Origin of the sequence: Neisseria sp. P0019.S003 (genome assembly GCF_051957115.1) — a bacterium.
GTDB lineage: Bacteria > Pseudomonadota > Gammaproteobacteria > Burkholderiales > Neisseriaceae > Neisseria > Neisseria flavescens_D.
The window spans coordinates 1-230686 of the sequence record NZ_JBQCWT010000001.1 but is presented as its reverse complement, the minus strand read 5'-3'; the positions used below and the strand labels follow the sequence as shown (position 1 = coordinate 230686).

At 49.1% G+C, this 230686-nt stretch carries 198 protein-coding genes, 3 tRNA genes, 10 pseudogenes and 1 CRISPR repeat array (1 of these 212 cut by a window edge); of the genes and pseudogenes, 93 read left to right on the top strand and 118 right to left on the bottom strand.

The genetic code is table 11. The features are described from left to right. The 5 genes and pseudogenes from cas1c to fghA (ACTHTS_RS01035) form a co-directional block, all read left to right on the top strand. A protein-coding gene (gene cas1c / locus ACTHTS_RS01055) for a type I-C CRISPR-associated endonuclease Cas1c (RefSeq protein ID WP_440368962.1) crosses the window boundary here: on the top strand, positions 1–757 show its 3' portion. The gene continues 257 nt to the left of window position 1, outside the view; 757 of the gene's 1014 nt are visible here — the last part of the coding sequence; its start codon lies beyond the left edge, outside the window; the stop codon is at positions 755–757. Between the two features lie 74 nt (positions 758–831). After that, entirely contained in the window at positions 832–1125 is a 294-nt protein-coding gene (cas2, locus tag ACTHTS_RS01050; RefSeq protein ID WP_003685729.1) for a CRISPR-associated endonuclease Cas2, read from the top strand. A 188-nt stretch (positions 1126–1313) separates the two neighbouring features. Then, positions 1314–10236: direct repeats of the CRISPR family, unit length 32 nt; unit sequence CCAGCCGCCTTCGGGCGGCTGTGTGTTGAAAC. A 296-nt stretch (positions 10237–10532) separates the two neighbouring features. Continuing rightward, positions 10533–10815 (top strand): annotated as a pseudogene (locus tag ACTHTS_RS01045) (CRISPR-associated helicase/endonuclease Cas3); the annotation flags it as partial. Between the two features lie 93 nt (positions 10816–10908). Then, positions 10909–12045: an S-(hydroxymethyl)glutathione dehydrogenase/class III alcohol dehydrogenase gene (locus ACTHTS_RS01040; RefSeq protein WP_107857592.1), complete on the top strand. Its 1137-nt coding sequence runs from the start codon at positions 10909–10911 to the stop codon at positions 12043–12045. A gap of 8 nt (positions 12046–12053) precedes the next feature. Continuing rightward, the gene (gene fghA / locus ACTHTS_RS01035) at positions 12054–12881 is read left to right on the top strand and encodes an S-formylglutathione hydrolase (RefSeq protein WP_440368961.1); all 828 of its coding nucleotides are present in this window, start codon (positions 12054–12056) and stop codon (positions 12879–12881) included. 186 nt (positions 12882–13067) lie between these two features. Here fghA (ACTHTS_RS01035) and rtcR read toward each other — a convergent pair whose 3' ends face one another. Next, on the bottom strand, positions 13068–14696 hold the full coding sequence (gene rtcR, locus ACTHTS_RS01030; RefSeq protein ID WP_440368960.1) for an RNA repair transcriptional activator RtcR: 1629 nt from the start codon (positions 14694–14696) through the stop codon (positions 13068–13070). Positions 14697–15521: 825 nt separating this feature from the next. Between rtcR and ACTHTS_RS01025 the strand changes: the two genes are divergently transcribed. Further along, positions 15522–17096, top strand: coding sequence for a vWA domain-containing protein (locus tag ACTHTS_RS01025; RefSeq protein ID WP_440368959.1), 1575 nt, complete (start codon positions 15522–15524; stop codon positions 17094–17096). 88 nt (positions 17097–17184) lie between these two features. Continuing rightward, positions 17185–18663 carry an RNA ligase gene (locus ACTHTS_RS01020; protein ID WP_440368958.1) on the top strand — a complete coding sequence of 493 codons (1479 nt, stop codon included), beginning with the start codon at positions 17185–17187 and terminating at the stop codon, positions 18661–18663. 32 nt (positions 18664–18695) lie between these two features. On the opposite strand, the gene ACTHTS_RS01015 is transcribed toward ACTHTS_RS01020, so the two are convergent. Beyond that, positions 18696–19139 (bottom strand): RpiB/LacA/LacB family sugar-phosphate isomerase, encoded by a 444-nt coding sequence (locus ACTHTS_RS01015; RefSeq protein ID WP_440368957.1) that lies wholly within the window; start codon positions 19137–19139, stop codon positions 18696–18698. A gap of 86 nt (positions 19140–19225) precedes the next feature. Here ACTHTS_RS01015 and ACTHTS_RS01010 point away from each other — a divergent pair, with 86 nt between their 5' ends. The 4 genes from ACTHTS_RS01010 (at position 19226) to cysI (ending at position 23026) form a co-directional block, all read left to right on the top strand. Further along, positions 19226–19879, top strand: coding sequence for a phosphoesterase (locus ACTHTS_RS01010; protein WP_440368956.1), 654 nt, complete (start codon positions 19226–19228; stop codon positions 19877–19879). A gap of 137 nt (positions 19880–20016) precedes the next feature. After that, complete coding sequence (gene nudB, locus ACTHTS_RS01005; protein ID WP_440368955.1) at positions 20017–20481, top strand: dihydroneopterin triphosphate diphosphatase; 465 nt, start codon at positions 20017–20019, stop codon at positions 20479–20481. Between the two features lie 84 nt (positions 20482–20565). Continuing rightward, positions 20566–21099, top strand: a complete 534-nt coding sequence (locus tag ACTHTS_RS01000; RefSeq protein ID WP_003678634.1) for an inorganic diphosphatase — start codon at positions 20566–20568, stop codon at positions 21097–21099. 169 nt (positions 21100–21268) lie between these two features. Beyond that, positions 21269–23026 carry an assimilatory sulfite reductase (NADPH) hemoprotein subunit gene (gene cysI / locus ACTHTS_RS00995; RefSeq protein ID WP_440368954.1) on the top strand — a complete coding sequence of 586 codons (1758 nt, stop codon included), beginning with the start codon at positions 21269–21271 and terminating at the stop codon, positions 23024–23026. A gap of 128 nt (positions 23027–23154) precedes the next feature. Here cysI and ACTHTS_RS00990 read toward each other — a convergent pair whose 3' ends face one another. From ACTHTS_RS00990 to ACTHTS_RS00965, 6 genes are all read right to left on the bottom strand, one after another. Then, positions 23155–23742 carry a hypothetical protein gene (locus ACTHTS_RS00990; protein ID WP_440368953.1) on the bottom strand — a complete coding sequence of 196 codons (588 nt, stop codon included), beginning with the start codon at positions 23740–23742 and terminating at the stop codon, positions 23155–23157. A gap of 90 nt (positions 23743–23832) precedes the next feature. Then, complete coding sequence (locus ACTHTS_RS00985) at positions 23833–24339, bottom strand: hypothetical protein (protein WP_440368952.1); 507 nt, start codon at positions 24337–24339, stop codon at positions 23833–23835. Positions 24340–24788: 449 nt separating this feature from the next. Beyond that, positions 24789–26579 (bottom strand): assimilatory sulfite reductase (NADPH) flavoprotein subunit, encoded by a 1791-nt coding sequence (locus tag ACTHTS_RS00980; protein ID WP_440368951.1) that lies wholly within the window; start codon positions 26577–26579, stop codon positions 24789–24791. A gap of 190 nt (positions 26580–26769) precedes the next feature. After that, positions 26770–27093 carry a DMT family transporter gene (locus ACTHTS_RS00975; RefSeq protein WP_108700133.1) on the bottom strand — a complete coding sequence of 108 codons (324 nt, stop codon included), beginning with the start codon at positions 27091–27093 and terminating at the stop codon, positions 26770–26772. Positions 27094–27120: 27 nt separating this feature from the next. Next, complete coding sequence (locus ACTHTS_RS00970) at positions 27121–27990, bottom strand: ABC transporter six-transmembrane domain-containing protein (protein ID WP_440368950.1); 870 nt, start codon at positions 27988–27990, stop codon at positions 27121–27123. A gap of 11 nt (positions 27991–28001) precedes the next feature. Beyond that, positions 28002–28427: a MarR family winged helix-turn-helix transcriptional regulator gene (locus tag ACTHTS_RS00965; protein WP_440368949.1), complete on the bottom strand. Its 426-nt coding sequence runs from the start codon at positions 28425–28427 to the stop codon at positions 28002–28004. A 182-nt stretch (positions 28428–28609) separates the two neighbouring features. Here ACTHTS_RS00965 and yddG point away from each other — a divergent pair, with 182 nt between their 5' ends. After that, positions 28610–29524 carry an aromatic amino acid DMT transporter YddG gene (gene yddG, locus ACTHTS_RS00960; protein ID WP_039862220.1) on the top strand — a complete coding sequence of 305 codons (915 nt, stop codon included), beginning with the start codon at positions 28610–28612 and terminating at the stop codon, positions 29522–29524. 129 nt (positions 29525–29653) lie between these two features. Further along, positions 29654–30964 (top strand): sulfate adenylyltransferase subunit 1, encoded by a 1311-nt coding sequence (locus ACTHTS_RS00955; protein WP_440368948.1) that lies wholly within the window; start codon positions 29654–29656, stop codon positions 30962–30964. 73 nt (positions 30965–31037) lie between these two features. Here ACTHTS_RS00955 and glyA read toward each other — a convergent pair whose 3' ends face one another. After that, on the bottom strand, positions 31038–32288 hold the full coding sequence (glyA, locus tag ACTHTS_RS00950; protein WP_440368947.1) for a serine hydroxymethyltransferase: 1251 nt from the start codon (positions 32286–32288) through the stop codon (positions 31038–31040). Between the two features lie 138 nt (positions 32289–32426). Then, positions 32427–32801, bottom strand: coding sequence for a hypothetical protein (locus ACTHTS_RS00945; protein ID WP_440368946.1), 375 nt, complete (start codon positions 32799–32801; stop codon positions 32427–32429). A gap of 221 nt (positions 32802–33022) precedes the next feature. Here ACTHTS_RS00945 and ACTHTS_RS00940 point away from each other — a divergent pair, with 221 nt between their 5' ends. Next, the gene (locus ACTHTS_RS00940; RefSeq protein WP_440368945.1) at positions 33023–33241 is read left to right on the top strand and encodes a YdcH family protein; all 219 of its coding nucleotides are present in this window, start codon (positions 33023–33025) and stop codon (positions 33239–33241) included. Between the two features lie 227 nt (positions 33242–33468). Further along, a complete protein-coding gene (locus ACTHTS_RS00935; protein WP_440368944.1) occupies positions 33469–35700 on the top strand; it encodes a FepA family TonB-dependent siderophore receptor in 2232 nt (743 codons plus the stop codon). A gap of 180 nt (positions 35701–35880) precedes the next feature. On the opposite strand, the gene ACTHTS_RS00930 is transcribed toward ACTHTS_RS00935, so the two are convergent. The 4 genes from ACTHTS_RS00930 to ACTHTS_RS00915 all read right to left on the bottom strand — a co-directional run bounded on the left by ACTHTS_RS00930 (position 35881) and on the right by ACTHTS_RS00915 (position 38804). Next, positions 35881–36543 (bottom strand): NAD(P)H-dependent oxidoreductase, encoded by a 663-nt coding sequence (locus ACTHTS_RS00930; RefSeq protein WP_440368942.1) that lies wholly within the window; start codon positions 36541–36543, stop codon positions 35881–35883. 236 nt (positions 36544–36779) lie between these two features. Then, positions 36780–38177 (bottom strand): aspartate ammonia-lyase, encoded by a 1398-nt coding sequence (gene aspA / locus ACTHTS_RS00925; RefSeq protein ID WP_003746294.1) that lies wholly within the window; start codon positions 38175–38177, stop codon positions 36780–36782. A gap of 89 nt (positions 38178–38266) precedes the next feature. Beyond that, positions 38267–38467 carry a hypothetical protein gene (locus ACTHTS_RS00920; protein WP_003746297.1) on the bottom strand — a complete coding sequence of 67 codons (201 nt, stop codon included), beginning with the start codon at positions 38465–38467 and terminating at the stop codon, positions 38267–38269. A gap of 190 nt (positions 38468–38657) precedes the next feature. Then, positions 38658–38804: a hypothetical protein gene (locus tag ACTHTS_RS00915; protein ID WP_164836719.1), complete on the bottom strand. Its 147-nt coding sequence runs from the start codon at positions 38802–38804 to the stop codon at positions 38658–38660. A 298-nt stretch (positions 38805–39102) separates the two neighbouring features. Here ACTHTS_RS00915 and ACTHTS_RS00910 point away from each other — a divergent pair, with 298 nt between their 5' ends. Both ACTHTS_RS00910 and mfd read left to right on the top strand, forming a co-directional pair. Then, a complete protein-coding gene (locus ACTHTS_RS00910; protein WP_004519991.1) occupies positions 39103–39795 on the top strand; it encodes a VIT1/CCC1 transporter family protein in 693 nt (230 codons plus the stop codon). A gap of 130 nt (positions 39796–39925) precedes the next feature. Then, positions 39926–43330, top strand: a complete 3405-nt coding sequence (gene mfd / locus ACTHTS_RS00905) for a transcription-repair coupling factor (protein ID WP_440368939.1) — start codon at positions 39926–39928, stop codon at positions 43328–43330. Positions 43331–43422: 92 nt separating this feature from the next. Here the strand turns inward: mfd and ACTHTS_RS00900 are convergent, their stop codons facing one another. The 14 genes and pseudogenes from ACTHTS_RS00900 to ACTHTS_RS00835 all read right to left on the bottom strand — a co-directional run bounded on the left by ACTHTS_RS00900 (position 43423) and on the right by ACTHTS_RS00835 (position 58219). Next, on the bottom strand, positions 43423–43725 hold the full coding sequence (locus tag ACTHTS_RS00900; RefSeq protein ID WP_128582522.1) for an ArsR/SmtB family transcription factor: 303 nt from the start codon (positions 43723–43725) through the stop codon (positions 43423–43425). Between the two features lie 79 nt (positions 43726–43804). Further along, the gene (locus tag ACTHTS_RS00895) at positions 43805–44326 is read right to left on the bottom strand and encodes a rhodanese-like domain-containing protein (RefSeq protein ID WP_440368936.1); all 522 of its coding nucleotides are present in this window, start codon (positions 44324–44326) and stop codon (positions 43805–43807) included. 12 nt (positions 44327–44338) lie between these two features. After that, complete coding sequence (locus ACTHTS_RS00890; protein ID WP_003746314.1) at positions 44339–44533, bottom strand: YgaP family membrane protein; 195 nt, start codon at positions 44531–44533, stop codon at positions 44339–44341. 454 nt (positions 44534–44987) lie between these two features. Next, a complete protein-coding gene (locus ACTHTS_RS00885; RefSeq protein ID WP_440368934.1) occupies positions 44988–47084 on the bottom strand; it encodes a TonB-dependent receptor plug domain-containing protein in 2097 nt (698 codons plus the stop codon). Between the two features lie 317 nt (positions 47085–47401). Then, positions 47402–48895 carry a cardiolipin synthase gene (gene cls, locus ACTHTS_RS00880; protein WP_440368931.1) on the bottom strand — a complete coding sequence of 498 codons (1494 nt, stop codon included), beginning with the start codon at positions 48893–48895 and terminating at the stop codon, positions 47402–47404. A gap of 155 nt (positions 48896–49050) precedes the next feature. Next, on the bottom strand, positions 49051–49641 hold the full coding sequence (locus ACTHTS_RS00875; RefSeq protein ID WP_440368929.1) for a phosphatase PAP2 family protein: 591 nt from the start codon (positions 49639–49641) through the stop codon (positions 49051–49053). Positions 49642–49858: 217 nt separating this feature from the next. Further along, the gene (hemE, locus tag ACTHTS_RS00870) at positions 49859–50920 is read right to left on the bottom strand and encodes a uroporphyrinogen decarboxylase (RefSeq protein WP_440368927.1); all 1062 of its coding nucleotides are present in this window, start codon (positions 50918–50920) and stop codon (positions 49859–49861) included. Between the two features lie 135 nt (positions 50921–51055). After that, a complete protein-coding gene (locus tag ACTHTS_RS00865) occupies positions 51056–52279 on the bottom strand; it encodes a heme biosynthesis protein HemY (protein WP_440368925.1) in 1224 nt (407 codons plus the stop codon). Continuing rightward, positions 52276–53553: a uroporphyrinogen-III C-methyltransferase gene (locus tag ACTHTS_RS00860; protein ID WP_440369177.1), complete on the bottom strand. Its 1278-nt coding sequence runs from the start codon at positions 53551–53553 to the stop codon at positions 52276–52278. The genes ACTHTS_RS00865 and ACTHTS_RS00860 overlap by 4 nt, the downstream gene beginning before the upstream one ends. 109 nt (positions 53554–53662) lie before the next feature. Beyond that, positions 53663–54405 (bottom strand): annotated as a pseudogene (locus tag ACTHTS_RS00855) (uroporphyrinogen-III synthase). Between the two features lie 72 nt (positions 54406–54477). Next, a complete protein-coding gene (locus ACTHTS_RS00850) occupies positions 54478–55254 on the bottom strand; it encodes a ferredoxin--NADP reductase (RefSeq protein ID WP_101755163.1) in 777 nt (258 codons plus the stop codon). 85 nt (positions 55255–55339) lie between these two features. Continuing rightward, positions 55340–56095 (bottom strand): annotated as a pseudogene (locus tag ACTHTS_RS00845) (ATP-binding cassette domain-containing protein); the annotation flags it as partial. A 253-nt stretch (positions 56096–56348) separates the two neighbouring features. Beyond that, complete coding sequence (thrC, locus tag ACTHTS_RS00840; RefSeq protein ID WP_440368923.1) at positions 56349–57758, bottom strand: threonine synthase; 1410 nt, start codon at positions 57756–57758, stop codon at positions 56349–56351. Positions 57759–57844: 86 nt separating this feature from the next. Beyond that, entirely contained in the window at positions 57845–58219 is a 375-nt protein-coding gene (locus tag ACTHTS_RS00835; RefSeq protein ID WP_440368921.1) for a hypothetical protein, read from the bottom strand. 151 nt (positions 58220–58370) lie between these two features. On the opposite strand from ACTHTS_RS00835, the gene ACTHTS_RS00830 reads away from it, so the two are divergent. The 6 genes from ACTHTS_RS00830 (at position 58371) to ACTHTS_RS00805 (ending at position 63985) form a co-directional block, all read left to right on the top strand. Further along, positions 58371–59678: a replication-associated recombination protein A gene (locus ACTHTS_RS00830; protein WP_440368919.1), complete on the top strand. Its 1308-nt coding sequence runs from the start codon at positions 58371–58373 to the stop codon at positions 59676–59678. Positions 59679–59864: 186 nt separating this feature from the next. Next, complete coding sequence (locus tag ACTHTS_RS00825) at positions 59865–60080, top strand: hypothetical protein (protein WP_070824389.1); 216 nt, start codon at positions 59865–59867, stop codon at positions 60078–60080. After that, a complete protein-coding gene (locus tag ACTHTS_RS00820) occupies positions 60052–60477 on the top strand; it encodes a low molecular weight protein tyrosine phosphatase family protein (RefSeq protein ID WP_240315439.1) in 426 nt (141 codons plus the stop codon). Before ACTHTS_RS00825 ends, ACTHTS_RS00820 begins: the two co-directional genes overlap by 29 nt. Before the next feature lie 178 nt (positions 60478–60655). Continuing rightward, positions 60656–61957 (top strand): hemolysin family protein, encoded by a 1302-nt coding sequence (locus tag ACTHTS_RS00815; protein ID WP_440368916.1) that lies wholly within the window; start codon positions 60656–60658, stop codon positions 61955–61957. 58 nt (positions 61958–62015) lie between these two features. Then, complete coding sequence (locus tag ACTHTS_RS00810) at positions 62016–62819, top strand: RNA ligase family protein (RefSeq protein ID WP_440368914.1); 804 nt, start codon at positions 62016–62018, stop codon at positions 62817–62819. A gap of 32 nt (positions 62820–62851) precedes the next feature. Then, entirely contained in the window at positions 62852–63985 is a 1134-nt protein-coding gene (locus ACTHTS_RS00805) for an AAA family ATPase (RefSeq protein WP_440368912.1), read from the top strand. 89 nt (positions 63986–64074) lie between these two features. Here ACTHTS_RS00805 and ACTHTS_RS00800 read toward each other — a convergent pair whose 3' ends face one another. The 8 genes from ACTHTS_RS00800 to ACTHTS_RS00765 form a co-directional block, all read right to left on the bottom strand. Continuing rightward, on the bottom strand, positions 64075–64380 hold the full coding sequence (locus ACTHTS_RS00800; RefSeq protein WP_070838191.1) for a hypothetical protein: 306 nt from the start codon (positions 64378–64380) through the stop codon (positions 64075–64077). A 26-nt stretch (positions 64381–64406) separates the two neighbouring features. Continuing rightward, complete coding sequence (locus tag ACTHTS_RS00795; RefSeq protein WP_049322157.1) at positions 64407–65297, bottom strand: NAD(+) kinase; 891 nt, start codon at positions 65295–65297, stop codon at positions 64407–64409. A gap of 27 nt (positions 65298–65324) precedes the next feature. Then, positions 65325–65897, bottom strand: a complete 573-nt coding sequence (locus ACTHTS_RS00790; RefSeq protein ID WP_440368909.1) for a ubiquinone biosynthesis accessory factor UbiJ — start codon at positions 65895–65897, stop codon at positions 65325–65327. 50 nt (positions 65898–65947) lie between these two features. Continuing rightward, complete coding sequence (locus ACTHTS_RS00785) at positions 65948–66721, bottom strand: SDR family NAD(P)-dependent oxidoreductase (RefSeq protein ID WP_440368907.1); 774 nt, start codon at positions 66719–66721, stop codon at positions 65948–65950. A gap of 87 nt (positions 66722–66808) precedes the next feature. Next, positions 66809–67450, bottom strand: coding sequence for a TetR/AcrR family transcriptional regulator (locus ACTHTS_RS00780; RefSeq protein WP_440368905.1), 642 nt, complete (start codon positions 67448–67450; stop codon positions 66809–66811). A gap of 18 nt (positions 67451–67468) precedes the next feature. Further along, the gene (gene murB, locus ACTHTS_RS00775) at positions 67469–68509 is read right to left on the bottom strand and encodes a UDP-N-acetylmuramate dehydrogenase (RefSeq protein ID WP_440368903.1); all 1041 of its coding nucleotides are present in this window, start codon (positions 68507–68509) and stop codon (positions 67469–67471) included. 70 nt (positions 68510–68579) lie between these two features. Continuing rightward, the gene (locus ACTHTS_RS00770; protein WP_440368901.1) at positions 68580–69959 is read right to left on the bottom strand and encodes an MATE family efflux transporter; all 1380 of its coding nucleotides are present in this window, start codon (positions 69957–69959) and stop codon (positions 68580–68582) included. Between the two features lie 259 nt (positions 69960–70218). Continuing rightward, a complete protein-coding gene (locus ACTHTS_RS00765) occupies positions 70219–71985 on the bottom strand; it encodes an ABC transporter ATP-binding protein/permease (RefSeq protein ID WP_440368898.1) in 1767 nt (588 codons plus the stop codon). Positions 71986–72223: 238 nt separating this feature from the next. On the opposite strand from ACTHTS_RS00765, the gene ACTHTS_RS00760 reads away from it, so the two are divergent. The 3 genes from ACTHTS_RS00760 to ygfZ all read left to right on the top strand — a co-directional run bounded on the left by ACTHTS_RS00760 (position 72224) and on the right by ygfZ (position 76189). Further along, a complete protein-coding gene (locus ACTHTS_RS00760; protein WP_440368896.1) occupies positions 72224–74446 on the top strand; it encodes a TonB-dependent receptor in 2223 nt (740 codons plus the stop codon). 199 nt (positions 74447–74645) lie between these two features. Then, positions 74646–75209, top strand: a complete 564-nt coding sequence (locus ACTHTS_RS00755) for a peptidylprolyl isomerase (RefSeq protein ID WP_070629721.1) — start codon at positions 74646–74648, stop codon at positions 75207–75209. A 122-nt stretch (positions 75210–75331) separates the two neighbouring features. Beyond that, positions 75332–76189, top strand: coding sequence for a CAF17-like 4Fe-4S cluster assembly/insertion protein YgfZ (ygfZ, locus tag ACTHTS_RS00750; protein ID WP_440368893.1), 858 nt, complete (start codon positions 75332–75334; stop codon positions 76187–76189). A 113-nt stretch (positions 76190–76302) separates the two neighbouring features. Here the strand turns inward: ygfZ and alaS are convergent, their stop codons facing one another. After that, positions 76303–78927 (bottom strand): alanine--tRNA ligase, encoded by a 2625-nt coding sequence (alaS, locus tag ACTHTS_RS00745; RefSeq protein WP_440368891.1) that lies wholly within the window; start codon positions 78925–78927, stop codon positions 76303–76305. A gap of 250 nt (positions 78928–79177) precedes the next feature. Between alaS and ACTHTS_RS00740 the strand changes: the two genes are divergently transcribed. Further along, a complete protein-coding gene (locus ACTHTS_RS00740) occupies positions 79178–80308 on the top strand; it encodes a polyamine ABC transporter substrate-binding protein (RefSeq protein ID WP_440368889.1) in 1131 nt (376 codons plus the stop codon). 166 nt (positions 80309–80474) lie between these two features. On the opposite strand, the gene ubiE is transcribed toward ACTHTS_RS00740, so the two are convergent. The 7 genes from ubiE to ilvD form a co-directional block, all read right to left on the bottom strand. Next, positions 80475–81212, bottom strand: coding sequence for a bifunctional demethylmenaquinone methyltransferase/2-methoxy-6-polyprenyl-1,4-benzoquinol methylase UbiE (gene ubiE, locus ACTHTS_RS00735; protein ID WP_440368887.1), 738 nt, complete (start codon positions 81210–81212; stop codon positions 80475–80477). Positions 81213–81241: 29 nt separating this feature from the next. Further along, positions 81242–81544 carry a ribonuclease Z gene (locus tag ACTHTS_RS00730; protein WP_440368885.1) on the bottom strand — a complete coding sequence of 101 codons (303 nt, stop codon included), beginning with the start codon at positions 81542–81544 and terminating at the stop codon, positions 81242–81244. A gap of 83 nt (positions 81545–81627) precedes the next feature. Next, positions 81628–82059: a gamma-butyrobetaine hydroxylase-like domain-containing protein gene (locus ACTHTS_RS00725; protein WP_440368883.1), complete on the bottom strand. Its 432-nt coding sequence runs from the start codon at positions 82057–82059 to the stop codon at positions 81628–81630. A gap of 1 nt (position 82060) precedes the next feature. Then, positions 82061–82294 (bottom strand): cytochrome b6, encoded by a 234-nt coding sequence (locus tag ACTHTS_RS00720; protein ID WP_070585675.1) that lies wholly within the window; start codon positions 82292–82294, stop codon positions 82061–82063. A 76-nt stretch (positions 82295–82370) separates the two neighbouring features. Further along, positions 82371–83660, bottom strand: a complete 1290-nt coding sequence (locus tag ACTHTS_RS00715) for a CAP domain-containing protein (protein WP_440368881.1) — start codon at positions 83658–83660, stop codon at positions 82371–82373. A gap of 69 nt (positions 83661–83729) precedes the next feature. Beyond that, positions 83730–83861, bottom strand: a complete 132-nt coding sequence (locus tag ACTHTS_RS00710) for a hypothetical protein (RefSeq protein ID WP_256388404.1) — start codon at positions 83859–83861, stop codon at positions 83730–83732. A 69-nt stretch (positions 83862–83930) separates the two neighbouring features. After that, positions 83931–85790, bottom strand: coding sequence for a dihydroxy-acid dehydratase (ilvD, locus tag ACTHTS_RS00705; RefSeq protein WP_003746398.1), 1860 nt, complete (start codon positions 85788–85790; stop codon positions 83931–83933). Between the two features lie 278 nt (positions 85791–86068). On the opposite strand from ilvD, the gene ACTHTS_RS00700 reads away from it, so the two are divergent. Then, a complete protein-coding gene (locus tag ACTHTS_RS00700; protein ID WP_070645956.1) occupies positions 86069–86632 on the top strand; it encodes a YceI family protein in 564 nt (187 codons plus the stop codon). 97 nt (positions 86633–86729) lie between these two features. Here the strand turns inward: ACTHTS_RS00700 and ACTHTS_RS00695 are convergent, their stop codons facing one another. Continuing rightward, on the bottom strand, positions 86730–87677 hold the full coding sequence (locus ACTHTS_RS00695; protein ID WP_070826940.1) for a bile acid:sodium symporter family protein: 948 nt from the start codon (positions 87675–87677) through the stop codon (positions 86730–86732). Positions 87678–87827: 150 nt separating this feature from the next. Next, positions 87828–88709, bottom strand: a complete 882-nt coding sequence (locus ACTHTS_RS00690) for an NAD(P)H-hydrate dehydratase (RefSeq protein ID WP_440368878.1) — start codon at positions 88707–88709, stop codon at positions 87828–87830. Between the two features lie 53 nt (positions 88710–88762). Here ACTHTS_RS00690 and ACTHTS_RS00685 point away from each other — a divergent pair, with 53 nt between their 5' ends. From ACTHTS_RS00685 to ACTHTS_RS00665, 5 genes and pseudogenes are all read left to right on the top strand, one after another. Further along, on the top strand, positions 88763–89419 hold the full coding sequence (locus tag ACTHTS_RS00685; protein ID WP_440368876.1) for a cytochrome b/b6 domain-containing protein: 657 nt from the start codon (positions 88763–88765) through the stop codon (positions 89417–89419). Positions 89420–89648: 229 nt separating this feature from the next. Then, positions 89649–89897 (top strand): hypothetical protein, encoded by a 249-nt coding sequence (locus tag ACTHTS_RS00680; RefSeq protein WP_371492765.1) that lies wholly within the window; start codon positions 89649–89651, stop codon positions 89895–89897. Positions 89898–89938: 41 nt separating this feature from the next. Then, positions 89939–90268: an NGK_0946 family protein gene (locus ACTHTS_RS00675; RefSeq protein WP_371492767.1), complete on the top strand. Its 330-nt coding sequence runs from the start codon at positions 89939–89941 to the stop codon at positions 90266–90268. A 90-nt stretch (positions 90269–90358) separates the two neighbouring features. Next, a pseudogene (locus ACTHTS_RS00670) lies at positions 90359–90502 on the top strand (beta-ketoacyl-ACP synthase); the annotation flags it as partial. A 123-nt stretch (positions 90503–90625) separates the two neighbouring features. Next, positions 90626–91621, top strand: a pseudogene (locus ACTHTS_RS00665) (IS5 family transposase). Between the two features lie 187 nt (positions 91622–91808). On the opposite strand, the gene ACTHTS_RS00660 reads toward ACTHTS_RS00665, so the two are convergent. The 6 genes from ACTHTS_RS00660 to rluD all read right to left on the bottom strand — a co-directional run bounded on the left by ACTHTS_RS00660 (position 91809) and on the right by rluD (position 96568). Then, a complete protein-coding gene (locus ACTHTS_RS00660) occupies positions 91809–92333 on the bottom strand; it encodes an RDD family protein (RefSeq protein ID WP_440368873.1) in 525 nt (174 codons plus the stop codon). Positions 92334–92424: 91 nt separating this feature from the next. Further along, positions 92425–92844 carry a hypothetical protein gene (locus ACTHTS_RS00655; RefSeq protein ID WP_003746427.1) on the bottom strand — a complete coding sequence of 140 codons (420 nt, stop codon included), beginning with the start codon at positions 92842–92844 and terminating at the stop codon, positions 92425–92427. Positions 92845–92990: 146 nt separating this feature from the next. Continuing rightward, positions 92991–93992 carry a DNA polymerase III subunit delta gene (holA, locus tag ACTHTS_RS00650; protein WP_440368871.1) on the bottom strand — a complete coding sequence of 334 codons (1002 nt, stop codon included), beginning with the start codon at positions 93990–93992 and terminating at the stop codon, positions 92991–92993. After that, the gene (locus ACTHTS_RS00645) at positions 93992–94471 is read right to left on the bottom strand and encodes an LPS-assembly lipoprotein LptE (RefSeq protein ID WP_440368869.1); all 480 of its coding nucleotides are present in this window, start codon (positions 94469–94471) and stop codon (positions 93992–93994) included. Before ACTHTS_RS00645 ends, holA begins: the two co-directional genes overlap by 1 nt. A 120-nt stretch (positions 94472–94591) precedes the next feature. Beyond that, the gene (gene pgeF, locus ACTHTS_RS00640; RefSeq protein WP_440368867.1) at positions 94592–95362 is read right to left on the bottom strand and encodes a peptidoglycan editing factor PgeF; all 771 of its coding nucleotides are present in this window, start codon (positions 95360–95362) and stop codon (positions 94592–94594) included. An 81-nt stretch (positions 95363–95443) separates the two neighbouring features. After that, entirely contained in the window at positions 95444–96568 is a 1125-nt protein-coding gene (gene rluD, locus ACTHTS_RS00635; protein ID WP_249551780.1) for a 23S rRNA pseudouridine(1911/1915/1917) synthase RluD, read from the bottom strand. On the opposite strand from rluD, the gene ACTHTS_RS00630 reads away from it, so the two are divergent. From ACTHTS_RS00630 to pflA, 5 genes are all read left to right on the top strand, one after another. Further along, positions 96567–97370 carry an outer membrane protein assembly factor BamD gene (locus ACTHTS_RS00630; protein WP_003680807.1) on the top strand — a complete coding sequence of 268 codons (804 nt, stop codon included), beginning with the start codon at positions 96567–96569 and terminating at the stop codon, positions 97368–97370. The genes rluD and ACTHTS_RS00630 overlap by 2 nt on opposite strands. Before the next feature lie 321 nt (positions 97371–97691). Further along, positions 97692–98849 carry an ATP phosphoribosyltransferase regulatory subunit gene (locus ACTHTS_RS00625; RefSeq protein WP_440368864.1) on the top strand — a complete coding sequence of 386 codons (1158 nt, stop codon included), beginning with the start codon at positions 97692–97694 and terminating at the stop codon, positions 98847–98849. A gap of 43 nt (positions 98850–98892) precedes the next feature. Beyond that, positions 98893–100191, top strand: a complete 1299-nt coding sequence (locus ACTHTS_RS00620; protein ID WP_440368862.1) for an adenylosuccinate synthase — start codon at positions 98893–98895, stop codon at positions 100189–100191. A gap of 303 nt (positions 100192–100494) precedes the next feature. After that, positions 100495–102780, top strand: coding sequence for a formate C-acetyltransferase (gene pflB, locus ACTHTS_RS00615; protein ID WP_049332561.1), 2286 nt, complete (start codon positions 100495–100497; stop codon positions 102778–102780). Positions 102781–102920: 140 nt separating this feature from the next. Further along, positions 102921–103727, top strand: coding sequence for a pyruvate formate lyase 1-activating protein (gene pflA / locus ACTHTS_RS00610; protein ID WP_440368860.1), 807 nt, complete (start codon positions 102921–102923; stop codon positions 103725–103727). A gap of 66 nt (positions 103728–103793) precedes the next feature. Here pflA and ACTHTS_RS00605 read toward each other — a convergent pair whose 3' ends face one another. After that, positions 103794–105506: a proline--tRNA ligase gene (locus ACTHTS_RS00605; protein WP_440368858.1), complete on the bottom strand. Its 1713-nt coding sequence runs from the start codon at positions 105504–105506 to the stop codon at positions 103794–103796. 496 nt (positions 105507–106002) lie between these two features. On the opposite strand from ACTHTS_RS00605, the gene fghA (ACTHTS_RS00600) reads away from it, so the two are divergent. Then, positions 106003–106851, top strand: coding sequence for an S-formylglutathione hydrolase (gene fghA / locus ACTHTS_RS00600; RefSeq protein ID WP_440368856.1), 849 nt, complete (start codon positions 106003–106005; stop codon positions 106849–106851). A 95-nt stretch (positions 106852–106946) separates the two neighbouring features. Here the strand turns inward: fghA (ACTHTS_RS00600) and recA are convergent, their stop codons facing one another. After that, entirely contained in the window at positions 106947–107993 is a 1047-nt protein-coding gene (recA, locus tag ACTHTS_RS00595) for a recombinase RecA (protein WP_049322198.1), read from the bottom strand. A gap of 147 nt (positions 107994–108140) precedes the next feature. Further along, positions 108141–109433, bottom strand: a complete 1293-nt coding sequence (aroA, locus tag ACTHTS_RS00590; protein WP_440368853.1) for a 3-phosphoshikimate 1-carboxyvinyltransferase — start codon at positions 109431–109433, stop codon at positions 108141–108143. 299 nt (positions 109434–109732) lie between these two features. On the opposite strand from aroA, the gene cysG reads away from it, so the two are divergent. Beyond that, entirely contained in the window at positions 109733–111130 is a 1398-nt protein-coding gene (gene cysG / locus ACTHTS_RS00585; protein ID WP_440368851.1) for a siroheme synthase CysG, read from the top strand. A gap of 53 nt (positions 111131–111183) precedes the next feature. Here cysG and ACTHTS_RS00580 read toward each other — a convergent pair whose 3' ends face one another. Beyond that, positions 111184–111789: a CoA pyrophosphatase gene (locus ACTHTS_RS00580; RefSeq protein ID WP_440368849.1), complete on the bottom strand. Its 606-nt coding sequence runs from the start codon at positions 111787–111789 to the stop codon at positions 111184–111186. Between the two features lie 175 nt (positions 111790–111964). On the opposite strand from ACTHTS_RS00580, the gene ACTHTS_RS00575 reads away from it, so the two are divergent. The 8 genes from ACTHTS_RS00575 (at position 111965) to ACTHTS_RS00540 (ending at position 117377) form a co-directional block, all read left to right on the top strand. Further along, positions 111965–113827, top strand: coding sequence for a tetratricopeptide repeat protein (locus ACTHTS_RS00575; RefSeq protein WP_440368847.1), 1863 nt, complete (start codon positions 111965–111967; stop codon positions 113825–113827). Between the two features lie 56 nt (positions 113828–113883). Next, positions 113884–114468: a lipoprotein insertase outer membrane protein LolB gene (gene lolB, locus ACTHTS_RS00570; protein WP_440368845.1), complete on the top strand. Its 585-nt coding sequence runs from the start codon at positions 113884–113886 to the stop codon at positions 114466–114468. Between the two features lie 8 nt (positions 114469–114476). Next, a complete protein-coding gene (ispE, locus tag ACTHTS_RS00565; protein ID WP_440369176.1) occupies positions 114477–115325 on the top strand; it encodes a 4-(cytidine 5'-diphospho)-2-C-methyl-D-erythritol kinase in 849 nt (282 codons plus the stop codon). Positions 115326–115330: 5 nt separating this feature from the next. Beyond that, a tRNA-Gln gene (locus tag ACTHTS_RS00560) sits at positions 115331–115406 on the top strand. Positions 115407–115416: 10 nt separating this feature from the next. Then, positions 115417–115492 (top strand) — tRNA-Gln (locus tag ACTHTS_RS00555). Positions 115493–115503: 11 nt separating this feature from the next. Next, positions 115504–115579, top strand: a tRNA-Gln gene (locus tag ACTHTS_RS00550). Positions 115580–115755: 176 nt separating this feature from the next. Next, positions 115756–116739, top strand: a complete 984-nt coding sequence (locus ACTHTS_RS00545) for a ribose-phosphate pyrophosphokinase (RefSeq protein ID WP_293206294.1) — start codon at positions 115756–115758, stop codon at positions 116737–116739. A 65-nt stretch (positions 116740–116804) separates the two neighbouring features. Continuing rightward, positions 116805–117377, top strand: coding sequence for a 50S ribosomal protein L25/general stress protein Ctc (locus ACTHTS_RS00540; protein ID WP_004519902.1), 573 nt, complete (start codon positions 116805–116807; stop codon positions 117375–117377). Between the two features lie 152 nt (positions 117378–117529). Here ACTHTS_RS00540 and hscB read toward each other — a convergent pair whose 3' ends face one another. Continuing rightward, a complete protein-coding gene (gene hscB, locus ACTHTS_RS00535) occupies positions 117530–118030 on the bottom strand; it encodes a Fe-S protein assembly co-chaperone HscB (RefSeq protein WP_440368843.1) in 501 nt (166 codons plus the stop codon). Positions 118031–118109: 79 nt separating this feature from the next. On the opposite strand from hscB, the pseudogene ACTHTS_RS00530 reads away from it, so the two are divergent. After that, a pseudogene (locus ACTHTS_RS00530) lies at positions 118110–118332 on the top strand (alternative ribosome-rescue factor A). Here the strand turns inward: ACTHTS_RS00530 and iscA are convergent. The 6 genes and pseudogenes from iscA to iscR all read right to left on the bottom strand — a co-directional run bounded on the left by iscA (position 118292) and on the right by iscR (position 121449). Continuing rightward, entirely contained in the window at positions 118292–118612 is a 321-nt protein-coding gene (gene iscA / locus ACTHTS_RS00525) for an iron-sulfur cluster assembly protein IscA (protein WP_003685774.1), read from the bottom strand. The pseudogene ACTHTS_RS00530 and the gene iscA overlap by 41 nt on opposite strands. Positions 118613–118682: 70 nt before the next feature. Continuing rightward, positions 118683–118927, bottom strand: a pseudogene (locus tag ACTHTS_RS00520) (recombinase RecA). A gap of 107 nt (positions 118928–119034) precedes the next feature. Beyond that, positions 119035–119421: a Fe-S cluster assembly scaffold IscU gene (gene iscU / locus ACTHTS_RS00515; RefSeq protein ID WP_003674559.1), complete on the bottom strand. Its 387-nt coding sequence runs from the start codon at positions 119419–119421 to the stop codon at positions 119035–119037. Between the two features lie 68 nt (positions 119422–119489). Next, a complete protein-coding gene (locus ACTHTS_RS00510; protein ID WP_004519897.1) occupies positions 119490–119618 on the bottom strand; it encodes a hypothetical protein in 129 nt (42 codons plus the stop codon). 118 nt (positions 119619–119736) lie between these two features. After that, positions 119737–120951: an IscS subfamily cysteine desulfurase gene (locus ACTHTS_RS00505; protein WP_004519895.1), complete on the bottom strand. Its 1215-nt coding sequence runs from the start codon at positions 120949–120951 to the stop codon at positions 119737–119739. A gap of 51 nt (positions 120952–121002) precedes the next feature. Then, positions 121003–121449: a Fe-S cluster assembly transcriptional regulator IscR gene (gene iscR, locus ACTHTS_RS00500; RefSeq protein WP_003746476.1), complete on the bottom strand. Its 447-nt coding sequence runs from the start codon at positions 121447–121449 to the stop codon at positions 121003–121005. A 359-nt stretch (positions 121450–121808) separates the two neighbouring features. On the opposite strand from iscR, the gene ACTHTS_RS00495 reads away from it, so the two are divergent. Then, on the top strand, positions 121809–122981 hold the full coding sequence (locus ACTHTS_RS00495; protein WP_440368840.1) for an alpha-hydroxy acid oxidase: 1173 nt from the start codon (positions 121809–121811) through the stop codon (positions 122979–122981). 61 nt (positions 122982–123042) lie between these two features. On the opposite strand, the gene dsbD is transcribed toward ACTHTS_RS00495, so the two are convergent. After that, complete coding sequence (dsbD, locus tag ACTHTS_RS00490) at positions 123043–124848, bottom strand: protein-disulfide reductase DsbD (RefSeq protein WP_440369175.1); 1806 nt, start codon at positions 124846–124848, stop codon at positions 123043–123045. A 218-nt stretch (positions 124849–125066) separates the two neighbouring features. Then, positions 125067–125840, bottom strand: a complete 774-nt coding sequence (folE2, locus tag ACTHTS_RS00485; protein ID WP_440368838.1) for a GTP cyclohydrolase FolE2 — start codon at positions 125838–125840, stop codon at positions 125067–125069. A 177-nt stretch (positions 125841–126017) separates the two neighbouring features. Here folE2 and ACTHTS_RS00480 point away from each other — a divergent pair, with 177 nt between their 5' ends. From ACTHTS_RS00480 to ACTHTS_RS00465, 4 genes are all read left to right on the top strand, one after another. After that, entirely contained in the window at positions 126018–127175 is a 1158-nt protein-coding gene (locus ACTHTS_RS00480) for a trans-sulfuration enzyme family protein (protein ID WP_440368836.1), read from the top strand. Between the two features lie 70 nt (positions 127176–127245). Then, entirely contained in the window at positions 127246–127689 is a 444-nt protein-coding gene (locus tag ACTHTS_RS00475; RefSeq protein ID WP_440368834.1) for an META domain-containing protein, read from the top strand. Between the two features lie 98 nt (positions 127690–127787). Continuing rightward, complete coding sequence (locus tag ACTHTS_RS00470) at positions 127788–128567, top strand: ferredoxin--NADP reductase (protein ID WP_128580614.1); 780 nt, start codon at positions 127788–127790, stop codon at positions 128565–128567. Between the two features lie 77 nt (positions 128568–128644). Then, a complete protein-coding gene (locus ACTHTS_RS00465) occupies positions 128645–129652 on the top strand; it encodes an adenosine deaminase (RefSeq protein WP_440368831.1) in 1008 nt (335 codons plus the stop codon). A gap of 49 nt (positions 129653–129701) precedes the next feature. Here the strand turns inward: ACTHTS_RS00465 and bioB are convergent, their stop codons facing one another. Continuing rightward, positions 129702–130754, bottom strand: coding sequence for a biotin synthase BioB (gene bioB / locus ACTHTS_RS00460; RefSeq protein WP_440368829.1), 1053 nt, complete (start codon positions 130752–130754; stop codon positions 129702–129704). Positions 130755–130971: 217 nt separating this feature from the next. Between bioB and miaA the strand changes: the two genes are divergently transcribed. Genes miaA through hpnC form a run of 3 tightly spaced genes read left to right on the top strand, consistent with a single transcriptional unit; the run spans position 130972 to position 133508 of the window. Then, positions 130972–131913 (top strand): tRNA (adenosine(37)-N6)-dimethylallyltransferase MiaA, encoded by a 942-nt coding sequence (gene miaA / locus ACTHTS_RS00455; protein ID WP_440368827.1) that lies wholly within the window; start codon positions 130972–130974, stop codon positions 131911–131913. Between the two features lie 3 nt (positions 131914–131916). Further along, entirely contained in the window at positions 131917–132639 is a 723-nt protein-coding gene (gene tadA / locus ACTHTS_RS00450) for a tRNA adenosine(34) deaminase TadA (RefSeq protein WP_440368825.1), read from the top strand. A 53-nt stretch (positions 132640–132692) separates the two neighbouring features. Beyond that, positions 132693–133508, top strand: a complete 816-nt coding sequence (gene hpnC / locus ACTHTS_RS00445) for a squalene synthase HpnC (protein ID WP_440368823.1) — start codon at positions 132693–132695, stop codon at positions 133506–133508. Positions 133509–133557: 49 nt separating this feature from the next. Here the strand turns inward: hpnC and htpX are convergent, their stop codons facing one another. The 6 genes from htpX to surE all read right to left on the bottom strand — a co-directional run bounded on the left by htpX (position 133558) and on the right by surE (position 139564). Continuing rightward, on the bottom strand, positions 133558–134397 hold the full coding sequence (gene htpX / locus ACTHTS_RS00440; RefSeq protein WP_063075823.1) for a protease HtpX: 840 nt from the start codon (positions 134395–134397) through the stop codon (positions 133558–133560). A 189-nt stretch (positions 134398–134586) separates the two neighbouring features. Further along, entirely contained in the window at positions 134587–135495 is a 909-nt protein-coding gene (hemF, locus tag ACTHTS_RS00435) for an oxygen-dependent coproporphyrinogen oxidase (protein WP_440368820.1), read from the bottom strand. Between the two features lie 129 nt (positions 135496–135624). Beyond that, entirely contained in the window at positions 135625–136158 is a 534-nt protein-coding gene (locus ACTHTS_RS00430) for a C40 family peptidase (RefSeq protein ID WP_440368818.1), read from the bottom strand. Positions 136159–136201: 43 nt separating this feature from the next. Beyond that, positions 136202–137725, bottom strand: a complete 1524-nt coding sequence (locus ACTHTS_RS00425; protein WP_440368816.1) for a phospholipase D family protein — start codon at positions 137723–137725, stop codon at positions 136202–136204. Positions 137726–137803: 78 nt separating this feature from the next. Then, positions 137804–138715, bottom strand: coding sequence for a peptidoglycan DD-metalloendopeptidase family protein (locus ACTHTS_RS00420; protein WP_440368814.1), 912 nt, complete (start codon positions 138713–138715; stop codon positions 137804–137806). Between the two features lie 93 nt (positions 138716–138808). Next, complete coding sequence (gene surE, locus ACTHTS_RS00415; RefSeq protein WP_440368812.1) at positions 138809–139564, bottom strand: 5'/3'-nucleotidase SurE; 756 nt, start codon at positions 139562–139564, stop codon at positions 138809–138811. Between the two features lie 98 nt (positions 139565–139662). Here surE and ACTHTS_RS00410 point away from each other — a divergent pair, with 98 nt between their 5' ends. Beyond that, positions 139663–140001, top strand: a complete 339-nt coding sequence (locus tag ACTHTS_RS00410) for a hypothetical protein (RefSeq protein WP_004520298.1) — start codon at positions 139663–139665, stop codon at positions 139999–140001. A 55-nt stretch (positions 140002–140056) separates the two neighbouring features. Here the strand turns inward: ACTHTS_RS00410 and ACTHTS_RS00405 are convergent, their stop codons facing one another. After that, positions 140057–140425, bottom strand: a complete 369-nt coding sequence (locus tag ACTHTS_RS00405; RefSeq protein ID WP_070838085.1) for a rhodanese-like domain-containing protein — start codon at positions 140423–140425, stop codon at positions 140057–140059. Positions 140426–140537: 112 nt separating this feature from the next. Continuing rightward, positions 140538–140873 carry a carboxymuconolactone decarboxylase family protein gene (locus ACTHTS_RS00400; protein WP_003686488.1) on the bottom strand — a complete coding sequence of 112 codons (336 nt, stop codon included), beginning with the start codon at positions 140871–140873 and terminating at the stop codon, positions 140538–140540. Between the two features lie 128 nt (positions 140874–141001). On the opposite strand from ACTHTS_RS00400, the gene ACTHTS_RS00395 reads away from it, so the two are divergent. Next, the gene (locus tag ACTHTS_RS00395; protein ID WP_440368809.1) at positions 141002–141958 is read left to right on the top strand and encodes a cupin domain-containing protein; all 957 of its coding nucleotides are present in this window, start codon (positions 141002–141004) and stop codon (positions 141956–141958) included. A 101-nt stretch (positions 141959–142059) separates the two neighbouring features. On the opposite strand, the gene typA is transcribed toward ACTHTS_RS00395, so the two are convergent. After that, on the bottom strand, positions 142060–143871 hold the full coding sequence (typA, locus tag ACTHTS_RS00390; RefSeq protein WP_107696847.1) for a translational GTPase TypA: 1812 nt from the start codon (positions 143869–143871) through the stop codon (positions 142060–142062). Positions 143872–144290: 419 nt separating this feature from the next. Here typA and bfr (ACTHTS_RS00385) point away from each other — a divergent pair, with 419 nt between their 5' ends. Together bfr (ACTHTS_RS00385) and bfr (ACTHTS_RS00380) are read left to right on the top strand one after the other, a co-directional pair. Next, positions 144291–144755, top strand: coding sequence for a bacterioferritin (bfr, locus tag ACTHTS_RS00385; protein WP_004520304.1), 465 nt, complete (start codon positions 144291–144293; stop codon positions 144753–144755). 29 nt (positions 144756–144784) lie between these two features. Further along, entirely contained in the window at positions 144785–145258 is a 474-nt protein-coding gene (gene bfr / locus ACTHTS_RS00380) for a bacterioferritin (protein WP_003680736.1), read from the top strand. Positions 145259–145379: 121 nt separating this feature from the next. On the opposite strand, the gene ACTHTS_RS00375 is transcribed toward bfr (ACTHTS_RS00380), so the two are convergent. Then, positions 145380–146495, bottom strand: coding sequence for a methyltransferase (locus ACTHTS_RS00375; RefSeq protein ID WP_440368807.1), 1116 nt, complete (start codon positions 146493–146495; stop codon positions 145380–145382). Between the two features lie 225 nt (positions 146496–146720). On the opposite strand from ACTHTS_RS00375, the gene ACTHTS_RS00370 reads away from it, so the two are divergent. After that, on the top strand, positions 146721–148514 hold the full coding sequence (locus ACTHTS_RS00370) for a 2-isopropylmalate synthase (protein WP_440368804.1): 1794 nt from the start codon (positions 146721–146723) through the stop codon (positions 148512–148514). Positions 148515–148596: 82 nt separating this feature from the next. Here the strand turns inward: ACTHTS_RS00370 and ACTHTS_RS00365 are convergent, their stop codons facing one another. The 8 genes and pseudogenes from ACTHTS_RS00365 to ACTHTS_RS00330 all read right to left on the bottom strand — a co-directional run bounded on the left by ACTHTS_RS00365 (position 148597) and on the right by ACTHTS_RS00330 (position 155035). After that, positions 148597–148929 carry a hypothetical protein gene (locus tag ACTHTS_RS00365; RefSeq protein WP_440368802.1) on the bottom strand — a complete coding sequence of 111 codons (333 nt, stop codon included), beginning with the start codon at positions 148927–148929 and terminating at the stop codon, positions 148597–148599. A gap of 101 nt (positions 148930–149030) precedes the next feature. Continuing rightward, a complete protein-coding gene (locus tag ACTHTS_RS00360) occupies positions 149031–150659 on the bottom strand; it encodes a hypothetical protein (RefSeq protein ID WP_440368800.1) in 1629 nt (542 codons plus the stop codon). An 84-nt stretch (positions 150660–150743) separates the two neighbouring features. Further along, positions 150744–152333, bottom strand: a complete 1590-nt coding sequence (locus ACTHTS_RS00355; protein ID WP_440368798.1) for a hypothetical protein — start codon at positions 152331–152333, stop codon at positions 150744–150746. Between the two features lie 82 nt (positions 152334–152415). Beyond that, positions 152416–152703, bottom strand: a pseudogene (locus tag ACTHTS_RS00350) (transposase); the annotation flags it as partial. A gap of 131 nt (positions 152704–152834) precedes the next feature. After that, positions 152835–153320 carry a 5-(carboxyamino)imidazole ribonucleotide mutase gene (gene purE / locus ACTHTS_RS00345; RefSeq protein WP_003686478.1) on the bottom strand — a complete coding sequence of 162 codons (486 nt, stop codon included), beginning with the start codon at positions 153318–153320 and terminating at the stop codon, positions 152835–152837. A 79-nt stretch (positions 153321–153399) separates the two neighbouring features. Next, complete coding sequence (locus ACTHTS_RS00340) at positions 153400–154155, bottom strand: tetratricopeptide repeat protein (RefSeq protein ID WP_063067821.1); 756 nt, start codon at positions 154153–154155, stop codon at positions 153400–153402. A gap of 14 nt (positions 154156–154169) precedes the next feature. After that, positions 154170–154838, bottom strand: a complete 669-nt coding sequence (locus ACTHTS_RS00335) for a class I SAM-dependent methyltransferase (protein ID WP_440368795.1) — start codon at positions 154836–154838, stop codon at positions 154170–154172. Between the two features lie 11 nt (positions 154839–154849). Then, positions 154850–155035, bottom strand: a complete 186-nt coding sequence (locus ACTHTS_RS00330; RefSeq protein ID WP_250600398.1) for a DUF3460 family protein — start codon at positions 155033–155035, stop codon at positions 154850–154852. Positions 155036–155251: 216 nt separating this feature from the next. Here ACTHTS_RS00330 and ACTHTS_RS00325 point away from each other — a divergent pair, with 216 nt between their 5' ends. Continuing rightward, the gene (locus ACTHTS_RS00325; RefSeq protein ID WP_314552571.1) at positions 155252–156604 is read left to right on the top strand and encodes a polynucleotide adenylyltransferase PcnB; all 1353 of its coding nucleotides are present in this window, start codon (positions 155252–155254) and stop codon (positions 156602–156604) included. A gap of 104 nt (positions 156605–156708) precedes the next feature. Here the strand turns inward: ACTHTS_RS00325 and rpoD are convergent, their stop codons facing one another. Together rpoD and dnaG are read right to left on the bottom strand one after the other, a co-directional pair. Further along, entirely contained in the window at positions 156709–158661 is a 1953-nt protein-coding gene (gene rpoD / locus ACTHTS_RS00320) for an RNA polymerase sigma factor RpoD (RefSeq protein WP_440368792.1), read from the bottom strand. A 194-nt stretch (positions 158662–158855) separates the two neighbouring features. Next, the gene (dnaG, locus tag ACTHTS_RS00315) at positions 158856–160628 is read right to left on the bottom strand and encodes a DNA primase (protein ID WP_440368790.1); all 1773 of its coding nucleotides are present in this window, start codon (positions 160626–160628) and stop codon (positions 158856–158858) included. 330 nt (positions 160629–160958) lie between these two features. Between dnaG and ACTHTS_RS00310 the strand changes: the two genes are divergently transcribed. Continuing rightward, entirely contained in the window at positions 160959–162395 is a 1437-nt protein-coding gene (locus ACTHTS_RS00310) for an NAD-dependent succinate-semialdehyde dehydrogenase (protein WP_440368788.1), read from the top strand. A gap of 50 nt (positions 162396–162445) precedes the next feature. On the opposite strand, the gene ACTHTS_RS00305 is transcribed toward ACTHTS_RS00310, so the two are convergent. Beyond that, positions 162446–163432, bottom strand: coding sequence for a malate dehydrogenase (locus ACTHTS_RS00305; RefSeq protein WP_440368786.1), 987 nt, complete (start codon positions 163430–163432; stop codon positions 162446–162448). Positions 163433–163553: 121 nt separating this feature from the next. Further along, positions 163554–164528, bottom strand: a complete 975-nt coding sequence (locus tag ACTHTS_RS00300; protein ID WP_440368784.1) for a PhoH family protein — start codon at positions 164526–164528, stop codon at positions 163554–163556. A 102-nt stretch (positions 164529–164630) separates the two neighbouring features. Between ACTHTS_RS00300 and ACTHTS_RS00295 the strand changes: the two genes are divergently transcribed. From ACTHTS_RS00295 to rlmB, 3 genes are all read left to right on the top strand, one after another. Next, the gene (locus ACTHTS_RS00295; RefSeq protein WP_440368782.1) at positions 164631–165341 is read left to right on the top strand and encodes an AzlC family ABC transporter permease; all 711 of its coding nucleotides are present in this window, start codon (positions 164631–164633) and stop codon (positions 165339–165341) included. Beyond that, positions 165338–165646, top strand: a complete 309-nt coding sequence (locus tag ACTHTS_RS00290) for an AzlD family protein (protein ID WP_440368780.1) — start codon at positions 165338–165340, stop codon at positions 165644–165646. Before ACTHTS_RS00295 ends, ACTHTS_RS00290 begins: the two co-directional genes overlap by 4 nt. A 62-nt stretch (positions 165647–165708) precedes the next feature. Further along, positions 165709–166458 (top strand): 23S rRNA (guanosine(2251)-2'-O)-methyltransferase RlmB, encoded by a 750-nt coding sequence (gene rlmB / locus ACTHTS_RS00285; protein WP_440368778.1) that lies wholly within the window; start codon positions 165709–165711, stop codon positions 166456–166458. A 53-nt stretch (positions 166459–166511) separates the two neighbouring features. On the opposite strand, the gene ACTHTS_RS00280 is transcribed toward rlmB, so the two are convergent. From ACTHTS_RS00280 to pdxH, 3 genes are all read right to left on the bottom strand, one after another. Beyond that, positions 166512–168104, bottom strand: a complete 1593-nt coding sequence (locus ACTHTS_RS00280) for a vWA domain-containing protein (protein ID WP_440368776.1) — start codon at positions 168102–168104, stop codon at positions 166512–166514. A 251-nt stretch (positions 168105–168355) separates the two neighbouring features. Continuing rightward, a complete protein-coding gene (locus tag ACTHTS_RS00275) occupies positions 168356–169414 on the bottom strand; it encodes a pseudouridine synthase (RefSeq protein WP_003686367.1) in 1059 nt (352 codons plus the stop codon). Between the two features lie 158 nt (positions 169415–169572). Further along, complete coding sequence (gene pdxH, locus ACTHTS_RS00270; RefSeq protein WP_440368774.1) at positions 169573–170205, bottom strand: pyridoxamine 5'-phosphate oxidase; 633 nt, start codon at positions 170203–170205, stop codon at positions 169573–169575. Between the two features lie 111 nt (positions 170206–170316). On the opposite strand from pdxH, the gene dut reads away from it, so the two are divergent. The 3 genes from dut to guaA all read left to right on the top strand — a co-directional run bounded on the left by dut (position 170317) and on the right by guaA (position 172995). Beyond that, complete coding sequence (gene dut / locus ACTHTS_RS00265) at positions 170317–170769, top strand: dUTP diphosphatase (protein ID WP_003680707.1); 453 nt, start codon at positions 170317–170319, stop codon at positions 170767–170769. A 186-nt stretch (positions 170770–170955) separates the two neighbouring features. Next, positions 170956–171282: a hypothetical protein gene (locus ACTHTS_RS00260; RefSeq protein ID WP_039862324.1), complete on the top strand. Its 327-nt coding sequence runs from the start codon at positions 170956–170958 to the stop codon at positions 171280–171282. Positions 171283–171429: 147 nt separating this feature from the next. Further along, complete coding sequence (gene guaA, locus ACTHTS_RS00255; RefSeq protein WP_440368772.1) at positions 171430–172995, top strand: glutamine-hydrolyzing GMP synthase; 1566 nt, start codon at positions 171430–171432, stop codon at positions 172993–172995. Positions 172996–173065: 70 nt separating this feature from the next. Here guaA and gloB read toward each other — a convergent pair whose 3' ends face one another. The 7 genes from gloB to ACTHTS_RS00220 form a co-directional block, all read right to left on the bottom strand. Further along, positions 173066–173815, bottom strand: coding sequence for a hydroxyacylglutathione hydrolase (gene gloB, locus ACTHTS_RS00250; protein WP_440368770.1), 750 nt, complete (start codon positions 173813–173815; stop codon positions 173066–173068). A 23-nt stretch (positions 173816–173838) separates the two neighbouring features. Beyond that, on the bottom strand, positions 173839–174924 hold the full coding sequence (locus ACTHTS_RS00245; RefSeq protein WP_440368768.1) for a hypothetical protein: 1086 nt from the start codon (positions 174922–174924) through the stop codon (positions 173839–173841). A 182-nt stretch (positions 174925–175106) separates the two neighbouring features. Next, positions 175107–179003 (bottom strand): phosphoribosylformylglycinamidine synthase, encoded by a 3897-nt coding sequence (gene purL / locus ACTHTS_RS00240; protein ID WP_440368766.1) that lies wholly within the window; start codon positions 179001–179003, stop codon positions 175107–175109. 307 nt (positions 179004–179310) lie between these two features. Further along, positions 179311–181311, bottom strand: coding sequence for a DNA helicase Rep (gene rep / locus ACTHTS_RS00235; RefSeq protein WP_440368764.1), 2001 nt, complete (start codon positions 181309–181311; stop codon positions 179311–179313). Positions 181312–181401: 90 nt separating this feature from the next. Next, a complete protein-coding gene (locus ACTHTS_RS00230; RefSeq protein WP_070625564.1) occupies positions 181402–182337 on the bottom strand; it encodes a dihydroorotate oxidase in 936 nt (311 codons plus the stop codon). A 227-nt stretch (positions 182338–182564) separates the two neighbouring features. Continuing rightward, positions 182565–183746: an acetylornithine/succinyldiaminopimelate transaminase gene (locus ACTHTS_RS00225; RefSeq protein ID WP_440368761.1), complete on the bottom strand. Its 1182-nt coding sequence runs from the start codon at positions 183744–183746 to the stop codon at positions 182565–182567. A gap of 112 nt (positions 183747–183858) precedes the next feature. Next, complete coding sequence (locus tag ACTHTS_RS00220) at positions 183859–184803, bottom strand: class I SAM-dependent methyltransferase (RefSeq protein ID WP_440368759.1); 945 nt, start codon at positions 184801–184803, stop codon at positions 183859–183861. 337 nt (positions 184804–185140) lie between these two features. Between ACTHTS_RS00220 and ACTHTS_RS00215 the strand changes: the two genes are divergently transcribed. After that, positions 185141–186550 (top strand): DEAD/DEAH box helicase, encoded by a 1410-nt coding sequence (locus tag ACTHTS_RS00215; protein WP_440368757.1) that lies wholly within the window; start codon positions 185141–185143, stop codon positions 186548–186550. 128 nt (positions 186551–186678) lie between these two features. Here ACTHTS_RS00215 and leuB read toward each other — a convergent pair whose 3' ends face one another. The 9 genes from leuB to leuC form a co-directional block, all read right to left on the bottom strand. Beyond that, a complete protein-coding gene (leuB, locus tag ACTHTS_RS00210; RefSeq protein WP_440368755.1) occupies positions 186679–187749 on the bottom strand; it encodes a 3-isopropylmalate dehydrogenase in 1071 nt (356 codons plus the stop codon). Between the two features lie 66 nt (positions 187750–187815). Then, entirely contained in the window at positions 187816–188679 is an 864-nt protein-coding gene (locus ACTHTS_RS00205) for a DUF1444 family protein (protein WP_440368753.1), read from the bottom strand. 39 nt (positions 188680–188718) lie between these two features. After that, on the bottom strand, positions 188719–189180 hold the full coding sequence (locus ACTHTS_RS00200) for a YhcH/YjgK/YiaL family protein (RefSeq protein WP_440368751.1): 462 nt from the start codon (positions 189178–189180) through the stop codon (positions 188719–188721). 37 nt (positions 189181–189217) lie between these two features. Beyond that, a complete protein-coding gene (locus ACTHTS_RS00195) occupies positions 189218–189943 on the bottom strand; it encodes an SH3 domain-containing protein (RefSeq protein WP_440368749.1) in 726 nt (241 codons plus the stop codon). Positions 189944–190075: 132 nt separating this feature from the next. Continuing rightward, positions 190076–190717 (bottom strand): 3-isopropylmalate dehydratase small subunit, encoded by a 642-nt coding sequence (gene leuD / locus ACTHTS_RS00190; protein WP_440368747.1) that lies wholly within the window; start codon positions 190715–190717, stop codon positions 190076–190078. Positions 190718–190788: 71 nt separating this feature from the next. Continuing rightward, a complete protein-coding gene (locus ACTHTS_RS00185) occupies positions 190789–190926 on the bottom strand; it encodes an entericidin (RefSeq protein WP_371492846.1) in 138 nt (45 codons plus the stop codon). Positions 190927–190959: 33 nt separating this feature from the next. Beyond that, positions 190960–191097, bottom strand: a complete 138-nt coding sequence (locus ACTHTS_RS00180; protein ID WP_371492848.1) for an entericidin A/B family lipoprotein — start codon at positions 191095–191097, stop codon at positions 190960–190962. Positions 191098–191317: 220 nt separating this feature from the next. Continuing rightward, entirely contained in the window at positions 191318–191539 is a 222-nt protein-coding gene (locus ACTHTS_RS00175) for a hypothetical protein (protein WP_440368744.1), read from the bottom strand. 129 nt (positions 191540–191668) lie between these two features. Continuing rightward, positions 191669–193078: a 3-isopropylmalate dehydratase large subunit gene (leuC, locus tag ACTHTS_RS00170; protein ID WP_049343582.1), complete on the bottom strand. Its 1410-nt coding sequence runs from the start codon at positions 193076–193078 to the stop codon at positions 191669–191671. Positions 193079–193342: 264 nt separating this feature from the next. Between leuC and gshA the strand changes: the two genes are divergently transcribed. The 7 genes from gshA (at position 193343) to ACTHTS_RS00135 (ending at position 202757) form a co-directional block, all read left to right on the top strand. Next, positions 193343–194701 (top strand): glutamate--cysteine ligase, encoded by a 1359-nt coding sequence (gshA, locus tag ACTHTS_RS00165; RefSeq protein WP_440368742.1) that lies wholly within the window; start codon positions 193343–193345, stop codon positions 194699–194701. Positions 194702–194803: 102 nt separating this feature from the next. Continuing rightward, positions 194804–195874 carry a magnesium/cobalt transporter CorA gene (corA, locus tag ACTHTS_RS00160; protein ID WP_440368740.1) on the top strand — a complete coding sequence of 357 codons (1071 nt, stop codon included), beginning with the start codon at positions 194804–194806 and terminating at the stop codon, positions 195872–195874. A 114-nt stretch (positions 195875–195988) separates the two neighbouring features. Beyond that, on the top strand, positions 195989–196471 hold the full coding sequence (locus ACTHTS_RS00155) for an acyl-CoA thioesterase (protein ID WP_049331010.1): 483 nt from the start codon (positions 195989–195991) through the stop codon (positions 196469–196471). Between the two features lie 127 nt (positions 196472–196598). Continuing rightward, positions 196599–199370, top strand: coding sequence for a DNA gyrase subunit A (gyrA, locus tag ACTHTS_RS00150; RefSeq protein WP_440368738.1), 2772 nt, complete (start codon positions 196599–196601; stop codon positions 199368–199370). Positions 199371–199434: 64 nt separating this feature from the next. Continuing rightward, the gene (uvrC, locus tag ACTHTS_RS00145; RefSeq protein ID WP_440368736.1) at positions 199435–201276 is read left to right on the top strand and encodes an excinuclease ABC subunit UvrC; all 1842 of its coding nucleotides are present in this window, start codon (positions 199435–199437) and stop codon (positions 201274–201276) included. 27 nt (positions 201277–201303) lie between these two features. Next, complete coding sequence (aroD, locus tag ACTHTS_RS00140) at positions 201304–202053, top strand: type I 3-dehydroquinate dehydratase (protein WP_440368734.1); 750 nt, start codon at positions 201304–201306, stop codon at positions 202051–202053. A gap of 134 nt (positions 202054–202187) precedes the next feature. Next, positions 202188–202757 (top strand): acetate uptake transporter, encoded by a 570-nt coding sequence (locus tag ACTHTS_RS00135; protein ID WP_440368732.1) that lies wholly within the window; start codon positions 202188–202190, stop codon positions 202755–202757. Between the two features lie 77 nt (positions 202758–202834). Here the strand turns inward: ACTHTS_RS00135 and yfaE are convergent, their stop codons facing one another. From yfaE to nrdA, 4 genes are all read right to left on the bottom strand, one after another. Continuing rightward, the gene (gene yfaE, locus ACTHTS_RS00130; protein ID WP_003686421.1) at positions 202835–203134 is read right to left on the bottom strand and encodes a class I ribonucleotide reductase maintenance protein YfaE; all 300 of its coding nucleotides are present in this window, start codon (positions 203132–203134) and stop codon (positions 202835–202837) included. Between the two features lie 104 nt (positions 203135–203238). Continuing rightward, entirely contained in the window at positions 203239–204372 is a 1134-nt protein-coding gene (gene nrdB / locus ACTHTS_RS00125) for a class Ia ribonucleoside-diphosphate reductase subunit beta (protein WP_440369174.1), read from the bottom strand. 96 nt (positions 204373–204468) lie between these two features. After that, complete coding sequence (locus ACTHTS_RS00120) at positions 204469–205245, bottom strand: hypothetical protein (protein WP_440368730.1); 777 nt, start codon at positions 205243–205245, stop codon at positions 204469–204471. Positions 205246–205315: 70 nt separating this feature from the next. Then, positions 205316–207595: a class 1a ribonucleoside-diphosphate reductase subunit alpha gene (nrdA, locus tag ACTHTS_RS00115; protein WP_440368728.1), complete on the bottom strand. Its 2280-nt coding sequence runs from the start codon at positions 207593–207595 to the stop codon at positions 205316–205318. Positions 207596–207986: 391 nt separating this feature from the next. On the opposite strand from nrdA, the gene ACTHTS_RS00110 reads away from it, so the two are divergent. After that, on the top strand, positions 207987–208319 hold the full coding sequence (locus ACTHTS_RS00110) for a stress response protein (RefSeq protein ID WP_440368488.1): 333 nt from the start codon (positions 207987–207989) through the stop codon (positions 208317–208319). 51 nt (positions 208320–208370) lie between these two features. Here the strand turns inward: ACTHTS_RS00110 and ACTHTS_RS00105 are convergent, their stop codons facing one another. Continuing rightward, positions 208371–209105: an epoxyqueuosine reductase QueH gene (locus tag ACTHTS_RS00105; RefSeq protein WP_101756277.1), complete on the bottom strand. Its 735-nt coding sequence runs from the start codon at positions 209103–209105 to the stop codon at positions 208371–208373. 99 nt (positions 209106–209204) lie between these two features. Beyond that, entirely contained in the window at positions 209205–210662 is a 1458-nt protein-coding gene (locus tag ACTHTS_RS00100; RefSeq protein WP_440368725.1) for a patatin-like phospholipase family protein, read from the bottom strand. Between the two features lie 140 nt (positions 210663–210802). On the opposite strand from ACTHTS_RS00100, the gene recO reads away from it, so the two are divergent. From recO to ACTHTS_RS00050, 10 genes are all read left to right on the top strand, one after another. Continuing rightward, positions 210803–211546: a DNA repair protein RecO gene (gene recO, locus ACTHTS_RS00095; RefSeq protein WP_440368723.1), complete on the top strand. Its 744-nt coding sequence runs from the start codon at positions 210803–210805 to the stop codon at positions 211544–211546. A gap of 67 nt (positions 211547–211613) precedes the next feature. Next, positions 211614–212342: a pyridoxine 5'-phosphate synthase gene (gene pdxJ / locus ACTHTS_RS00090; RefSeq protein WP_070589100.1), complete on the top strand. Its 729-nt coding sequence runs from the start codon at positions 211614–211616 to the stop codon at positions 212340–212342. Positions 212343–212430: 88 nt separating this feature from the next. Beyond that, a complete protein-coding gene (gene acpS, locus ACTHTS_RS00085; protein ID WP_049335203.1) occupies positions 212431–212808 on the top strand; it encodes a holo-ACP synthase in 378 nt (125 codons plus the stop codon). 154 nt (positions 212809–212962) lie between these two features. Further along, positions 212963–213775 carry an NUDIX domain-containing protein gene (locus ACTHTS_RS00080; protein ID WP_440369173.1) on the top strand — a complete coding sequence of 271 codons (813 nt, stop codon included), beginning with the start codon at positions 212963–212965 and terminating at the stop codon, positions 213773–213775. After that, a complete protein-coding gene (locus ACTHTS_RS00075) occupies positions 213768–214190 on the top strand; it encodes a hypothetical protein (RefSeq protein ID WP_440368720.1) in 423 nt (140 codons plus the stop codon). The genes ACTHTS_RS00080 and ACTHTS_RS00075 overlap by 8 nt, the downstream gene beginning before the upstream one ends. Before the next feature lie 761 nt (positions 214191–214951). Further along, positions 214952–215827: a methylisocitrate lyase gene (gene prpB, locus ACTHTS_RS00070; protein WP_039862334.1), complete on the top strand. Its 876-nt coding sequence runs from the start codon at positions 214952–214954 to the stop codon at positions 215825–215827. An 84-nt stretch (positions 215828–215911) separates the two neighbouring features. After that, a complete protein-coding gene (gene prpC, locus ACTHTS_RS00065) occupies positions 215912–217066 on the top strand; it encodes a bifunctional 2-methylcitrate synthase/citrate synthase (protein WP_063075771.1) in 1155 nt (384 codons plus the stop codon). A 401-nt stretch (positions 217067–217467) separates the two neighbouring features. Next, positions 217468–220074: a Fe/S-dependent 2-methylisocitrate dehydratase AcnD gene (gene acnD, locus ACTHTS_RS00060; protein WP_440368718.1), complete on the top strand. Its 2607-nt coding sequence runs from the start codon at positions 217468–217470 to the stop codon at positions 220072–220074. Between the two features lie 117 nt (positions 220075–220191). Continuing rightward, entirely contained in the window at positions 220192–221361 is a 1170-nt protein-coding gene (gene prpF, locus ACTHTS_RS00055; RefSeq protein ID WP_440368716.1) for a 2-methylaconitate cis-trans isomerase PrpF, read from the top strand. Between the two features lie 214 nt (positions 221362–221575). After that, positions 221576–222787, top strand: a complete 1212-nt coding sequence (locus ACTHTS_RS00050) for an acetate kinase (protein WP_440368714.1) — start codon at positions 221576–221578, stop codon at positions 222785–222787. Positions 222788–222861: 74 nt separating this feature from the next. Here the strand turns inward: ACTHTS_RS00050 and purM are convergent, their stop codons facing one another. Then, positions 222862–223896, bottom strand: a complete 1035-nt coding sequence (gene purM / locus ACTHTS_RS00045; RefSeq protein ID WP_440368712.1) for a phosphoribosylformylglycinamidine cyclo-ligase — start codon at positions 223894–223896, stop codon at positions 222862–222864. A 203-nt stretch (positions 223897–224099) separates the two neighbouring features. Here purM and ACTHTS_RS00040 point away from each other — a divergent pair, with 203 nt between their 5' ends. After that, entirely contained in the window at positions 224100–225170 is a 1071-nt protein-coding gene (locus tag ACTHTS_RS00040) for an AI-2E family transporter (RefSeq protein ID WP_440368710.1), read from the top strand. 66 nt (positions 225171–225236) lie between these two features. Then, positions 225237–225953: an S-methyl-5'-thioinosine phosphorylase gene (locus ACTHTS_RS00035; protein ID WP_440368708.1), complete on the top strand. Its 717-nt coding sequence runs from the start codon at positions 225237–225239 to the stop codon at positions 225951–225953. 45 nt (positions 225954–225998) lie between these two features. Here ACTHTS_RS00035 and ACTHTS_RS00030 read toward each other — a convergent pair whose 3' ends face one another. From ACTHTS_RS00030 to ACTHTS_RS00020, 3 genes are all read right to left on the bottom strand, one after another. After that, complete coding sequence (locus tag ACTHTS_RS00030; protein WP_234396198.1) at positions 225999–226493, bottom strand: hypothetical protein; 495 nt, start codon at positions 226491–226493, stop codon at positions 225999–226001. Positions 226494–226638: 145 nt separating this feature from the next. Beyond that, the gene (locus ACTHTS_RS00025) at positions 226639–227073 is read right to left on the bottom strand and encodes a hypothetical protein (RefSeq protein ID WP_049322347.1); all 435 of its coding nucleotides are present in this window, start codon (positions 227071–227073) and stop codon (positions 226639–226641) included. Further along, on the bottom strand, positions 227066–228373 hold the full coding sequence (locus tag ACTHTS_RS00020) for a homoserine dehydrogenase (RefSeq protein WP_070644763.1): 1308 nt from the start codon (positions 228371–228373) through the stop codon (positions 227066–227068). Before ACTHTS_RS00020 ends, ACTHTS_RS00025 begins: the two co-directional genes overlap by 8 nt. Positions 228374–228578: 205 nt before the next feature. Here ACTHTS_RS00020 and ACTHTS_RS00015 point away from each other — a divergent pair, with 205 nt between their 5' ends. Together ACTHTS_RS00015 and ACTHTS_RS00010 are read left to right on the top strand one after the other, a co-directional pair. Beyond that, the gene (locus ACTHTS_RS00015) at positions 228579–228953 is read left to right on the top strand and encodes an Mth938-like domain-containing protein (protein ID WP_440368706.1); all 375 of its coding nucleotides are present in this window, start codon (positions 228579–228581) and stop codon (positions 228951–228953) included. A gap of 264 nt (positions 228954–229217) precedes the next feature. After that, positions 229218–230224, top strand: a pseudogene (locus tag ACTHTS_RS00010) (IS5 family transposase). A 250-nt stretch (positions 230225–230474) separates the two neighbouring features. Here ACTHTS_RS00010 and ACTHTS_RS00005 read toward each other — a convergent pair. Beyond that, positions 230475–230686 (bottom strand): annotated as a pseudogene (locus tag ACTHTS_RS00005) (MBL fold metallo-hydrolase); the annotation flags it as partial.

The following is a 230686-nucleotide window of genomic DNA, read 5'->3' as shown; positions in this document are numbered from 1 at the left end:
CAATGTGCTGCTGCGTCGGGCGCAGTATCGGGTGTCGGAGCAAAATCCCGTGCCGATTGCGCGGAATATCATTGCTGCAAAGATTCAGGCGAGTAAGCGGGTGCTTCAGCGGCAGATTCGCAATTATGGCGAGAATGCGGCGATTCAAAGTGCGATCGATGCTTTAAATATTTCGCTGCGGCAGTTGAAGGGTGCGGCGGAGCTGGACGTGGTGCGTGGTATTGAGGGCGATGCGGCGGCGCGTTATTTCGGCGTGTTCGGGCAGCTTTTGAGTGAAAAAAGCGGCTTTGTTTTTGACGGGCGCAACCGCCGTCCGCCCAGAGACGGGGTGAATGCGCTACTGTCGTTTGTGTACAGCATTCTGGGCAAGGACATCAGCGGCGCGCTGCAAGGCGTGGGGCTTGATCCGCAGATAGGCTTTCTGCATGCCGACCGTCCGGGGCGCGACAGTTTGGCGCAGGATATTTTGGAAGAATTCCGCGCGTGGTGGGCGGACAGGCTGGTGTTGTCGCTGATTAACCGCGGGCAAATCAAACCGCAGGATTTTGTTATCGAGGCAAGCGACGCGGTAAGCCTGAAAGCCGATGCGCGTAAGCTCTTGTTTCAAGCCTTGCAGGCGAAAAAGCAGGAGAAAATCGTTCATCCGTTTTTGGATGAAGAGGTGGAAATCGGGCTACTGCCATATATTCAAGCTATGTTATTGGCGCGGCATTTACGCGGTGATTTGGCAGAATATCCGCCGTTTTTGATGAGATAGGTTTGCAGGCCGTCTGAAAATAGGCTAGACATTTTCAGACGGCCTCTAAAGCAGCCTGCATATGGGAATACAAAATGCTAATGCTGATTACTTACGATATTTCGCTGGAAGACGCCGAAGGACAGGCAAGGCTGCGACGCGTGGCGAAATTGTGTCTGGACTACGGCGTGCGCGTGCAGTATTCGGTGTTCGAATGCGACATCGCGCCCGACCAGTGGGTTGTTTTAAAAGACAAACTTTTGAAAACCTACAACCCTGAAACCGACAGCCTGCGCTTTTACCATTTAGGCAGCAAATGGCGGCGCAAAGTGGAACACCACGGCGCGAAACCGGCGGTGGATGTGTTTAAGGATACGTTGATTGTGTGAATCGCCAACCTGTGGTTCTCATGAAAATGCGGCAGGGTTGGCGAACTTGGATTGTTCTTTAACAATCAGGATATTGCGAATGCAGGTGTAACGGAAAAGGCTGTGTTATACTCGCATTTCTGCTTTTTTGGGAGCTTAGCGAAATTGGGGCTGCAAAACCTGATGGAGCAAGGCTTTTGAGAGAGGCTCCAGCCGCCTTCGGGCGGCTGTGTGTTGAAACATCACAAGTTTTTGGCGTATGTGCGACCAAGCTCCCAGCCGCCTTCGGGCGGCTGTGTGTTGAAACTTTCAAATCATGGTCTTATCTCCAGCGCGCCCGTCCAGCCGCCTTCGGGCGGCTGTGTGTTGAAACGTTATTGATGTTAATGACTTTGTGCTGTAAGAGCCAGCCGCCTTCGGGCGGCTGTGTGTTGAAACCAATAGGGGGGGATATATAACCGCGTCTTTACACACCCAGCCGCCTTCGGGCGGCTGTGTGTTGAAACAGCTAATAGGGCATGTATAAAGTGTAGGTTATGTGCCAGCCGCCTTCGGGCGGCTGTGTGTTGAAACACTTTAACAGTTAAGCAAAGCCAGCCAACATTTCCAGCCGCCTTCGGGCGGCTGTGTGTTGAAACTATAGGCAAGTCAAAACAACCCTTGACTTATAACGCCAGCCGCCTTCGGGCGGCTGTGTGTTGAAACCAATAGGGGGGGATATATAACCGCGTCTTTACACACCCAGCCGCCTTCGGGCGGCTGTGTGTTGAAACAGATAGCGCAGGTCGAAACCATCGGCCTAGTCATAACCAGCCGCCTTCGGGCGGCTGTGTGTTGAAACTAGTTTGCAAGTCAAAATAACTATTGACTTATTCCCAGCCGCCTTCGGGCGGCTGTGTGTTGAAACGCAGACAAAAGCGATGCGGAAGTGTTGGCTTACTTCCAGCCGCCTTCGGGCGGCTGTGTGTTGAAACGGTAAAGGCGGTATCGCCCACTACAAACCGCGCGTCCAGCCGCCTTCGGGCGGCTGTGTGTTGAAACGTGAGAACAACGGGCAGTTGCCAGCAGGTGTGGCACCAGCCGCCTTCGGGCGGCTGTGTGTTGAAACCCGTGGTATGGTCGAAGCAGTTGAATGAGAACACTGCCAGCCGCCTTCGGGCGGCTGTGTGTTGAAACCCGATGCAGCAGCGATAATCTGCGGACAAGCTGCACCAGCCGCCTTCGGGCGGCTGTGTGTTGAAACATTCATAAATAAACAACCATCGGGGGCATCTGCCCCAGCCGCCTTCGGGCGGCTGTGTGTTGAAACAGGCTTAAAGCGTTTTGCGTCTGGTTTATCAAACCAGCCGCCTTCGGGCGGCTGTGTGTTGAAACATCAAAAATAATCAGGCGTTAGAAATTAAAATTGCCAGCCGCCTTCGGGCGGCTGTGTGTTGAAACCTCTGGCAAAATCGTAATGTCAACGATGATGCGTCCAGCCGCCTTCGGGCGGCTGTGTGTTGAAACAATCCGTACAAAGAAAAACGAATTGAAGTATCAAACCAGCCGCCTTCGGGCGGCTGTGTGTTGAAACCTATGAGGGGCTGAGTTTTGCTGTTGAAGGAATTCCAGCCGCCTTCGGGCGGCTGTGTGTTGAAACTTATCCTATCTGACTATGCTTTATCTCAACGATCCAGCCGCCTTCGGGCGGCTGTGTGTTGAAACGTGCGATACCCGTCAAATTTATCAACATATTGCACCAGCCGCCTTCGGGCGGCTGTGTGTTGAAACTTTCCTTGTTGCGCCTGCCGTAAAGTATCGGCAGACCCAGCCGCCTTCGGGCGGCTGTGTGTTGAAACAAGGCTTTATTTAGATTTACATGGCAATGAAATTTCCAGCCGCCTTCGGGCGGCTGTGTGTTGAAACAACAAGCCTTAGCTGATTGGAAGGATAAACAATCCAGCCGCCTTCGGGCGGCTGTGTGTTGAAACAAGGCTTTATTTAGATTTACATGGCAATGAAATTCCAGCCGCCTTCGGGCGGCTGTGTGTTGAAACAAGCCCTGAATGAGTAAATCAGCCCATTGAGGGCCCAGCCGCCTTCGGGCGGCTGTGTGTTGAAACCGCTGTCGGGCGTTGTGGCGTGGTCAGCTCCGCTTCCAGCCGCCTTCGGGCGGCTGTGTGTTGAAACCCATCTTTGCCCATAAAATCGACCTTTGCCAACCCCAGCCGCCTTCGGGCGGCTGTGTGTTGAAACAGCGTTGACCGCGTATCAAGGCCGCGTTTAATGTCCAGCCGCCTTCGGGCGGCTGTGTGTTGAAACCTCAACGTCTGTTATTTCCAGTTTCAGGCCGTCCCAGCCGCCTTCGGGCGGCTGTGTGTTGAAACAAAGAGATACTCTAATTGATACGAATCGTCATAAATCCAGCCGCCTTCGGGCGGCTGTGTGTTGAAACAACGTATTATCCTCAAACCCCTTAATCAATTAGGACCAGCCGCCTTCGGGCGGCTGTGTGTTGAAACATCGGGATACAGACATGGATGTGGTGCAATATAACCAGCCGCCTTCGGGCGGCTGTGTGTTGAAACCGAAGAGCAAGCCCAAGTTGCTCTTGAAGAAGAGCCAGCCGCCTTCGGGCGGCTGTGTGTTGAAACAGCCAAGAGCAGACTGCTAGGATTCGTAAGGTTACCAGCCGCCTTCGGGCGGCTGTGTGTTGAAACTTCTCTTCGCCGACATATCGAACTTTATCGCCCGCCAGCCGCCTTCGGGCGGCTGTGTGTTGAAACAGGATTTAACGCCGAGAAACGGCTAAAAGAAGGATCCAGCCGCCTTCGGGCGGCTGTGTGTTGAAACGTATGCAAAATAAGCAGCTGTACCCCAACCTGATCCAGCCGCCTTCGGGCGGCTGTGTGTTGAAACACAGGCAAAGTGCTTGTACAGGACATCACACACGGCCAGCCGCCTTCGGGCGGCTGTGTGTTGAAACCACATCATCCGCACCGCCATCAGCGAGTGGAACACCAGCCGCCTTCGGGCGGCTGTGTGTTGAAACATATTTAAATCCTAAATTAAAAATCAGACACAATCCAGCCGCCTTCGGGCGGCTGTGTGTTGAAACTAAAATAGATACTAAATAATCATCACGTTTTTCTCCAGCCGCCTTCGGGCGGCTGTGTGTTGAAACAACCATCAATTAAACGTAAACCCATGAAAGGAAACCAGCCGCCTTCGGGCGGCTGTGTGTTGAAACCCCAACATAACGAACACTATCGCTAACGTTTGTCCCAGCCGCCTTCGGGCGGCTGTGTGTTGAAACCCGAAAACCAAGCAGCGGGCGCGAGCTTAACAAACCCAGCCGCCTTCGGGCGGCTGTGTGTTGAAACGGCCACAAAGGAGAGTATCAAGCATTTGCCGCCGCCAGCCGCCTTCGGGCGGCTGTGTGTTGAAACGTTGTGTGGCCTGAGAAAAAATTAGATAAAACATTGCCAGCCGCCTTCGGGCGGCTGTGTGTTGAAACTTCCCCGTATGCCCTCGGGAAGTATCCGCGTATTCCAGCCGCCTTCGGGCGGCTGTGTGTTGAAACACGGATAGGATACGGTAAGCATACGGTAAGCATACCCAGCCGCCTTCGGGCGGCTGTGTGTTGAAACAGCAATACACTTTAGCCACTGCACCTATCCGCACCAGCCGCCTTCGGGCGGCTGTGTGTTGAAACAGTAATCAGCAAAGGGAACACGGCGCATTGTATACCAGCCGCCTTCGGGCGGCTGTGTGTTGAAACACGGATAGGATACGGTAAGCATACGGTAAGCATACCCAGCCGCCTTCGGGCGGCTGTGTGTTGAAACTCCACGCTTGCAAATGCCTAAACAGCAAGTAAGGTCCAGCCGCCTTCGGGCGGCTGTGTGTTGAAACTTCGCAGCCATAGTACAGGTTACGCCTGCAGTACCAGCCGCCTTCGGGCGGCTGTGTGTTGAAACTATCATTACCTATGTCGGTTTTGACGCCCTTATGCCAGCCGCCTTCGGGCGGCTGTGTGTTGAAACGATAGGAGTCATGGCATCACCTTATTAGACACGCCCAGCCGCCTTCGGGCGGCTGTGTGTTGAAACTTGGAGAATTGGAAAATGCAAATTACGCAAAATTTCCAGCCGCCTTCGGGCGGCTGTGTGTTGAAACGAAAGTTTGGAGCATGAATGAAGTAGCTAAAAAACCAGCCGCCTTCGGGCGGCTGTGTGTTGAAACCTATAATTTAGAGTATCTCTTCGAAACAATCACGGCCAGCCGCCTTCGGGCGGCTGTGTGTTGAAACGAAAGTTTGGAGCATGAATGAAGTAGCTAAAAAACCAGCCGCCTTCGGGCGGCTGTGTGTTGAAACCTATAATTTAGAGTATCTCTTCGAAACAATCACGGCCAGCCGCCTTCGGGCGGCTGTGTGTTGAAACACGGATAGATTCTCGCGTCTATCAAGCGCATGAACCAGCCGCCTTCGGGCGGCTGTGTGTTGAAACGTCATGGACTGCAGTGTATTGCGGAAGATGCTGGCCAGCCGCCTTCGGGCGGCTGTGTGTTGAAACTTGCTAAGAAATACCGCATTAAGTTATCGTATATCCAGCCGCCTTCGGGCGGCTGTGTGTTGAAACAAGTCCGTGTGTTCTTGTAAGCGTTTCACCATGCCAGCCGCCTTCGGGCGGCTGTGTGTTGAAACAGACAAATAGATAGAGTACGTACACGTCCAGGGCCAGCCGCCTTCGGGCGGCTGTGTGTTGAAACTGTACATCTAAGTCATCAGTACTTCGGCGCATAACCAGCCGCCTTCGGGCGGCTGTGTGTTGAAACCCCGTATACCCTCGGAAAAGAACGCAGGAAGTACGCCAGCCGCCTTCGGGCGGCTGTGTGTTGAAACAATAAGCTAACATCACCGTGGGCATAGATATGTTCCAGCCGCCTTCGGGCGGCTGTGTGTTGAAACTTACTAAGAAATACCGCATTAAGTTATCGTATATCCAGCCGCCTTCGGGCGGCTGTGTGTTGAAACAGTGTATTGCTGAAGATGCTGGCAGTCGTTACGTCCAGCCGCCTTCGGGCGGCTGTGTGTTGAAACGCATTGTACAGACAGTTTTGTTAAGTTACGCATCCAGCCGCCTTCGGGCGGCTGTGTGTTGAAACCCTGTCTGTTCCCTGTTCCTACCTGCTATCCCCTCCAGCCGCCTTCGGGCGGCTGTGTGTTGAAACCATATCTAGTTAAAACGCCCATTAACAGTCATCGCCAGCCGCCTTCGGGCGGCTGTGTGTTGAAACCCCGAATGGGCATGGTGTACCCTTTATTTTGGAGCCAGCCGCCTTCGGGCGGCTGTGTGTTGAAACGGTATGGCTATGTCCGATAATCCTTATGCCCAAACCAGCCGCCTTCGGGCGGCTGTGTGTTGAAACGGTATGGCTATGTCCGATAATCCTTATGCCCAAACCAGCCGCCTTCGGGCGGCTGTGTGTTGAAACCATGCGGCTTGCGAAAGACAGCCGGAGGTTCTTGAGCCAGCCGCCTTCGGGCGGCTGTGTGTTGAAACCAATTGACACATATAACAAAAATGTTGATTATATCCAGCCGCCTTCGGGCGGCTGTGTGTTGAAACTCCGTAATTTGTACTGTAAAACACAAGCCAAAGCCAGCCGCCTTCGGGCGGCTGTGTGTTGAAACCTGGCGCCAGAAATACAAGCTACAGGGTACTCAAGCTGCCCAGCCGCCTTCGGGCGGCTGTGTGTTGAAACCGCTATGATGGTCTTTAGAACCGTTAATTCGATCCAGCCGCCTTCGGGCGGCTGTGTGTTGAAACCAATTATAACATCATCTAATTTTTTTGAATCCAACCAGCCGCCTTCGGGCGGCTGTGTGTTGAAACTTAAAAGGCGGAATGCCATGCAATGCGGTTACAGCCAGCCGCCTTCGGGCGGCTGTGTGTTGAAACGATGCCTTTGAATTGACTTGTGATGAACTGGTGCCCAGCCGCCTTCGGGCGGCTGTGTGTTGAAACACTGCTAAGGAACATATCATTGACCGCACTAAACTGCCAGCCGCCTTCGGGCGGCTGTGTGTTGAAACAGCAAGTATTCAACCTGTTGCAAATCTCCATTACCCAGCCGCCTTCGGGCGGCTGTGTGTTGAAACAAAACATCATTTCCAAGAGATTCGGCTTCAGACCCAGCCGCCTTCGGGCGGCTGTGTGTTGAAACCGGAATGACACACCATAATGTGTTATCCCAAATTGCCAGCCGCCTTCGGGCGGCTGTGTGTTGAAACAAGTAAAGGTATTCGTGCATGCGGTTAGACACAAGCCAGCCGCCTTCGGGCGGCTGTGTGTTGAAACGCCCTAGCGGCAAGTGGGAAGTGTTTATTAAAGCCAGCCGCCTTCGGGCGGCTGTGTGTTGAAACATCGCAATGTGCAACCAGCACATCACGCCCTAGTGTCCAGCCGCCTTCGGGCGGCTGTGTGTTGAAACAAGGCCGTTGATGTATTGGGTCATGGTTGAGATTCCAGCCGCCTTCGGGCGGCTGTGTGTTGAAACCTCGCAAACTGGCGGCGGCGCGGCTTCGTTCTCACCAGCCGCCTTCGGGCGGCTGTGTGTTGAAACCGACTGAAGAATCGGTATTGCAGGGCTTGTTAGAGCCAGCCGCCTTCGGGCGGCTGTGTGTTGAAACAGAATGTGATTGTTGATATTCAGCCTGTGCTTAATCCAGCCGCCTTCGGGCGGCTGTGTGTTGAAACTGGCGGTGGTGGAAGTCATGGCGGTGGTAATAGCCCAGCCGCCTTCGGGCGGCTGTGTGTTGAAACCTATGAGGGTTTGAGTTTTGCTGTTGAGGGTATCCCAGCCGCCTTCGGGCGGCTGTGTGTTGAAACCTTTTAAAAATAAATAAAAAACATAAGATAAAGGCCAGCCGCCTTCGGGCGGCTGTGTGTTGAAACTTGTTGGATTTTTTGCGACTCTATCATTAATTTTCCAGCCGCCTTCGGGCGGCTGTGTGTTGAAACACTTTGTAAAGCATTTCTTGCAATGGATACAACTTCCAGCCGCCTTCGGGCGGCTGTGTGTTGAAACGTCTTGAGCACTGTACCTTGCAAAGCCAGTGCCCCAGCCGCCTTCGGGCGGCTGTGTGTTGAAACACTTTGTAAAGCATTTCTTGCAATGGATACAACTTCCAGCCGCCTTCGGGCGGCTGTGTGTTGAAACTTCAATTGGAATCAAAGAATGCACACTTGATGTGTCCAGCCGCCTTCGGGCGGCTGTGTGTTGAAACAATCGAAAGCTCAAATCAAAAAGTTTCAGCTTTACCAGCCGCCTTCGGGCGGCTGTGTGTTGAAACATCTGAATCAAAAATCCAAACATTGGAACAAACTCCAGCCGCCTTCGGGCGGCTGTGTGTTGAAACAGATTAAATAACCACAGGCAGGCGGCCTAAAACGCCAGCCGCCTTCGGGCGGCTGTGTGTTGAAACATCAAAAACCGCTTGTCTTGAACCGTATCTATCACCAGCCGCCTTCGGGCGGCTGTGTGTTGAAACACAAAGAGGCAGAATTGGTTATGTCTGACCTTGACCCAGCCGCCTTCGGGCGGCTGTGTGTTGAAACCCCAGTAGTACCAAGAATGAAAAGAGATAGTATCCCAGCCGCCTTCGGGCGGCTGTGTGTTGAAACAGCAGGGAGTATCTGCTTGCACTAGCAGGCATACCCCAGCCGCCTTCGGGCGGCTGTGTGTTGAAACGTTTGCAAAATAAACTTTACCATTAAAGAAAATACCAGCCGCCTTCGGGCGGCTGTGTGTTGAAACCTTTTCGTGAATGAATGTAATTGCACTTGAAGCAACCAGCCGCCTTCGGGCGGCTGTGTGTTGAAACCGTAGTTTGCACGGTAAAGCATAAGCCGAAAGACGCCAGCCGCCTTCGGGCGGCTGTGTGTTGAAACAAAAAACCATTGCGGAAACGTTTGAAAAAATGAACCAGCCGCCTTCGGGCGGCTGTGTGTTGAAACCTTTTCGTGAATGAATGTAATTGCACTTGAAGCAACCAGCCGCCTTCGGGCGGCTGTGTGTTGAAACGGTTTATTGAGGACATTGCCGAACAAATCGGCATCCAGCCGCCTTCGGGCGGCTGTGTGTTGAAACAGCTTCGTTTAAATCTACATGGTCTTGCAAGCGTCCCAGCCGCCTTCGGGCGGCTGTGTGTTGAAACACTATCGGATAATCTCTTTTCATCACTGGATACTCCAGCCGCCTTCGGGCGGCTGTGTGTTGAAACTAAGTCAAGTGCTTCATACTTGTCTTCAATCCCGCCAGCCGCCTTCGGGCGGCTGTGTGTTGAAACTACGGTCAAAACCGCTTTGCGCTGGCTGTTGCTCCAGCCGCCTTCGGGCGGCTGTGTGTTGAAACTTTGCCTTCTAAAATACAGTTAATTCCATGGATCACCAGCTGCCTTCGGGCGGCTGTGTGTTGAAACATTTCCTATCCCCTATGGCAGCAGCGTTTCCTGCCCAGCCGCCTTCGGGCGGCTGTGTGTTGAAACAGTTCGCTGTCGTCGTAGACGGTGTCTTGGTCTTCCAGCCGCCTTCGGGCGGCTGTGTGTTGAAACAGGCTCATGGAAAACGAGAGGGCGCGCGCGCTGCCCCAGCCGCCTTCGGGCGGCTGTGTGTTGAAACTTTGGTTTCGTCCCATTTGTAGCCTTCCGATTCCCCAGCCGCCTTCGGGCGGCTGTGTGTTGAAACCATACTGTGCCGTTGTACTCAGGTTTAATGATCTCCAGCCACCTTCGGGCGGCTGTGTGTTGAAACTCGTTTCATTTTGCTATTGCCTACTTTTCGCGTTCCAGCCGCCTTCGGGCGGCTGTGTGTTGAAACAAAAAACCATTGCGGAAACGTTTGAAAAAATGAACCAGCCGCCTTCGGGCGGCTGTGTGTTGAAACGTGAATTGTGAAAGTGATTTGGTCAATAAATGCGCCAGCCGCCTTCGGGCGGCTGTGTGTTGAAACATGGCTTTAACGAGACGGTCAATGCACGCGACCAAGCCAGCCGCCTTCAGGCGGCTGTGTGTCGAAACAACATAACAAGAATGCTCGGGGAACATGGGCAAAAGCCAGCCGCCTTCGGGCGGCTGTGTGTTGAAACAAAGTAAGGCATTTAGTGGCACAAGGTCGTCTAAACCAGCCGGCTGGGTGTTGAAACTCTGCCACCGTATCTCATGTCTGAATAGGGAAGAGGGGCTGTATGTTCAAATATCGTCCAAGCAGACCGCTCTTCTTTTGATCCTTCGCTTTTCGAAGCTTTAGTGAAAGCTGTGGAGGATATTAGAAGCAAGTTATAAAGGGTAATTAATAACAATGCCGTCTGAAAAAGTTTCAGACGGCATTTTTTCTATTTACATATTAAATTTAATATCATATTATCATTGAATCTATATCAATTTGAATTTTTTAGAATTTCAATATGCCCCCCTCATTTACTACGCTCATTCCGCCCAAGATAAACTCGGCAATCCCTTGCCTTACAAACCATTGGCAAACCTTGCAAAGTCATTCGGTAAATGTGGGCGAAATGGCGGCTGAGTTTGCCCGGGTATTTGATGCGCAGGAAATTGCCTGCCAGACGGGACAGCTTCATGATTTAGGGAAATATTCAGTTGCCTTTAATCACCGATTGCATGGCGGCCCTTTAGTCGATCATGCCACCGCCGGAGCCAAAATTGCAAAAATGCTTGCTTCAGGGTGGGTTCCAAAGTATAAACTGTAGTTATCTTTCGTAGGCTAGATAACTTTATTAATGAATTAAAAGGCAAAAATAATGGAAATTAAACAAACCAATTCAACCATCAAATCTCGTGCGGCGGTGGCATTCGCCCCAAATCAACCCTTACAAATTGTGGAAATCGACGTAGAAATGCCGCGTAAAGGCGAGGTGTTAATTCGTAACACTCACACTGGTGTGTGCCATACTGATGCATTTACGTTATCAGGGAGTGATCCTGAAGGCGTGTTTCCTGTGGTACTTGGGCATGAAGGTGCAGGTGTGGTTGTTGCTGTGGGCGAAGGTGTGTCAAGCGTAAAACCAGGTGATCACGTGATTCCTCTTTATACCGCTGAATGTGGCGAATGTGAGTTTTGTCGTTCAGGTAAAACCAACTTATGCGTTTCAGTACGTGATACGCAAGGTAAAGGCTTAATGCCGGATGGCACGACACGTTTTTCTTATCAAGGTCAGCCGATCTATCACTATATGGGCTGTTCGACTTTCAGTGAATATTCTGTTGTTGCCGAAGTTTCACTGGCGAAAATTAACCCAGAAGCCAACCATGAACATGTATGTTTGCTCGGCTGCGGCGTCACCACAGGTATTGGTGCGGTACATAACACCGCAAAAGTGCAAGAAGGCGACTCTGTTGCCGTGTTTGGCTTGGGGGCGATTGGTTTGGCGGTGGTGCAAGGTGCGCGTCAAGCTAAAGCGGGGCGCATTATTGCTATTGATACCAATCCCTCAAAATTCGAGCTGGCAAAACAGTTTGGTGCAACTGACTGTTTGAACCCGAACGATTACGATAAACCGATTAAAGATGTGTTGTTAGACATCAATAAATGGGGCATTGACCATACCTTTGAATGTATCGGCAATGTAAACGTAATGCGCCAGGCATTAGAAAGTGCACATCGTGGTTGGGGACAATCCATTATCATCGGCGTAGCAGGGGCAGGACAAGAAATTTCAACTCGTCCGTTCCAGTTGGTAACAGGTCGTGTTTGGAAAGGCACGGCGTTTGGTGGCGTGAAAGGCCGCTCTGAACTGCCTAAAATGGTGGAAGATTCAATGAAAGGCGATATCGAGTTAGAACCGTTTGTGACCCACACAATGACACTTGATCAAATCAATGAAGCCTTTGAGTTAATGCATGAAGGTAAATCGATCCGCGCTGTTATTCATTACTAAGGTACGCGATGAAACTGATTGAACAACATCAAATTTTTGGTGGTTCGCAACAAGTTTGGGCACATGATGCCCAAACGCTTCAATGCGAAATGAAATTTGCCGTCTATTTGCCGGATAATCAGGAGAATCGACCGCTTGGTGTAATTTATTGGCTTTCCGGATTAACGTGTACGGAACAAAATTTCATTACTAAATCAGGCTTTCAGCGTTATGCCGCAGAACATCAAGTGATTGTGGTTGCCCCCGATACTAGCCCTCGCGGAGAGCAAGTGCCGAACGATGCGGCTTACGATTTAGGGCAAGGTGCAGGCTTTTATTTGAATGCGACCGAGCAGCCTTGGGCGACGAATTATCAAATGTATGATTATATTTTGAATGAGTTGCCTAGTCTGATTGAGGAAAAATTTCCTACCAACGGCAAACGTTCCATTATGGGACATTCAATGGGTGGGCACGGCGCATTGGTATTGGCACTGAGAAACCGAGAACGTTATCAAAGTGTTTCTGCTTTTTCGCCCATTTTTTCGCCAAGTCTTGTGCCTTGGGGAGAAAAAGCCTTTTCTGCCTATTTAGGGAAAGATCGTGAAAAATGGCAGCAATATGATGCCAACTCGCTCATTCAACAAGGCTATAAAGTGCAAGGTATGCGCATTGATCAGGGCTTGGAAGATGAGTTTTTGCCAACACAATTGCGTACCGAAGATTTTATCGAAACCTGTCGTGCGGCAAATCAACCGGCCGATGTGCGCTTCCACAAAGGCTATGATCATAGCTATTACTTCATCGCCAGTTTTATTGGTGAGCATATTGCCTATCATGCGGCATTTTTGAAGTAAACCAAAGAGTGATTCGTGAATCGATCAAACGTTGGTATAAACGTTAATTTTTCATGTTAACGAAAATAAAAGGCATCAGATTGATGCCTTTTATTTTTATAAATAATAATAAAAGTATTATTAAAATGAGCTACTTTTGGGAATCAGCATGAGGAGGCCTTTGCAAAACCTCCTTGCTCACTCTGCTTAAATATCTCCCCATTCCAATCCAAATCGCTGTAAATATTTCCTCAATCGGTCGCTGTCATTGACTTTTGCCCTTTCTGTTCTGGAGACGTTGAACAATGCACGGCCGGCGGCGGCCATATTGGGATGTTTGCGGCATTCGTCGATAACGTGTTGCAGTTGTAGCTTGTCGAACAAATCCAATGTGTCCCAATTGACTTTATCGGGGTAGTCTTGTGCTTTTTCAGACGGCCTGTTATGTAGGAGACCGTCCGAAAAGGGTTCTTCCGACCATAACCATTTGAGGCGTTCGATTTCGGCTTGAACTTGTTCTACCTGTATCCTGCCTTGCGGCGCGAGTGTGGCCAGGCGCATGATGCTGGCGGCGAGGTCGCGGAAGTTGCCGCGCCATGGCGCTTGGTTGGAGTGGGCGAAGTCGAGATAGGCGGCCAGGGCTTCTTTGTTGAAGCGAGTGGTTCGGCCGAGTTCTTGCGAGGCTAGGGCGAGCTGGTGTTCGACGTTGGGCTCGATGTCTTCGCGGCGGTTGGCGAGTGCGGGAAGTAGGTAATTCCAGATGTTGATGCGGGCGAACAGGTCTTCGCGGAAGCGTCCGGCGCGGATTTCGTGGCGTAGGTCGCGGTTGGTGCCGGCAATGAGTTGGAAGTCGCTTTTGACTTCGCTGTCGCTGCCGACGGGATAAAAGTGTTTTTCTTCAATGGCTTTGAGTAACATGGCTTGTTCGTCTAAGCCCAATTCCCCGATTTCATCTAAAAACAATACGCCGCCGTCGGCAGTTTTCAGATAGCCTTCACGTTTTTCTGCGGCGCCGGTAAAGGCGCCTTTTTTGTGGCCGAACAAGGCAGATGCTGCACCGTCGCCGCGAAGGGTGGCGCAGTTTACATCGACAAATGTGCCTTTAATCAGATGGCGCGCTTTTTTCAATTCAAAAATCCTGCGTGCCAGCATGGATTTGCCTGCGCCTGTCGGGCCGGAAAGCAGAATGGGGGAAGGGGAGTTGAGCGCGACTTGTTCGATTTCGGCAATCATGCGGTTGAAGGCGGCGTTTTGGGTGGAAATGCCGCTTTTCAGGTAGCGCACTGCGTCATCGCGTACGGCGGCAAGGCGTTCTGCCAGTACGTCGTAACGAGCCAAGTCTAAATCGATGATTTCATAACTGCCGACATTGCCGTCCTCCATACTGCGTCTTTGGTTTTTGGGTGGAGCGGTTTGTAACAGTACGCCGGGGATTTGACGCGATTCCACCAATAAGAACAGGCAGATTTGGGCAACGTGTGTACCTGTCATGATGTGGGTGAGATAGGTTTCTTCTTCTGTATCAAATGGATAGCTCGCCGCCCAATCGTGCAGCTTGGTATAAACCTCGGAGAAGTCCCACGGGTTTGCCAGCTCCATAGGCACGAGATTGACGACTGTGTGCGGCGATACTTGCTGAATATCGGCTTTTACATGATCCGCCAGCTCGTGGTATTTCTCCGCATAAAACAGTTCCATGCGGTCAAGATGGAAATCCTGACGCTGATTCATGGCGACGTTCGGCCGCCACTTCTGCCAACGCCCTTGACCGAAACCACTGTCCAACACCGTACCGAGAAAACTGACGGCGACTTGTTTTTTAGGGATAGTATTCATGTTTCAGACGGCCTTTAAATTATTTTTTCCAATACAAATTTGCTGTTTATTTAGCCGCAAGCGTTTGTCCAAATCATCGAATCTCATCATATATCCTTGTATATTTTATTTTCTATATAATTATCTATAAATATATTTTTTAGTATTCTACGTTTCTTACCGATAAAAGCTACTTTAAAATATATTTTCTTTATATTCAATTAATTAAAAATTATTTTTATAAAAATTTTATTCTTGGCACGCTGTTGGCTATGTTGTGAATGTAACGATACAGCAGATGCTTCGGGAAATACAGTTACCGGAGAAAAATTTTCCGTAAATTTAGTTGCTGTGTGGTTACAGGGCGAATGCCAACAAGACTACATTTGGATTAACAGGTTCGAATCCTGTCTCGTCTGATAGACGTTGAACGTCTTGTTTATTTAGTCGCCCACCCTTTTCCAATATGGCAGGCAAATGCCTGGGGAAACTACAACATGGATATCCTTATGTCGCAGGTTCGAATCCCGTCTCTGCCGCCAACTATGGCAGAGTAGCTCAGAGGATAGAGCGCGTAAAAATTTCTCCACTCTTTGTTGCCCAATGTACCACCCCTTATGGGTGAATGCCATTAGGATTACATTCCTTTTCTGCTAAAACCTGAATGATCCTAGTAAATCTAGTCGCCCTTCGGCAGTAGGCGGATGCCCGGAAGAGAATACATTAGCTTTCAGTTAAAAACGCTTCTCTTCATCTTTAGCCGCCACACTGCCCCCCATTCAAGGCCGTCTGAAAAACAAAGCTAAAACAAGTTCAGACGGCCTCAAACCAACAATATGAAAGAAAATGAAAATGGCTAATACTACCTTGTTTCAATCGATTAAAAACCGTTTGATTAAAACCGATACCTATAATGAAGCCGGCGGCATCGCCTACACGCTGACGCCCAAACAACAGCTGGCCCAGCTTGCTGCTACCGGTTGTCTGAACAATACCTTCTATGCCGATGCCCAAAGTCAGCTTGACCAAGTGTTGAAATTGGCAGAAAGCCTGGATGCCGAGTTTATCGCCAAAACTGCCGTATATGCTCGTCAAAAAGGTTTGATGAAAGATATGCCTGCGCTGTTGCTTGCCGTGTTGGCGCAAAAAGACGTGAACATGCTCGCCCGCGTATTCGACCAAGTAGTGGACAACGGTAAAATGTTGCGTAACTTCGCACAAATTATCCGCAGCGGCGCAGTCGGCAGAAAATCTTTCGGCAACCGTCCGAAAAAATTGATGCAGACTTGGCTTTTGACCGCCACCGAAAAACAACTGTTGAACGCCGCCATCGGCCATTCGCCGTCGCTGGCGGACGTGGTCAAAATGGTGCACCCCAAACCGCGTGAAGCATGGCGTGCCGCATGGTTTGCATGGCTGATCGGCAAACCGTACGACCGCGAAGCATTGCCACCCATTACCCGCGCTTTTGAAGACTACAAACAAAGCCGCCAAGGCGAATTGCCCAACGTTCCTTTCCAAATGCTTACAGCTTTAGAATTGAACAGCGGCGACTGGGCGCAAATCGCCCGCAACGGCTCATGGCAGCAGGTTCGTCAAAACCTGAACACTTTCCTGCGCCACGAAGTATTTGCGAAAAGCAAAAACATCAAAATGGTGGCAGAAAAACTGCGTGACGAAACCGCCATTGCCCGCGCCCGTGTTCTGCCTTACCAGTTGCTGACTGCGTATCAGGCGACATCTGACCAAATGCCGTCTGAAATCCGCGAAGCCCTGCAAGATGCGATGGAAACCGCCGTACAAAACGTACCGGCAATCCAAGGCAAAGTCGTGGTTTGTCCGGACGTCTCCGGCTCCATGCACAGCCCGGCTACCGGCTATCGCGGCAGCGCGACCAGCAAAACCCGCTGCATCGATATTGCCGCGCTCGTGTCCGCCGCCATGTTACGTACCAATCCGCAAGCCCGCGTGATACCGTTTGAACAAATCACGGTAAACGTGAAGCTCAACCCGCGCGACAGCATCATGACCAACGCCGAAAAACTCGCTAATGTCGGCGGCGGCGGAACGGCATGCAGCGCACCGCTCGCCATGTTGAACCGTGAAAAAGCCGACGTGGATTTGGTCGTCATCGTGTCAGACAATGAAAGTTGGGCAGATGACAGCCAACGATGGGGTGGCAAAACCAGTCTGATGAAAGAGTGGGATATTCTGAAAAGACGTTGTCCGGAAGCCAAACTCGTTTGTCTGGATATCCAGCCCTACACTAAGGCTCAAGCACGAAACCGTCACGATATCTTGAACATCGGCGGCTTCTCCGACCAAGTATTCTCCCTGATCGGTTCCTTTGCCGAACGAGGCATGGGTACAGATTTCTGGGTAGATGAGATTGAGAAAACGCCGTTGGCAGCTGTGAACTAAAGCTAAGGCCGTCTGAAAAAAGGGTAGAAATATTTTTCAGACGGCCTATTTATTCAGGGTAAGCTGAGAAAAAGAATAAGGAAACAAAATGCAAAAATTTATCTTAATCCGCGGTCATCAAGGTTTGGGAAAATCGACGTTTGCCGAACAAAAAGCCGCGGAATTTAAAGCGCAGTATCAGGATGCGGAAGTTGTCCGTATTGAAAACGATTTGTTCATTACCGATGAATACGGTGAATATCGTTGGTCGGGCGAGGCGGTGGATAAGGCGCAAAAACGCGGTAATGCTTTGATGACTGAAACTTTGAGACTTGGACGCCAAAATCCGAATCGAAATATTTTGATCATTAATTCCAATACCAACCAAAAAGCTTCGCGTTGCCGTCATTTATTGGATCAGGCGGAGAAAAGCGGTTTTGAAACAGAAGTTTATCGACTGCACAATTTCTATCCCAACCTGCACGGTGTAAAAGAGCATGACGTGTTGGCGGCGTATATCAAGTTGAACCAAAACCGAGTGGCAAACGAAATCCATATCGAGGCCGTGCAGCCGGCAAATGCGGAACAGTTAGAAAAAATCGAACAGATGCAGGTTATCGAGCATAAGCCGCTGGTGTTTGATGAGGCACAGCAAACCTTCGTCACCGAAAATTATCTGCAAAACGGCAGCCGTAACTTTACTGCCAAAGCATCCAAGCGTTACCCTGAATTGCGCGTGTTGAAATACGCACGCAGCGTGTTCTATAACAACCGCTTCGACGATGCGCTGCTGGAAATGCGCGGTTTGATTATCGACGCGCACAACCGCATTATCGTGCGCCCGTTTAAAAAAGTGTTCAATTATTCGGAACGTATTGCCAAAGGCAGCCGTTATCCGATCCGAATCAGCGACGAGAGATTGGTGGATGCGGTGGTAAAAGTAAACGGTTTCCTCGGCTGCTGCACTTTCGTCTCGCTTTCAGACGACCATCCGTCCCACGGCGCGGCGTTTGACGGCAAAGTGCTGTATTCGACCACCGGCTCGCTTGACAGCGCGTTTGCAGACATGACCGCCGCACACTGCGCGCAATACGAAACCCTGTTCCGCGCTTATCCGAACCATACTTTTTTGTTTGAAATCACAGACGCGAAAGACGTACACATCATCCGCGAAGAGTTGGGGGAAACCTTAATCGGCTGCATCGATGTAGCGACAGGCCGTCAGTTTACTGAAGCGGAATTGGACGAAATCGGCAAACAATACGGCGTTCGCCGTCCTGAAATGCTGAAAAACATCACGTTCGGCGAGCTGAAAGGCCGTCTGAAAAATGTGGAACACGAAGGCTTTATGGTATTTGATGCCCTAAACGGCGAAATGCTGTTCAAACTCAAATCGCCGTATTACCTGATTTCCAAGTTTTTAGGACGAAGCAACGAAGGCAATATCGGCCGCAAACTCGACAAACGCCATGTTGATGAAGAATTTTATCCTTTAATCGACTACATCCACGAGCATCAGGAAGCATTCAATGCTATGTCGGAATTGGATAAAATCGCGTTCATTCAGGCGTTTTTGAGACAGTTGTAAGGCTGTCTGAAAATATATGGGGCAATGCGTATTTATTTTCCGCGCTCGTATGCTTCGATTTCGCCAACCTTAGGTGCATAGCCGCTGCTTGTGTCGTGGCGCAAATTCAACCAGATATCGACCAATGCCCAAGCGGCCGGAGCGGCAATGACGTTTTGCCCCATACACAAAACTTGCGCGTTATAGTTTTCCACTGAACCGCGAAGGGTGAGCAAATCGTGCGCTGTAGCCGCCCGTATGCCACGCACTTTATTAGCGGCGATTGCCGTACCCACGCCGGTGCCGCAAATCAACAGCGCACGGTCGGCGCGTCCTGCTGCAACTTCTTCGGCCGCGGCAAACGAGAGTTGCGGATAGCTTCCTTCGGGCGAGGATAAATCGACCAAGCTGCTGACGCGCGGGTCGTTTTGCAGATGCGCTTTGAGCGCGTCTTTCAATATTGCGCCGTTGGCCGGCGCGGCAATAACCAAACGCATAAAAACTCCTTGAAGCACACAATAAACATTACTCAGCATACGCCCACGCGTGATACGATTCAAGCTTGCAACGCAGAGAGCACGGCATGAGCAAAACCTACTTCACATCAGACCTACATTTCTCACATAAAAACATTGCCAAATTCTGCCCGCAATTTCGACCGTTCGATAACGTGGAGCAGATGGATGAATTTTTAATTCAGACATGGAATGAAACCGTTACGCCTGAAGATACGGTGTACAACTTGGGCGATTTTTCCTTTGCCCAAGACCATAAGCAGATAGAGCGCGTTTTGTCGCGTTTGAACGGGCAACATCACTTGATTTACGGCAATCATGATCATGTGATTCGGCAGCATGCTGATTTTTTCCGCAGCCAAACCAAGCATGACGGCCATCCGCTGCTGTCGTCCATACGGCCGTATTTGAAACTCAAATTGCCGGAAATTAAGAATACGCTGGTTCTCTTTCACTATCCGATTCAGGAGTGGGACGGCTGTTATCAGGGCTGGTATCACTTGTACGGCCATTTGCATGACAGGGTGGCGGAAATCAAAGGGCGTGCTTTAAATGTCGGATTCGATTTGCACGGCCGCTTTTTGACGGCGCAAGACGTCGATAAGTTTTTGTGTGATTTGCCTAAAATTTCGTATTTTGGCGAAGCAGGGTTGAAGGCCAATTCGCCGGAAGAAGCGGCAGAGCTGGTGTCTTGGAAACTGGCGCAGTTAAATCAGGTATAATTTCAGACGGCCTTTGCGGATTTCCGGCAAAGGCCGTCTGAATATCAATTCCCCATTTTTGAGTGATACATGGAAAATCTTTTGGCTTACTTACTACAAAAAATCAGCCTCCCCAACCAAACCGGCAAGGATAAGTCATGAGCGGTAAGCCTTTGAAGTATCCCGTTTCCGCTTTGGTCGTTTTGCATGATAAAGACGGCAATATCCTGCTGATTGAACGCACGGCGCCGCAAGGTTTTTGGCAGTCGGTTACCGGCAGCTTGGAAGAAGGCGAACGTATCGAAGAAACCGCATGGCGCGAAGTGTGGGAAGAAACCGGTATCCGCCTTGCAGAAGGACAGCTGGAAAACTGGCACGACAGCACCGTTTATGAAATCTATCATCACTGGCGCCATCGCTATCCCAAAGGCGTTTTTGAAAACCGTGAACACATCTTCTCCGCCCAAATTCCACGTGATACGCCCATCGTCCTACAACCGGACGAACACGTTGCCTACGGTTGGTTTAGCGCGGAAGAAGCGGCGGAAAAAGTGTTTTCTCCTTCCAATAAACGCGCAATTTTAGAATTGGTCAAAAGGATGAATGCCAAAAAGGCCGTCTGAATACGACAGTTTCACATTTTCAGATGGCCTTGGGTTTGCTATACTTTCACCGTTTGACTCTCTTTAAAATCAAAGGAAACCATCATGGCAGACTTCAATAAAATCTTGACCCCGGGCGACGTGGACGGCGGCATCATCAACGTTGTCAACGAAATTCCTGCGGGCAGCAATCACAAAATTGAGTGGAACCGCAAACTGGCCGCTTTCCAACTCGACCGCGTTGAACCGGCAATTTTCGCCAAGCCGACCAACTACGGCTTCATTCCGCAAACTTTGGACGAAGACGGCGACGAATTGGATGTATTGCTGGTGACCGAGCAGCCTTTGGCAACCGGTATTTTCCTGGAAGCACGCGTTATCGGCGTGATGAAATTCGTTGACGACGGCGAAGTGGACGACAAAATCGTCTGCGTTCCGGCCGACGACCGCAACAACGGCAACGCCTACAAAACTTTGGCCGATTTGCCGCAACAACTGATCAAACAAATCGAGTTCCACTTCAACCACTACAAAGACCTGAAAAAAGCAGGTACCACTAAAGTTGAATCTTGGGGTGATGTAGAAGAAGCGAAACAAGTCATCAAAGAATCCATCGAACGTTGGAACAAACAAGCCTAATCGGTTTGTCCCGTCCAATATCAAGGCCGTCTGAAAGCAAAGTTCAGACGGCCTTTTTATGTTTCAAACCGATATAACAAAATCGTCTTTAAAACAAACAAACCATTCTTTCTCATTTTCAGACGGCCTCATTAAAGTAACGCCTATACCAAAAATAAGGAGTGCTTCAATGACTGCTACCACAACCGACCCGCGCGCCAAGCTGCCTGATACACCGCTTTCCGGCAACGAAGCCTTGAAAGAGCGCAGCGATTATCTGCATGGCACGATTAAGGAAGAGTTGAAAGACGACTTTACCGGCGGCTTTACTGCCGACAACTTTCAGCTTATCCGCTTCCACGGCATGTACGAACAGGACAACCGCGATATCCGTGCTGAGCGTACCGAACAAAAGCTTGAACCCTTAAAAAACATGATGTTGCGTTGCCGTTTGCCCGGCGGCATCATTACGCCGCAGCAGTGGCTGGGTATCGACAAATTTGCCGGTGAAAATACGATTTACGGCTCCATCCGCCTGACCAACCGTCAAACCTTCCAATACCACGGCATTCTGAAAACCGATTTAAAACAGGCACATCAGGCATTGCACAAACTTGGTTTGGATTCCATTGCCACAGCCAGCGATGTCAACCGCAATGTGTTGTGTACCAGCAATCCAGTGCAAAGCACTTTGCACCAAGAAGCCTATGAATGGGCGGCACGTATCAGTATGCACCTTCTGCCGCGTACCATGGCATATGCCGATGTTTGGCTGGACGGCGAAAAAGTGTTCTCGACCGAGCCGACCGAGCCGCGCAATAAAGAAATTGCCGACGACGTAGAGCCGATTTTGGGTAAAACCTATTTGCCGCGCAAATTCAAAACTGCCGTCGTGATTCCGCCCGATAACGATGTGGACATTCATTCCAACGATTTGGGTTTTGTGGCGATTGCAGAAAATGGCAGGTTGGTGGGCTTCAATGTATTGGTCGGCGGCGGTTTATCCAGCGAACACGGTAATACCAAAACCTATCCGAATACTTCTTACGAATTTGGTTTCGTTCCGCTCGAATACACCCTCAACGCCGCCGAAGCCGTTGTCAGCACCCAGCGCGACTGGGGCAACCGCAGCGACCGTAAAGCCGCCCGTACACGCTATACGCTGCAACGCGTCGGTGTGGATGTGTTCAAAGAAGAAGTCGAAAGACGCATAGGCATTAAATTTGAACCCATCCGTCCTTACAAATTCACCCATCGCGGCGACCATATCGGCTGGGTACAAGGGCATGAAGGCAACTGGCATTTGACTTTGTTTATTGAAAACGGCCGCCTGCTCGATTATCCCGGCAGGCCGTTGAAAACAGGCATCCGCGAAATTGCCAAAATCCATCCCGGTGACTTCCGTCTGACGGCAAACCAAAATCTTGTGGTTGCCAATGTACCGCCCGAATTGAAAGACACGATTGATAAAATCGCCAAAGACCATGGCCTTATCAGCAAATCGATTACCATCCAGCGTGAAAACTCCATGGCCTGTGTTGCCTTACCGACTTGCCCACTGGCGATGGCGGAGGCTGAGCGTTTCCTGCCGACATTCTCCGATAAAATTGACGAAATGTTCGCCAAATATGGTTTGGAAGACGAATACATCGTTTTGCGCGTAACCGGTTGTCCCAACGGTTGCGGCCGCGCCATGCTGGCGGAAATCGGTTTGGTCGGCAAAGCGGTTGGCCGCTACAATCTTTACGCAGGCGGCAACCGTGAAGGCACACGCATTCCTCGTCTGTTTAAAGAAAACATTACCGAACCTGAAATCCTTGAAATTGTCGAAGACTGGGTGGCAGATTGGTCTCGAAACCGTTTAGATGATGAAGGTTTTGGCGATTTTGCCATCCGTACCGGCATCGTTAAACCCGTATTGGACGCTCCGCAAGACTTTTGGGCATAACGCATACAAACAGACCTGACAAGTCTGCAATAAGAAAATAGAGAAAACCAAAGGCCGTCTGAAAATCTGATTTTCAGACGGCCTTTTATATTGTGCGTATTTATATCAAAGATGGAATATCAGCCGAATCAGCGACGGCGGCCAAAGCCTCGACCCATACTTGGGCGGCGGTAGTTGGAAGGCTGACGCGTAGTTTCGCGGTAACGCTGTTGCTGTTGAGCGTTTTGTTGTTGCGCATTTTGCTGTTGGGCACGCAGGGTGCGCGTATTCAGCTGTTGACTTGTGCGTCCGTTTGGACGTGCGGTTTGATAATAGTTGGCACGGGCTTGACGGGCAATCGGACTGTTTTGATTGCGCGCCTGAGTAAATTTATTGGCCAATGCGTTGCCGATAAATGCACCGGCTGCAGTACCTATCAAGCTTTGCAGCAGCCAGCTGCCGGTGGATTGGTCGTAGATGTATTGTTGGCCGTCTGTACCGGTTACCGGTTGGCCGTTGTTGCCGTTGGCTTGTGCTTCGGCAGGAATGGTGTCTTTCACAGCTTCAGGCGTGAGCTGGTAAACCGTATTGTCTTCTTGTTGGCCGTTTTGTTGTGCCAACTGTTGTTGCAATGCTTCGATTTGTTTTTGTTGCTGCTCAAGCTGCGCTTGGGTATTGTCTTTGCAGGCAGCGAGGGCAAAAGTGGAAAGGGCGGCTAAGGCAATCAGTTTTTTCATTGTTTTTCCTGAGAGAGGTTTGTCTTTGCCGAGATTTCGGCGGAGTGTGTTTGCCTAATATTAAACCATTTCCCTGTTTTTCAAGTAGTTTTACAAAATAATATTGGAAAGTTGCGCGGCAAATGCACGGCTGTTGGCGGCCAGATTGCCCAGTGCAGGCATTTTGTGTTCGGTTTCGATAATCAGCAGGTTGGCAGGGCGGCGGGTGTGCAGGGACATTTGCATTTCTGCGGGAGAGAAGGGCATGTGATGGCGTTTGGCGAAAGCTTCGGCGCGTTTGTTGGCGGTTTTGAGCATGGGCAGCAGGGTAATATCCAAATGGAAACGGCGTACGCCCAAAACCAAAATACGCGCTGCGAAGAAATCTGCTTCATCAGTAAAAACGTTGGGGCTGCTTTGATTGAAGTCGTGGCGCTCTGCGGCAATCAAAGTCGCGATAGTGCGCACTTGCGGAATCAGGGCTTCGCTGATGAGGTTGTCAGGCGAATCTGGCAAAGTGTGCATGTTGAGCATGCTGTGGTGGCTGTTGCTGTCAACGACCATGCGGCAGGTGTGTAACATTTGTGTTTGGCTGTGGATTTTAGTTGAGGCAGTCATGGCTGTATTCCTTATTTCTTAAAAATGGGTGGATTTAAGCGGCCATGGTGGGTATAAAAAAAGCCGCTCAAATGAGGCGGCTCTAATTTGCGTATTTTCAATTTGGTCTGTTTTAGACAAGCGCAAAAAAGTACCGCACGTTTGTGTGGTACCAATAGAAGAAAGTAGCAGAGCGTTGCGCGGTTTGCATGATGGAAATACGTCTTTAATGTATAAAAGAATGGAACGTAGTTTAAAACAAGAATGCCAGTAATTTCAATATCCAATCGACAAAACCCACCAATAAATCTACAAGTTGTTGTAATCCTTCCAATTTATTTTCTTTCAAGTGAGTCAAATTTGCACAATTATAATGCAAAACCGGGTAAATTGATAACAATCCGAGCAGGCTCTTTAAAAAGGCCGTCTGAAATTCAGCTTTCAGACGGCCTTTATTTTTGTTTATCCAATCAATAAACGTCGCGTTGGTAGCGTTTGTCTTCTCGCAGGTCGTTGAGGTAGTCTTCGGCTTCGTCACGGCTGAGTTTGCCTTGGGTTTCGATGACTTCGATCAGGGCGTTTTCGACATCGCGTGCCATGCGTGTAGCGTCGCCGCAGACGTAGATGTGTACGCCTTTTTGCAGCCAGTTCCAAACTTCGGCGGCGCGTTCGGCGATTTTGTGTTGGACGTAGACTTTGTGTTCGCCTTGGCGGCTCCATGCGAGGTCGGCGCGGGTAAGGAGGCCGTCTTTGCGCCATTCGCTCCATTCGAGTTGGTAGAGGAAGTCGTCGGCCAGGCGTTGGTTGCCGAAGAAGAGCCAGTTTTTGCCGCTGTCGCCATTGGCGGCGCGTTGTTGCATAAAGGAGCGGAAGGGGGCGACGCCTGTGCCTGCGCCGATCATGATGATGGGAGTGTCGCCGTTTTGGGGGAGGCGGAAGTTGGGGTTGGGTTCGACAAAGACGCGGACTTCGCTGCCTTCTTCGAGGCGTTCGCCCAAGTAGCCGGATGCTGCGCCGGTGTAGGTGTGGTCGTGGTGGTTGAACCGGACGACGCCTACGGTAAGGTGGACTTCTTCGCCGACTTCGTCTTGTGCGGAGGCGATGGAGTAAAGGCGCGGGGTTTGTGGGCGGAAGAGGCTGTATAGAGTTTGTGCATCCAGTGGGTGTGGATGGGCGGCAAATACGCCTACGGGCGGTGTGGCGGCGAGGTAGGCATCCAGTTGGGCTTTATCTGCAGTTATGGTTTTGAGTTCTTCGTTGTTTGTTAATTCGGCGTATTGTTGGACGAAGGCGGGTGTATTTTGGGTAATATCTGCGGATTCGGTCAGGGCGGTGTGGATGTCGGTTTCGCGGCCGTCTGAAAGTTGGACGGTTTCGTTGCCGTTCAGTTGGTTGAGGTCAAGGATTTCTTGAACGAGGTTGGCGGCATTTAGCGGCCATACGCCGAGCGCGTCGCCTGCCTGATAATGCAAACCTGAGCCGCTGAGGTCGATTTCGATGTGTTCGACATCTTTTTCCGCATCGCGCGAGGTAATTTTTTGGCGCACGGATAGGGTGGCTGTGTAGGGGTTTTCTTTGGTGTATACGGTGCCGCTGCTTGGTGTGGCTGAGCTGTTTGGTGCGGCGGTTGTACTTGGGCTTGCTGCTTGGGCGGCTAATTCGGCCACTTTGGGTACGACGGCGGCAATCCATGCGTCGGCATCGGCTTGGAATTCTAAGTCGCAAATGCCCAAGTCGTTCAGACGGCCTGCGCCCAGTTCGGCAAATTTGGCATCAAAGTCTTTGCCTGCTTGGCAGAAGTTGGGATAGGAGGAATCGCCAAGGCCTAAGACGGCAAAGGTGAGTTTGTTGAGATCAGGTTTCTTTTTGCCGTAGATGAATTTGTACAGAGGCAGAGCTTCTTCGGGCGGTTCGCCTTCGCCTTGGGTGGAGGTAACCAAAAGGACGATGTCTTCGTCGGGCAGGGTTTTGCTTTTGAAATCGCCTGCGCTGCTGAGGCGGGCTTCTACGCCTGCGGCTTGAAGTTTGGCGTGTAAGGATTCGGCAACGCTGCGTGCATTGCCGGTTTGGGAGGCGGAGAGGACTAATACGCGGCGGCTGACTGTCGGGGCAGCTGTTTGCAGGGCAGATGGTTCGGCTGCTGCTCCGGATATGCTTTGGCTTTGCGCCCAGCAATAGCCGGAGAGCCAGGCAAGTTGGGTGGGGGATAGGGCAGAGAGTTGGACGGAGAGTTCGGGTGGAAGCGGATTGGCTTGGCTCATTTGGATTCCTTTGTTGGACGGCTATAACCGATTGTTTGAATAATGGACAGTCGCCACTTTAAACAGGCCGTCTGAAAAAAGGAAAGAATGCTTGGTTTTAATTTAAGATGATTTCGTTATATTCGGGAAGGTATTAGGCCGTCTGAGCATACCTGTTCAGACGGCCTTGGATTGGATAGAAACGAGATTTTCAGTTTCCGCTGGAGAGTTTCATCACTACGACGCCGGAGATGATGAGAAATGCGCCGAGCCAGCGGCCGAAGTTGGCAGCATCGTTGAAAAAGGCTACGCCCACTAAAAACGCCCCTGCCGCGCCTATGCCTGTCCAGACGGCGTAGGCTGTACCCATCGGAATACTTTTTTGGGCAAGGTAAAGGAAGTATCCGCTGCCGATGATGCAGGCAAGCGCGGCGGCAAAGCCATGCCAGCGGTAGCCTTCCTGTTGTGCCAGCTTCAAGCCTAATGGCCAGCCGATTTCCAGCATACCGGCTAAGATTAAATAAAACCAACTCATAATATATCCTGATAGTGTGTTAAGGTTTCAGACGGCCTTGGAAAGATTGTTTTCTTCCGAGAGTTCAACGCGTTGTCCGATATCTTTTAGATTGGAGTATTGTTCGACCAAGCGCGGTACATCGTCCAAGCTCATTGCAAACATCCATAAATAAGTGCTGACGGAATAGATATGGCCGGCGCTGCCATAGCCTTTAAGCGTCATGTGTATAAAGGCGAAGCCGAACAATACGCTCATCGCCATGCCGATACTGAGATAGCCTAAGGCTTCGCGGTTGGAAATCAGCACGCGTAGTTTGGCAACCCAGCCATAGTGGCGGTAGAGCTGATGCTCGTTGCCGTCGCGGATAAGGTGGTTGTCGCGTTCAAGCCGGTTGTTTAAACGGAAATATAGGTTTTCGCTGATGGCGGCAAAATGCGGCAGCAACCATAAAAACAGGGCAAGTATCGCGACAGCCAATACGCCCACCCAAAATTCCAGTATCAGCAACATCATACATGCACCGAAGATGGAGACCAGCGAAGTAGCAGCGATGGGCAGGTGTTCTTCAAAAAAACTGACAAACTCACGCGATAGGGCAACGCGTGCGGTAATGGCGGAATGCGGTACTTCTCGTTTGCGCTGTTCCAAAACGACCGGGACGGCTATTTCAGTATAGATCTGGGTAAATGTGCGCGTATCGGCTATCCTTCGGGCGGCACCGATTATCCACATTAATAAAACCACCACACCATACAACATTGCCTGCCAGACGTTGCCTTCCATAACGGCATTAATTGCCCAGCCGCCAAACACGGGATATACCAGCAAGAGCAGATTATCCAAGCCGACGAGAGAGAAGGTTGTGATGAGTTTGCGGCGGTGTGTTTTGCCGATGTGTTTCAGCATTTTCCACATGGTTGCCCTCCTTATTTAGTATTAAGGGTTTGCGCCATTAATTCGGCCAACGCGTCCAAATCGGCAAACAGTCGGGCTGCACGTTTTTCACCGAAGGCGGTAAAAATTCGTTTGCTGAATTCCTGCATATTTTGCACCAATGGTGCGGCGTATTCCTTGCCTTGCTCGGTCAGCGATAATAAGCGTTCGCGTTTGTCTTGTTCGCTTTCGTGAAATGTCAGCAAGCCTTGTTCGGCCAGCGTTTTGCATGTGCCGGAAACGGTTTGCTTGGGCAGGCTCCATTCTTCGCCTATGTATTTTTGAGTGCGGCTGCCTTCGGTGGCTAAGGTATAGAGAACGGCAAAGGTATTGTAGTTGGTGTTTTGCTGTTTAATCCATTGGTCGAATGCGCTGTTTATGTGGCTGATGCGCATACCGAGTTGGTCAAGTTGATTCATAAATTGGTCTCGATATTGACTAATTGGATGCGGATTATAGTCATATTTAGGACTAATTGCAAATAGAAGGCCGTCTGAAACAATCATTTTCAGATGGCCTTGAAACCGTTAAAATAATTAATGTAGAAACGATATATTCAAACTACGATAAACCTAATAAAACCATCTTTAGCACATACGCCATGATTCATTTCTTATCTCAAAATATTTCATCTAAACAAGCCACTGCCATCGGGCTGCTTGCTGTTGCCTTGTGGAGCTTCGTCATTTCCCTGATACGCTCTTTGAGCCTGCATATGGGGGCAGTGGGCGGCGCGGCAATGATGTACACCCTGTCCACCGTATTGATTTGGCTGATTTTCGGCCGGCCGCATTTGCGCAATTACAACCGCAGCTATTTGTTTTGGGCAAGCGTGTTTTTTGTCGGTTGTGAACTGTGTTTGTCGCTCTCGGTCGGTTTTGCGCAAAACGCGAGACAGGCGGTGGAAATCGGCATGGTCAATTATTTGTGGCCGACGTTTACCATCGTCGGGGCGGTATATTTCAACAAACAGCCATCAAAATGGTGGATAGTCATCGGCTTTGTGCTGTCGTTTTTAGGGATTGCCACTGTATTGGGCGGCGATGTCGGCTTGTCGATTTCCGGCATCTACCACAATGTCCGCACCAATCCCGGCGGCTACATCATGGCATTTGCGGACGCAGTGTTTTGGGCGGCATATTGTACGCTGACGGCGCGCGTGAAAGCGGAAGGCAGCAGCGTCGGCTTCTTCTTTGCGCTGGTGTCGATACTGTTGTGGATAGAGTATTTTCTCAGCGGCGCGGATACGTTGAGTTTTGATTCCGTATCGCTCGGCTATGCCGTTGCCGCCGCGTCTTGTATGGGCTTGGGCTATGCAGTGTGGAATATCGGTATTTCGCGCGGCAACCTGACCGTATTGGCAGGCGCATCTTATTTCATTCCGGTATTGTCTGCGGTAGTGTCCTCGTTTTTGATCAGCGCGCCTTTGTCCATGACGTTTTGGCAGGGGGCGGGGATGGTGTGCTTAGGGTCGATTGTGTGTTGGTTGGCAACCCGGAGAAAACGGATGGTGTGAGGCAACATCCCATCGCTTTGCGATATAACGAAAACAGCTTTTTTAACAACCAAACATTCTTTCCCATTTTCAGACGGCCTGTTTAAAGTAGCAGTCAGTTTGAGAAATCACGAGAAATGGGAAAGAATCATGACCGCAGCTTCCGCTCCGCTTTTACGCTTCATTACCGCCGGCAGTGTCGATGACGGCAAATCCACCCTCATCGGCCGCCTGCTCTACGACAGCAAAACCTTACTGACCGACCAGCTTGACAAGCTCAACCGCGCTGCTGAAAACGGCGAAACGCCTGACTTCGCCAGCCTGACAGACGGCCTTGCCGCCGAACGCGAACAAGGCATTACCATTGACGTGGCCTACCGTTATTTTGCCACGCCCAAACGCAAATTCATTATTGCCGATACGCCGGGACACGAACAATACACGCGTAATATGGTTACCGGCGCATCGACCGCCGACGCCGCCATTATTTTGGTTGATGCCACACGCGTCGATTTTTCAGGCAGCGAGCCAGTCCTCCTGCCGCAAACCAAACGCCACAGCGCGATTCTGAAACTCTTGGGCTGCCCCAACATCATCGTCGCCGTCAACAAACTCGACCTGCTCGACTTTGATGAAGTCAAATATCAAGCCATTACCGAGGCCTACCGCAAACTGGCGGAGCAAATCGGCCTCAAAGCACAAATCCACTTCCTGCCCATCAGCGCCTTAAAAGGCGACAATATCGTTAATGCCAGTAGCCAAACTCCGTGGTATCAAGGTTTGCCGCTTTTACCTTTGCTTGAAAGCCTGCCTGTCAACCGTCAAAATGCTGCCGACCAAGCCGCGCACTTTCCCGTACAACGCGTGGCGCGCCAAGACGGCAGCAGCAGCGACGATTTCCGCGGCTATCAAGGCAGATTGGAAGCAGGCCGTCTGAAAGTGGGCGATGAAGTTAAAGTTTTACCCAGCGGCCATGTTGCCAAAGTTGCCGAAATCTATAATGCCAACGGTAAAACTGAATCTGCCGAGGCAGGGGAAGTGTTGACTGTTGTTTTGGATACGGACATCGATATTTCACGCGGCAACAGCATTGTTTCAGCCGACAGCGGCATTGTTCCCGAACAACAATTTCAAGCCGCGCTTTGCTGGTTTGACGATATTCCGCTCAATTTGCGCCGTAAATATTTGCTGAAGCACACTACCCAAACCACGCCCGTAAAAATCAGCGAAATTGCCTATGTTTGGGACGTGAACACCCTCAGCCGCGTCGAATCCGCCGAAACGCTCAAGCTCAACGACATCGGCAGCGTCAGTTTCAAAACCCAACAGCCGCTTGCTGCTGCCGCATACGAAGACAACCATGCACAAGGCGCGTTTATTTTGATTGACGAAACCACCAACCATACTGTCGCGGCAGGCATGATACGCAAAGTCAGCGAAGCAAACAGTTTTGAAATTTAAAAGAAAAGTTGAAATAAAAAAAAAGGCCGTCTGAAGTTTCAGACGGCCTGTTATTTTATCCAAGGTGAAATGTTTATGCGCCGTAAACCGGATATTTATCGCACAAAGCAGTTACTTGTTCGCGGACTTTGGCGAGATTGGCTTCGTCTTCAGGGTTGGCCAATACGTCGGCAACCAAGTTTGCCAATACGCGCGCGTCGGTTTCGTTAAAGCCGCGTGTAGTCATGGCGGCGGAGCCGATGCGGATGCCGGAGGTAACGAATGGTTTTTCCGGATCATTCGGGATGGCGTTTTTGTTGACGGTGATGTGAGCTTTGCCCAAAGCGGCTTCGGCGGCTTTGCCGGTGATTTTCATCGGTTGCAGGTCAACGAGGAAAACGTGGCTTTCAGTACGACCGGAAACGATGCGCAAACCGCGTTTGACCAACTCTTCCGCCATAGCGGCAGCATTGATTTTCACTTGTTTTGCGTATTGTTTGAACTCAGGTTGCAACGCTTCTTTAAACGCTACGGCTTTGGCTGCGATAACGTGCATCAACGGGCCGCCTTGCAGGCTTGGGAAGATGGAAGAGTTCAGCGCTTTTTCGTGGGTATTGTCACGGCACAAAATCACACCGCCGCGAGGGCCGCGCAGGGTTTTGTGGGTGGTAGTGGTGACGAAGTCGCAGAATGGCACCGGGTTAGGATATTCGCCGCCGGCAATCAGACCGGCATAGTGCGCCATGTCGACAAAGAGGTATGCGCCGACTTTATCGGCGATTTCGCGGAATTTTGCCCAGTCGATTTGCAACGCGTAGGCAGATGCACCGGCCACAATCATTTTGGGTTTGTGTTCAAGTGCCAAGCGTTCTACTTCGGCATAATCGAGAACTTCGTTTTCATCCAAACCATAAGTAATGGCGTTGTAGAGTTTGCCGGAGATGTTAACGCTTGCGCCGTGGGTCAAGTGGCCGCCGTGTGCCAGAGACATGCCCAAAATGGTGTCGCCCGGTTTCAAAACAGAAGCGTACACGGCTTGGTTGGCTTGGGAGCCGGAGTGCGGTTGGACATTGACATATTCTGCGCCAAACAACTCTTTAGCGCGATCAATCGCCAATTGTTCGACAATATCAACGTATTCGCAGCCACCGTAGTAGCGTTTGCCAGGATAGCCTTCAGCATATTTGTTGGTCAATTGCGAACCTTGGGCTTCCATAACGGCACAGCTGACGTAGTTTTCAGAGGCGATCAGCTCGACGTGGTCTTGCTGGCGCTTGTCTTCTTGGGCGATGGCTGCTGCCAAATCGGGGTCATATTGTGCGAGGGTAACGCTTTTTGAAAACATGTTCTCGATTCCTTTGTGATGGGCTGAAAAGAAAATATGGGATGGAGTGCTGCGGATTGGTTCAAGATGAACTATTTTTCTTGCATTGTCAACAATTGTGTCGGGTGCTTGGTTTCAGACGGCCTGAGATTGAAGGGCTTATTTGAAAATATCATCTTGTTTTAAATGAAAATCCATTTTTTCCAGAAGCGTGACCAAATCGGCTTCAGCTTGGGCGGCTTTAAGATTTTTTGCCAGTTCTACCAAGGCTACCGCATTTAAGCGTTCTTTCTCCAGCCGTAGAGCTTCTTCGCTGAAGATTTTGATATTGTCTGCCGATTCGGCGGTATCTATTTTTTCAAATGGATAAAATGATTCTTCGTGTACGGCCAAACCGTCGGGCAGGGGCGCGGCATGGTTGAAATCGGCATCATTGACCGGCATCCATGAAGGATGGTTTTCAAGCAGGATAAATTGTCCGTCCATGCCGTTAATATGACGGAATAGGGTGGTTCGGCCATTATGTAAACGCATAGGCCCGATTGTATGCCCAAGTCGGCAAGCCGTCTATAAAGCCGTTTCTTTCTATTTTGGCGCTAACTTATGTTGATATTATTAATTTTGATGTAAAACAGTTTCGACTTAAAAAAGACTGGATAAAACGCCCGTGTTTGTTATAATGAAGCTAAAGATTGATTCGTCCTAGTTTTTGACAGCAGTACTTTTTTATTTAATTAACAAGAGAGGAAAACAAAATGTTTCCAGAATATCGCGATCTGATTTCTAAACTGAAACAAGAGGATGCACACTTTGCTCGTTTGTTTGAGGAGCACAACGAGCTGGACGATAAAATTACCGGTTTGGTGAACAACCCTGTTACCAGCGGTGCCGAAGAGATTGAAGAGCTGAAAAAAGCCAAACTCAAACTCAAAGACGAATTGTATACTCTTCTGCAAAAAGCAGCAGGCAAATAATTAAAAATTGAATAAGGCCGTCTGAACGGTATGATAGGAATCTCGGATTTCGTTTCATACTGTTTCAGACGGCCTTTTTACTTGTTTGGTATTTTGTTATTTCTATTAGCACAATTTAACTTTTAATTGTAAATCACTCTTAATTGCATTGAAAACTCTGTTAAGTTTATTTAAAATCTCAAATAATTTTTATTTTGATTTTAAACAAAACCAAGAGAAACGATGCAATGAAAACATTCACACTCGCCATTTTGCCTTTGGCGTTAATCAGCGCATTCTCACACGCAGCTGAAGAGAAAGCAGTTGAACAGGCTGAAGTCGATACCGTTTATGTTACTGCCGAGAAACAACTGCAACAGTCGCTCGGTGTATCGCGTATTTCGAAAGACGACATCGACAAACGCCCTGCAGTCAACGATATTTCCGAATTTGTCCGCACCATGCCGGGCGTCAACCTGACCGGCAATACGGCGACGGGTCAGCGTGGCAACAAACGTCAAATCGACTTGCGCGGTATGGGCCCTGAAAACACTTTGATTTTGATTGACGGCAAGCCGGTTAATTCGCGCCAGTCCGAGCGTATCAGTATGCGCGGTGAACGCAATACGCGTGGCGACAGCAATTGGGTGCCGGTTGAAGAAATCGAGTCCATTACTGTCTTGCGCGGTCCGGCGGCGACACGTTATGGTTCCGGCGCGATGGGTGGCGTGGTCAATATTGTTACTAAAAAAGTGTCTAAAGAGTTTAAAGGACAAGTCAATCTTTACGCCAATCAGCCGCAAGACAGCAAAGAGGGCGCAACCCGCCGTATCGGCTTTAATTTGAGCGGCCCGATTATCCAAGATACTTTGGGCTTCCGCGTTTACGGCAATTTGAATAAAACGGATGCAGATGCTGCCGATATTAATGCCGGACACGGTAATGACAGCGCGGCCGGTGTCGAAGGCGTACGCAATAAAGACATTGCAGGCCGTCTGCAATGGAGAATCAGCCCTTCGCAAACGCTGATTTTGGACAGCAGTTACAGCCGTCAGGGCAATATCTACAACGGCGATACGCAAAACAGCAATCCGCGTTCTGCTTTAGTTAATTCTTTGGCCGACAGCAAAGCCGAAACCGCACGCTTATATCGTTCTGCTTTCTCGCTTACTCATGATGGCGCATGGGAATGGGGTGATACCAAAAACGTGATCAGTTATGAGCGCACAGTCAACAGCCACTTGCCTGAAGGTTTGGCCGGCGGTCCGGAAGGCAGCTATACAGGCTTGGATTTTGTTCAAAGCCGTCTGAAAAACCTGCGTTTCAGCAGCGAAGCGAATATTCCGTTCAAACTTGGTGTTGATAATGTATTGACGGTCGGTGCGGAATTTACTGACAGCAAATTGGATGATCCTACATCTAACTCGCAAAGTCTGACAGATACTATTCCCGGTGGCCCTGGACGGCCATCACGCAAGGTTGTGAACATCTTCTCGGGCGTGTCGGAACATCGTAGCGGTAAAACTTCACAACGCAACTGGGCGGCCTACGTTGAAGACAATATTTCGTTGACCGACAAAACCCATCTGATTCCGGCCATCCGTTTCGACCACAACAGTGCCAGCGGCAGCAACTGGAGTCCGGCTTTGAACTTCTCGCATCAAATCGGCGAAAACTGGTTGGTTAAAGGCGGTATTGCCCGTGCGTATAAAGCGCCAAATTTGTATCAAGCTAGTTCTGACTTTATCCTGTACACACGCGGTCAGGGCTGTCCGCTCAATGCGCCGGATAATGTCAGCTGTTTCTACATGGGCAACAGCAATTTGAAACCTGAAACCAGCATCAATAAAGAGATTGGCCTTGAGTTCAACAAAAACGGCTGGCAGGCTTCGGCGACCTATTTTCATAATGCGTACCGCAATAAAATCGTGATTGGCGACCAGCTTATTGCCACCAGCAATATCCGCAACTGGCTCCTGCAATGGGAAAATACGCCGAAAGCGACGATTTCGGGTATCGAAGGCAACTTGGTGATTCCGTTGCATGACACACTCAAGTGGAGCAACAATTTCACTTACATGCACAAATCCGAAGATTATCAAGGCAATCCATTGTCTTTGGTGCCGAAACACACCATCAACAGCACACTGTCTTGGACACCGAACGAACGCTTCGATGCCAACCTGACCTTTACCCACTACGGCCGTACTAAACCGCGCGGTGTAGCGATTAATATACTGGAACGAGACGGTAATCTACGTTCAGGTATCACGCCTTTAACTTCCGAGCGCAACCAAACCCAAGTCGGTTCTTACGGCATTTGGGGCATCAACGCAGGCTACAATTGGAACAAACGCGTGGCCGTCCGTGGCGGTATCAGCAATCTGTTTGACAAAAAACTGTACCGCTCGACTGCCGGCGCACAAACTTATAACGAGCATGGCCGTGCCTTCTACGGCAGTTTGAAAGTATCGTTTTAAGTAGAAGCGTATTAAATCAGGCCGTCTGAAACGGTGTGAAATGAAATCTAGGATTTCTGACACATGGTTTCAGACGGCCTTTTGATTTTTGAATTTAGAAGTATTTGTTGTTACGGAATTTGCTTCACTTTTTTAGAAAAGTAAAAGGGCGACACTCGCCGCCCTGAGAATACACACTGCTTATTCGACCCAAGTCACCATTTCATCAATCGGTTTGCGTGATTTTTTAGTGATTTCTTTGGCGCGATAGCCGAATGTTGCCGCTACGGATACGCCCCATTCGTTGGCATCAAACAGGCCTTCTGCTGCCAATACTTCGTTCATTTTGTCGTAGTTGAAGCCTTCGATTGGGCAGGAATCAATGCCGATGGCCGCTGCGCCTGTGAGCATATTCGCTAAAGCAATATAGGTCTGCTTGCCGCTCCAGTCGAAGAGTGCGCGTTGGTCGTCGGCAATTTTAATGTCGGTTTCTTGGAAGCTTTTGTATCTTGCCAACGCTTTTTCCAGCTGCTCTTCTTGCAGGCCCCTGCGTTCGGCAACGCTGCGGAAGAACGGGGTATCGTAACGGGCATTTTTCTTGGCAAGGATAATCACCAGATGGCTGCAGTCGTCCAGTTGCGATTGCATACCCCAGCTGAAAGGTTTGAGCTTTTCTCTCAAGGCTTTGTTTTGGATAACCAAAAATTTCCATGGCTCGGAGCCGACAGAGCTGGGCGAGAGGCGGGCAAATTCTAAAATCGCTGCAAAATCTTCTTGGCTGATTTTTTTGTCGGGATCGTAATAACGGGTGGAGCAGCGATTTTCGAATACTTGCAGCATTTGTTCGCGTGTAATTTTACTCATTGGTTTTTCCTAATAAATGAAGATGTTATTTTGACCGTTTTGTCAATATCCGGTTTGCGTGAATTGGAGAAGGAAACAGGATAGGGCAGCACCATGTTAAATCAAACCCTGCGGCTAGGCTATCTTTTAATTTTGAATTTCGCAGAAAAAATCGATTAAGCATCAATATGAATATGAAAAGGCCGTCTGAAATTTTAAAAGTAAAGTTTCAGACGGCCTTTGATTTCAAACCCTGATTACAGATGAGGATTCATCAGGTTTTCAGGAGAGAGGATGCGGTTGAGCTCTTCTTCGCTCAACAGGCCTCGCTCCAGTACGACTTCGCGCACGCCTTTGCCGGTTTGGGCGCAGATTTTGCCGACCAAGTCGCCGTTGTGGTGGCCGATGTATGGGTTCAGATAAGTGACCAAACCGATGGAGTTGAAAACGTAGCGTTCGCAGATTTCGCGGTTGACCGTAATGCCTTTGACGCATTTTTCGGACAGGTTGACCGCGGCATTGCCCAAGAGGGAAATGGTTTCAAACATACATTGGGCGATTACCGGCTCCATAACGTTCAGCTGCAACTGACCTGCTTCGGCTGCAAAAGTGATGGTGGTGTCGTTGCCGATGACTTTGAAGCAGACTTGGTTGACGACTTCGGGAATCACGGGATTGACTTTGGCAGGCATAATGGAAGAACCGGCCTGCAATTCAGGCAGGTTGATTTCTTTCAAACCGGCGCGCGGACCGGAAGAGAGCAGGCGCAAGTCGTTACAGATTTTGGACAGTTTGACGGCTGTACGTTTCAATGCGCCGTGTACCATCACATATGCGCCGCAGTCGGAGGTCGCTTCGATCAGGTTTTCAGTCAGTTTGCAAGGCAGGCCGCTGACTTCGGAGAGTTTCTCAACAACCAAAGCCGCATAGCCTTTAGGCGTATTTACGCCTGTGCCGATGGCGGTGGCGCCGAGGTTGACTTCAAGCAGCAGGGAGCGGGTGCGGTCGAGGTTGAGGATTTCTTCTTCCAACAACACTTGGAAAGATTGAAACTCTTGTCCGGCCGTCATCGGTACGGCGTCTTGAAGCTGGGTGCGGCCCATTTTCAAAACGTCTTTAAACTCTTCGGCTTTGGCGGCAAAGGCGTTTTTCAGGATGGCCAGTTTTTCGAGCAATTCGCCGATGCTGTAATACACGGCAAGGCGGAAGCCGGTAGGATAGGCGTCGTTGGTGGATTGGCTGGCATTGACATGGTCCATCGGATTGACGATGTCGTAGCGGCCTTTTTCGTATCCCAACACTTCCAGCGCAAGGTTGGCAATGACTTCGTTGGTGTTCATGTTGACCGAAGTACCGGCGCCGCCTTGATAAACGTCGGACGGGAATTGGTCGAGGCAGCGGCCTTTGACCAATACTTCGTCGCAGGCTTTTTCAATGGCGGCCGCGATTTCCGGCTTGATGGCACCCAATGCGCCGTTGGCTTGCGCGGTGGCTTTTTTAACCATCACCATGCTGCGGACAAATTGCGGTACGTCGGAAATTTTTTGCGTGGAAATTTTAAAGTTTTCAATGGCGCGCAAAGTATGGATGCCCCAATATACTTCAGCAGGGATCTCGCGGTCGCCCAATAAATCGTGTTCGATTCGTACAGTCATTTCTCTTACCTTCTCGTATAGTTGTGTTGGTGTGCGTTATGCGTTTGGAACATTAGCCCAGTTCGGCAAGATTGTCCAGTCGGTAAGGCTTAATCGTCAGGGTGAAAACGTGCCGCTTCGCGCTCTTTTGCGGCTGTCTCTTTATCTTTCAATTTCGCACCTAATCCTAACATTTTTTCATATTCGGATTGCGGCGTGCCATCCTCTTCCATGCCGAATGCGCTGGCATTGACCCAAAGGGAAAGCAGGGAAACGATGAAGGCGAAAAAACCAACGATATACCAAAACATTTTTTTCTTCCTTGTGTGTCTGCGTGTGCAGATTGTTGTGGTTTGTAAAGATGTGAATGTAGCACAAACGCGGTTGGGTTTAAATTCTTCTCCCGCATCCTTTCATTGATTTACCTGTAATTGTTTAGAAAGGAAAAGGCCGTCTGAAAAGTAAGACTTTTCAGACGGCCTCGGAGGCTTTGTCGGAAGATTAGCCGCCGCATGCGCCGCAGCAACCGCCTTCGCCATGACCGCCGCGTTTTTCTTCGTTGTTGATAACGGGCAGCTCGGTTTCTTCGGTTTGCTCTTTTTTATCTTCAGGTAAATCGTTTACTTTGATTTTGTTTTCTTCGGACATGATACATCCTTTCAATGGATTGAGGAGTGGAAAGATTTATAAAGATAGCATCTTTAAGCCGATAAACCAAGCAGCACAAAACTGCCTTGTGATAATGCCATGACTTGGAACAATAAATTTGCTTATAAAAGCGTTCAGGCCGTCTGAAAAAATCCAAAGAGGAGTGTTGGTTTTTATAGGTTGAAATGGCAGTAGAAAGATTTAAGAATGCTTGATTTGAAGGGATAAACTGACATTGATTTCAAAAAACAATACAATGTTATCATCATCTGGAAACAGCCAATTTATCGGAGCATATATGTATTCACACCACAGCGAACGCCATTTCAGCGACCGCAACAACTGGCTTCGGGCAAGCGTATTGGGCGCCAATGACGGCCTGATTTCCACTGCCTCGCTGTTGACGGGCGTAGCCGCTGCCGCGCCAGATTTCCAAACCCTGCTGTTGACGGGCGTTTCGGCGCTTATCGGGGGCGCGGTGTCAATGGCGGCAGGGGAGTATGTTTCCGTGTCCAGCCAATCGGATACGGAAAAAGCCGATTTACACAAAGAGCGTTTTGAGTTGGCAAATAATCCTGATGCGGAGTTGGAAGAGCTGACGGAAATTTACCGCCTCCGCGGTTTGTCCGATGCGCTTGCCGCAGAGGTGGCCAAAGCCTTGATGGAACACGATGCGCTCGCCGCCCACGCGCGTGACGAAATCGGCATTACCGAAGCTTCTTCCGCCCGTCCCATGCAGGCTGCGCTGGCTTCTGCCGCTTCATTTTGTGCCGGCGCAATTTTGCCTTTACTGGTTGCATTGACAGCTTCTAGTGCCATTGTTCCGGCCTTGGCAGTTTCCACTTTGTGCGGACTGGCCGGACTAGGCTATGTCTCCGCCAAACTCGGTGGCGCGCCTGTTGTTCCCGCCGTTTTGCGCGTGTGCCTATGGGGCGTTGCGGCATTGGTGATAACCGGATTTATTGGAAAACTGGCAGGCGTGGCCGTCTGATTGTAAGGCCTTATATTCTTTTAAACCCGTATCCAGTAAAATTGAAAATTGATTTGATCGCTAAAGGCCGTCTGAAAAATTTTCAGACGGCCTATGGTGCTTGTATTTACTTATTACAAACTGTTTTGTCATGACTTATCCGATTCCCAAACCCCGTGAAAAATCCCGTTGGCTCAATCTGTCTCAAGGCTCGCTGCCCTTGGCTTTGGCGCGTTATCTGCCGCATAAGCAGCTCAAGGTTGTCTTGACCCAAGATGCGGAACAGGCGTTGCGCCTTCAGACGGCATGGCGGTTTTTCCGTCCGCACGATACGGCGGTGTTCCTGCCGGACTGGGAAACGCTGCCTTACGAGCGTTTTTCGCCGCATCAGGATTTGGTGTCGGAGCGCTTGTCGGCGTTGTGGCAGATTAAAAGCGGCGCGGCGGATGTGTTGTTCGTACCGGTTGCCACGGCGATGCAGAAGCTGCCGCCTGTGCCGTTTCTGGCAGGCCGCACGTTTTGGCTGAAAACAGGGCAGACTTTGGATATAGGCCGTCTGAAAAGCGATTTGGTGGATGCAGGTTATAACCATGTTTCCCACGTTGTTGCGGCAGGTGAGTTTGCCGTGCGCGGCGGTATAGTCGATTTGTTCCCGATGGGCAGCGAAATGCCGTACCGCATCGATTTGTTTGACGATGAAATCGACAGCATTAAAACCTTTGACACCGAAACGCAACGCACCATTTCCCCCGTTTCCGAAATCCGCCTGCTGCCGGCACACGAGTTCCCCACCGACAGCGAGGCGCAAAAGATTTTCCGCAGCCGCTTCCGCGAAGAAGTCGATGGCAATCCGAACGATGTGGCTGTGTACAAAGCCGTCAGCAACGGCCATTTCGGCGCGGGCGTGGAATATTATCTGCCGCTGTTTTTTGAAAACGAGCTGGAAACGCTGTTTGACTATATCGGCGAAGATGCGTTGTTTGTCTCTTTGGGCGACGTTCATGCCGAGGCAAACCGTTTTTGGAGCGACGTCAAATCGCGTTACGCCATGGCGCAGGGAGACGAAACCTATCCGCCTTTGCTTCCACAGCATTTGTATCTCTCTGCCGATGTTTTTGCAGGCCGTCTGAAAAATTATGGTCAGGTATTGCCGGATATTTTTAGTGATGAACATACGTTGCCAAACGTGGCCGTCAACCGCCAAGCAGATGAACCGTTGCAGGCATTGAAGGATTTTCAGACGGCCTTTAACGGACGAATTTTGCTGTGCGCCGAAAGTTTGGGACGGCGCGAAACCATGCTCGGTTTCTTGCAGCAAAACGGCTTAAAAGCCAAAAGCGTGTCCGACTGGCAGGGCTTTTTGTCGGCGCATGAGCCGCTGATGATTACAGTGGCGCCGTTGGCATACGGGTTTAAATTAGAAGATCAAAACATCGCGGTCATTACCGAATCCGATCTTTATCAATATGTTGCCCGCTCACGCAAACATCATCGTAAGAAACACGCCGCCGTTTCAGACGGCCTGTTGCGCGACCTTGCCGAAATCAATGTCGGCGATCCTGTTGTACACGAAGAACACGGCATCGGCCGATATATGGGCTTGGTCACAATGGACTTGGGTGACGAAACCAACGAAATGATGTTGCTCGAATATGCGGGCGAAGCGCAGCTTTATGTGCCTGTTTCGCAGCTGCATTTAATCAGCCGCTACTCCGGTCAGGCGCATGAAAACGTTACTTTGCACAAGCTCGGCAGTGGCGCGTGGAACAAGGCGAAACGTAAAGCCGCCGAAAAAGCGCGCGATACCGCTGCGGAATTGCTCAACCTCTACGCCCAACGTGCCGCCCAATCGGGACACAAGTTTGAAATCAACGAGATGGACTATCAGGCGTTTGCCGACGGCTTCGGCTATGAAGAAACCGAAGACCAGGCAGCCGCCATCGCCGCCGTGATTAAAGATTTGACACAGGCGAAGCCGATGGACCGCCTTGTGTGCGGCGATGTCGGCTTCGGCAAAACCGAAGTTGCCCTGCGCGCCGCGTTTGTAGCGGTGATGGGCGGCAAACAGGTCGCCGTACTCGCCCCGACCACGCTTCTGGTCGAGCAGCACGCGCAAAACTTTGCCGACCGTTTCGCCGATTTCCCTGTGAAAGTCGCCAGCCTTTCGCGTTTCAACAACAGCAAAGCCACCAAAGCCGCGCTGGAAGGCATGGCGGACGGCACGGTCGATATTGTTATTGGTACGCACAAATTAGTGCAGGACGACATTAAATTCAAAAATTTAGGACTGGTCATCATCGATGAAGAACACCGCTTCGGCGTGCGCCAAAAAGAGCAACTCAAACGCCTGCGCGCCAATGTCGACATCCTCACCATGACCGCCACGCCGATTCCGCGTACCCTCAGCATGGCGCTCGAAGGCCTGCGCGACTTCTCACTGATTACCACAGCCCCCAGCCGCCGCCTCGCCGTCAAAACCTTTGTCAAACCCTTCAGCGAAGGCAGCGTGCGCGAAGCCGTGTTGCGCGAACTCAAACGCGGCGGACAAGTGTTTTTCCTGCACAATGAAGTGGATACGATTGAGAATATGCGTGAGCGGTTGGAAACCCTGCTGCCCGAAGCCCGCATCGGTGTGGCGCACGGACAACTGCGCGAGCGCGAGCTGGAACAAGTCATGCGCGACTTTTTGCAGCAAAGATTTAACGTGTTGCTCTGTTCCACCATCATCGAAACCGGCATCGACATTCCCAACGCCAACACCATCATCATCAACCGCGCCGACAAATTCGGACTGGCTCAACTGCACCAGCTTCGCGGGCGCGTCGGCCGCAGCCACCACCAAGCCTACGCCTACCTGCTCACACCCGAATACATCACCAAAGACGCAGAAAAACGCCTTGACGCCATCGCGGCGGCAGACGAACTCGGCGCAGGTTTCACCCTCGCCATGCAGGATTTAGAAATCCGCGGCGCTGGCGAAATCCTTGGCGAAGGACAATCCGGCGAAATGATACAGGTCGGCTTCACGCTCTACACCGAAATGCTCAAACAAGCCGTGCGCGACCTCAAAAAAGGCCGCCAGCCCGACCTTGACGCGCCATTGGGCATTACCACAGAAATCAAACTGCATAGCCCAGCTCTGTTGCCTGAAGATTACTGCCCCGATATTCACGAGCGCCTCGTTCTCTACAAACGCCTCGCCGTCTGCGAAACCGTGCAGCAAATTAACGCCATACACGAAGAACTCGTCGACCGCTTCGGCCTGCCAGAACAACCTGTCAAAACCCTCATCGAAAGCCACCACTTACGGCTTGCGGCAAAAGAATTGGGCATCGATGCCATTGATGCGACCAGCGAAGCGGTAACGATAACCTTTGGCAAAAACAACAATGTCGATCCAACCGAAATCATCCTATTGATTCAGAACGACAAAAAATACCGCCTTGCCGGAGCCGATAAGCTGCGATTTACCGCAGAGATGGAAAATATTGAAGTGCGGATTAATACAGTGAAGAACGTATTGAAGACTTTGAAAGAAAGGGTGATGGTTAAGTAGAGAGGGTAAGAAAAGGCCGTCTGAAAAAGATTCAGACAACCTTTAAAATTATAAATAGATAGATTTTTTGACTATCTTATTTCGGCAACATTTCAAGATTTTTCTGCGCAGAAAAAGGAATACAGCAACTGTATCATCTCGGTTACCCTCGGGTCGGCAATGTAATATTGCCGTTCCCGATGGTTCACTTCAAACGATACCAAACCGGCTTCACGTAATAGGGCTAATTGGCTGGACATTGCCGCTTGCGGCAGTCCGGATGATTCAGCCAACTCAGTTACATTGTGCGGCTTTTCATGTAGTTTGCACAATACGGCGAGACGGTTGGGATTGGCCAGAAGTTTGAGAAAAGCGGTAGCTTCTTCGTAGGGTGGTTGATTGTCGGCAATGGTCATTTTTCACGCTTTTTGGCAAATGAGGAGGTCGAATTATCAGTCATAATGGCCTCAGCAGCAACTTTCAGACGGCCTTTACTTAATGGTTCCATGGCATTTTGGCTAGTAGGCGTGCCATGCCGCAGAACCTGGTTAGTCCGGCCGTTAACAGGCCTGCGCCGACCATTACGTCTATCAGATAAAACCAAGGCGATACCAGCCAACCTGCCAGCACGCCCAACAGAATCAAACTGCCCGCTATGGTTTGCACCTGCCGCATAATATCCGGTGCGGCACGGTCGGCAACAATAGGAAGCCCTGTAGCCTTCCATGCCTGTAAACCGCCTTCTAGAATATAGCATTCTCGACCTTGGCCAAGCGCTGACAATATAGTTTCTGCCTGAGTTGTACGTTTGCCGCTCAGACAATAAAAAATCAGGCATGGGGCTGTATCATCGGGCAGTTTGTCTCGCTGCTGTTCAGGCGGAAGAGATAATGCGCCGCCAATATGCCCACCCCGATATTCGGCTTGGCTTCGGATATCTACTGCCAACGCGCCCTCACGGATTTTTGCTATTGCTTCGGAAGGCGTAATTCGCGGGAGTTGTCCGACCGTACTCATGTTTTGCCTTCTTTATTTTTTGTTGATGCGGCAGGTGTTGATGCCCAATAAGCTGTACAGCGCGCAGTTGCCAATCAGTGCTGTACCCAGAGGGACGATGCCCAGCCAACCCCACCAGCCAATTTGTCCGGTAGCGGCTGCAGCGATTAGTGCTACACCGATAACAATACGGATTACGCGATCCAAAGTACCCAAGTTTCGTTTCATTTTATTGCTCCTTATTTAAGAATAAATTATCTATCAATAAATATATATAACAAAAATCATATATGAGAAATATTATATTCCTAAAAATGACTTTGTCAAATGGTTTACAGCAAAAGTGTAATTAATATTTGCATTGTATTTTTTAAACACACAAATGGAATCAATCTCCAACAGCATGGTTAAATGTAAAAATACAGCCTTTATTTTTTCAGACGGCACTGGAGATGATCTTATTTATATTGGAAGAATGAGTAGTCAGTTTTCAGAAGGAATCAAATCATGACCGATTCGGAAAAGAAGCCCAATGGAGAAGATTTGAAGACTGGACAATCCGTTGTGTAACTAGCAAGGGGGAGGAAATACTTTTAAATCAAATTGTCTACGAATTATAAAAGGCCGTCTGAAAATTGAATTTCAGACGGCCTTTAATTTCTTTATAAGGTCGTTCGTATCATCAGAAACGATAGTTCACGCCCAAGGCAAACTCGCGGCCGCGCTCGTAGAAGGGGACGCGTCCGTTGCCGTCGGGGAAGCGTTGGCTGTGCGAACGGTATTGCTTGTTGCCGATGTTGTTGACGGCGAAGTTGACGTTCAGGTTGTCTTTTTTCAGCGGCTGCCAGTTGGCGTAGATGTCGTGTACGCCGTAACCGGCTTTCTTGCCGTGTATCGTGCCTTGTCCGCGGGCGACGTCGGTGTATTTCACGCTTTGGGCGTAGCGGCCGCGCCAGCCGATTTCGAGTTTGGGGTTTTCAAACTGGTAGGACAGGCCGGTCAACCATTGGCGGCCGGTGTTCCAGAAGGTGAACGAGCTTTCGTGGTCTTCGGCTTGAATCGGGCTTTCGCCGTAGTACATGTCGCCGTTCAGACGAGGTTTGACGTAGGACACGCCGGCGCGCGCGGTCAGACCGCCCCAGCGGTAGGACGCGTCAAGCTCGTAGCCGTAGGTTTTGAGCGTGCCGCCGTTGTAAATCTTGCCGCGTTCGGTGATGGAGGCGGTGTTGTTGTTGATTTTTGCCCAACGATAGACGATGAGGTCTTTGATGCGTTGGTGGAACACGCTGCCGCTGACGTTGAAGTTGTCGTTGCGCCATTTAAAGCCGAGTTCGGCACGGCGGGCGGTTTCGGCTTTGAGGTTGCTGTCCAAATCGGCGGCGGCTCCTGCGCGTTCGTTAGCCAACAGGGCTTCGTTCAGGCGTGGCGCACGGCTTGCCTGATTGAGGTTTGCCAAGAGGGAGAAGTTGTCGTTGATGTCCCAAATCGCGCCGATGCTGGGGTTGAGCTGTCCGTGCGACGAGCTTTGTTTGCTGGCGGCGTTGTATTTGAAGTGGTCGTAACGCAGTCCGGTGGTCAGGGTAACGGGGTTCAGGTTCCAAATGCCTTCTGCGTAAACGCCGTATTCAGCCTTTTTCTCTTTGTCGCGGTCATACAGTCCGAGAATCTTCAGCCATGCGCCTTTGTCGGACGGCTCGGAGGTTTCGTGGCGGTAGTTGACGCCGTATTTCACCATGTGCCCGTCGCCGAAGGAGCTGGCGAGGTTCAGATTTGCGCCGGTTGCTTTGATTTTGCTTAGCTCAAGCTGACCGATGGGAACGCCGCCTTGCGCCGTGCCGGAAGCTTGGGCTTTTGGAGAAGGAGCGCCTTTAGGCGGTTTGGTGTCATCGGTGTTGATTTGGAAGACATTGGCGTCGATTTTGTCGATAAAGCCGACGTTGCGACCACGGTATTCCAGATTGTAGGTCTGCTCTTTTTGATAAGTGCCGTCCACGCCGATGTAGCTGTCAACGTTTTGGAACTCGGCTTTGTCGGTGCGGTTGCCTTTTTGGTATTCCTGACGGTAGGTCAGGCGGATGCCGTGGTCGTCGTTGAAATCGTAGCCGAGTTTGGCGAGGTAGCTGTGCTGTTTCAGACGACTGCCGAGGTTGATATTGCCGTTACCGTCTTTGTAGTCGCGGTTATTGAGGAAGTTGCCTGCAAACAGGGCATCGAAGCCGTTTTGATAGCCGTAAACCGCCGCGTTGCCGGTTGAGCCTTTATTGCTGCTCAAGCCCGCGCCGAGTTTGAAACCGAAAGGTTTGCCGTCCGTTAGCAGGTCTTTCGCGTCAACCGTCGTTACGCGGATGGTACCGCCGACCGCGCCCAAGCCCGCGCTCGCCGCGCCCGTGCCTTTTTCGACGTTGATGCTTTTCACCAAAGCGGGGTCAAGCTGGAAGCGGCTTTGGTGGTGGAAAATTTTGGTGGATTGGCTGGTGCCGTCCACTTCCAAATTAATCTTGTCTTCGCCGACGCCGCGGATGCTGTAAAACTGTGCCACGCCGTTGCCGCCGCCGACGTCCATACCGATTTGGTCTTTCATGACTTGTTTCAAATCGGTCGAAGTTTCGCGGTCGAGCTGGTTGCGGGTTACACGAGTCGGTACGGCAGTACCGGTGACCTTAATTTCATTCAGCTCGGCAGTTTCTGCGGGTTGCAAATTTTCGGCATGAGCGAAGCTTGTTGATAATGCGAGTGTAATGATACTAAGGCGGAATACAGGAGAGGAGACCTTATTCATGATTTTTCCTAAGTAAAAAATTGACTGCTTATTCTAATTGTTATAATAATGATTATCAAATTCTTAATGGATATTAATAAATATATTCTGTTTTATTCCAGTCTCAAATTAATAGGATTTTTATAAAAATCAATTAGTTTATATTTTGGTTAAATTTGGTAAAGATTCTTTGGTTGGGAAATGGGTTGAGTCTTACTTTTTCCGAGAGGGAGAGAAGGGATAGCTTGAATATCTGTCAATAAAGAATTTTGTCTATCAGTGTTTTATTTAAAAGGCCGTCTGAAAAATATTTTTCAGACGGCCTAAATATTTATGTTTTACAGTAAAGGGCTCATCAGGCGGACGGCATTTTCCACGAGGCCGCGGAGTTTAGAGCGTTGTTGCCATGATTTGATGGCAATGTAGCTGCTGTTTTTAAGGTAGCTACGTTGTAGATGGCAGATTTGTTTGGTGGTATCGCGATCGTAGATGGCGAGGCTGATTTCTAGGTTGAGGAAGAAGCTGCGCATGTCCATGTTGACCGTACCGAAGAGGGAGTAGTCTTCGTCAATGGTCATGGTTTTGGCATGTAAGAGCCCACCTTCAAACATTGCGATTTTGACGCCGGCTTCCAGCAACATAGGGTAGTAGGCGCGTGAGGCGTAGCGCACCATCAGTGAATCGACTTTGGCAGGCAGTATCAGGGTTACTTTGACACCGCGTTTGGCGGCAACGGTTAATGCCATGAGAAGCGGCTCGTCGGGGACAAAGTAGGGAGTAGTAATCGTGATTTGTTTGGTGGCGGCATAGATGGCGCTGATGATGGTTTCGTAGATAACGAAGCTGCCTTGCTCGGGAGCGGATGGAATGATTTGGGCAACAATATCGCCTTGCTGCATTTTTTCAGGAAGGATTTTAGGTAGCAGGCTTTGGGCTTGATTGAGGTATGTTTGTACGTTTTGGAGGTTTTCATCGGTTTCGACGGCAAGGTCTGCGAAGAAGACGGCAGACAGTTCCAAAACCATAGGCCCTGTACAGCGCATCATGACATCGACCCATTCTCCGACGCCGGAGTTTTGTTTGAAATAGCGCGGGTCGACAAGGTTGAAGCTGCCGGTGTAACCGATTTTGCTGTCGATAACGAGGATTTTGCGGTGGTTGCGCAGGTCGGTACGCGTGAATAATGTACGCCAGATGCCGACAGGCAATGAGGTATGTACTTCAACGCCTGCTTGGCGCAGTATCTCTACCCAATCGCTTTCAAAAAAACTCCTGCTGCCGACGGCATCGGCCAGAATGGCGCAGTCAACGCCTCGATCTGCAGCGGCAAGAATTTCATTTAAAATTTCTTCGATGCGGCCTTTGGGCTCGATAATGTAAAAAGCCAGCAGGCAGGAATGGGTTGCGGCACGTATGTCTGCAAGCATGCTGTCGATGATGACATCGGTGGTCGAGAGTAGGCTCATGGCGTTGCCTTTGGTTGCGCCCAGCCCCGTTCCTTTTTCGGCAACTTTACTGATGCCGTGGTAACGTGATTTGACTTGGTCGGCAATGTCGAGATAGATATCGGCAAGATGGGTGGCGGCAAAGTTGCGGTAGAAGCGGTTCATTTCGCCGGTACGTTTGGCGCGGGCCGTACCGAGACGCGGCTCGCCGATGAGGATGTAGGCTATGGTTCCGAATACGGGGAAAAGGAAGAGGATAATCAGCCAGGCAAAGGTTGAACCGATGTTTTTTTGTTTGTACAACACGCGCAGCATGCAGGCGAGTGCGGCGCAGGTGTGGGCGAAGATAAAAATCTCGGTCCAGGTGATGTCTTTTAAGAAATTCATATTCGGTAGTGGGAGTGGATGTGTTTTTAAGTTTGAAGGTGTCAGCTGATAAGCTTCAAATATTAAGTATATAGAAAAACCGTCTGAAAACAAATTTACACGATAATTGTGTTTTTGTTTTCAGACGGCCTTTTTAATTAGATAGTCTTTTTACGTTAAACCACTAAAAGATAGAGCCAATAGGCAAATCCACCCAGTGCCGCACCGGCAGGCAAGTCAATCAGGTAATGCTGTTTGGTAAACACGCAGGATAGTGCGATAAGGATAGGGAAAAGGAATGCGGCAATGCCCAAAGATGGCAACGCGTGCAATGCAGTCAGCGTGGCAACGGAAACATGCATGCTGGGGAAGCAGTTGCTGGCTTGGTCAAACTTTTGCACAAATTTTAAAAACCATTCGGATGGTGTTTTACCGGTATTGATGCTGCGCCAATGTGGTGGGGTAGAAACAGGGAATAGCCAGAAGAACAACATTTGCATAAACAGCAACATCAGAAAGCTGAACGCCATCATGTTGAAATGGCGGTGGTTGGTGGCGATAAGGTTGAGATAGAGGATAGCGGGGTAGTAAAGAAAACTATATACCCACGACCAACGTGGGCAGAATGGGATTTTTTCGTCTATTGGAGAATTCCAAACAATCTCTTTGCGTAAAGGATGGCGTTGGGTATAAAAGTAAAACTGATAAGCGCCGATAATCATCACGCCGCTTAATATCAGATTGACCAAATAGTCTTGGAAGGTCATGGTGTATGTTCCTAAAAATAGATTTTATTTGAAATGAATGTATGAATTTAAAAGAACGACATCATACCCATCTTTTGAAATATGTAAAATAATTTTCTCGATTTCTAAAAAATATAGGGTCAATTAAAGAAGATTAGTTGTTTTGCGGTTAATTCTGGCTAAAAGGCCGTCTGAAACCTGTTTTGGGAATTTTCAGACGGCCTTTGAGCTGCTTTAATTAACGGTGATACTGACGGGACAATTCATGTACGGTATCGACCAAAATTTTGGCGTGTTCCGGATCGGCGTGTTGGTTGATGCCGTGGCCGAGGTTGAATACGTGGCCGCTGCCGTTGCCGTAGTTGGCAAGGATGCGCGCGACTTCGGTGCGGATAGACTCCGGTGTGCCGAAGAGGGCAAACGGGTCGAAATTGCCTTGCAGGGCAACTTGTTCACCAACGCGACGGCGGGCTTCGCCGATGTTGCACGTCCAGTCCAAGCCTAATGCATCTGCGCCGATTTCTGCCATGCTTTCCAGCCATAAGCCGCCGCCTTTCGCAAATACGATAACAGGCACGCGGCGGCCTTCATTTTCGCGTTTGAGTCCGGCAACGATTTGTCGGATGTACTTCAGGCTGAACTCTTTAAACGCTGCATCGCTCAATACGCCGCCCCAAGTGTCGAAAATTTGTACGGCTTGTGCGCCGGCATCGATTTGGGCGTTAAGGTAGGCGGTAACGGCTTGAGCATTGGTGTCGAGGATTTTATGCAGCAAATCAGGGCGCGAATACATCATGGTTTTGATGGTGCGGAATTCTTTGCTGCTGCCGCCTTCAACCATGTAGCAGGCGAGTGTGAACGGGCTGCCTGAGAAGCCGATCAGCGGAACTCGGCCATCCAGTGCTTTACGGATGGAAGTCACTGCATCAAAGACGTATTGCAGTTTTTCCATGTCGGGAACTTGCAGTTTTGCAATGTCCGCTTCATGTTGCAAAGCGCGTTCAAATTTCGGGCCTTCACCTTCGGCAAAATACAGGCCCAAACCCATGGCATCGGGAACGGTCAGGATATCGGAAAACAGAATTGCCGCGTCCAGATCAAAACGTTCTAAAGGCTGGATAGTGACTTCGGTTGCCAGCTCGGTATTTTTACACAAATCGAGAAAGCTGCCTGCGCGCGCGCGCGTGGCTTTGTATTCAGGCAGATAGCGTCCGGCTTGGCGCATCATCCAGATGGGGGTGTATTCGACAGGCTGTTTGAGCAGGGCGCGGAGGAAAGAGTCGTTTTTCAGAGCAGTCATGGTAGAGAGGCTTTCTGATTTGGTGTGTTGGACAAAGTTCAGACGGCCTTAGATATGTATTGAGGCCGTCTGAAATGATTAAATGGTTGGTTCTGTTGTAGATTTCATATTGTCGCTTAATGCGAAATCAGTACATCAATTTGGCTGAGGAAGGGCTGCCGGATGTTCTTCTTCGGCCACGCTTTCCAAAACCAGATTGCGTTGTTCTTGCGCTTTTTGCGGTTGGTCGGTTTCATCAAACACGCGCGCCAAGACCAAATGTGCGGATACGCTGGGTTGCAGGGCGATGCTGGCTTCGAGGTAGCCTTGGGCTTTACCCCAAAGTTTGCGGCCGTAAGCCAGTTGGCCAAGATACATCAACAGCGGTGCATTGTCGGGTTGTTCCTGCAGCCAAGAGTCTGCCAAGTCGATGGCTTTTTGTTGCTCTCGTTCGCTCAAGAAACGCACGGATTCGACAAATGCTTCCAAAAGCTCAGGCTGGCGGGTTTGCGGATAATGGGCTTTAACCCATTTGACCGCCTCGGCATACAAGCCCAAACGTTCGTATTTTTCGGCAATCGCGACACACAATTCGCCTGATTTCATGCTTTCAGGAATGTGTTTCAAACAAGCTTTTAGACTGCCTGCATCGGTTACTTCGCTCAAGAGGCGGCGATATGCCCAATTTTGATACTGTTCGGCTTCGTAATCGTTGATGGCGCCGGCTTTGACCAGTTTTTCCGCTTTTGCCAAGACATCTGCAGCATCGCCGTGATCAAAGGCATAACGTAATTGCAGGCGGACCAGACGGCTTAAGTTGCTATTGATTTTTGCTGCGGCTTCAAGGTTTTGTGCGGCAGTCGGATAATCGCGGCGGCTCAGTGCAGATTCGGCCAGCAAAAGATGACGGGAAAGCTGTTGTTTTTGTGGCAGGTGTTCGATTTCGTGCAGGTAGCGGTCGCGCAATTCGAAGTTTTCCATTTGGTCGGCCGCGTGCGCGCCCAACATCAAAGCCAGGGTGCGGTTGTCGCCTGCTTCTTTGTTTTGCAAGACTTTGGCGGCTTCTTGTTCGGCTTTTTCAAAGCGGCCTTCAAAATATGCCAGACCTGCGCTGTTCAAAGAGGCAGAAGCCTGACGGCCTTTGCGGGCAATGCCGAAGCGTTGCATACGCGCCGGAATGTTCAAGAGGCCGAACACGAATTTAATCAGGAAATACAAGACGAATACGCTCAACAGCAGGCCTAAAACAAAGGCATGCAGATTGATACGCAGCATGGTTTGCTCAACCACAACGTACACGTTACCGGTATAAATGCCGGAAGCCAACGCTAAACCGACGGCGGCGGCAAACAGAATGACAATCCAAACGACGGTTTTCATGCTTGCTCTCCTTTAATTTTGGCAGCAGGCTTGGTTTGGTTTTGTGGTTTGGCAGCTTCGGCGGCCGGTTCTTTTTTGTTTTCAGACGGCAATGCAGGTGCTTCCAAAGACTGAGGAGCGGAAGCGGCAGCCGGTGCGGAAGTTGTGGCTTGTTCGGTAGCTGCAGCCGGAGCGGAAGCGGAAGCGGTTTTCTCGGTAGCTTGGGTTTGTGCAGCTTCTTCGGTCGTCATTTGTGTACGAGAACCTTCTTGATAAGCGCGAACGGCGCTCAAGCTGGCTTTCAGGCTGTCGTCTGAAATCATGCGGACATCAAGGGCTTTGAGTTCGGCCAACTCTTTCAGCCATGACTGGGTAGCAGGGGATTTGCTGTCGAAGTATTGCTTCACGGTTGCTTCAACGTTGTTCAAATCGCTTTGATACACTTCGCCGTTGTGTTGCAACAGGGCAATGCGCGCATCCAAAAGGCGCAGGCGCAGGTTTTCACGGATGAAGTAGGTTTGTTCGGGCGAAATCAACATGGCATCGTTGCTGTCCAGATGACGGACTTCAACCAAGCCTTTGAGGGCATTGAGGGATTTTTCCCATGTGGTTTCCCACCAAGTTCCTGAATTAGTGGCTTCGACAGGCGCGGCACCTGGTTTCAATACGCCGTCCAAGACCAAAGGCAGACCTGAAATACCTGTTTCCAAACGGTCGATACGCAAGGCAGTAGCGGAAATATCGACATAAGGACGGTTTTTCAGTGCGGCCAAATCATTGCTGATGGCTTGTTTGACGGGGATAAGCTCAGGCTGTTCAAAACGGCTTAAACGGCTGTCGATGTGTTCCAATACGCTGACCGCGCCTTGAAGGTTGCCTGACAGCATTAATTGTTGTGAAGCCGTGTTCAACATGGATTCGGCTTCGTCAACCAGCCAGTTGATACGGCCTTTGAGCAGCTCTTGATAAGCTTTCTGCGTTTGCAGGATTTGATCGCTATTGTTTTTTTGACCGTTGTTCAGGCGGTCTAACTCGGCTTGAATAGCGGTTTGGCGGTTGAGGTTGTCTTTTAGAAGGCTGGCGTTTTCAGACTCGCCCAATGCAGCTTTGTCGATTTTTTGGTTGAATTCGAGCTCTTGGTTCTTTAAAACATTTTGACCCTGTACAAACAGGAATCCGCTCGTGCCCAAGCTAAGCAGTGCCAAGACGGTTGCACCTGCGGCCAAGGCTTTGCCGCCAGATTGTTTGATGATAACAGGGGCGTTGTTTTGTGGGAGATTGTTGGACTCGGGCATGCTCGTCTCCACTTGCTGAGGTTGGGTAGGTTTGATTTGTTCAGACGGCCTGGTGTTTTCAGAACGTTCAGGCGCCGGAGCTGCCGTATTGGCAACTTGTTGGGTATCTTTATTGTCTTCGACTGGGTTCACTGCTTGGCTCCTTTGTGGCATGGATGAAAGTGCAGCGGATAGAGAAGTGACGGTTTCTACATGTTTGGCGCCGACGATGCGAAGCGCATCGGCAATGCGCGGATGGTGGGTAAAGTATAGCAAGGATTCGAAGAATCGGGAAAATTGCGGCGGAATCTGATGGAAAAATTCGCGCGCGAGTTCGCCGGATGTAACGTAGGCGGCAGCGATGTCTTCGGTTTTAAAGTTCTGCCAATCAATGGCATGTGGCCGTCTGAAATAGATTTCGGCGATGTCGATTTGGAAACCCAGTTTGGTCAGTTTATCTGCTAAAAAATCACGGCCGCCATGACCTCGAATGATTAGAACTCGGGCGTTGGGCGGCAGGTTTTTCCAAATAGGCATTCTCAAGACGGCTTCGCTGTCGTTGCCATCTTCGGGAGAGAATACGGGATAGGGGGAGAATTGTGCCAAAGTATGTTGGCTGGTTTGGCCGACGGTAATGTGTGCTCTGGGGCCGTCTGAAAAGTTCAGATGAGGCGCTGCGGTTTCAATAGCGGTGGGGCTGACCCAAAACACGACATCGGCTTGCTTAAATTGTTCGGGAAATTTGTTTAGTGCCGAACGGTCTGCCTCTATTTCGATCGGACTCAATACTTGAGCCTGCCAACCGGCTGCATGGCAGGTTTGGATATCTTGTTGCGGACGGTTGGACGGACGGATGATGAGTAGAGTAGGCATAATGTGGGATAAATTATTAAGGTTTAGGCCGTCTGAAAGAAGGGTTTCAGACGGCCTGCTGCCGGGGATACGTTATTGATCGACGAATGCGCGCTCAATCAGGTAGTCGCCGCGGACACCGGTTTTCGGAGAAACGGTCAGGCCGAATTCGTCCAAGACGTTGCAGGTGTCTTTCAACATGGCAGGGCTGCCGCACAACATGGCGCGGTCGTCTTGCGGATTGATTTTAGGCAGGCCGATGTCTTCGAAGAGTTTGCCGCTGCGCATCAAATCGGTCAGACGGCCTTGGTGTACATATTCTTCGCGTGAAACGATCGGGTAGTAAATCAATTTTTCTTTAACCAAGTCGCCTAGGTATTCGTGTTCGGGTAATTCTTTGGTAAAGCGGTCGTAGTATGCCAAGTCTTTTTTGTAGCGTACGCCGTGAACCAAGATGATTTTTTCGAATTGCTCGTAAATTTCAGGGTCTTTGGTAATGCTCAAGAAAGGGGCGATGCCGGTACCGGTGCTCAAGAGGTAGAGGTGTTTGCCCGGATTCAGGTCGCCGGCAACCAGTGTACCGGTCGGTTTTTTACTGATGAGGACATCATCACCGACTTTAAGGTGTTGCAGGCGGCTGGTCAATGGGCCGTCTTGTACTTTAATGCTGAAAAATTCCAGATGCTCTTCCCAGTTGGCAGAAGCCACGCTGTATGCGCGCATCAGCGGTTTGCCGTCAACCATCAGGCCGACCATGACGAACTGGCCGTTTTCAAAGCGCAAAGATTCGTCACGAGTACAGGTGAAAGTGAAGTAAGCGTCGGTCCAGTGGTGTACGGACAAGACTTTCTGGGTGTTGAATGCTGCCATTGATATTTCCTGTCGGATAAGGCCGTCTGAAAAGGATAAGTTGGGGCGGCCGAGGTTAATAAAAAGAATGGAATATAGTGTTCAGCTACTTGCTTGCCGGTTTGGCTGATTTTTCGCTGAGGCTGTGCAGGTCGGAATAGCGTCCGCCTGCGCTAATCAATTCATGATGAGTGCCTTGTTCGACGACATTGCCTTCGTGCATGACAACGATGTTGTCGGCTTTTTCGATGGTCGAAAGTCGGTGGGCAATCACTAAAGTGGTACGGTTTTGCATCAGGTTTTCCAATGCGGTTTGTACCAAACGTTCGGATTCATTATCCAATGCACTGGTGGCTTCGTCCAAAATCAAAATCGGCGCATTTTTCAAAAGCGCACGCGCAATGGCGAGGCGTTGACGTTGGCCGCCGGACAGTTTTAAACCGTTTTCGCCAACTTCAGTGTGCAGGCCTTGCGGCATTTTTTGGATAAATTCCCAAGCATTGGCTGCTTTTGCAGCATTGATAATTTCTTCTTCACTGAATTTGTCAGCTTGAGCATAGGCAATGTTTTCAGCAATCGTACCATTAAACAGGACAACGTTTTGGCTGACGAATGCCATGCGGCTGCGTAGGCTTTCGAGCGTATATTCATTAATGTTGACGCCGCTAATCAAAACTTTGCCTTCATCCGGATTAAGGAAGCGCGGCAACATATTGGCCAGGGTGGTCTTACCGCAGCCCGATGCGCCGACCAATGCGGTAACTTTGCCTTGCGGTACAAGCAGGTTGATGTGGTTCAAGCTGTTGCGTTCGGCTTCAGGATAGCGGTGTACAACATCGAAAAATTCGATATCGCTTGTGTTGTCTGTATATCAATCCAAATTTCATATCAATCCAGATTTAGAGCAAACATGCAATTCTAAACGAAAATATTTGTCATTACAATGTTTGCAATTGAAAGTCAAAAGGAGTTGGTATTGTTTTAACGCCTTGATTTTATAATAAGAACGACTGTGATGAGGTAGGATTGGCAATAATGTTATCCACTTCTCAAGCACCAGTCGCGGCCGTCTGAAAAAGTTTCAGACGGCCTCTTCAGTCGTCAAAGACAGCCAGTTAAGCCAAAGCTTCCTTAATGATGTCTTTTACTGTCGTTGCGTTATTAGGGACAACACGGACACGTTGCGGCAGGTTTTCCAAGCCTTCCAATGCGGCCGGACGGGGGATCGCAACTTCGCCAACAGCTTCATGGATGGTGGCTTCAAATTTGGCAGCCAATGCGGTTTCGAGGCAGACAATGGTTTCGCCGGCTTCGCGTACTTCACGCGCTACTTTGATGCCATCGGCTGTATGCGGATCAATCAATTCACGGTCTTGTTCGTAAACCTGTTTGATGGTGGCAAGGCGGTTGGCATGGGTCGATTTGCCGGAAACAAAGCCATATTGTTGATGTACTTTGTTTAAGACAAATTCCAAATTGAAACCTTTGCCGGAGCCTACTTCAGCCCATAAGGTTTTGATTTCGTCTGCATCGCGGTCCATCAGGTCAAACACAAAACGCTCGAAGTTGGAGGCTTTGGAAATATCCATAGACGGGCTGGAAGTGACGTGGGTGTGTTCGCTGTTGCGAGGGCGGTATGCGCCGGTTTTGAAAAACTCGTCCAATACGTCGTTTTCATTGGTGGCAACAATCAAGCGGTGGATTGGCAGGCCCATTTGGCGGGCGATATGACCGGCGCAGACATTGCCGAAGTTGCCGCTTGGTACGCAGAAGCTGACTTTTTCGTCATTGCTCGAAGTGGCATTGAAATAACCGGCGAAGTAGTACACGACTTGGGCGACGATACGTCCCCAGTTGATGGAGTTGACTGTGCCGATGCGGTATTTGGCTTTGAAGTCGGCATCGTTTTGTACTGCTTTGACGATGTCTTGGCAGTCGTCAAACATGCCTTCAACGGCGATGTTGTGGATGTTGGCATCTTGCAGGCTGAACATTTGCGCGCGTTGGAATACGCTCATTTTGCCTTCCGGCGACAGCATGAAGACATTCACGCCTTTTTTACCGCGCAGGGCGTATTCGGCGGCAGAGCCGGTATCGCCGCTGGTGGCGCCTAAGATATTGAGTTCTTTGCCTTCTTTTTTCAATACATATTCAAACGCATTACCCAAGAATTGCATGGCCATGTCTTTGAATGCCAAAGTCGGGCCGTTGGACAGGGCTTGGATTTTGATGCCGTCTGAAAGTGTACGCACCGGCGTGATGGCTTTGGTACCGAATACTTCTTCGGTGTAGGTGCGGTTGATGATGTCGCGTAAATCATCAGCAGGGATGTCGGTGGCAAACAGGCTCATGACTTCAAACGCCAGCTCGGGGTAGCTGAGTGTGCGCCATTGGTCTAAAGTAGCACGGTCGATTTGAGGGTATTGCTCAGGCAGCATCAAACCGCCGTCAGGAGCCAAGCCCATCAATAAAACTTCGCTGAATTGTTTGCGTGCGGTCGCACCGCGGGTGCTGATGTATTTCATGGTTTCTTCTCTATATATTTAAAATTCAAATAGAAAGTCAAAACGAATTCAGACGGCCTCGATATTAAAAAAGGCCGTCTGAATAATTATTTGTAGAGTCGTTTGAAGCAGGCGGTAACGGTTTTAGCTGCGACAGAAGTAAGAGCTTGAGTGCGAGTAGATGGACTCAATACCTGCATCATTTCAGTTGCAGTCAATTGGTTTGGTGCTTCTTCGCTGGCGCAGCCGCAGATTTTATTTTCCCATTCGGCTTGTTTTTCCGCGCTCATGGCCAAAGCAATGACGCGCCATTCGTTACGTTTGTTTAATTCGGTACGGCATTGGCTGTCTACCGCCATTTTCACTACGCTGCTGCCGATACCCGTACCGCTGCCCAAACCGCCGAAAGAGTCGCCGCCGGTAGCGCATGCACCCAATAAGAAAGCTGATGTAACAGCTGCCAAAAGAGCTTTTGAAGTCATGATGTTTCCTGTAAACAAGGCCGTCTGAAACGTCCGAAGAATTCTCAAAATAGCATGTATTATACCGTAATGCGGCCCGATATGTGTGTTTGCGAAACTACCGTATAATGCTAGCGAGTTTTCTTTTCAATCAATCAGCACGAAAGCCGCTATGTCCGACCTTTTTGCACGCCAACCCGAAGCCCCTTTAGCCGAACGCCTGCGCCCGCATTCTTTAGATGATGTCATCGGGCAGCAGCACTTAATCGGCGGGGGTAAACCTTTGCGCGTGGCGGTGGAAGGAGGAAAGCCACATTCTATGTTGCTGTGGGGGCCGCCGGGCGTAGGCAAAACCACGCTGGCACGGATTTTGGCGCAAAGCTTTAATGCACAGTTTCTGCCTGTTTCTGCCGTATTTTCAGGCGTGAAAGACATACGCGAGGCAATCGAAAAAGCTGAAATTGCCCTGCAACAAGGACGAGCGACGATTTTGTTTGTTGACGAGGTACACCGCTTCAACAAAGCGCAACAGGACGCATTTTTGCCTTATGTCGAAAGCGGCTTATTAACCTTTATCGGCGCGACCACGGAAAACCCGTCATTTGAAGTCAATCCGGCATTACTCAGCAGGGCGCAGGTGTATGTCTTGCAATCCTTGTCTTCAGACGACCTAAAAAAACTGATTGCCAAAGTGTTGGCCTTGCCCGAATACCAAGATTTTACGATTGAAGCCGATGCGCAAGAATTGCTTGTGAATACCGCCGATGGCGATGCGCGTAGATTGTTGAATTTATTGGAACAACTTTTACGTGCTGCCGATACACGCCGTCTGAAAACCTTAACCGCCGAATTTCTCGCCGATAGTTTGGGTGCGCAAATCCGCCGTTTTGATAAGGGTGGCGAGAGTTTCTACAATCAAATTTCTGCATTGCACAAATCCGTGCGCGGTTCGCATCCGAATGCTGCGCTGTATTGGTTCTGCCGTATGCTCGACGGCGGTACCGACTCGCGCTATCTCGCCCGCCGCATTGTCCGCATGGCATGGGAAGACATCGGCTTGGCTGATCCGCGTGCCTTAACGATTGCCAATGATGCCGCCGCGACTTATGAGCGCTTAGGCTCGCCGGAAGGGGAGCTTGCTTTGGCTCAAGCCGTGTTGTACCTTGCCGCCGCCGCCAAATCCAATGCAGGCTATAAGGCATACAACCAAATGCGCCGTTTCGTCAAAGAAAATGCCAGCGACGAAGTGCCCGTCCACCTGCGCAATGCACCGACTAAGTTGATGAAAGAATTGGGTTACGGACGCGAATACCGCTATGCCCACGACGAACCAAACGCCTACGCCGCTGGCGAAAGCTATATGCCCGACGGTTTGGACGAGCCGGATTTCTACCAACCTGTCCCGCGCGGACTGGAAATCAAAATTGGCGAAAAGCTGAAATGGTTGAAATCCTTGGATGAAGATGCGCTGGATGATTAAAACAGTAAATGTGTCTCAAGTTTCAGACGGCCTTTGGCTATTTTGAGCCTAATAAATTGTTTAATATTGGCATTATATCTTCAGTTTCGCTATAATTTTGTCATCCTATTTTTTGCCGAATAATCGAATACATAAAGAATCGCGGCTGCTGAACCCGATTTCCGAAACAAAATTAGAAAGCAGATAATGGACAATTTAGATCAAAGTCGTAGCCGTGCATGGCGACGACATCAAGAGCAACGCCCCAGTCATCGTATACATGGCAAAAATCCTTTGAAATATAAACCTGAAAAAAAGTGGGATTTGATATATCTCCGCAGCAATAAAATCAAACGTGCACAAAAACTGGGTTTTATTTATCCGTTCAGACAGCATGAATTTGATGCTGAATGGTTTGATTAACTCAAAAGATACATTTTCGATTCAATCGAGATGGTTTTCACAAGGCGGATATTTTCCGCCTTTTTTAATTTTTATGAATGCACTTTTTATTTGTAGTCGTAACCAATGGCGCAGTCCTACCGCTGAAACCGTATTTCGACGTTATCCAAATGTACAGGCACGTTCTGCGGGGACTAGCCCCAATGCGCGGCATACTGTTTCCATAGACGACATCGCATGGGCGGATAAGATTTTCGTAATGGAACAAAAACATAAGAGCCGTCTGCTGGCACAGTTTCCCCGTGCTTTGCAATATAAGGAAATGATTGTTTTAGATATTCCTGATAATTACAGATACATGGATGAAGAGTTGATAGAAATATTGAAGGAAAGTGTCGTGCCTTATCTGTCTAGATAATGAGGTTTTCCTCAAGATTATCTGAAAAAAATATGACTTACTTCTAAGTAAAATTTATTCCAAAACATCATTTACTTCACGCATCACTGACAAATAACACGCATAAGATCAAATTGAATTTTTCAGACGGCCTTTGCTGTTTGAATATTTTTAACCTATACCATACACACACTTTTTCATGAATATTTTTGAAGCCTTACTATTATTGTGCCTGCTGATTGTCATTAGCGCGTTTGTATCCTGTTCCGAACTCGCGCTTGCTTCGGCACGCAAAATCAAATTACAGGTCATGGCGAAAGACGGCGGCGATACGCGTGCGCTTGATGTAATCAATATGCAGCAGCAGCCGGGCAGTTTTATTACCGTTGTCCAAATCGGTTTGAATGCTGTCGCCATTCTTGCCGGTATCGTCGGAGAGGCGGCGGTGCGCCCCTATTTTGATGGTTTGTTGGCAAACGCAGGCAGTTGGGGCAGTACCGTTGCGTCGCTGCTGACATTCTCGCTGGTTACAGGCAGCTTTATTTTAATTGCCGACCTGATGCCCAAGCGTATGGCAATGACCCATCCCGAAGCGGTGGCGGTACGCATTGTCCGTCCGATGATGTTTCTGATTTTTATATTAAAACCCCTTGTCTGGGTTTTTGACGGGTTGGCAAACGCAATATTCAAACTCTTCAAAATTTCAACCGTCCGCCAGGAGCAGCTGACCTCGGAAGATATTTATGCCGTCGTTGATGCCGGCGCTCAGGCTGGTGTGTTGAAAGAGCAGGAACACTATCTGATTGAAAATATTTTCGATATGCAGGAGCGTACGGTCACTTCCACCATGAGTACGCGCGAATATATCGCCTATTTTGACAAACATGACGACAGCGATACCGTGTTGGAAATGATGTCGGACAAACCGCACAACAAATTCCTCGTGTGTGACGGCGATTTGGAACGCGTTATCGGCTATATCGAATCACACACGCTGCTGACCTTGTTTTTAAAAGAAAAAGACGTCCGCCTGACCGACAAGCGTGTATTACGCAAAGCCTTGTTCATTCCCGATACACTGTCGCTTTACGATGTATTAGAGACCTTCAAAACTTCCGGCGAAGACTTCGCCGTAGTGGTGAACGAATACGCGCTGGTGGTTGGGGTGGTAACGCTGAAAGATGTGATGAGTATTGTGATGGGTGAGCTGGTCAATACTGAAGAAGAGCCGCAAATTATCCGCCGTACCGAAGATACATGGTTGGTGGACGGTGCTACGCCGCTTACCGATGTTATGCGCGCATTGGATATTGAAGAGTTTCCCAATTCGGAAAACTACGAAACCATCGCCGGCTTTATGATGTATTCCCTGCGCAAAATCCCGAAGCGTACGGATTTTCTGGTTTATGCCGGTTATAAGTTTGAAATCATCGATACCGAAAATTTGAAAATCGACCAACTTTTGGTTTCCAAACAAGGAAATATGGTGGGGAAAATATAACAAGTTGCTGGGAATACTTGAAAAGAAAATTAAAAAATGAATAAAAAGGAAAAATATTATGACGACAACTGAACCTCAAAAATACGCTCGCAGCCTGCACGCGCCCATTAGCCTCGGCACGACTTCAGACGACCGCTTTATGCCGCGCGGCTTTCTTTCATATTTTGCCTCGCTACCGAAATTGGTTTTAACCGAAAAATTAGATGGGCAAAACAACTGCTTTGCCGCACACGGCCTCTATGCCCGTAGTCATACTGCACCTACCCAGCATCCGTGGGATAAACCTTTGCTGCAACGATGGCAGCAAATCAAAGATGATTTAGGCGATCTTGAACTTTTTGGCGAGAATATGTATGGCATTCATTCGATTGCCTATTCGCAACTGGAAAGCCATTTTTACCTGTTTGCAGTCCGCCGTGGCGGACATTGGCTTTCATGGGAAGAGGTTAAATTTTATGCGCAGCTGTTTGATTTTCCGACTGTGCCAGAAATACCCATTGTCCAGCTGCTTGCAGATTTCACTCAAAAATACGCCAATGAAGATATTGCTTTAGCGCAATGGCTTGCCGCTAATTTGGGAGAGCCGTGGACGGACAGCGTACAAACTTCCGGCAAGCTTGGCGGCTACGATCCGAACACAGGAGCGGCATGCAGCGAAGGTTTTGTTATCCGTAACGCCGCTGATTTTGCCACCAACAACGGCAATCTGCCTGTTCAATCCAATGAATTCGACAATCTTTTCAAATTGGTGCGAGCCAAACACGTTAAAACTGATGTTCATTGGACGAAAACTTGGAAGCCTGCCCATCTCATCGATTACGACAAATACCATTGGCAAAGCTGGCAGTTTCAGACGGCCTGAAGTCCAATGATCCAATAATAAGAAAGACGATTATGTGGACATTCCCATATTACATACCCGGTCAACTTCCTGATTGGCAAGCATTAGAACGTCGTTTCAGCTGGTTTGCCGATATGAAGGACGTTCCGCAAGACCCTGAGTGGCATGCCGAAGGCGATGTATTTACGCATACCAAAATGGTGTGCGAAGCCCTTTTAAAACTGCCCGAGTTTCAAGCGATTGATGAACAGGAGCAGCATATTCTGTTTGCTGCCGCTATGTTGCATGATGTGGAAAAACGCAGTACGACCAAGCGTGAAATAGAAAACGGCAAAGAGCGTATCGTTTCGCCGCATCACGCAAAAAAAGGCGAGCATACCGCCCGTACTTTGCTGTATACCGAACTTGCCGCTCCGTTTGCCGTAAGAGAAGCAATCGCTAAACTTGTACGTTTGCACGGATTGCCCTTATGGGCGATTAACAAGCCTAATCCTGAGCGAGCCGTCATAGCAGCCAGTTTGCAAGTCAACACTGCGCATCTTGCCATGCTGGCTAAAGCTGATGTACTGGGTCGTATATGTTGCGACCAACAGGATATTTTGCTGCGCATTGATTTGTTTCGTGAACTCTGTGAAGAAAATGCTTGTTGGGGTAAGGCACGTACTTTCGCCAACGACTACGGACGCTATCTCTATCTTAACGGCCGTAGCGAAATGCCGGATTATCAGCCATTTGATGATCAGACCTTTGATGTGTACGCCATGTGCGCCATAGCAGGTAGCGGCAAAGACAGTTACATCAGGCAACATCTTGCCCATTTACCTATGCTGTCGCTGGATGAAATTCGCCGTGAGCGCAAACTTGATCCCGCAGATTCCAAACATACCGCCGAAGCAGTGCGTTTGGGTAAAGAGCAGGCAAAAGAATACCTGCGCGCCCATACGTCATTTGTCTTTAATGCGACCAATCTCAACCGCGACTTGCGCAGTAAATGGCTGCCGATGTTTGCCGATTACGGCGCACGTGTGCATCTCATTTATTTGGAAGTGCCTTACACGCAATTACTATCGCAAAACCGTAACCGCGAACATTCTGTTCCGAATGATGTGTTGCACCGCATGATAGAAAAGCTGGAAATCCCTGATTACAGTGAAGCGCATACGGTAGATTTTGTGGTTTCTTCTTAAAAAGTAAAGGGTTTTTGTAAGTAGGCCGTCTGAAATTTCAGACGGCCTTTTTATGAAATCAAAAATTGCTGGAGTCAAGACAGAGGTCTTTATTCGCAATTTAAGCCTTTTGTTTTTTCAGCAAATGTATCCATGGCAATTTGGCACATGCGTTCACGTTGGCCTACGTCGGCGGCGGGCAGGATTTGGCGCAGGTATTTTGTGTTGTCGCGTTGGAACGATGCTTTATCGCCTGCTTTTTGGTAACACGCATCCGCTCGGGTAAAGTATTGCTGGCAGATTTTCGGCAATTCTTCAAAGGACAAGGGTTTGCTTTTGTGCATACCGTGTGCGGAGACGGAGAGGGAGGAAAGGGCGCACAGCGCGATGATTAAGGTTTTTGAAATGGTTTTCATGGTCAGCCTGTTTATTGAAGTGGTGTTTAAATCAATTGTTCGCCCCAATGCAGCTTTTGGCGCAGGGTTTTGAAGTATTGGTAATCGGTGGGATGGAGGACGCGCAAGGGATTGTGATAGCGGCGGATGATGATGCGGTCGAAGTTTTGCACGTCGATATGGGATTGTCCGTCAAAGTGTGCGCGTGCGTCGCCGCTTTTGGTAATAAGAATTTCGATCACGCTGGTGTCGGGTATGGCAATCGGACGGTTGGTCATGGATTGCGGACAGATAGGCACAAGCGTGAAGGCGTGCAGGCCGGCCTGCATGATGGGGCCACCGGCGGCAAGCGCGTAGGCGGTCGAACCTGTCGGTGTGGAAATAATCAGGCCGTCCGAACGTTGGGTATAGACAAATTCTTGATTGATAAAGACTTCAAATTCAATCATTTGGCCTGCGCCGCCACGAGACAGTACGGTATCGTTGAGGGCGAGGGCGCGTTCGATGGTTTCGCCGTCACGAATGATACTGGCTTCAATGAGGATGCGTTCTTCGGGCAGATATTTGCCTTCCAGTACGGGGCGGATGCCCTCAACCATGGTATCGCGTGAGATTTGGGTGAGAAAACCCAAGTGGCCTTGATTGATACCGATGATGGGTACGGCGCGTGGGGCAACTTCGCGGGCGGCGGAGAGGAAGGTGCCGTCGCCGCCGAGCACAATGACGAGGTCGCAATATTTGCCCAGCTGGGCTTTGTTTACGGTTTCGCAGTAGGCGGAGTCTTGGATATAGACACAGTGTTCTTCTACGCTCAATTCATCCAGATAGATGGTGAAGCCGTTTTCGCGCAGAAAAGAAACCAATGTGTGGACGGTATCTTGAATCTCGGGCGTATTGGGACGTGTAACGATACCGATGTTTTTAAATGGGCTTTTCATGGTAGTAGGCCGTCTGAAATTAAGTGTCTAATCTATCCAGATATCGCGCTCGAGCCGGTCGAGGCGTTCGTTTAGGCGGGCAACGTCGTCACGCAGTTTGTCCACTTCTTCCAACCATGCGGCAAGCGTGGCTTGGTCGATAACAGGGGATTCGGGTTCGCGTGAAAAGTCGCTGATTTGCTCGGCAATGCTTTTGCCGATTTTTTTCATGGTGCGGCCGATGTCGCCGGCGCGCGAGCTGATGCTTTCTGCAGCCACATGACCGAATACACGCGCCAAATCTTCGCTCGGATAATAGCGCAGTCCACCCAAAATAGGAAGGACGGACATGCCCAATACTAAGTCGCCTTCGAGGCTGATGTCGCCCACGCTGGGCTGGCCGCCTTGGAGGATTTTTTGGATGGCGCTGTTGTGGAATGTGATGTTGGTGTCGGCGGTTTCGTGTGCGGTTTCAAGAAAACCTTGTTCGCTGATGCGTCCGGTCAGTCTGAAACCGGTCAGGCTGATGCAGATGATGCTGCCTGCAAATTCAGACAGCTCGCGCTGTTGCTCCGGATTTTGCTGTATCAGGTGGTTGATAAGGGGAAATAGGGCGGACATGGTTTACTCTAAATGCCGTCTGAAACGGATTAATGGATTGAGTCGCAATTTTACAGGCTTAGCCCGTCTGCGCAAACGGTATTTACAATTTTGCCGTTGCTTTTGTCATCAACGATGAAATCAGGAGCCGGCAGGCCAAGTTTGGCCGCTTCGGCAGTATAAAATTCGGCTCGGCTTGGGTGGCGGGGTTCGACAATATTGCAGATACGCTTGCCGTCAGCTTGGCAGGCCGTCTGAAAAAGGACTTGGACGGCCAAGTCTTTATGAAGAATATTGACGGGTTGATTGCCGCCTTGAATGCGTGTTTTTTGAACCAGCTTGGTAACGGGATGACGGTCGGCAGAATAAAGTCCGCCCAGTCGCAGTATGTCGATATGGGGGACGGCACTTTCAAGCAAGGCTTGCTCGATTGTGAGGATTTGACGGGCGGATTCAGTTTGCGGATCGGGCGGCGTGGTTTCATCGCATATGCGTGCTTGGTCGCCATACACGCTGGTGCTGCTGGTGAAGATGATGTGTTGTACCTTAGATTGCTCGGCAAGTTGAATCCATTTTTTCAGGGTATCGGCGTAATGGTTTAATGACGAAGGCGGAAGCAGGCAAAACCATGTCGGCTTGTTGATATGGTTTTGCCACAAGGTCGAACTGTGAAAAATATCGTCTTGATTTAAATCGATAATGTCGAGTTCAATCGGCAGATTGATGTCGTCAGAGGTCAGGTTGCGTTTGATGGCGGCTACCTGACTGCCTTGTTCATAACATTTTTGCGCCAGCGGCAAGCCGAGATAGCCTAAGCCGAGAATGGAAATATCGGGAAGGTGCATAAATAAAGCATCCGAAAATTAACATGCCGTCTGAAAATAGCTTTAACTTGGTTAAAGCTATTTTCAGACGGCCTTTGTATGGAAAAATTAATGGTTGCTACCGATTTTTTTGTCGAATTCGGCACGGTGTTCCGGCAGCAAGTAAGGGCGCAACAGGCTGAGTGTTCGGCTGATGCCCCGTACTTTGGAATCTTCGGTCAACTTGGCGCGGCCGCGCAGGGAGCTGTCGAAGTCGAACCAGTATTTCGTCACCATCCACATATTGACGGCAAGGTCGTTCATGGCGGTTTGGTCTGCGCTGATGATGTTCAGACCGTTGAGCTGGGTCAGCAGGTTGACCAACAGCGGGGAAACTTTGGCTTGGGTAAAGGTATTGTGTTCACCCAATAATTCGGCACTGCGGGCAAGCAGGGTATTCACATCGCTGAAAAGGAAACGGTATTCCCACATCACATCATAAATACCGGCCATGTAGTTGATGGAGTCTTCCACATTAGACGGCAACACGGCCTCGTTAAGGTAGACAAGCAGGGCTTCGCTGTAACGTTTGAACAATTGGACGATGATTTCGTCTTTGTTGCGGAAATGGTAGTAGAGGTTGCCCGGGCTGATGCCCAAGTGGGCGGCAATATGGTTGGTGCTGATATTGCGCTCGCCTTCTTCGTTGAATAAGGCGAGGCTGGCATTGATGATTCGTGTGTAAGTGTTGACTTTAGCAATGCGCGGCATGGGATACACTCCTTTGTTTTATAGGCTGTATGAAGTCGGCAGCCAGTTGGGTTCTGCGTGTAATTCTACCTGAAATTGAGTAAATACTGTATTACAAACATATTGCGCCAGCTGGTGGACATCTTGAGCGGACGCATTGTTTTTATTCACCAAAACCAAAGCCTGTCTGTCATGCACAGCCGCCCCGCCGATCTGATGGCCTTTCAGACGGCATTGGTCAATCAGCCAGCCGGCCGCGAGTTTGACCGAACCGTCAGGCTGCGGATAGCGTGGCATATTGGGGTATTGCTGCAACAAATCGGCAGTTTTTTCAGCGCTGACAACTGGGTTTTTAAAGAAACTTCCGACATTACCAAGCACGTTAGGATTAGGCAGTTTACTGTTGCGAATTGCACACACTGCATCGGAAACATCTTTGGCTGTTGCTTCTCGGCCTTGGCTCAGTTCGGCAACCGCTGCCGCCAAATCGCCATAGCCCAAGTTCGGCACAAAATGCTCTTTCAGCGCAAATACAACAGAAACAATCACATAGCGGCCTTTGCCTTCCTGTTTGAACAGGCTTTCACGATAAGCAAAATCGCAATCGGCATTGGAAAGCTCGACAAAGGTTTCCGTATCCAAATCAAAGCAGCGTACGCTATGGATAACATCTTTCGCTTCAACACCATATGCACCGATATTTTGTACCGGAGACGCGCCGACCGTGCCCGGAATCAGACTGAGGTTTTCCAGCCCGCTTAAACCCAGTCCAACCGTATGTAAAACAAAATCATGCCAAATTTCCCCGGCCTGCGCTTCGATATAAACCAGGCCGTCTGAACGCTCAATTTCGCGTATTCCCTTGTTTTCCATATGCACAACCAGACCGGCGTAGTCCTCCATCAAAAGGATATTGCTGCCGCCGCCGAGCCATAAAACAGTATCTCGGTTGAACTCGGGCAGCCGGACGATGTCGCGCAACTCGTCGGCGTGTTTGAGTGCAACAAATGCTTGGGCTTGGGCTTTGAGGCCGAAAGTGTTGTAAGGGGTAAGGTCGGTTTGGTATTGAATGGATTGCATGGGTTTAACTTTAAAATAGGAATTCGTTGATTAAATGGCGTAGTCAGTGGAGAAAGACTGCTTGTATTATTCAGACGGCCTTATGCGATTTGACCATTTCTTTACTACAAAGCTCCAAGCACCATACCAATGCAATGGCGGCAATCGTCAGTGAAACGGTCAGCGCAGTCCAGAAGCCGTAAATGCCCATATCGGTATGATAGGCAAGCAGGTAGCCGGGCAGCAGGCCGCAGCCCCAGAAAGCGGTGGCATGGATGAACATCGGCATTTTGGTCACTTTATAGCCGCGCAGCGCATATGAAGCGATACATTGGGTGGCGTCTGCCAGTTGGAATAGGGAGGCGAAAAATAAAACGGTCGCGGCAATGCCTAATACGGCCGCATCGTTGGTGTACATACCGGCCAACTGAAAGCGAAAGATGACCAAGAGCAGCGCGGTACAGGTGGCAAGTACCCAGCCCAACACCAGCGAAACGCCTGAAATATAACGCGCCCGCAAAAACTCGCGGCGTCCGAGCGAAAAGCCTACGCGTACCGTGCTTGCCGAGCCAACGCTTTGCGGAACCATATACAAAATACCCGACAGGCTGATGACGACTTGTTGCGCGGCGACATAATCCTCGCCGAATGGCGCCACCAAAAAGACGATAAACGAAAACGCGCTGGCTTCTAAAAAATAAGACAAGCCGATGGGTGCGCCGATTTTCCAAATCTGTTTGAAAGCCGCCCAATCGGGTCTGCCGATTTTTGCTGTCAAGCCAAACGGACGGAAGAATTTTTCTTTGGCAATATAAAGCCACAAAGCCAATGCGCTGAACCAAAATACCGCCGCCGTTGCCACGCCGCAACCTGCGCCGCCCAAAGCAGGCATACCGAATTTGCCGTAAACAAACACATAGTTCAACGGCACATTCAACACAAACGCCGCAAAGCTGACCAACATAATCACGCGCGGACGGTTCAAGCTGGAGGCATAAGCGTGCAGGGCGCGGTGTATCATGGCGGCAGGCATTGCCAAGCTGGTGAAGAACATATATTGCGCCATCGTGTCTTCGACATAATCGTTCAATGTCAGCCAATGACGGAATGGCGTAATCATCGCCCACATCAACAGCATACCGAATACGCCCAAACACAAGCCAAACCAAATACCCTGCATTCCTGTTTTGCCGACTTCTTGGGTTTTACCTGCGCCGTACAGCTGGGCAATCATCGGGTTCAATGCCGCCATCACGCCCATAAAGGTAATGTAAATCGTGGAAAACGCGCTACTGCCCAAAGCCACCGCGGCCAAATCTTCCTTACCTGCGCCACCGGCCATCACCGTATCGACAAAACCAATACCCACTTGCGCCACTTGCGCCAACAGCATAGGCAGGGCGAGGGCGGTAAGCAGGCGGGTTTCTTTTAAGAAAACAGGAAAGGCAAAGCGGTTGAGGCTCAGTAGCATAATTGTGTGTGGATTGAGGATAAAGGCCGTCTGAAACGGAAATTTAAAATTATAAAGGGTAATGCTTATAAGTAGGAAAACTATTATTTGTCAGTAGAATAGTTATTTTCAGTTTTATCATGGTATATTAACTCATAAATAACATAACTCTTTGTAATATAATATATGGGTTATTGGTAAAGGCCGTCTGAAACGGCGAGGACAAAATCGTTTGATTTCGTTTTTCACTGTTTCAGACGGCCTTTGGTATGCCATTAATTCAGCATTGTACATGACCGACATCGAGGCATAAATCATGGAATTCGTTGAGTGTGCTGCGGTGGCCGATACTGATGATGATGCTGTCGGGTAGTTTTTGCTTTAAGGCACGGTAGAGCACGGCTTCGGTCGGTTCGTCCAAGGCGGCGGTGGCTTCGTCGAGCAGGATGACTTTGGGCTGTGAGAGCAGGGCGCGGACGAAGGCGACGCGTTGCAGTTCGCCTGGGGAGAGTTTGTGCTGCCAGTCATCGGTTTTATCTAATTTATCGACCAGATAACCTAATCGACAAGTATTCATGGCGTCGGCTAACTCGGGATGTTGTTTGTCGATGTCGGGATAACAAATCGCATCGCGCAGGCTGCCTTGCGCTGTGTACGGGCGTTGCGGCAGAAATAGGATGTCTTGAAGCGGCGGATGGCTGACTTTACCGCTGCTGCCGAAAGGCCAAAGCCCTGCCAGCGCGCGCAGCAACGAAGTTTTGCCGCAACCGCTTGGGCCGCGTATCAGCAGGGAGTTGCCGTTTTTGAGGTTGATATTGATACCGTCTAATAAAACTTCGCCGTTGTGGCGGTATAGGGCAACGTTTTCTAAGATCAGGCCGTCTGAAACTTCGGTAAGGTCGGGTTGTCGTGCGGTGTGTTTTTCTTCCGTACTCAGCAAAAAGCCGTACAGACGTTCCAATCGGGCGCGGTAGGCGGTGAATTTGTTGTAGAACATTCGAAAGAAAGACAGCGCGTTTTGCAGTCGTGCGAAAGCTTGGACGGTCTGCTGGATGTCGCCGATTTTGATTTGTCCGGCAAACAGTCGCGGAGCTTGCAAAATAATGGGGAAGAGTTTGATGCCGTTGGTGAACATATCGTTGAAGCCGCTCAGGCAGACACTTTGTCGCGCAATGTGCCAACGGTTGCGGATAATGGCTTTAAAGCGGTCGGAAAGCTGGTCGTGTTCGTGTTTTTCGCCGCTGTAAAACGCCACGCTTTCGGCGTGGTCGCGTACGCGGATGAGGGAATAACGGTAGTCGCCGTTAAGCTTTTCGTTTTCATAGTTGTAACGAATCAAAGGATTGCCTATCCACATGGCGATAAAGGTCGCCAAAATCACGAAAATAAAGACAAACCAAACAATGCCGCGCGGAATGTCGAAGCCGAACACGGTCAGGATGCCTGCTAAGCCCCACAAAACAACGGCAAATTCCAGCGAGGTAACGACCGAATTGACCATGCCGCGCACAAATTCTATGGTCGAGGCGATGAAATCCTGTGCGTCCTGTTGGATACGCTGGTCGATGTTGTCCGGCGCGTGGCGGCGCATTTGCAGGCGGTAGTAGTTTTTGTCGGCAAGCCAGCGTGAAGTCAAAACTTCATTGAGCCGCTCCGACCATTTAATCGCCAAGCCTTGATCGAGAAAGTCGTTGACGACGTTGTTAAACGCCCGTATCAACACCACGCCTGCATTCATCGCTGCAAACATCCAAAACGCGGAGGCATTCAAATCTTGCATCGAGTCGTAAAGCCCTTTGGACATAAAGGTACTCAACACATTCAGCCGTACTTCGGTTAACAGCAGCGTAATCATCGCCGTAATCAGCAGCAATACTTTAACTGCACTTTTCGGCGTCAGACACAGCCGCAGGATATAGCTAAACTCGCGCCCGAAGCGTGTGTTGCGTGCAAAAAACAGAATGACCGCCGAGGCTGCAGCGACCATCAATAAGGTCTGCAATAGCCAAGACGGCGTGGAATAAAGCTCGATTTGCCATTTTTGCATGGAGTGTTCTCTGAAAGGATGTAAAGGCCGTCTGAAAGAACGGCAAATTTATTTGACTATGGTAACTGTAATAATAGTTTTCTGAACTGTTGTATTTTTGTATTTACAAACGGTTCTTATTTGTTTTTGTGGAAAGCAGAAATCTTATCAAATATAATCGCAAAACCAAATTACTTTGTAATTTTTTACTCGATATAAGAAATAAGAATTATTAATATTTCAAACCAGAAGGTATTTTATGAACAGCAAATTAGCCCTGATGCCGCTTTTGATTATGAGCGCATTTTCTTATGCCGCCGATGAAGCGACACCCGAAACCCCCGTGCAACAGCAGTTGCAGGAAGTCAATGTCCGCGCTGACGCCAAACGCGTCAAAGCCGCCCGTTCTTATTCCATCGCCAGCGACGGCGACTTGCGCGACCGCGTGAACTTGGGCGTATTGGGCAAAGCCAACGCCTTTACCGCGCCGATTACCGTTGTCAACTACGACGAACAAGCCCTCAACAACACCGAAGCGCGTACTTTAGTGGATGCCGTAGCGAAAAAAGATGCTTCCGTATGGCAGTTCGGCGGCGAAAGCAACACGCTGACCGGCCTGTATTTCCGCGGTTATCAGCTTGATGCGCGCCAATTCAGCGTCAACGGTTTGGCAGGCATGTACGGCACGCAAGGTACGGCCAGCGTGCAAGTCGGCTCCGCGCAACTGATTAAAGGCGCGTCCACTGCCGTAAACGGTATGGACCCTGAAGGCGCGGTATCCGGTTCCGTCAATATCGAAACCAAAAAAGCCGCCGATGAAGGCAACCGCAAAATCGGTTTGGGCTGGTTCAGCAACAACCGCGCCCAAGGTACGTTCGATTTAGGTCAACGCTTTGGCGAAAACAAAGAATTTGGCGTGCGCGCCAACGGCAAACTGCGCCATGGCGACACTCCGCGTCACGGTTACAGCGAAGACAACAAAGAATTTGCATTGAATGCTGATTATCGCGGCGAAAAAGTGCGTGTGGCGTTCGATTCCATCTACGCGAAACGCAAAACCAACGGCGGTCGCGCGCGTATGCAGGACATTCAAAACGCCAACGGCCGCTTGTTTGATGCGCCTGAAGGCAAAGTGAATCTCGCTCCGAGCTGGCAGGCTCAAAACACGCGCGGTCAGACCAATATGCTGACTTTTGAATGGGATGCGTTTGAAAATGCCCAAATTACAGGCGGTATCGGCTACAACAATGCACGTTATTACGGTAATTTCGCCTCTCCTACCGTCACAAGCAGCGGTTTGACCTACAATTCCGGTCGCGCGCGTTTGACCGACCAGCGTTTTAAAACGCTCAGTATGAATCTGACTGCACGCGGCGAATTTGAAACCGGTCCGGTAAGCCACAACTGGAGTACCGCATTTGACCGCATCGACCGCAAACGCACTACTTATCAAGGTGCACGTCAAACAAGAAGCAGCGTTATCGATCCGAGCATCGACATTCCTACTCAATTGGCAAAATTGGATTCCAACTTAGGCAGCGCATGGAATACAACACCTTCATTGGATACTGTAATCAAAGTAAACAGTTTGGCGGTATCTGACACGCTTGGTTTTGCCGACAATAAATACCGCCTCACTTTGGGCGGACGTTTCCAAGCCGTCGAGCAGAAAAACAAATTAAACGGCCGCAAAGCGGATGCGAGCCGTTTCAGCCCGATGTTGATGGCGGCATGGGTTCCGCAGCCTGACTTGGTGGTTTACGGAAACTATATGGAAGATTTGGAGCCGTCCGACATCCGTACCGATGATGACGGTCATGTAACGATGGCAGATCCGCGTGTCAGCCGCCAATTTGAAGTCGGCGTACGCAAAAACTGGGGCGACTTTGTAACCACTTTAAACGCGTTCCAAATCAAACGCCCGGGCTACTGGCGCGGCAACACGACTTCAGGAACTGATTTCGCAGCGCGCAAAAATGCGGGCTTGGCTTATAGCGGTTCTGAGCAAGGTATGGAACGCAGCCGCGGTATCGAATTCAATACCTATGCCAACTTGTTGAATAAAACCCTGCGTCCGACTTTCGGTCTGATGTATCTGCAATCGACTGTAAAAGATTATCCGAATTTCGCCGACAATCTTGTTAACGGCGTACAAGTTGCCAACCCGCGCGTGATTGCCAAAGCAGGCGTGGAATGGGACACCCCGTTTGCCAAAGGTCTGACCTTGAACGGCAACGTTTCGTATTTCGGCAAGTCTTACCAAGACACGCAAAAACAATACGCCTTCCCATCCTATACCTTGGTTGACGTAGGCGCGCGCTACAAAACCAAACTCGGCAAAAATACTTTAACCGTCAGCAGCTCGGTAGAAAACCTGTTCAACAAAAACTACTGGCAGGTGCAACGCGGCCAATACGACCGCAGCTTCGCCGTCGTCGGTATGCCGCGCACTTATTGGCTGAAAGCGGAGTTGGATTTCTAATCTGATTTCGGTTTGACCGTAATAGCAGGCCGTCTGAAAGGGAATGATAAAAAGCAAGAATTTAGTTTTTATCCCTTTTCAGACGGCCTGATTTAATTACCTTATGGGTTTTGCTTGAAAAATCTTACATGTTTTTTATGGATTTCACGCGAAACAAGGTTAATATTCCATTTTCACAATACATTATTCGAGAAGACATATGAAAAAATCCATCAAACTGACCCTGTGCGCCCTCGCACTCTCACTTTCCGTGCAAGCGCAAGCGGTTACCCATGCCGTGATTGAAACCAATATGGGTAACATCCAACTGGAATTAGATGAAGTCAAAGCGCCGAAAACCGTGGCAAACTTTGTCAATTACGCCAAAAAAGGTTTTTACGACAACACGATTTTCCACCGCGTTATCGACAATTTTATGATTCAAGGCGGTGGGTTTACCGAGAAAATGGTTCAAAAATCCACCGATAAAGCCATCAACAACGAAGCAGACAACGGCTTGAAAAATAACGTCGGCACCATCGCCATGGCGCGCACCGGCGATCCGAATTCAGCAACCAGCCAGTTTTTTATCAATACAGCCGACAACGACTTTTTGAATTTCAAAAGCAAAACCCCTCAAGGCTACGGCTATGCCGTTTTCGGTAAAGTCACTTCCGGCATGGATGTCGTCCGTAAAATCAGCAAAGTGAAAACTGCGACACGCGGCTATCATCAAGACGTTCCAACCGAAGCCGTGATTATCCGTAAAGTCAGCATCAAATAATTTTGATTGCTTGAATCCAAACAACAGGCCATCTGAAACATTCAGACGGCCTGAATTTATTTATTTGATAATAAGCGGCAATTTGGGCGATAATTCAGCATCTACCATTTAAGGAGTCGATTATGCAAACCCGCCTGCCTTTTTTCGGCGTTGTCCGCGTCAGCGGTGAAGACAGAGCTTCATTTCTTCATGGTCAATTATCCAACGATATTAATAATTTAGCTATCGGTCAGGCATGTTACGCTACATACAATACACCTAAAGGCCGTGTGTTGGCGAATATGTTGGTCGTCAATCGCGGAGAAGATTTACTGTTGGTCATGGCTCAAGATTTGACCGAAGCGATTGTCAAACGCCTGAGAATGTTTGTCTTGCGTGCAAAAGTCGTCTTCGAGCTGATGCCTGATTTAGCAGTCAGCGGCGAGTTGGCAGACAATGCAGAACCTCATTCTGCTACTGAACCGCAACTGTCTTTCCCAGCTCAAATTCAAGAAAACACCGTAGAAATTGCCTTGCCGCACACAGGCCGTCTGAAAATCTCAGCAGCCGAAAACGCAGCCGAATATCAAGCAGGAGCCGAAAACGCGTGGAACCTGCACGAAATCCGCAGCGGCTATCCGTGGATTTGCGCCGCAACCAAAGAAGCGGCTGTTGCCCAAATGCTCAACCAACATATCATCGGCGCAGTCCATTTCCGTAAAGGCTGCTACCCCGGCCAAGAAATCATCGCCCGCGCCCAATACCGAGGCCAAGTGAAACGCGGCCTGGCCGTATTAAGCGGCGATTCTTTAGAAGCCGCCGGTATTGCCATCAAAGTCGGCGAGGAAGAAGCAGGCTTTATTCTTAATACTGCACTCACAGAGCAAGGCAGCCTCAGCCTCGCCGTTATCAAGTTTTCCGCAGCAGAAGCAGCATTGACCGATGCAGACGGTAATGCTTTGAAACAGGAAGAACTGTTTTTTACGGTTGAGAAAGATTGATTGTCAGCTGATTGAATAAAAAGCTTAAATTTAAGGATTAATCAGCTTGAAATGAAAACAAAAAGGCCGTCTGAAATTCAGACGGCCTTTTGATTACAGCATTAAATCAACAATTAAGCCAGTTTTTCACTTACCCAATTTTCAATGCTTGCCAATGTCTCAGGCAATTTGTCGGTATCTGTACCGCCGGCTTGTGCCAAGTCAGGACGGCCGCCGCCTTTGCCGCCGACTTGTTCGGCTGCAAATTTAACCAGATCGCCTGCTTTGACTTTGGCGGTCAACGGTTTGGATACACCTGCGCACAGGGAGACTTTGCCGTCGTTTACTGCGGCGAGCAATACGATGGCTTGTTCTGATTTGCCGGTCAAGTCGGTCACGATTTCGCGCAGGGCTGCGGCATCGGCTTCGATTTGGGCGGCGACGAGTTTGGCTGCGCCCAGGTCTTTTGCATCGTCCAAGAGTTTGGCACCTGCATGGACGGCGAGTTCGGCTTTGGTGCGTGCCAATTCTTTTTCCAATGCTTTGGCGTGTGCCGCGCCTGCTTGGATTTTCGCCAGTACGTCTTTTTCGGTTTGGGCTTTGGTTTCGGCAATAATGTCTTTAACCAAACGCTCTTGTTCTTGCGCCCATTTGAGTGCATTCAGGCCGGTGATGGCTTCGATACGGCGCACGCCTGCGGCAATACCGCCTTCGCTGATGATTTTGAAGAGGCCGATGTCGCCGGTGCGTGAAACGTGTGTACCGCCGCACAATTCGGTAGAGAAACCGCCCATTTGCAATACGCGGACTTCGTCGCCGTATTTTTCGCCGAAGAGCATCATGGCGCCGGTTTTTTGGGCATCTTCCATGCTCATAATGGCTGCATTGACGGCAACGTTGGCCAAAATGGCTTCGTTGACGCGGCGTTCTACTTCGGCGATTTCTTCGGCAGTGACCGCTTGAGGATGGGAAATGTCGAAACGGGTGGATTCGGCGGTAACCAAAGAGCCTTTTTGTTCAACGTGTTTGCCCAATACATCGCGCAGGGCTTTGTGCATCAAGTGGGTTGCGCTGTGGTTGCGCATATTGGCATTGCGGATTTCGTCATCCACTTTGGCGGTAACGCTGTCGCCGACTTTCAGACGGCCTGAGGTTTGTACGCCGAATTGGCCGAATACGGCCGCTTTGATTTTTTGGGTATCGTGTACTTCAAAGCGGTTTTCGCCTGCGAAGATATAGCCGACGTCGCCGACTTGACCGCCGGATTCTGCATAGAACGGGGTAAAGTCGATTACGATGGCACCTTCGTCGCCTTCGTTCAATTCGTTGACTTGTTCGCCGTCTTTGTAGAGGGCGAGGACTTTGGATTCGGTTTGGCGTTTGCTATAACCTTTAAACTCGGTATCTTGACCGTCGTAAGGCAGTTGGGCGTTGGCTTTGAAGCTTTGTGCGGCGCGTGCGCGTGCGCGTTGGGCTTCCATTTCGCGCTCGAAGCCTGCTTCGTCCAGTTCGATATTGCGTTCGCGGCAGATGTCGGCAGTCAAGTCGTATGGGAATCCGTAGGTATCGTAGAGTTTGAAGATGATTTCGCCGTCGAGTTTTTTGCTGCCTTTGGCCAACGCGTTTTCCAACAAAGCCATACCGGTTTCCAGAGTTTGGGCAAAACGGCTTTCTTCGTTTTTCAACGCTTCTTCGATTTGAGTTTGTTTTTCTTTCAATTCAGGGTAGGCATCGCCCATCTCTTTAACCAAATCGGCCACCAGTTTGTGGAAGAATGGTTTGCTTTGACCCAGTTTGTAACCGTGGCGCACGGCGCGGCGGATAATGCGGCGCAATACGTAGCCGCGGCCTTCGTTGGAAGGCAATACGCCGTCTGCAATCAGGAATGAGCAGGAGCGGATGTGGTCGGCGATGACTTTCAGGCTTGGTTCTTTCATGCTGAAAGGCGCGCCGGTTTCGCGGGCAACGGCTTTGAGAAGGTCTTGGAATAAGTCGATTTCGTAGTTGCTGTGAACATGCTGCATGACGGCGGCCATACGTTCCAAGCCCATACCGGTATCAACGGAAGGCTTAGGCAGCGGATTCATATTGCCTTGTTCGTCACGGTTGAACTGCATGAATACGCAGTTCCAAATTTCGATCCAGCGGTCGCCGTCTTCTTCAGGGCTGCCCGGAATGCCGCCCCAGATTTCTTCGCCGTGGTCGTAGAAAATTTCGGAGCAAGGACCGCAAGGGCCGGTATCGCCCATTTGCCAGAAGTTGTCGGATGCGTATTTTGCACCTTTGTTGTCGCCGATGCGGACGATACGCTCGGCAGGCATGCCGATTTCGTTCAGCCAAATGTTGTAGGCTTCGTCGTCTTCTGCGTAAACGGTTGCCAAGAGTTTGTCTTTAGGGATGTTCAACCATTCAGGAGAAGTCAGGAATTCCCAAGCGAAGTGGATCGCGTCGCGCTTGAAGTAGTCGCCGAAGGAGAAGTTGCCCATCATTTCGAAGAAGGTGTGATGGCGGGCGGTGTAGCCGACGTTTTCCAAGTCGTTGTGTTTGCCGCCTGCGCGTACGCATTTTTGCGCGGTAGTGGCGCGGTTGTATGGGCGTTTGTCAAAGCCGAGGAATACGTCTTTAAATTGGTTCATGCCTGCGTTGGTAAACAGCAGGGTCGGGTCGTCGTGTGGCACGAGCGAGGAAGAGCGGACGATGGTGTGGCCTTTAGATTCAAAAAATTTCAGGAATTTTTGGCGTAGTTCGGTGGTTTTCATAATGTCTCGATAAATTTTTTACAAGGATTTCAGACGGCCCGGACGGCGCGTTGCGATTAAAAACGAATGGGCGTTATCTTACCGCAAAACCATATTTCAAGCTATCGGCAGAAAGGTTTTAAGTTGGCTGCAATCTGTCTTTCAGACGGCCTTAAGCGGGGCGATATCTTTTAACAATGAAGCCTATCCGCTCGGGCTTGCCTGCTTTATAATGCCTCTCTATTTTCAACCGGATACGCAAGGAATGATAATGACCAAACATCTGCCCCTCATCGTACTGACTGCGCTGGCACTGGCCGGCTGCGGCGGCTCGGACAAAACTTCTGCCGACAAGGCGGCTCAAACCGATAATCAAAAGGTATTGAGCATTTACAACTGGTCGGAATATGTTGATCCCGAGACGGTTGCCGCGTTTGAGAAAAAACACGGTATCGCAGTAACTTACGATGTATATGACAGCGATGAAACACTGGAAAGCAAGGTATTGACCGGCAAGTCGGGTTACGACATCGTGGCTCCTTCCAATGCGTTTGTCGGTAGGCAGATTAAGGCAGGTGCGTATCAGAAAATCGACAAATCCCTGATTCCCAACTATAAAAACTTGAATCCTCAGTTAATGAAACTGATGGAAGGCGTTGATCCGAACCACGAATATGCCGTTCCGTTTTATTGGGGTACTAACACCTTCGCTATCAATACCGAGCGTGTGAAAAAGGTTTTGGGCACGGATCAGCTGCCGGACAATCAATGGGATTTGGTGTTTAACCCCGAATACACGTCCAAACTCAAGCAATGCGGCATCAGCTATTTGGACAGCGCAGCGGAGATTTATCCTATGGTATTGAACTATATGGGTAAAAATCCAAACAGTAGCGAAACGACGGATATTAAGGCGGCTACGGAAGTTTTGAAGAAAAACCGTCCGTACATCAAGCGCTTTACCTCGTCCGGTTTTATTGATGATTTGGCGCGCGGCGATACTTGCGTAACGATTGGCTTTGGCGGAGATTTGAACATTGCCAAACGTCGTGCCGAAGAAGCAGGCGGCAAGGAAAAAATCCGTGTGATGATGCCGAAAGAAGGCGTGGGGATTTGGGTGGATTCGTTTGTGATTCCGAAAGATGCCAAACATGTGGCCAATGCCCATGCGTATATCAATGATTTCTTAGATCCTGAAGTTGCGGCGAAAAACGGCAATTTTGTTACTTATGCGCCGTCCAGCAAACCGGCTCAAGAGCTGATGGATGAAGAGTTTAGAAACGACAATACGATTTTCCCGACTGACGAGGATTTGAAAAACAGCTTTATCATGGTGCCTATCCAACCGGCGGCATTGAAATTTATGGTCCGTCAATGGCAAAGCGTAAAAGCAGGGACATAAGCTGATTTGAACATATTAAGGCCATCTGAATGGTGTAACCGAAATCCTTGATTTCGTTTTACGGCTGTTCAGACGGCCTTTGGTTTGTGTCAGATTGGCTTGGATAAGGTTTAAACACAAAGGGCGTGTCTATCAATCACGCCCTTTGTGTTTGCTTCAGACGGCCTTAGAATTTCACGCCTTTATGCAGGGCGACGATGCCTGCGCTCATGTTGTGGTAATCCACGCTGTCGAAGCCTGCATCCAGCATCATTTGCTTCAAGGTTTCTTGGTCGGGGTGCATACGGATGGACTCAGCGAGGTATTGGTAGCTGTCGGCATCTTTGGCAATCAGTTTGCCCATAATCGGCAACAGTTTGAAAGAGTAGAGGTCGTATACGCCTTCCAAAGGTTTGTACACTTTGGAGAATTCCAACACCAGCAGGGTGCCGCCCGGTTTCAATACGCGGTACATCTCTTTCAGCGCGGCATCTTTGTGCGTCATGTTGCGCAGGCCGAACGCGACGGAAACCAGATTGAAATAGCTGTCGGGGAACGGCAATTTTTCAGCGTCTGCCAACGATACGGGCAGAATCATGCCTTCGTTGAGCAGGCGGTCGCGGCCGACCGTCAGCATGGAGGAGTTGATGTCTGTCAGCCAAACTTCGCCTTCTTTACCCACACGTTTCGCCCAGCCTCGGGACAAATCGCCTGTACCGCCGGCGATGTCCAATACTTTGTCGCCTTTTTTCAGGCGGGCGGTATTGATGGTGAAATGTTTCCAAACACGGTGCAGACCGCCGGACATTACGTCATTCATAATGTCGTAGTTTTTTGCCACGGAGTGGAAGACTTCGGCAACTTTGCCTGCTTTTTCGTCTTCGTCAACGGTAGAGAAGCCGAAATGGGTTTTGTGGTCGCTCATAGTGTCTGCCTTCTTAAAATAATACGGATTCAGATATCGAATACGTCGAAATCGCCAACCACTTTCGACGCGGGAAATATAGTTTGTGCCTGCTGCTCCAGCATCAGGCGTTGCTCTTCTTCGGTATAACGTGCGCTGATGTGGGGCAGGTAAAGTTGTTTCACATTGGCTTGCAAAGCCAGCTTGGCGGCATCGGATACGGTCGAATGGAACACTCGTTCCGCTGTCTCTTCATTGCCTGCCGCAAAGGTTGCTTCATGCACCAAAACATCTGCATTTTGCGCGGCGCGTACTGCTTGCAGGCAGGCTTTGGTATCGCCGAAGATAGCCACTACTCGTCCTTTTTGGGGCAGAGAGAGGAATGTTTTGCCGTCAATGATCCTGCCGTCGTCCAATGTTACGGTCTCGACTTTTTTCAGACGGCCTTTCCGCCGCAACCGCCGCTACCGCAGGAATGCGTGTGTTTGGGTTTCAAATCTTCGGCACTTGGCATTCTGGACGCACCGGCTTTCTCGAGGCGGTCGAGATAGTCTTGCCAAAGCGCATCTTGATTATGCGCCAGTCGGTAGAGATAGTCCCAATCGTAAAGGCCGCTGTTATGGCCGTCTGAAAAAGTAATTTTCAATGCGTATTGGCCGACAGGTTCTAAATCGGTAATGCTGACTTCGGCTTTGCCGGTTTGCAAAACATCTTGACCTGGACCGTGTCCGCGCACTTCCGCACTGGGCGAGTACACGCGCAGGTATTCGGCAGGAAGGCTCTTGGCACCGTCAACATAGACCAAAGTCAGTACGCGCCGATCTTGCTGGAGGCGGATTTCTTGTGGAATTTTATCGGCTTGGGTCATGTCATGCTCCGTTCTTTTTACGCAAATAGGCAACACGTACAGAAAAAATACCGCCAAGTACGGCAAACAGCACGATTGCGTAGAGTGAAAACCGTATCAGGCTCACTTGCGTGCCCGCCGTCAGCCCCAAAGGCAGTAACATGACGGCAACGAACAGTAAAAATGCGGCCAACATGGCGGCAATGCTGGCAAAGGCATAGCGGGTATTGGCTGCTGTTTGCGGATGTTTGGTCATATTGGATAGCTTGCCGTAGGGTGGTGAGGCGGTATTTTATCAGCTTTTTGGTGCTTCATGCCGTCTGAAAACGGCTTTATTTCCATAAATAAAGTGTAATGGCGCGCCTGTCTTCGCCTTCGGGCATTAAGCGGATGCTGCTGCCTTTGCTTCCGTTGACACGGATAATGATGCCGCCCGCCTGCCGCTCGATGATGTCGAGTTGGGTGTCGCGGTTCATGCGGTAGTTGTAGCGTTCGCATTGCTTCAAGCACCAAAAATCCTGCCAATGGATAAAATATTTTTGTCCGGACTCGATGGCCAGCGTTTCGCCGCCTTTGACGATGAAGTAAGGATAATCGGGTTTTTGTGTGCTGAATGTCCATTCGGCCGTTCTGTCTTTTCCGTTTTGACGGTATTCGAACACGGCACGGTAGTCGGTGTCGTATTCCAATGGCTGTAAAGGAAACAGCGCAAATTGGCGTTCGGTCAGGAGGCGGTTTGGGTCATTATCTTTATCTAAGATTTTGACGTCTCTGATTTCTTTTGTGCCCTGATACAGTTTGAACGAACGCATTTTGACCGGAGGCGATTGTTCTGAGAAGGCGATGCTGACCGGATTGCCGGTCATTTCATAATGCGGCATAGGGTCGGGACGTTCGCCATGGAAAACCGGCGAGGCAAAATTGCCTTGCGGATAGGTGATGTAAGGCCGGAATTTGCGGTTGGAGATTTCATCAGCATAAACAATGGCATGGCCATGACAGGCATCTTGATAAAACGAACGGCTGAGGTTGGATAGGGGGCGGTTTTTTTGGCAGAGGCTGTTGAATCTGCTGTCGCCTTGATTGATGCTCAACGCGATTTGTTTGCCTTGTGATTCAAATGCCGCTCCGGCCTCGTCGATATTTTGATCGAGCAAGGAGAGGCGGTGGTAAATCGCCGTCATCAGATTGTCCAGCTGATGTTGGGCAGGTAGATGGTCGTTGATTTTTTCGTTTGGCGGATGCTGGCCGGTACTGACGTTTTCATGCACGCCTTTATAGGCATAACCGGCTTTGTGCGTGCGGTCTGATGGGCGTGGGCCTGTATAAAAGGGATTGCGTGTATTTTTTTCGTCATGTCCGTCGTCAGGGTTTTGCAGCAGATAGCGGGCATGATTGCGCGCGGCGCGTTCGAGTGTGTCTGAGTGCGCCAGTGCGGGCAGATTGGCTGAGGAGCGGAGGAAGTTTAAATACGCCAAGGCATCAAAATCGGCAACGGCAGTACGATTTTGCGGCGGTTGGGCGTAGATAAGCTGGTCTTCGGAATAGCGATGGGTTTCGTAGTATTGGAATATGCCGAGGGCAACGGCAAAACCACCCAGCCAGTAAAGAATGTGTTTCATTATATGTACTGCGTTCAGACGGCCTTGAGTATGTAGATGTTTCCCCTTGAAACTCATGCCGTTAAATGATTATTTTGATAGCGGCTTGACTTGGAATGCTTCAGGATGGGATTTGAAATATTCGACAGCGATAAATCCGCCGCCAATAATAATCAAGAGGGCAATGGCCATGCCGATCATCGCTAAAATGAATTTGTCCATATGTGTCCGTTTGAATGAAGGCCGTCTGAAACACTTGAAAGCGTTCAGACGGCCTTAAAGTCAGGTTAATTAACGTTCGATTTGCGATACGTCGCGTACTGCGCCTTTGTCGGCGGAAGTCGCCATTGCGCCGTAGGCACGCAGGGCTGCGGAGACGTAGCGGTCGCGGTTTTCCGGTTTCCACGCTTTGCTGCCGCGTGCTTCCATTTCGGCGCGGCGTGCGGCAAGCTCTTCATCGGAAATGACAAGGTGGATGCTGCGGTTTGGAATGTCGATTTCGATGGTGTCGCCTTCGTGTACCAAACCGATTGCGCCGCCTTCTGCCGCTTCAGGCGAAGCGTGACCGATGGACAGGCCGGAAGTACCGCCGGAGAAGCGACCGTCGGTCAGCAGGGCGCAGGCTTTGCCCAAACCTTTGGATTTCAGGTAGGAAGTCGGGTACAGCATTTCTTGCATGCCCGGGCCGCCTTTAGGGCCTTCATAGCGGATGATGACGATGTCGCCAGCCACGATTTGGTTGCCCAAAATACCTTCTACTGCGTCTTCTTGGCTTTCAAACACGCGGGCGCGGCCGGTAAATTTGAGGATGCTCTCGTCCACGCCTGCGGTTTTCACTACACAACCGCGCTCGGCGATATTGCCGAACAATACTGCCAAGCCGCCGTCTTGCGAGTAGGCATGCTCAACATCGCGGATACAGCCTTTTTCGCGGTCGAGGTCGAGGGTTTTCCACATACGGTTTTGCGAGAACGCCTGAGTAGTGCGCACGCCGCCGGGAGCCGCTTTGAAACGCTCGATAGCGTGGGTGTTTTCAGGGTTGGTCACGTCCCATTTTTCAATCGCGTCTTTCAGTGTCGGCGCGTGGATGGTGTACACGTCGGTGTGCAGTTTGCCTGCTTTGTCCAGTTCTTTCAGGATGGCGAAAATGCCGCCGGCGCGATGCACGTCTTCCATGTAGTAGTCGTGGTTGTTTGGCGCGGTTTTGCAGATGCAAGGTACAACGCGGCTTAAGCGGTCGATGTCTGCCATTTTGAAATCCACGCCCGCTTCGTTGGCAACGGCGAGCAAATGCAGGATAGTGTTGGTGGAGCCGCCCATGGCGATGTCCATGGTCATGGCATTTTCAAACGCTTTTTTAGTGGCAATACTGCGCGGCAATACGGTTTCGTCGTCTTGCTCGTAATAGCGTTTGGTGATTTCGACGATCATGCGGCCGGCTTCGAGGAATAATTCTTTGCGGCCTGCGTGGGTAGCCAGATAAGAACCGTTGCCCGGCAGGGAAAGGCCGAGTGCTTCGGTCAGGCAGTTCATGGAGTTGGCAGTAAACATGCCGGAGCAGGAGCCGCAAGTCGGGCAGGCGTTTTGCTCGACTTCTTCGACTTGTTTGTCGCTGATATTGTCGTCTGCCGATTCGATCATGGCATCAATCAAGTCCAAACGGCGTTCGGGCTGAATATTGGCCACGCCGATAACTTTACCGGCTTCCATCGGGCCGCCGGAAACGAAGATGGTCGGAATGTTCAGGCGCATGGCGGCAATCAGCATGCCCGGGGTGATTTTGTCGCAGTTGGAAATGCACACCAGCGCGTCGGCGCAGTGGGCGTTGACCATGTATTCGATGGAGTCGGCAATCAGGTCGCGGCTGGGCAGGGAGTAGAGCATACCGCTGTGGCCCATGGCGATACCGTCGTCAATGGCGATGGTGTTGAATTCTTTGGCAATGCCGCCGGCTTTTTCGATTTCACGGGCAACCAGTTGACCCATGTTGTGCAGGTGCACATGGCCTGGGACGAATTGGGTGAAGGAGTTGGCAATGGCGATAATCGGTTTGCCGAAGTCGGTTTCCATGACGCCGGTTGCACGCCACAATGCGCGCGCGCCTGCCATATTGCGGCCGTGGGTAGAGGTTTTGGAGCGGTATTCAGGCATTTTTGTTCCTTTGTTTTATGCTGAGGCCGTCTGAAATAGGCTGGTTGGTTGGCGGCCCGTTGTAGAAATAACTCGGTATTTTATACCAATTACGAGCGATGAAGCACGCTATTTTGTAATAAAACTAAACTGTATTTGCTTCACCTGAATTTGCTGCTCACTTCTTCGGATGGCCTGAAGTTTTCTTAGGATGAAACGTTGTCTTTCTCATTTGCAAAAGATGTTGGCATCAAAAAGTGATATGATAGGGAACTTCTCACATTTCTAAGGATAAGACGATGAAAAAAATCATGTTTGCATTGTGTTCGGCCATGTTGGCTTCTGCTGCGTCTGCCGCTGTTTATAAAGTGGACGAATTTCATGCCAATGCCCGCTTTGCCATCGACCATTTCAACACCAGCACCAACGTCGGCGGTATTTATGGTTTGACCGGCAATTTGGAATTTGATCGTGCCAAACGCCAAGGCTCAATCGATATCGTATTGCCTTTGTCCAAACTGCAAACCGGTTCAGATCGCTTTACTCAACATTTGAAATCTGCCGATATTTTCAATGCAGACAAATACCCTGAAATCCGTTTTGTATCCACCAAATTCAATTTCAACGGCAAAAAATTGCTGTCTGTTGACGGCAACCTGACCATGAACGGCAAAACTGCGCCGGTGAAACTCAAAGCCGACAAATTCAACTGCTACCAAAGCCCGATGGCAAAAGCAGAAGTGTGCGGCGGCGACTTCAGCACCACCATCGACCGTACCAAATGGGGTTTGGATTATTTGGTAAGTGCCGGCATGAGCAAAAAAGTTAACATCAATATCCAAATCGAAGCAGTGAAACAATAATCCTGCTTGATTTTAAAATAAAGGCCGTCTGAACAGCTTAGGCAGAAATCGTTGATTTCGTTTATGCCTGTTCAGACGGCCTGATGATTAAAGGCGTTTAGGATTCTTTATTTTTATCGGCTTTGGCTGCCCAATAAGTTGCCAAGAGTGAGCCGGAGATATTGTGCCACACGCTGAACAATGCGCTGGGAACGGCAACAACCGGAGCGGCGGCAAAGTGTGCGGCGGCAAGCGCGGCGCCTAAGCCCGAGTTTTGCATACCGACTTCGATGGCCAGCGTTTTTTGTGCATCATAAGGCAGGCCGGTCCATTTAGCGGCAAAGAAGCCGAGCAGATAGCCGATGCCGTTGTGGAGTACGACAACCGCGAAAATCAGCAGGCCGCTTTCAATAATCTTGCCTTTGCTGGCACCGACGACCGCGCCGATAATCAGCACGATGGCGGCAACGGAAACCAGCGGCAGCGCGTCGGTCAGTTTTTCAGTTTTGTTGCCCAAGACTTTATGGACAATCAAGCCCAAAACGATGGGGAACAAAACCATTTTGACGATGGACATCAACATACTGCCCGCTTGGATTTCCAGCATTTCACCGGCAAGCATCAGGAAGATGGCGGGGGTCAGCAATGGGGAAATCAGGGTGGAAACCGATGTAACGGCAACCGACAAAGCCACATTGCCGCGCGCCAGATAAGTCATTACATTGGAAGCCGTACCGCCCGGGCAGCAGCCGACCAAAATCACACCGACTGCGATTTCGGCAGGCAGGTTCAACAGTTTGGCCAGCAGATAGGCGGTTGCAGGCATGATGGCGAATTGGGCAATCACGCCGATAATGACGGCTTTGGGATGTTTGAACAAAATGTCAAAGTCGGAGGGTTTAAGGGTCAAGCCCATACCGAACATGATGATGCCCAGAAGCCAAGGAATGTAAGGGCCGACCCATTTGAAGGTATCGGGTGCGAAAAAAGCGATACCGGCAAAGAGCGCAGCCCAAAGGGAAAATGTTTTTCCAATAAAGTTGCTGATTTTATTGAGGATACTCATGATAATATGTTGTGAAGTTGTTTTTAAGGGAAGTCAAGGATACACGCCTTAACCTTAATTTGCAAAATGACTTAAAAATAAACCAGGCCGTCTGAAAATAGAGATTGATTTTCAGACGGCCTGCAATTTGTATTTATGATATAGACGGTATTATTCTTTTGATAAAATATTGCGCAGCCATCGGGCGGCAGGTGCGATTTCTCCGGCGAGCATGCCGGTTTCGATTTGGCTGCTGTGTTTGATGACATCGGCTGCCGCTCCGTGTAGCCATACGCCGGCGCAGGCGGCTTGGAATGCCGGAATGCCTTGTGCCAGCAGGCTGCCGATAATGCCGCTCAAGACATCGCCGCTGCCTGCGGTGGCCAAACCGGCATTGCCGCTGGTGTTGGTATAGACCATGCCGTCTGCCGTGGCTACCAATGTATGATGACCTTTCAATACGACGGTTGCGCCATATTTACGGCTGATTTCGGTCACGGCTTTTTGCCTGTCGGCTTGAACTGATTGGGTATCGGTACCGAGTAGGCGTGCAGCTTCTGCCGGATGAGGTGTCAGGACGATATGTTTGTACGATTTGAGGCGTTCGGCCAATTCGGAAGAACGGGCCAGCAGTGTCAAAGCATCTGCATCGAGCAATAAAGGCCGGTCATGGTGTGTCGACAGGATTTTGGGCAGTAGCTGCTCTGATAATCTGTCCAAACCGAATCCGCAGCCGATTACCCGTGCGCTGACATCGTTGCGCTCCATCAGTTGGGTTGCAGTGGCGAGCATGATTTCAGGGCGTTCGGGAATGATGGCAAAAGGCAGCGTAGCTTGGTTGAAGCCTGCCCAAACCTTGCCGCACCCTTGATACATGGCGGCTGTGGCTGCCAAAACCACTGCGCCGCTCATCCCCGTTGCGCCACCGATAATGGCAAGCGTGCCGTATGTGCCTTTGTGCGATTCTTGGGCGCGGGGGCGGAATACGTCGGGAAATGCTAAGGCCGTCTGAAAAGCTTGAAGCGATTCGGGAAACGTGTAGATGGGCTGCATGGCGTAACCTTCCAAGATAAGAAATTTAATTTTAAATCAGAAAGTAAAAGGTAATGAAGCAAAAAATAAAAGTTTGGGACGCACCTACGCGCCTGTTCCATTGGCTCTTGGTGTTATTGATGGGATTCATGTGGTACAGCGCCACCCAAGGCGGCGATATGCTGATATGGCACTTGCGCGGCGGCTTGTTGATGCTGGCTTTGGTGGTTTTCCGCTTGTGTTGGGGGATGTGGGGCAGCGATACGGCAAAATTCAGCCGATTTGTGCGTCCGTTTTCCGAAATCCGCCGCTATACGCAAGGCCAAATGTCTGAAGACGAATTGGTCGGCCACAATCCTTTGGGCGCGCTGATGGTCATCGCTTTATTGGCTGCCTTGGTTTTTCAGACGGCCACAGGCTTATTTGCCGCCGATGAAAATACGTTTACCAATTCCGGCTTTTTGAATCATTTTGTCAGCGAACACGCCGGTAAGCTGGCGCGAAAAATCCATGTCAATTTCTTTAATGTCTTGGCTGTTTTGGTGGGCGTGCATATTGCGGCTGTTTTGCTGTATCGTTTTGTGAAAAAACAGGATTTGATTACGCCGATGATTAACGGCTTTAAAATCATTGATGCCCAGCAGCCTAAATTGGCCGGAATGGGACAACTGCTTGCCGCTTTGTTGGTAGCGATTGCGTTAGTGTGCGCAGTATGGATGTTGCGCGGCTAGTATTGAAGGGTTTTATGCAGAATTTGATATTTTTAAAAGCATGTTGAATATTGATAAGAATATAGTTAATTATGTGATTATCACAAGGAGAAAATTACTTAAACTTGTGTCTTTTTATCTTCAATTATCTATGAAAATATAAAATTCAATTGCCAACTTCATAAAAATAATATAAAGTGAGTGGGCTTAATACAATCTAACTCATTTTTGGTAAATAAGTGAATCTGTTATGTTGAATAAAACCATTTTGATGTCCCTCTTGTTGGCTGCTTTAACAGGCTGTGTTACCTACGGTGATCAACGTTTCTATCCTTCCCAAGAGCAAGAAGCTGCGATGCAGGCTAATTCTCGTAGAGTACAGGATGACGAACGTGTTGAGCGTGCTGAGCGCCGTCGTGAACGTCGTGAAGAAATGATGGATGAAGCTGATGCTATCAAACGTGCCTACGGCGATCGCAAAGTATATATCCTCCACTAACTTATGATTTAACGTAATTATTATTTCTTAGGTAAAAAAATATGAAAAAAACAATTGCTGTCCTGCTTTTATCCTCTATGGTAGTAACTGGTTGTGCTACCCAAGGAAACTCTGTTGGTGATATGGCAATCGGTGATGATTCCGCAGCCATCAAAGCCGGTCGTAATCGTGCTTCTGCACAATTGTCTCGTGCCGAGTTGGAGCAACATCGTCGTCAACGTGCTAACGTTTCTGAAGAATTGGCACTTGAGCGTGAGAAACGCGCCAACAAGCGTGACCAAGTTAATGGAGCAATGGGTACCGCAGCTGGGGCTGTTGGTTTAGTCGGTAGTATTGCTGGTACTGCTGCATTGCTTAAAGCATGGTTCTAATTTAATAGAACTTATAAAAACGGCCAATTGTGTATTGGCCGTTTTTATTTTTCTATATAAACAATTATGACCTTTATCTTAACTTTTACATTGGAAAACATCGATCCGCGTTGCGGCAAGGTAGATTACATCCAAACAGGCGGATGTGAGATTCAAACCGATTATGTGGTCAGCAATAACTTTGCTTTTGGCGGCGTCAATACTTCGCTGGTGTTCAAACGTTGGCAAGAATAATTATTGCTTGATATTATGATTAAAGGCCGTCTGAAACTTATCTTGAGTTTCAGACGGCCTGAGACCTTTGCAAAATTCCCCAAAATCCCCTAAATTCCCACTAAGACATTTAGGGGATTTTCCATGACCACCTTCTTTCAGCAAACCGCCCAAGCCATGATCGCCAAACACATCGACCGTTTCCCGCTATTGAAGTTGGATCAGGTGATTGGCAGCCGATCGAACAATACCTGAATCGTCAAAGAACCCGTTACCTTAGAGACCACCGCGGCCGTCCCGCCTATCCCCTGTTATCCATGTTCAAAGCCGTCCTGCTCGGACAATGGCACAGCCTCTCCGATCCCGAACTCGAATACACCCTCATCACCCGCATCGATTTCAACCTCTTTGCCGTTTTGACGAACTGAGCATCCCCGATTACAGCACCTTATGCCGCTACCACAACTGGCTGGCGCAAGACAACACCCTGTCCGAACTGCTGGAACTGATTAACCGCCAACTGACCGAAAAAGGCCTAAAAGTAGAGAAAGCATCCGCCGCCGTTGTTGACGCCACCATTATTCAGACCGCCAACAGCGTCAGGCCATAGAAGTCGATGAAGAAGGACAAGTCAGCGGTCAAACCACACCGAGTAAAGATAAAGATGCCCGCTGGACAAAGAAAAACGGCTTATACAAACTCGGTTACAAACAACATACCCGTACCGATGCGGAAGGCTATATCGAGAAACTGCACATCACTCCCGCCAATACCCATGAGTGCAAACACCTGTCGCCTTTGCTGGAAGGGATAGCCGAAGGTACGACCATCTATGCCGATAAAGGCTATGACAGTGAGGAAAACCGGTAACATCTGGAAGAGCGTCGGCTGCAGGATGGCATTATGCGCAAAGCCCATCGTAAACATCCGCTGTCGGAAGCGCAAACCAAACGCAACCGATATTTGTCGAAAACCCGTTATGTGGTCGAACAAAGCTTCGGTACGCTGCACCGTAAATTCCGCTATGCCCGGGCATCCTATTTCGGGCTGCTCAAAGTGAGTGCGCAAAGCCATCTGAAGGCGATGTGTTTGAACCTGTTGAAAGCCGCCAACAGGCTAAGTGTGTCTGTTGCCGCCTAAAAGGCGGCCCGGATGCCTGATTAATCAGGTATCCAAGAGGGATTAAGGGGGTATTTGGGTAGAGTTAGGGAGTGATTGGTGGGGAAACAGCCGAAAACCTGTGTTGGGGTTTCGACTGTTGGGGGAAGGGCTATTTTGCAAAGGTCTCGGCCTTTATTTTATTTAGAGCTTGAGATGCTTGCGAATTTTATTCGTTTGTTTTCTTCTGATTTAAATCCACCAGCCTTGTTCCGGCCAAGAAATCGTAGAGGAACTGGTGGTCGGGATGGAACAGGGCGAAGCCCCATGGCAGGATGAGCCAAATAAGCGCGGCGCCGAATGCGCCTTTGGGTGGGATATTGAGCAGATGGCGCAATCCGGCGTAGGCAAACAGGGGAATGAAGACAATAAAAATGCTTGCCCAAATAAAGCGCAGGCGCAGCTGCGACAGGGGCGGCTGGGTATCGTTTTTATCGGCCAAACCGATTTTCCATGTCTGCATGGCGAGGGTTTGGCCTTTTTTGTGCCAGTTGGCGCGGAAGTAGAGCCACCATGCGTAGAACAGAATCAGGCAGGTTGTCAGCATGGACAGGCGCGTGGAAACGGGATTGAGAAAGATGGCGATAATACCGGCTGCAAGGGCGGCAATGCTGGTAACGGCGCCGGTCAGCAGAAGTTCGTAAACCAGTGCGGCGAGGCGGCGTTTGAGTGGGGCAGTGGGAAGACGGGTCATAATGCGATGGAAACGGAAATGGGTTTGATGGAAATAAAAACAGGCCGTCTGAAACGGGATAGGATGTTCAGACGGCCTGTTACTGTCGGGATTAGCGATGTGGACGTTTTTGACCGCGTGCCTGTTGGGCAGCCATTTGGTTCATTTCCTGACGGGTCGGACGTTTTTTGAAGATGGCGTGCGCTTCATCAACGGAACATTTTTGTGACAGGCAAACCAAGGTAATCGCGTCTTTCTGATGTTGGCCGCCGCTGTGGTACATACGGCGCAGGTTGGCTTCGTTGATACGGCCTTTTTCCGGATCGATGTCGAATTTTTTCAGGCGCTCGAGGAATTGGCGTTGCTGACGGCGTGAAGTCCAAACGAAACCGCCTGCGGCAGCGGCCACGATGATGACGGCCAACAGGATGGCCAGCGGCCATGAATCGACAATCAGAACGATGATGAGGCTTAATACGGCAGTGGTCAGCAGGGCCAGACCGCCGATGCGAAGTTTGGTTTTATTATCCATATGGTTGGTGTTTCCTTGTTTTTTGCTGGAAGAGGCCGTCTGAAATGCGAGGTTCAGACGGCCTGAATTTAAGTTTACGCTATTTTACAGTATTTTCTGTTTTTGGGGCGTATTGCGTGCAAGTTTCTTGACACGTGGCAACGGTTTCAAGCGGCCAGCGAAGTGACGAGCTGTTTGAACTCGGTCCATGCATCGCCTTCTTCCGCGCCTTTGATGATGCGGTCGATTTTGGCGCAGGTTTTGAGCGCGTCGAGTAGGCGGTTGATGAAAATGCGTTTGGCCGCCATCGGTGCAAGGGTCTGCTTGTCGCCCCATAAGCGCAGGCTGTTGCGCAGGCTTTGGATGTTTTGGCCTTGCTTGAGTGCGGCAGTCAGGCGGATTAGGGTGCGGATGTCTTCGGCAACTGCCCACAACAGCAAAACCGGCTCTTCGCCTTCTTCTTCCAAGCCGTCCAGCAAACGGGAAACGCGCAGGGCATCGCCTTTCATCCATGCGCCGGCCAGTTGGAATACGTCGAAGCGGGCGACGGTGGCAACCGCAGCCTCTGCATCGGCAATATTGATCAAATGGCCTTGGGGATGTAGCAGGGCGAGTTTTTCGATTTCCTGACGGGCGGCCAAAAGATTGCCTTCGACGCGCTCGGCAAAAAGGGCGAGTGCTTCAGGTTCGATATCCAAACCTTGCTGTTTCAGACGGCCATGTATCCATTGCGGCAAAGCATGTGGCGCAACGGCTTTGGCTTCTAAGACGATGCCTTTGCCTGCCAATGCGGAAAACCATTTGGACTGGATTTGCGCCTTTTCAAGCTTGGGTAGTAGGATGAGCGTAACCGTATCTTCGGGCAGGCGTTCGGCGAAGGCTTGCAGGGCATCGCCTCCGTTTTTGCCGGGTTTGCCGTTGGGAATGTGGATTTCCAGCAGTTTCAAATCGGCAAACAAACCTGCGCTGCCGGCACTTTGCAACAGCTCGTTCCAGTCAAAATTGTTTTCGGCGGTATAGACTTCGCGGTTGAGATAACCTTGTTTTTTTGCGGCTGCGCGCAGCGTATCCAAAGCCTCGATGCGCAATAAATCCTCTTCGCCGTGAATAATGTACAACGGTTTAAGCGGCGTATCGGGGCGCAGGCTCTCAATGGGCGCGGCAGCCATTATTGCGCCTTTAGGAAAGTCAGGCGGCGGACGATTTGATCTGCGGCATCGATGCGCATTTCAGACCAAATGCTTTCTTCCTCTTCCTGTTTGCCCAAAGCTTCGCTGTCGGTGTAATTCATGGTGCGGTGAACTTTAACTTCCATCGGTTCGCCAACCGGCTTGCCGCTGCGGAAGGCTTGGGTTTTGACGGTCATGTCCAGCAGGTATTCGTTGATCACGGCGGCACGGGTGATGGTGTAGATGTCGCGGCGTTGTTGAAAGTCGACAACACGCAGAGTGATTTGTGATTCGGCTTCGCTAACCGGATGGCCGTCAGCACGGCGTAAGGCATTTTCCAGCGCTTTTTGCATAACGGCTCCGCCTTCTACATGCCAGTTTTGATAAGGCAGCGGCTGTGAAGTCGCGCCTGTACCCTTCAGGTGGAAACCGCAAGAGGCAAGCAAGAGGACGAGTGCAGGCAATAGGATTTTTTTCATTGGATATTCCTTCGTTGAAACCGGTTACGGTATCGTCGGATTATAACGAATAATGTTTAGGCCGTCTGAAACTGTAAACGAAAAGTATTTCAGACGGCCTTGTCTTTGATGGCGAAAATCTTATTTTTCTAACCAAATCAGGCTGACCATGCGGCCGGTTTGCCCGTCGCGGCGGTAGGAGAAGAAAGTATCGCGTTCCAAAACGGTGCAATGGGTGCCGCCATAAATCATGTTCACGCCTTCGCGGTGCAGAACCATGCGCGCCAAAGCGTAAATGTCGGTAAGGTATTTGCCGCCGCCGATGTCTTCAAACGCATCGACAGCTTCCGGCATAGGTGTGCAAAACGCATCAAATACATCTTGCCCTACCTCAAACGCATCAGGGCCGATGGCAGGGGCGAGATAGGCCATGATTTCCAACGGCTCGACATTCATTGCTGCAATGGTGTTTTGCAAAACGCCGCCGGCCAAACCGCGCCAGCCTGCATGAGCCGCTGCAACGACTGTACCTGCTTTGTCGCAAAACAAGACAGGCAGGCAATCGGCAGTCATCGAAGCGCAGGCGACCGTGCCCGTTGTATCCACCGAGGCATCGGCGTCGGGCGTATTGTCTAACGCTTCGGCTGCGTTCACAACAATGGTGCTGTGGATTTGATTGAGGTAGGCAACGGGCAGGCCGACTTGTTCCTGTACGATTTCGCGGTTGCGGAGCACGGCTTCCAGATTGTCGCCGACGTGCGAACCGACATTCAGGCTGCGGTATACGCCTTCGCTGACACCGCCGTTGCGCGTGGTAATAAGCGTTTTAACATTGGCAGGAGCAGGCCAGTCGGCAGTCAAAAAATTCTTGCCTTGCGGGGCGAGGTTTAGGGTATCTGTGATGGTTTTCATAATCTTTGAGTCGCTGAAATATTGGAACGGATTGATTTCAGACGGCCTGAAATAATATTTTAGGCCGTCTGAAAAATGGGTTTAATCCCTTACATAAACGACTTCGACATCGTAGTCGTCTTCATTCCAATCATCGTCATCGTCCATGCCGAATTTCTCTTGCCATTCTTCCTCGTTGCTTAGGGACGAATCCAAACCGGCTTCAAGACGCAGGACGGAAAGCAGGTGGTACATATCGTCAGGTATAGGCGCTTCAAAGGAAACGGTTTCGCCGGTTTTCGGATGGACAAAGCTCAAGCGGTAGGCATGCAGGGCTTGGCGTGCGCCGAGGGCTTTGATGGCTTCTTTAACTGCGTCGCTACATGGATGGCGCAGGTTGCCGTAAACAGGGTCAGCGGCCAGCGGATGGTTGGCTTCGCGCATATGAACGCGGATTTGGTGGGTGCGGCCGGTTTCGAGCGAGCATTCGATGTAGCTGTGCGCCAGATAACGTTCCAACACTTTGACGTGGGTAATGGCAGGTTTGCCGCCGAATTTGACGACTGCCATTTTCAGGCGGTTGTGTGGGTCGCGGCCGATTTGGGTTTCGATTTTGCCGTCAAAAGGAACAATGCCGTTGGCGACTGCGCGGTAAATGCGTTTGACTGTGCGCTCTTGAAGCTGTTGAACCAGTGAGTTTTGCGCCGGCAGGGTTTTAGCGACCACCATCAGGCCGCTGGTTTCTTTGTCCAAACGGTGTACGATGCCCGCACGCGGCACTTGGCTTAATTCCGTACAGTGCGCCAATAGGCCGTTGAGCAGGGTGCCGCTCCAGTTGCCTGCGGCAGGATGGACGACCAACCCAGCCGGTTTGTTGATGACGATGACGGTATCGTCTTCATAAATAATGTCCAAATCCATCGGTTCGGGCGTGAACGCGAGGTTTTCTTCGCTCGGACGTACCGTAACGGCAATCAATTCACCGCCTATCATTTTATCTTTGGGTTGAGCAGGCTTATCGTTTACAATGACTGCACCCTCTTTAATCCACGAACTCAGGCGGCTGCGCGAGTAGTCGGGCATGAGTTTGGCCAATACGGCATCCAGCCTTCCGCCCGCCATTTCGAGCGGAACGGTCAAATTAACACAACTTTCTGTTTCAGGGGATGACGGAAAGTCTAAATCATCGCTATAATCGGCTTCGTTATCAAAGGAAGTATTCTGCATGAAAAAAATTCTTTTAGTAGTTTCTTTAGGTTTGGCACTGAGTGCCTGCGCAAATAAAGGCACAATCGATAAAGACGCCCAAATTACTCAAGATTGGAGTGTGGAAAAGCTTTATGCCGAAGCGCAAGACGAATTGAACAGCAACAATTATACGCGAGCTGTCAAGTTATACGAAATTTTAGAATCCCGTTTTCCAAACGGCCGCTATGCCCAGCAGTCCCAGTTGGATACGGCGTATGCCTATTATAAAGACGATGAGCCGGAAAAAGCTTTGGCTGCCATTGCGCGCTTCCAACGCCATCATCCGCAACATCCGAATATGGACTACGCGCTGTACTTGAAAGGTTTGGTCCTGTTTAACGAAGACCAGTCTTTCTTGAATAAGCTGGCTTCCCAAGACTGGTCCGACCGCGACCCGAAAGCCAACCGCGATGCTTATCAGGCGTTTGCCGAGTTGGTGCAACGTTATCCAAACAGCAAATACGCTGCCGATGCAACCGAGCGTATGGCCAAGCTGGTGGACGCGTTGGGTGGTAACGAGATATCTGTGGCGCGTTATTACATGAAACGCGGTGCTTATGTCGCAGCGGCCAACCGTGCGCAAAAAATTGTCAGCCGTTACCAAAATACCCGTTACGTCGAAGAAGCTTTGGCGATGATGGAATTGGCGTATAAAAAACTGGACAAGCCACAACTGGCCGCTGATACACGTCGCGTTTTGGAAACCAACTTCCCGCAAAGCCCGTTCTTGCAACACGAATGGCGATCTGACGATATGCCTTGGTGGCGTTACTGGCGCTAAGCGTCGGGTTGTTCAGGCATGAATAAGGCCGTCTGAAAATGATGCAGCTATGCATTTGGTTTTCAGACGGCCTTTGTTTTTAATGTTTTTTACGGTCTCTGTAAACAGGGTGCAAAATTCGTTTTAATATGGTAAAGTCTGATTTTAATAACTCGACGGTTTGAAGCCGTTACTCAGGGGCTGTTTAAATTTAAAATCAGTTTTGTTGAAGCCGCATCAGATTTGCTATTGATGCATTCAGGAAAATTTCAGTCGTTAGGCTGATTTGGTTTTAAATTTAATCAGCCCTTTATGTTTACAAAAAAACAGAGGTAGATTCTCATGAAGTCTTGGCAGCTTCCTGAACACGTTGCCGACGTGTTACCGACCAATGCCCGACAACTGGAAAGCGCCCGTGAGCGGCTGTTGGCTTTGTTCCGCGTGCATGGTTATGAATTGGTGCAACCGCCATTGATGGAATACAGCCATTCCTTATTGACGCATATCGATGCCGGTTTGTCTTTGAAAACCATTTTGGTCGTTGATCAGCTTAGCGGCCGTCAGCTCGGTATCCGCGCGGATATTACGCCGCAGGTGGCGCGTATTGATGCCCACTTGCTTTCTGCCAACCAAGGCATCAACCGTTTATGCTATGCCGGTTCGGTGCTTCATGCGCGTCCTGACGGATTGCTCAATATGCGCGAACCTTTGCAGGCGGGTGCGGAAATGTACGGCTTGGAAGGCATTGAAGCGGATATCGAATTGATTGATTTGATGCTGAAAAGCATGAAGATTGCCGACATGGGCGAAGTTTTGCTTTCATTAGGCCATATCGGCGTATTCCGTGCTTTAGCAAATGCCGCGCATTTGGATGAGCAGCAATCGGCAACCCTGCTGTCATCGATGCAGGACAAGGATGCTGAGGCTGTCAGCCAGTTGGTCAAAGAGTGGAAACTCGACGGCATGTGGGCAAAAGCGTTTTCATTGTTGCCCCGACTGTACGGTGGTCGTGAAGTGCTGACTGTGGCTCGTGAGAAATTACCGGAATTGTCCGCAGTCAGTGCGGCCTTGGATGAATTGCAGGCAGTATGCGATGCGTTCCCAAATCAAAAAGTGCATATCGATTTGTCGGAACTGCGCGTTGACAATTACCACACCGGTTTGCTTTACGCGGCTTATGGTTCAAACCGTCATGATGCCGTGGCACGCGGCGGCCGTTATGACGGATTGGGTGGATACTTCGGGCGCGCGCGTCCTGCAGCCGGATTCAGTTTTGATTTGCGCAGCTTCATCGGCCGCCTTCCTGCTATTGGACGGGAATCCGTGGTGGCTGTCGATGTAAAGGATATGCCTGCAGCCCAAAAAGCGGTAGATGCTTTGCGCGAACAAGGACAATGTGTCGTTATCGATTACGGTATCGGCTATAACGGTTCAGAAGAGGTTACAGGCCGTCTGAAACAGGTAGACGGCGTTTGGAAAGTAATCGCTTTGAACGATTGAGTTTTATTTTGAAATTTTGTATCTGAAATAAGGTTAGATGGCTATGGCTAAAAATGTTGTCGTAATCGGTGCCCAATGGGGTGATGAAGGCAAAGGTAAGATTGTTGACTGGCTGGCGGAAGAAACCAGCGGTGTTGTACGTTTCCAAGGCGGCCACAATGCCGGCCATACTTTGGTCGTCGGTGGCAAAAAAACCATTTTGCGCCTGATTCCAAGCGGCATTTTGCATGAGACTTTGGACTGCTTCATCGGCTCGGGTGTTGTCGTTTCTCCTGAAGCATTGTTGGGCGAAATCGACGAATTGAACTCTGCCGGTGTGAAAAACGTTGAAGGCCGTCTGAAAATTGCGCCGACCTGCCCATTGATTCTGCCTTACCACATTGCGCTTGACCAAGCTCGCGAAGCTTCCCGCGGTAAAAGCAAAATTGGTACAACCGGTCGCGGCATCGGCCCCGCCTATGAAGATAAAGTTGCCCGTCGCGCGATTCGCGTGGTGGACTTGTTGCACCCTGAAAAACTGGTTGAGAAACTGGAAGCTGTTTTGGCTTATTACAATGTCCAGTTGCAACACCTGCACAATGCCGAGCCGGTAAAAGTTGAAGACGTGATGGCGGTCATTGAAAAAGTTGCACCGCGCATTACGCCGATGATTACCGATGTTTCCCGTGTTTTGAACGAGAAAAACCGCAAAGGCGAAAGCCTGTTGTTTGAAGGCGCGCAAGGTACGTTGCTGGACATCGACTACGGTACTTATCCGTTTGTCACTTCCTCCAACTGCTTGGCTGGTGCCGCTTCTGCCGGTGCAGGCGTAGGTCCGCAAATGCTGGATTATGTTTTGGGTATCGTTAAAGCCTATACTACCCGCGTAGGTTCCGGTCCATTCCCGACTGAATTGTTTGACGAAGTGGGCGCAGGTTTGGCTGAACGCGGTCATGAATTCGGCTCCGTAACCGGTCGTGCGCGTCGTTGTGGCTGGTTTGATGCGGCTGCTCTGAAACGCTCTATTCAAGTTAACGGCATTTCCGGCATGTGCATTACCAAGCTGGACGTGATGGACGGTATTGAAAACATCAATATCTGCGTAGGTTATGAATTGCCTGATGGCAGCAAAACCGACATTCTGCCTTGCGGCTCCGATGCGGTAGAAACCTGCAAACCGATTTACGAAACCATGCCGGGGTGGAGCGAGTCGACTTTCGGTGTGAAAGAGTACGACAAGCTGCCTGAAAACGCTAAAGCTTATCTGAAACGGATTGAAGAAGTGTGCGGTGCGCCTGTGGCCATTGTTTCAACCGGTCCTGACCGCGAAGAAACCATTGTTTTGCATCATCCGTTTGCTTAATTGATTAAGTGAATAAAAGGCCGTCTGAATTTTTCAGACGGCCTTTTATATGAAATGCAATAAAAATTTAGCCCTGAAGGACATCTGTCTTCAGGGCTGAATTTTGTATTTTACGCTGTTTTTAAGTACGAATGTTTGGAAAGTGAGATGTAGTGCCAAGTAACAATTATTCTCATTGACGTAAATCAAGAAAAACCAAATCTGTAATTTTATTTCACAAAAACCCCTGTAAATAAATGGGTATTGATGTTATCCTTTTAGAAAATTTACAGTCTATATTTTCAATAAAATTAGGAGCTTGATATGTCAAATGATGTTCAGCAACGTCCAGCCGCTTGGGAAGGTTTTGTCGGTGGCAACTGGGAAACCAACGTAGATGTTCGCGATTTTATTCAGAAAAACTACACGCCTTATGAAGGCGATGCCTCTTTCTTGGCACCAGCAACCGAAGCTACAACCAAGCTGTGGGCGGAAGTGATGGAAGGCATCAAGGTTGAAAACCGTACGCACGAGCCGTATAAAATCGACGCGCAAATCGTCTCCGGTATTACCAGCCATGCTCCAGGCTATATCGACAAAAATTTGGAAACCATCGTCGGCCTGCAAACAGACGAGCCTTTGAAACGCTCTATCATGCCGTTTGGCGGTTTGAAAATGGTGCAAGACGCGTGCAAAGTGTACAACGTTGAATTGAATCCCGAAGTCAGCGAAATTTTCACCAAATACCGCAAAACCCACAACCAAGGCGTATTTGACGTTTATACGCCCGACATCCGCCGCTGCCGCAAATCAGGCGTGATTACCGGTCTGCCGGATGCTTATGGCCGTGGCCGTATTATCGGTGACTACCGTCGTGTTGCATTGTACGGTATCGATTTCTTGATGAAAGACAAACTCAACCAGTTCAATTCACTGCAAGCCGATTTGGAAAACGGTGTGGACTTGGAAGAAGTGATTCGCCGTCGTGAAGAAATCAACGAACAATACAAAGCCTTGGGTCAAATGAAAGAAATGGCGGCTTCTTACGGCTACGACATTTCCGGCCCTGCAAAAAATGCACAAGAAGCCATCCAATGGACTTACTTTGCCTACCTTGCCGCCGTTAAATCTCAAAACGGCGCAGCGATGTCCTTCGGCCGTGTGTCTTCGTTCTTAGATATTTACATTGAACGCGACCTGAAAAACGGTGTGATTACCGAAACCCAAGCGCAAGAATTTATCGACCACTTGGTAATGAAACTGCGTATGGTCCGTTTCCTGCGTACGCCCGAATACGACCAACTCTTCTCCGGCGACCCGATTTGGGCAACCGAATCCATCGGCGGTATGGGCTTGGATGGCCGTACCTTGGTAACGCGCACCAACTTCCGCGTGCTGCATACCCTGTACAACATGGGTCCGTCTCCTGAGCCAAACATCACTGTATTGTGGTCAGAACAACTGCCGCAAGGCTTTAAAGAATTCTGCGCCAAAGTATCCATCGATACTTCGTCCATCCAATACGAAAACGACGATTTGATGCGCCCTGACTTCAATAGCGACGACTACGCCATTGCCTGCTGCGTCAGCCCGATGGTGGTCGGCAAACAAATGCAGTTCTTCGGCGCACGTGCTAACTTGGCTAAAACTCTGCTGTACGCAATCAACGGCGGCGTGGATGAAAAATCTAAAGAGCAAGTTGGTCCGAAAACCGAGCCGATTATGGACGAAGTTTTGGACTACGACACTGTCTTTGAGCGCATGGACAAATTCATGGATTGGTTGGCAACCCAATACGTTACCGCGCTGAACATTATTCACTACATGCACGACAAATACAGCTACGAAGCCGCGTTGATGGCGTTGCATGACCGTGACGTGAAACGTACGATGGCATGTGGTATCGCCGGTTTGTCTGTGGCTGCCGACTCATTGTCCGCCATTAAATATGCCAAAGTGAAACCGATTCGTGACGAAAACGGCATTGCCGTTGACTTTGAAATCGAAGGCGAATACCCACAATTCGGTAACAACGACGACCGCGTTGACGATATCGCCTGCGATTTGGTTGAACGCTTCATGAAAAAAGTGGCAACCCACAAAACTTACCGCAACGCCACTCCGACTCAGTCCGTACTGACTATTACCTCCAACGTTGTTTACGGTAAGAAAACCGGTAATACTCCAGACGGCCGCCGTGCAGGCGCTCCGTTTGGTCCGGGTGCAAACCCAATGCACGGCCGTGACGTCAACGGTGCAGTCGCTTCATTGACTTCCGTAGCCAAACTGCCATTTGAGTTTGCCAAAGACGGTATTTCTTATACCTTCTCCATTATTCCTGGCGCGTTGGGTAAAGACGAGCATTCTCGCGAACGCAACCTTGCCGGTTTGATGGACGGTTATTTCCACCATGAAGACGGTATTTTGGAAGGCGGCCAACACTTGAACGTCAACGTATTGAATCGCGAGACTTTGGAAGATGCAATGCACAATCCGGAGAAATATCCGCAGTTGACCATTCGTGTGTCCGGTTATGCGGTTCGCTTCAACTCGTTGACCCGCGAACAACAGCTTGACGTGATTACCCGTACATTCACAGAAACCATGTAATCCGGGTGGCGAAACAAACCAGAAGCCAAATTTGCATTTGGTTTGTTTTGAAACAAAGCTCCGAGGCCGTCTGAAATGTTCAGACGGCCTTTATTATCGTACAATCCATATAAGCAAAAACATTTTTTGAGCCGAACACTATGTCCACGACTTTTGCCATTACCCCCGAGCCGGAACTGAAAGACCTTGGCCACCGTCACTATAACGGCAAAGGCATTATTCATTCGATTGAATCTTGCGGTGCTGTCGATGGTCCGGGTTTGCGCTACGTGCTCTTTTTGCAAGGTTGCCTGATGCGCTGCCTGTATTGCCATAATCGCGATACTTGGGATTTGCATACCGAGCAGGCGCAGGAATTGGATGTGGCAACCGTGATGAAGCAGGTCATGACCTATCGCCATTATTTGCGCGCGACAGGCGGAGGCGTAACGGCAACCGGCGGCGAGCCGTTATTGCAATATGAGTTTGTACGTGATTGGTTTACGGCCTGCCGGGAACATGATATCCATACCTGTCTCGACAGCAATGGCTATGCTTTGCACTATGATTCGATTTTGGATGATTTGCTCGATCATGCCAATTTGGTCATGCTCGACTTAAAACAAATCGATCCTGAAATTCATAAAGTGCTTGTCGGTATCCCAAATACCAAAACGCTGAAATTCGCGCGCTATCTTGCCGAACGCAACCAGCCGACACGGATTCGTTATGTGGTTGTTCCAGGCTATACCGATGATGAGCGTTCAGCGCATTTATTGGGCGAGTTTATCGGTGATATGGATAATGTCGAAATGGTCGAGCTTTTGCCGTATCACGAATTGGGCGCACATAAATGGGCTTTGTGCGGCGACGAATACAAATTAAAAGGCGTACATCCGCCGCCTAAAGAAACCATTTTAAAAATCAAAGAAATATTAGAGAGCTACGGAAAAAATATTATTTATTAAAACAGAAAAAGGCCGTCTGAAACGAAATAATCAGTTTCAGACGGCCTTTTCATGATTGAAAAAGACTTAAGCGTTCAATGCAGCCAAAACCTTGGCGACAACTTCTGATACTGCAACGGCTTGAGTCTGATTGTCACGGCGCTCGGCATATTCGACATTGCCTTCTTTTAAGGCGCGATCGCCGATCACGATGCGGTGAGGAATACCCAACAGCTCGGAGTCATTCAGCAATACGCCCGCACGTTCGTCGCGGTCATCCAATAAAACATCCGCACCGGCAGCCAAAAGCTCGGCATAGATTTTGTCGGCGGCTTCGCGTACGGCTTCAGATTTTTTGTAGTTCATCGGTACGATAACGACTTCAAACGGCGCCATTGCTTTGGTCCAAACAATGCCTTTTTCATCATTGTTTTGCTCGATGGCGGCGGCAACAACGCGGGTAATACCGATACCGTAGCAGCCCATTTCCATGATTTGGGATTTTCCGTTGTTATCCAAGAAGCTGACATTCATGGCTTGGGTATATTTGTCGCGCAACTGGAAAACGTGGCCGACTTCAATACCGCGCGCCAGTTTCAGACGGCCTTGTTCATCAGGACTGATGTCGCCTTCGATGACATTGCGCAAATCGACAAATTCAGGCTCGGCAGCATCGCGACCGAAGTTGAAGCCGGTATAGTGGTAGTCATCTTCGTTCGCGCCGATAACCCAGTCTGCGCCTTTTTCGGTAGCGAAATCCGCATAGACTTTACCTTTGAAGCCGACAGGGCCGAGAGAGCCGCCGTTTGCGCCGAACTGTTCAATAATAGCGGCAGGGCTTGCCATGGTCAGTGGTGATTTTACGCCGGCCAGTTTTTCTGCCTTGATGTCGTTAAACTCATGGTCGCCGCGCAACAGCAGCAGGACGAGTTCGCCTTCGTTTTCGCCTTCAACCACGATGGACTTGAGGGTTTGTTCAACTGGAATATTGAGGAATTCAACCAAAAACTCAATGGTTTTGACGTTTGGCGTATGTACTTTGGTCAACTCGGCCTGAGCAGCGGCGCGTTCGCCTTTAAGCGGCAAGGTAGGCGCCAATTCGATATTGGCGGCGTAATCGGAAGTATCGCTGTATGCAATAACGTCTTCGCCGCTTTCAGCCAATACTTGGAATTCGTGAGAGCCAGTACCGCCGATGCTGCCGGTATCCGCGGCAACAGGACGGAATTCCAAACCCAAACGGGTGAAGATACGGCAGTAAGCGTCGTACATATCTTGATAGGTCGTCTGAAGCGAGGCATAGTCGGCATGGAAGGAATAAGCGTCTTTCATGACGAACTCGCGCGCACGCATCACGCCGAAGCGTGGACGCACTTCATCTCGGAATTTGGTTTGGATGTGGTAAAAGTTTTTCGGCAGTTGTTTGTAGCTGTTGACTTCTTTGCGCACGATGTCGGCAATGACTTCTTCACAAGTCGGACCCATGCAGAAATCACGGTCATGACGGTCTTTCAAGCGCAGCAGTTCTTTACCGTAAAACTCCCAGCGGCCGGATTCTTGCCACAGTTCGGCAGGTTGTACCACCGGCATCAGCAGCTCCACGCTACCCGCGCGGGCCATTTCTTCGCGCACGATATTTTCAACTTTGCGCAATACGCGCAGACCCATCGGCATCCAAGTATAAAGGCCGGATGCGTTGGCTTTGATCAAGCCGGCACGAATCATCAGCTTGTGGCTGGCAAGTGCGGCTTCAGCAGGGGCTTCTTTAAGGGTAGAAATGAAGAACTGGGAGGCTTTCATGGCGTATTTTTCTTTCTTAAAAATAAGTGCGTATTGTAACGCAAAATGTATGGCCGCGTGTCTTTTGAATGGCACCTGATGAAATCGGCCGTTGTTTCATGCAGCTTTTGATTCGGGGCGATTTTTAGGGATGTCAACCCTAATTTATGCACAAAGCCGCATAACCTTGTTTTACCTATAAATTTTCATTGTATGATTATAGTAAAATCTTATAAATATAACTATTTGATTTTATTACGTTTTATTTGATTAAATTTTAGTCAATTTAAGACTTGGTTTGTTCCTAAAGAAAATTTTACGATTACCCAAAGCTTATCAACAGATTTATCCACAGAGATTGTGTATAGATTTTAAATGCTGTCGGCGTAATGATTTCGCATGATTGGCAAGCCTTGTTTAAAGCAGATTTAGTTGCCTTAAAAAGATGGAGTAACAACACGATGGGTAGGTTTTGCGCTAACATTCTGCTTATTGTTGTTTCCTTACAAGGAATAAAATGAAAAATTCAGAATTGCATTTGCTGGAACGCAGAAAGATGTTTAACGGGCATCAGGAACGGTACCGCCATTTTTCTCAAACCTGCCGGACGGATATGGTATTTGATGTTTATCTGCCGCCACAAGTCTTAAAAGGCTATCCCGCGCCTGTTTTATATTTTCTTTCAGGCTTAAATAGTGATGGTTCTGAATTGGTTCGGCAAAGCGGAATCCAGCGTTTTGCGGCGCAATGGAATATTATTGTGGTTTTTCCGGATAGTTCACCACGCGGTCAGCATGTTGCCGGCAGCGAGGAACATTATCTTGGACAGGGTGCCGGATTTTATGTTAACGCAACTGAAGCACCTTGGGCGCAGCATTATCAAATGGAAAGCTATATCAGCCAAGAACTGCCTGATTTGATCGAGCATCATTTTCCGGTAACGAAAGAGCGCAGCATTGCAGGTTTCAGCATGGGCGGGCATGGTGCGCTGCATTTGGCTTTGAACTATCCCGGCCGATATGCTGCAGTTTCTGCCTTTGCACCTTTATGTCATCCTATCGATACGGAAGGCGGCAGGCAGGCGTTTTCAGCTTATTTGGGTCAAAACGTGGAAACATGGAAACGCTATGACAGTACCGAGCTGCTTCAGACGGCCTCGCATAAATTGCCTGTTTTGATTGATGTCGGCAGTGAAGATGCTTTGTATCCTGAAGTCCTGCAACCGGAAGGGTTCGTCCGCTCAGCACGCGAAAAAGGTTTCAATATCCAATATAAAGTACGCCTGAGCTATGGGCATGACTATTTCTTTATTGCCAGCTTTATCGATTCGCATATTGAGTTTCATGCCCAAGCATTGGGGCTTTAAGCAGCATTGAATAAAAGGCCGTCTGAAATCCGATTAATGGTCGGATTTCAGACGGCCTTTATTTGGTCTTTTTTAACCTTTTATTTCAAACAGACTTATTCCTCAGGACGTTCGCCGTCGGTATCGTCCAATTTGCCTTCGGTAATATCGACATTGATACCGACTGCCGCACGGATTTTGGCATCGATTTCGTTGGCAACATCAGGATTTTCTTTCAGCCAAACGCGTACATTGTCTTTACCTTGGCCGATTTTTGCGCCGTTGTAGCTGTACCATGCACCGGATTTCTCAACAATGTCATGTTTGACGCCCAAGTCGATCAATTCGCCTTCCCAGCTGATGCCTTCGCCGTAAAGAATATCGAATTCGGCTTGACGGAACGGAGGCGCAACTTTGTTTTTGATGACTTTGACTTTGGTTTCGTTACCAATAACGTCATCGCCTTTTTTAATCTGACCGGTACGGCGGATGTCGAGGCGGACGGAGGCGTAGAATTTGAGTGCGTTACCGCCGGTCGTGGTTTCAGGGCTGCCGAACATCACGCCGATTTTCATACGGATTTGGTTAATGAAAACAACCAATGTATTGGTGCGTTTGATGTGGCCGGTCAGTTTGCGCAAGGCTTGGCTCATCAGGCGGGCTTGCAGGCCGACATGGCTGTCGCCCATTTCGCCTTCGATCTCGGCTTTAGGCACAAGTGCGGCTACGGAGTCGACAACAACCATATCGATACCGCCTGAGCGTACCAATGTATCGCAGATTTCCAATGCCTGTTCGCCGGTATCCGGTTGGGAGAGATAGAGTTCTTCGACTTTTACCCCGAGTTTGCGGGCGTAAATCGGGTCAAAAGCATGCTCGGCATCGATGAATGCACAGATGCCACCATTTTTTTGGCATTGGGCAATGGCTTCGAGACAGAGTGTGGTTTTACCGGAGGATTCCGGGCCGAAAATTTCAACCACGCGGCCGCGGGGCAGACCGCCAACGCCGAGTGCCAAGTCCACGCCGAGGGAGCCGGTGGAAATAACATCAAGGTTTTCTTCCTGTTGGCTGCCGTCCATTTTCATGATGGAGCCTTTGCCGAAGTTTTTTTCGATTTGGGCAAGGGCGGCGGCTAAGGCTTTGCTTTTTTCGTCTGACATGTTTTCTCTCCGAAAGGAAATATGAATTGCTAAGAATTTATTTAGCTATTATCTCATAAATTAAGAAAAAGTATAGTTTTATTTTTATTTTTCAGACGGCCTGTGTTTTTTGTATACAACAGGCCGTCTGAAAATTTGAATAATCAATTAGTTGGTCAATGATGCAAAAACTTGGAAATAGTCGGGGAAAGTTTTATGCGTGCATCTCGGGTCGTTGATGATGACGGGGACGCTCAAAAGCGAAGCCAGCGAGAAACACATGGCCATACGGTGGTCGTCGTAAGTATCGATGACGGCATCGGGGGTAAGTGTTTCGGGCGGCGTAATATGGATGGCTTCGGCTTCTTCAACGACTTCTGCACCCAGTTTGCGCAGTTCGGTTGCCATGGCGGCGATGCGGTCGGTTTCTTTGACGCGCCATGAGCCGATATTGCGCAGGGTGCAGGGTTGTTTGGTGGCCAGTGCGACGATAGCCAGAGTCATGGCCGCGTCTGGAATATGGTTGGCATCCAAATCAAAAGCCTGAATCTTGCGCTCGGCAGGCCGGGAAATTTCAACAAAATTTCCGCCCCAAATCACATCTGCACCGATTTTCTCCAATTCACGCGCAAAGGCAACGTCGCCTTGGATGCTGTGCGCACCGATACCGGTTACGCGGATGGGTGTACCCGCAATCAGGCCTGCACCCAAGAAATAAGACGCGCTGGATGCATCGCCTTCTACATATAAATGTTCGGGCGCATGATATTTTGCACCGGCCGGGATTTTAAATACACGGTAGTCTTCATTGATGATGTCCACACCAAACTGCGCCATCAGCTTGAGCGTGATATCGATATAGGGTTTGGAAATCAATTCGCCTACCATGTGGATTTCAAAGGCTTGTCCGGTCAAGGGCAAAGCCATCAGCAGGGCGGTCAGGAATTGGCTGGAAACATTGCCTTTAATCGGAATAACGCGCTCGCCGTTGTCTTGGCGTTTACCGATCTGAAGCGGCGGATAGTTTTCATTGCCCAGATATTGTACTTCTGCGCCGGCGATGCGCAAGGCATCCACTAAATCGCCAATGGGGCGTTCGTGCATACGCGGCACGCCATGCAGATGATAGTCACCACCCAAAACGGCAAGCGCGGCAGTTAAAGGACGGAATGCCGTACCGGCGTTGCCTAAAAACAAATCGGCGGTTGGGTTGGGAAAGCGGCCGCCGGTGCCATGAACTTTCAGACGGCCTTCAGGTAAAGATTCAATTTGCACGCCGAGTTTGTCGAGTGCTTCAAGCATTCGGTCGGTATCGTCGGATTTGAGCAAAGAATGGATTTCGCAAACGTTATCGGAGAGTGCCGCCAAGAGTAGCGTGCGGTTGCTGATGCTTTTGGAACCGGGCAGGGCAACGGTCGAAGGCTTGAGTGTAGAAGCGGGCAGGCGGATGGATTCGGTCATGGCTGGACTAAGCTCATTTGAATTGTAAATAGACCGATATTATACGCAGGCAAAGGCCGTCTGAAAAATGAAGAGGGCGCAATTTATTTGTGAAAAAATGAATTTTTATATAGTTACGCTATTTTCCAATCATTTGTTTTGAAATTTTCTGCTTCAGTTTTATGTTTGCCGCTATAACTTATTTTGTTGTGGCAGGTATATAACCAAACACCATAAGAAAATCAGAAACCATTCTTTCCTATTTTTTCAGACGGCCTTTAATATCGGCGGACAATCATTGATAAAGCAAGAACACGACCATGAGCCATTATTCTTTGTTTGCCGATTTGAGAGACCGTCCTGTTTTACTGGCAGGTGCGGGTAAGGTTGCCGAGCGCAAGGCGGAAAGCCTGTTATCTGCCGGAGCGCACGTACGCGTTGTTGCGGAAACTTTGAATCCGCAGTTTCAGCAATGGGCGGACGAAGGGAAAATAGTTTGGATGGGCGGCTTGTTTGAAGAAGCCATGTTGGACGAGGTATATTTTGTTATTGCGGCGACGGATGACGGTATATTTAATCGCCGTGTTTTTGAAGCGGCGGAACGATGGGCGAAATTGTGCAATACGGTGGATACGGCGGACTTGTGTTCGTTTATCGTACCTGCCGTGGTGGATAGAGGACCGTTGAAGATCGCCATATCCAGCGGCGGTACTGCGCCTGTATTGGCGCGTAAATGGCGGCAGATTATCGAGACATTGATTCCGCTGCATACGGGCACGATGGCGCGTATTGCCGGAAAATGGCGCGAAAAGGTTAAGCAAGCGCTGAATAATGTCGAACAACGCCGTTATTTTTGGGAGAAGTTGTTTGACGGCCGTTTTGGTATTTTTGCGGCTCAAAACAATATCGAAGCGGCAGAGCGTGAATTGATCACTCAGTTAAACCGGGAAACGCCGTTTGGCGGCGAAGTGGTTTTGGTGGGCGCAGGGCCGGGAGATCCGGGTTTGCTGACCATACATGCTTTGCAGGCAATTCAGGCTGCGGATACCGTGTTTTACGATGCTTTGGTGTCGGATGAGATTTTAGCGATGGTGCGTAAAGATGCGGTGAAAATCAGCGTGGGCAAACGCGCCGGTGCGCACCATGTCCAGCAGGAAGAAACCAATCGTCTCTTGGTTGAACACGCTCAAAAAGGCGAGCGTGTGGTAAGGTTGAAAGGCGGTGATCCTTTTGTTTTCGGGCGCGGTGGGGAGGAAGTGCAAACCCTGCATCAGGCTGGAATCACTTACCGCATTGTGCCGGGCATTACTGCTGCGCTTGGAGCTACTGCTTATGCCGGTATTCCGTTAACCCATCGCGATTGCGCCCAAAGTGCTTTATTTGTGACTGGCCACAGTAAACACGAGGGTAGCCAGCCCGATTGGCAGACTTTGGCTTTAAGCCGCCAAACGTTGGTAATCTATATGGGCACGCTTAAAGCGGCTGAGATTGCGGAAAAGCTGATGGCTTATGGCAGACAGCCTTCTACACCTGTTGCCGTGATTTCCAATGGGACTTTACCGAATCAAACCGTGCGGACAGGCCGTCTGAAAGATTTGGGCTTGCTGGCTGCCGAAGCAGAGCGTCCCGCTTTAATGGTAATTGGCGAAGTGGTTGCCCTGCGCGATGAGATGAAATGGTTTGGAGAATTTGTCGAATGCTATGAAGAAGCTGCATAAAGAGGATTGATCAAACAAGGCCGTCTGAATATTGGTTTTCAGACGGCCTTGCCTTATTTAAAAGCTTGGCAATATTGCTGATAACGTTCTGCCAGTCCATATAGGATGATTGCTGTCAGCCCCCAAATGTCGTAGTGCCGAAAAGGCAGGGCGGGGAGGGCGAGGGTTTGATTGTTGTGATGAAGGTGACGGAATGTGTAGTTTTGCAGGTTTAAGGCGGAATCCAAAGGCAGATAAAAAATTTCAGCTACTTCGTCGGGATTGGCTTTTGGGTTGACGGGCTGGGTGCAAATTGCCGGAACAGGCGTAACACGGTAGCCGGAAGGCGTGTCATAAAAGGGTAGCGGCGCAAAAGTCTGCCATGCGGCAATCGGAATGGCGGTTTCTTCGTAAGCTTCTCTTAACGCCGTTGCCGTTAGGCTGTCGTCTTGAGCATCTTTGTGGCCGCCGGCAAAGGCGATTTGCCCTGTGTGCTGTCTTAAGGTTTCGGCCCTTTTGGTCAGTAAAATTTGCCACGCTCCTTCATGCACGGCAATGCCGACCAAAACGGCTGCTTCTTTGACCGTTTGGGCGGTAACTAATTGATTGCGCTCTGCTTGCATACGGCTGCTGAAGTATGAAGCTTGAGTTAGGAAATGGATAAGTTGGTCGGTATTCATCTTTAATGCTGATCGTTTTATGCAGATGAGGATTACACAAGGTTTACGGTTAGCGTGTCAACAAAATAGGGTGCGTGTGTTACAGTTATGCCTGAATGATAAATAAAGCTTTGCGTCTGTTTTGCAGATGCTTAGGCCGTCTGAAAATGCCGGCAGGTTCTCAAAAAGGATAGTTATGTTGTTTTCCCCATCCCGTATTCGAGTAGCAGCTGCGGCTGTCATGATGTTGTTTGCTACACAAACTTTTGCCGCGCCCGGCGATTCAAATACAGTTTTTGAATCGGCTAAGATTATTAAAAAGAAAAGCCGTGCCGACCGTTTTTCTCCTGAAGAGCGCGAGCAGGAGCGGATACGTCTGTTGGGTATACAAAACCGCACTTCGCAGGTTTTTACTTTGTTAAATTCAGAACTGGCCTTGCAAAAGGGTGATGCGGCTTCTGCTTTGTTTACTTATATTTTGACGTTGCATCGCACTAAATCTCCCGAAGTGGCCGAACGCGCTTTGGAGATGGCGGTTTCTTTAAACGCATTTGAACAGGCTGAGGCCATTTACCAAAAATGGCGCGAAATCGAGCCGGAGCCTGGTGAAACACAAAAGCGCATGACTTGGTTGCGCAATTTGCTGCTGGGCAAAGCCGATAAGAACTTGAGCGGATTGGACAAGGTGATTACCGGCGGTAGTGAAGACGAGCAAAAGCGCGTGTTCCTGCTTTTGGCACAAACCGCAGCCCAACAGCCGAATCTGACCAGCGATGCGGTCAAGCAAGTACATAAAACAGCATTGAATTATAAAGACTTTCCAGAAGCGGCGATTGCGGATGCAATTTTTAGTGCAAAAGACGGTCAAAAGAAACACGCCATTGCGGCATTGCAGCGATTGGCCAAGTTGGACAACGAAATTCTGCCGCCGACTTTTGTTACCCTGCGTCTGATGGCGCAACGGCATCCTGATATTCTGGACGGCTTTTTCAAAGAGACAGACACCAAAACCTTATCTCCGATTTGGCAGGAATTGGATATCGCCAATTTGATCGCCCATGGCCAAAATGATAAGGCTTTTAAGCGTTTGCAGACTTTGTTGGAAGAAAATCCAAACCCTGATTTGTATATTCAGGCCGCCTTATTGTCCGCCAGCAAGACGGAAAATATTTCTGCGGTAAACAGTTATCTGGAAAAGGCTTATAAAGCCGGTACGGAGGAGCAGCGCAGCCGTGCGGCGTTGATTGGCGCGGTTTCTTATAATGATGCCGAGGATTTTGCCAAAGCCAAACAATGGCTGGATAAGGTAACGGCAACGGCTTATACATTTGATAAAATCATTTTGGCTGCATCCATCGAAGCCAAACAGGGCAACCATAAAGAGGCTTGGGCATTGGTACAACGCGCACAAAAAATGCCCGAGCAAAGAGGACGTTATTTTGAAGCCAGTGATTTGCTAAATACGGCTTTGTTTGTATTGTCTAAAAACACCAATCTTCAAGAATCGTTGAACGCTTTGAACAGCTTGGTAAATTCCACCGAAAAATCCTTAAAAACCCAAGCTTCTCCGGAGTTGCTTGCCAATGTGTTGTATCAGCGTTCGATGGTTTATGAGAAGCTGAATCAGCCAGGCAAGGCGATTGCCGATTTGCGTCGAGTGGTAGAGCTGTATCCGGACAATCCGCACGGTTGGAATGCTTTGGGCTATACCTTGCTGTCCAACGGCAAGGATTTGGAAGAAGCGTTTAAAATGGTTCAGACGGCCTATCAAATGGAGCCGGAAAGCGCAGCCATTAATGATAGTGTAGGCTGGGCTTATTATCTTAAAGGCGATGCCCAAATGGCTTTGCCGTATATCCAATATGCCTATGAAAAAGAACCTGAAGCCGAAGTCGCCGCGCATTTGGGCGAAGTCCTATGGACGCTTGGAGACCAAGACAAGGCCAAAGAAATCTGGAATGACGGCTTGAAACGTGGAAGCAATCTCCGAGTATTAAAAGAGACAATGTCCAAATTCGGTATAACGTCCAGTAAACCGCATACTCAAAAACACAAATAAAACCAAAAGGCCGTCTGAAAAGCGTTTAATTTCAGACGGCCTGTGAAGGAATATCCATGAATTTAAAACAATTATCATCGGTTGCAGCCTTATTGCTTTTAGCTGCCTGTGCGCAGCCAAACTTACCTCAGCAAAACAGTTGGCAAGCAGCAGAGCAGGTACAGGATTTTAGCGCAGACGGTCGATTAGCTGTCAAAGTGGAAGGAAAAGGCTCTTATGCCAATTTTGACTGGACTTATCAGAATGCGGTTCAAACCATTGATGTGAATACCCCATTGGGCAATACCGTAGGCCAGCTGTGCCAAGACAGTGAAGGTGTATTGGCAGTAGACAGTAAGGGTAAGGTTTATCAGGCGGAAACGGCTGAGGAATTGAGCAGACAGCTTTTGGGCTTTGCTTTGCCGGTTCAATATTTGCATATTTGGGCTGATGGTAAACGCGTTGCCAATGCGTCATACAAAATTCTGCTTGATGGCCGTCTGGAGCAGTTTGACTGGACGATATCGCGCACTTTAAATAGTTCAGGACAGCCCAAGACGCTTCAACTTGAAAATGCCAAGTTTAATATCCGCTTGGTGTTTGACACGGTAAATCACTCTTTGGATAAGAATGGACAAACCCGATGCGCAGCACGCAAATAGAGGAGGCCATGTCTGTTTCAGAGAAAATCCAAGCCTTTCCTGCCCCGGCCAAATTAAATTTGGATTTGAGGATTACCGGCCGCAGGAGCGATGGTTATCATAATTTGGAAAGTATTTTCTGTTTGATCGGCTTATATGATACCGTTCATCTGAAAATACGTACTGATGGGCAGATTATTCTGCATACGCCGGTCGAAGGGCTTGAACCCGAACAGGACTTGACTTATCGGGCGGCTAAATTATTACTGCCATATGTAAGCGTGGCGCATGGTGTCGAAATCTGGTTGGATAAGGTGATTCCGACCGGAGGCGGATTGGGCGGCGGCAGCTCTGATGCAGCCACGGTTTTAATGGTTTTAAACCAATGGTGGCAATGTGGTTTGAGCAGGCAGCAACTGATTGATTTAGGCGTAAGTCTTGGTGCAGATGTTCCTTTTTTTATTTTTGGCAGAAGTGCTTTTGCCAAAGGCGTAGGCGAGAAGCTGGCTGAAATAGATGTCCCTAAACAATGGTATGTTATCGTTAAGCCCCCCGTTCATGTGGCAACAGCTAAAATTTTTGCACATGAAGGCTTGACACGGGATTCCAAACCCAGCATAATGCCGACTTTCCAATCGTTACAGCCGTTTCAAAATGATATGCAGGCGGTTGTGTTTCAGGAATATCCTGAAGTTTGGAAGGCTTATGTTGAGTTATCCCAATATGGTCATGCATTAATGACCGGTTCTGGGGCTTGTTTGTTTATAGCAAGTGAATCTCATCAAGAAGCAAATACAATTTACCAACAGGTTTCTCAATCATATGAAGCTTATTGTGTGGAAGGGTTAGATATTCATCCGCTGTTTCATATGATTTAGTAAGTTGGGGAGTCGTCAAGCGGTTAAGACACTGGATTTTGATTCCAGCATGCGAAGGTTCGAATCCTTCCTCCCCAGCCAAACCCTTTGTTGGGGAGTCGTCAAGCGGTTAAGACACTGGATTTTGATTCCAGCATGCGAAGGTTCGAATCCTTCCTCCCCAGCCAACACCCTTTATTGGGGAGTCGTCAAGCGGTTAAGACACTGGATTTTGATTCCAGCATGCGAAGGTTCGAATCCTTCCTCCCCAGCCAAATAAAAGCGTGTAAGTTTTCTTACACGCTTTTTTACGCTAAGAGCAAAATAACGCTGAAAAACTTTTTTTTACCCGTTTTTACGAGTATAATCGCATAATTAGTGTCTTAGACATGGGGCAGAGGGAAGCGTAATGTTTTCTGAGCGTAAATCAAATCTAGAATCAGGTGAAGATATGGCTGCTTATGACAGTTTAATGGTGTTTACCGGTAATGCAAATCCGGAATTGGCGCAACGTGTTGTCAAACATTTGGATATTTCACTCGGTGAAGCCACCGTTTCCAAATTCTCTGATGGCGAAGTAGCCATTGAATTGTTGGAAAATGTGCGTGGTCGCGACGTGTTTATTTTGCAACCTACCTGCGCACCAACCAATGACAACCTGATGGAAATTTTGACTATGGCCGATGCACTCAAACGTGCTTCTGCCGGTCGTATTACTGCCGCGATTCCTTACTTTGGCTATGCACGTCAAGATCGTCGTCCTCGCTCTGTTCGTGTACCAATTTCTGCTAAATTGGTAGCGAATATGTTGTATTCAGCAGGTATCGACCGCGTATTGACTGTTGACTTGCATGCCGACCAAATTCAAGGTTTCTTCGATATTCCGGTAGATAATATTTACGCTACCCCGATTTTATTGAACGACATTAAACAACAACGTATCGACAATCTGACTGTTGTCAGCCCTGATATCGGTGGTGTTGTACGTGCACGTGCTGTTGCTAAATCTTTAAATGCTGATTTGGCTATTATTGACAAACGTCGTCCTAAAGCCAACGTGGCTGAAGTGATGAACATTATTGGCGATATTCAAGGCCGTACTTGCTTGATCGTAGATGATATGATCGATACAGCAAACACCTTGTGTAAAGCAGCCGTTGCCCTGAAAGAGCGCGGTGCAGAACGTGTACTGGCATACGCCAGCCATGCAGTATTCTCCGGCGAAGCAGTGAATCGAATTGCTTCTTCCGAAATTGACCAAGTAGTTGTGACAGATACGATTCCGTTGTCTGAAGCAGCTAAAAAATGTGAACGCATCCGTCAAGTTACCATTGCCGGTTTGCTGGCTGAAACGGTACGCCGTATCAGCAATGAAGAATCCGTCTCATATCTTTTTAATGAAGATGTGATGACTGGCGGCATGTTGCTGCCATAACCCGATGTCGTCTTAAGCTGGTCGCGGCCGATGACGACGATTTTATCTAAATTGGAGTATTAAACATGACTTACGAAATTCAAGCCTCTGTTCGCGAAGCCCAAGGCACTGGTGCGAGCCGCCGCCTGCGTCGCGAAGGCCAAATCCCCGGCATTCTGTACGGTGAAGGTCAAGAGCCTGTTGCTATCGCTGTAGACCACAAAACTGTATTCTATGCATTGGAAAAAGAATCTTTCCATACTGCTTTGATTAAACTGTCTTTGAACGGTGAAACTAAAGACGTTATCGTGCGTGACTTCCAAATGCACCCATTCCGTCGCGAAGTTCAACACATCGACTTCCAAGCTGTAAAAGCTGATCAACCTGTACGCATCCGCGTTCCTCTGCACATTGTTAACGCTGAAAACTCTCAAGCTGTTAAATTGCAAGGTGGTCGCGTATCTCTGTTGAACACTTCTGTTGAAGTAGTTGCTTTGCCTGCAAACATTCCTGCTTTCTTGGAGCTGGATTGTGCATCAGTAGTTGCCGGCGATATTCTGCACTTGTCAGACATCAAATTGCCAGAAGGTGTTGAAAGCGTTTCTCTGAAACGTAACGAAAACCTGGCTGTTGCTACTGTTACCGGTAAAAAACGCTAATAGTTAGTTAATATAAGAAAACCGTATCAGATAAATCTGATACGGTTTTTGTTTGATGTAAGCGGCGATAAATTCAAATAATGGAGATAAATCCAAAGTATCTTATAAAGTCATTTGCTATAAAATTTGGGTATAGCGTAAAGCGATACGTTTTATAAGATTGAAGCAATTTCATTGCGAAGCTTATTAAGAAAGCGCCCATGCCGTACCCATTGTGCGGCCGATTCATAATCTTGTTGTTCAAATGCTTGTTGCAAATCTTGATATAGGTTGCTTTGTACTTCTTGGATTTCTTGATCCAGCGATCGGATGGCATCATGGTTTTGTTCCATTTGAGCATCCATCAATGTTTCCCGCCATTCCATCTGCTGCATGAGGAATTCTGGTGAAAACGAAGTGTGTTCAGGTGCATCAGCATCGATATTTTGGCTTTTCAAGAGATAAGCGGCCCGATCAATAGGGCTTTTTAATGTGCGGTAGGCATCATTAATTGTAGAAGACATCATAACGGCTTGTTTCTGCTCAAAAGCTGAAGCAGAAGCAAATTTATCAGGATGAAATCGGGCTGCTAAAGTACGATAGGTCTGTTCGAGTGCTTCAGTATCAATATTGAAAGATGGCTCAAGCTGGAAGAGGTTGAAGTATTGAGACATGATATTAAAGGAAAAAATCTAAAGAAGAAGATTATTTTACGATATAATCCAGAAACTGTTTATACGAAAGGAAAACAATATGACCGGTAAGGTACAGCACAATAAAGGCAAAATACGAGATAATGCCTTAAAAGCCTTAGTCAAATCTGATTTGTTCCGACACAAAGTAGAACGAAAAAGAAAAGGCAAGAGTAGCTATAATAGGCAAGAAGCCAAAAAATGGCGGGATGGTTTTGATACTTTCCCGCCATTTTTTATATTTTAAACGTGGAAGCTCTCACCACAACCGCAGGAGTCTTTAACGTTTGGGTTTTCAAATTTGAAACCTTCCTGTAATCCTTCTTTGGTGTAATCAACTTGTGTGCCGTCTAGATAAACCAAGCTTTTTGGGTCGATATAAACGCGCGCGCCGTGTTCTTCAAAAATCAGGTCATCCTCGTTCACTTCATCGACAAATTCCAGGTTGTATGCCATGCCTGAGCAGCCACTGGTTTTCACTCCCAAGCGCACGCCCAAGCCTTTGCCGCGTTTGGTCAGATAGCTGTTGATGTGTTTGGCTGCGTTTTCTGTGATGGTAATCATGCTTTTTTCCTCATTTCGCAATCATTTTCTGTTTTGCCTGCTTTTTTATTTCAGACGGCTTCTTGAACTATCAGGCCGTCTGAAAACGCTGTTTTGCCCACTCTATTGCGGCGGTAATGGCAGCTTTAGCCTGCGGACTATTTTTCCAACAGGTTGAGCCGGTTAATTATGCGCCCTGTTCCAAAATATCGTCTAAATCCGCAACCGCCAGAGTGGCAATATCATCAATCCCATTTGCTGCAAACTCTGCAATATGGTTTTACCTATGCCTTTGACAGCAAGTAGGGATTGGATTTCTTCATCGGTAAAAGGCATATCGCCCTCTTTGATTTTACAGGTACAGGCGCACTTATATGGCAAGTTGGACCTATCAAGCCGATTTAGGCATTAATATCTACAAACTAAGTATCTGGCAAACAAGATTATTTGTTTTCCTGACGTTTGCGATAGTCGGCAACGGCTGCTTTTACCGCATCTTCAGCTAAGATGGAGCAGTGGATTTTAACTGGAGGCAATTCCAACTCTTCGGCAATTTCGCTATTTTTGATTGCCAGTGCATCGTCAAGGCTTTTGCCTTTAACCCACTCAGTGATCAGGCTGGAAGAAGCGATGGCGGAGCCGCAACCGTAAGTTTTGAATTTTGCATCTTCGATAATACCCTCATCGTTTACTTTGATTTGCAGGCGCATGACGTCGCCGCAGGCGGGCGCGCCGACCATGCCGGTACCGACAGATTCGTCGTTTTTATCGAAAGTACCGACGTTGCGGGGATTTTCGTAGTGGTCGATTACTTTATCGCTGTATGCCATGATGTGGTTTCCTTTGTGTTTTTAATGGTGTAAATGGTTTGTTTACGAATATTCAGACGGCCTGAAGTTTAGATTTTGCATGCGCCACCTTCGCAGCCGTCATCATTCTCTGAATCAACGCCGCCTTCTACGGTAACACCGTCAAAATCTTCGAGCAGGTTGTCGAGATTGTCGAGGTCGAGTTCTTGTTCGTCCATAGTTTATGTCTTTAATCTGAAAGTTATGCCTTAGTGGGGCTAGGGGATCAAATGAAATCTATATATAGGTCGTCTGAAAAGTTTTGTTGATTTTCAGACGGCCTTTTATAAATGCGGATTAATGCGCCGCCCATTCAATCGAGTTCAAATCGATACCTTCTTTAAACATTTCCCACAGCGGAGACAGTTCACGCAGTTTGCCGATTTTGGATTTAATCAGTTCTGCTGCGAATTGGACTTCTTCTTCGGTGGTCATGCGGCCGAAGGTGATGCGCAGGGAGGAATGTGCCAACTCGTCGTTGCGGCCGAGTGCGCGTAAAACGTAGCTTGGCTCAAGGCTTGCGGAAGTACAGGCGGAGCCGCTGGATACGGCGAGTTCTTTCACCGCCATAATCAGGCTTTCGCCTTCGACGAAGTTGAAGCTGACGTTCAGGTTGTTTGGAGCGCGGTGTTCGAGGTCGCCGTTGATGTAGACTTCTTCGATGCCTTCGATACCTTTGAGGAAGATATCGCGCAGTTTCAGGTAGTGTGCAGTGTCTTGTGCCAATTCTTCTTTGGCAATGCGGAAGGCTTCGCCCATACCAACGATTTGGTGGGTCGGCAATGTGCCTGAACGGAAACCGCGTTCGTGGCCGCCGCCGTGCATTTGGGCTTCGAGGCGGACGCGTGGTTTACGGCGTACATATAGGGCGCCGATGCCTTTAGGGCCGTATACTTTGTGGCCGGACATAGACAACAAATCAACTTTGGCAGCTTCAACGTCAACAGGCACTTTACCGCATGCTTGTGCTGCATCAACGTGGAAAATGATTTTGCGTTCGCGGCAGATTTCACCGATGGCAGGAATATCTTGAACTACGCCGATTTCGTTGTTTACCCACATTACGGAAACGAGGATGGTGTCTTCGCGGATGGCGGCTTTCAGTACGTCTAAATCAACCAAACCGTTTTCTTGTACATCCAAGTAAGTCACTTCGTAACCTTGGCGTTCGAGTTCGCGCATGGTGTCGAGCACAGCTTTGTGCTCGGTTTTTACGGTGATGAGGTGGTTGCCTTTGGATTTGTAGAAGTGCGCCGCGCCTTTAATGGCGAGGTTGTTGGATTCGGTCGCACCGCTGGTAAAAACGATTTCTTTGGAGTCAGCGTTAATCAGGGCTGCAATGTCTGCGCGTGCTTTTTCTACCGCTTCTTCTGCTTCCCAACCGAAGCTGTGGCTGTTGGAAGCTGGGTTGCCGAAAATATCGGACAGGTAGGGAATCATTTTTTCGGCAACGCGGCGGTCAACGGGAGTGGTGGCGGCGTAGTCGAGGTATACGGGGGTTTTGACGGTCATGGTTTGCTCTTTCGTTTGGTCATCTGCCTGCGGTCTTTGCCGTAGGTCGGTTTAATGAATGTGTGTAAAGGTAACGACATGACTGCTGTCGCTGCAGTTTTTTTGTTCAATGATGCTTTGCAGCGTAACGCCGCTGAGGTAATCATTGATGGTTTTGTTTAAGTTTTCCCAAAGGTCATGGGTCAGGCAGGGGGCGCCGTGGTGGCAGTTTGCTTTGCTGCCGCATTGTGTGGCATCCAGTCGGTCTTCGGCTGCGGAGATGATTTGTGCAATATTGATTTGCTCGGCGGGAGCGGCAAGGATGTAGCCTCCGCCGGGGCCGCGTAGGCTTTCAACCAATCCGGCACGGCGCAGCTTGCTGAATAATTGTTCGAGGTAGGAGAGCGATATGCTTTGTCGTTCGCTGATGGCACTGAGTTTGACAGCACCGGTTTGCGCGTTCATCGCCAAATCTATCATGGCGGTTACTGCAAATCGCCCTTTGGTAGTCAGTCTCATGGTGTGGTTGCCTGTGTGGGGCGTTTTTATTAGTGGGGGAATTGTCTAATATCTGAGTGTTTCAGTCAAGTATGTGGCGGCTCGGTTTGATTGTTTGTTTAAATGGTGGCATTGGCTGATTTTTAAATCGGAAAATATTTTCTTTATTTTTCTGTAATTTGGATTTAAGGCCGTCTGAAAAAAGGCTATCAACCCTACAAATATCAGGGTTAAAATGTTTTGATTTAATATTGATACTGATATAGATTATCAAAATTATTCTTAAAATTTAGTTGTTTCGATGGAGTAAAATAATGAGGTGTTTGAAATGTTCAGACGGCCTTGACCATCCATCTTTACTTGAACAGAGGCAATCGACAATGAAATGTGATTTAAGCAAAATAACCTGTATCGAAGACTTGCGTCTTGTTGCCAAACGTAAAATGCCGCGTATGTTTTATGACTATATTGACTCAGGCTCTTGGACGGAAACCACTTATCGTGAAAATACTTCGGATTTTAAAGACATCCGTTTCCGCCAAAAGGTATTGGTTGATATGGAAGGACGCAGCCTTGAGACCAAAATGATCGGTCAGGATGTGAAAATGCCGGTGGCGATTGCGCCGACCGGTTTCACGGGCATGGCGCACGCTGATGGGGAAATCTTGGCGGCACGGGCGGCGGAAAAATTCGGTATCCCGTTTACGCTTTCAACCATGTCCATTTGTTCGATTGAAGATGTGGCTGAAAACACCAGCTCGCCGTTTTGGTTTCAGCTTTATGTGATGCGCGACCGCGAGTTTATGGAAAACCTGATTAAGCGTGCGAAGGATGCTAATTGTTCGGCTTTGGTATTGACCGCTGATTTGCAGGTTTTGGGTCAGCGCCACAAAGACATTAAAAACGGCCTGTCTGCGCCGCCGAAACCGACCATTGCCAATTTAATCAATTTGGCGACCAAACCGGAATGGTGTATGAAAATGCTGAACACGGAACGCCGCACCTTCCGCAATATCGTCGGTCATGCGAAAAACGTGGGCGATTTGTCTTCACTGTCTTCATGGACTTCCGAACAATTTGACCCGCGCCTGAGCTGGGATGATGTGGCGCGCATTAAGGATTTGTGGGGTGGCAAGTTGATTATCAAAGGCATTATGGAACCCGAAGACGCGGAAAAGGCAGCGAAAAGCGGCGCGGATGCATTGGTCGTTTCCAATCATGGCGGCCGTCAGCTTGACGATACCGTGTCCGCCATTAAAGCTTTGCCTGATGTGGTTAGCGCGGTGGGCAGCGACATCGAGGTTTGGATGGACAGCGGCATCCGCAGCGGTCAGGATATTTTGAAGGCTTGGGCTTTGGGTGCGAAAGGTACGATGATTGGCCGGGCGTTCCTGTATGGTTTGGGTGCGTATGGTGAAGAAGGCGTAACCCGTGCGCTGGAAATCCTGTATAAAGAAATGGATATTTCCATGGCGTTTACCGGTCATCGCAATATTCAAGATGTGGATTCCAGCATTTTGCGTTCTACACATTGGGCTCAAGATGAATTTTGATTTCTGAACATAAGAAAAGGCCGTCTGAAAATCTGTTTTCAGACGGCCTTTTTATAGACGGCTATTTCTCGTTTTTGCGATACCATTCGATGAAGGCATCGGGTTTGACGAAGCCTAATAAGGCTTCGCTATGACTGCCGTCGGCGTGGACCACAAACACGCCCGGAGGGCCGAAGAGGCCGTATTCTTTCAGTAAGGCCTGATGGTCGGGAGTGTTGGCGGTTACGTCGATTTGGAAGAAGCGCTGCATATCGACTGCTTCGTGTACCTGCGGCTGGTTGAGCGTGTAGGCGGCCATTTCTTTGCAGGATACGCACCAGTCGGCGTAGAAATCAATCAGCACGGGCTTGCTAGGATCGGCTTTCAAAGCGGCATCCATAGCGGCTTTGAGTTCGCCGACATCGGTAAACATCTTGCCGTGGTCGGTTTCTTGTCCGGCTTCGGATGGCGGAACCAACGTTAAGAAGTGGTGCAGGGTGGTGGTTTGTTTATTGAAGCTCTGCCAGCCAAACCATGAGCCGCCAATCAGCAGTAAAAAGCCCAATACGGCGGTAACTGTTTTTAGACGACCTTTTTGTTTGCCGGATTTCGCCAAAAGCATAAGGGCAGGAACAATCATCAGCAAGGTGTAGAGGCCGACTACTGCGAAATAAGGCAGATGCGGTGTAGCAAGGTATACGGCAACGGCCAGCAAGATGAAGCCGAATGCGTATTTGATGCCGTTCATCCAGTCGCCTGCTTTAGGCAGGATATGGCCGCCGAATGTACCGATGATGATGAGCGGTACGCCGGTGCCGAGCGCTAATGCATAGAGCGCAAGACCGCCCAATACGGCATCGCCGGTCTGGCCGATATAGCCCAAAGCAAATGCCAGCGGAGGCGCAACGCAAGGGCCGACAATCAGCGCGGACAAAATACCCATGATGAAGACGGAAATGATTTTGCCGCCGGAGAGTTTGTTGCTTTGGTTTTGGAAATAGGATTGGACGGAGTTTGGCAGCTGGATATTGAAGAGGCCGAACATGGACAGCGCCAATACCACCATCAACGCGGCGGCGGCAAGTACGACCCAAGGCTGTTGCAGCCATACGGTCAACAGCGCGCCGGTCAAACCGGCAATCACGCCGACCAAGGTATAGGTCAATGCCAAGCCTTGTACATACACCATAGACAAGGTGAACGCGCGGCCTTTGCCGGCTTTTTTATCGCCCACGACAATGCTGGAAACAATCGGCAGGAGCGGATACATACAGGCTGTAAAGCTTAAGCCCAAACCTGCGACAAAAAACGCCAACAGGTTGGCGTTTAAAGTATCCCAAGAGAGCTTGAAGCGGCTGCTGTCGGGATTGTTTGTAGCGGGCTGCGTGGGCATTTGGCCGTCTGAAGAGGCAGATGGTTGTAAAAAGCGGTCTTTGGCAGAAACCGGCTCATCGCTTTGCGGTTGGTAAACTCCGTTGCCTTTTACGTCAAACTCGGTGTCCACCGGCGGATAACACACACCCACTTCGGCACAGCCTTGATAAGTCAGCGTCAGTTTGTATTGTGGCGCGGCTTGTTTGTAAGGCAGGTCAACCTGTGCGGTATGGTGGTAAACCGTTTGTTTGCCGAAGAATTCGTCTTCTTTTTCTTCGCCTTTGCTGAATTTGGGTTCGGCCAAGACTTTGTCAGGATTAGTCGCTGCAACGATTTTGGACTGGTACATATAGTAGCCGTCAGCGATTTTGAACTGCACGCTGATGCCTTGATTGGTTACATTGACTTGAGGCACAAAGGCTTGCTCTGGAGGCAGCAAATCATTGGCATCTACTGCGAATGCGAAGCTGCTCAAGCCTAAAAATGCAATGAGGAAATAAAGGAATTTTTTCATAATATCCACGGATATGCCGTTGAGAAACCGTCATTATAAATGATGGGGAAAACAATCGGCTTAATTTAAGTTAAAGATTACGCGAGTTGTCTAATTCTTTTGAATTATATCGGATTGCAGTTAACCGTACATGAGCGATAGTCTCATGTTATCGTTCAATTTATGCCAAAGGCCGTCTGAAATGTTCAGACGGCCTTTGTTTCTATTCGGCTTGGCTTTTAAGGATAAGCGATATAAGCGTAAGCGGAATGGTTGTGTATCGATTCGAAGTTTTCGCTTTCGACAACAAACGACTGGATGCGTTTATCGGCAATCAGCGCAGTGGCCACATCGCGAACCATGTCTTCGACAAACTTCGGATTTTCGTATGCTTTCTCCGTTACATACTTCTCGTCAGGGCGTTTGAGCAAACCGTAGAGTTGGCAGCTTGCCTGCGCTTCGACGTAATCGATGATTTCTTCAATGCCTACATCCGAGTTTGCAATCAGGCTGACCGTCACATGCGAACGTTGGTTATGCGCGCCGTATTGGGAAATTTCTTTGGAACACGGACACAAGGAAGTAACCGGAACCATCACTTTCAGGCTGTGGCTGTATGTACCGTTTTTGATTTCGCCGGTCAGGGTAACATCATAGTCCAGCAGCGATTGGATGCCGGAGACCGGCGCGCTTTTCTTGCGGAAAAACGGGAAGGAAACGCTGATTTTTCCGGAATGGGAATCCAGCAGGGCAACCATGTCGGCAGTCAGCTTGTGCAGCGTATCGAAATCCAAAGCATCGGTTTGTTTTTCCATCAGGGCGACAAAGCGCGACATATGCGTGCCTTTTTGGTCGGCAGGCAGGAAAACCGTCATGGTCAGGCGGGCGACGGTGGATTGTTCGCCTTCTTTGCTTTTGAGCGAGATTGGAAAGCGCAGGTCTTTGATGCCGACCTGATTAATCGGCAGGTTGCGTAAATCGCGGCTGGATTGCACGTCTGCAATGGCGTTCATGCGTGGTATGTCCTTCATGATGGGATTGTTGAGATGCGTGTAGGGGAATCGGCTCGTATCGGCCGATTTGCAAATGCGAGATTATATCACTTGCTTTATCTGCCTGCATTGATTGTTTCTATTTTTCAGATAGTGATAAAATCTTTGATTATTCACATCTACATAGGCAGAGACCAAATGAAATTCGCCACGAAAGCCATCCATTCCAGCTACGATTGCGACGAACACAACCGTGCGCTGATGCCGCCGATTTATCAAAACAGTATGTTTGCGTTGCACGAGATTGGCGAAAATGTGCCTTACCGCTACTCGCGCCTGAGCAACCCGACCCGTCAGGTATTGGAAGATACCGTTGCCGATTTGGAGCACGGTGCGGCCGGCTTTGCATTTTCCAGTGGTATGGCAGGGATTGATGCCGTATGGCGTACTTTCCTGCGCCCGGGCGATACCATTGTCGCCGTCGCTGATATTTACGGCGGTGCTTATGATTTATTGGTCGATGTTTATCAAAAATGGGGTGTGAACGTTGTTTTTGCCGATTTGGGCAATCCAGATAATTTGGACGAGCTGCTCAAAGCGCACAATGTCAAACTGGTTTGGCTGGAAACGCCGTCCAATCCGCTTTTGCGCTTGGTAGACATCAAAGCGCTTGCCGCGAAAGCCAAAGCGGCTGGCGCGCTGATCGGTATTGACAACACCTTCGCCACGCCGTATCTGCAACAGCCGTTGGATATGGGTTGCGATTTTGTGTTCCATTCCGCTACCAAATATTTGTGCGGCCATTCCGACGTATTGATGGGCGTAGTCGTTGCCAAAACCAAAGAGCTGGCTCAGCCTTTGCACGACATGATGGTGCATACCGGCGCGATTGCAGGCCCGATGGACTGCTGGCTCGTGTTGCGCGGTATCAAAACGTTGGCTCTACGTATGAACGCCCATTGCCAAAACGCACTCGAAATCGCGCGCCGTTTGGAAGCCCATCCTGCCATTGAAAAAGTGTTCTATCCCGGCCTGCCGTCGCACGAACATTACGAACTCGCCCAAGCACAAATGCCCAAAGGCATTGGCGGCGTGGTTACGGTTTATCTCAAAAACGACACGCGTGAAGCAGCCAATAGCGTGATTAAAAACATGAAACTGGTCAAAATGGCTTCCAGCCTCGGCGGCGTGGAAAGTCTGGTCAATCATTGCTATTCCCAATCCCACAGCGGCGTGCCGCATGATGTGAAAATGGAAATGGGCATCAAAGTCGGCCTGCTGCGTTTCTCTGTCGGTATCGAAGATGTGGACGATATTTGGAACGATATTTCCAAAGCATTGGATACGACTTTGTAAATAAGGCTTAAAGGCCGTCTGAAGGAGGATAGTTTTTCAGACGGCCTTTAGCAATAATTAAGGAATGGATATGAAAACATTATTCGGTGCATTGATGAGTATGGTAGTTTTGGCAGCTTGTACATCTCCTTCAGCATCTCAGACTGAACAAGCCTCTAAAGCGCAGGTACAAACTCAACAAGCTGCGCAACCTACTTTAGCCGCCAAATGGCGTGTTGTCGCTTTCAATAAATTCACTGAAAAAGAATTGGCAGATAAAAACGCCTATTTGGATTTCAGCAAAATGCCTAAGGCTTATGGCAATATGGGTTGCAACGGTATGATGTTTCAAGCGAATGTAATCGGAGCGGGCAAAATTGATTTTGGCCATATTGCGGTAAGCATGATGCTGTGTGAAGACATGAAGCTGGAAGATACGTTTTTGCGCAAACAAAGCGTGTGGAACTATCGTTTTGACGGTAACGATTTGATTTTGGAACAAAAAGGCATCAGTATCCGTTTGCGCCGTGAATAATCTTAAAGGCCGTCTGAAAATAAATATTTCAGACGGCCTTTTGAATCTTTATAATAAGCCCTATTTGAAACTGATACCGAATATCAAGGAAACCTATTATGGCAGCTTCTCCAGAAGCCAAGTTTACCGAAGAAAAAGTCTTGTGGATCAAACACCATACGCCCAAGCTGATGACTTTTGCCATCAGCCGTCCCGAGTCCTACCGTTTTTCGGCAGGGCAGTTTTCGCGCCTTGGTTTCCGTGACGGCGAGGGCTTTATTTGGCGCGCGTATTCCGTCGTGTCTGCCGAATACGCCGATACGCTTGAGTATTTCGCAGTGTTAATCGAAGGCGGCCCGATGTCGGCGCGTTTTGCTGCGATGAAAGAGGGCGACACTATTTTATTGGATAAAACGGCTACCGGTTTCCTCTTGCCCGAGCGTTTCCCTGACGGAAAAGATTTGGTCATGCTCTGCACGGGTTCCGGCATTGCGCCTTTCCTCTCCATTATCGAGCAGCCTGAAATTTGGCAGCGTTTCGACCGTTTGGTTTTGGCGCATTCCGTCTCTTACGCCGACGAGTTGATTTTCAACCAACGCCTTGCCGATTTGAAAGAGCATCCGCTGATTGAAGAATATTTCCATAAATTCACTTTTGTTCCGGTTACCACGCGTGAGGAAACAGAAGGCGCATTGAGCGGTAAACGGATTCCCGAATTGTTGAAGAATGGCGACTTGGAAGAAAAAGTCGGCTTCAAGTTCACCAAAGCCGATACGCGCTTTATGGTCTGCGGCAATCCGGCAATGGTCAAAGACACTTTCCAAGCCCTGATGGATTTGGGCTACGCCATGCACCGCAACCGCATCCCCGGCGAAATCATGATGGAAAATGGTTTTTAACAGATAAATAGTCAAAGGCCGTCTGAAAGTTTCAGACGGCCTTCAATATTAAATATAAACCGAAAATCAGAGAAAATATGAATATCAAACAAATTATCCAAGCCCTGCCCAAAGCCGAGTTGCACGTCCATATCGAAGGGACATTCGAGCCGGAGTTGATGTTTGAAATCGCCAAGCGCAACCGTATAGCGATTCCTTATGAAAATGTCGATGCGGTACGGCAGGCTTATGATTTTCACAATTTGCAGTCGTTTTTGGATATTTATTATGCCGGTGCCGGCGTATTGTTGCACGAGGAGGATTTTTACGATTTGACCCGCGCGTATCTTGAGCGTTGCCGAGAAGACAATGTCGTGCATACGGAAATATTTTTCGATCCGCAAACCCATACTGCGCGTGGCGTGGCGTTTGAAACCGTGATTAACGGCATTGTCCGCGCCTGCCGTGAAGCCGGGCAGCAATGGGGCATAAGTACGCGTTTGATTATGTGTTTCCTACGCCATTTATCGGAAGAAAGCGCATTTGAAACCTTAAATCAGGCTTTGCCTTATAAAGAACACATCATCGGCGTAGGCTTGGATTCGAGCGAGCAGGGGCATCCGCCGTCTAAGTTTGAACGCGTATTTGCCCAGGCGCGGGCGGAGGGTTTGTTGACAGTGGCGCATGCCGGAGAAGAAGGCCCGCCGGAATATGTTTATGAGGCTTTGGACTTACTGCATATCCGCCGTATCGATCATGGCGTACGGGCGGAAGAAGATGAGGCATTGATGGCGCGTTTGATTAAAGAACAAATGCCGTTGACCGTTTGCCCGTTGAGCAATTTGAAATTAAAAGTGTTCCCTGAAATGGCGAAACACAATTTGCGCCGTATGTTGCAACGCGGCGTCTTGGTAACCGTCAATTCCGATGATCCGGCGTATTTCGGAGGCTATATGAACCGCAATTTTGAAGCGCTTGCCGAGGCTTTGGATTTGAGTGCGGAAGAAATCAAAATCTTGTGCGCCAATTCGTTCCGCGCTTCGTTTTTGAGCGAGGCGGAAAAGGAAAAATGGATAAGGAAGATTGAAAGTTTTAATGTTGAATAACGATAAAAGGCCGTCTGAAAAAGTTTCAGACGGCCTTTTATGATGATGGTTAATAGTCGACTTTGATTTTAGGCGTTTCCTGCGCGGCTTTGTATTCTTCTTCCAATTCAAAGCGCAGCGGATACAAATTCAATTTTTCCATCAGCAGGCGGTCGCCGTCTTCGTCCGGATTGCCCGTAGTCAGCAGCTTGTCACCGTAGAAAATCGAGTTTGCGCCAGCCATGAAACACATGGCCTGCATGGATTCCGGCATATTGCTGCGGCCAGCGGACAGGCGGACGTAGCTGTGCGGCATGGTAATGCGCGCGACGGCGATGGTGCGGACAAATTCCGTCCAGTCCAAATCTTCGGCATCGGCCAGCGGCGTGCCTTCCACTTTAACCAACTGGTTAATCGGCACGCTTTCGGGCTGAGGGTCTAGGTTGGCAAGGCTGGCAATCAGGCCTGCGCGTTCGGCGCGAGTTTCGTTCATGCCGACAATACCTCCGCAGCAGACTTTCAAACCGGCATTGCGGACTTTGCCCAAAGTATCCATGCGGTCTTCGTGTTGACGGGTGTGGATGATGTCGTTGTAGCGTTCGGGGTCGGTATCGAGGTTGTGGTTGTAGTAGTCCAAACCGGCTTTTTTGAAGTCTTCAGCCATGCCGTCTTCGAGCATGCCGAAGGTGCCGCACACTTCCATGCCCAAGCCTTTCACCGCGCTGATGATTTCGGAAACGACAGCCACGTCTTTGGGTTTGGGGCCGCGCCATGCCGCGCCCATGCAGAAACGGCTGGCGCCACGCGATTGGGCAATTTTGGCTTTTTCGACGATTTCGTCCACATTCATCATTTGCTCTTTGCCCAGATTGGTGTTGTGGTGTGCCGATTGCGGGCAGTAGGCGCAGTCTTCGGGGCAGCCGCCGGTTTTGATGGAGAGCAGGGTGGAGAGTTGGATTTCGCGCGGGTTGAAGTTTTGGCGGTGGATTTCGGCGGCTTGGAAAACGAGGTCGAGGAAAGGCAGTCCGAACAAGGCCTCAACATCGCATTTTTTCCAATAACGCGCAGTCGGATGCGGCTTGCGCTCGGTTTGACGGCGCAAGGCTACGGGAGATACGGTCATAGTGTGTTCTTTCGTGTTTACAGCGACGCAGTGTCGCTGACGGCTTGACTGCCGGCGCAATGACGGCAGCAGCAGGTTTGAAATCAATATAAAAGGCCGTCTGAAACGGCGCAGCAAGTGTAACGCTTTTGATAATGTAGGGCAAATGTTTCAGACGGCCTGAAATATGGTTTGCCCGGGTTTGCTATAATCGCATTTTTAATTTTTCCGTTTTCTTATGAACGCGCCCAAAGCCTTCGCCGTACTCGGCCCGACCGCCGGCGGTAAAACCGCACTGGCCTTAAATATTGCCCAATCGCTGCCGGTGGAAATCATCAGTTTGGATTCCGCACTGGTGTATCGCGGCATGGACATCGGTACGGCCAAGCCGACTGCCGAAGAGCTTGCCGCCGTACCGCATCATTTGATTGATATTATTTCGCCGCTGGAAAGTTACAGTGCGGCAGATTTTGTCGGCGACTGCGTGCGCTTGGTGAACGAAATACATGCGCGCGGTCGCTATCCGCTGATTGTCGGCGGCACGATGATGTATTTCCACGCGTTGACGGAAGGTTTGAACGACTTACCTAGCGCGGATGCGGCAGTGCGCGCACAACTTCAGGCAGAAAAAAACGAACACGGTTTGGCAGGCCTGTATTGCCGTTTGCAGGAAATTGACCCGATTACGGCAGGCCGTCTGAAAGCCAATGACAGCCAGCGTATTGAACGCGCTTTGGAAGTCTATCTTTTGACCGGCAAGCCTTTGAGCGAACATTTTACAGAGCAGAAGCAGGCCGCGCCTTTATTAGATTTATGCACGGTTGCCCTGATTCCTGAAGACCGTCATTTGTTACACCAGCAAATCGAAAAACGCTTTTTAAATATGCTGGAACACGGTTTCCTCGATGAAATGCACGCTTTACGCCGCGATTATCCGCAGCTGCATGCCGATATGCCGTCTATGCGCTGCGTGGGCTACCGTCAGGCTTGGGATTATCTCGAAGGCGAAACCGATTATGACACCTTTGTCGAAAAAGGCATTGTCGCCACGCGCCAGCTTGCCAAACGCCAGTTGACCTGGTTACGGAAAATTCCTTTGGCGCACACGTTAGATCCTTACGCAGACAGCGATTATGTTCAGACGGCCTTAGCCTTGGCGCGTCAGCATTTTCAGGAATAATCCATGCTGACCACGCCACCACTTGCGCCTAAGACATTGGCCGCGCTAAAAGAATTGGGTATTTGTACACTGGAAGATCTACAGGAAATCGGCGCAGTCCGCGCATTTCTATTGCTGAAAGCGTCGGGTTTGACCGTAACCAAAAGCACCTTATGGCAACTGGCTGCGTTGGTTTCAGGAGTGGATGTCCGGCATATTTCCGAGGAGAGAAAGACGGAGCTGGGCGAGGCATTAAAAAACCATCCGCCTGTTGCCGTTTTCCCTTCGCAAAGCGATATGGAAGCCTTTATGCGGCTGGCGATAGAACAGGCCAAACAATCGGCGGCATTGGGCGAAGTCCCCGTTGGCGCGGTCATCGTATATCAAGGCAAGGCAATGGCTGCGGCACACAATACCTGCATTGGCGACCACAATGTCAGCCATCATGCCGAAATCAACGCGCTTGCCGCCGCCGGAAAAGCCTTGCAAAACTATCGCTTGGAAGATTGCGACGTGTACATCACCTTAGAGCCTTGCTCCATGTGCGCCTCTGCCTTGATGCAGGCACGGGTCGGGCGCGTGATTTATGGTGCGGCCGAAGCTAAAACCGGTGCGGCAGGCAGCGTGGTCGATTTGTTTGCCGACAAACGTCTGAACAAGCATACCGCAATTTTGGGCGGCATATTGGCAGAAGAATGCCAAAGCGTATTGCAGGATTTCTTTGCGGCCAAACGTAAGGCCGTCTGAATTTCAGACGGCCTGTCAGCAAAAACACTTTATTTTAAATTTTCGGATTTCCCATGTCAGTCAATCATTATGAAAACTTCCCTGTCGGCTCCATTGTGCTGCCGCGTCGTTTGCGCAAGCCGGTTCACGCCGTTTACGCTTTTGCACGGACGGCGGACGATATTGCCGACGAAGGCAATGCCGAAGCAGCCGAACGTCTGCGCCAACTGGACGAACTGAAGGCAGAGTTAGACTGCATTGCACAAGGCGGGAAACCGCAAACGGCTTTAATGCAGCGTTTGTACAACGAAGCGATTGAGCCGTTTCAATTACCGTTGCAGCCGTTTTATGATTTGCTGGCGGCGTTCAGTCAGGATGTGGGCAAAACCCGTTATGAAAACTTTGGCGAATTGATTGCCTATTGCCGCTTGTCCGCCAATCCGGTGGGGCGCATTATGCTGCATTTATACGGGCAAACCGATGAAGTGAGCATGGCGCAAAGCGATGGTATTTGCACTGCCTTGCAGCTGATTAATTTCTGGCAGGACGTGGCGGTGGATTGGCAGAAAGGGCGCGTGTACATCCCCCAGGAAGATTTGCAGAAGTTCAAAGTTAGCGAAGAACAGATTGCGGCCGGTAAAGCCGACTTTGCTTTTCAACGATTGATGGCGCACGAGTGCCAACGTGCCTTTCAAATGCTGAAGGCCGGCTCGCCGTTGGGCAAAACCCTCAAAGGGCGAATCGGTTTTGAGCTGCGCATGATTATTGTCGGCGGCCAGTTGATTTTGCAAAAGCTGGACAGTTGCAAATATGACGTGTTTAACCAGCGCCCGCTGTTGGATAAGAAAGACTGGATGATTATCATCAAGCGGGCTTTGATGAAGAAATAAAAAAAGGCCGTCTGAAATTGATGTTTCAGACGGCCTTGATGTTTTTCGATTAGCGGTTTTTCAAACGGCTGATGCGGTTGTCCAAAGAAGGATGGGTACTGAACCAAGAATCTTTGGCTTCGCTGGCAATGCCCATTGCAGTCATGGTTTGCGGCAGGTCGCTGGGGTTGCCTTTCAAGCGTTGCAGGGCGGCAATCATTTTCGGCGCACCCACCAGTTTTGCAGCGCCTGCATCGGCGCGGTATTCGCGTTGGCGGCTGAACCACATCACGATGATGCTGGCGAGGAAGCCGAATACAATCTGCAATACCATGCTGACCATGAAATATGTACCTTGCGACGTACTGCCGTCATTGTTACGCGCCACCATGCTGGAAACGATACGCGCCAAGAAGACGACAAAAGTATTCACAATACCTTGAATCAGCGTCAGCGTTACCATATCGCCGTTGCCGACGTGCGCCATTTCATGCGCCAAAACGGCTTCGACTTCATCGCGGGTCATGTGGTCGAGCAGGCCGGTGCTGACGGCGACGAGCGAGCTGTTTTTGGTTGCGCCGGTTGCAAAGGCATTAGGCTCGGGAGAGTCGTAAATGGCGACTTCCGGCGTTTTCAGATTCCATTGGCGGGCTTGCGCTTCAACAGTTGCCAACAGCCAAGCTTCTTCTTCGCTTTGGGGCTGGTCGATGACGACGGCGCCAACCGAATGTTTGGCGATGGTTTTTGACATCAGCAGGGAGACAATCGAGCCGCTGAAGCCAACGACTGCGGAATAAGCCAACAGGCTGCCGACTTGGTCGGTACTGTTGATGCCCAAGATGGCCAAAATAACACGGATGACAACCAGAACTGCGATATTGGTTGCGATAAATAAGAAAATGCGTTTCACCGATTATTCCTTTTTAGTGTGGTTTGTGAGGTGATTTTTATATGGGCGCATTGTCTCAAAAACTCTATAGAGATGAAACAGCATGATAGGCAAAGGTATGCAAATTCAAAGCAATTGAAGCAAAGGCCGTCTGAAAAGGTAGTCTCAACCAGTGAGAATCGCTTTTCAGACGGCCTTTGATAGGTAAAACTATCTGCCGGCTTCTTCCAGCCAGTTGCGCGGTATGAGGAATTGATTGAGGCGTGCTTCGGGTGAACCTTCTTCCGGCACATATTGATACTCGAAGCGTACCAAAGGCGGCATGGACATCAAAATGCTTTCCGTACGGCCGCCGCTTTGCAGGCCGAACAGCGTGCCTCTGTCCCAAACCAAGTTAAACTCGACATAGCGTCCGCGACGGTAGAGTTGGAAATCGCGTTCACGTTCTCCATAAGGCGTATTTTTGCGTTTTGCCACAATCGGCAGATACGCGGCGATATAGCCTTCCCCGACTGCCTTGATAAAATTCAAGCAGGTATCGAAATCCCAGCGGTTTAAATCGTCAAAAAACAGGCCGCCCACGCCGCGTGTTTCGTTACGGTGTTTCAAATAGAAATATTCGTCACACCATTGTTTGAATTCAGGATAAACCGATTCGCCAAATGGCGCGCATACGTCCCGAGCCACTGTGTGCCAATGCACGATATCTTCTTCAAAAGGATAAAACGGCGTCAAATCAAAGCCGCCGCCAAACCACCAAACCGGCTCGGCATTTTCAGGGTAGGCAATAAAAAAGCGCACATTGGCATGGCTGGTCGGGACATAAGGATTTTTCGGATGAATGACCAGCGACACGCCCATGGCTTCAAACGTTGCGCCTGCCAATTCCGGACGATGGGCAGTGGCAGAAGCCGGCATTTTTGTTCCCTTCACATGAGAAAAATTCACACCGGCCTGCTCGAATACCGCGCCGTTTTTTAATACGCGGGTTTCACCTATGCCCAGTTTCCCCGTCCATGCTTCATGCACAAATTCGGCTTCGCCATCTTCTTGCTCCAACGCGGCGCAGATTTGGTTTTGCAGGGTTTTGAGGAGGTTTAGAACGGATTCTGTGTGCATGATATTTCCTTGATGGTGTTTTGTTATGGACAAATTTTTGCACAGGCCTATCTTGTAACCAAGCTTCATTCATCAGTAATAGGTTGAAAGGTATCGATGATGTTGCGATACCTTTCAGACGGCCTTGATTTATTCAGTAAAAAAGGTATGTGCGCCCAAATAGTTTTTGGCGTAAAACGGGGTGGAAAGTTTTTCGGTTTTGATGGTTTTGCCGCTGCTGGGGGCGTGGATGAATTCGCCGTTGCCGATGTAGAGGCCGACATGGGAATATTTGTGTGCGCCGCCGGTGTTGAAAAAGACCAGGTCGCCGGCTTTTAATTTGTCATCGGAAATTTTACGGCTGGCTGCGGCCATATCGCGCGCGGTGCGTGGCAGGTTGACGTTGAGGGCGTTTTTATAGACGAATTGGATCATGCCGCTGCAGTCAAAGCCTGTGGCTGTGGTACTGCCGCCCCATTTGTAGGGCGTGCCGATCAGACCCATGCTGTGAAGCATTAATTCCTGCGAACCTTGTGTGCGGTCGATATGGGAAATGCGGACAGGTTGGACTTTTCTGGCAGTTGTTTGCGGCTTGTGGGATTTATGCTTGCCGGTAGTGCCGCAGGAGGCCAACAATAGGCTGGTGGTACAAACAAATAGGGTTTTGCAGATGAGTCGAGACATGGTGAGTTCCTTCGGCCGCATGATTTCCGTTTTCAGACGGCCTCTATAATAATCCTTCTATGGGCAGAATGGACAGGATTTTTGAAGTAACCCGTTTCCAGAATTTGGCTTCTGGTTCTTGTGCGTAAGTTCGTTTTTCACTTGGGTCATACCAGTATAGTTTATTGTAATTACCAAGCGTTACCTGATAGGCGTAGTTTGGGGTGGTCGTGACGAGGGTGCGCTGCATTTGGCCTGCGATTTCGGGACTTTCGATGACGACACCCATTTCGGTATTGAGCCGTGCGGAACGTGGGTCGAGGTTGAATGAGCCGATGAAAATGCGTTTCTCGTCCACGATGAATGTTTTGGCATGCAAGCTGGTGGCGGAGCTACCGGTCAAGCCGCGGTCTTTTGTAGTTGGCACGGCATGGTTGGGCTGGAGCTCGTAAAGTTTGACTCCGGCTTTAAGCAAGGGTTTGCGGTATTTGACGTAGCCGGAATGGACGGCGGCAACGTCGGTCGCCTGTAGGGAGTTGGTCAGGACGGTAACGTCCACGCCGTTGTGTATCAGTTTTTCTATGGCTTTGACACCTGATTTTGTGGGCACAAAATAGGGGGAGACAAGGTAAACGCTTTTTTCAGGTTGCTTGAGGGCGTCTTGCAGGCGTTCGGAAATAGGCGGTTTGTGCCGGTCGCGGTCTAAGCCTTTAGCCGGGTCATCGCTGATCAGGCGTGTGCTGACACTTTGCCACTCCATAAGGTTGCTCTGCATTTTTTGATAGAGGTTGGAGTGTTCGATGCTTTGACGGTAGCGGATGAGCGTTTGATTTTTATCTTGGTCGGTGTAATCAAGCTCTGCCAATCCTTTTTGCAGGTTTCCTCGTTTGATGATGCTTGTTGCGTTATAAGCGGAATGGCTTGCCCAATAGCGGTCGAAGTCTTGGGAAACTTCGGTTACGACGCGGCCTGTGGCGAGGATATCGAGGTCGGCAAAGATGGTATCGTCGTTAACCTTAAAATATTCGTCGCCGATATTGCGTCCGCCCAAAATGGTGGCACGGTTGTCGGCGGTAAACGATTTGTTGTGCATTCGGCGGTTAAGTCGCGGGAAGTCGGTAACATAGCCGAGTGCACGCCATTTTCTGAAAATAAAGGGATTAAATAGACGGACTTCAATATTGGGATGATTGTCGAGTGCAAGCAGGAGATCATCCATGCCGTTGGTGTTGTTGTCGTCCAGAAGCAAACGCACACGGACGCCGCGTTCGGCCGCGCGATGAATCAGGTTGAACAGAAGCTTGCCGGAGATGTCGTTGTGCCAGATATAGTACTGCAAATCGAGGGTATGGTCTGCAGCTTCAATTAAGGCTGCTCGGGCGACAAAGGCTTCATGGGCATCGTTCAGCAGATAGATATGGGAAATATCGGTCTTGGAGGATGTAGAAGGAATGCCTAATGCGCTATCCAGCCGCGGCGTTGAAGGGATGTCAAGATAACTGCTTTGGGTGCGTTCGTCCAGTGATGGCAAAAACGCGGCGCAACCGCCTAATAGCAGGGTATAAAGAAAGGGAAGATGAAATTTCATGGGAAACCGGTACAAACAATCCCTACCTGAATGACATTTAGGCAGGGATTGAATTGAAATTAGGTTGCTTGAATCAGCTTAGAAGGCAACATAATTTGCCGGATTGACCGGTTTGCCGTTTTGACGGATTTCAAAGTGCAACTGGGTACGAGATGCATCGGTATTACCCATGTGCGCAATGGTTTGACCGCGTTTCACGGTTTGGTTTTCATTAACCAGCAGGCGTTGGTTGTGGCCGTATGCGCTCAAGAATGAGGAGTTGTGTTGGATGATGACCAAGTTGCCGTAACCGCGCAAGCCTGAGCCTGCGTAAACGACTTTACCGTCTGCCGCTGCAACAACAGGCTGGCCTTGCGTACCGGCGATATCCACACCTTTGTTGCTGCCGCCGAAGTTGGCAATAACGTTACCGGTAGTCGGACGCTGCCATGTGATGCCGCTGACGTTGCGGCTGCTGCCGGTAGATACGGTTGGTGTATTGGCAGGAGTGCTTGGGGCCGGAGCAGTGGTTGTAGTTGTTGGCGTAGAAGGTTTGCTTGCAGAAGCTGCAGGTGCAACGTAGCCTTCAGGTTTTACGCGCAGGGTTTGACCAATGCTGATGGTGTTGTCGGCCAAGTTATTCCATGCACGCAGATTGTCTTGGGTAATGTTGTAGCGTTTGGAGATGTTGTAAACGGTATCACCACGAACAACAGTATGTGTCGCTGCATTAATATCAACAGGCGCATAAGAAGGCGTGTAAGTGCCGGTGCTGCCGCTGTTGTACGTTGGAGTAGGTGTATTTGCCGGCGGAGTGTATGGCGCATCTGCCGCTGGGCTGGTGTTGGTATTGTAAGGCGCTGCACCGTAAGGATTATCAGCGGTAGAACTTGTTGTTGCCCCACCGCTTTGTGTGCCGACGACTACAGGAGCCGGTTGTTGGCTGGCACAGGCTGCAAGTAATAAAACCAAAGCTGCCGATCCGGCATAAGATACACTTTTTTTCAACATGTTAATGACTTTCGTATTCGGGTAATTGTTCTCATCGAGGCATATCATAATAAAAATATGCTTGTTTCTCAAGTGTTCGGCTGTTAGGGACTGTTAAGTCGCAGGGATTTCTGACCAAAAGGAAGCGGTTTGCTCCATTTGTCCGTAGGCAGTCAAATCGACTTGCAGGGGGGTAATCGTGATGAAGCCGGACGCGCATTCGCCAAAGTCGGTACCTTCTTCGCTGTCGGAAACATCGCCGACCGGCCCAATCCAATAAATTTGTTCGCCACGTGGATTATACATGGGAACAATGCTTTGTTCATGATGACGACGGCCAAGCCGTGTAATTTTTATGCCTTGGATATCCTCAGGTGCGACGGCAGGGATATTGATGTTCCATAAGATGGGTTTGGAAATAGGGCGTTTGAGAAAGTAGGAAAGCAGTATCCAAGCGGCTTTTTCCGCGGTTTCCCAATAACGGCCGCTGGAGTCGGCAAGCGAAAAGGCAATAGCGGGAATGCCCATCAGATAAGCTTCCGTTGCGGCGGCAACCGTACCGGAATAAAGCGTATCATCACCCATGTTTGCTCCGTTGTTAATGCCGGATAAGACTAAGTCGGGTTTAAAATCGGCAAGGGCGTGTTGGCCGACATGAATGCAGTCGGTGGGCGTACCATTCACATAGTAAAACCCGTTTTCTGCCTGTTTTAGTTGTAAAGGACGGTCTAAAGTCAGGGAATTGCTGACGCCGCTGCGATCGCGTTCGGGCGCAACCACCCTGACATTGGCAAATTCTGCACACACTCTTGCCAAAACAGCCAAACCAGGCGCAAGATAACCATCGTCGTTTGAGATTAATATGTTCATGTGACAATATTGTGTCTATCGGTAAGATGGGCCGTATTGTACTGGTTTGCTTGAGCGATTGTCCACGAATCGGCAACGTTTGGGCGGAAAGGATAATAATGAAACATTATGAGTTAGACCCCAAAGCTTTATTGGGCGGCGTGATTGCTTCAGACGGCAATCAGGAGATTGTTCAGCTTTCACTGCAGAAGAATAATGAAATTCCGGCATATGAGGCGGATGCGATTATTTTGCTTTTGGTTTTAAACGGCAAAGCCGAAATCAAAACGGTGGACGAAGTTTTGCAAACCGAAGGCTTGCAAGTTATCCGTCTTGAGCCGATGGAAGCACACAGCATTCGCGCGTTGGCCGATAACACCAATATTTTGGTTATCAAACAATTAATTCACGAAACAGGTCTCAGTAAACGTTTGAGATTTGGAAGTTGCTGTCTGTAATGGCAATAAAGGCCGTCTGAAAAGTTTCAGACGGCCTTTTTAAAATCAACTAGATTTATTTCAAACCTTTTTTCACCAAGTCTTCGTAACCGCCATGGTTGGTTACGTTGGTGTAGCCGGCTTTTTTCAGCTCAGTCAGCGCGGCTTCTGCACGTCGGCCGCTGCGGCAGTAGAGGTTGACCGGTGCATTTTTATCCGGGCTAACGGATTTGATGCGGTCAACGATTTGATCGTGCGGAATATTGAGTGCACCTTGCAAATGGCCTTCTTTAAATTCTTCGGCAGAGCGGACATCAATCCAAACGCCTTTTGCTTTTGCAGGTTGTGCCGCGCTTTTTTCAACTTTTGGCATAGAGGCTGCGGAAGCGGCCAAAGGAGTAGCCACAGCGGCGGCAAAAAGTACGGCGGTCAGCAGTTTCTTCATGGTTCAATCTCCTATTAGACAGAAAACAATATGATAACTTTATCAGTTTAGCATTTCATCAGGCCGTCTGAAAGGGGAGTCGGCTTTCAGACGGCCTGATTTTACAAACCGGTTAGCGTTGGGTTTCTACTGCTTCCAAAGCACGCAAAGCGTATGTATAAGCGGCACCTGCGTTCAGGGCGATAGCAGTGGCCAATGCGCCGGCGATTTCGCTTTCGGTTGCACCTGCTTTGGCTGCGGCGGCGGCATGCACGCTGATGCAGCTTTCGCAACGTGTGGTAATGGCAACGGCAATGGCGATCAGTTCGCGTGTTTTAGCATCCAGTGCTTCGGCAGCAGCTGCTTGATCCAGTGCGCCGTAGGCTTGCAGCATTTTAGGATGGTTTTTACCCAGTTCACCGAATGCTTTTTTTACCAAGGCGGTATGTTCAGGCCAGTCTTTAAACATGATATGTCCTTTCTTAATGTAAGTGGATAAGATAAAAAATCCTATCCGTTTGTGTTTGGTGTGTGTATTATTGCAATAATTGGAAGAATAAAATCGTCAAAACATCTCATTTATTGGTAAAAAACACTATGGATATTTTGGATAGGCTGGTCGAATTGGCGCAGGTAAAAGGCAGCGTGGATGTTCAATGTCTGTTTCAGGGGGAGTGGTATGTACGGCATGAATCAAAGCGTGCGCATGGTTTGGTTCATATCGTCACTGCCGGTTCGGGTTATATCCGAATTGATGGGGAGCAAGAGCCAAGGCTGCTGAGTGCGGGGGATATCATTTTTTTTCCGCGCAGCGTAGGGCATACTTTGAGCAGTGATAGCAGTTGTGAAAATTTCGGTGTCAGCGTGCTGACGAGTGAAAAAGGCGCATTTAAAGTCAAGCAGAGTCATGCAGGAGGCGATGCGGCTTTGCATCTTTTCTGCGCGCGGTTTGAATATGAAGCGCAGGCAGATATTATGGCGGGGCTGCCTGACACGGTTTTGCTGAATATCAACCATCCTTCTTTGCAGTATTTGGTGGCGTTATTGCAGTATGAGAGCGGTCAGGCTTTGTCCGGCTCGGTAGCGGTTGTGAACGCATTGGCTTCGGTGTTGTTGGTATTTCTGCTTCGAGCCAGCCTAGAGAAAAATGGGGAAGCGCAATTAAGCGGTTTGCTGAATGGTTGGCAGGATAAACGCCTGCGGAATCTGCTTCAGGCAGTAGTGGATAAGCCGGAAGAGGAATGGAATATCGAGAAAATGACCGCGATGGCCAACTTATCTCGCGCCCAGTTGATGCGAGTATTTAAGCAGCAGACGGGAACCAGCCCGCATGCCTTTGTAAACAGTATCCGCTTACAGCAGGGGGCATTATTGTTGAAACAGACGGCGGATTCGGTTTTATCGGTTGCGCTCTCGGTTGGTTTTCAATCGGAAACGCATTTTGGCAAGGCATTTAAAAAGCAATATGGGATATCGCCGGGGCAATATCGTAAAAGTGATCGCGCTGATGAAGCAGCAGTACAAGCGGAAGAAATGCCGATTTATTTTATTTGAACAGATGATAAAAGGCCGTCTGAAAGTGTAAAAATGAAATCTAGGATTTCTAAAACACTTTTCAGACGGCCTTAATTTTAAAATGCGTCAATCAGACGGGATTAGTCCAGTTTTTTGAAATGACGGCGACGTTCCAATTCGCTCAGGTAGCGTTTACGCAGGCGGATGGATTGTGGCGTAATTTCAACCAGTTCGTCATCGTCGATGAACTCAACTGCGCCTTCCAAAGTCAATTTGATCGGCGTAGTCAGGCGCACGGCTTCATCTGTACCGCTGGCACGGACGTTGGTCAGTTTTTTACCTTTCAGAGGGTTTACCACCAAGTCGTTGTCGCGGCTGTGGATACCGATAATCATACCTTCGTAGACTTTGTCGTTTGGAGAAACGAACATACGGCCGCGGTCTTCCAAGTTCCAAAGGGCGTAAGCAACGGCTTCACCTTGCTCTTGAGAAACCAGTACGCCGTTGTGACGGCCGGGCATATCAGGTTTAACCGGAGCATAGTCGTCAAAAACGTGGCTCATCAAGCCGGTACCGCGGGTCAAGGTCATAAATTCACCTTGGAAACCGATCAGGCCGCGTGCAGGAATGTGGTACTCCAGACGGGTACGGCCATTGCCGTCGCTTTCCATATTAGTCAATTCGCCACGGCGACGGCCAAGCTCTTCCATAACGGCACCTTGGTTGTCATCCGGTACGTCCACGGTCAGGTTTTCGTAAGGCTCGCATTTTTGACCGTTGATTTCACGGAATACCACGCGCGGCTTACCGACTGCCAATTCAAAGCCTTCGCGGCGCATGTTTTCCAACAAAATGGTCAGGTGCAATTCGCCACGGCCGGAAACGCGGAATACATCAGCGTCGGCAGTATCTTCAACACGCAGGGCAACGTTGGTCAGCAATTCTTTTTGCAGGCGGTCGCGGATTTGGCGGGAAGTCACGAATTTGCCTTCAGTACCGGCCAAAGGAGAAGTATTGACCATAAAGTCCATGGTCAGGGTCGGTTCGTCCACGCTCAACATAGGCAAGCCTTTAGGATTGTCTTTATCAGTAATGGTTACACCGATACCGATGTCTTCGATACCGGAAATAATCACGATGTCACCGGCTTCAGCTTCTTCCAAAGGTACGCGTTCCAAGCCTTGGAAGCCCAACAGCTGGTTGATGCGGCCTTGGGCGACTTGTTCTTCATGATTCATAACGGCAACGACTTGGCCGGGTTTGATACGGCCGTTCAGGATGCGGCCGATACCGAGGCGGCCGGTGTAGTTGTCATAGTCCAGTTGGGAAATTTGCAGTTGCAACGTTTCGTCCGCGCTGCCGCTTGGTGCAGGAGTATGTTTTAAGATGGTCTCAAACAGAGGACGCATATCGTTGCTCTCGTCGGTTTCTTCCAATTTGGCAAAGCCGGAGAGGCCGGAAGCATAAACGATAGGGAAGTCCAATTGTTCGTCTGTTGCGCCCAGGTTGTCGAACAATTCGAATGTTTGGTCGATAACCCAGCTTGGACGGGCAGACGGTTTGTCGATTTTGTTGATAACAACGATAGGTTTCAGACCCAAAGCCAAGGCTTTTTTGGTCACGAAACGGGTTTGCGGCATAGGGCCTTCTTGTGCGTCAACCAACAGTACGACGCAGTCAACCATGCCCAATACACGTTCCACTTCGCCACCAAAATCGGCGTGTCCCGGGGTATCTACGATGTTGATGTGGTAGCCTTCGTATTCGATGGCGGTATTTTTAGCGAGAATGGTAATGCCGCGTTCTTTTTCAAGATCGTTGCTGTCCATGACGCGTTCTTCGACTTGCTGGTTGGAACGGAATGTACCGGACTGGCGCAGTAATTGGTCAACTAATGTGGTTTTGCCATGGTCGACGTGGGCGATGATGGCAATATTGCGAATTTGTTTCATGATAATTTATGTGTTTCAGCTAGGTGCTTAAAAAAAAGATAACTGGCAATTATAGCACGATTCGCAAGTGATGACGGAATGGATGATTCAAAAAAACCAGGCAAAAGCAGTTGAGAATAATTCATAATTAAATTTGATTGATTTTGCCGGATTATTTGCTTTTATTTATGGTTAACGAATGTAAATGTTTTTGAATAATGCAATGGATTCTTAATACCAATGTCAAAAAATTATTATTAAAAACAGTTGGTTAATTTTTCAGACGGCCTTTTAGGCGGGTTAAATTTTTTGATAATTGTTTGTATTTTAAATAGAAAATTTGTCAAAAGTGCTACTTGTGCATACAATTACCTCATTCCATAACAACACACGAATCTTCATTTCGTGATTATCAACTTTTAAAAGAAAGAGAAAGAATTATGCAAGGCAACCAAGCAGTTATTGATTACATGAACGAATTATTGTCTGGTGAGTTGGCTGCTCGCGACCAATATTTTATCCACTCTCGCCTGTACTCTGAATGGGGTTACACCAAACTGTTCGAACGTTTGAACCACGAGATGGAAGAAGAAACCACTCACGCCGAAGACTTCATCCGTCGTATCCTGATGTTGGGTGGTACGCCTAAAATGACCCGTGCCGAACTGAACATCGGTACTGACGTAATCTCTTGTCTGAAAGCAGACTTGAATACTGAATACGAAGTACGCGATGCGTTGAAAAAAGGCATCAAATTGTGCGAAGAAGCTCAAGACTATGTTACCCGCGATTTGATGATTGCCCAACTGAAAGACACTGAAGAAGATCACGCTCACTGGTTGGAACAACAACTGCGTCTGATCGAATTGGTCGGCGAAGGCAACTACTACCAAAGCCAACTGTAATCTAGCGTATAACATATAAGGAGCTGAATATGAAAGGCGATCGCTTAGTTATTCGCGAGCTGAACAAAAACTTAGGTTTGTTGCTGATTACCATCAACCAATACTTCCTGCATGCCCGCATTTTGAAAAACTGGGGCTTTGAAGAATTGGGCGAACACTTCTTCAAACAATCTATCCGCGAAATGAAATCCGCAGACGATTTGATCGAGCGTATTTTGTTCTTGGAAGGTCTGCCTAATCTGCAAGAATTGGGTAAACTGTTGATCGGTGAATCTACCGAAGAAATCATTGCCTGCGATCTGAAAAAAGAGTATGAAAAACATGATGCTCTGGTTGCAGCCATCGCTCTTGCAGAAGAGCAACAAGACTACGTCAGCCGTGATTTGTTGGAAAAACAAAAAGACATCAACGAAGAACACATCGACTGGCTCGAAACTCAGCAGGAATTGATTGGCAAAGTCGGTTTGCCAAACTACCTGCAAACAGCGGCGCAAGAGGACTAAAACACAAACCACTGCCAAATATAGCAGTCCCTGCTCCCATCAACGGCATATCTTTACAGATATGCCGTTTTCTTTTATAGAAATGCTTAAAGGCTGTCTGAATGTTCAGACAGCCTTGATTTTATATCGCTTTTAAACGGTACAGATAAGTAGTTTCCTTGTTTCTGGCAAATGCCAAAGGATCAGATTCATCTATTGCTTTTTTGTGTTGCGGTTTGGTTTTCAAAATATCGACTACATTGAGCGAGGCCGTCTGAAAGCATTGGTTTAGAAAGTCTTTATCGCGCAAATGCAAGTGTTCTGCCAAATCTGAAATAATCAGCCAGGCTTCACCGTTTAGATTTAAGTGCTTGCGTACGCCATTGAGGAACGCAGTCAGCATGGCATGATTGGGGTCGTAAAGGGCAGTCTCAATAGCGGAGGTCGGTTTTGCCGGCAGCCAAGGCGGATTGCAGACGATAAGGTCGGCGCAACTTTTGGGAAATAAATCAATCGATTGAATGCTGACAGCTTTATTCAAACCTAGGCGTTCGAGGTTTGCTGTGGCGCAGGCAATTGCTTTGGGGTTGGTGTCTGTGGCAATAATGTCGGGTATACCTCGTTTGGCGAGAATAGCGGCAATCACGCCTGAGCCGGTGCCGATGTCAAAGGCAGTCTGAATATTGGGAGCGAGTGGTGTTTGGCTGATTAAATCCAAATATTCGCCACGCAGGGGAGAGAATACGCCGAAAGGAACATGGATTTTTCCGTCTAGCTGCGTAATGTCTATGCCTTTTTTGTGCCACTCGTGCGCACCGATAAAGCCCAGTAATTGATTCAGCGGCAAAAGAAACGGTTTGTCGTTTGGTGTGTCGTAAACATCGCGAAGGGTAGCGTAGATGTCGGGTGCGCGTGCATTATCCAGTTGAAAATTTGGTTGGATTTCAACGGCAAGCATATTGAGCAAACGGCTTTGTTGCGCCTGTTTCATACGGTGGGCATGAAAGGCCGTCTGAATATCGGCAGGTGCGCCTTTCTTTTTTTCAGATGGCCTGCGGATACGTTTTTTCATTGCAGATAAGACTTGCTTGGCATTGTGAAAATCGCCAGTCCAAACGGTTGCAGTTTGCGCGTGGGCATTTTTTAAAATTTCTGCTGCACCTGCTTCTTGTATGTAAACCGCCTGCTTAGGCGGCTTTTGTGTGCTTTCGTTGCGCCATTCGATGTCGGAACGGTCGGTAGGGATAGTGTGGAACATAATGTGTTTCAAATCAGGGAAATAGGGAATTAGTTTACTATATTTAGGATGTGTTCGGTTCGAGAGGGGCTGTTAATAGTCTAAATTAGACAAAATGTATAAAATTTTTTAGGTTTTAAAAATTATACCAATATTTTGATAAAAATAGATTGTCGTTTTGTCTAAAATGAGTATAATGCAAAACCAGAACACAATAATCTTAATCAGATTTGGACAAGGAACATCATGCAATTAGACATTGACCGTTTGGTTGCCTATTTTGGCGGCGTCAACGCGCTGGCCGAAGCCCTGAAACAGCACGACCCGGAAAATGCTGCGACCACTGCGGCTATCTACAAATGGCGTACACGCGGTTCCCTGCCTTTGGCTCAGTTGCAAAAACTGACCGCTTTGGCGGAAGTGCAAGGCAGACCGCTTGATTTGAATGCTTTTTTACAAAAAAACGAATCTCTGGAGAGAACAGAAATGACACAAACCAACCGCGTTATCATTTTCGATACCACCATGCGCGACGGCGAGCAGTCGCCCGGTGCATCCATGACTAAAGAGGAGAAAATCCGTATTGCCCGCCAGTTGGAAAAGATGGGTGTCGATGTGATTGAGGCGGGTTTTGCCGCCGCCAGTCCGGGCGATTTTGAATCGGTTAATGCGATTGCCAAAATCATTACTAAATCTACAGTTTGCTCATTGGCGCGTGCCGTTGAAAACGATGTGCGCAAAGCAGGCGAAGCTGTTTCCCCTGCGCCGAATAAACGTATTCACACTTTTATCGCCACCAGCCCCATCCACATGGAGCACAAACTGAAAATGAAGCCGCAGCAGGTCATTGATGCGGCGGTCAAAGCGGTAAAAATTGCCAAAGAATACACTGATGATGTGGAATTTTCTGCCGAAGACGCAGTGCGTTCGGATTTGGACTTCCTTGCCAAAATTTTTACGGCGGTTATCGAAGCGGGGGCGACTACTATCAACATTCCCGATACTGTCGGCTACTCCATCCCTTCCGTGTGGTACGAGCGTATCAGCAACATCATCAAAAGCGTGCCCAATGGCGACAAAGTAGTTTGGTCGACCCACTGCCATAATGACTTGGGTATGGCGGTTGCCAACTCATTGGCTGCTGTTCAGGCAGGTGTGCGCCAGGTGGAATGTACCATCAACGGTTTGGGCGAACGCGCGGGCAATGCCAGCCTTGAAGAAATCGTGATGGCGTTGAAAGTGCGTCATGATTTGTTTGGCTTGGAAACTGGCATCGATACCACGCAAATCGTGCCGGTATCCAAACTTGTGTCCACCATTACCGGCTATCCGATTCAGCCAAATAAAGCAGTAGTTGGTGCAAATGCCTTTGCACACGAATCAGGCATTCATCAGGACGGCGTGTTGAAACACCCTGAAACCTATGAAATCATGACTGCCGAATCAGTCGGCTGGTCAACCAACCGCCTGACTTTGGGTAAACTCTCCGGCCGTAATGCTTTCAAAACCAAGCTGGCAGATTTGGGTATTGAGTTGGAAAGCGAAGAGGCGTTGAATGCGGCATTTGCACGCTTCAAAGAGCTGGCGGATAAGAAACGCGAAATCTTTGATGAAGACTTGCACGCTTTGGTGTCTGATGAAATGGGCAGCCTGAATGCTGAAAGCTACAAATTCATCTCTCAAAAAATCAGCACCGAAACCGGCGAAGAACCTCGTGCCAATATTGTGATCAGTATTCGCGGCGAGGAAAAACACGCTACCGCTACCGGTTCCGGCCCTGTTGACGCCATCTTCAAAGCCATTGAAAGCGTGGCACAAAGTGGAGCGACCTTGCAGATTTACTCTGTCAACGCGGTGACGCAAGGTACAGAAAGCCAAGGCGAAACTTCTGTCCGCTTGCAACGTGGCGATCGTGTGGTCAACGGTCAAGGCGCAGATACCGACGTGTTGGTGGCGACTGCCAAGGCTTATCTGTCTGCACTGAGCAAATTGGAATTTGGTCAAGCCAAGCCAAAAGCGCAAGGTAGTGGCATGATTTAATTTATTAAAAAAGTAAAGGCCGTCTGAAATCGTAGTGATACATTTCAGATGGCCTTTTTTATTTGGTCAAAAAATAGTTTGTTTATTGAAGTTTAAGCAGTCGGTCTTGTTCAACAGACAATACGCCGTTTACTTTTTTGAAATAGGCAATGGCATCTTCAATATTGGTCTTGGAAGCCGGACGAATAGCAATACCGTGCAGGTTTTTGTATTCGTAAACCAAAGTTGCACCAGAGGTTTTCACTGCTTTTAGCAATGGCGCGGAACCGGTTTGGGCATCATAGAAGATAATCAGATTGCCGGTTGTATCTTGGGCTTGTTGTTGAGATGGAATGGCAGTTGATTGAGCGGAAGTGCTTGGGCTTTGGCAGGCACAAAGCAGGGTGGAGAGTAGGACGAATACTAGGGTTTTCATAGTATTAATTCAATTTAATAAAAGAAAAAAGGCTGAGACCTTTGCAAAGGTCTCAACCTGTCTGAAAATTCCAAATAGTTTTTATTTTTTTGTACAGTTACTTATAGTTTTTTTAACCAAGCTCTTGTACTTGACAGATTACCAGAATCAAAGGGTAAAGCAATATTTCTACGTTTAACTTCTTCATGTAATAGAACAGAACGCTCAAGTTCACTATTTGTATTATACAAATTATCAGTAAAGCGTCTGAGTTCTTCAGGATTTAAGTTTAACTCTGTTTTCGACAAATTAATTAAATAATCATCTAAAGATAGGTTGATTTCTTTTAGATTTTCTAAAACGTTATCATAGCGATTTTTTAGATTATTTAAGTAATTCCAGACCTTCTGCATCAGATCACTATGTTCAAGAAAATAGCTCATGCCTAAAGTCATCAAACCTACAGCTAATGCACTAAGAAAGGCAGCTAATGAGTCACCAAAGGGAAATGTTAATAAAGTGGAAAGATATTGATTCAAAATTGTACCAAGCGAAGTAGCAACAGCTAGGCCAATTATTTTTGATAGCTCCTTCATTAGGTCGCCTAAGGCTAACTTATCTGGGTTAAAGAAAATCAATTTGGCGGCCTGCACTAAACTACTCCAAGTTTCACGAATCAGCTTGATAATATTTCCACCAATTGTTTGAAATGCATTCCACAAAGTACTCGTCAAGCTACCCAAAATACCACCAATTACACCGTCTTTAAATGACAGTAGTAAATTATTAAATCGAAGCTGAATTCGTTCCCAAATATTTTTTAATGTATTTTTAATATGAGATACAAAATTATCTAATGTAAAATTAGTTTTTACACTTTGATAAATCCTCGGGATAGCTTCTTTTAGTTCAAACCATAGTTCTGCCAATACTAAACCTAATGCTTGTCGAAGGCCCATACATAAGCCAGCCTTACCAGCTTCAGAAGCGGAATTTTTAAAGAATTTACTACTTGTATAGTAGTTCCAATTGACTTGGCTATTGTAAGCTGAACGTGCTTTTTTATCTGCTGCTAGCATTGTGTCTTTATTAACGCTTTGTAAAGCATCAATATGTGATTGTTCGTTTCTTATTTTATCTTCTAGTTTTCTTCGATTATCCTGTTCTTCAGGGGTATTGTTTGGTAAAAATGCTAATTTGGCTTTATTCTTTTCTAAACTATTTTGCTTTTCTTGTATTGCGGCTGGAATAGATGCCACAAATTCTTCAACACTTTTATCACTTTTTTTGGTATTAATATATGCTAAGGTAGAAGATAAATTTGAGTCCTGATTTGCTAATTTTACACCATCTAGTTCTGCTAAAATTCTACCAGCATCCTGCTCAATCTCATGGGCAGAAATAACATGATCTAATTGCCTTTTCTCATTTTGTTTTAGTGTACTATTTCTATATGTATCAGTTAATGTACCTTGTTGATGTTTTGCTTTGTCAGATTTCCCTCGAGCTTTATAATTGGGATCCTGATGATACAAATCAGAGTTGTACTTCCCTTTTTGTAAATATCTATTTTCTTCAATTTTTGTTGCGTAGACACTATTTCTTGCGTTATGAATAGTATCTACATTACCACCGAGCTTATCATTAAATAATAAAAAATCTAAACCAAATGATGTGGTTAAGCTTTTTATTACTGTTTTTTCTAATTCTGCAGCCCAATCAAATTCTTTTTGTATAACATTAGTTGACATTTTAATCTTTCAGCTTAATTCGAGATAGCGGAAATTACCGATATCTCGAAGTTTTTATTAGTTAATCATTAAATCTTTTCAGATCTAAGACAAAGAAGGAATTTGTGCTGATGTTGCTAATACATTTTCCAAAGCTTCTCGATTAATTTCAGGCAATTCGGTCTCCTCTTCTTGTGCCTTAAAAACAGGTGTACATACGATATCTGTCAAAATTGCTGACAATTGGTAACCATTGCTGATAATCAATAATGTCTCTTCTTCAATTTCGTCCATGTCTCCGCCATTTTCAATAAATTGATTCATGTTTTTCAATTCATCGAAATAACTTTGGAAGACTTCATAGAGCCTTGTTGTTTCGGCAATAGTATTTAATACATAGCGATTGGTTTTGCAAAGTGCAACAATAATCTCACCGATCTTATCTAAAGCCATTCCTGTATCTGAACGAATTTGATTTGCCTTTGCAAGTGCTTCTGATGCATATTTAGAATAGAAACTTGATGCAAGTGGAATGATAGAACAAACAGTGATAGCTGCACCACGCAACCATTCATCCATCAATTGTTCACCACTTGAACGTATCAAATTCCTTTTAAACTGTGAATCTGGTAAATTAACTGTTAAGGATTGAATATCATGTTCCCCCATCTTTTTAACTAATTCATGGGCAATACGAGCAAACTCTTTGAAATCTTCATTAATAGTGCTCCGTTGCTGGTTAAGCATTTCTAATAATAAATTAGTACGTGTATTTGAAAATGCCAAATATTGGTTTGCTGCTCCTAAATCATATTGGGATTGTTGAGTCAGGCTGTCCGCTAATCGCGTTTGACGAGCAGCATTTACACCAATGATACTATACAAAGTATCTAAATATTGATTATCTTCTTTTTCAGCTTCCGGCTCACCTAGAAATTCAAAAATAATTGATTCTTGACTTGTTTCATTTAAAGTACCGTATCTAAATTGTAAAGCATTATTTGCTGCAAATGCCTCCTGGAAGTGCCACGTTCTATATAGCCCATCTTTTACATTGTGGAATATATTTTCGAAAAAATTTCGATTTTTTTCAGCTTTTTCACGTTGTTTTTTGTCTTCTTGAGTTTCATAAATAGGGACTTTTTTTGCAGCATCCGCTGTAACTTGATTAAGCAATGAAATAGTGGCTTGTTTGCTTGGATACGTTTCATTTAAGACTGATAAGATATTGTGTTCATTGAATTTCTGTTTAAAACTAAGATCTCCCAAACCAAATGAACCACTGTTTCTAAGTAAGTATAATAAGTCTTCGTCAGTAGCTTTTAGTAACAAGCGAGTTGCTGTGGCAGTATTTAAAGCAATACTTTTATGGGAAGTGACAATTTCTACCAGTGATATTGCATTATTTTTTATATTATTCATTGCCTGAGAAAAAAGCGATTTATTTTCATTTGCTTCCTCCTCATTTATAATGTCATTATTTTGTTTTGATGTTTCAGTTTTATCCTCTAAATGAACAGATTTTAATGCCACAACATCTCGTAAAAATTGCATGTTATATTCACGAATTTGATTTTTATTTTCTACTTGATGCATCATTGTTTGAAGATCATCAAGCGTAGACTCTACTTGCGATATAGTCCAGTTAGTCACCATATCATCCAATTTATTTGTAATACTATTCCACCAGCCCATTTAATACTCCAAAAGTAATTTAGTTTATTCAATATGTTGAATTATAACTTATGTAAAATAGATTAAACAATAGATTAGTTAACAATATGTCAAACCGGCAAAACAGATTGAAATCGATACGGGTGATGAGGCTGTGTTCGAGTTCGGGATCGGAGAGGCTGTGCTATTGGCCGAGCAGGACGGCTTTGAACATGGACAACAGGGGATAGGCGGGACGGCCGTGGTGGTCTCGAAGGTAACGGGTTTTTTGACGATTTAGGTACTGTTCGATTGGCTGCCAATCGAACACCTGATCCAACTTCAATAGTGGGAAGCGGTCGATGTGTTTGGCAATCATGGCTTGCGCGGTTTGCTGGAAAAAGGTGCTCATGGAAAATCCCCTAAATGTCTTGGTAGGAATTTAGGGGATTTAGGGGAATTTTGCAAAGGTCTCAGGCCGTCTGAACAATTGTAGAACGAAATCAAAGTTTCCCTTTACAACTTTCAGACGGCCTTAGTCCGTTATGCTTCGGGCAATTCCATGGCTAAAACGGTTTGCTCTTGTTTGGCACGGAAAGCGGCCAGTTTTTCAGCCAATTCAGGATTTTCGTTGGCCAAAAGTGAAATGGCAAACAGCGCTGCATTGGCCGCGCCTGCTTCGCCAATGGCAAATGTGGCAACTGGAACGCCTTTGGGCATTTGCACAATCGAAAGCAGGGAGTCTTCGCCGCGCAGATATTTGCTGGGAACGGGAACGCCCAAGACGGGAACCGTGGTTTTGGCAGCGACCATGCCCGGTAAATGCGCTGCTCCGCCTGCGCCGGCAATGATGGCTTTGATGCCGCGTTCGCGTGCAGTTTCGGCGTATTCAAACATCAAATCAGGCGTACGGTGTGCAGAGACGACACGCGCTTCGTATTCAACGCCGAATTCTTTGAGAAATTGTGCTGCCTGCTGCATCACCGGCCAATCGCTGTTGCTGCCCATAATAATGCCGACTTGGATCATGAGGAGTTCCTTTTGCTTGAATGGATTAGGGTAAAAAAATATTCAGACGGCCTTAGGGATGACAAGGCCGTCTGAACGTTTATCTTTGTTTGAGACTGATAGAAGCACGTTTTGCTGCTTCGCTGTTGGGGAAGCTTTGTATTAGTTTGCGCCATGTGCTGCGAGCGATGTCTTTTTGTTGCAGTTTGTATTGGCACTGGCCGATGCTGTACATGGCATCGGGAGCTTGCGGGCTGTTGCGGAATCGGTTGGCGTAGCGGTTGCCGATTTCGATAACGGATTCGCAGTTGCCTAGACGTTGTTGGCTTTGCAGGAGCAGGTACATATTGCGGCGGGCAATTTCGCTACCGTTGCCGCCGTCGGCTTCTTTTAGAATGGCTACTGCAGCAGAGAAGTTGTTACGCTGGTAGTATTTTTGCGCCTGATTATAAAGGCGAAATTCGTTTTGTGCGGCTGAGTCTGTTTCAGACGGCACGCTGCCGCCATTTGCCAAATAGTTCATTTTCAGCTTGCGGTCGTCTAATCGCTGGGCTTTGGGGTTGGAAGCCGAAGTAGTCGGACGTTTGATGTTTCGTTGTTGTTCCAATGTGTGCAAGCGTTGATTTAATTCTTCAACCGTACGTTCCAGTCGGGCAATTTGTATGCCCAAGTGGTCAATCTGGGTTTGTTCGTCCAAACGCGGATAGGGGATACTTTTTTCATGTAAAGGCTCACGCGGAATATCCGGCAGGACAAAGTTGGGATTGTCGGCAGGTTGGGGAGGATGGGAAACGGCGCATGATGCGGCAAATAGAGTAAGCGGCAAAAGAAACAGGGAATGTGATAATGTTTTCATCGGATTGTGTCGTTTTATTTTTTTAGTAGCAATGTCAAACCGTCACCGACAGGCAGGGTGATGGGAATAATGCGTGTATCGTGCGGCAGATTTTGGTTGAAATGGCGCAGGATATCCAAGCTGGGCGGATCGTTTTCGGCAGCTTCATTCATGACGCGTCCTCCCAACAAAATATTGTCGATGGCAATTACGCCGCCACTCCGTACCAGTTGCAAACAGCGTTCGAAATATTGCGGCGTAGGCGGTTTGTCGGCATCGATAAGAGCCAAGTCGTAGCTTTCCGATTCGCCTTGCGCAATCAAATCGTCCAAAGTCAGCAAAGCCGGCTGCAGATGAAGCGAGATTTTATGCGCTATGCCTGCCGCCTGCCATGTTTCGCAGGCAATATCGGTAAAGGTGACATTAATGTCGCAAGCCGTGATTTTGCCGTCTTCGGGGAGGGCAAGCGCCATGGAGGTGCTGCTGTAACCGGTAAAGACGCCAACTTCCAAATATTTTTTGGCATTCAATAATTTGGCCAACCACACCAACATGGCTGCCTGCTCTTGGGCGATGGCCATCTTTCCCAGACGATGTGATTGGGTACGCTCACGCAATGCGGTCAAAACGGGATGTTCGTGCTGACCGATGCTGTTGAGGTACTGCTGTAACGCCGGATCGGTATTGTGGGTGTTGGTCGTCATGCCGATACGGTTTAGTCTTGATAGTAGGTGTAAGGTTTTTTGTTGACTTTGGCCGCTTCAAATTCGGCCTGTTCGGCCGGATTAAGGGTTACATCCCACAGTAAATGGCGGTTTTCGAGGCGTTGCGCTTCTAATTCGGGATGGTCGGTCATGAGTTTGTCGAGGAATTGGGTAGCTTCGGATTTGTAGTGGTACATGATGTTCTGCCTGAATCGTTGTCAGACCGTCATTATAGCCGATATTTTTTGTCAATACGCTAATTAATCGAACTTCCATAAGGTATAATGGCACGTCTTTTTTAGGCTGTCTGAAGCCTTTGCTCAATGTTTTGTTCTTTCTACGGCAGGATATTGTGCAAAGGCTTAAGCCGGACAAGTTTCAGACGGCCTTTTTTATTGTGAAAAGAGCTGCTTATGTTAAAAAAATGGCTGCATAAAGTGTTGCCTAAAAAACACGTCAAGTCTTTGCCCGAAAAGGAGATTATTCCGCTTGAGCAACATGGTATCCATGCGGATATGTTGAGCTTTGCCGCTGAGAAAATTGCCAAACGCCTGCATGAAGCCGGTTTTCAGGCTTATGTTGTAGGGGGAGCCGTTCGGGATTTGTTGCTCGGGGTTGAGCCCAAAGATTTTGATATTGCAACCGATGCAACACCGGAGCAAATCCGTAAAATATTCCGCCGCAGCCGCATTATCGGCCGGCGCTTTCAAATCGTTCATGTGATGATTGGTCCTGAAACCATCGAAGTGACGACGTTTCGGGGTGGCGATAAGGTTCAGCAAAATGCGCAAGGCCGCATTATGAAGGACAATACTTACGGCAGCATTGAAGAAGACGCCATGCGCCGCGACTTTACGTGCAACGCGCTGTATTACGACCCGATTAAAGAGGAAATTTGGGATTTTCATCAAGGCGTGGCTGATGTTGCCGATAAGAAATTGGTGATGATAGGTAATCCTGCCGAACGCTATCAGGAAGATCCCGTCCGTATTCTTCGCGCGGTCCGTTTGTCGGGCAAGTTGGGCTTTGAAGTGGAAGAGCAAACGGCTTTGCCGATTGCCGAATACGCAGGCCGTCTGAAAAATGAGCCGGTGGCCCGTCTTTTTGACGAAATCATGAAAATCCTGTTTTCCGGCCATTCCCGTGGCTGTTTGAAACGGTTGAACGAGTTGGGTATTCCCGAAGGCATCCATCCGCTTTTAGATGCCTTGAAAACTGCCGAAGCAGCCGACAAACGTATGATTATGTTGGCTTTGAAAAATACCGATGAGCGTCTTCGTGCGGATAAGTCCGTTTCTGTCGGTTTTGTATTGGCGGCGGTATTATGGCCGACACTAAACGCTATGTGGCAACGCAATCAAAGCCATGGTCAAAAACCTGTCCCTGCGCTGATGGATGCGATGAACACCATGCGCGATACGGTGGAGAAGGGTTGGGGCGTACCGCAAAGATTCTCCGCAACCATGCGTGAAATCTGGCAATTTCAGCCGCAATTCGACAATATGCGTGGCGCGCGCCCGTATCGTCTGTTGGCGCAAGCCCGTTTCCGTGCCGCTTATGACTTCCTGATTTTGCGTAGCGAAGTTGGCGAGGTTGATAAAGAGATGGCTTCTTGGTGGACGACTTTCCAACATGCCGATGAAGAAACTCGTCAGCAAATGACTGCGGCCAATGATCACAAGCGTCAGAAACAAAGTGGATCAACTGATGGCAAACCCAAACGTCGCCGCCGCCGTCCGAAAAAGAAAACCACTGAGGCTGAATAAAATTTAAGGCCGTCTGAAACGATTAAATCTTTTGAGATTTGGTTTTCAGACGGCCTTTTTACATTCCAATAAAAACCGCAGGTCTTTCAACCTGCGGTTTGCTTTTACGATTTGTTTTCTTCGCTGTCGAGGAAGCTGCGGAGGCGGTCGCTGCGGGTAGGATGACGCAGCTTACGCAGGGCTTTGGCCTCGATTTGACGGATACGTTCGCGGGTTACGTCAAATTGTTTGCCGACTTCTTCTAAAGTGTGGTCGGTATTCATATCGATACCGAAACGCATACGCAACACTTTGGCTTCGCGAGGTGTCAGGCTTTCGAGGATTTCTTTGGTTACTTCGTGCAGGCTGGTGTACATCGCAGCTTCTGCCGGCGCAACGTTGTTGGCATCCTCGATGAAATCGCCCAAGTGCGAATCGTCGTCGTCGCCAATCGGTGTTTCCATGGAAATCGGCTCTTTGGCGATTTTCATGATTTTGCGGATTTTGTCCTCCGGCATTTCCATCAACTCGGCCAGTTTGGCAGAATCAGGTTCTTCACCGGTTTCTTGCAGGTATTGGCGCGAGATACGGTTCATTTTGTTGATGGTTTCAATCATGTGAACCGGAATACGGATGGTACGCGCTTGGTCGGCGATGGAACGGGTAATCGCTTGACGGATCCACCATGTGGCATAAGTAGAGAACTTGTAGCCGCGGCGGTATTCGAATTTGTCTACCGCTTTCATCAGACCGATATTGCCTTCTTGAATCAAATCAAGGAACTGCAAGCCGCGGTTGGTGTATTTTTTGGCAATAGAAATAACCAAACGCAAGTTGGCCTGAATCATTTCCTGTTTGGCGGCTGAGGTTTCTTTCTCGCTCAATACCATGTTTTTGTTGATTTCTTTCAATTCTTCGATGGAAATGTGGGTTTCAGCTTCCATGTTTGCCAATTCTGTTTGTTTTTCGAGGATGGCGTGGCGGAAACGATCCAACGCGTTTGCCCATACACGGCCTTTGGCTACTTCTTCTTCTACCCATTCCAAATCGGTAATGGCAGGCAGGAAGTTTTCGATGAAGTAGTCGCGCTCCATACGGACACGGTCGATACAGATGTCACGGATTTCGCGTTCGAGTTTGCGGATGTTTTCAACGCGGCTGCGCAGGCTGCTGCTCAGGTTTTCGATTTGACGTGTGGCGAAACGGACTTCTAACAGTTTGTTGGCAATGGCATCGCGGTGCTTCAGGTAGTTGGCATGCTGACTGCCGTGTTTTTCCAACTGTTTGATCATTTTGCCGTATTCGCTCTCAATAAAGGCGAAGTGTTCCAAAACTTTTTGTTTCAGTTCGGCCAAATGGGCGGCGGATATAGCTTCAGAGTCGCCGCCAGAGTCATCTTCATCTTCCTCGTCGCTATCTTCATCATCGCTATCGGTTTCGCCTTCTTCGTCGTCAGGTTTGGCATTTTCCAAATGACCCAAGCCTAATTCGTTCAACAAGACTTCATTAGGGTCGATGATGGCTTCAACCACTTCATCCACACGGATTTCGTCGTTGCGGACTTGTTCGATCAACGCCAGAATTTCGGCAATCGAGCCTGGGCAGGCGGAGATTGCCTGCACCATGTTTTTCAGTGCATTTTCGATTTTTTTGGCGATGATGATTTCGTCTTCACGCGTCAACAGATCGACTTGACCCATTTCACGCATATACATACGCACAGGGTCGGTTGTACGGCCGAATTCTGAATCTGCGCTGGAGAGTGCTGCTTCGGCTTCTTCAACGGCATCGTCGTCGGTCATGGCGGCGGCGTTGTCGCTCAAGAGGATGTCTTCAGCATCGGGGGCTTGCTCGGTTACTTGGATGCCCAAGCCGGAAATCATGCTGACGATGTTGTCGATTTGCTCGGCATCGGACATATCGTCGGGCAGGGCGTCGTTAATTTCGGAATAAGTGATGTAGCCGCGTTCTTTACCCATGATAATGAGTTGGCGCAGACGCGCACGCTGCTCTTCGATACTCAAGGGGCGGTTGTCGTCTTGGTCTTGGTATTCTTCGTAGTTTTGATTTTTAGACATGGATTGCTCTCTAGGTTGATAGGATGCCGACGGTTTACGGTGATGTGGCCGTACCTGAAGGCGGAGCAGAGCTTTTTGTTGTGAAATCAGATTTCACTTTAATACTCTGAGGCCGTCTGAAAATATTACGGATGGAGTGTTCTGCGTGTCATGCTTCGCAGCGTGTGTTTAGATTGTTCAGACGGCCTGAGGGGTTAGTTTTGCTTTGCCGTCAAAAGCGACAGCAATAGTTTTTTTTCATTTTCGGTCAAACCAGTTTGAATACTTTTTTGCTTTAAAGTTTCGATTTGACTGTATTTTAATTCATTTAACAACTTTTTCATGCCGATTTGGAAACTTTCGCAATCTTCTTCGTTATCCCCTTCCATTTCTTCAGAATGAAGGGTCGATAAAAAGATTTGATTGACGGTTTCCTCATAGGGCGAACCGCGCATATATTCAAGCACTTGTGCGGTTGCAGGAGTCGTATCGTGATGCTTGATGGTTTCGGCCAAATTGGCAAGGCAGGCGAAGTCGCCGCTTAAAGCCAGATAATCGGGCAGGTCTATATATGAAGCCCAAGCCGGATTTATCAAGAGGCTGCGTATCTGTCTTTGAACCAGCGTCAGCATGGTTGGCTGTTTGACAGAAATAGGCGGCAGTTTGTAACTTTTTTGTTTGACGTGCCGCTTGGGCGCTTCTTGTCCGAGTAACTGGGCGAGGTTGTCAGGATCAATACCTACCAACTCGCTTAGTTTTTGTTTCAGGAGATAGCCTAATGCCGGCGCGGTAATCTGAGCCAAAAGCGGAGAACTGGTTTTGACCAATTCTGCTTTGCCTTCTTGCGTATTGAGGTTGAGGCCGTCTGAAAGATGTTCCCAAAAGTATTCGGATAGAGGCTTGCTTTGGTTTAACAAGGCATCTTCAAATTGAGTCTTGCCGTAGGCGCGGATGTAGCTGTCTGGGTCGTGTTCTTTGGGTAGGAACAGAAAATGCAGCGATTTATCATCTTTTAATTGCGGCAACGCATTTTCCAGCGCGCGCCAAGCCGCTTTACGTCCTGCGCTGTCGCCATCAAAACAAAAATAAATACTGTCTGCCTGACGCATCAGGATTTTGATATGTTCCGCCGTGGTTGCCGTGCCCAAAGCCGCTACGCCGTAGCCGACGCCGAACTGCGCCAATGCGACCACGTCCATGTAGCCTTCGACCACCAAAATCCGTCCGGCCTCTTTTACGGCGGCACGCCCTTCATATAGTCCGTAAAGGTTTTTCCCTTTGTCAAACAAGGGTGTATCGGGCGAATTCAGGTATTTGGGTTTGGAGTCGTCCAACACGCGTCCACCAAAGCCAATTACCTGCCCACGCGGATTACGGATAGGGAACATAATCCGATGGCGAAAGCGGTCGTAATGTTTGCCTTCGTTGTCGATGACCATGCCCGTATCCACCAACGCAGTATTCGGATAGGGTTGGAACACTTGTGCCAAAGGTTGCCAGCCGTCGGGCGCATAGCCCAAACCATAATGCGCGATGACTTCCGCACTCAAGCCGCGTTTGTCCAAATAGGCCTTCGCAGCAGGATTAAATTTCAACTGTTGCGCATAAAAATCTGCTGCCGCTGCTGTCGTTTCTTCCAAAGTCTGTTGTTTTTTCTTACGTTCGGCACGGATTTCGGGGTTGTCTTCCTGCCCACGAACTTTAGGTACCGTCATGCCGACGCGATCAGCCAAAAACTGCACCGCCTCCGGAAACGACAGCCCCTGATGTTCCATCACAAAACCAATCGCCGAACCATGAGCCCCGCAACTGAAGCAATGGTAAAACTGTTTGGTCGGGCTGACTGAAAACGACGGCGTCTTTTCCTTGTGAAACGGACAGCAGGCCATATAGTTTGCCCCGCCTTTCTTCAGCGGAACCTGTTCGTCGATAATATCGACAATATCGACTTTGGACAAAAGCTCGTCAATGAAATCAGATGGAATCATGGTTCGGCAGAAGAGGAAGGACGGAAAACATTTCAGACGGCCTTATAAACAGACAAAGGCCGTCTGAAAATGGAATTTCGAATGAAGGTTGAAATGAGTTTTGTATTATAGCAAATTGTTGTAATACATGTGTCTTATCCTTTTGAAGTAGAGTATTAATCATCGTATTTCATTCGTTATATAAGATAGATATGATGTAGCTAAAGCAAAGGCCGTCTGTAAGATATTCAGACGGCCTTTGATGTTGGTTTATTTTTTGATTTAGTTGCACTTTGATGGTATGAATATGATAATGAACGTATATCCTCGGTTTTAGAAAGGTCGTTTCTCATGAAAGATTTTGCCCGTTTGCTCAAGCATCCAGATATTTCCTTTTCTCCGATTCCAGATGCCATTAGAGTTGATAACCCTGCAACCGGTGAGGCTTTAGCGTTTGTCCGTAAGACTGATTCAGACGGCCTGAAGCTTTTGATTCAAAAGGCAGAGGCAGCACAAAAATTATGGGTGGCAAAAACTGCGTTGGAACGCGCCGATGTGTTGTGGCGTTGGTATTTTTTAATTAAAGAAAACAAAGAAGACCTGGCGCGTATCATGACGATGGAGCAGGGCAAAAGCCTGACTGAGGCGCGTGGTGAAATCGATTATGCGGCTTCGTTTGTGCGCTGGTTTGCGGAAGAGGCTCGGCGGATTGACGGCGATGTGCTGACGAGTGTGAAAGCATCGCAAAAACTGGTTGTATTGAAGCAGCCCGTCGGCGTTACCGCTGCGATTACGCCGTGGAATTTCCCGTCTGCGATGATTGCGCGCAAGGCTGCGCCTGCTTTGGCGGTTGGTTGCGCGATGATAGTCAAACCTGCATCGCTCACGCCTTTGAGTGCGTATGCATTAGTCGTTTTGGCTTATGAAGCGGGCGTACCACAGGATTTGTTGCCTGTTGTCAGCGGTAGTGCTTCGGAAATCAGCCATGAATTTGCCACGAATCCGACTGTGCGCAAAATCAGCTTTACTGGCTCAACCGAAGTCGGCGCGAAGATTTTTGCCGACAGCGCGGCAGACATTAAAAAACTCAGCTTGGAACTGGGCGGTAACGCGCCGTTTATCGTGTTTGACGATGCCGATTTGGACAAAGCCGTCGAAGGCGCCCTGGCGAGCAAGTTCCGCAACAGCGGTCAGACCTGCGTCTGCACTAACCGCGTGTACGCTCAATCCGGCATTTACGACGAATTTTGCCGAAAATTAAGCGAAAAAGTGGCCACGCTCAAATTGGGCAACGGCTTAGATGAAGGCGTGAACCAAGGGCCGCTGATTGAGGAAAAAGCGGTGGAAAAAGTCGAGCAGCACATCGCCGACGCGCTCTCAAAAGGCGCAAGCTGCCTGACCGGCGGCAAACGCAGCGCATTGGGCGGAACGTTTTTCGAGCCGACTGTCTTAAGCGGCGTAACGGCACAAATGGCAGTAGCGTGCGAAGAAACCTTCGGACCTTTGTGTCCCGTGTTCCGCTTTGAAACCGAAGCCGAAGTCATCGCAGCCGCCAACGATACGGAATACGGTTTGGCGGCCTACCTTTTTACCTCCGACACCGCCCGCCAGTGGCGCGTTGGCGAAGCCTTGGAATACGGCATGGTCGGCATCAATACGGGCTTAATCAGTAATGAAGTAGCACCGTTTGGCGGCGTGAAACGCAGCGGACTGGGACGTGAAGGTAGCAAATATGGTGCGGATGAATATCTGGAATTGAAATATTTGTGCATTGATGTAGCGGAATAAGGCTGCACAGTAAAGGCCGTCTGAAATTTGGTTTTCAGACGGCCTTTGTTTTAGAGTAGATCCTGGATGGCTGAACGTTCTTCTTCTAATTCGGCCAGCGTGGCGGCGATACGTTTTTGGCTGAATTCGTCCGACAAATCCAAGCCTTGGACGATGCGGTAGCTGCCTTTGTCGCAAATGACGGGGAAGCCGAAAATCAAACCTTCGGGAATGCCGTAAGAACCGTCGGATGGAACGCCCATGGTTATCCATTTACCACTGCTGCCGAGCAACCAGTCGCGCAGGTGGTAGATGGCGGCATTGGCGGCGGAGGCTGCAGATGATGAGCCACGTGCGGCAATAATGGCGGCACCGCGTCCGGCGATTTTCGGCATGAAAACTTCGGTGTTCCAGTCGGGTTCGGTAATCATGTCTTGGACGGACTCGCCGTTGCTGGTGGCGTAGCGGTAGTCGGCGTACATGGTCGGGCTGTGGTTGCCCCAAACGCACATTTGCTCGATGGAAGTAATCGGGCGGTTGATTTTTTCGGCAATTTGGCTGACGGCGCGGTGATGGTCAAGACGCATCAGGGCGGTGAAATTTTCCGGCGGGATGTCGGGTGCGGATTTCATGGCGATGTAGGCGTTGGTATTGGCCGGATTGCCGACGACGAGGACTTTAACGTTGCGATTGGCAACTTTGTTTAACGCCGCACCTTGTACTTTGAAAATTTCGCCATTCGCGTGCAGCAAGTCGGCGCGCTCCATGCCTTGTGTGCGCGGGCGCGCACCAATCAAGAGGGCAATGTCGGCATCTTTGAAGGCGACTTCGGGGTCGTCTGTCGCGAAAATGTCGGCAAGGAGCGGGAAAGCGCAATCCTGCATTTCCATAATCACACCGCGCAAAGCCTGCTGCGCTTGTGACAGGTCGAGCAGCTGCAGGATAACGGGTTGGTCGCGTCCGAGCATGATGCCGCCGGCGATACGGAAAAGGGTGGCGTAGGCGATTTGGCCAGCCGCGCCGGTAACGGCGATTCGGACGGGTGGTTTGAGGGACATATTTTTCCTTTTGAAGTCGTTGTTTTACTTGATTTTCGGATTATAGCAGTATTATGGGGCAAATGATGTAGAAAGGCCGTCTGAAATTTAATTTTCAGACGGCCTTAAGTGTTTGAAAAGATTATTCGTCGTTTTTCTTTTCAGCTTGTTCTTCGGCAGCTTCATAGGCTTCGACGATTTTCTGCACCAAAGGATGGCGGACAACGTCTTCGCTGGTGAATGTGTGGAAATACAGGCCTTCTACATTGCGCAGTTTTTCGCGTGCATCTTTCAAGCCGGATTTGATGTTGCGTGGCAGGTCGATTTGGCTGATGTCGCCGGTAATGACTGCTTTGGCACCAAAGCCGATACGGGTCAGGAACATTTTCATTTGTTCGGGCGTGGTGTTTTGTGCTTCGTCCAAAATGACATACGCGCCATTTAAGGTGCGGCCACGCATGTAGGCGAGCGGCGCAATTTCAATCAAACCTTTTTCCATCAGTTTGGTTACGCGGTCGAAGCCCATTAAATCATAAAGCGCATCGTAAAGCGGTCGCAGGTAGGGATCGACTTTTTGTGCCAAATCACCCGGCAGGAAGCCTAATTTTTCGCCTGCTTCGACTGCAGGGCGAACTAAAACGATGCGTTCGATTTGGTGTTTTTCCATGGCATCGACTGCGGCGGCAACGGCAAGATAGGTCTTACCCGTACCGGCAGGGCCTAAGCCGAACACGACATCGTGGTTGAGCAAGGCGCGGATATAGCCGTTTTGGCGCGGGGTGCGACCACCGATGCTGCCGCGTTTGGTGCGGAAATAGTATTGTTGGTCGTGGTGTTTTTCTTCGTGTTTTTCATCTGCGGTTTTTGCTTCGACGGCCGCTAGGCTGATGGCGTTGTCGTCCAAGTCGCCTTTTTCTGCGGCTTCGGCAAGCGACAGCAAGGCACGGCGGCCGGCGTGTGCCAGTTCGCCCATGAAGGTGAAATGTTCAAAGCGGCGGCTGATTTGGATATCAAGGGCTTTGCCTAAGGCTTCGAGATTGCTGTCGAGCGCACCGCACAGGCGTTGCAACACGGTATTGTCAATTTCTTCAAACTGAAGATGGACGGTGTGGGTCATATCGGTTTCCGTAAATAAATCTAATTTTTCCGTATTATACCCTTGTTCAGACGGCCTGATTTATAATACGTCGCTTCTTTTTAATAAACCGTTTCAATCAAAATGAATCACACTGCTTCTCCTCAATCGGAATTTCTGCGCGGTATCAAAGAATGTTCCCCCATGCTGATCGGCTTGTTGCCGTGGGCGCTGATTTTGGGCATGCAGGGCGGGCAAAAGGGCATGAGTTGGCTGGAAATGCTGCTGATGACGGGCATGAACTTTGCCGGAGGTTCGGAATTTGCCGCAGTCAATTTGTGGGCAAATCCCTTGCCGACACTGCTGATTGCAACGGTTACGTTTATGATTAATTCGCGCCATATTCTGATGGGGGCGGCGATTGCGCCGTATATGAGGGATATGCCGCTGAAAAAGGCGATGCCCGCGCTGTTTTTTATGTGTGATGAAAGCTGGGCAATGGCGTTTGCTGAAATTCAAAAGCGTAAGGCGGCAGGTTTGCCTGCATTCAATATGCCGTTTTATGCCGGCGTGTGTTTTATTTTGTATGTAACGTGGATTGCTTTTGCGGCATTTGGCGCGGCAGTCGGACCGATGTTCGGCGATGTGGCGGCTTGGGGCTTCGGCATGGCGTTTCCTGCGGTGTTTTTGGTGTTGCTGCGCGGGATGTGGAAGAGCTTTGCGGCTTCGCGCCCTTGGTTTGTCAGCCTGATTGTGGCGTGCGCAACCTATTTGACCGTGGATGGCGCATGGTATGTTCCGGCCGGAACGTTATCGGGTTTATTGGTGGCGTATTTGTGGGGAGAGCAAAAATGAAGGATTTGTTGTCGCTGCAATCGTTTTTGCTGTTTTTAAGCATGTTTGCCGTTACTTATTCAACCCGTTTAATCGGCTTTTTTGCCTTGCGCAACCGTACGTTGAGCCGTCGCGCGCAAGTGGTTATGGAGGCTGCGCCGGGCTGCGTGTTGATTTCTGTGATTGCGCCTTATTTTGTATCGGACAAGCCGCATGAGCTGATTGCCATTGCTTTGACGGTATTGGCCGCCAGCCGGTTTTCGATGTTGGTGACGGTATTAATCGGTGTTGGCACTTCGGGCATACTTGGTTATTTGATGAAATAAAAAATTTTCAGACGGCCTTACTTGTTATAATGGCCGTCTGAATTTTTCGATAAAGCAAAAACATGGCAAACCAACGACTCATCTATGGCTTTCACGCCGTCAATGCCCGTTTGTGGCAAAACCCGAAATCGATTACCGAACTCTATATCCAAGAGGGCAAATCCGATGCGCGCACCCACGATGTATTGGATAAAGCGGCCTCTGAAAACGTACGCGTGCATTTTGCCGATGCCGACCGCCTGAATGCCATCAGCAAAGGGGCGCGCCATCAGGGCGTAGTCGGGTTTATCGATGCCTCCAAAAACCATGTTCACTTGGAAGATGTGTTGGAAAACCTGAGCGAACCGCCGTTTTTGCTGGTATTGGACGGCATTACCGATCCGCACAACCTCGGCGCGTGCCTGCGTACTGCCGATGCGATGGGCGTGCATGCCGTAATTGCGCCCAAAGACAAAAGCGCCGGCCTGAATGCGACCGTCAGCAAAGTTGCCTGTGGCGCGGCGGAAACCGTGCCGTATATTACCGTAACCAATCTTGCCCGTACTTTGCGTGAGCTGAAAGAATACGGCATTTGGATTGTCGGTACGGACATGGGCGGCGACTCCGACCTTTACCACTGCGACTTGCCCGACAGCGTGGCCTGGGTAATGGGCAACGAAGGCGAAGGCATGCGCCGCCTGACGCGCGAACATTGCGATATGCTGATATCGATTCCGATGTTTGGTACGGTAGAAAGCATGAACGTTTCCGTCAGTGCAGGCATGGTATTGAGCGAAACCCGCCGTCAACGGGTGTTGAAATCTGAAAAATAAAAAGTTTAATTAAAAGGCCGTCTGAATGTTTTTCAGACGGCCTTTTTCAGGTTTTATTCTTTAACCAAAGGACCTGATTTCTTTTCGCTACCGGCGGCAATGCGAACCAATTGGAGAAATTCTGATTTCAGTTCAAACGGATCGTCGCCTTGGACTTTCTGTACCATTTTTTCAATGTCGCTCCAGCCAAGTTTACCGTTGTATTCGCCGCCGCGCAGGGCTTGGGCATAGGAAGCTGCGGCCAGGGCGAGCAAGGTGTCTTTATCGGCTTGCTCCAGCGGTTTGCTGCCAACGGGAATTGCTTGTTCCATCAGCTTACTGTCTTTTTCCCCAGGCAGTTTATAGCGTACTTTGACAAAGGCGTATTCGTTTTTACTGCCTTTGACGGCAGGGGTTTTTTGATAGCGTGATTCGTTCAGCCAGCCTTGTTTGCCCTGCGGGATGATTTCATAGATGGCGGTCACGCTGTGGCCTGAGCCGATATCGCCCGCATCTACTTTGTCATTGTTGAAGTCTTCATTGCGCAAGGTGCGGTTGGTGTAGCCGACCAAGCGGTATTCTTTAACAGTGGCAGGATTGAATTCGACCTGGATTTTGACATCTTGTGCAACGGTGGCAAGCGTGGAAGTCAGTTGTTGCTGTAGAACTTTTTTCGCTTCTTTTTCGTTGTCGATATAGCTGTAATTGCCGTCGCCTGCATCGGCAATTTGTTCCATCATGTCTTCGTTGTAATTGTCTGTACCGAATCCTAGCGTGCTGAGTGAAACGCCGGTTTTACGTTTTTCGGCAACCATGGATTTGAGCGTTTCGGTATCAGATACGCCAACGTTAAAGTCGCCATCGGTCGCCAAAAGGATACGGTTGATGCCGTTGGGTACAAAGGCTTTTTGCGCTTCTTCGTAGGCCATGCGTAAAGCGGATTCGCCCGAAGTCGAGCCTTCGGCTTTCAGTTTGTCGATGGCCTTCAGGATGGTTTCTTTATCTGAACCTGATGTAGGCGGAAGTACCAGCTCTTCGCCTGAAGAATAGGTAATCAGAGTAACTTTGTCCTGAGGACGTAATTGTTGGGTCAAGATACGCAACGTTTTTTGAACCAACGGAAGTTTATTTGCTGAAGACATACTGCCGGATACGTCCACGAGGAACACAAGATTGGCAGGCGGCAGGTCTTTCTTTGCCGTGTCTTGTGCTTGGATACCGATTTTGATCAGCTTGGCTTCCGGTTGCCATGGAGAATCAATGGTTTCAGTATGAACGGCAAATGGACGACTGTCAGTAGGCAGTGGATAGTTATAAGGGAAGTAATTGACGATTTCCTCAATCCGTACAGCATCTTTAGGCGGCTGTTTGCCGCTGTTCAGAAATCGGCGGACGTTGGCGTAGCTGCCGGTATCGACATCGATGCTAAATGTGGAAACAGGTTCTTGAGCAACGGATTTGACCGGTTGGTCAGGTTGTTCTTGGTAGCGTTCGGTGTTTTCTGTAAGAGACAGATTTTCTTCAGCAACGGCAGCAGCAGGCAATGCTGAGTCCGGTGCACCCTGAAGATTTTCGGTTGACGAGTCTGATCGGTCGAGAGGGCCGGAACACGCAGTCAAAGCTGCCAAAGTGAGTATGGAAACGGTTTTCAGGAAGAAACGGGGCATGATTTAAGCTCCTGGGAAATATCACATGCTGATTATTAAAAGTGTTGATGGCAGTGTATTGGCAGAGTTAACGCTGGCGCTGAGTCACTTTTTTTGAATTTTAATGTGTGAATAGTGGGTTAAGTTTAAATCAGGACAAGGCGGAGCAATGCGGTACTGGTTTAAACTTAACCCACTATGTTTATGACTTATGCAAGATTTTGTCGGGCTGAGACGATTTTGTAAAGGCCTCAGCCCCGATTTATCTTACATTAACTTTTCTTCCGGCGACGTTCGCCCGGCAGCAGCATATCCGCCCATTTGATGATGTTGGCGACTTCTGCCGGATTGAGTTCGTAGAACTGGCCGCGTTTGAGGCGGTTTGGCAGGCCGATGGGGCCGAAGCCTACGCGGACGAGACGGCTGACGGTGAGGCCTTGGCTTTCAAAAATGCGGCGTACTTCGCGGTTTCGGCCTTCTTTGATGACGACGTTGTACCATTTGTTTGCTCCTTCGCCGCCTTGTTCGTAGATGCGTTCTACTTTTGCTAGACCGTCTTCGAGCATCACGCCTTCTTCGGTTAGGACGCGCATTTGTTCGGTGGTCAACTCGCCCAATACGCGCACGGCGTATTCGCGTTCGACTTCAAAGCTGGGGTGGGCAAAGCGTTGAACGAGTTCGCCTGAAGTGGTCAGGATCAAAAGGCCGCTGGTATTGATGTCCAAACGGCCGATGGCTACCCAGCGGCTGCTGGCTGCTTGCGGCAGGCGGTCGAAGATGCTGACGCGGCCTTGCGGGTCGTCGCGGGAAACGATTTCGCCTTCTTGTTTGTAGTAGAGGATGATGCGTGGTAGGCGGTCTGCCCATTTGAGTTTGATGATGCTGCCTTTGACGGTAACATGATCGTCGGGCGTGACTTTTTCACCCAGTTGGGCTACGCGTCCGTTGACTGTTACCCAGCCGTTGCTAATCCATTCTTCCATTTCGCGACGTGAGCCGACGCCGGAAGCGGCCAGGACTTTTTGCAGGCGCTCGGGTTCGAAGCGGGAAAGGTCGCTGCGGCGTTCTTTCAAATCGCGGGCGTGTTCCATGATTTTTTGGTTGGGATTGCGGACAACCAGTTTTTTGGCTTTGGCGGCACGTTGTTTTGGGGCGGTATTTTGAGCTTTGGGGCCGTCTGAAACTTTTTGGCCGTAAGGTTTGCCTGATGTTTTTCGCTCGTCGTCGGGACGTTTTTTATTGGCAAAGGATTTGGCCGGTTTGGAAGGTTTTTTGGCGGTAGACGATACGCCGTCGCGCCATTGGCGTTTGCTGGAAGGCTGTTTGGACATGATTTTTCCTAACTCGCTTGAAAAGCGGTTCTTCTGCGGCGGTTGCGGCAGGGGTTGGATTGGGGGAAAAGGCCGTCTGAAAATCAGATTCAGACGGCCTGCCGATGAAAGGCTGTATTGTAACTCAACCAGTAAATTTTTGTTTGAAAATCCGAAAATTATGGCGAAAGGCGTTCGCGTATCCAGTTGCCGTCAACCAAGCGGTATTGGATGCGGTCATGCAGGCGGCTGGGGCGGCCTTGCCAGAATTCGATACGGTCGGGAATAACAAGGTATCCGCCCCAATGCGGCGGGCGAGGGACATGTAAGGGATGTTTGACACCGACGGCCGCGGCTTTGGCTACCAATACGGCTTTGCTGGAAATCACTTCGCTTTGCGCGCTTGCCCATGCGCCGATACGACTGGTATATGGGCGGCTTTCAAAATATTCGTCTGAAGCGGCTGTGTCGAGTTTTTCAATGCGGCCTTCAACACGCACTTGGCGTTCGAGTTCCGGCCAGAAAAAAGTCATGGCGGCAAAGGGGTGTGCCGTATAGGAGCGGCCTTTGCGGCTGTGGTAATTGGTAAAGAAAACAAAGCCTTTTGGGTTGACTTCTTTCAGTAGTACCATACGGCTGTTAGGCCTGCCGTCTTCGCCTACGGCGGCAACGTTGACCGCGGTCGGCTCGTTGACTTCGGCGTGAATCGCTTCGTTCAGCCATTGCTCGAATTGGACAATCGGGTCGGCGTAGCATTCGGCTTCCGACAGCTCGCGTTTGCTGTAATCTTCGCGGATATTGTGCAGATCCATGATTTTTCTCCTTAGGTCTGACTGAATCATACTCCGTTTTTTCAGACGGCCTCAAGGGCATTTGTGTATAATCGTAGCCCTTTCCAATATAGAACAATACGGAGTCCCGTCATGCAAACCGAAGTCGAACTGAAAATCTTAAATCCGAAAATGGCCGATTCCCTGCCTGCTTATGCGACGCCTGGTTCTGCCGGTTTGGATTTGCGTGCCTGCCTGGATGAAGCCGTTGTGTTACAGCCGGGCGATGTATATCTCGTTCCGACCGGTTTGGCGGTGCATTTGGCCAACCCTGCTTACGCAGCCGTTTTGTTGCCGCGTTCCGGCTTGGGTCATAAACACGGTATTGTTTTGGGCAATTTGGTCGGTTTGATTGACTCGGATTATCAAGGCGAATTGAAGGTTTCTCTGTGGAACCGTGGTAAAGAAGCGTTTACCATCGAGCCGATGGAGCGCATCGCGCAAATGGTGATTGTGCCAGTTGTCCAAGCCGCGTTTAAGGTTGTGGACGAGTTTGCCGCCAGCGAGCGCGGTGAAGGCGGATTCGGCAGTACCGGCAAAGCCTGATGATTTAAAAGACCGTCTGTAACATGATAAATTGAAATATTCGATTTCGGTTTGCCGCTGTTCAGACGGCTTTTTTGTTGTGCCAACCTTTGCATAATTACACACAAGATTGCATTTTTATATCTTGCCTGCATGGCCGACGCACCCAATAATACAGGCCATCTGAAACCTTTACGGAGCGTTGTTATGTCCCGCCCCTCACTTTTTCTGCCTTTGTTTTTGATTATCTTTGGTGCGATTTGGTTTTTACGCGCTACGGATATTTTGCCTGCGACATCGACAATGATTGCCGGTGCATTAATTATTTTGGGCTTTGCCGTGTTGATTATGGACGGCATCAACAAACAGTCCATCGTCTCCGGCCCGATGTTGGTTTATATCGGCACAGCCATTTATCTGCACATGAGCTACTGGATTTACCTCTCGCCGCTGCTGGCCATCGGCATGGTCGTGTTGGGTTGCCTGCTGTTGCTCTCGCGCAGCGATATGATTCCTGAGAAACACACAAAATAGAAAGATGAGAGATTTGGGTTTTGCCCTATAAAGGCCGTCTGAACAATGGTATAATCCGCCGATTCAGACGGCCTTTTTATTGTGGTTTAAATTTGAAATTTACCCTCCCGGCCGCACCGTTTTCTTACATTTTGCAAAGTTTCCGCCATGACCCAAGACAAAATCCTTATTCTCGACTTCGGCTCGCAAGTTACCCAGCTGATCGCCCGACGGGTGCGCGAAGCCCACGTTTACTGCGAACTGCATTCTTTCGACATGCCTTTGGAAGAAATCAAAGCCTTTAATCCGAAAGGCATCATCCTCTCTGGCGGCCCTAATTCCGTTTACGAATCCGATTATCAAGCCGATACCGGTATTTTTGATTTGGGCATTCCGGTTTTGGGCATCTGCTACGGCATGCAATTTATGGCGCACCACTTGGGCGGCGAAGTTAGCCCGGGCAACCAACGCGAATTCGGTTATGCGCAAGTTAAAACCATCGACAGCGAGCTGACACGCGGCATTCAAGACGATGCGCCTAATACGCTCGATGTTTGGATGAGCCATGGCGATAAAGTTTCCAAACTGCCTACCGGCTTCTCTGTTATCGGCGACACCCCGTCTTGCCCGATTGCCATGATGGAAAACGCTGAGAAACAATTCTACGGCATCCAATTCCACCCTGAAGTGACCCACACCAAACAAGGCCGCGCGCTGTTGAACCGCTTTGTCTTGGATATTTGCGGTGCACAACCAAGCTGGACCATGCCGAACTACATCGAAGAAGCCGTTGCCAAAATCCGCGAACAAGTCGGCAGCGATGAAGTGATTTTAGGTCTGTCCGGCGGCGTGGACTCTTCCGTAGCGGCCGCGCTGATTCACCGCGCCATCGGCGACCAACTGACCTGCGTGTTTGTTGACCACGGTCTGTTGCGATTGAACGAAGGCAAAATGGTGATGGATATGTTTGCCCGCAACTTGGGCGTACGCGTGATTCACGTTGATGCCGAAGAGCAGTTTTTGGCGAAACTTGCCGGCGTGACCGATCCGGAGAAAAAACGCAAAATCATCGGTGCGGAATTTATCGAAGTCTTTGACGCTGAGGAGAAAAAACTCACCAACGCCAAATGGTTGGCGCAAGGTACGATTTACCCTGACGTAATCGAATCTGCGGGTGCAAAAACCAAAAAAGCCCATGCCATCAAATCCCACCACAACGTCGGCGGCCTGCCTGAAAACATGAAGCTCAAGCTGCTTGAGCCGTTGCGCGATTTGTTCAAAGACGAAGTACGCGAATTGGGTGTGGCTTTGGGCCTGCCGCGCGAAATGGTGTACCGTCATCCGTTCCCAGGCCCGGGTTTGGGTGTGCGCATCTTGGGCGAAGTGAAAAAAGAATATGCCGACTTGCTCCGTCAAGCAGACGATATTTTCATTCAAGAATTGCGCAATACTACCGATGAAAACGGTACATCTTGGTACAACCTGACCAGCCAAGCCTTTGCTGTATTCCTGCCTGTGAAATCCGTCGGCGTAATGGGCGACGGCCGCACATACGATTACGTCGTAGCTTTGCGTGCCGTGATTACCAGCGACTTTATGACTGCACACTGGGCTGAGCTGCCTTACTCGCTGCTTGGCCGCGTGTCCAACCGCATCATCAACGAAGTCAAAGGCATTAACCGTGTGGTTTACGATGTCAGCGGCAAACCGCCTGCCACGATTGAATGGGAATAATCCCTAAATAATAAAGGCCGTCTGAACAGATATTGTTCAGACGGCCTTATTCTTTGGGAACTAAGCCCAATTAAAATTGATTTTTTAATTCACGCAAAGCGGCGAAGACTTCGAGTTCGCTGTTTAATTTTCGTCCGCTCAATTCTTCGGCGCGTGCCTGAACTTGGGGCAGGTGAACGCGTAAAAAAGGGTTGACTTTGCGTTCGTGCGCCAGGCTGACAGGCAGCGTCGGCGTGTGTTCGGCTGCAGCCAAGGCCGTCTGAATGTCGGCATTGTCCGGCTCGATATGCTGAGCAAAGCGCAGATTGGAGGCTGTATATTCGTGCGCCGGATAAAACAGCGTTTCTTCGGGCAGTTGGTTGAATCGGTGAAAACTGTCGTAAAGCTGCTCGATTGTGCCGGTAAATACGCGGCCGCAACCGGCGGAGAACAAGGTATCGCCGCAGAAAACGTGCAGGCCGTCTGAATTTTCCAGCAGATAGCTGATGTGGCGGTCGGTATGGCCGGGGGTTGCCCAAACGGTAACCAAGCCTTCGCCAAACGGGAACTGCGTGCCTGCAGTGACGGTATGTGTCGCCACTTCGATGTCGCTTTCACCATAGATTGGGGATTCCAAAAAGCCGTGGAACAGGTTTTTTGCGCCGCCGGTATGGTCGGGGTGCGGATGGGTAATCCATGTTTGCGCCAGCATCAGGCGGTTGTGGACGAGGAATTTCAAAACGGGCGTGGCATCGGACGGATCGACGCAGGCGGCATGGTTGCCTTCTTGAATCATCCAGATGTAGTTGTCGTTTAGGGCTTGGATTGGCGTGATTTTCATATGCTTTCTTCTGGTTTGGAGTTTCAGACGGCCTCTAGATAATCTTTGATATTCGGGCTTTGGCCGAACACGGCTTCATGGGCTTGATGGATGCACAGTCGGTTGAACAGCAATCTTTGGGTTTGGTCGCCGTCGATAATCCGCACTTGGCCTTGCAGTTTGGGCGCATCGTGATGAAAGGTGTTTTTAAACGCGTGCCAACGGTCGGTTTGCAGGTGCACGATGGCAAACATGTCATGCGAGATATTAACGCCGACGCTGAATAGTTTGGTCGAGGCTTGCAGGCAGAAACTACTGTCGCCAAACAGGCACAGCCCCGTGTTTTCCGGATAGCGGAACAATTCGATTTTCACGGCTTCGGGTTCGGCAAAGATGTTGCAAAACAGCCGTTCAAACAACGACGGCTGTGCCACGCCTTCGCTCAACATACCGTAAAGCCCGCCCAGCCAATCGACATAGCCGAGAAAAGTGAAACGGTAGTCCTGCATAATGGCTTCGATGCGCTTGGGGTCGCGTTTGCTGATCAAGCGGACAAATTCAAAACCGACTTCCGGCAGACGCGCTCGAAGCGTTTGGTGCAGGCGGTGGGCAAACAGGTTTTTATGGTTGTGCGGATTGCGCAGGATACCGAGGAATTTCAGCCGCAATATCCGCCACAAGGCATCCGGTACTTTGACGGTATCGGCATTTGCCGTAGTTGTTTTCAGACGGCCTGCAGGTAAGGTGCGCAGATGATTGCAGGCCTCTTCGTAGCCGCTTTCATGACGGTTGAACCAGCCTTCCAGATTATATTGGTTGGCGGAGTCTTCGACAAAGGTCAGCGTATAGAGGTTTTTCGCGGCCAAGTTGCCGATGATGTTGACGCTTATCGCTTCGCTGCGGTTTTGTTCTTTGCCGCGGGCTTTTTCGCCAGTATGGAATATGGACAAAGGCAGCTTGTAAACATTCTGATTCTGCAGGCTGACCTGCGGATTATGTGCGTGCTGCCGTTGCTCGGTCTGGGCGACGAAGTGGTGTTCCTTCGTCGGATTCGCGGTCAACAGGGCGTAAGGCTTTTCGCCGCATTCGGGAAATTCGCAATCGCTGAGGATAAAGGCTTGTCGAGTCATAATGTCGGGAAAGGCCGTCTGAATATGTCGATTATAGTTTAAAAGAGGGAAATACAGAATGACGGCAGCCGGTTTCTATAAATAAAGTAAACTTAAAGGCCGTCTGAAAACAGGAGGCGGAAAATTTTGCCTTTCCTGTTTCAGACGGCCTTGCTTAAAGCCTGATCAAATCAAGCTTTCCATTAGCCCAAAGCTTTTCTTGCTCCGGCAAAGAGGCGGTACCAACCGGACAATTCCGTCCAGTCTTCTGGTTTCCAGCTCATTTGCGCTGCGCGGTACACGCGTTCCGGATGCGGCATCATGATGGTAACGCGGCCGTCGGCGTTGGTCACACCGGCGATACCTTGAGGCGAGCCGTTAGGGTTGAGCGGATAAGTTTGGGTCACTTGGTTTTGACCGTCCACATATTGCAGCGCAATGCCCAAATCGGCGGAAATATTGCCGCCGTGAAGCGTGAAGTCGGCGCGGCCTTCGCCGTGGCTGACTACGACAGGCAGGCTGGAGCCTTGCATTTCATTCAGAATCAGCGATGCGGATTTCGGAACATGAACCATGCTCAGGCGCGCTTCAAACTGTTCGCTCAAGTTGCGTTTGAATTTAGGCCATGCTTCTGTACCCGGGATAATCTCGGCAAGGTTGCTGACCATTTGACAGCCATTGCACACGCCCAATGTCAGTGTGTTCGGATCGGCAAAGAAGGCGGCAAATTGGTCGCGCAGAGCAGGGTGGAACAGAATCGATTTCGCCCAGCCTTCGCCTGCACCGAGTACGTCGCCGTAGCTGAAGCCGCCGCACGCCGCCAGCATTTTGAAGTCGGCAAGGTGGACGCGGCCTGCCATCAGGTCGGACATATGCACGTCGTAAGCATCGAAACCGGCTCGGGTGAACGCGGCGGCCATTTCGATTTGTCCGTTTACGCCCTGTTCGCGCAGGATGGCGATTTTGGGTTTCGCACCGCTGTTGATGAATGGCGCGGCGATGTCTTCGTTCACGTTGAATTTCACGTCGGCAAACAATGCGCTGCGTTCGTTGTCGTCAATCAGGGCGAACTCGCTATCGGCGCAGGCAGGGTTGTCGCGCAGGCGTTGGATGGCGTGGCTGGTTTCCTGCCATGCGCGTTGCAGGTCGGCGCGGTTTTGTTCCAATACGATGCCTGCTTGATTGCGGATAACGATTTTTTCGTCAGTACCGATGGTCGCAACGGCATGCAGTGCCAAATCAGCTTCTTTAAACAAGGCTTCTACTGCCGCAACATCTTGTTTGGCAATTTGAATCACTGCGCCCAGCTCTTCATTGAACAATGCGCGAATGCTGGCTTCGTTGACGTCGGCTTGGTTGGCAACCAGTGAAGTCAAATCCACGTTCAAGCCGCATCGTGCCGCAAACGCCATTTCCGCCAGCGTCGCGAACAAACCGCCGTCGCTGCGGTCGTGGTATGCCAAGAGTTTGTCTTCGGCGACAAGCTGTTGAATCACATTGTAAAACGCTTTCAGATGGCCTGTATCGTCCAAATCAGGCGCGTCGCCGGTCATATTGTTGTACACCTGACCGAACGCGGAGCCGCCCATACGCGCTTTGCCGAAGCCCAAATCGATAAACAGCAATACGCTGTCTTCGACGTTTTTCAACTCAGGCGTAACAGTCTTGCGTACGTCTTCCACTGGCGCAAACGCGGAGATAATCAGGCTCAACGGCGAAACCACGGATTTTTTCTCTTCGCCATCCTGCCACACGGTTTTCATCGACAAACTGTCTTTGCCCACGGGAATGCTCAAATCCAATGCCTGACAGGCTTTGGAAACTGCTTCAACGGTGCGGTAGAGTTTTTCGTCTTCGCCCTCGTTGCCGCATGCCGCCATCCAGTTGGCGGAGAGTTTGATATTGCCGATGTCGCCGATGTTGACCGCCGCGATGTTGGTGATGGCTTCGCCGACGCACATTCTGCCCGAGGCGGGCGCGTCAAACAGGGCGACGGTCGGTTTTTCGCCCATAGACATCGCTTCGCCGCGATAGGTGTTGAAGCCCATCATGGTAACGGCGCAGTCGGCTACGGGGGTTTGGTATTTGCCGACCATTTGGTCGCGGTGGGTCATGCCGCCGACGCTGCGGTCGCCGATGGTAATCAGGAAGTTTTTGGCGGCTACCGTAGGCAGACGCAAAACGCGGTAGGCGGCTTCGGTGATGTCGATATCGCCCGCGTTAAACGGTTTTTCAGACGACCTCACGGTTTTGTCGCTGCGCGTGGTTTTGGGCGGTTTGCCGAGCAAGACGTTCAGCGGCAAATCGACGGGATTGTTGGAGAACAAATCGTCGCGCACTTTCAAATGGCCGTCGTCAGTCGCCGTGCCGACCACGGCAAACGGGCAGCGTTCACGTTCGCAGATGGCGCGGAAGGTGTCCAAATCTTTTTCCAAAATCGACAACACATAACGCTCTTGCGATTCGTTGCACCAGATTTGCAATGGGTTGAGGCCGTGTTCTTCCAGCGGGACTTCGCGCAGCTTGAATACTGCGCCGCGTCCGGCATCGTTGACGAGTTCGGGGAAGGCGTTGGAAAGGCCGCCCGCGCCGACGTCGTGGATGGAGATAATCGGGTTTTTGTTGCCAAGCTGCCAGCAGCGGTCGATCACTTCCTGCGCGCGGCGTTCGATTTCAGGGTTGCCGCGTTGTACGGAGTTGAAGTCCAAAGAGGCGTCGTTCGTGCCGGTATTCATGGAAGAAGCCGCGCCACCGCCTAAACCGATAAGCATGCCCGGGCCACCCAGTTGGATCAGCAACGCGCCTTCGGGGATTTCGTCTTTGTGTGTTTGTTGTGCCTGAATGCTGCCCAAGCCGCCGGCAATCATAATCGGTTTGTGATAGCCGCGGACTTGACCGTCAAATTTTTCTTCAAAGGTGCGGAAGTAGCCCAAGAGGTTCGGGCGGCCGAATTCGTTGTTGAACGCTGCGCCGCCAATCGGACCTTCAATCATGATGTCTAAAGGGGAAGCAATATGGCCGGGTTTGCCGTAGGCTTGTTCCCAAGGCTGCTCCAAGCCAGGGATATTCAGGTTGGAAACAGTAAAGCCGGTCAAGCCTGCTTTCGGACGTGAGCCTTTGCCTGTTGCGCCTTCATCGCGGATTTCACCACCCGCACCCGTTGCCGCGCCTGCAAACGGCGCAATGGCGGTCGGGTGGTTGTGCGTTTCCACTTTCATGATGATATGGGTGTCTTCTTCGTGGAAACGGTAGCCTTGGTTTTCCGCCGCATTTGGATAGAAACGCTCGACTTTTGCGCCTTCGATCACGGACGAATTGTCTTTATAGGCAACGACTGTGCCTTCGGGATGCGCATTGTGTGTATCGCGAATCATGCCGAAGAGCGATTTCGGTTGTTTTTCGCCGTTGAGGATGAAGTCGGCGTTGAAGATTTTGTGGCGGCAGTGTTCGCTGTTTGCCTGAGCGAACATCATCAACTCAACATCGGTCGGATTGCGGTTTAAAGCCTGATAGTTTTCAACCAGATAATCGATTTCGTCGGCAGAAAGCGCCAAACCCATTTCGGTATTGGCTTTGACCAATGCCTCTTTACCGCCGCCCAATACATCTACGCTGGAGAAGGTTTCCGATTGGATATGGTGGAACAGTTGCGACGCTGCATCGATGTCGGTCAACACGCTTTCGGTCATGCGGTCGTGCAACAGGGCTGCCCATTGTTGTTTTTGCCCGTCGGTAAGCGCACCTTCCAACCATACGGCCATGCCGCGTTCGATACGTTCAATGCCTTCCAAACCGCAGTTTTCCGCGATATTGGTTGCTTTGGAAGCCCAAGGAGAAATGGTGCCCAAACGGGGCGTTACCAAAAATAAATGCAAGCCCTCGCGCGCTTTGGGCGTTTGTTCAACGCTTTGCGCTGCCAGTAAGGCTTGCAGTTTTTCGACTGTCGCGGCATCAAGTGTTTTTTCGCTACCGACAAAATACCAAAATTCGCTGCTTAATTTAACTTCGGGCAGGCCGAGGGCGGCTGCTTTTTGGAAGAGTTTTTCAACACGGAAATCGGAAAGGGCGGTTACACCGCGCAAGGGCAGAACAACAGACATGGATTCAGCTCACAAAATGCAGTTGGGGAATCCGTTATTATACCTGAAAAATGCAATTTTGCTTGTGAATTTATACTTCAAGTGTTGACAATTTTTGCTTGTAAATTGAAGGGGGATAAGGCAATCGGGTCACCTGCTTTTTTTATTTTGTAGCTGATTATTCGATTATTTTTGTTTATTTTTGAAGAATCGAGAGAAGTGGGAACGGATAGGCGTAACGATATAAAGTGAAAATTATTTGATTGTCGTCTTTGACATTTTGCTGACAATAAGGCCGTCTGAAACCTTACTTTCAGACGGCCTTGCTTTATCCTTTTCTTTTGTTTCCCAGCATATCCAGCAATCCTGCCAGATTGCTTTTTCCTTCTTCCTTGCTCACAATCGGCTCTCCGCCTTTGCGGCCTAAAATCTTGATGTCTTCCTGCGGCATTTCGTCTATGAAGCGGCTTGGCTCGGGGAATTGCCATGTGCCTTGTTTTTTGCGTTTGAGGCAATGAGTCAGCGTAAGCTGGCGTTTGGCGCGGGTAATGCCGACGTACATCAGGCGGCGTTCTTCTTCGACATTGTCTTCTTCGATGCTGTCGTTGTGCGGCAAGATGCCTTCTTCGCAACCGACAAGGAAAACGTAGGGGTATTCCAAACCTTTGGAGGCGTGAAGAGTGGAGAGTTTGACGGCATCGACTTCTTCTTCGCTTTTGCCCTCTAAAAGCGTCATCAGGGCGATGGTTTGGGCAAGCTCGATGATGTTTTTGCCGTCTTGCTCGCCTTTGCGTTCCAGCCAGCCGGTCAGGTCGGTAACGTTACGCCATTTGATTTCACCTGCTTTGCCTTCCTCATTGACCAGCAAGTGGTTTTCGTAGTCGATTTCTTTTAGCAGGTTATGGATAAGCTCGCCTGCTTCGCTGGTTTCGGCTTTGGTGCGGTAGTTTTTAATCATATCCATGAAGGCTTGCAGGTGTTGGCGGTTGGTATGGTTCAATAGGGCAAGCGCTTCTTCGGTTTGCGCGGCTTCATATAGGCTGCATTCGTGTTCGTGCGCGTAGGTGTTGAGCTTGCCCAGTGTGACGTCGCCGATGCCACGTTTGGGCGTGGTGACGGCGCGCAGGAAGGCGGGATCGTCGTTGGGGTTGGCAAGCAGGCGCAAATAGGACAAAACGTCTTTGATTTCGGCTTTGTCGAAAAAGCTTTGCCCGCCGGAAAGTTGGTAAGGGACGCGCGCACTGCGCAAGGCTTCTTCAAAAATCCGCGCCTGATGGTTGCCGCGGTATAACACGGCAAAATCGGCGTATTGGGTTTTGTCGCCACCGACCAGCTTTTGCTTGACGATTTGGCTGACGACCCAGTCGGCTTCGTGTTGCTCGCTTTGGCAGGCAACGACTTTGACGATTTCGCCTTCGCCGAACTGCGACCAAAGTTTTTTGGTAAAGAGTTTGGGGTTGTTTTCAATCACTTTATTAGCGATTTTGAGAATCCGCGCGGTGGAGCGGTAGTTTTGCTCCAGCTTGATAACCTTCATCTGCGGATAGTCTTCCTGCATTTTGCGCAGGTTTTCCATGTTTGCACCGCGCCATGCGTAGATGGACTGGTCGTCATCGCCGACGGCGGTAAACATGCCTTCCGCGCCGGTCAGAAGCTTCATCAGGGTGAATTGGCAGGTATTGGTGTCCTGACATTCGTCAACCAACAGATAACGCAGCCGCCGCTGCCATTTGTTGCGCACTTCGCTGTTTTGCTGCAACAGCACGGCAGGCAGGCGAATTAAGTCGTCGAAGTCCACCGCCTGATAGCTTTGCAGGGTTTCCTGATAGCTCGCATACACGCGCGCTGTTTGCTCTTCCCACACATTAGCGGCCGTCTGAACTACTTCTTCAGGCGTCTTTAAATCGTTTTTCCAAAGGGAAATTTGATGTTGCGCTTTGAATATGGCTTCTTTGCCCGTACCGCCCAAGAGTTCGCCGATGATTTTTGCGCTGTCGGTAGAGTCGAGAATGGAAAAGTTTTTTTTATAACCGATATGGTTCGCTTCTTCGCGCAAAATCTTCATACCCAAAGAGTGGAAGGTGCAAATCGTCAGCCCGCGCGTTTGCGACTTGGGCAGCATTTTAGAGACGCGCTCCTGCATTTCCGTGGCGGCTTTATTGGTAAATGTAATCGCTGCAACGGTATGCGGCAGATAGCCTATATTGACAATCAAATGCTTGATTTTTTGCGTAATCACACCGGTTTTGCCGCTGCCTGCGCCGGCAAGGACGAGCAGGGGGCCGCCTAGATATTTGACCGCGGCTTGCTGTTGGGGGTTGAGTTTCATTGAAGGGGAAGACGGGTAATGTGGGGAGCAATTATACAACAAGGCCGTCTGAAATTTTCAGACGGCCTTGGGCGTTTTTTAGAGTAAACCTTATTCAAAATATTTCAATTTGCCTTTGAAGTCTTCCAGCTTCTCATAGCCTTTTTGCGCCATGATGGCTTTTAATTCAAGGGAAACCCGTTCAAAAATACCGACGCCTTGCTGGTGTAGCGCCGTGCCGATCTGCACCATGCTTGCGCCGCACAAGATGTGTTCAAACGCATCACGGCCGCTGTAAACGCCGCCGGTTCCGATGACTTGGATAGACGGATCCAGTCTTTGATAGAACGCGTGGACATTGGCGAGCGCAGTCGGTTTGATGTATTGGCCTCCAATGCCGCCGAAGCCGTTTTTCGGGCGGATGACGACGGATTCGTCTTCGATATACATGCCGTTGCCGATGGAGTTGACGCAGTTGACGAGTTTTAGGGGATAGCGGTTGAACACTTTCGCCGCTTGATCGAAATGGGCAATATCAAAATACGGCGGTAGCTTGATGCCCAATGGCTTGTCGAAGTAGGTAAAGGCATTATCCAAAATCATCTCGGTTGTTTCAAAGTCGTAGGCGATTTGCGGTTTGCCGGCGACGTTTGGGCAGGATAGGTTGAGTTCGGTAATGCCGTTAAACCCGCTATTTTGCACTTTTTCCAACAGGATATGTGTTTCGCCGGGAGACAGACCGACCAGTGATAGGAAAAATGTCCGTTCCGGCTGAGACTCTTGAAGGGTAAGCAGGTAATCCAGATAGTAATCAATGCCTTGATTCGGCAAACCCATCGAATTGATGCTGCCGAGAGGCACATCTCGATAACGCGGCTTGGGGTTGCCTTGACGAGGGGTAAGCGTTGCGGTCTTGGTAATGAAAGTGCCTGCCGAAGACTGTCTGACCACTTCCAATTCCTCAACAGTCATACATGACACACCAGCGGCGTTCATCAGGCAGTTGTCAAAAGAAAAACCGGCGATTTGGGTTTCCAATGATACCATCTCCTGCTCCTTTTCTTCGCAAAATCAAATTGTTTGCCAAGCGTAACACGAAGAGGCGGTACGATTTTTAACAAACATCAAATGACAAAGCATGTAGGCGGATGTTGTTTTCAATATTGAAAAAAAGGCCGTCTGAAAAACTCAAAATAGTCTTTCAGACGGCCTTTACTAGATGGCATTAATAGAATCAAAAGCTGTCGGCTGATTTGGATATTGGGTTTTAAAAATCAGGCCAACCATTCGGCCAAGGCCGCTTCAAAACGTTTCAAGCCTTCGGCCATGTCTTCATCGTTCAACAGCAGGCTGGGGGCGAAACGCACCACATTGGCGCCGGCAACCAGTACCATCAGACCGTGTTTTAAAGCGGCGGCGGTGATTTCAGATGCCTTGCCTGCGTATTTGTCTGCCAACACGCAGCCGAGCAGCAAGCCCATGCCGCGGACTTCTTTAAATACGCCGGTCTTTTCACCCAATTCACGCAAGGCCGTCTGAAGTTTTTGGCCTTGTTGTTTAACGTGTGCCAATGTTTCGGACGCATTGATGATGTCGAATGCACGGCTGCCGACGGCGCACGCCATCGGGTTGCCGCCGAAGGTCGAGCCATGTGTTCCGGGGCCGAAGGTTGGGGCGATTTTATCGGTGGTCAGAATCGCGCCAATCGGGAAGCCGCCGCCCAAGGCTTTGGCGGAGCTGAGAATATCGGGTGTCACGCCGTAATGCTCGTAGGCAAACAGTTTGCCCGTATGGCCCATGCCAGTTTGCACCTCGTCCAAAATCAGCAATGCGCCGTGTTTGTCGCATAAACGGCGTGCGGCTTGCAGATATTCTTGGGTGGCAGGCAGGATGCCGCTTTCGCCTTGAATCGGCTCGATAATCACGGCGCAGGTTTTGTCGCCGACGGCCGCTTCCAATGCGGCAACATCATTGAAAGGAACATGGGTAATGCCGGCCGGCAGCGGCGCGTAGTCTTTGCTGTATTTGGTCTGGCCGCCGACGGATACTGTAAACAGGGTGCGGCCGTGGAAGCTGTTGAGGCAGGAGATGATTTCGGTTTTGTGTTCGCCAAAATGATCGCGACCGTATTTGCGCGCCAGTTTCAGCGCGGCTTCATTGGCTTCTGCGCCGGAATTGCAGAAAAACACTTTGTCGGCAAAGGTGTTTTCGACCAGTTTTTTGGCCAATTCTTGCGCCGGTTGGGTGGTGTAGATATTAGAAATGTGCCAGAGTTTTTGCGATTGTTCGGCCAAGGCTGCGACCAAATCGGGATGGCAATGCCCCAGCGCGTTTACTGCAATACCGCCTGACAGGTCAATGTATTCTCGTCCTTCGGTATCCCAAACCTGGCTGCCGAGCGCACGTTCCGGAATCATGGGAGCGAATGAGAAATTGGGCGTCAGGTAGTTTTGCATGTTCTTTTCCTTTTGATATTGTCAACAATTTCTTGAATTATGCGCCTATTGATTCAGAGATTCAATATGGCAATCAGGCCGTCTGAAAACTGGCTTTCAGACGGCCTGATGCTTATTTATGCTTGATTTCCCAGCATTGATGGATTTTTTTGTTGCGGAAATCGTCGGGAACGGACTGTTTGGAAATGTCTTTGACAGCATATTGTTCCGCGACCAAATCGTCCAACACAAAACTGCGCAGGTTGTTGGAGAAATACAGAATGCCGTCTGAAGCGAGCAGGCTCATTACGCCGTCAATCAGCTTTTTATGGTCGCGCTGGATGTCGAGGATGTCGAGCATCTTTTTGCTGTTGGAAAAGCTGGGCGGGTCCATGACAATCAGGTCGAACTTTTTGCCTTCGTCTGCGGCATTTTGCAGATATTGGAACACATCGGCGCGGACGATTTTGTGTTGTTCGGGGTTGATGCCGTTGAGTTCAAAATTGCGTTTTGCCCACTCGAGATAAGTGTTGGATAAATCGACGGTCTCGCTGGATACCGCGCCGCCGGTTGCGGCATAGACGGTAAAGCTGCCTGTGTAGGAAAACAGGTTGAGGAAGCGTTTGCCTGCTGCGGTGTCGCCGACTTTTTTTCGAGTGTTGCGGTGGTCGAGGAAAAGGCCGGTATCAAGGTATTTGTCGAGGTTGACCCAAAACTTGCGGCCGTTTTCAGTAATGGCGAAATCGTCGCCGGTTTTGCCGGTTTTCTCGTATTGCTGCAAACCTTTTTGACGTTCGCGACGTTTGAGGTGGATTTGTTCGGGCGCAAAACCAGTCACAAAACCGATGGCTTCCAATACATCGGCAAGCCATGCTTCATACTCTTCGGGCTGCATCAGCCAGCCGGTATCGTATTCCTGAAGATGGATTTGGTCGCCGTAAACATCGACGGCAAAGGGAAATTGGGGAATATCGCGGTCGTAAATGCGCCAGGCTTCGATATTGTTGCGTTTGGCCCATTTCATAAGATGTTTGATGTTTTTGCCCAAGCGGTTGGCAAAGGGGGTAATGTCGGTCATGGTTTTCAGACGGCCTGAATAAGTATTAGGAAGGGGTTGGATTTTAACGCACTTGATGTCTTTTTGCTTGACTGTTATCCATAAAATCTATATTATCCGCCGTTCGCCTTTTGATACGAAGCCATCGTCATCCAACCTAAACCGCCGTTTCGGGCGTGTTTCTTTTATTGCTTGCATATTTGCAAAGCCTTTTCTGTGCAGGTTGTCGTCGATGTTAACCACAAGCAAGATGCTTGCGACAACCCTGTAACTTCACATTTTCCGTATCGTTACTTTCCTTTGCTTCAGGTCGTCTGAAATTGTTCAGGCGTGCGCGTTGTTGTCTCTTAGGATAGATATGTCTATTAAATTTGCCGATTTGAACCTTGATAAAAACATTTTGTCTGCCGTACGCAGCGAGGGTTATGAAAGCCCGACCCCGATTCAGGCGCAAGCGATTCCGTTTGCTTTGGACGGCCGCGACATTATGGCTTCGGCGCAAACCGGTTCAGGCAAAACCGCAGCCTTCCTGCTGCCGACTTTGCAAAAACTGACCAAGCGCAGCGAAAAACCGGGCAAAGGCCCGCGCGCTTTGGTCTTGACCCCGACCCGCGAACTGGCGGCTCAAGTGGAAAAAAACGCGCTGGCGTATGCTAAAAATATGCGTTGGTTCCGTACTGTCAGCATTGTCGGCGGCGCATCTTTCGGCTATCAAACCCGAGCTCTGAGCAAACCGGTTGACCTGATTGTCGCCACTCCGGGCCGTCTTATGGACTTGATGCAGAGCGGCAAAGTTGATTTTGAACGTTTGGAAGTGCTGATTCTGGACGAAGCCGACCGTATGTTGGACATGGGCTTTATCGATGACATTGAAACCATCGTGGAAGCAACGCCGAGCGACCGTCAGACTTTGTTGTTCTCTGCCACTTGGGACGGCGCAGTGGGCAAACTGGCGCGCAAACTGACCAAAGACCCTGAAGTCGTCGAAGTCGAGCGCGTGGATGACCAAGGCAAAATCGAAGAGCAGCTGTTGTACTGCGACGATATGCGCCATAAAAACCGCCTGCTCGACCACATCTTGCGCGATGCCAATATCGATCAATGTGTGATCTTCACATCCACTAAGGCAATGACCGAAGTCATCGCGGATGAATTGTACGAAAAGGGTTTTGCCGCCAACTGCCTGCACGGCGATATGCCTCAAGGCTGGCGTAACCGCACGCTGATGGACTTGCGCAAAGGCCGCTGCAAAATTTTGGTTGCTACCGATGTAGCCGCACGCGGTATCGACGTACCGACCATTACCCACGTGATTAACTACGACTTGCCGAAACAGGCTGAAGACTACGTTCACCGCATCGGCCGTACCGGCCGCGCAGGCCGTACCGGTATTGCGATTACTTTTGCCGAAGTGAACGAATACGTCAAAGTACACAAAATCGAAAAATATATCGGCCGTAAATTGCCTGAACTGACCATCGAAGGCATGGAACCAACACGCAAACGTAAATCTGCCGGCGGCAAACCGAAAGGCAAAGGCGGCTGGGGCGATCGTAAATCCGGCGGTTGGCGCGGTGATAAAAAACCGGCTAAAGAAGGTTTCGGCGGTAAAGCTCGCAGCGAAGGCCATAAAAAAGACGGTTTCAAGAAAGATGGCTTTAAGAAAGATGGTTTCAAAAAAGCTGACGGTTTCAAAAAAGGCAGCGAAGGCTTTAAAGGCAAGCGCAAGTCTAACGACAGCTTTGGCGGCAAACACAAAAGAGGTTGATTGCTTCAATCTTAAGGCCGTCTGAAATAAGACGAAAGGGCGTGTGAAGACACGCCCTTTTTTATGGTTTAAAGTTTTCGCATATAAAAAAGCGCGGGATTGATCCCACGCTTTTTTCAGACGGCCTCTTACAAAGCGGCCAATACGGCATCGCCCATTTCGGAGCAGGAAACCAGTTTGGTACCTTCTTCGTAAATGTCGCCGGTACGCAAGCCTTGTTGCAGTACTTTTTGTACGGCGTTTTCAACTTGTTGCGCGCGTACTTCGTCGTTCAGGCTGTAACGAAGCAACATGGCAAGAGACAATACGGTTGCCAGCGGATTGGCTTTGTTTTGACCGGCAATGTCGGGAGCAGAGCCATGGGATGGTTCGTACAGGCCTTTGCTGTTTTCGTCCAAAGAAGCGGAAGGCAGCATACCGATGGAACCGGTCAGCATGGAGGCTTCGTCGGAGAGGATATCGCCGAAGATGTTGCCGGTGGCAATCACATCAAATTGTTTGGGCGCACGCACGAGCTGCATGGCGGCGTTGTCGACGTACATATGGGAGAGCTCGACATCAGGGTATTCTTTGCCGATTTCTTCAAAGATTTCGCGCCACAGTTCGGTGGTTTCCAAAACGTTGGCTTTGCCTACGGAGCAGACTTTTTTGCTGCGTTTTTGGGCGGATTGGAAGGCAACGTGGGCAATACGGCGGATTTCGCTTTCGCTGTATTTCATGGTGTTATAACCTTCGCGTTCGCCGTTTTCCAAAACACGGATGCCGCGCGGCTCGCCAAAGTAAATATCGCCGGTCAGTTCGCGTACGATAAGGATGTCGAGGCCGGCTACGATTTCCGGTTTCAAAGTAGAAGCATTGGCTAGCTCTTTATACAAAATGGCAGGGCGCAAATTGGCAAACAGATTCAAGTCTTTACGGATGGCCAACAAGCCGCGCTCAGGGCGCAGCGGACGGTCGAGATTGTCGTATTGAGGAGAACCGACTGCACCAAGCAGTACCGCATCGGCTTTACGGCAAAGGTTTTGCGTGAATTCTGGATAAGGATGGCCGTATTCGTCATAGGCTTCGCCGCCCAAAGGCGCGTATTCGTAGCTGACATCCAAACCTTGTTCGATAAGTTTGTCGAGTACACGGACGGTTTCTGCAACGATTTCAGGGCCGATGCCGTCGCCGCGCAAGATAGCGATATGTTTGGTCATTTCGGGTTTCCTTATGGGAAGGTTTTAGGTAAAGGGCAGGTCGTCTGTTTTTCAGACGGCCTTAAATCAATTTGCTCTGAAAACGCTGATTGTACCATTATGATACTGGTAAAGCTGGGTAGAAATTGCGTAGGCAGAGTCTTCAAATGCCTGCAGGGCGATATTCGCCATTGCCTGCAAAGCCTCTTCATCGGACGGGCTGCAAACGAGCAGGGCATTGCGTGCCGGGACTGCAAAAACAGGGTTGGCCGGCAGCATAGGATCGTCTTTAAGTACTTCGTCCAAAAGCAAAATCAGGGAAGCATCATAGTCGTTGTCCAAATGGATTTGAGCCAATGACCAACCTTCGGCATGATGAATTTGAACACGTCCATTCATTCGTTGGCGCAGATTATCCATGGCGGTACGATACAAGGCGTCCTCATCTTCAATACCGGCCTCTTTCATATGCTCACGATTGAGCGTATACATGGATTCTTCCGTATCTACCATATAAAGCACCATGATATCGCCCACAATCGGTTTGTATACCAGGTAATCGGCAGGTTCGGTTTCGTCCGTATTTGTAATCAGTCTGGCGTTTTCCAGATAAATCGTATTTTTAATTGTCGGAAGAATTTGTTGTGCTGAAACACTGGCATCAGTGTCTTGAATCTTATCGATAACCGCTAAATTGGCAGCAACAATCGCCTCCAAGGCCTCGGGATTTTGCAGATAGCTTGTGTAATGGTTGCTCAAATATGTGCTGAACGATGCTTCATCGTCTTCGGAAAAATGGACAATGATAGGTGAAGACGCAATAGTTTCGCCCCAGTCGATTTTCGCCTCAAGATCCAATTCTTCTTGAATGCGACGGGCAAAGTATTCGACAAATTCCTGCCAAGTCATTAATTTAGGTTTGGAGCGGAACAACCTGCTGAAAAAAGACATATTATGTCCTGAATTAAGAGGATAAGGCCGTCTGAAAAATTATAGACGTTCGGTTTCAACACGGATTTTAAAAACGACTTTGCGTATGTTCGATCTGTCGCCGACCAATGGAGCATGCGCATCATTCGGGAAAAATAGCGCAAATTCGCCGGGCTCCAAGGTCAGCCAGGTTTCCGGCTCACAGTCGAAAAATTCGATATCGCGCTTTTCGTCGTAGCCCAAACCGTTTTTCAGACGACCTCTGTCTATCCAGCCGTAGGTTTCTTCCCCGCTGATGGGGACTTGGATGTCGATATGTTTCAAATGCGCTTCGGGCTTGGCATCGGCTTTGCTCCTCATTGGTTCGCTGCCGATAAAGAGGCGGATGTTTGGGTTTTCACACGGCACTTGTCCGTCGGGCAGGGCGGCGAAATCCAGCGTTTGCAACAGGCGGACGGCGTCGGCGAAGTCTGGGTGTAGTGCGGCGTAGCGGGTGGCGTTGGTGATGGTGTCGGTGATCATGTTTTGCAGGATGGGACGAAAAAAGGTCGTCTGAAAATTAAACCTCAGGGTGTAGCGAAGCCAATACGTTCTTTAAGATGCCTTGCCGGAAGACAAATAAGACTTCAGTATAGGCGGCACCATCTCCGATGACGGTCGTTAAGAAAAGGGTATCGTCTTTAGCGCGGTAGTAACAGTGGCTCAGTTGTGTATTATCGCCTGCCTTTTCAAAATATGGGTTGAACAGGTGGTCATATTGGGCTCGGGGAGCGATTTGTGTTTTACCGTTGCGGAAAAAGGCAATTTCACGATAGTGGCTGAATGGAATTGTACCGTCAGTGCCGAACATTTCTTTTCCGCGATAATGGGAAAGTCCGTATTGATCGTGTGTAAACAGATGTTTTTCTTTCTTATAGTTGAAACGTTCCGATTTAATGCGCACGCCCATACCGTTTTTTTGGCAGGTAAAGCCGTCTGCAGTGGCCGTAACGGGGATGCTTTCATAACGCGACAACGGAATCAGTCGCGAAGTATGCACCCAGCCATCTAGCCTTTTTTTGCCGCGCAAATCGTAGGTCATCTGCCAACCGTGTTCTAAATAAAGCTTTCCGTCCATCTCGGGGGTATAAACATGGGTACCGTTTGGAATTTTGGTCAGGATTCGGCTTTGGGCGTTCGGTTTTTCGCGTAAGTTGCTGTATCCGTCAGGATCTTGAATTTCTGAGAATTCCGCATGTGCGGCGAGGCTGATAAAAAGTATAGGGAGCAGGATAATTTTTTTCATGGTGTTGTGTGTGTGAAATTGTTGGGTATGTTTTTCAAATATGATGGTAAAGAGTAACGACCTGATTGTGTGTTAATAAAAGAGGTCGTCTGAAAATTCGTTACGCTCGTTTTCAGACGACCTCATCGTTTATCAACCGTTAAACAGCCAAGGCTGGCTTTGGCGGCGTTTTTCTTCAAAATCGCGGATTTCGTCGGCATGTTGCAGGGTCAGGCCGATTTCGTCCAAGCCGTTTAAGAGGCAGTGTTTGCGGTGTTCGGTAATATCGAATGTGAATGTTTCGCCGCTAGGTGTGGCCAGGGTTTGCTCGGCAAGGTCGATGGAGAGCTGATAGCCTTCGTTGGCTTCAACTTCTTTAAAAAGCTGGTCCACCTGTTCTTCTGTCAAAACGATAGGCAAAAGGCCGTTTTTGTAGCAGTTGTTGAAGAAGATATCGGCAAAGCTGGGGGCGATGACGGCGCGGAAGCCGTAGTCGTCCAATGCCCAAGGGGCGTGTTCGCGTGAAGAGCCGCAACCGAAGTTTTTACGCGTCAACAGGATTTGTGCGCCTTGATAGCGTGGTTGGTTCAGGGAGAAATCAGGATTTAACGGGCGTTTGCTGTTGTCCATGCCCGGTTCGCCGTGGTCGAGGTAACGCCATTCGTCAAAGGCATTGGGACCGAAACCGCTTCGTTTGATGGATTTCAGAAATTGTTTGGGGATGATGGCGTCGGTATCGACGTTGCTGCGGTCGAGCGGGGCAACGATGGCGGTAATTTTGGTAAAGGCTTTCATGTTCTGTACTTTTTGTTTTGTCGAGGATTTATAAATGCCCCGATTTTCGGGGCATTTATGTTTAAATTTGTTTAGTAGGTTTTGACATTTTCGGCAGTATTGCTAACAGCAGTACCGGCAGCGCTGACATCTTTAGCTACACCTGAAATGGTATTGCAAGCAGAGAGCAAGGTAATGGTAGCCAGTGCGATAAGTGCAAATTTTTTCATAATATGAATTCCTACGTGAAATTGGATTTTAGATTAGTAATTTTTTACAGACTCAGCAGAACCGCTGACAGCATTACCGGCGGCACTAACGTCTTTGCCCATGCCAGAAATAGTGTTGCAGGCGGACAGTAAGGTCATGGCAGCCAAAGCGATGAGGGCGAATTTTTTCATTTGAAGCTCCTTATAGTTTGAAAAGTACAGTCTTTTTACTGTGTCTCTAATAATATTCGGCATCTTCACAAAAGGCAATAGCCCGTATAAATGAAAAAATGCTAATGATCTGAATAAAAGTAAGGATTTTATTAACGATCTTTATAGTTTATTCATGGTGGTTGTGTGTCAGGCTGCCTGAAAATATATTTTTAGGCAGCCTTGTTCAAAGAAGGTAAGTTTATTTGGTTGCTTCTTCGATTTTTTCTCCAACATGGCTCATGCCGCGGCCTACTGCATTGCCGCCTTTTTTAACGGCTTCACCGGTTTTATCGGCTACGCGCTCAGCAGTCTCTTTGGTTTTGTCCCAATTGCGGTTGGTATCGTCTTTTGCGCCGGACCAAGTGCTGGAACAAGCTGACAGGATAAGGGCTGCGGCAGCCAATGCAAACAGTTTTTTCATACTAGATTCCTTTCAAGTTATCAATGATTAAGAAGGTTTTCGGACGTTTTTCGCAATATAATAAGAAAACTTGCTTGAGCAAGGTATTGTTTCAGACGGCCTGATGAATAAAGGCCGTCTGAAAATACTTTAAGCCATAGTGCGGATGTCGGTAAAGTGGCCGGTAACCGCAGCTGCGGCTGCCATGGCAGGGCTGACGAGGTGGGTGCGTCCGCCGTTGCCTTGACGGCCTTCAAAGTTACGGTTGGAAGTAGAGGCGCAACGTTGTCCTGGGGTTAGGCGGTCGGCATTCATGGCAAGGCACATAGAGCAGCCCGGCTCGCGCCATTCAAAACCGGCTTCTATAAATACTTCGTGCAAGCCTTCTTTTTCGGCCTGTTCTTTTACCAAACCTGAGCCGGGAACAATCAATACGCGTTGTACATTGTCCGCTTTTTTACGGCCTTTGGCGATGGCGGCGGCTTCGCGCAAGTCTTCGATACGGCTGTTGGTGCAAGAGCCGATAAAGACGATATCGACAGGGATTTCGTTTAATGGCGTACCGGCTTCCAAACCCATGTATTCAAGGGCGCGTTCCATACCGCTGCGTTTGACCGGATCGGCTTCTTCGGCAGGATTAGGTACTTTGCCGCTGATGTCCAAAACCATTTCAGGCGAGGTGCCCCAGGTTACTTGAGGCTCGATGTCTTCGGCTTTGAAGTGGTATTCTTTATCAAAAACTGCTCCTTCGTCAGACACCAGCGTACGCCAGTATTCGACGGCTTTGTCCCACGCTTCTCCTTTAGGTGCGAAAGGTTTGCCTTTTACATAGTCGATGGTGGTTTGGTCGACGGCAACCATGCCTGAGCGCGCACCGGCTTCGATCGCCATATTGCACAAGGTCATGCGGCCTTCCATAGAAAGGCTGCGGATGGCTTCGCCGCCAAATTCAATGGCGTAGCCTGTACCGCCGGCCGTACCGATTTGGCCGATGATATAAAGCGCTACGTCTTTTGCGGTAACACCGGGTTTCAGACGACCCTCAACGGAAATCAGCATGGATTTGGATTTTTTCGCGGTAATACACTGGGTTGCCATGGTGTGTTCGACTTCGGAAGTGCCGATACCGTGCGCTAATGCGCCGAATGCGCCGTGGGTAGAAGTATGAGAGTCGCCGCAGACAACGGTCATGCCGGGCAGGGTGGCACCTTGTTCCGGGCCCATAACGTGCACAATGCCTTGACCTTTATCCATGAACGGGAAGTAGGCGAGTGCGCCAAACTCTTTAATGTTTTTGTCCAAAGTATCGACTTGCAGTTTGGAAATCGGGTCTTGAATACCTTTGTCCCAGTCGCCGGTCGGGGTGTTGTGATCGGCTGTGGAGACTACGCTGTCGATACGCCAGAGTTTGCGGCCGGCCATTTTCAAGCCTTCAAATGCTTGCGGGCTGGTTACTTCGTGAACCAGGTGGCGGTCGATGTAAAGCAGGACAGTGCCGTCTTCTTCTTCGCGGACGACGTGGCTGTTCCAAAGTTTATCGTAAAGGGTTTGTGCGCTCATGATGAGTATTCTTTGCTATTGGTAGGTATGAATGATGGTTTGCGTTTATGGGCGGATTTTAGGCTTTTTATAGGGGCTGTGCAATAGGAATTTGTCCAATTTTTAAAATTTGTTGCAAAGTTTCAAAAACACTTGTCAAAAATTAGACAAATTGTAGAATTGTTGACAAAAAGATTCATCTTATCTGAAAGAATGCTTGTCGAAATGCACTAAAAAGTTCTATCATTCTCACTCAACATCCACACTTACCAAGAGGTATAGAGAATGAAATTACCGGTAATGGCTCCTGAGCATCTGACTCAATTACGGGAATTTGAGAAAAAAGTCCTTGCCAATCATGCCAAAATCGAAGCATGGTTCCGTTCGCATTGGAACGAACACCGTCCGCCATTTTATGGTTCGGTTGACATCCGTAATGCCGGTTACAAAATTTCATCTATCGATATGAACCTGTTTCCGGGCGGCTTCAATAATTTGAATCCCAACTTTATCCCGCTGGCGGCGGTTGCCGCGCAAGATGCGGTACAGCGTGCCTGTGAAACGGCAAAATCCGTATTGATTATTCCTGAAAACCACACACGCAACACATTCTATCTGCAAAACGTTTACGCACTCAGCGAGATTTTGCGTTCGGCAGGATACGAAGTGCGCTTGGGCAGCTTGAATCCTGAAGTGACTGAGCCAACCGAGTTTGAAACCGCATTAGGCGACAAAATTTTGCTTGAGCCTTTATTGCGCACCCGTGAGCGTGTACATCTTGCAGACGGTTTCTCACCTTGCGTTGTTTTGTTGAATAACGACTTGTCTGCCGGCGTTCCTGATATTCTAAAAGGCATCAGCCAAACCGTATTGCCTCCATTGCACGGCGGCTGGACGACTCGCCGTAAAACCGAACACTTCGGCGCGTACAACCAAGTTGCAGCCGACTTTGCCAAGTTGATTGACATCGACGAATGGCAAATCAATCCTTATTTTGAAAAAATCAGCGGTTTGGATTTCCAAGAGCGTGAAGGTGAGGATGCGTTGGCAGGCGCGGTAGAGCGCGTATTGGCGAAAATTCAAGCCAAATACGATGAATTGGGCATTACCGACCAGCCTTTCGTTATTGTGAAAGCCGACGCAGGTACTTATGGCATGGGCGTGATGAGCGTTAAATCCGCCGATGAAGTGCGCGGATTGAACCGCAAAAACCGCAATAAAATGGCGAAAGTCAAAGAAGGTTTGGAAGTCAGCGAAGTCATTGTCCAAGAAGGCATTTATACTTATGAAACCATGAACGGCGCCGTGTGCGAACCTGTCGTGTATATGATGGACCGTTTCGTAATCGGTGGCTTCTTCCGTGTTCACGAAGGCCGTGGTGCAGACGAAAATCTCAACGCCGGCGGTATGGTATTTGTGCCACTGTCCAACAGCATCCCCACCGGCAGCGGCGACAATTCCCAAGAAGCCCCCGAAGCCTGCAAGCGCGTATTTGAACAATGGGACTCGCTCGGCATGCCACGCTCTGAAAAAGACTGTGATGTGGACAACGAACACAACCGCCTCTACGTTTACGGCGTAATGGCGCGCCTGTCCTTGCTTGCCGCTGCATTGGAGTTGGAGAAAACCGCGCCCCAAGCCTAATAAAGCGTTGATCGATATTGTCAGGCCGTCTGAAAATTAGTTTTCAGACGGCCTTTTCTGTCTGTACAATTCATTCTAACTAAAAAAACATGATTTATTTTTATGAGTAAACCAGCCAATCCAGTTGAAATAACCGACAATCTGCCAGACCAAACCATACAGCGCAGCAATACCGACAATGCGCCGCGTTCTGCTATCCATCAAACCTTGTATTCCGCCGATACCTTTGCTCAGCATGATTATCTTGCCGGAAAAAACTTGCCCGATATTGCCCGCCCGCAAGAAGGTCAAATTGACTGGCTGCATTTTGTCGGCATTAATGATGTTACCTTGCTCAAACACGCGCTTGAGCCTTACGGCATCCATGAGCTGGTTATTGAGGATATTCTCAGCCGCAAGCAGCGTCCGAAAATCGAAGACTACGGCAGCTATGTTTTTACTGCCGCACAGGTTTACCACTACACCTCCACAGGCAAGCTCCATTCCGACCAAGTGTATGTGATTATCGGCAAAGATTTTGTGTTGTCTTTCCAACAAAAACCATTGGGCTTGTTCAGCCATCTCCGCCGGCAGATGCACGAAAATCCGCACAATATTTTGAACAAAAATACAGCGTTTCTTGCTTATTGCCTGCTTGACCGTATTGTGGACGACTATTTTATCGTCTTGGAAGAGTACAACAACCGCGTCGAAGCCATAGACAAATCCTTGTTTAAAAACGAAAACAGCGATATTCTCGGCAAAATCCACCGCCTCAAGCGCGATGCCGTTCGTCTGCGACGCACGCTTTTGCCATTGCGCGATGTGTTCTACCAACTGGCCGTGCGCGGCGATTTTGCCATTTTCAAAGGCGAATCGACCGTCTATCTGCGCGATGTGTACGATCACAATATGCAGCTTATCGAATCGCTTGATGCCTCGCGTGATATGGTGTTGAGCATGATGGACATCTACCTTTCCTTCCAGTCCAACCGCATGAACCAGCAAATGCGCGTGTTGACGGTTATTACCATCATCTTTATGCCGCTGACCGTCATCACCGGCATCTACGGTATGAACTTCGACAATATGCCCGAGCTGCATTGGCATTACGGCTATTTCATGGTTTTGGGTGTGATGCTGTGCATTATTATCGGACTGCTGATTTTCTTCTCACGTAGAAAATGGCTGTAAACAGGAAGGCAATGGGTTGAAATTCAACGATTAAAAACGGTAGAATGATTTTGCACACGTGCAGTCTGAAGTTTTCAGACAATTTTAAAATAAATATCAAAAGGAGAATAAACGATGAAACCGGAACGCCAACTACCTTCCCATGAACTGATTATGTCCGAGCTGATGATGCCTTATACGGCAAACTTCAGCGGCAATGTTCACGGCGGCGATCTTTTGCGCCTGCTTGACCAAGTGGCATATTCCTGCGCCTGCCGTTACAGCGGAACCTATTGCGTTACTCTGTCTGTTGATAAAGTATTGTTTAAAGAGCCTATTCATGTCGGTGAGTTGGTAACCTTTTACGCCAGTATCAACTACACCGGCCGTACTTCTATGGAAGTCGGTATCCGTGTGGAGGCGCAAAACATCCACACCGGCGAAGTGCGTCATACCAACAGCTGCTACTTCACCATGGTTGCCGTTGAAGACGGTAAGCCGGTTCCTGTACCGCCTTTGGAAATCAATACACCGCGCCAACGCTGCCGTTATGAAAGGGCTAAAAAGCGCAAAGAGTTGAGTTTGCAGGCTGCGAACGAAGATTCTGGCTGCAACTAAATTAAATTTATTAAATAATGAAGGCCGTCTGAAATCCTGTTTCAGACGGCCTTCACGCAAAAGCCATAAACCGCTTGTTTTGTGGTAGAATCAACAAGATTTTTGCCATACGAAATTACAGATAATCATGACCGACGCAACCATCCGCAACGACCATAAATTTGCACTCGAAACCCTGCCTGTCAGCCTTGAAGACGAAATGCGCAAGAGCTACCTCGATTACGCCATGAGCGTAATTGTGGGGCGAGCCCTGCCGGATGTCCGCGACGGTCTCAAGCCGGTACACCGCCGCGTGTTGTACGCGATGCACGAGTTGAAAAACAACTGGAATTCCGCCTATAAAAAATCGGCGCGTATCGTCGGCGACGTTATCGGTAAATACCACCCTCACGGCGATACAGCTGTTTACGACACCATCGTCCGTATGGCGCAAGACTTCTCCATGCGTTATGTACTGATCGACGGTCAGGGCAACTTCGGTTCTGTCGACGGCTTGGCCGCAGCAGCCATGCGTTATACCGAAATCCGCATGGAAAAAATTTCCCATGAAATGCTGGCGGATATTGAAGAAGAAACCGTTAATTTTGGCCCCAACTATGACGGCAGCGAACATGAGCCGCTGGTATTGCCGACCCGTTTCCCTGCGCTGCTAGTCAACGGTTCGTCCGGTATTGCCGTCGGTATGGCAACCAATATCCCGCCGCACAATTTGGGCGATACCATCAATGCCTGCCTGCGCTTGTTGGATGAGCCTGAAACTGAAATCGACGAGCTGATCAACATCATCCAAGCGCCCGATTTTCCAACCGGCGCAACTATTTACGGCTTGAGCGGCGTGCGCGAAGGCTATAAAACCGGCCGCGGCCGTGTAGTGATGCGCGGTAAAACCCATATCGAGCCTATCGGCAAAAACGGCGAACGCGAAGCCATCGTTATTGATGAAATCCCATATCAAGTAAACAAAGCCAAGCTGGTTGAGAAAATCGGCGAGTTGGTACGCGAAAAAACGTTGGAAGGCGTATCCGACCTGCGCGATGAGTCCGATAAATCCGGTATGCGTGTCGTGATTGAATTGAAACGCAATGAAAATGCCGAAGTCGTTTTGAACCAACTCTACAAACTGACCCAGCTGCAAGATAGCTTCGGTATCAACATGGTGGCCTTGGTTGACGGCCAGCCGCGTTTGCTGAACCTGAAACAAATTCTGTCCGAGTTCCTGCGCCACCGTCGCGAAGTCGTTACCCGTCGTACCTTATTCCGCCTGAAAAAAGCGCGTCATGAAGGCCATATTGCCGAAGGTAAAGCAGTTGCCTTGTCTAATATCGACGAAATTATCCGTCTGATTAAGGAATCTGCCAATGCGCCGGAAGCCAAAGAAAAACTGCTGTCCCGCCCATGGCGCAGCAGCTTGGTTGAAGACATGCTCAGTCGTACGGATTTAGACCTGCACATGATGCGCCCTGAAGGCTTGCCAGAGAATTTGGGTCTGCACAGCCAAGGCTATTATCTGAGCGAATTGCAAGCCGATGCCATCCTGCGCATGAGCCTGCGCAACCTGACCGGCCTCGATCAGGAAGAAATTGTCGGCGAATATAAAAACCTGATGAGCAAAATCATTGATTTCGTGGATATTCTTTCCAAACCTGAACGCGTTACCCAAATCATCCGCGAAGAATTGGCAGACATCAAAGCCAACTTCGGCGATGAGCGTCGCAGCGAAATCAATCCGTTTGGTGGCGATATTGCAGATGAAGACCTGATTCCGCAACGCGAAATGGTCGTTACCCTGACTCATGGCGGCTACATCAAAACCCAGCCGACAACCGATTATCAGGCGCAACGTCGCGGCGGCCGCGGCAAACAAGCAGCGGCAACCAAAGATGAAGACTTTATCGAAACCCTGTTTGTTGCCAACACGCATGATTATTTGATGTGCTTCACCAATTTGGGCAAGTGCCATTGGATTAAAGTGTACAAACTGCCGGAAGGTGGCCGAAACAGCCGTGGTCGTCCGATTAATAACGTTATCCAATTGGAAGAGGGCGAAAAAGTCAGCGCGATTTTGGCCGTCCGCGAGTTCCCGGAAGACCAATACGTCTTCTTCGCCACTGCACAAGGCATGGTGAAAAAAGTCCAGCTGTCTGCGTTTAAAAACGTCCGCAGCCAAGGCATCAAAGCCATCGCGCTTAAAGAAGGCGATTACTTGGTCGGCGCAGCGCAAACCGGCGGTGCGGACGATATTATGTTGTTCTCCAACTTGGGCAAAGCCATCCGCTTTAACGAATATTGGGAAAAATCCGGTAACGATGAAGCAGAAGATGCCGATATCGAAACCGAAAACGAAGATTCAGACGGCCTGGATGATGACAATGCCGAAAATGCATTGCCAAGCGGCAAACACGGTGTCCGTCCGTCCGGTCGCGGCAGCGGCGGTTTGCGCGGTATGCGCCTGCCGGCCGATGGCAAGATTGTCAGCCTGATTACCTTCGCCCCTGAAGCCGAACAAAGCGATTTGCAAGTATTGACTGCTACCGCCAACGGCTATGGCAAACGCACCCCGATTGCCGATTACAGCCGTAAAAACAAAGGCGGCCAAGGCAATATCGCCATCAATACAGGCGAGCGTAACGGCGATTTGGTTGCCGCCACTTTGGTCAGCGAAACTGACGACCTGATGCTGATTACCAGCGGCGGCGTCCTGATTCGTACCAAAGTTGAGCAAATCCGCGAGACCGGCCGTGCTGCCGCAGGCGTGCGCCTGATTAATCTGGATGAAGGCGAAACCTTGGTCAGCTTGGAACGCGTAGCCGAAGAGGCTGAAGATGAAGCCGCTTTAGAAACCGATGCAACCAAAAACCAAGTGGTAGAAGCTGAAGATACTCCGTCTCAAGAATCTTAAACGTCAATGAAAAAGGCCGTCTGAAAAGTTTTCAGACGGCCTGCTTATTCCAAAAGAAAATCCCGTGAGCGCAACCGAACCGTTCGATTTACCACTTTTTCTGAAAAATCTGCCCAATCTTCCGGGCGTGTACCGTTTTTTTGACGAAGACAACAATGTTTTGTATGTCGGCAAAGCGGTCAATCTCAAGCGGCGTGTTTCCAGCTATTTCCAAAAAAACGACCATTCGCCGCGCATCGCATTGATGGTAAAACAGGTTCACCATATCGAAACCACCATCACGCGTTCCGAAGCCGAAGCGCTGATTCTCGAAAATAACTTCATTAAAGCCCTGTCGCCGAAATACAATATTCTTTTCCGCGATGACAAAAGCTACCCTTATTTGATGCTCAGCGGCCATCAATATCCGCAAATGGCGTATTACCGCGGCACGCTGAAAAAGCCAAATCAATATTTCGGCCCGTATCCCAACAGCAATGCCGTGCGCGACAGCATTCAAGTGTTGCAAAAAGTCTTTATGCTGCGTACCTGCGAAGACAGTGTATTTGAGCACCGCGACCGTCCTTGTCTGCTGTACCAAATCAAACGCTGCACCGCGCCTTGTGTCGGCCACATCAGTGAAGAAGATTATCGCGACAGCGTGCGCGAAGCCGCGACTTTCCTCAATGGCAAAACCGACGAATTGACGCGTACCTTGCAACACAAAATGCAAACCGCCGCCGCCAATCTGCAATTTGAGGAAGCAGCCCGTTACCGCGATCAAATCCAAGCGCTCGGCATCATGCAGAGTAATCAGTTTATCGACAGCAAAAATCCGAACAATCCCAACGATATCGATTTGCTTGCGCTGGCGGTTTCAGACGGCCTGGTTTGCGTACACTGGGTCAGTATCCGAGGCGGACGGCATGTAGGCGATAAAAGCTTTTTCCCCGACACCAAAAACGATCCCGAGCCAAACGGACAAGATTACGCCGAAGCCTTCGTTGCCCAACACTATCTGGGCAAAAGCAAACCCGACATCATCATCAGCAACTTTCCCGTTCCCGATGCGCTGAAAGAGGCTTTGGAAGGCGAACACGGCAAACAAATGCAATTTGTCACCAAAACCATAGGCGAACGCAAAGTCTGGTTGAAAATGGCGGAGCAAAACGCACAAATGGCGATTGCCCAACGCCGCCTGCAACAAAGCAGCCAGCAACACCGTATTGATGAACTGGCCAAAATCCTCGGCATGGATTCAGACGGCCTCAACCGCCTTGAATGTTTCGATATCAGCCACACGCAAGGCGAGGCCACTATTGCGTCCTGCGTTGTGTACGATGAGCAAAACATCCAGCCTTCGCAATACCGCCGCTACAACATCACGACCGCCAAGCCCGGCGACGACTACGCCGCCATGCGTGAAGTGTTGACGCGCCGTTACGGCAAAATGCAGGAAGCCGAAGCCAACGGCGAAAGCGTCAAATGGCCAGATGTCGTGTTGATTGACGGCGGCAAAGGGCAAATCGGCGTAGCCGTATCAGTATGGGAAGAACTCGGGCTGCACATTCCTTTGGTCGGTATCGCCAAAGGCCCTGAGCGCAAAGCCGGTATGGAAGAACTCATACTGCCTTTTACCGGTGAAGTCTTCCGCCTGCCACCCAACAGCCCGGCCTTGCATTTATTGCAAACCGTACGTGATGAATCGCACCGCTTTGCGATTACAGGCCACCGCAAAAAACGCGACAAAGCACGCGTTACTTCCTCACTCAGCGAAATCCCCGGTATCGGCAGCAAACGCCGCCAAGCATTGCTTACCCGATTCGGCGGTCTGCGCGGTGTGATTGCCGCCAGCTGTGAGGACTTGGAAAAAGTTGAAGGCATCAGCAAAGCCTTGGCGGAAACCATTTACGAGCATCTGCACTGATTGGCTTGAACAGCAAAAAGGAACAATATGAAACCTGTCATCATCAAAAATATCGAGATCGGTAACGGTCTGCCTAAAATTGCCGTACCGCTGGTGGCCGCCAATGCGCAGGAATTGGAGCAGGCTTTGCGCGTATTGAAAGAGACGGCTTTTGACATTATTGAATTTCGTGCAGATCTTTTTCAAGAAGCGCTTGATGCCGATTTTATTGCCGAACAATTAGGTATCGCTCGACAGGCTTTTCCTGACAAGCCTTTGCTGTTTACGTTTAGAAGGGCGCAAGAGGGCGGTAATACGCCTTGTTCGGATGACTATTATTTTGAATTATTGGAAAAAATCATCCGTTCCAAACAAGCCGATATTATCGATATTGAGCTTTTTGCCGAGGAAAGCGGCGTAAAACAAACCATTGCTTTGGCGCATGAGTATCAAACTACCGCCTTACTTTGCAATCACGATTTCCAAGCCACGCCATCTTTGGCAGACATTACAGGCCGTCTGAAAACAATGGCCGAGTGGGGCGCGGATATCTGCAAAATTGCCGTCATGCCGCAATCGCCGCAAGATGTATTGACCTTATTACAGGCAACATATGATGTTTCACAAATTATCGACCGCCCGATTATTACTATGTCTATGGGTAAAACCGGAGCCGTCAGCCGCTTGGCTGGCTCGATTTTCGGCTCGGCCGTTACCTTTGGTGCTGCAGGAAAAACGTCGGCCCCCGGCCAAATTGATGCCAACGAATTAAGGGAAATCTTGGCAATTTTGGGATAGTTTAATTATTAATATTTAAGGCCGTCTGAAAAATATTCTTCAGACGGCCTGATTCTTTTAAATTTATTTCTTTTAATTTTAAATAAAATAGGTAACAATAGGTTTCCTATTTTAATAACCAGAGGAGAAATAAAATGACTACTACTAAAGAAAACCTGGCAAACCCAGGTCCAGTAGGCCTGTGCGGTTTTGCATTGACAACTTGGTTGCTCAGTCTGATTAACGGCGGCTTTTTTACTGCTCAAGAGGGTGTCGGCTTAGTTTTGGGCATGGCTCTCGCCTTTGGTGGTATCGCCCAAGTTATTGCCGGTATGTTTGAGTTCAAGAAAGGCAATACGTTTGGCTTTACCGCTTTTATCAGTTATGGCGCATTCTGGTGGACATGGGCTTTGTTTACCATCTTTTTTAAAGGTGAAACAGCCCCGGCATTTATCGGCTGGTATCTCTGTGCATGGGGTATGTTTTCGCTGATGATGTTTGTGTCAACCTTGACTAAGCCTAAAGTATTGAGCGGTATTTTCTTTTTCTTGACACTGACTTTCTTTGCTTTGGGTATTGGCGATGGCATGGAAAATCATAGCATCGTCCATATCGGCGGTTGCTTAGGCTTGGTAACTGCACTTGGTGCGTTCTATTTGGCAGCGGCAGAGGTCATCAACGAATCTTTCGGCCGTACTGTTTTGCCGGTTGGTGAACGTAAATAAGGTTGCTTAAACAAAATGCCGTCTGAACGGTGGAAATGAAATCAAAGATTTCGGCCACAATGTTCAGACGGCATTTTTTATTTGTCTTCAAATAAATCGACATCAAATAAATCCGGCTCTTTGATGCGCTCCCGACAATCAAGCTTGATGTCTTCAGTAACCCGACAGCAGCACGGCAAAATTTCTCCGGGCGCGACAAAAGCGAGCGGAAAATTATCATAAGAGACTTTCCCATCCAAGATTTTGACCCGGCATGAACCGCAATAGCCGCTGCGACATTGGTATTCAACCTCGTGTCCGGTGCGCTCCAAGCCCTCCAATAAGGTTTCGCCTTGTTGGAGTTGGAAGGTTTTGTCGTGTGTACTGATGAGTGCCATATGATTTGTTTGGATTGGAAAGGCCGTCTGAAACGGTGTAAAGACGAAATCAAAGATTTCTGCACACCGTTCAGACGGCCTTGATCATAAAACCGAATGTTCGATTACAGCTCGAAATCGCCCAAATCGTCGGCATTGACTTCCGAATCAATCTGACCAATCAGGTAAGAGGAAATTTCCACTTCCTGCGGCGCAACCTGTACATTGTCAGAAGACAGCCATGCGTTGATCCAAGGAATCGGATTTTGGGTCGCACCTTCAAATCCGGCAGGAAGGCCAACCGCCTGCATACGCAGATTGGTAATGTATTCAACGTATTGAGCCAGAATTTCCTTGTTCAGGCCAATCATTGAGCCGTCTTTAAACAGATAGGCCGCCCATTCTTTTTCCTGCTCGGCTGCTTTTTTGAAGAGGTTGAAACACTCGTCCTGCAATTCATTGGCAATTTCAGCCATTTCAGGATCATCGGCACCGGCACGCATCAGGTTGAGCATATGCTGGGTGCTGGTCAGGTGCAGGGCTTCGTCGCGGGCAATCAGCTTGATGATTTTGGCGTTGCCTTCCATCAATTCGCGTTCGGCAAAGGCGAACGAGCAGGCGAATGAAACGTAGAAGCGGATGGCTTCCAATACGTTGACGCACATCAGGCAGAGATAGAGTTTTTTCTTCAGCTCACGCAAAGACACGGTAACAAGCTTGCCGCCGATATTGTGCGTGCCTTCGCCCAACAGGTTGTAATACTGGGTGTATTCAATCAAATCATCGTAATAGCAGGCGATGTCTTCAGCTCGGGCGATGATGTATTTGTTTTGCACAATATCATCGAACACGACCGAAGGATCATTCACGATATTACGGATGATATGAGTGTAGCTGCGCGAGTGGATGGTTTCGCTGAAGCTCCACGTTTCAATCCAAGTTTCCAACTCCGGAATCGACACCAAAGGCAAGAAAGCAACATTCGGGCTGCGGCCTTGGATCGAATCGAGCAGGGTTTGGTATTTCAGATTGCTGATGAAAATATGTTTTTCATGTTCGGGCAGATTGGCGTAGTCGATACGGTCGCGCGACACGTCGATTTCTTCCGGACGCCAGAAGAAAGACAATTGTTTTTCGATCAGTTTTTCAAATACTTCGTATTTCTGCTGGTCATAACGGGCGACATTTACCGGTTGACCAAAAAACATCGGCTCTTTCAGCGCGTCGTTTTTGGTTTTGGAAAAGGTGCTGTATGACATGGTTAGGTGTTCGCAGGACATGGGGAACTCTTTTTAGATTAACTTAAAATGGTAATATTAATATTGTGAAATTTATCTCTTTTATCTAAAACATACTTATAAATTATTAAAATCTTTAATATTTTCAATTAATTCGAAGCTCTTATTAGCTAACTCTAAAATCCCCGTAAAACAGGTAACTTTTTTTGCAATTTCTCCCATTTTAGAAAGGAGATTCTTACCAGTTTCTGTATTGCTCATGAATTCTTTATATTCATGGTTGAAATACATATGACCAACAGTATTTTCTAGGACTTCGATAATAGCTTCAGAACCAGTAATTGCATATTGATCAATGGATTCAATAAGACGCAAAAGATATTTTAGAATAGAAGACTTAACATTGTCTTCTATATTTTCAGAAATTAATATGTCCTGATATATACTTTTTATAGAATTATTTATTTCAATTAGTTCACTTTCATCAATTTTTCTCAAAAATGAAAGTTGATTTTTTTCAAAATTAGCATCAATAATCTTAACAGAAGAATAAAGATATGAAGTCATATTTTCATCTAAATAATAAATGACATCACCCCATTGTCTATCTAACTCTACCGATTTACCAAGAAAAAACAATATGTTTTCCATCCAATTCTGACAATGCTCGATATAGTCAGGTTCATTTACTTGGAAATAGTTATTAATCTCCTCAATTAAATTTATAACTTTGCTAATCGAAAATAGAATATTACGATCACTAGCTTCATCATTAGTTAGATTTAAAATCTCCATCCACGCACCTCTTGAAGTACGAAGTGATGAAACTCCTTTAGCTTTTTTAATAATTTTCAATAATCTTTGTGCTGGATTATCATAATAAGCATTAGACACTTTCTTCCATCCTTTGTTTTATTTTCAGACGACCTTTTAAACTCTAAAGATCGTCTGAAATCTCCCATTGTCAAATCTTACAAGCCCCACCAGCGCAGCCGTCATCTTGAATATCGGCCTGCGTATCGTCCGCGCCGTCGCGGGTGTTATGGTAGTACAGGGTTTTGACACCGTATTTATAGGCGGTCAGCAGGTCTTTGAGCATTTGTTTCATGGAAACTTTGCTGCCTTCAAATTTGTTCGGGTCGTAGGCGGTATTGGCGGAAATCGATTGATCGACGAATTTTTGCATTACGCCGACAAGTTTCAGGTAGCCTTCGTTGCCGGGAAGCTGCCACAGAGTTTCGTAGGCGTCTTTCAGGGTTTCAAACTCCGGCACGACTTGTTTCAAAATACCGTCTTTCGATGCTTTGACCGTTACCAATCCGCGTGGCGGCTCGATGCCGTTGGTGGCATTGGCAATTTGCGAGCTGGTTTCAGACGGCATGAGTGCGGTCAGGGTAGAGTTGCGCAGGCCGTATTTGACGATGTCGGCGCGCAGGCTTTCCCAGTCGTAGTGCAAAGGCTCGCTGCACACGGCATCCAAGTCTTTTTTGTAGGTGTCGATGGGCAGTTTGCCTTGCGAATAAACGGTTTGGTTGAAGAGCGGGCATGCGCCGTATTCTTTGGCAAGGTTTACCGATGCTTTGAGCAGGTAATACTGCATGGCTTCAAAGGTGCGGTGGGTCAGGCCGAGGGCTGAGTCGTCGCTGTAACGTACGCCGTTTTTCGCCAAATAGTAGGCGTAGTTGATGACGCCGATGCCGAGTGTGCGGCGGTTCATGGTTGCGGTGCGTGCTGCTGCAACCGGATAGTCTTGATAATCCAGCAGGGCATCAAGTGCGCGTACGGTCAAATCGGCAAGCTCTTCCAGTTCGTCCAAGTTGTTCAATGCACCCAAGTTGAAGGCGGACAGGGTACACAAGGCAATTTCGCCGTTCGGATCATTGATGTTGTCCAGCGGTTTGGTTGGCAGGGCGATTTCCATGCACAAGTTGGACTGATGAACAGGCGCAACGCGCGGATCAAACGGACTGTGCGTGTTGCAGTGGTCAACGTTTTGGATGTAGATACGACCGGTACCGGCGCGTTCCTGCATCAGGGTGGAGAACAATTCTGTTGCCGGCAAAGTACGTTTGCGGATGTTTGGATCTTGCTCGTATTGAGTGTAGAGGCGCTCGAATTCGTCTTGGTCGGCGAAGAAGGCATCATACAAACCTGGAACTTCATTCGGCGAGAACAGGGTAATGTTGCCGCCTTTGATCAAGCGGGTGTACAGCAGGCGGTTGATTTGCACGCCGTAGTCCAGTTGGCGGATACGGTTGTCTTCTACGCCGCGGTTGTTTTTCAATACCAACAGGCTTTCGGCTTCAATGTGCCACAATGGGTAGAACAAGGTTGCCGCGCCGCCGCGTACGCCGCCTTGCGAGCAGGACTTAACGGCCGCTTGGAACATTTTGAAGAATGGGATACAGCCGGTGTGTTGTGCTTCGCCGCCACGAATTTCGCTGCCCAAGCCGCGGATACGGCCGGCGTTGATGCCGATGCCTGCTCGTTGGGAAACGTATTTTACAATCGCGCTGGTGGTGGCGTTTATGGAGTCGAGGCTGTCGTCGCATTCAATCAACACGCAGCTTGAGAATTGACGGGTAGGCGTACGCACGCCGCTCATGATAGGCGTAGGCAGCGATACTTTGAATGTGGAAACAGCGTCATAAAAGCGTTTGACGTAATCCAAACGGGTCTCTTTCGGATATTTGCTGAAGAGACATATGGCCACCAAAATGTATAAAAACTGCGGCGTTTCATAAATTTGGCGGGTAACGCGGTTTTGAACCAGATATTTGCCTTCCAGCTGTTTTACGGCAGCATAAGAGAAGGTCATGTCGCGGCTGTGGTCGATATAGGCATTCAGCTCGTCGAATTCTTCGCGGCTGTAATCTGCGATGATGTGGCGGTCATATTTGCCTGCTTCGGTCAGTTTTTTAACGTGATCGTAGAGGTGAGGCGGCTCGAATTCGCCATAAGCGATTTTACGCAGATGGAAAATGGCGAGGCGGGCAGCCAGATATTGATAATCGGGCGTATCTTGTGAGATTAGGTCGGCCGCGGCCTTGATGATGGTTTCATGGATATCGTCGGTACGGATACCGTTGTAAAACTGAATATGAGATTTGAGCTCGACTTGCGATACGGAGACGTTTTGTAAGCCTTCTGCCGCCCAAGTAACAACACGGTGGATTTTGTCTAAATTGATATCTTCCAAGCGTCCGTCGCGTTTGGTTACTTTAATATTCGTTGCTGCATTCATTGTTCAGTCTTCCCATTAAAAAACACAAGATACGGTATGTGATTGCTTTGAACGGCACAATATAATGTATTTTTCTTTGTTTAACTAGACTTGACAATGCGCTTTTTTCGGGGTGTGGATTAGGGGATGGGAGGCTTAAACTAGATTTTATGTGGCTTTGTGGCGATTTGGCATTATTTTGCGTTTGCATCACATTTGGCCAGACATTGGCTAGAGGCTTATGAAATAAAGAAATTTATATTCAGGTTTCGTCTAAATGGAAGGAGTGTTAAATTTTGCAAAGCAAGTAGTATGATGTAGTAATTAACCACATTTTTGTCATGTAAAAAATGGGCGTTTTGCCGGTGCCCTGGCGAAACATATAATGGAAAAACTATTTAGGAGGCGAATCATGTTAATGTTGAAAAATTTAGGTTCCGCACTGGCGGCGGTTGCCGTATTGAGCTTGGATACTTATTCTGCCGAAGCGGCGGCCAAACCGCATGGCCATCATGTGAGCAAACACCAACAGGCGAAGAAAAACAAATTGCATCCTGCTTGTAAGAGATACCTTGAGCGCCGTGCCGCTTGGTATCGCTACAAAGGCAACAAGGCCGAATTGAGGGAAAACCGTAAAGCGGCAAAAGCATTCCGCGGTTTGCCTTATGCCGAGCAAAAAATTCAATGCCAAGCTGCTTATCAGGCATTTGATGATTTTGATCACGGTAAATTCCGCCGCCGTTAATCATCTGATTTAAACAAAGGCCGTCTGAAACATTCAGACGGCCTTTGATATTTATTTCTCAACAATGATTTTGTTTTCGGCTTGAGGCTCGTATTGTGTGGATTCATCACCGTAATACAATACGCCCAGCTTGATGGGGATGCGGCCTTGCGATTTGCGGTGGGCATTGGAGTCACGCAGGGAGTAGGCGCAACCGCAATATTCTTGTTGGTAGAAATGCTCACGCTTGCTGATTTCAATCATGCGTGCGCTGCCGCCGCCTTTGCGCCAGTTAAAATCCCAATAAACCAAGTCATCATACGGCTCGGCGGCGCGATGGCCGCAGCCGTTGATCTGTTTCATGTCTTTCCAGCGTGAAATGCCCAGTGAGCTGGTGAAAACATGGAAGCCGTTTTCATGAGCGTATTGGGCCGCTTTTTCAAAACGCATATCGAAACACATGGTGCAGCGGATACCGCGTTCGGGTTCAAATTCCATGCCTTTGGCTTTGGCGAACCATTCTTTGCGGTCATTTTCGTAGTCGTCGTCTTTATCGACAAAGGGAATGCCGAATTTGTCCGCAAAGCGCATATTTTCTTCTTTGCGCAACATATATTCTTTGTGCGGATGGATATTGGGGTTGTAAAAATAAATGGTGTAGTCGATGCCGCTGGCAAGCATGGCTTCCATCACTTCGCCGGAACATGGGGCGCAGCAGGAATGCAGCAGGACTTTTTTATGACCGCCCGGCGGAACGAGGATAGGGCGGTCAATATCAGTAACGATAGGTGTGGTTTTTTCGGTCATGGTTTTATTCTATTTTTGATATTTTTTTCAGACGGCCTTTATCTCTGAGGCCGTCTGAAGGGGTTGAAATCTATTTGTCTATTTTAACAGAGCAATACTTTATGGAACAGATTGTTTCTGTGTTTCTTTTTCGTTTAACGGTTTGAAATCTTTAGCGTCCGGCGGCGGTTCGGCAAAGATGGCGTCGGGATTGTGGTGCGCTGCAAATTCTGTCAGCAGGTTGCGGTAGTCCAACGATTGCTTCATCAGTTCGGCAGCGGCGGTACGCAGGTTGTCCACATCTTCCGGCGGCAGATAAAAACTGGTCGGAATGTTCAATACTTTTTCCCTCAACTCGGAAGGAGGGAGGTCTTTGAGGTTGAGGCTGACGAAGGAGAAGCTGATACCGTCGGTTTGTTTGTCTTTATTCCACTGATCGACGAAGGCACGGAAACGGCGCAGGGATTCTTGCGAGTTTTGGTCAATGGGGATATTGACGATAGAGGAGACGACATCGCGGAAACCGGGAACGGCCGCGGTTTTGTCCAAATTGCTGCTGACTTGGTTTTGCGCATTGACGTTGATGACGACGATATGGCGGATATTGTTTTGCAGGATTTTGTTTGTCAGGATTTTTTCCGGGTACATTTCCGTCATATCCAAAAGGCTGCGCATACCCAGATTATCGGTCAGGCCGCCGTCTATCAGGTGGATGTAGGGTCGGTTTTTCCCATCTGCGTATTTTTGGAAGCGCTCGTAAAATTCTTTTATGGTGCGACTTTGTTGTCTGCCTGTTTCGCTGCCGTCTGCATCTTCGATTTTGATCGGCGGCGTGTAGCTGCAGCGTCCGCCGTTGTTGTTTAGGGTAATCGGTGCAAATACCATAGGCACGGAGCTTGAAGCTGCGACAGCGCGGGCAAGTCGCAAGTCGCCCAAGTCGATACACATCGGGTCGAAATATTCCTGCGTGAAATTGAAACGCTCGCCTATGCCCATATCGGTGGCGGAAATGATGGCAAACGGGCCTTTGGCATTTTTTTCCAAATCGCGGAAAGTAGTTTTGCCGAAAAGGTAGTTTTCAAACTGCTCCTGCAACAGATCGCCGCGTCCGTATTCAGGTGAGGCCAGTCGGGGCAGGTTGGACATGGAAAATGCTTGTTTAACGACTTGGCGTTGGAAGTTTTGGTGTAGGAAACGTTTATAAAACAAGGGAATGGTTTCTTCACCCTTGAGTGCAAAATAAGCCGCTAAAACCGAGCCGCCGGATACGCCGACCACCACATCGACATTCGACATCAGAGATTGTTTTTTGCCGCCGATGGTAATCTGTTGCTTATGAAGCTGCTCCAACACGCCATAACCTAAGGCTGCCGCGCGCGTACCGCCGCCGGAGAACATCAATACAATAAGCGTATCGTCTTCGTTGTTGCGCTGAAGTTGGCTGGTTTCAAAGCGGTAGCCACGTTGCAGGTCGACCGTATCAATACCGGCGATAGGTTGATATTTTACCAGCGAGCAGGCAGATAATAGGGCTGCGGAGAGCAGGGAAAGGGCAGATTTAAAAGGGAATTTCGGCATAAACACAGGAAAGTCAGTTGTTCATTCAAAACGGATTATAAAGGTTTTCAGACGGCCTTTATAGAAGGCGGATTTTCAGACGGCCTTTTTGCGTCGATTTTCCGTTATAATCGACACAATCTTTATCTTTCCAAACCCTTATGGCGCAACCAAACCGCATCAACCACGAACCTATCTTTCTGCTTGCTTCCGCCCCGTGGCGTGAGAGCAGCTTGTGGGTGGAGGCTTTCAGCCGCCGTTATGGGCGGGTCGCTTTGTTGGCCAGAAGCGCGCGCAAACGGCAGAGCGAATTGCGCGGCGTGTTGGTGCCGTTTGTGCCGGTGAGCGCGTCTTGGTATGGCTCGCAAGAGTTGAAGACCCTGCATCGCGCCGAATGGATAGGCGGTTGGCCGCAGCCTCAGGGCAGGGCTTTGTTCAGCGGATTGTATGTGAACGAGTTGATGCTGAAGTTGACCGTCCGCGAAGACCCGTTGCCCGAGCTTTACGATGTTTTGGCGGAAACCATGAAAACCATTTGTTGCGAGGCCAACCATATTGCCGCTTTGCGCCGTTTTGAATGGACGTTGTTGACACGCTTGGGCTTCGCCCCCAATTTGTTTCATGATGGCAACGGCAATGAAATCAATGGCGAAGAAACTTATTGGCTCACGCCGGAAGAGGCTGTGGTTCCCCTGTCCGAGGCCGACCGTTTCCATGCGCTCAATAAGGGCGTGGCCGTATTGGGCGCGACCTTAATCGATTTGAGGGAAGGCAGCTTCGTTCATCAGGAAAGCCTCGGTCAGGCTTTGAAAGTGACACGGCTTTTGATTGACAACCTTCTGCCTGAGGGCATCAAGTCTCGGCAGGTTTTGCAGCAGTTGCAGCAGTTTGGTTTGGGCAGTTGAATTTTTTCAGACGGCCTTTGTAGGTAAAGGCTTAGGCCGTCTGAAACCTTAAAGAAAGGACATTATTATGTTGTTAGGCGTAAACATCGACCATATTGCCACCGTCCGCAATGCGCGCGGTACGATTTATCCCAGCCCTGTCGAAGCGGCGCTGATTGCGGAAACCCACGGCGCAGATTTAATTACCATGCACTTGCGTGAAGACCGCCGCCATATTAAAGATGCGGATGTATTTGCCGTTAAAAACGCTATCCGCACGCGTTTGAATTTGGAAATGGCGCTGACGGAAGAAATGCTGGAAAACGCGCTCAACGTCATGCCGGAAGACGTGTGCCTCGTGCCTGAAAAACGTCAAGAAGTGACTACAGAAGGCGGTTTGGACGTATTGGCGCAACAGGATAAAGTGGCAGAGTTTACTAAAATCCTGACCGACGCAGGCATCCGCGTGTCCTTGTTTATCGATGCCGACAACGCGCAAATCCAAGCCGCTTATGATGTCGGTGCGCCCGTTATCGAGTTGCACACCGGCGCATATGCCGATGCGCACAGCCACGCCGAGCAAATGAAACAATTCGAGCGCATTCAAAACGGCGCGCATTACGCCAGCGATTTGGGTTTGGTCGTCAATGCCGGACACGGCCTGACCATTCACAACGTAACGCCGATTGCTCAAATTCTTGCCATCCGCGAGCTGAACATCGGTCATTCGCTGATTTCCCAAGCACTCTTCCTCGGCCTGCCTGAAGCGGTCCGCCAAATGAAGGAAGTCATGTTCAGAGCCAGAATGCTGCCTTAACGGCATCAGCCATACCGGCTAAAGCGGTTTGCTTTGGTCGGTATTCACACTTTCAGACGGCCTGACTATTTAAACAAGGAGCAGACCCATGATTTACGGAATCGGTACAGACATTGTTTCTCTCAAACGCATTATCCGCCTGAACAAAAAATTCGGACTGGCATTTGCGCAACGCATTCTCAGCCCGGAAGAGCTGTTGGAGTTTCCACAGGCAGGCAAGCCGGTCAACTATCTTGCCAAACGCTTTGCCGCCAAAGAAGCTTTTGCCAAAGCCGTCGGTACGGGCATACGCGGCGTGGTGTCTTTCCGCAATATCGGTGTTGGACATGACGCACTGGGCAAACCTGAATTGTTTTTTGCACCGGTTTTGAGCAAATGGCTGGAAGAGCAGGGCATCCACGGCTGTCATCTCAGTATGAGCGATGAAGAGGATACCGTCATGGCTTTTGTCATTGCGGAAAAATAAGGCCGGATTTAAGTATTCTGAAATAGAGCATCCTTTTCAGACGGCCTGAAGAGTTAGGTATTTGTCAAAGGTCGGGCGTATAGGCCCGACATCGTTTTTTTACGCATAAATCGGTAGGTGTCGCCGCCTGCCACATATTAAGAATAATCTCATGATGACTGAAGACACACGTCCATTGGTGCAAGTGGTTGCCGGAATTTTGCTCGACCAAAACGGCCGCTACCTGCTCAGTTCCCGCCCCGAGGGTAAACCGTATGCCGGTTATTGGGAATTTGCCGGCGGCAAGGTAGAAGCCGGTGAAAGCGATTTTCAAGCCTTGCAACGCGAGTTTGAAGAAGAACTCGGCATCCGTATCCTCGCCGCTACGCCGTGGCTGACCAAAGTCCATTCCTACGAACACGCACATGTACGCCTGCATTTTTTATGGGTAGAAGCCGACCAATGGACAGGCGAAATCCAATCGAGGGAAGGGCAGAAATGGGCATGGCAAAAGGCAGGGGATTTTACCGTTGCGCCGATGTTGCCTGCCAATAGCGCATTATTACGCTCCCTATCCATTCCGCGCCAGCTTCAAGGCCGCCTGAAAAGTGGCTTGAGCGGCCAAAACAGCATGGGCGAATATCATGTTGTGCCATATCTATCGGCTCAGCATCAAACCGCCTCTGCCGTATTGTTGGAATTTGCCGATTGGCAGCAAGGCAAGCCGATAGAAGCGTCTAGCGCATGGCCAATCATTGAAAATGCCGAACAATGGCAGCAGGTGCAAAATGCGGATACTGTCGTGTGGAAAGTGGCGAATGAAGTGGCAGCCAAGCAAGTTGTCGATATTTTGGCACAAGGCGTGGCTATGCCGTTGATTACGGCAGCTCCGGAAAGTATGGTTTCCATTTATCGCGAACAGTGGCGGAGCATAGGTGCGCATGCCGTTGTGACCGATAATGACATTGAGGCCGTCTGGAATGAGTAAAAATCAAAAACTACTGATTGCCGCTGTTTTACTGATTGTGTTTGCGGCGGCCAAACTGCTGCTCTTGGATTGGTGGCAGCGGCAACAGATAAAAGCGAATGTAGTCGAATGTAGTCTGACACAAGGCTGCGTCCTGCCTGACGGTTCAAAAGTGCGTGCGACCTCCATCAATACACACGAGCCTTTTGATATTGTGGTGGAGAATGTGCCGAAGAATACGGGTGCGGTCAGTATCAGTTTCAGTATGAAAAACATGGACATGGGCTTCAACCACTATAACCTGACGCAACAATCGCCGCAAAGTTGGCAGGCTGCGCAAATCCGCTTGCCGTTTTGCGTCGAAGGCCGCCATGATTACACTGCCGACATTACCATTGACAAACAGACTTTTCAGACGGCATTTAGTGCAGAGTAGTCATCATGCAAAGGCCGTCTGAAAATTTAAAGGCAAAAATTTTAATTTTTTCAGAAGGCATATTTAAAAGTTCCTTATAAATGAATCAATTATAAATTATTTTTAGATGGATTGTTTACAATTATTCTGACTATCAGCCAAAAGTACAAAACGGACAGAAGCTAGGCCACACAAGGGTTTGATGTGGTACAGCCTGTCCGTTTTTTACATTTGTTGCAAAAAAATCGTTTATTAATAACTGAATTTTTTATAATTTTTTTGAAAAAAGTGTTTGACAAGACCGGTTTTATTTTTTAAATTTGTTTCCATAAATAAAAACTACATCGCACTACAAAGGAACATCATCATGAATCTGTATCAAACCACTCTCTCTTGTTATAGATTTTCCCCTCTCTCCGCCGATCCCGTCGTCGTCTGCTTATTGCCAGTCGCGGCGGTCTGAAGGCTCTCAACCCGAATCCAGTTTCCGCATTCCTTCAAACACTTCGGGTTTTAAAACTTCTTTCCCCTGTTGCATTCATATACTGATTAATAATATTTAAAAAACAAACGCCTCCGCTTCAGCCTTATTATATTTATTGGTTTTGATAACTATTTGTTTTTATTAATTTTAAATTTTTAGATGGTTGATAATGGAAATTTTATAGGCCGTCTGAAAACAGTTTTTAGAACGATTGTTTCTTTTTAAACGGTTCGTTTCAAGTTGTGAAAAACTGAGCCGTCCGATTAATACTGAAAAAAGTCTATAAAGGAGAAATATGATGAGCCAACACTCTGCCGGAGCGCGTTTCCGTCAAGCCGTGAAAGAATCAAACCCTCTTGCCGTAGTCGGTTGCGTCAATGCTTACTTTGCACGATTGGCCACCCAAAGCGGTTTCAAAGCGATTTACCTGTCCGGCGGCGGCGTGGCAGCCTGCTCTTGCGGTATCCCTGATTTGGGCATTACCACAATGGAAGATGTGCTGATCGACGCACGACGCATTACGGACAACGTGGATACGCCTCTGCTGGTGGACATCGATGTGGGTTGGGGCGGTGCATTTAATATTGCCCGTACCATTCGCAACTTTGAACGCGCTGGTGTTGCAGCGGTTCACATCGAAGATCAGGTAGCGCAAAAACGCTGCGGCCACCGTCCGAACAAAGCCATCGTTTCTAAAGATGAAATGGTCGACCGTATCAAAGCTGCCGTAGATGCCCGCGTTGATGAGAACTTCGTGATTATGGCGCGTACCGATGCGCTGGCGGTAGAAGGTTTGGATGCCGCTATCGAACGCGCTCAGGCTTGTGTCGAAGCCGGTGCAGACATGATTTTCCCTGAAGCCATGACCGATTTGAAAATGTACCGCCAATTTGCAGATGCAGTGAAAGTGCCTGTATTGGCCAACATTACCGAGTTTGGTTCCACTCCGCTTTATACCCAAAGCGAGCTGGCTGAAAACGGCGTGTCGTTGGTGCTGTATCCGCTGTCATCGTTCCGCGCAGCAAGCAAAGCCGCTTTGAATGTTTATGAAGCGATTATGCGCGATGGCACTCAGGCCGCAGTGGTTGACAGTATGCAAACCCGTGCCGAGCTGTACGAGCATCTGAACTATCATGCCTTCGAGCAAAAACTGGATAAATTGTTTCAAAAATAAGTAACCGCTTTCAGACGGCCTTTCAACAAATCCGCATTGGCCGTCTGAAAAATAAAACCCACAAAAATACAAAGGAGAAATACCATGACTGAAACTACTCAAACCCCGACTTTCAAACCTAAAAAATCTGTTGCGCTTTCTGGCGTTGCGGCTGGTAATACCGAATTGTGTACCGTTGGCCGTACCGGCAACGATTTGAGCTATCGCGGTTACGACATCTTGGATTTGGCACAAAAATGCGAGTTTGAAGAAGTCGCCCACCTGCTGATTCACGGTCATCTGCCCAACAAATTCGAGCTGGCCGCTTATAAAACCAAGCTCAAATCCATGCGCGGCCTGCCTATCCGTGTGATTAAAGTTTTGGAAAGCCTGCCTGCACATACCCATCCGATGGACGTGATGCGTACCGGCGTATCCATGCTGGGCTGCGTTCATCCTGAACGTGAAAGCCATCCGGAAAGTGAAGCGCGCGACATCGCCGACAAACTGATCGCCAGCCTCGGCAGCCTCCTGCTGTACTGGTATCAATATTCGCACAACGGCAAACGCATTGAAGTTGAAAGCGACGAAGAGACCATAGGCGGTCATTTCCTGCACTTGTTGCACGGCAAACGCCCAAGCGAATCACACATCAAAGCCATGCACGTTTCACTGATTCTGTATGCCGAACACGAGTTCAACGCTTCTACCTTCACTGCCCGCGTGATTGCCGGTACAGGCTCTGATATGTACTCCAGCATTACCGGTGCAATCGGCGCGTTGAAAGGTCCGAAACACGGCGGTGCGAACGAGGTGGCTTACGATATTCAAAAACGCTACCGCAATGCCGACGAAGCCGAAGCAGACATCCGCGAACGCATAGGCCGCAAAGAAATCGTGATCGGTTTCGGTCATCCGGTGTACACCATTTCCGACCCTCGCAACGTTGTCATTAAAGAAGTGGCACGCGGTTTGAGCAAAGAAACCGGCGATATGCGCCTCTTTGACATTGCCGAACGTTTGGAGAGCGTGATGTGGGAAGAGAAAAAAATGTTCCCGAATCTGGACTGGTTCTCTGCCGTTTCCTACCAAAAATTGGGCGTACCGACCGCTATGTTCACACCGCTGTTCGTAATTTCCCGTACAACCGGTTGGAGCGCACACGTTCTCGAGCAACGCAAAGACGGCAAAATCATCCGTCCGAGCGCAAACTACACAGGCCCTGAAGATTTGGCATTCGTGGAGATTGAAAACCGCTAATACGCGTAACAGCAGGGTGGGCCGCCTGCCCACCCCATCTCGAAATGCCGTTTGAAAACAATGAATAAATGATGTTTTCGTTTTTCGACGGCCTAGTGCAGTATGCGAGAGAGAGAGCCGGCCGTTTGGAAAACATGCTGCTCTGCTGTCGTCATTCCCATACAGGCAGAAATTCAAAAGTTGAAATGTTCTGCTGTAAAGAGTGCTGAAAGATTTAAGTTTGGATTTCCGTCTATACGGGAATGATGGTAGCGGAGCAGCAATTTTTTTTCATACCGCGAATAGATTTCAGACAACAAGCAATAACACAGAATTTATGGTTTCAGACGGCCTTAAGGTCCGAATCAACAGGCCGTCTGAAACCCCAAAACCAAAAAAAGAATAGATTTAGGAGAACCGACATGACTGCCAACCAACGCTACCGCAAAGCTTTGCCCGGTACGGATTTGGAATATTACGACGCGCGTCAGGCGTGTGAAGACATCAAACCAGGCTCTTACGACAAGCTGCCTTATACAAGCCGCATCTTGGCTGAGAACTTGGTCAACCGCGCAGACAAAGTCGACCTGCCTACGCTGCAAAGCTGGTTGGGCCAACTGATTGAGGGAAAACAGGAAATCGACTTCCCCTGGTATCCGGCGCGCGTGGTGTGTCACGATATTCTGGGTCAGACAGCGTTGGTGGATTTGGCAGGCCTGCGCGATGCGATTGCCGAAAAAGGCGGCGATCCTTCCAAAGTGAATCCTGTGGTGCAAACTCAGCTCATCGTCGACCACTCTTTGGCCGTTGAATGCGGCGGTTACGATCCTGATGCCTTCCGCAAAAACCGCGAAATCGAAGATCGACGCAACGAAGACCGTTTCCACTTCATCAATTGGACAAAAACCGCATTTGAAAATGTGGATGTGATTCCGGCGGGCAACGGCATTATGCACCAAATCAACTTGGAAAAAATGTCGCCGGTTGTCCAAGTTAAAAACGGCGTGGCATTCCCTGATACTTGTGTGGGTACTGACTCACATACGCCGCACGTCGATTCATTGGGCGTGATTTCCGTAGGCGTGGGCGGTTTGGAAGCCGAAACCGTGATGTTGGGCCGTGCATCCATGATGCGTCTGCCTGATATTGTCGGCGTTGAGCTGACCGGCAAACGCCAGCCGGGCATTACTGCCACCGACATCGTGTTGGCACTGACCGAATTCTTGCGTAAAGAGCGCGTGGTTGGCGCATTTGTCGAATTCTTCGGCGAAGGTGCAAGAAGCCTGTCCATCGGCGACCGTGCCACTATTTCCAATATGACCCCTGAGTTCGGCGCAACCGCCGCGATGTTCGCTATTGATGAGCAAACCATTGATTATTTGAAACTGACCGGCCGCGATGATGAGCAGGTGAAATTGGTAGAAAACTACGCCAAAACCGCAGGCTTGTGGGCAGATGCCTTGAAAAACGCCGTTTATCCTCGCGTATTGAAATTTGATTTGAGCAGCGTAACGCGCAATATGGCAGGCCCAAGTAACCCGCATGCCCGTTTTGCGACCGCCGATTTGACAAGCAAAGGCTTGGCTAAACCTTACGAAGAGCCTTCAGACGGCCAAATGCCTGACGGTGCAGTGATTATTGCCGCGATTACTTCGTGTACCAATACTTCCAATCCGCGTAACGTTGTCGCCGCCGCATTGTTGGCACGCAATGCCAACCGTCTCGGCTTGAAACGCAAACCTTGGGTGAAATCTTCGTTTGCCCCGGGTTCAAAAGTAGCCGAAATCTATTTGAAAGAAGCAGGCCTGCTGCCTGAAATGGAAAAACTCGGCTTCGGTATCGTTGCCTTCGCATGTACCACCTGTAACGGCATGAGCGGCGCGCTGGATCCGAAAATCCAAAAAGAAATCATCGACCGCGATTTGTACGCCACCGCCGTATTGTCAGGCAACCGTAACTTCGACGGTCGTATCCATCCGTATGCAAAACAGGCTTTCCTCGCTTCGCCTCCGTTGGTCGTTGCCTACGCATTGGCAGGCAGCATCCGTTTCGATATTGAAAACGATGTACTCGGCGTTGCAGACGGCAAAGAAATCCGCCTGAAAGATATTTGGCCCACCGATGAAGAAATCGATGCCATTGTGGCCGAATATGTGAAACCGCAACAATTCCGCGACGTTTATATCCCGATGTTCGATACCGGCACAGCACAAAAAGCACCAAGCCCGCTGTACGACTGGCGTCCAATGTCCACCTACATCCGCCGCCCACCTTATTGGGAAGGTGCACTGGCAGGGGAACGCACATTAAGAGGTATGCGTCCGCTGGCGATTTTGCCCGACAACATCACCACCGACCATCTCTCGCCGTCCAATGCAATTTTGGCCAGCAGTGCCGCAGGCGAATATTTGGCGAAAATGGGTTTGCCTGAAGAAGACTTCAACTCTTACGCAACCCACCGCGGCGACCACTTGACCGCCCAACGCGCAACCTTCGCCAATCCGAAACTGTTTAACGAAATGGTGAGAAACGAAGACGGCAGCGTACGCCAAGGTTCGCTGGCACGCGTTGAACCAGAAGGCCAAACCATGCGTATGTGGGAAGCCATCGAAACCTATATGAACCGAAAACAGCCGCTCATCATCATTGCCGGTGCGGACTACGGTCAAGGCTCAAGCCGCGACTGGGCTGCGAAAGGCGTACGCCTCGCCGGTGTGGAAGCGATTGTTGCCGAAGGCTTCGAGCGTATCCACCGCACCAACTTGATCGGTATGGGCGTGTTGCCGCTGCAGTTCAAACCGGGTACCAACCGCCACACCCTGCAACTGGACGGTACGGAAACCTACGACGTTGTCGGCGAACGCACACCGCGCTGCGACCTGACCCTTGTGATTCACCGTAAAAACGGCGAAACCGTCAAAGTTCCGGTTACCTGCCGCCTCGATACTGCAGAAGAAGTGTTGGTATATGAAGCCGGTGGCGTGTTGCAACGTTTCGCACAAGACTTCTTAGAAGGAAATGCAGCGTAAGGTAAATCGGGCATAGTTAAAATGTCTGGGCTACGCTCAAAAAGGTTTTCAGACGGCCTTGAATATTTGAGAGGCCGTCTGAAAAAACCATACTAGAAATACAAAGGAGAACTCGAAATGCCGCAAATTAAAATTCCAGCCGTTTACTACCGCGGCGGTACATCTAAAGGCATTTTCTTCAAACGCACCGATCTGCCGCCCGCTGCGCAGGAAGCAGGCGAGGCACGCGACAAAATCCTCTTGCGCGTACTCGGCAGTCCAGACCCTTACGGCAAACAGATTGACGGTTTGGGCAACGCCAGTTCGTCCACCAGTAAAGCTGTGATTTTGGATAAATCCGAACGCGCCGATCACGATGTCGATTACTTGTTCGGACAAGTTTCCATCGACAAACCTTTTGTCGATTGGAGCGGCAACTGCGGTAATCTGACCGCCGCCGTGGGCGCATTTGCCATCGAACAAGGCTTGGTCGATAAAGACAAAATCCCTTCAGACGGCCTGTGTACTGTCAAAATCTGGCAGAAAAACATCGGCAAAACCATTATTGCCCATGTACCGATGCAAAACGGCGCAGTTTTGGAAACCGGCGATTTTGAGCTCGACGGCGTAACGTTCCCGGCAGCCGAAGTACAAATCGAATTTCTTGATCCGGCCGACGGCGAAGGCAGTATGTTCCCAACCGGCAATTTGGTCGATGAAATTGATGTGCCGAATATAGGCCGTCTGAAAGCCACGCTTATCAATGCCGGTATTCCAACCATTTTCCTGAATGCCGCAGATTTGGGCTATACAGGCAAAGAGTTGCAAGACGACATCAACAACGATGCCGCGGCTCTGGAAAAATTTGAAACCATCCGCGCGTATGGTGCGCTGAAAATGGGTTTGATCAGTGATGTATCCGAAGCCGCCACCCGCGCCCATACTCCGAAAGTCGCTTTTGTCGCCCCTGCGGCCGATTACACCGCTTCAAGCGGAAAAACCGTCAAAGCTGCCGACATCGACTTATTGGTACGCGCGCTGAGCATGGGCAAATTGCACCACGCCATGATGGGCACCGCTTCAGTTGCCATCGCTACCGCCGCCGCCGTGCCCGGTACGCTGGTCAACCTTGCAGCCGGAGGCGGAGCGCGTAAAGAAGTCCGCTTCGGTCATCCGTCAGGTACTCTGCGTGTCGGTGCCGCCGCCGAATGTCAGGACGGACAATGGACGGCCACCAAAGCGGTCATGAGCCGTAGCGCACGCGTGATTATGGAAGGACAAGTCCGAGTGCCGGAAGATTGCTTTTAAGTTTTCAGACGGCCGCAGTATTAAACAATGCCGTCTGAAAACCAAATAAGCAGATTTTAATCAGGTAGCGATACCTGCAATGGAAATTAGGATTGGGCATGAAGCCTGACTTAAACATCAAACCAAAGGCAATCTGAAAAGCTCTCAAATGTTTTTGCTCTTTTCAGACGGCCTGAAGCCAAAAAAACAATCAAAAATTCAAAGGAGAAACACCATGTCCAACCAACTCATTCTTGTTCTGAACTGCGGCAGCTCTTCACTCAAAGGTGCCGTTATCGACCGTAAAAACGGTAAAGTTCTCTTAAGCTGTCTCGGCGAACGTTTGGGTACGCCCGAAGCAGTCATTACGTTCAGCAAAGACGGCAAAAAATGCCAAACAGCCTTGACCGGCCGTAACGACCATGCCGGTGCAGTAGGTATGCTGTTGAAAGAGCTTGAAAAACACGGCCTGCACGACCGCATTAAAGCCATCGGCCACCGCATCGCCCACGGCGGCGAAAAATACAGCGAATCTGTTTTGATCGACCAAGCAGTAATGGACGAACTCAATGCCTGCATTCCGCTCGCTCCGCTGCACAATCCTGCCAATATCAACGGCATTTTGGCTGCGCAAGAGCATTTCCCGGGCCTGCCCAATGTCGGCGTGATGGATACTTCGTTCCACCAAACCATGCCGGAGCGTGCCTACACTTATGCCGTTCCGCGCGAATTGCGTAAAAAATACGCTTTCCGCCGCTACGGTTTCCACGGTACCAGTATGCGTTACGTTGCCCCTGAAGCCGCACGGATTTTGGGCAAACCTCTGGAAGACATCCGTATGATTATTGCCCACTTAGGCAACGGCGCATCCATTACCGCCATTAAAAACGGTAAATCCGTTGACACCAGTATGGGCTTCACGCCGATCGAAGGTTTGGTGATGGGTACGCGCTGCGGCGACATCGACCCGGGTGTATACAGCTATCTGACTTCACACGCCGGTTTGGATGTTGCCCAAGTTGATGAAATGCTGAACAAAAAATCAGGCTTGCTCGGTATTTCCGAACTCTCCAATGATTGCCGTTCTTTGGAAATCGCTGCGGATGAAGGCCATGAAGGTGCACGCTTGGCTCTGGAAGTAATGACTTACCGCCTTGCCAAATACATTGCTTCGATGGCTGTGGCTTGTGGCGGCGTTGACGCACTCGTGTTTACCGGCGGTATCGGCGAAAACTCGCGTAACATCCGTGCCAAAACCGTTTCCTATCTTGATTTCTTGGGTCTGCACATCGACACCAAAGCCAATATGGACAAACGCTACGGCAACTCCGGTATCATCAGCCCAACAGGTTCTATGCCGGCGGTTTTGGTGGTACCAACCAATGAAGAGCTGATGATTGCCCACGATACTGCTCAGTTGGCCGGCTTTATGGAAGAAGTAGGCTAGGGCGAAGATTTTCCTAGACCATAAACAATAAAAAGTGCGGATTCATCATCCGCACTTTTTTAATTACATCTCAATCAAGCCACTTGGGTTTGATGTTCGTCACCGTTGCGCTCACGAACTGCGCCCAAACGGTAAACGGTTTCGCCTTGTTCGCTCAAGAATGCCTGTACTGCATCGGCATCTTCTTTGGCAATGATAACGACCATGCCGATACCGCAGTTGAATGTACGGTACATTTCTTGGGTTTCCACATTGCCTGCTTTTTGCAGCCATTGGAACAGTTTAGGCAATTCCCAAGCTTTGGCATCGATTTGTGCAACGGTATTTTCAGGCAAAACGCGAGGTACGTTTTCGGTAATGCCGCCGCCGGTAATGTGAGCCATGCCTTTAATGGTAAATTTTTCCAAAGCGGCAAGGATAGGTTTCACATACAGGCGGGTAGGGGCGATGATGGCTTTGCGCAAGGTTTTACCGTTGTCGAATTCCGCATCCAAATCGGGATTGTCGCGCTCGATGATTTTGCGTACCAACGAATAGCCGTTGGAGTGTGCGCCGTTGGAAGCCAAGCCCAAAACAACGTCTCCGGCCTGAATGCTGCGGCCGTTGATGACGCGTTCTTTTTCAACCACGCCGACGGCAAAACCTGCCAAGTCGTATTCGCCTTCGGGATACATGCCCGGCATTTCGGCAGTTTCACCGCCAATCAAAGCGCAACCGGATTCTTCGCAACCTTGGGCAATACCTTTAATCACATCAGTTGCGCGGGCAACGTCCAGCTTGCCGCAAGCGAAATAGTCCAAGAAAAACAAAGGTTCTGCACCTTGAACCAAAATGTCGTTGACACTCATGGCAACCAAATCGATGCCGACGGTATCGTGTTTGTCCCAGTCGAATGCCAGTTTCAGCTTGGTGCCGACACCGTCCGTACCGGAAACCAATACCGGATTTTTGTATTTTTTACCGATTTCGACCAAAGCGCCGAAACCGCCCAAATCACCCAACACTTCAGGGCGCATAGTACGCTTGGCAAAAGGTTTGATGTTTTCGACCAGTTGATCGCCTGCGTCGATATCCACGCCTGCGTCACGATAGCTCAAAGAAGTGCTCATTGGATTTCCTTATTCGGGTATGGGTAGATTGTCGGAGCGTATTTTATCTTAAATTAGAGGATTCAGGCTGATTTTTTTAGCATTATTGTCAACAATTTTTATTTTATCTTGATAGCCGTCACGCGTTCAGACGGCCTTTGTGAATCTGTTATACTGCTTATTTATTTCGAAAACCTTAAACATCAATTGGGAAATACCTTTTTATGTATCAAAAGAAAGCGCGCAGTGTAAAACCGTGGATTATTATGGCTTGCGTTATCGCGGCCTTTATTTGGCTTTTATATGCCTTAGGCAATGTTTTGACGCCGTTTATTGTGGCTGCCGTTTTGGCCTATGTTTTGAATCCCTTGGTCGAATGGCTGCAATTGAAGCGTATCCGCCGCGCGCCGGCCTCCATGATTATTATGGCGTTTGCTTTGCTGATATTACTGGCGTTGATGCTGATTATTATACCTATGCTGTTAAATCAGTTTAATAATCTGGCCGAACACCTGCCGCAAATCGTAGGCTTTGTTCAAAACAAACTGCTGCCGTGGCTCAACAGCGTCAGCGGGGATTATATTCAAATCGATCAAGAATCGATTATTGCATGGTTGCAATCGCATACGGATGAGTTGAGCAATACGCTCAAAGAATGGATTCCAACCTTGATGCGTCAAAGCGGCAACGTGATCAGCGGCGTCAGCAATTTGGTGTTGTTGCCTTTGCTGCTGTATTACTTCTTGTTGGATTGGAAACGTTGGTCTTCCGGAATCAGCAAATTGGTTCCACGCCGTTTTATCGAGATCTACACGCGTATCAGCGGCAATATGGATGAAGTTTTGGGCGAGTTTCTGCGCGGCCAGCTGATGGTTATGATGATTATGGGCTTGGTTTATGGCTTGGGCTTGATGCTGGTCGGTTTGGATTCCGGCTTTGCCATCGGTATGATTGCCGGTATTTTGGTATTTATTCCGTATTTGGGTGCATTTACCGGTCTTTTACTGGCAACAGTTGCCGCGCTTTTGCAATATGGCTCATGGCAGGGTTTGTTGATGGTCTGGGCTGTATTCGGTGTCGGCCAATTCTTGGAAAGCTTTTTTATTACACCTAAAATCGTCGGCGACCGCATTGGTTTGTCGCCTTTCTGGGTGATTTTCTCGTTGATGGCTTTCGGACAACTGATGGGTTTTGTCGGTATGCTTGCCGGCTTGCCGCTTGCCGCCGTCACGTTGGTTTTATTACGTGAAGGTGCATCTGCCTATTTCGGCAGCCATTTCTACAAACATAAATAAATCGATAATATTAAGGCCGTCTGAAATCCAAGTTTCAGACGGCCATTGATAACAAAGGAAGTCTATATGTTAGCCATTATCGGCGGCAGCGGTTTGACCAAACTGCCGGAACTCGAAATTACTGAGCGAAAAATCATACGCACTCCATACGGCTTAACCAGCAGCCCTATTTTATTCGGCAGGTTGGGGCGTTTGGACATTGTTTTCCTCGCCCGACACGGCTTCAGCCATACCATCGCGCCGCATGAAATCAACTACCGCGCCAATATCTGGGCGTTACATTCTTTAGGCGTTGAAAACATTATTGCCATTTCTTCAGTTGTCGGTATCAACCCCGATTTTGAAAACGGCAGTTTGGTGTTGCCGGACGATTTGATCGACTATACCTATGGCCGCAAAGATACCTTTTTTGAAGGCCAAGAATGTCCGGTTGTCCATACCGATTTTTTCAACCCTTATTGCAATGAATTGCGACAAAAGTTGTTAAATATCACGAAAGCGCACAATGTGCCGATTTACGATTCCGCCGTTTATGGCTGCCTGCAAGGCCCGCGCCGTCCAACCCGCGCTGAAATCGCCCGTTATCGCCGTGACGGCGTAGATGTACTCGGTATGACCGGTATGCCTGAAGCCGTTTTGGCCAGGGAGTTGAAAATGGCCTATGCCCACTTTTGCAGCGTCAGCAGCATTGATTGCTTTGATAGCGGAGTAGGGACTGATGGCTGTGACGAACAGACTTCTATGGCGATGACGAAAATCCGACAATTATTGAATGGTTTGTAACTGATAATGCCGTCTGAAATGATGTTTCAGACGGCATTGTTTTATTTAAGAAGCCGTTTCACGCGCCCAATGGGGCAGGGAGGCTTTTTGTTTGCGGAACGAGGCAAGTTGCATACCCCGGCATTTTTCAAAAATCAATTCGACCCCGCTTTGTAGTTGCAAAATTAAGTTGGTATGCGTTTCCGTTTTAATAAAGTCAATATTGCGTTGCACCAAGCGTTGAATAACAGCATACACATCAATGCAGCCATTTGCAAAAAACCACGGATTCAACTTTACCCAACGGCCACCACTTAATCCAGTATCAGGCTGAAAATCAGCACGAATCTGTGTCAAACGATTGTCGGAGAAATGCAGTTCGATATCGCCATAAAGCCAAATATTCCAGCCTTTTTGCACCAACAAGCCTTTAGGGACGCAATCAGGTGCAGGAAACATCTGCAAAATAGACTCTGCTGATTGTCCGATTTCCAGATAATCAAACCGGCCAGTATACAAAAAATCATAAATATCAACGGCAATAGGAAAGTGGTAACGCATGGCAATAACCATAGAAAAGCAATTAACCAAGCTATCTTAAACTTAAAACATAATGAAATCAATTCTTATTACTATTTATCAATATAAGAAAGGCCGTTTGTTGTTCAGACGGCCTTGTAGCTTTGGCTTAAACCGATATTTTGGTTTACTCTGCCTTTAAATCAGCCACGCATTGCTTATCGCGAGCCTCAAAAGCTTCCGCGCCACCCAAGAGCTTGAGTTGCTCCTCAGGGCTGATTTTGCCGAAGTTTCGGATTTGCTCGTCAGAGAGTTTGCTTAAAGGCTGATCCCACATGCAGACACAATAGTCTTGAGCCAATTTCTCGTTTTGCGCATCCAAACCTTTTGCCTTCAAATCAGCTTGCCATTTTTCAGCAAAAGGAATGTTTTTCACGCAAGATTCCACCACATTTTGTTTCATCTGCGGTTTGTTCATGGCGCATTGTGAGAGCAGGGCAGTCAGAGCCAGCAAAGACAAAATAATCCATGCCCAAATGCGGATGGTGCGGATTTTTGCCTTGGCTTTTTTTCTGGCTGCCAGTTGCTCTTCAGACGGCCTTTCCGTTTGTTGCTCAGTCATGCAGGCTTTCCATGCGGATCATGGTGATCGGAGCATCCACGCAGCTCAGTGCTTCAATCGCTGCGATAGCGCGTTTAACATTGTGTTCCACCGTGGTGTGAGTCAGAATCACGATTTCAGCAGTGCTTTGATTAATCACGCCTTTTTGAATCAAAGCCTCGATAGAAACATTTTCTTTGGCCAAGAGGGCGGCAATTTGACCCAAAGTGCCCGGTTCGTCAGTTGCTTGAACGCGCAGATAGTAGCTGCTGGTGATTTCATCCATAGGCAGAATATTTTGCACTTGAACTTGTGAAGGTTGGAATGCCAAGTGAGGAACACGATGGTCAGTTTCCGCTTCAATTAGGCGGGCAATATCAATGATGTCGGCAACCACGGCAGAGGCAGTCGGCAATGCACCGGCACCTGCACCGTAATACAAGGTTTCACCAACCATATCGGCATTGACGCGGACAGCATTCATCACGCCGTTAACGTTAGCCAGCAGACGGCTTTCAGGAATCAGAGTAGGGTGTACACGCAACTCGATGCCTTTGTCGGTTTTACGGGTAATACCCAACAATTTAATGCGGTAGCCAAGTTCTTCAGCGTATTTGATATCACGGCTGTCGAGTTTGCTGATGCCTTCCAAATAGCAGGCAGAAAAGTTCATCGGCGTACCAAATGCCAATGCGCTCATAATGGTAATTTTATGGCCGGCATCATGACCTTCGATATCAAAAGTAGGGTCAGCTTCTGCATAGCCCAAAGCCTGAGCTTCTTTCAATACGTCTGCAAACGCGCTGCCTTTTTCACGCATCTCAGTCAGAATGAAGTTGCTGGTACCATTAATAATACCGGCAATACTGCGGATTTGGTTCGCAGCCAAGCCTTCACGCAAAGCCTTGATAATAGGGATACCGCCGGCAACAGCAGCTTCAAATTGTACCATGACATTTTTTTCTTCTGCCAAAGGGAAAATTTCATTGCCGTATTCAGCCAGCAGTTTTTTATTGGCAGTAACAATGTGTTTGCCGTTTTCAATCGCTTTCAATACCGCATCTTTGGCAATACCGGTGCCGCCAAACAATTCAACAACAACATCAACATCTTGATGTTGAACCAGCTCAAACGGATCTTTGATAAAAGCAGCATTCGGGCAAATTTGTTTGGCTTTTTCTTCGCTCAAATCACAAACAGCAGAAATACGGACTTCACGTCCCAAGCGGCGGCTGATTTCCGCAGCGTTGTCCTGCAATACAGTAGCCGTACCGCCACCGACTGTACCCAAACCTAAAAGACCGATATTTACTGGCTTCATTGTGTCTCCTTTTGAGCCGATACTTTAAAATAATCACGAAAAACCAAGGCTTGTTATAATCGCTTGCAATCGTAAATTCAGAGCAAAGCATCAATGCACAAGGTCAAACGTTGAATCCTACCTGATATTGCTTGATTTTGCACCTTTTTTTGCAAGTTTCCCAAGGCTGTCTGAAAATCGTTCTACCATAAAAACAGGAATTGCCATGAAAATCACAGAAAACTATATCGATGAAGCCACATCATTTTTTTCATCCTCGCAAGGCATATTGCAAATCGGTGAACAAACATACTCAGAACCCATTTGCTGGCAAGATGGTAAAGTGAGCATCATTCCTCAAACAACCATCGAAGAATTAAATGAACAAATTTTTATATCAGCAATTGAAACAGCAGAAAACCGTCCTGAAGTCATTATTATAGGTACAGGAGAAAAACAAAAATTTCTGCATCCTAAAATTGCAGCAGCCTTATCAGCCTACGGAATCGGCTTCGAATGCATGAATACAGCTTCAGCTTGTAGAACTTTAGTTTTACTGCAAGGAGAAGAACGAAGCACATGGGCTTGGTTGTGGCCATAATTTGTAGAAACATCATGCCAGTTTAGATTCGCATAATTTATATTATGTTAAATTCATAATGCTAGTATTTTAATTTGCTAATTCCTGTTTTTCTCAGTAGTACAATCACTTACAATATTCAAAAACAAAAAAGGCCGTCTGAAAATTTCAGACGGCCTTTTTGTTTATATTCCTCAGCCTTTTTCTCAACAAATCCCTTGTGAGACCTTTGCAAAATTCCCCAAAATCCCCTAAATTCCCATCAAGACATTTAGGGGATTTTCCATGAGTACCTTCTTCCAGCAAACCGCCCAAGCCATGATTGCCAAACACATTGACCGTTTCCCACTGTTGAAGTTGGATCAGGTGATTGATTGGCAGCCGATCGAACAATACCTGAATCGTCAAAGAACCCGTTACCTTCGAGACCACCGTGGTCGTCCCGCCTACCCCTGTTATCCATGTTCAAAGCCGTCCTGCTCGGCCAATGGCACAGCCTCTCCGATCCCGAACTCGAACACAGCCTCATCACCCGCATCGATTTCAACCTGTTTTGCCGTTTTGACGAACTGAGCATCCCCGATTACAGCACCTTATGCCGCTACCGCAACTGGCTGGCGCAAGACGACACCCTGTCCGAATTGCTGGAACTGATTAACTGCCAACTGACCGAAAAAAACCTAAAAGTAGAGAAAGCATCCGCCGCCGTCATTGACGCCACCATTATTCAGACCGCCGGCAGCAAACAGCGTCAGGCTATAGAAGTCGATGAGGAAGGACAAGTCAGCGGCAAAACCACACCGAGCAAAGACAAAGATGCCCGTTGGACAAAGAAAAACGGCCTCTACAGACTCGGTTACAAACAACATACCCGCACCGATGCGGAAGGCTATATCGAGAAACTGCATATTACCCCCGTCAATGCCCATGAGTGCAAACACCTGTCGCCTTTATTAGAAGGGTTACCCAAAGGTACGACCGTCTATGCCGACAAAGGCTATGACAGTGAGGAAAACCGGCAACATCTGAAAGAGCATCGGCTGCAGGACGGTATTATGCGCAAAGCCCACCGCAAACATCCGCTGACGGAAGTGCAAACCAAACGCAACCGATATTTGTCGAAAACCCGTTATGTGGTCGAACAAAGCTTTGGTACGTTGCACCGTAAATTCCGCTATGCCCGGGCAGCCTATTTCGGGCTGAGCAAAGTGAGTGCGCAAAGCCATCTGAAGGCGATGTGTTTGAACCTTTTGAAAGCCGCCAACAGGCTAAGTGTGCCTGCTGCCGCCTAAAAGGCGGTCAGGATGCCTGATTATCAGGTATCCAAGGGGGATTAAGGGGGGATTAAGGGGGGATTTGAGTAGAATCAGTGGATATTTGAAATAAAAACAGCCGAAAACCTGTGTTTAGGTTTCGGCTGTTTGGGGAAAGGAATTTTGCAAAGGTCTCAAGCCGTCTGAAATTTCAGGCAGCCTTTTTCATAACAAAGAGTGGTCAGGTTTCAGGTATTTTTGCAAATTCTCTTTAAACGATGATCGCTTATCAATCTAGCCTCACAGTCTCCCCGTCTTCCGGAACGTTCACACGGCTTTCAATGCCTTGACCGCGTATAAATTTACGCATATCGGCGCGGCTGACGGCGGTATGATTCACGGTATCCATGTGTACGGTGATGATTTTGGCTTTAGGCATGACTTGGCTGGCTTTTAATACATCAGCCGTCCCCATAATAATGCCGTCTGAAATGCCTGAAA

Excerpts from the sequence above, each read along its gene's own strand:
- cas2 (WP_003685729.1), top strand. The coding sequence starts at position 832 with ATGCTAATGCTGATTACTTACGATATTTCGCTGGAAGACGCCGAAGGA.
- ACTHTS_RS01040 (WP_107857592.1), top strand. The coding sequence starts at position 10,909 with ATGGAAATTAAACAAACCAATTCAACCATCAAATCTCGTGCGGCGGTG.
- fghA (WP_440368961.1), top strand. The coding sequence starts at position 12,054 with ATGAAACTGATTGAACAACATCAAATTTTTGGTGGTTCGCAACAAGTT.
- rtcR (WP_440368960.1), bottom strand. The coding sequence starts at position 14,696 with ATGAATACTATCCCTAAAAAACAAGTCGCCGTCAGTTTTCTCGGTACG.
- ACTHTS_RS01025 (WP_440368959.1), top strand. The coding sequence starts at position 15,522 with ATGAAAATGGCTAATACTACCTTGTTTCAATCGATTAAAAACCGTTTG.
- ACTHTS_RS01020 (WP_440368958.1), top strand. The coding sequence starts at position 17,185 with ATGCAAAAATTTATCTTAATCCGCGGTCATCAAGGTTTGGGAAAATCG.
- ACTHTS_RS01015 (WP_440368957.1), bottom strand. The coding sequence starts at position 19,139 with ATGCGTTTGGTTATTGCCGCGCCGGCCAACGGCGCAATATTGAAAGAC.
- ACTHTS_RS01010 (WP_440368956.1), top strand. The coding sequence starts at position 19,226 with ATGAGCAAAACCTACTTCACATCAGACCTACATTTCTCACATAAAAAC.
- nudB (WP_440368955.1), top strand. The coding sequence starts at position 20,017 with ATGAGCGGTAAGCCTTTGAAGTATCCCGTTTCCGCTTTGGTCGTTTTG.
- ACTHTS_RS01000 (WP_003678634.1), top strand. The coding sequence starts at position 20,566 with ATGGCAGACTTCAATAAAATCTTGACCCCGGGCGACGTGGACGGCGGC.
- cysI (WP_440368954.1), top strand. The coding sequence starts at position 21,269 with ATGACTGCTACCACAACCGACCCGCGCGCCAAGCTGCCTGATACACCG.
- ACTHTS_RS00990 (WP_440368953.1), bottom strand. The coding sequence starts at position 23,742 with ATGAAAAAACTGATTGCCTTAGCCGCCCTTTCCACTTTTGCCCTCGCT.
- ACTHTS_RS00985 (WP_440368952.1), bottom strand. The coding sequence starts at position 24,339 with ATGACTGCCTCAACTAAAATCCACAGCCAAACACAAATGTTACACACC.
- ACTHTS_RS00980 (WP_440368951.1), bottom strand. The coding sequence starts at position 26,579 with ATGAGCCAAGCCAATCCGCTTCCACCCGAACTCTCCGTCCAACTCTCT.
- ACTHTS_RS00975 (WP_108700133.1), bottom strand. The coding sequence starts at position 27,093 with ATGAGTTGGTTTTATTTAATCTTAGCCGGTATGCTGGAAATCGGCTGG.
- ACTHTS_RS00970 (WP_440368950.1), bottom strand. The coding sequence starts at position 27,990 with ATGTGGAAAATGCTGAAACACATCGGCAAAACACACCGCCGCAAACTC.
- ACTHTS_RS00965 (WP_440368949.1), bottom strand. The coding sequence starts at position 28,427 with ATGAATCAACTTGACCAACTCGGTATGCGCATCAGCCACATAAACAGC.
- yddG (WP_039862220.1), top strand. The coding sequence starts at position 28,610 with ATGATTCATTTCTTATCTCAAAATATTTCATCTAAACAAGCCACTGCC.
- ACTHTS_RS00955 (WP_440368948.1), top strand. The coding sequence starts at position 29,654 with ATGACCGCAGCTTCCGCTCCGCTTTTACGCTTCATTACCGCCGGCAGT.
- glyA (WP_440368947.1), bottom strand. The coding sequence starts at position 32,288 with ATGTTTTCAAAAAGCGTTACCCTCGCACAATATGACCCCGATTTGGCA.
- ACTHTS_RS00945 (WP_440368946.1), bottom strand. The coding sequence starts at position 32,801 with ATGCGTTTACATAATGGCCGAACCACCCTATTCCGTCATATTAACGGC.
- ACTHTS_RS00940 (WP_440368945.1), top strand. The coding sequence starts at position 33,023 with ATGTTTCCAGAATATCGCGATCTGATTTCTAAACTGAAACAAGAGGAT.
- ACTHTS_RS00935 (WP_440368944.1), top strand. The coding sequence starts at position 33,469 with ATGAAAACATTCACACTCGCCATTTTGCCTTTGGCGTTAATCAGCGCA.
- ACTHTS_RS00930 (WP_440368942.1), bottom strand. The coding sequence starts at position 36,543 with ATGAGTAAAATTACACGCGAACAAATGCTGCAAGTATTCGAAAATCGC.
- aspA (WP_003746294.1), bottom strand. The coding sequence starts at position 38,177 with ATGACTGTACGAATCGAACACGATTTATTGGGCGACCGCGAGATCCCT.
- ACTHTS_RS00920 (WP_003746297.1), bottom strand. The coding sequence starts at position 38,467 with ATGTTTTGGTATATCGTTGGTTTTTTCGCCTTCATCGTTTCCCTGCTT.
- ACTHTS_RS00915 (WP_164836719.1), bottom strand. The coding sequence starts at position 38,804 with ATGTCCGAAGAAAACAAAATCAAAGTAAACGATTTACCTGAAGATAAA.
- ACTHTS_RS00910 (WP_004519991.1), top strand. The coding sequence starts at position 39,103 with ATGTATTCACACCACAGCGAACGCCATTTCAGCGACCGCAACAACTGG.
- mfd (WP_440368939.1), top strand. The coding sequence starts at position 39,926 with ATGACTTATCCGATTCCCAAACCCCGTGAAAAATCCCGTTGGCTCAAT.
- ACTHTS_RS00900 (WP_128582522.1), bottom strand. The coding sequence starts at position 43,725 with ATGACCATTGCCGACAATCAACCACCCTACGAAGAAGCTACCGCTTTT.
- ACTHTS_RS00895 (WP_440368936.1), bottom strand. The coding sequence starts at position 44,326 with ATGAGTACGGTCGGACAACTCCCGCGAATTACGCCTTCCGAAGCAATA.
- ACTHTS_RS00890 (WP_003746314.1), bottom strand. The coding sequence starts at position 44,533 with ATGAAACGAAACTTGGGTACTTTGGATCGCGTAATCCGTATTGTTATC.
- ACTHTS_RS00885 (WP_440368934.1), bottom strand. The coding sequence starts at position 47,084 with ATGAATAAGGTCTCCTCTCCTGTATTCCGCCTTAGTATCATTACACTC.
- cls (WP_440368931.1), bottom strand. The coding sequence starts at position 48,895 with ATGAATTTCTTAAAAGACATCACCTGGACCGAGATTTTTATCTTCGCC.
- ACTHTS_RS00875 (WP_440368929.1), bottom strand. The coding sequence starts at position 49,641 with ATGACCTTCCAAGACTATTTGGTCAATCTGATATTAAGCGGCGTGATG.
- hemE (WP_440368927.1), bottom strand. The coding sequence starts at position 50,920 with ATGACTGCTCTGAAAAACGACTCTTTCCTCCGCGCCCTGCTCAAACAG.
- ACTHTS_RS00865 (WP_440368925.1), bottom strand. The coding sequence starts at position 52,279 with ATGAAAACCGTCGTTTGGATTGTCATTCTGTTTGCCGCCGCCGTCGGT.
- ACTHTS_RS00860 (WP_440369177.1), bottom strand. The coding sequence starts at position 53,553 with ATGCCCGAGTCCAACAATCTCCCACAAAACAACGCCCCTGTTATCATC.
- ACTHTS_RS00850 (WP_101755163.1), bottom strand. The coding sequence starts at position 55,254 with ATGGCAGCATTCAACACCCAGAAAGTCTTGTCCGTACACCACTGGACC.
- thrC (WP_440368923.1), bottom strand. The coding sequence starts at position 57,758 with ATGAAATACATCAGCACCCGCGGTGCGACCGCACGCAAACAATTCAGC.
- ACTHTS_RS00835 (WP_440368921.1), bottom strand. The coding sequence starts at position 58,219 with ATGACTTCAAAAGCTCTTTTGGCAGCTGTTACATCAGCTTTCTTATTG.
- ACTHTS_RS00830 (WP_440368919.1), top strand. The coding sequence starts at position 58,371 with ATGTCCGACCTTTTTGCACGCCAACCCGAAGCCCCTTTAGCCGAACGC.
- ACTHTS_RS00825 (WP_070824389.1), top strand. The coding sequence starts at position 59,865 with ATGGACAATTTAGATCAAAGTCGTAGCCGTGCATGGCGACGACATCAA.
- ACTHTS_RS00820 (WP_240315439.1), top strand. The coding sequence starts at position 60,052 with ATGAATTTGATGCTGAATGGTTTGATTAACTCAAAAGATACATTTTCG.
- ACTHTS_RS00815 (WP_440368916.1), top strand. The coding sequence starts at position 60,656 with ATGAATATTTTTGAAGCCTTACTATTATTGTGCCTGCTGATTGTCATT.
- ACTHTS_RS00810 (WP_440368914.1), top strand. The coding sequence starts at position 62,016 with ATGACGACAACTGAACCTCAAAAATACGCTCGCAGCCTGCACGCGCCC.
- ACTHTS_RS00805 (WP_440368912.1), top strand. The coding sequence starts at position 62,852 with ATGTGGACATTCCCATATTACATACCCGGTCAACTTCCTGATTGGCAA.
- ACTHTS_RS00800 (WP_070838191.1), bottom strand. The coding sequence starts at position 64,380 with ATGAAAACCATTTCAAAAACCTTAATCATCGCGCTGTGCGCCCTTTCC.
- ACTHTS_RS00795 (WP_049322157.1), bottom strand. The coding sequence starts at position 65,297 with ATGAAAAGCCCATTTAAAAACATCGGTATCGTTACACGTCCCAATACG.
- ACTHTS_RS00790 (WP_440368909.1), bottom strand. The coding sequence starts at position 65,897 with ATGTCCGCCCTATTTCCCCTTATCAACCACCTGATACAGCAAAATCCG.
- ACTHTS_RS00785 (WP_440368907.1), bottom strand. The coding sequence starts at position 66,721 with ATGCACCTTCCCGATATTTCCATTCTCGGCTTAGGCTATCTCGGCTTG.
- ACTHTS_RS00780 (WP_440368905.1), bottom strand. The coding sequence starts at position 67,450 with ATGCCGCGCATTGCTAAAGTCAACACTTACACACGAATCATCAATGCC.
- murB (WP_440368903.1), bottom strand. The coding sequence starts at position 68,509 with ATGCAATCCATTCAATACCAAACCGACCTTACCCCTTACAACACTTTC.
- ACTHTS_RS00770 (WP_440368901.1), bottom strand. The coding sequence starts at position 69,959 with ATGCTACTGAGCCTCAACCGCTTTGCCTTTCCTGTTTTCTTAAAAGAA.
- ACTHTS_RS00765 (WP_440368898.1), bottom strand. The coding sequence starts at position 71,985 with ATGCAAAAATGGCAAATCGAGCTTTATTCCACGCCGTCTTGGCTATTG.
- ACTHTS_RS00760 (WP_440368896.1), top strand. The coding sequence starts at position 72,224 with ATGAACAGCAAATTAGCCCTGATGCCGCTTTTGATTATGAGCGCATTT.
- ACTHTS_RS00755 (WP_070629721.1), top strand. The coding sequence starts at position 74,646 with ATGAAAAAATCCATCAAACTGACCCTGTGCGCCCTCGCACTCTCACTT.
- ygfZ (WP_440368893.1), top strand. The coding sequence starts at position 75,332 with ATGCAAACCCGCCTGCCTTTTTTCGGCGTTGTCCGCGTCAGCGGTGAA.
- alaS (WP_440368891.1), bottom strand. The coding sequence starts at position 78,927 with ATGAAAACCACCGAACTACGCCAAAAATTCCTGAAATTTTTTGAATCT.
- ACTHTS_RS00740 (WP_440368889.1), top strand. The coding sequence starts at position 79,178 with ATGACCAAACATCTGCCCCTCATCGTACTGACTGCGCTGGCACTGGCC.
- ubiE (WP_440368887.1), bottom strand. The coding sequence starts at position 81,212 with ATGAGCGACCACAAAACCCATTTCGGCTTCTCTACCGTTGACGAAGAC.
- ACTHTS_RS00725 (WP_440368883.1), bottom strand. The coding sequence starts at position 82,059 with ATGACCCAAGCCGATAAAATTCCACAAGAAATCCGCCTCCAGCAAGAT.
- ACTHTS_RS00720 (WP_070585675.1), bottom strand. The coding sequence starts at position 82,294 with ATGACCAAACATCCGCAAACAGCAGCCAATACCCGCTATGCCTTTGCC.
- ACTHTS_RS00715 (WP_440368881.1), bottom strand. The coding sequence starts at position 83,660 with ATGAAACACATTCTTTACTGGCTGGGTGGTTTTGCCGTTGCCCTCGGC.
- ACTHTS_RS00710 (WP_256388404.1), bottom strand. The coding sequence starts at position 83,861 with ATGGACAAATTCATTTTAGCGATGATCGGCATGGCCATTGCCCTCTTG.
- ilvD (WP_003746398.1), bottom strand. The coding sequence starts at position 85,790 with ATGCCTGAATACCGCTCCAAAACCTCTACCCACGGCCGCAATATGGCA.
- ACTHTS_RS00700 (WP_070645956.1), top strand. The coding sequence starts at position 86,069 with ATGAAAAAAATCATGTTTGCATTGTGTTCGGCCATGTTGGCTTCTGCT.
- ACTHTS_RS00695 (WP_070826940.1), bottom strand. The coding sequence starts at position 87,677 with ATGAGTATCCTCAATAAAATCAGCAACTTTATTGGAAAAACATTTTCC.
- ACTHTS_RS00690 (WP_440368878.1), bottom strand. The coding sequence starts at position 88,709 with ATGCAGCCCATCTACACGTTTCCCGAATCGCTTCAAGCTTTTCAGACG.
- ACTHTS_RS00685 (WP_440368876.1), top strand. The coding sequence starts at position 88,763 with ATGAAGCAAAAAATAAAAGTTTGGGACGCACCTACGCGCCTGTTCCAT.
- ACTHTS_RS00680 (WP_371492765.1), top strand. The coding sequence starts at position 89,649 with ATGTTGAATAAAACCATTTTGATGTCCCTCTTGTTGGCTGCTTTAACA.
- ACTHTS_RS00675 (WP_371492767.1), top strand. The coding sequence starts at position 89,939 with ATGAAAAAAACAATTGCTGTCCTGCTTTTATCCTCTATGGTAGTAACT.
- ACTHTS_RS00660 (WP_440368873.1), bottom strand. The coding sequence starts at position 92,333 with ATGACCCGTCTTCCCACTGCCCCACTCAAACGCCGCCTCGCCGCACTG.
- ACTHTS_RS00655 (WP_003746427.1), bottom strand. The coding sequence starts at position 92,844 with ATGGATAATAAAACCAAACTTCGCATCGGCGGTCTGGCCCTGCTGACC.
- holA (WP_440368871.1), bottom strand. The coding sequence starts at position 93,992 with ATGGCTGCCGCGCCCATTGAGAGCCTGCGCCCCGATACGCCGCTTAAA.
- ACTHTS_RS00645 (WP_440368869.1), bottom strand. The coding sequence starts at position 94,471 with ATGAAAAAAATCCTATTGCCTGCACTCGTCCTCTTGCTTGCCTCTTGC.
- pgeF (WP_440368867.1), bottom strand. The coding sequence starts at position 95,362 with ATGAAAACCATCACAGATACCCTAAACCTCGCCCCGCAAGGCAAGAAT.
- ACTHTS_RS00630 (WP_003680807.1), top strand. The coding sequence starts at position 96,567 with ATGAAAAAAATTCTTTTAGTAGTTTCTTTAGGTTTGGCACTGAGTGCC.
- rluD (WP_249551780.1), bottom strand. The coding sequence starts at position 96,568 with ATGCAGAATACTTCCTTTGATAACGAAGCCGATTATAGCGATGATTTA.
- ACTHTS_RS00625 (WP_440368864.1), top strand. The coding sequence starts at position 97,692 with ATGAAGTCTTGGCAGCTTCCTGAACACGTTGCCGACGTGTTACCGACC.
- ACTHTS_RS00620 (WP_440368862.1), top strand. The coding sequence starts at position 98,893 with ATGGCTAAAAATGTTGTCGTAATCGGTGCCCAATGGGGTGATGAAGGC.
- pflB (WP_049332561.1), top strand. The coding sequence starts at position 100,495 with ATGTCAAATGATGTTCAGCAACGTCCAGCCGCTTGGGAAGGTTTTGTC.
- pflA (WP_440368860.1), top strand. The coding sequence starts at position 102,921 with ATGTCCACGACTTTTGCCATTACCCCCGAGCCGGAACTGAAAGACCTT.
- ACTHTS_RS00605 (WP_440368858.1), bottom strand. The coding sequence starts at position 105,506 with ATGAAAGCCTCCCAGTTCTTCATTTCTACCCTTAAAGAAGCCCCTGCT.
- fghA (WP_440368856.1), top strand. The coding sequence starts at position 106,003 with ATGAAAAATTCAGAATTGCATTTGCTGGAACGCAGAAAGATGTTTAAC.
- recA (WP_049322198.1), bottom strand. The coding sequence starts at position 107,993 with ATGTCAGACGAAAAAAGCAAAGCCTTAGCCGCCGCCCTTGCCCAAATC.
- aroA (WP_440368853.1), bottom strand. The coding sequence starts at position 109,433 with ATGACCGAATCCATCCGCCTGCCCGCTTCTACACTCAAGCCTTCGACC.
- cysG (WP_440368851.1), top strand. The coding sequence starts at position 109,733 with ATGAGCCATTATTCTTTGTTTGCCGATTTGAGAGACCGTCCTGTTTTA.
- ACTHTS_RS00580 (WP_440368849.1), bottom strand. The coding sequence starts at position 111,789 with ATGAATACCGACCAACTTATCCATTTCCTAACTCAAGCTTCATACTTC.
- ACTHTS_RS00575 (WP_440368847.1), top strand. The coding sequence starts at position 111,965 with ATGTTGTTTTCCCCATCCCGTATTCGAGTAGCAGCTGCGGCTGTCATG.
- lolB (WP_440368845.1), top strand. The coding sequence starts at position 113,884 with ATGAATTTAAAACAATTATCATCGGTTGCAGCCTTATTGCTTTTAGCT.
- ispE (WP_440369176.1), top strand. The coding sequence starts at position 114,477 with ATGTCTGTTTCAGAGAAAATCCAAGCCTTTCCTGCCCCGGCCAAATTA.
- ACTHTS_RS00545 (WP_293206294.1), top strand. The coding sequence starts at position 115,756 with ATGGCTGCTTATGACAGTTTAATGGTGTTTACCGGTAATGCAAATCCG.
- ACTHTS_RS00540 (WP_004519902.1), top strand. The coding sequence starts at position 116,805 with ATGACTTACGAAATTCAAGCCTCTGTTCGCGAAGCCCAAGGCACTGGT.
- hscB (WP_440368843.1), bottom strand. The coding sequence starts at position 118,030 with ATGTCTCAATACTTCAACCTCTTCCAGCTTGAGCCATCTTTCAATATT.
- iscA (WP_003685774.1), bottom strand. The coding sequence starts at position 118,612 with ATGATTACCATCACAGAAAACGCAGCCAAACACATCAACAGCTATCTG.
- iscU (WP_003674559.1), bottom strand. The coding sequence starts at position 119,421 with ATGGCATACAGCGATAAAGTAATCGACCACTACGAAAATCCCCGCAAC.
- ACTHTS_RS00510 (WP_004519897.1), bottom strand. The coding sequence starts at position 119,618 with ATGGACGAACAAGAACTCGACCTCGACAATCTCGACAACCTGCTCGAA.
- ACTHTS_RS00505 (WP_004519895.1), bottom strand. The coding sequence starts at position 120,951 with ATGACCGTCAAAACCCCCGTATACCTCGACTACGCCGCCACCACTCCC.
- iscR (WP_003746476.1), bottom strand. The coding sequence starts at position 121,449 with ATGAGACTGACTACCAAAGGGCGATTTGCAGTAACCGCCATGATAGAT.
- ACTHTS_RS00495 (WP_440368840.1), top strand. The coding sequence starts at position 121,809 with ATGAAATGTGATTTAAGCAAAATAACCTGTATCGAAGACTTGCGTCTT.
- dsbD (WP_440369175.1), bottom strand. The coding sequence starts at position 124,848 with ATGAAAAAATTCCTTTATTTCCTCATTGCATTTTTAGGCTTGAGCAGC.
- folE2 (WP_440368838.1), bottom strand. The coding sequence starts at position 125,840 with ATGAACGCCATTGCAGACGTGCAATCCAGCCGCGATTTACGCAACCTG.
- ACTHTS_RS00480 (WP_440368836.1), top strand. The coding sequence starts at position 126,018 with ATGAAATTCGCCACGAAAGCCATCCATTCCAGCTACGATTGCGACGAA.
- ACTHTS_RS00475 (WP_440368834.1), top strand. The coding sequence starts at position 127,246 with ATGAAAACATTATTCGGTGCATTGATGAGTATGGTAGTTTTGGCAGCT.
- ACTHTS_RS00470 (WP_128580614.1), top strand. The coding sequence starts at position 127,788 with ATGGCAGCTTCTCCAGAAGCCAAGTTTACCGAAGAAAAAGTCTTGTGG.
- ACTHTS_RS00465 (WP_440368831.1), top strand. The coding sequence starts at position 128,645 with ATGAATATCAAACAAATTATCCAAGCCCTGCCCAAAGCCGAGTTGCAC.
- bioB (WP_440368829.1), bottom strand. The coding sequence starts at position 130,754 with ATGACCGTATCTCCCGTAGCCTTGCGCCGTCAAACCGAGCGCAAGCCG.
- miaA (WP_440368827.1), top strand. The coding sequence starts at position 130,972 with ATGAACGCGCCCAAAGCCTTCGCCGTACTCGGCCCGACCGCCGGCGGT.
- tadA (WP_440368825.1), top strand. The coding sequence starts at position 131,917 with ATGCTGACCACGCCACCACTTGCGCCTAAGACATTGGCCGCGCTAAAA.
- hpnC (WP_440368823.1), top strand. The coding sequence starts at position 132,693 with ATGTCAGTCAATCATTATGAAAACTTCCCTGTCGGCTCCATTGTGCTG.
- hemF (WP_440368820.1), bottom strand. The coding sequence starts at position 135,495 with ATGCACACAGAATCCGTTCTAAACCTCCTCAAAACCCTGCAAAACCAA.
- ACTHTS_RS00430 (WP_440368818.1), bottom strand. The coding sequence starts at position 136,158 with ATGTCTCGACTCATCTGCAAAACCCTATTTGTTTGTACCACCAGCCTA.
- ACTHTS_RS00425 (WP_440368816.1), bottom strand. The coding sequence starts at position 137,725 with ATGAAATTTCATCTTCCCTTTCTTTATACCCTGCTATTAGGCGGTTGC.
- ACTHTS_RS00420 (WP_440368814.1), bottom strand. The coding sequence starts at position 138,715 with ATGTTGAAAAAAAGTGTATCTTATGCCGGATCGGCAGCTTTGGTTTTA.
- surE (WP_440368812.1), bottom strand. The coding sequence starts at position 139,564 with ATGAACATATTAATCTCAAACGACGATGGTTATCTTGCGCCTGGTTTG.
- ACTHTS_RS00410 (WP_004520298.1), top strand. The coding sequence starts at position 139,663 with ATGAAACATTATGAGTTAGACCCCAAAGCTTTATTGGGCGGCGTGATT.
- ACTHTS_RS00405 (WP_070838085.1), bottom strand. The coding sequence starts at position 140,425 with ATGAAGAAACTGCTGACCGCCGTACTTTTTGCCGCCGCTGTGGCTACT.
- ACTHTS_RS00400 (WP_003686488.1), bottom strand. The coding sequence starts at position 140,873 with ATGTTTAAAGACTGGCCTGAACATACCGCCTTGGTAAAAAAAGCATTC.
- ACTHTS_RS00395 (WP_440368809.1), top strand. The coding sequence starts at position 141,002 with ATGGATATTTTGGATAGGCTGGTCGAATTGGCGCAGGTAAAAGGCAGC.
- typA (WP_107696847.1), bottom strand. The coding sequence starts at position 143,871 with ATGAAACAAATTCGCAATATTGCCATCATCGCCCACGTCGACCATGGC.
- bfr (WP_004520304.1), top strand. The coding sequence starts at position 144,291 with ATGCAAGGCAACCAAGCAGTTATTGATTACATGAACGAATTATTGTCT.
- bfr (WP_003680736.1), top strand. The coding sequence starts at position 144,785 with ATGAAAGGCGATCGCTTAGTTATTCGCGAGCTGAACAAAAACTTAGGT.
- ACTHTS_RS00375 (WP_440368807.1), bottom strand. The coding sequence starts at position 146,495 with ATGTTCCACACTATCCCTACCGACCGTTCCGACATCGAATGGCGCAAC.
- ACTHTS_RS00370 (WP_440368804.1), top strand. The coding sequence starts at position 146,721 with ATGCAATTAGACATTGACCGTTTGGTTGCCTATTTTGGCGGCGTCAAC.
- ACTHTS_RS00365 (WP_440368802.1), bottom strand. The coding sequence starts at position 148,929 with ATGAAAACCCTAGTATTCGTCCTACTCTCCACCCTGCTTTGTGCCTGC.
- ACTHTS_RS00360 (WP_440368800.1), bottom strand. The coding sequence starts at position 150,659 with ATGTCAACTAATGTTATACAAAAAGAATTTGATTGGGCTGCAGAATTA.
- ACTHTS_RS00355 (WP_440368798.1), bottom strand. The coding sequence starts at position 152,333 with ATGGGCTGGTGGAATAGTATTACAAATAAATTGGATGATATGGTGACT.
- purE (WP_003686478.1), bottom strand. The coding sequence starts at position 153,320 with ATGATCCAAGTCGGCATTATTATGGGCAGCAACAGCGATTGGCCGGTG.
- ACTHTS_RS00340 (WP_063067821.1), bottom strand. The coding sequence starts at position 154,155 with ATGAAAACATTATCACATTCCCTGTTTCTTTTGCCGCTTACTCTATTT.
- ACTHTS_RS00335 (WP_440368795.1), bottom strand. The coding sequence starts at position 154,838 with ATGACGACCAACACCCACAATACCGATCCGGCGTTACAGCAGTACCTC.
- ACTHTS_RS00330 (WP_250600398.1), bottom strand. The coding sequence starts at position 155,035 with ATGTACCACTACAAATCCGAAGCTACCCAATTCCTCGACAAACTCATG.
- ACTHTS_RS00325 (WP_314552571.1), top strand. The coding sequence starts at position 155,252 with ATGTTAAAAAAATGGCTGCATAAAGTGTTGCCTAAAAAACACGTCAAG.
- rpoD (WP_440368792.1), bottom strand. The coding sequence starts at position 158,661 with ATGTCTAAAAATCAAAACTACGAAGAATACCAAGACCAAGACGACAAC.
- dnaG (WP_440368790.1), bottom strand. The coding sequence starts at position 160,628 with ATGATTCCATCTGATTTCATTGACGAGCTTTTGTCCAAAGTCGATATT.
- ACTHTS_RS00310 (WP_440368788.1), top strand. The coding sequence starts at position 160,959 with ATGAAAGATTTTGCCCGTTTGCTCAAGCATCCAGATATTTCCTTTTCT.
- ACTHTS_RS00305 (WP_440368786.1), bottom strand. The coding sequence starts at position 163,432 with ATGTCCCTCAAACCACCCGTCCGAATCGCCGTTACCGGCGCGGCTGGC.
- ACTHTS_RS00300 (WP_440368784.1), bottom strand. The coding sequence starts at position 164,528 with ATGACCCACACCGTCCATCTTCAGTTTGAAGAAATTGACAATACCGTG.
- ACTHTS_RS00295 (WP_440368782.1), top strand. The coding sequence starts at position 164,631 with ATGAATCACACTGCTTCTCCTCAATCGGAATTTCTGCGCGGTATCAAA.
- ACTHTS_RS00290 (WP_440368780.1), top strand. The coding sequence starts at position 165,338 with ATGAAGGATTTGTTGTCGCTGCAATCGTTTTTGCTGTTTTTAAGCATG.
- rlmB (WP_440368778.1), top strand. The coding sequence starts at position 165,709 with ATGGCAAACCAACGACTCATCTATGGCTTTCACGCCGTCAATGCCCGT.
- ACTHTS_RS00280 (WP_440368776.1), bottom strand. The coding sequence starts at position 168,104 with ATGCCCCGTTTCTTCCTGAAAACCGTTTCCATACTCACTTTGGCAGCT.
- ACTHTS_RS00275 (WP_003686367.1), bottom strand. The coding sequence starts at position 169,414 with ATGTCCAAACAGCCTTCCAGCAAACGCCAATGGCGCGACGGCGTATCG.
- pdxH (WP_440368774.1), bottom strand. The coding sequence starts at position 170,205 with ATGGATCTGCACAATATCCGCGAAGATTACAGCAAACGCGAGCTGTCG.
- dut (WP_003680707.1), top strand. The coding sequence starts at position 170,317 with ATGCAAACCGAAGTCGAACTGAAAATCTTAAATCCGAAAATGGCCGAT.
- ACTHTS_RS00260 (WP_039862324.1), top strand. The coding sequence starts at position 170,956 with ATGTCCCGCCCCTCACTTTTTCTGCCTTTGTTTTTGATTATCTTTGGT.
- guaA (WP_440368772.1), top strand. The coding sequence starts at position 171,430 with ATGACCCAAGACAAAATCCTTATTCTCGACTTCGGCTCGCAAGTTACC.
- gloB (WP_440368770.1), bottom strand. The coding sequence starts at position 173,815 with ATGAAAATCACGCCAATCCAAGCCCTAAACGACAACTACATCTGGATG.
- ACTHTS_RS00245 (WP_440368768.1), bottom strand. The coding sequence starts at position 174,924 with ATGACTCGACAAGCCTTTATCCTCAGCGATTGCGAATTTCCCGAATGC.
- purL (WP_440368766.1), bottom strand. The coding sequence starts at position 179,003 with ATGTCTGTTGTTCTGCCCTTGCGCGGTGTAACCGCCCTTTCCGATTTC.
- rep (WP_440368764.1), bottom strand. The coding sequence starts at position 181,311 with ATGAAACTCAACCCCCAACAGCAAGCCGCGGTCAAATATCTAGGCGGC.
- ACTHTS_RS00230 (WP_070625564.1), bottom strand. The coding sequence starts at position 182,337 with ATGGTATCATTGGAAACCCAAATCGCCGGTTTTTCTTTTGACAACTGC.
- ACTHTS_RS00225 (WP_440368761.1), bottom strand. The coding sequence starts at position 183,746 with ATGCAAAACTACCTGACGCCCAATTTCTCATTCGCTCCCATGATTCCG.
- ACTHTS_RS00220 (WP_440368759.1), bottom strand. The coding sequence starts at position 184,803 with ATGACCGACATTACCCCCTTTGCCAACCGCTTGGGCAAAAACATCAAA.
- ACTHTS_RS00215 (WP_440368757.1), top strand. The coding sequence starts at position 185,141 with ATGTCTATTAAATTTGCCGATTTGAACCTTGATAAAAACATTTTGTCT.
- leuB (WP_440368755.1), bottom strand. The coding sequence starts at position 187,749 with ATGACCAAACATATCGCTATCTTGCGCGGCGACGGCATCGGCCCTGAA.
- ACTHTS_RS00205 (WP_440368753.1), bottom strand. The coding sequence starts at position 188,679 with ATGTCTTTTTTCAGCAGGTTGTTCCGCTCCAAACCTAAATTAATGACT.
- ACTHTS_RS00200 (WP_440368751.1), bottom strand. The coding sequence starts at position 189,180 with ATGATCACCGACACCATCACCAACGCCACCCGCTACGCCGCACTACAC.
- ACTHTS_RS00195 (WP_440368749.1), bottom strand. The coding sequence starts at position 189,943 with ATGAAAAAAATTATCCTGCTCCCTATACTTTTTATCAGCCTCGCCGCA.
- leuD (WP_440368747.1), bottom strand. The coding sequence starts at position 190,717 with ATGAAAGCCTTTACCAAAATTACCGCCATCGTTGCCCCGCTCGACCGC.
- ACTHTS_RS00185 (WP_371492846.1), bottom strand. The coding sequence starts at position 190,926 with ATGAAAAAATTTGCACTTATCGCACTGGCTACCATTACCTTGCTCTCT.
- ACTHTS_RS00180 (WP_371492848.1), bottom strand. The coding sequence starts at position 191,097 with ATGAAAAAATTCGCCCTCATCGCTTTGGCTGCCATGACCTTACTGTCC.
- ACTHTS_RS00175 (WP_440368744.1), bottom strand. The coding sequence starts at position 191,539 with ATGAAAAAACTGTTTGCATTGGCTGCCGCAGCCCTTATCCTGTCAGCT.
- leuC (WP_049343582.1), bottom strand. The coding sequence starts at position 193,078 with ATGAGCGCACAAACCCTTTACGATAAACTTTGGAACAGCCACGTCGTC.
- gshA (WP_440368742.1), top strand. The coding sequence starts at position 193,343 with ATGAAATTACCGGTAATGGCTCCTGAGCATCTGACTCAATTACGGGAA.
- corA (WP_440368740.1), top strand. The coding sequence starts at position 194,804 with ATGAGTAAACCAGCCAATCCAGTTGAAATAACCGACAATCTGCCAGAC.
- ACTHTS_RS00155 (WP_049331010.1), top strand. The coding sequence starts at position 195,989 with ATGAAACCGGAACGCCAACTACCTTCCCATGAACTGATTATGTCCGAG.
- gyrA (WP_440368738.1), top strand. The coding sequence starts at position 196,599 with ATGACCGACGCAACCATCCGCAACGACCATAAATTTGCACTCGAAACC.
- aroD (WP_440368734.1), top strand. The coding sequence starts at position 201,304 with ATGAAACCTGTCATCATCAAAAATATCGAGATCGGTAACGGTCTGCCT.
- ACTHTS_RS00135 (WP_440368732.1), top strand. The coding sequence starts at position 202,188 with ATGACTACTACTAAAGAAAACCTGGCAAACCCAGGTCCAGTAGGCCTG.
- yfaE (WP_003686421.1), bottom strand. The coding sequence starts at position 203,134 with ATGGCACTCATCAGTACACACGACAAAACCTTCCAACTCCAACAAGGC.
- nrdB (WP_440369174.1), bottom strand. The coding sequence starts at position 204,372 with ATGTCATACAGCACCTTTTCCAAAACCAAAAACGACGCGCTGAAAGAG.
- nrdA (WP_440368728.1), bottom strand. The coding sequence starts at position 207,595 with ATGAATGCAGCAACGAATATTAAAGTAACCAAACGCGACGGACGCTTG.
- ACTHTS_RS00110 (WP_440368488.1), top strand. The coding sequence starts at position 207,987 with ATGTTAATGTTGAAAAATTTAGGTTCCGCACTGGCGGCGGTTGCCGTA.
- ACTHTS_RS00105 (WP_101756277.1), bottom strand. The coding sequence starts at position 209,105 with ATGACCGAAAAAACCACACCTATCGTTACTGATATTGACCGCCCTATC.
- ACTHTS_RS00100 (WP_440368725.1), bottom strand. The coding sequence starts at position 210,662 with ATGCCGAAATTCCCTTTTAAATCTGCCCTTTCCCTGCTCTCCGCAGCC.
- recO (WP_440368723.1), top strand. The coding sequence starts at position 210,803 with ATGGCGCAACCAAACCGCATCAACCACGAACCTATCTTTCTGCTTGCT.
- pdxJ (WP_070589100.1), top strand. The coding sequence starts at position 211,614 with ATGTTGTTAGGCGTAAACATCGACCATATTGCCACCGTCCGCAATGCG.
- acpS (WP_049335203.1), top strand. The coding sequence starts at position 212,431 with ATGATTTACGGAATCGGTACAGACATTGTTTCTCTCAAACGCATTATC.
- ACTHTS_RS00080 (WP_440369173.1), top strand. The coding sequence starts at position 212,963 with ATGACTGAAGACACACGTCCATTGGTGCAAGTGGTTGCCGGAATTTTG.
- ACTHTS_RS00075 (WP_440368720.1), top strand. The coding sequence starts at position 213,768 with ATGAGTAAAAATCAAAAACTACTGATTGCCGCTGTTTTACTGATTGTG.
- prpB (WP_039862334.1), top strand. The coding sequence starts at position 214,952 with ATGAGCCAACACTCTGCCGGAGCGCGTTTCCGTCAAGCCGTGAAAGAA.
- prpC (WP_063075771.1), top strand. The coding sequence starts at position 215,912 with ATGACTGAAACTACTCAAACCCCGACTTTCAAACCTAAAAAATCTGTT.
- acnD (WP_440368718.1), top strand. The coding sequence starts at position 217,468 with ATGACTGCCAACCAACGCTACCGCAAAGCTTTGCCCGGTACGGATTTG.
- prpF (WP_440368716.1), top strand. The coding sequence starts at position 220,192 with ATGCCGCAAATTAAAATTCCAGCCGTTTACTACCGCGGCGGTACATCT.
- ACTHTS_RS00050 (WP_440368714.1), top strand. The coding sequence starts at position 221,576 with ATGTCCAACCAACTCATTCTTGTTCTGAACTGCGGCAGCTCTTCACTC.
- purM (WP_440368712.1), bottom strand. The coding sequence starts at position 223,896 with ATGAGCACTTCTTTGAGCTATCGTGACGCAGGCGTGGATATCGACGCA.
- ACTHTS_RS00040 (WP_440368710.1), top strand. The coding sequence starts at position 224,100 with ATGTATCAAAAGAAAGCGCGCAGTGTAAAACCGTGGATTATTATGGCT.
- ACTHTS_RS00035 (WP_440368708.1), top strand. The coding sequence starts at position 225,237 with ATGTTAGCCATTATCGGCGGCAGCGGTTTGACCAAACTGCCGGAACTC.
- ACTHTS_RS00030 (WP_234396198.1), bottom strand. The coding sequence starts at position 226,493 with ATGCGTTACCACTTTCCTATTGCCGTTGATATTTATGATTTTTTGTAT.
- ACTHTS_RS00025 (WP_049322347.1), bottom strand. The coding sequence starts at position 227,073 with ATGACTGAGCAACAAACGGAAAGGCCGTCTGAAGAGCAACTGGCAGCC.
- ACTHTS_RS00020 (WP_070644763.1), bottom strand. The coding sequence starts at position 228,373 with ATGAAGCCAGTAAATATCGGTCTTTTAGGTTTGGGTACAGTCGGTGGC.
- ACTHTS_RS00015 (WP_440368706.1), top strand. The coding sequence starts at position 228,579 with ATGAAAATCACAGAAAACTATATCGATGAAGCCACATCATTTTTTTCA.